A 230,686-nucleotide genomic window follows, 5' to 3' on the forward strand; every position below is an offset into this window, starting at 1 on the left:
CTCGATAGGCCTGTTCCTACTGCAGGTGCCCTTCCGTGGGCTACCTGGAGATTGCCACAATTGAAATAATAATAGGCAAAAACAGCACATCCCACAGGGCTGATCATAACTGAACGGTCCTGTATCTCAAGATCGTCCATGGCTTCAGCAATAAGTTTATGGAGTATGCCATGCCCACAACCCGGGCAATAATGAGTGGCCGTCGGAGCGGCTCCACCCTTGCGTGTGAATTCATCGTAGAGGGAATCCGGCTTCTTGATAACTTTTTCTTCCATTTTTATTCCTCCTTGCCTGCGACTTCCCTTAATTTACCCAGTACCTGATCCATTGTAATAAGATTGCCACCCATGCGGTTTACCAATTCCACAGGTTTCCTGCAGCCAGTTGCCAGTTTTATGTCATCCAGAAGTTGGCCGTTACTCATTTCCACTGAAATGAAACTGACATCCTTTCCGGCAAGTTCAGACAGTTCTTTTTCAGGGAACGGGAAAAGTGTAATTGGTCTGAAAAGTCCTGCCTTGATGCCTTCCTTGCGGGCAAGTTCAACAGCAGAACGACAGATCCGGCTGCTAATTCCATATGATACAAGGACGATCTCGGCATCATCCATCATGTATTCATCGACATCAACTTCCTTTTCCTTTATTGTTTCGTACTTTTCCTGGAGTTTATAGTTAAAGTCTTCCAGTTCACCAAAGTCAAGGAAAATGGAAGTTACAAGGTTGTGGTAGGTTTTCTTATTACCACAAACAGCCCAGGAAGTATCAATTTCCGGTTTGACTGCTTTTTCAGGGAATTTCAGTGGTTCGACCATCTGCCCGAGTACACCATCGGCCAATACTACTACAGGATTTCTGTATTTTGTAGACAGCTCAAAAGCCTTGATTGTCAAATCACACATTTCCTGGACTGAATTGGGTGCAACCACGATGTTGCGATAATTCCCATGTCCGCCACCTTTTACTACCTGATTATAATCGCCCTGTTCCGGGCCGATATTTCCCAGGCCGGGGCCGGCTCTCATGATATCAACAATTACACAGGGAAGCTGTGCACCTGCAAGATAGGATACACCTTCCTGTTTAAGGCTGATTCCCGGCCCTGAGGATGCCGTCATAACCCTGTGTCCTGCGGAGGCTGCTCCGAATACCATGTTTATTGCGGCTTCCTCTGATTCTGCCTGCACGAATTTCCGGCCGAGCTGGGGGAAGGTCCGTGATGCTTCATGAAGAATTTCGCTTGCAGGGGTTATTGGGTAACCAAAGTAGCAGTCACATCCTCCGTATAGTGCCCCTATTATCACTGCATCATTACCTTTTGTAAGTTGTGTGGCCATATCTTAACACCTCTTTTTAACAGGGATATGTATTTCTATTGCAAGAGGTTCCGGACATGTGTAATAACAATTAGCACAGCCGGTACACCCTTTACCTTTATACTGGGCATAATGGTAACCTCTTCTGTTGAGTTCATCACTCATTTCCAGCACGTTTTTTGGACAAGCAGTAATGCACCTTGTACAGCCTTTGCATTCAATAATATTGATTAAGGGATATGGTTCTTTTTTTTCTTCCTTCATAAAAACAACTCATGGTGCCTTTTTATTATCTGAAAAATAGAAAGGAAAAGGAAATATAAATTAGTTGTCTCCCTTTTCGTCGTCGTGTTGTCTGATTTCTACCCTGCGAATCTTGCCACTTATGGTCTTGGGAAGTTCAGGTACAAATTCCACGATTCTCGGATACTTGTAGGGTGCGGTAACTTTCTTTACATGATCCTGCAACTCTTTCTTGAGTTGCTCACTTGCTTCATAGTCTTTAGTAAGTACAATGGTGGCTTTTACAACCTGCCCACGTACAGGATGAGGGGATGCAGTGATTGCACATTCAAGGACTGCAGGATGCTGCATAAGTGCACTTTCAACTTCAAACGGTCCTATTTTGTAACCGGAACTCTTGATGATATCATCGGCTCGTCCTACAAACCACATATATCCATCTTCATCTTTCCATGCCATGTCACCGGTATGGTAATAACCGTCACGCCATGCGGCCTCTGTCTTTTCAGGATCTGCACGATAACCTGCAAACAAACCTGTGGGCCTGTTTTGTGATGTATCGATTACAATTTCTCCTTCTTCTCCGACATCTGCAAGTTTTCCGTCAGGACGCATCAAATGGATATTATAGATGGGTGAGGGCTTTCCCATAGAGCCGGGTTTTGGTTCCAGCCATGGATAAGTTGCAATGGCTACAACAGTTTCTGTCTGCCCGAATCCTTCCATTAGTTTGAGATCGGTATATTCCAGGAATTTTTCATACACCTCGGGATTCAGCGGCTCTCCTGCAACCACACAGTAATTGAGACTGCTAAAATCATACTGGCTCATGTCTTCCTTTATCAGGAAGCGATATACTGTAGGCGGTGCACAGAATGTTGTAACACCATAATGGCTGGCTTTTTCCAGCATATTTTTGGCATCGAATCGTTCATAATCATAAGCAAAGACAGCTGAGCCGCAAATCCATTGACCGTAGATTTTGCCCCAGGCACATTTAGCCCAGCCGGAATCTGCTACTGTAAGATGCAGACCATTGTCCATTACATTCTGCCAGTAGCCGGCTGTGAGTATATGAGCAAGGGGATATGTAAAATCATGTTGTACCATTTTTGGGAAACCAGTTGTGCCGGATGAGAAATACATCAGGGATATGTCTTTGTTCTGTGTTGCTTGCCCCCCTTTTGGACGTACAAATTTGGCGGGTGATTTTTCCAGTTCTTCTGTAAAGTTAATCCAGCCGGGACGATTGTGGTTAATTACAAATTTGTGCTTAAGCACATTTTTGAAATCCTTGTGTGCCTCATCTATGTAATCCAAAAGCCCCTCATCAGCATCACTGACGACCATTTGTATGTCTGCTCTTTCAATGCGGTACTTGAGATCCCTGGTTGTTAACATGTGGGTGCCGGGAAGAGCGATGGCACCAATTCTGTGCAATCCTAATATACATATCCAGAATTCATATCTTCCCTTTAAGGTAAGTTTTACCACATCACCCTTTTTTATTCCATATTCACTGAAAAGGTTGGCAGCTTTTTCACTGTAATATTTCAGATCAGCAAAAGTGAATATATTTTCTTCGCCGTCATCGTTACACCAGACAAGAGCCTTTTTTTCAGGCTGTTCCTTGGCGTACAGGTCAACAACATCATATACGAAATTAAAATTTTCAGGGATGTTGATCTTGAAATTAGTGTAAAAGTCATCGTATGATTCAAAATCTGTTTTTGCCAGGAAATTATTTATAAGTGAGGTCATTCTTGCACCCGTTTTGTTTATTTTGGAATTTAGAAGATTATTGCAAGGAATTTTGCAGCTTTGTCTCCGACTGCCTGCATTGAATGGTTGTAATTTGAATCGAAGTATATTGAGTCACCTTCGTTGATAATTATTTCATTATTATGGATGATAACTTTCAGGGACCCTTCAAGTACATAATCAAATTCCTGTCCGGGATGGGAATTGGGAGTGGAATCCTGGTTGGATTGGGGTTCAACGGTAACTACGAATGGTTCTGCCTTTTTGTGAATGAAATTCGGAGCCAGTCCTTCGTACTGGTACTGTTTTCTTCTTTCTACACTTACTCCTTCATCCTTACGGGTAATGGTGAAAATATGCATCCTCGGATCTTCACCGGTAAGCAGCACCGTCATATCAACTTCGAGCAATTGTGCAATCTCAAAGAGGATACTGGCAGGGATGTCAAGTTCCCCTGATTCGTATTTTTTATATTCTTCTAATGCGATATCAAGGGAGGAGGCTATTTCCTCTGCACTTATACCGGATAACCCACGCAATTCTTTGACACGTGATGGAATTTCTTTTATTTTTTCCTGCATTTTGAGCCTACCATTTAAACTGTCATATTTATTCATGATTTAAGTTTTAATCATTTTAACAACAATATTTTAAATATATTTGTGAATTATGAAAACGTGAATCATGCTAACAAGGAACAGTAAAAATATTGTATTTCATATCAAAATACAACAAACTAAAAAATAAATATGAATCATCTATCAACCAGCATCGGCCATATGAGCAGGAAAATAATAAAACTTAATAGAAATACAAAAATCGACCCTGCAACAATATCAACATCTGCAAATTTGTCCGGATTTCCATTATTGATTGAGATGGCAACTCCTGCAAAAAGTGCTGTTGTAATCATGGAACTTGCAAGAGCCAGGATTCTGTTTTTATTCTGTTTTTTCTTATCCATAATTACTCGACCCTTTTCCTTTTCATTAACAGGGAATTTGTCATCACAGAGACCGAACTCAGGGCCATGAATGCTGCCGCCATCGCCGGTGTTATTAGTGTTTGTCCAAATACCGGGAATAGCACACCTGCAGCTATTGGTATACCAAGTGTATTGTAACCAAATGCCCAGAAAAGGTTTTGTTTGATCTTTTTCATTGTCAGTTTACTTAAATTCAGGGCCTTTAAAATATCCTTCACGTCATTTTTGATAAGAACAATATCCGCAGACTCAATGGCGACATCCACTCCTGCACCCATGGCAATTCCAACATCAGCCTGTGAAAGGGCCGGTGCATCATTGATGCCATCCCCAACCATTGCTACTCTTTTGCCCTGGCTTTGCAGTTTTTCAACTTCTGCTGCCTTTTCACCGGGCAATACTTCTGCAAAGACCGTATCAATTCCTGCCTGCCTTGCAATTGAATGTGCAGTTTTGCTGTTATCACCTGTTATCATGGCAACTTCAAGTCCATATTTCTGCAGTCGGGATATTACTGATGGTGCCTCCTCTTTCAATACATCGGCAACAGCCAGGACACCGGCAATTGTACCATCAATGGCGATCAGTATTGCTGTTTTTCCTTCATCTTCAAAATTATCCGAATATTTGACTACTTCACCTGGATCAATTGCTTTTTCTTCCATGAGACGTTTGGTGCCGATAATCACAGAGTGATCATCCCATTCTCCTGCAACTCCTTTGCCGGATAATGATTCAAAACCGGATATATTTTTTAGCTGGAGTTTTCTGGATTTTGCTCCCTCCACTATCGCTTCAGCAAGCGGATGCTCGGAAAGTTTTTCAACTGAAGCTGCTGCCTGGAGCAGATAGTTTTCTTCATAATTGCCTGTTGTTGCAACATCTGTAAGGAAGGGTTTACCAATTGTCAGAGTACCGGTTTTATCAAACACAATTGTATCTACTTTGGGAGTAGTTTCCAGACTTTCCCCGTCACGGATGAGGATTCCATTTTCAGCACCCATCCCGGTACCTACAATTATGGCAACAGGTGTGGCAAGGCCCAAGGCGCAGGGACACGAGATTACAAGTACCGTGATGGCAATCAGCAGTGCGAAGAGAAACGGGCTGGCAACACCTGTGAGTTCAGCAACATTAAATGCTGCGTAGCCTGTGAAGAACCAGAAGAAAAATGCTAACAGTGCAATGGACATCACAATGACAATAAAATATCCTGCTACAATGTCAGCAAGGCGCTGAATGGGTGCCTTTGATGTCTGGGCCCTTTCTACCAGTTTTATGATCTGTGACAGGGCAGTATCAGCACCAACCTTTGTAGCTTTGAACCTGAATGATCCCGTCTTATTGATCGTTGCACCGATCACTGTATCTCCTGTGTTTTTTTCAACAGGGATGCTTTCGCCTGTGATCATTGATTCATCAACAGCAGAATTACCTTCTATGACTTCACCGTCAACCGGTATTTTTTCTCCCGGTTTTATCACTACGGTGTCACCCGGTTTTACTTCTTCGACAGGAATGTCTTTTTCTTCACCATCCTCTATTACCCGGGCAGTTTTTGCCTGCAGCCCCATAAGTTTACGTATCGCTTCTGATGTCTTACCCCTGCTTTTGGCTTCTAAATAACGTCCAAAAAGGATGAATGTAATAAGCATGGCAGCCGAATCGAAGTATGTGTGTTCATATCCCGCACCCAGGTTCAGGAAGGCTGCTGCAGTACTTGCAATATAAGCGGCTCCGGTACCCGAGGCCACCAGTAAGTTCATGTCGGCAGACCCGTGCTGTAATCCCCTAAAGGCTCCGGTGAAAAACTGTCTGCCGGGGAAAATTAAAGTGAGGGTTGCCAGGACGAATTGAACAATATTGTTGGCGAGAATATCAGGCACATAAGGGTCAATCCTCAACAGTCCCTGCATGGCACCGAGGGTAAGAGGCAATGTCAAAGCAAAGGCTATCAAAACGTTTTTTTGTTGCTCAAGTCTTTCCTGTTCTTGTTTGTCTTTCAAATTATTTTGTGTATCTTCCGGTATTGAAGCACCGTAACCCGCTTTTTCTATGGCTTTGATAAGACCTTCCTGATTGATTATGGAACGATCGAAAATGACATCCACTTTTTCCAGGGATAGGTTTACATTTGCTTCAAATACCCCGGGTTGATTTTTGAGCGCCATTTCTACATTGGATACACAGGAGGTGCAGCTCATCCCGGTAATATCCAGAGTCAGACGGTCACTGCGAATTCCGTAACCAAGGGACTCGATCCGGTCACGTATATCATTTAAATCCAACTTATTAGCATCATATGTTATAGAGGCTTTTTCCAATGCAAAGTTGACAGAGACTTCCTCCACTCCATCTACTTTTGCAAGGCCTGTTTCAATACGCTTTGCACAGGCAGTGCAGGACATACCAGAAATATTCAATATCAGGGTCCTTTCAGTACCCCGGCTTGATATTTCTTCAATGTTTACAGGACAGGTTTCTTCACATGCATTCTCTTCCTGGCCTTCAACAGAATACCCTGCCTGGCTGATAGTCTCCTTCATGGTTTCAACACTGGTGGATGAAGGATCATAATTCACCGTGGCAATACCACTGTCAAGGTCTACCTCTACAGATTTCACTCCTTCAAGGCTTTCAAGTGCATCGTGAACACTTTTTGTGCAGTGTCCGCAACTCATACCGCTTACATGTAAAAGAATCTCGGTCATGGTTATATTATGCCTCGTAACCTGCATCCCTGACAGCTTTTTTCAGGCTTTCTATATTTATGTCAGGTTCATATTCCACATGGACTTCACCTTTCTCGAGGTCTACTTCAGCTTTGGATACAGAGGTAATATTTTGTAATGCCTTCTCAACTGCCATCTTGCAATGGCCACATGCCATTCCTTTTACTTTAATGTCTATCTTTTCCATAAAATATCACCGGTTTAGGTTATTGTCCAACAATTTAATATATTTGCCTCTCAAATATAGTTAACGCCGTGAATTAGAAATCAAGATGATTTATATGGATCAAATAATTGCTAAAATCGAAGAACTGAAGACAAAAATGAATGCTGTTATTCTGGCTCATAATTACCAGCGATGTGAAATACAGCAACTGGCAGATTATACGGGTGATTCACTTGGACTGAGCCGTCAGGCAGTGGAACATGACTGTGATGTCATTGTCTTTTGCGGGGTGGATTTCATGGCGGAGAGTGCAGCCATTCTTTCCCCGGGTAAGCAGGTACTACTGCCTGCAAAGGATGCCCATTGTCCTATGGCAGCAATGGTTGATGTGCCATCACTCAGAAAAGCTAAAGCAAAAAACCCTGATGCTGCAGTTGTATGTTATGTAAATTCCTCAGCAGCTGTAAAGGCAGAAAGCGATATATGTTGTACTTCCTCAAATGCTGTCAATGTGGTAAATTCCCTTGAAGAAGATAAAGTAATTTTTGTGCCGGATAAGAACCTGGCACATTATGTCTCCCTTCATACAGAAAAACAAATAATCTTCTGGGAAGGTTATTGTCCGGTTCATCACCAGATAATGCCGGAAGAAATCATAATGGCAAAACAGGAGCATCCGGATGCTGAATTCTTGGCTCATCCGGAATGCAGACCTGAAGTTGTTGAGATGGCAGATGCCGTACTCAGTACGTCGGGAATTATTGAAAGGGCGGGCAAACCAGGTGTAAACGAATTTATTATCGGGACGGAAAATGGTATTCTTTGCAGGCTCAAGGAGCAGCATCCTGATAAAACGTTCTATTTTGCATCTCCCTTTGCCTCATGTGCAAACATGAAAATGGTTACACCATCCATTTTGCTGGATTCAATGGAAAAAATGCAATATGAAGTGACTGTAGAAGAAAGTATAAGGGAAAAGGCAAAAAAAGCCCTTGACAGGATGCTTGAAATTTAATCTGTATTTTTGTACTTAAAGGGCATCAGGCGTTTTTCAAGGGCTGTGAATCCCCCATCTATTATGAGGGCAATCAAAATTGCCGGAATTGTCCTGCAAATATTTTCTCATTGTTGGAACTGATAGGCCCTTCAAATATCAGCTCTCCAAGCCCGCCACTTCCTATATAAGCTGTCAATATTGCAACACTGTTGACCAGTATGGCAGCAAACTTGATACCTGCAAAAATGGCAGGATAGGCATTTGGAAGGCGTATATAGCGGTGTATCTGCCATTTGCTCATACCTACTCCCCTTGCATAATCCACAAGTGCCGGATCTATATTGGAAAGTCCAATGTAGGTATTTTTTATTATCGGTAATAATGCATGTAGCAGGATTGCATCAAGGGCAGAGTTACTGACAGAATTATTAGAATTTGTTATCATTGACACTCATTTCATTTTAGGAAAAGGTTATATGTTACAACTGACCAACGTATTTATTATGTCATTGAAAGCTCTCTTTTTAAACTGTACACTGAAAAAATCACCTGAAGTATCGAATACAAAAGCCCTTATTGATAAAGCAGTTGAACTGTTTCAGGATTTTGGTGTGGATAGTGAGGTAATACGCATTGTAGACCACAATATAGCTTTTGGTGTATCCTCTGATGAAGGAGGAGATGATGAGTGGCCACAGATTCTTGAAAAAATAAAAGCCTGTGATATACTCGTAATAGGGTCTCCCATATGGTTTGGAGTAAGGTCTGCAGTGGCACAGATGACACTTGAAAGATTGGATGGATCTTATGCAGATGCTGACCCCGAAACAGGGCAATATCCGCTTTATGGCAAGGTAGCCGGAGTTATTGTGACGGGCAATGAGGATGGTGCACACAATGTTTCTGCAAATACGCTTTTCAATCTGACCCATCTTGGCTGTACAATTCCGCCAAATGCTGATTGTTACTGGGTGGGTGATGCAGGTCCGGGTCCAAGTTATATTGATGCAGGAGGAGACAGGCATCTTTACACAAACAGGACTGTCAGGTATATGGTAAACAATCTTGCTTATATGGCAAAACTTCTGAGGGACAATCCTATCCCTACAAAACTAAAGGAACTGGATGAAGCTGCAAAAAAGGTAAGTGACTGATCTGAAAATAGAGAATATGTGATGCCGATTGCATCACATTGCACTTTTGCCAATTTGTGCGATAGTTTCATCAATATCTTTCTGGAGTTCATCCGGGATTCCGGAGATACCTACATCAAGGAAACCACGCACTATCATTCCTACAGCCTCTTCTTCGGAAAGACCACGTGCCATTAGATATTCTACCTGATCCCTTGCAATCCTGCCAACCGCCGCTTCGTGTGTCAGTTCAATATCATCCACGTTTGCTTCAAGGATGGGGATTGCTCTCTGTGTTCCTTTTTTGCTCAGGACAAGTCCGTGGCATTCCAGATGACCCTTTGAATGGACTTCATTTCCTACCATTTCTCCTCTTGCAATAACAGTCCCGCCGGTTGTGATCGTCCTGGAGACAAGCTCTGCTTTTGTGTTGGGTGCATCAAATATAACACGACTACCAAGATCCAATTCAGAACCGGGATGTGCCACCGCAATGGTATTGAACCTGGCAAAGGCTCCCTTGCCGGTAAGGCGGGCTGTCGGATAGCTCTGAATAGATTTTACCGCTTTGAGCGTAATATAATTGTTGATGAAGGTGGCATCTTCTTCCAGATGAATTACTGTTCTGGGACGTACACCAATTTGTTCTGCCCAATTATGGATCATGGTGAAGTTTAGTGTGCCACCCTTCTTAACATACATTTCCGAAATGCCCAGATGCATAGCTTTGTCCACATCGCTGCTTGTGGAGCAGCCGGTAATCACATCCAATCTGGCATTTTCTTCTACTATTACAATATTGTGAACTGTCTGAGAGACATCTTTTGAACCCATTAGCAGACAGGTTTGGATGGGTAATTTTGTTTTCACTCCCTTAGGAGCTCTTATAAAATAACCATTGGCGTTTTCCAGATAACTGGTCGCAGTGTATTTATCTGCATCCACAGGCACCAGATTCCAGGAATAATCTTTAAGCCAATCATGTTTTTGCATTGCAAAGTGAAGAGGCATCAATTCAATTTCTTTATCGGAAACTGAAGAATGAGATATGGCATTATCAACCATTACAAGACTGCCACCTCTGCCTTCCCCGCTGGGAATAACTCCTACATTGAGAAGAGTTCTCTGGGATTTTTCATCGAGTTCCTTCAGGTTATCAGTATATTTAGTTTCCTTTGGAGCAATCGAATACTCATCCAGATCAAATTTCTCTCCGTATGCAGCTTCCTTTTGTAGTGCTGCTTCTGCCCTTTTTTTCAGGCTTTCTTCAGTTTGCATGTAATACACTCCTCATAACCGTTTTCTTTGATCTCCTGAAGCATTTCCCTTGGATTACCTTCGCACATTATTGTTCCGTTGCAGAGGACATAAGCACGATCTGCTTCTATGTAATCCAGGATCTGACCTGTATGTGTAATGATTAAAGCTGACTTGCCATGGCCTTTACGGTCACCAGGGCAGGTTGAATCACCATGAACCAGATTATTTATTGTGCTTCCAATAATGTCAATGCTCATAAGGTCCACACCGGATTCTGGCTCATCAAACAAATAGATACATGGTCTCTGGGCAGCAAGTTGTAATAATTCGGATCTTTTGATTTCTCCACCTGAAAATCCCACATTAATATCTCTTTCCATGAATCGCATCATATCAAGGGATTCTGCCATATGTTCCATTTCCTTATCCCCTGCTATTAGTTTTAAGAGGTTTTTCAGTTTGACTCCGGTCATGTTCGGAGGGCGCTGGGTCATAATCCCGATTCCTTTTGTTGCCCTTTCATCAATAGACATATGAGTAATGTCCTCACCTTTGAATAATATCTGCCCACTTACTATCTTGTAACCACTAAATCCCATCAATGTCATCAAAAGAGCAGATTTTCCTGCACCGTTTGGCCCCAGAATAATATTTGTGTAACCCTTTTCTACTTTGAAGTTGACATCTTTTAGCAGCTCTTTTCCACCAACCTCAACAGTAAGGTCTTTTACTTCTAACATGTAATCCTCCGCTTATTATTCATAAAAACTATTTCAGCTAGATGATGCTTTAAGTATTTACATCTATCCTGATGCTTAAAAAGTTATTTGTTATGGCTGAATTAGAAGCTTAAACAGAATACACTGCCCTGTTTCCCAGGATTTTTTCCACACCAGTAGTACTGACGTTTATCAATCCCTTCTCCCTGGTTTACTAATAAGTATTTATTTTAAAAACTATTAGAAATCCTTTTTTATACTGAAAGTTATCATCTCAATAACCCTGTCATATTTATCCACAAGTTCGGACCGTTTGTTTGCTCCTATAAAAATATCTGCAAGTTCATAGCTATAACTGTCCTGCAACTCCATTTTTGCTAATTGCTGTCCCTCGTTAACCAGCACTTTAACTATTGTGTCCGGCATTTCATTCATAACCAACGCAATTTCTTCATCTGACGGAACTGCAACTACTTTACCGGAATCAAATGTCCTGAGCATGAATTTTGCTGCATACCGGAATTTCCCATTATTGCCCAGAGATTTTGGTTTTTCACCAAGGGCAAGTTGTAGCATGATTTGATGATGTGAAACACCATGGACCTTTTCAAAAAGGTCAGCATGAGACTGGGATATCCTTGTGTTTATTTCCAGTAGATATACCTGTTTATGGAATGGGTCATAAAAAAATTCGACATTGAAAGCCGAATTATCAAGTCCAATCGATCTTATGAAACGTTTGCAAACTTTCATCATTTTTTTCTGGACCCATTTTGGTAATGATGAAGGATATTCATAACGTGAGAATGAAGAAAAATGTTGGTCCCTGACAGAATCCACAACACCATACACCTTTACCTTTCCATTGTACACATAGCCTTCCAGGGTACATTGCCTTCCGTAAAGAGGTGTTTCTGCTATACAGCTCTCTTTCATTTGAGTTATATCTGCAGGAAGATTCTGGTTCTGTAAAAGTTGCATAAACGGTTTGTGAATGAAATCAATACCTTCACGTATTTCTTCTATTATTCCTTCGAATTGTCCGCGGTTTTCTATTTCGAAAGCAAGAAATGAACGGAATGACCTGAAAGGCTTTATCCAGAAAGGAAATGGCATATTTATAGAATCAAATATATCTTCAGCAAAAGGATCAAAGGCACTGAATGTGGGTATATGTTTTGAGATTACCTTCTGTTGCTCTAACCGGCTCCAGTATTTGTGTTCACATTTAAGGACACTTTCAAAACTTGGGCCCGGTAAACCCATTCTTGATGCCAGAATTGGAACCATATCCTGTGCAGGAAAATCGAAATATGTAATTACACCGGCTGGTCCACCTTCAACAGCCCTCATTCTACTTTCCGCAAGTGATAATAGTTTATCCACATCAAATTTATCCACATTCCGCATCTCATCAATATCAATAGCTGAATGAAATACACACTCTTCGGCAGCCGGCACTTTTTCAAGTTTTTCCAAATTGAAGGAATCCATTCCTACAACAAAAATATTTTTCTTCATTTATCTACCTCACATCATGTCACGTGGAATCAAATCATCCCAACTTTTGCTAAAAATTCGTGTATCACCCTCATACGCATCAAGGATTGCCCGAATTTGAAAATGAGTCGGTGTGGATGTAAGTACTGTTCTTGTCAGGGTTTTTATCTTCCAGATACCACGTGCCAGACTTCTTGTACTTTCCACTTCTCCCCTAACAGTATTGTAATTGTTATTCAGATAAGAATAAACTTCAGTTGTTTCTTTCCCAATTTCCAGATTGATATCATCCAGCCTTAAGAACGCATCATTGTTGATAATCTGTTGTTTCACTTCATTTGTTGCAAGATTATGTTGAACTGTCCATTCTCTCTTTGCAGGCTCCAGAAGTGTGGATTTAATTGGTTCTGATAAGACCGGTTCTCCAATGTATGATAATTTATCATCTTCTTTGTTTTTTGGTCTTACAGGTAATATGAGTTTACCTTTGCTCTTTATGGTCAAAGCTGCAGGCTCAGGAGCAGGCCACGCAAACGGCCAGTACGAAGTTGAAATAGACAGGCGTATTTTATTGCCTGCGGGGAAATTTTGTGCCACATAATTCATTTTTACGCAAATCCTGTACGTATTACCAACTTCAAGCACAGCAGGATTTTCATTCCCATCCCTGTGTGCAAGGTTAAGAAGTCCATACGTAACTCTTGTGGAGGTTCCTTCCCGACATACGTCATTTAGTCGCAGGGCAATCATAGCTATAGGTTGGTCTGACTCTAATTCGAGTTCTACTTCCGGAGACCCAAGTATTTCAATATCTTCCTCTAATTCAGGTGTATCAAAAACAAGGGCTCCTCCATCTTCTTCGCTCTGGTCATGAGGAAGGTCAGTTGACTCTGAGTATGAGTACCATTTACCTGCAAAAAGTCCGACACTTAAGGGACTTCTGATCCTCATATCTTCATTTTTGATTTCATCTTCTTCAAGATGGATCCTACCTTTTGATAAGAAGAATTCTTGATTTTCAATTTTGGCAGAAGGCCAATTGTTTTCTGCTATCCATCTGCCAGGACAACTTGAGATCAGGGGGGATACACTATCCTGCATCCAAAGGCGTAACATGGGTTCCTCATCTACTCCATTATCGATCTTTTTAAGCCATCTATCCCACCACCGTGTGGCTTCTCTTAAAAAGTCAATTCCGATTCCCTCTCCCCCAAAATTAGGATATTTATGACCCCATCCCCCTACAAGGGCTTTGCGTGGGACCTGCAGGTTTTCCATAAGCCTGAATACGGTGTTGGAATATCCATCTGCCCACCCACTTACTGCAAAAACGGGGCATGAAATCGCTTCATAATTTTCTGCAACTGAAGCATGTTTCCAGTATTCATCCCTTCTCTGGTGCTGAAGCCATTTCTTCAGCCACAGACCACTTCCTTCCAGTCTGTCCAGCCACATCTCTTTCCATTTATCCCCTACAATAGCAGGGTCTGGTGGAAGAGAGTTATAGGAAAACATTGTTGAGGCCCATGAAAGGTTGTCCGTTAACATGCAACCTCCCATGTAATGAACATCATCTGCATAACGGTCATCGGATGATGAAACTGTAATTATCGCTTTTAGATGGGGTGTATCCTTTGCTGCTATCTGAAGAGCATTGAAACCACCCCAGGAAATACCTATCATTCCTACATTTCCAGTACACCAGGGTTGCGAGGCAATCCATTCGATGATCTCGACACCATCATTGAGTTCCTGAGGCAGGTATTCATCTTCCAGTACTCCATCTGAATCCCCGCTGCCACGCATGTCTACTCTTATAGCCGCGTAACCATTTTGGGCAAAATATCTATGTATTTTGGAATCGCGAATCGCTTTGAAATCACGTTTCCTATAAGGAATATATTCAAGAACAGCGGGTACAGGTTTTTCCTCCGCATCTTCTGGCAACCATATTTTGGCTGCAAGTTTGCAGCCGTCAGGCATGGTTATCCATTCATTTTCAATTTCTCTGAATGTAGTATTACTGTCGTACACCTTTTCTCTCCTCTTGATGTATAGTTGGCTAGCTTCCGGGATAACTCAATAAAAAAAGCTTTGCAGGATTATTTCCCCAGGCAGAAATGCATCATAGAAATTAGTTATACCTGCGGTTGACCAGAATGAAATAAATTTGCCCCCCTCAAATAATTTAACCTCATAACTTCATTGTGCATTTCTTTTTAATAGTTATTAAAAGTATCGCAGTTTGTTCACCTATGGATTTTTAGTACCTACAGGAACACATAATACTTTCCGGAATCATATAACCAACTAATTGAAAATAGTAGTGGGGTTACAATGAGTGATAACAAATACATACGATGGTTTGAAGAGATTACGATTGATGATGTGTCCCTGGTGGGGGGGAAAAATGCATCATTGGGTGAAATGTACAGGGAACTTACGGATAAGGACATACGTATACCTAATGGTTTTGCAATCACTGCTGAGGCCTACTGGCATGTGCTGGACTCGGCAGGTGTGCTGGAAGACCTACGAAGGATTCTGGATGAATTGGACACGAAAAATCTCAGCAACCTTGCTGATGTCGGCAAAAAGGCACGGCACACAATTCTGGATGCACCTATTCCTGAAGACCTCTGGGATGAAATTAAAACTGCATACGACAAACTTTGTGAACAGTATGGTGTTGACACCGATGTCGCAGTACGCAGTTCAGCCACTGCTGAAGACCTGCCGAATGCATCTTTTGCAGGCCAGCAGGAAACTTATCTCAACATCCACGGCTATCATGCCCTGAATGATGCATGCAGCCGCTGTTTTGCCTCGTTGTTCACCGATAGGGCCATTTCCTACAGGATAAATAACAAATTCGATCATTTTGATGTGGGCCTTTCTATTGGCATAATGAAAATGGTTCGTTCCGATCTTGCATCCAGCGGAGTGATGTTCACTATCGATACAGAAACTGGTTTTGAGGATGTGGTCTTTATCACCGGCTCATATGGGTTAGGTGAGAATATCGTGCAGGGGCTGGTAAATCCGGATGAGTTCTACGTATTCAAACCGACCCTTGAAGAAGGTTATAAGCCCATTATCCGCAAAAAGGTAGGCAGCAAAGAGATTAAGATGATCTATGGCCGGGGTGATTCCAGGGTACTTACGCGTAATGTGGATGTCCCTGAAAGTGACAGGAAAGGCTTCTGCATCAATAATGAAGAGATACTGCAACTTGCCAGGTATGCTGTCACGATTGAAAATCACTATTCCGGCAAATCAAATAAAGCAAAGCCTATGGATATAGAGTGGGCAAAGGACGGTGATACAGGAGAATTGTTCATCGTTCAGGCAAGACCGGAGACCGTACAATCCCAGAAAAGGAAGGATGTGCTTGAAACCTATTACATGGATGAAAAAGGCAAGGTACTTGTCACAGGCAGAAGTGTTGGGTCCAGGATATCCTCGGGCAGGGTGCATGTTATAAAGGATGTCTCTGGTTTGTCTTCCTTCAAACCGGGAGAAATCCTGGTGGCAGATACAACCACTCCTGATTGGGAACCTGTGATGAAAAATGCGACAGCCATCATTACCAATAAAGGAGGCAGGACCTGTCATGCGGCTATTGTCAGTCGTGAGCTTGACATTCCTGCTGTTGTGGGGGCAAATAGCAGCACAGAAATCCTTGAAACCGGCAGGCAAGTCACTGTAAGCTGTGCTGAAGGAGATACAGGCAGGGTCTATGAAGGCCAACTTGGATTCCATAAGGAAACCACAGAACTGGAAGATATCAGCAAGACCCAAACAGAAATAATGATGAACCTGGGTAACCCCGAAGAAGCTTTTGCACTGTCACGGGTGCCCAATGATGGAATCGGGCTGGCCCGACTTGAATTTATCATAAACAGCTATATAGGGATCCATCCGATGGCGCTGGTTCACACTGAAAAAGTCAAGGATCAGGATGCAGTCAATCAGATTGAAAAATTGACACAGGGTTATTCGGATAAAGGGGAGTACTTTGTGGAAAGGCTTGCCGAAGGTGTCGCGACAATTACAGCTGCATTCTATCCAAAGCCTGTAGTTGTACGTATGAGCGATTTCAAATCCAATGAATATGCAACCCTGCTGGGTGGAGAAGCTTTTGAGGCAAAGGAAAATAATCCCATGCTTGGTTTCAGGGGAGCTTCGCGTTATTATGATGAAAGATACAGGGAAGGGTTTGCCCTTGAATGCAGGGCGATGAAAAAGGTTAGGGATGAAATGGGGCTTACCAACCTTATCATAATGATTCCTTTCTGCAGGCGTGTGGAGGAGGCCCGCAAGGTTATCGAAGAAATGGGAAAACACGGCCTTAAAAGGGGTGAAAATGACCTGCAGGTATATATGATGTGTGAAATTCCCAGTAATGCACTCCTGGTCGATAAATTTAGCAAATATTTCGATGGTTTTTCGATCGGGTCCAATGATCTGACACAACTCACACTTGGTGTTGATCGGGATTCTGAGATCCTGGCTTCAATCTTTGATGAGAGGGATGAAGCTGTAAAAGAGATTGTATCCATGGCAATAAAAGGTGCAAAACGAAACAATAAGCACAGCGGGATCTGTGGTCAGGCGCCAAGTGATTTCCCGGAATTTGCTGAATTCCTAGTGCAGGAAGGCATTGATTCCATTTCTCTGAATCCTGATTCGATACTCAAAATATATCTCAAGGTGATGGAAACCGAGAAAAGTATCGGGAAATGAAAACATTTCAGCAACCTTTTCTAGGGTTGCTATTATTACTCTTTATAGGCCAGATATGATTTTTTCCTGTAGTCAGAAGCGTATCGTAAAAGTCGTACCCTCGGATATGTTCAGATCTATTGTGCCATCGATCTGGGAAACAAGATTAGTTACAAGTTGCAGCCCAAGGGATTCTGTATTCTTGAAATCTATTTCTTTGGGAAAGTGGCCACTGTCATGCACAACCAGGATATAATCACTATTTTCTTTAGCGAAATGAATTTCGATTACACCATCCTGTCCTTCCTTAAAAGCATGTTGCAGGGCATTGGAAACCAGTTCATTAATTATGATTCCAAGGGGCACGGCCCTGTCCATTTCAAGATGGAACTTATCCACATTGACATTTACAATTACTTTGTTGGTATCAAGATCATAGGAATGAATAAGATATTGCATAAGCTCATTAACATAATCCAAAAAATCGAGGGTTTTGCAGTTGCTGGACTGGTATAACTTTTCGTGTATAAGGGCTATAGAACGCACCCGATTTTCACTTTGTTTGAAAGCTTCCACTACTTTATTGGGATCATAATTTGTTGATTCAAGATACAGCAGTCCGGAGACAACCTGTAGATTGTTCTTTATCCTGTGATGGATCTCTTTTATCCTCATATCTTCAAATTCACGGAGGGACCTTTCTGCACGTTCCCGTTCAGCAATTTCCTTCTGTAGTTGGTGGTTGGCAAGGGTTAGTTCAGAAGTACGCTTTTCTACGATTTCTTCCAGGTTCTTGCGGTAACTGCTGAGTTCTTTTTCCACATGAATCAGTTTGATGGCATCTCCTATTCTTTCCGCTAAGGCATCAATCAGCTTGCGCTCTTCCCTGAGGAACGGACCCTCGTTTGCATGTGGCTTTTCTTCGAGATAAAAGACCTCGAGGCAACCTGCATTCTTTTTTTCAATAATTAATGGGGCGGACTGTTTCCACTGGCTTTCCTGAAAATGCGGGCTCATAAATGTATTTTCTTTCAAAGTAATCCTTGCGCAAGCTATGTGCGGGTATTGCCAGGCAGAAGGAATGAAGTCTACTATTTCCTGTAAAATTGTGTCCAGATCGCTTCTCTTTTCAACAATTCTGGATATCTGGTAGAGGCAGTCTAATTCCTTGACTCGCTCTTCCAAATCATGTGTCCGCTTTCTCAATGCAGATTCGACACATTTTGTATTCGGTTTATCCTCCGTTTTCTTGATGCTATTGCCTCCAACACATCGTATATTGGAGATTACTTACATATCACTAATCTCAGTATCTATTGTATGTATTTATATGTTACACTTATAAGATCAGTCATATAGAAATAAATAAAATATTTAAAAAATTAACAAAAAAGTTTAGTAGCCCGGCACGGATTCGAACCGAGGTTGCAGGATCCAGAGTCCCACATGATTGACCACTACACTACCGGGCTGCTACGAAAACGTATCCTACATTGGATATTTAGTATATAAAATTATCGGGAATTATATTTCATCCGGGTCTTTATTTAATATAGCAGTAGACCACCAGTTGGCCATATCTATAAGATCTTTACTGAACTGACTCGATAGACGGTATTCCTTATTCTTGTTAGATATGAGTCCCGCACCAAGTAATTTGTTGCGCATTGCATAGAAAGATGCTCGTCCAACGTCAAGCTCTTTCATTATTGATTCCCATTCACTTGTTTTAACCGCATTGCCACTCTTTTGGCGTTCTTCGATCAAAGTCAGAAATTGCTGTCCGCGCCGTGCAGTAGCATCTTCCTGAAAAAGCCTGCTCATAAGGCTATAATAAGGATCTCTGGAGTGGGTAATCCGGGATCCCGAATCAGAACGTATTATTAGGGTTGTGGATGTACGCGGAGCATCCTTTATTGCTACCATGAATACTCATTCATGTGGATGGTTTTTCTCGCGTGGTAATGGCATTCTGTATCAAGTCTACATACTCTTCTTTTAGTGAGTATGTTGTAGGTGTTTTATATGACTCCTTATGGGATCTCAGAATACCTAACTTTGAATGTATATAACCTACCATAGAGGCCACTACACTTCTGGATGCGTCGAACTGCTTGTTGATCTTTTCGTGAAGATCATCAACCGTAAACTGTTTTACGTTGAGAAGAATAGATAGTATATGGGTACGCAGTCCGCTCACGTCAAGTTCTACGAACTTTTTGAGACGGTTTTTTATTTTAGATCTAATAGCTTTCATAGAATTACCCCTATCTATGTATTAATTCATATATATACAATCAAACTATTTATATGTTTGTAAAGTAATGTTGTTTCTGTAACCTTAATAGAGGCCTAATATAATGAATGTTTCTTTTGATAAATCAACCTTGCGCTATTCATTGCCAAATAAACTATTGTGTATAGATGATAATCGGTTAATTCCTCCTTTTGAAGAAGAAGAAAATGAAATGGGTGTATGCAGTGAATGTGAGGGTCAGTTGTTTTCCTTCACTTATCACAATTTTCAGGATTATACGGCAGTAGTATGTCGCTGTGTAGATTGCTCTCTTCTAAGGATAATTCTTTTTGATCCTGCATGGGAATGGGTTGGGGAGTACCCGGTGTCAATTATCGATGACGTCTCACAAACCAGTGCCAATTCAGTTGAAAGGAACTCTATCTCAGATATTGGAAACATTGCAGCAATAAAACTAGAGACTGTGTTTTCGCCCAGGGAAATTGAAGCTATGATTCAGAAATCAAAGGGTGAAAACTATGTTCGTCAGTATCTCTATAATGCAAGGAAAAAATATTCACTATTCAATGAATTGTTTGGTTATTCTCTGGAGATTTAAATCTCACTTTTTGTTGACTCTTTCTTTATAAAATAGTCTTATTTTATATTAATTATTAAATTTATTCGGATGTCGTTTAACTGTCAGTATAAATGTTTTTATCTAAACAGACAGGAATAATATTTGCTTAATTTTATTTTATGTAATATTTTTAAATTACTGGAAAGCACTGTTTTTTAGTAATGATTACATGTTACAATAGTAATTTTTAAGTTAAGTTTACTAATTAAAATTATTACTAATTCAATTAATAAGTTTAGTATTTTGTCTTTAGAAAAATTATTATTTTACCATTATGCCAGTCTTGTAAAGTGAGATGTTATTTAGTGAGGTTTGGCGCATTAAATGCTTTATAGGCGAGTTGGAGTATATTACACATCATATATGAATGAAACTTTGATATTTGACAAATATGCGTTTCTTCTCTTTTTTTTGCACTAAATGGGGCGGTAGTGGAGTGTAACTGCTGTATTACTATAGTATTTGTAATAATTGTGTTTACTGAAACTGTGCATTATACCAGATTTACAAAATCATTCATATATATTGTATGAATAAAGGAAATCTAGGTGCAGACAAATGATTTCCCCAGGGGATCTCCTCTCTAATTAGATTACCTGGGTAGTTATTTTTGTGGCATGTTCTTAGCCATTATGTGGTGAAAAATAAACCTATGCTTTATATGGCATTTTTTATCTATTAGGTGTATAGGTAGAGACTAATAATAGTATGTATACACATAGCCTTATAATTTAGTTATTTACTATTGTTTGTATATGTTCTTTTACTTCTTTATTCAAGATTGCAATGGAGGCAGAAAATTCTGCTATGTTTTTTATGTCTTTTTCTGCTCGCTACGTATAGGAGTATTAACTTAATTATGTGTATATAAACATACCATTATAATATTTATCTTCTTTTTATCCCTCAATTTTCATTATTGGCTCATAAAATAATGTATTCTTAAAATGAGAATTGCCATTCTTTACTGTAATATTGTGTAAACACCAGCATAAGTTATGCATACTAAAATATATGTTTTGTGAAGTATATAATATATAATATTATAACTCAATTTAATAATACATTTTATATTATATATAGTGTATTGCATGCTTTTTGAAAAATATATTGCTATAAATATTTTCAAAAATGCACTTAACAAAATATAATTCGGTGTAGTGTAAAATTTTCGTATTGCTAATTTAAAAGAATCTTAATAATAACCAATAAAATAAGAAAATTACAAACCTTGCTGAGGAAAGATTTTGTCCGTTCATGTCGGGTATTTGTGAAAAGATCTTCAGTGCTACCTTCCTCCACTACCGGGCCGTCGTCCATAAAGAAGGCCCTATCAGCTACTTCTCTTGCAAAGCCCATTGTGACAACAACCATGGTCATACCTCTTTTGCAAGATCCCGGATGACAGCCAATACTTCCCCTACCATTTCAGGATCCAATGCCGAAGTGGGTTCATCAAATAGCATCACTTTTGGATGCATTGCAAGAGCTCTTGCAATTGCCACCCTCTGTTTCTGGCCGCCTGAAAGGGAGGCTGGATAAGCATTTGCTTTGTCCTTTAATCCGACTTTCGTGAGGAGTCCCATCGCACGGATATTTGCTTTCTCTTCATCCATCCCTCTCACAATAATGGGAGAAAGTGAGACATCCGTCCTATATTATATACTGGGGCATATGCAATATACTTGCACTTGCATATTTAGACAGTATTATTTATTGAGTAACTCAGGTTAGCATATGTCTATAAAAATCTTCCTGTTTAATACGTATCATCTGGCATATTTATGCTGCTGTGATGAATGAAATCCCTTAAATAGGCAAAGAAAACAGAAGAAATAAAGTTAAAATAAAAATCAATTCAAAGTAGAAGCCACTCTTCGTTTATACCTAATATCCATTACTCCATGGCTGCAACTGATCGACTCACTATCTGGATCAACACTTGCAGGCAGAGTTACGTGTTGTGTCTCAGTGCATCCAGCGTCCGGGAAATGCACTGCAATGTCTACTTCATTGTGGCGTGAGGCAATTGACACAAGATCTTCGTCAACTTTAATGTCGACTGTAACGTAAACTTCATCGTCGGTCTTAAATGTCTCAACCAGGGGAGTTTGGTCTTTTACAAAAACATCCTCTGGTGTCTCCTCTGCTGGTGGTGATTGTTCATTGAATTGATCATTATCCATAGGGTTATGAGCAATGGAAAACCCATATACGAAGGGCTTATTGTCATTACCTTCTCTCATCTTTTCAAAAACATACTGAAGAAGGTCTTCGATGTCTTCGAAAGAATTATTTTCGTCTCTATTGTTGTCATCTTTTTTGCGATCATTCATGTTCTCTACCTCCCCGGTTTAGTAAAAAAAAGATTGTTCGAACATATGCGAACATCGTATATAAACTATTCCCTAGAAGCCATTGAATAATTATATCTGGCAGAAAACCAATGAGATTATGGGGATTATAAATGAGTTTGAAACCTATGGAAAAAGCGACATTTGCTGCCGGATGCTTCTGGGGGATTGAGGCAGCATTCAGGGAAGTTGAAGGCGTTATTAGCACACGGGTTGGTTACACAGGAGGGAGTGTACCCAATCCCTCTTATAAGGAAGTTTGTACCGGACGTACAGGCCACGCTGAAGCTGTTGAGATTACTTATGATCCACAAATTGTAAGTTATGAACAAATGCTGGATATTTTCTGGAATATTCATGATCCTACAACATCTAATCGACAGGGGCCGGATGTTGGAACACAATATCGCTCTGCTATATTTTATCATGACAAAAAACAAAAAGAAATTGCTCTGAGTTGCCTTCATAAGCTACAGCAATCAGGCAAATTCAAGGCTATAGTTACAGAAATTGAGCCCGCTTCTGAATTTTATCCTGCAGAAGATTATCATCAGCAATATTTCGAAAAAATGGGGATATGTAGTTCCGGAAAATGTGGCTGGAAATAAGTATGATCTGCGACCATTTAAACAATGGGCAAGAATTAACTACCAATCTCAAGAAGAAGGCAAACCGGTTTACTCCTTCAGATTTTATGAAAATAAGATCTCTGATGTTGCAAAGTACTGAAAACCTCCCTTCAAAATACAGACAGATATATGGTGAGGATTTATTCAGGCATCTTTATGAAACCATAGAGGAGATTAAAAGATACAACGCAACCACTCTACTCTTAACTTTTGATAGGAAGGATTGCCTGGATCTAATTCAGCGTATCGATTTAATGCAGGAAGAGGATAATGAAAAAAACAGGTTGTTCACAGATCTGGCCAAATTGACTTCAATATACCTCATATTTGTTGCAGGCAAGCCCCTCCATCCTTTAAATATGGAATTCCCTGGAGGTAGCAAAATTGCAAAAAAGGACAATGTGTATTATTGTCCCGCGAAAAACAAACAGAAAGATGTGGAGATTGCATTATGCAAGTTTTGCATATGCAGGGATATGGATGAAATGGGGGAGTGAAAATCACTCAGATATTTGCTTCATCAACAAGCCTTTTGAAAAAAGCATCAGAAGCTCCCTGTCCATCCAGTGGTCCACAAAACTTGATTAATTCCCAACCTTCGTTTCCCATTTCATTTAATTCGTCTTTTGTTTTACTCCAGTCATCAGTTCTTATTGGTTTTATATCATATTCCCAGCAAGGCATGTATTAACCACCTTTTTATTGTGTAGCTAAAAGTTGCAACTGCATCATATATAACACTTATTAAAAATTGTTTTTTATGACTGTACAAGTAAACTTTATTCCAGTCGCGCAATATCTAATAGTATTACTTTTGGAAATTAAACGTTTTTGATTATTAAGTTCTTTTAGTTTTGCATTCTATTCAATATAAATATTATTTTATTTTTAGTTTCTTTGGATTTATGAATTTATTATTTCGCTATGTAACTTGAAACATTATTGGATATTGATGCATTATTAAATATGATGAAATCGTAGTTCCACCGTATTCTACATATCGAGGAGAACTTATTATGACATCCACACGTTTTGTTATCACTGTAATTGGAATAGATAAAGTCGGGATAGTAGCACATATAACAAATGTATTGGCCCAATTCGAGGTGAACATTGTGGACATAAGCCAGACTATAATGGAAGATCTGTTCACCATGATAATGCTGACAGAGTCAAAAGAAAAGGGATTTGACCTTGATGCGTTCCAGAATGCAATAAATGCTGCTGGAGATGAACTTGGTGTTGAGATCCAGGTACAGAAAGACGATGTATTCCGTTTCATGCACCGTATATGAATTCCCAAAAGAGGTGATATAAATGTTCATTCATCCTGAAGAAATAATGGAAACCATTCAGATGATTTCCAGCATGAACCTTGACATACGAACTGTCACAATGGGAATCAATCTGCGAGATTGTGCTCATCCTGATATTGAGACTTTTAATGACAACATTCATGAAAAAATGACACGTTGCGCCAGCAAACTGGTTGATGTTGCAGACGAAGTCGAACAAATGTATGGCATACCCATAATCAATAAACGTATATCTGTTACACCAATTGCCACAATTGCAGAAACTTTCACACAGGAAGAGATAGTTTCCATTGCAAGGACTCTTGACAGGGCAGCCAATGAGATTGGAGTTGATTTCATAGGTGGTTTCACCGCTCTTGTCCATAAAGGGATGACAGATGGTGACAGACGGCTTATTAATGCAATCCCTGAGGCTCTTGCAGTTACGGAAAAGGTTTGTTCTTCTGTTAATGTGGCAACTACGAAAGCCGGCATAAACATGAATGCTGTGAATCTTATGGGAAAAGTGATTAAAGAAACTGCAGACCTTACCAGGGACAGGGAAGGTATTGGCTGTGCTAAACTCGTAGTTTTTGCAAACGCCCCGGAAGATAATCCTTTTATGGCTGGTGCTTTTCACGGAGTAGGTGAGGCTGATTGCGTCATAAACGTGGGCGTAAGTGGCCCCGGTGTTGTGAATTCTGCTATAAGGGACCTGGATAATCCTGACCTTGGAGAAATCGCTGAGTGTATAAAGAAAACGGCCTTTAAAATCACAAGAATGGGAGAGATGACCGGCAGGGAAGTATCCAGGAGACTCGAAGCTGACTTTGGGGTCGTGGACCTCTCACTTGCACCCACACCTGAAGTTGGTGATAGTGTAGCAGCTATCCTTGAGGCAATGGGACTGGAAAGTTGTGGCACCCACGGAACCACAGCAGCTCTTGCATTGTTGAATGATGCGGTAAAGAAAGGCGGTGCAATGGCATCATCTTCTGTAGGCGGACTAAGTGGGGCTTTTATACCTGTAAGTGAAGATGCAGGAATGATAGAGGCTGTGAAACGTGGTTCACTGAAACTGGATAAGCTCGAAGCAATGACATCTGTATGTTCGGTGGGATTGGATATGATTGCAGTTCCCGGTGACACTTCATCCTATACGATTTCGGCAATTATGGCCGATGAAATGGCTATAGGAATGATAAACAGGAAAACAACAGCAGTGCGCATCATTCCTGCACCGGGCAAAAAAACGGGAGATATGGTTGAGTACGGAGGATTGCTTGGAAGCTGTCCTGTCATGCCTGTCCATAAATTCAGTTCGGAAGAGTTTGTTAAAAAAGCAGGGCGCATACCGGCGCCAATACAGGCACTCACAAACTGAAAGTGTCAAAAGTGGAATTATAGAGTTCTTTACTCTTTTCCACAATATCATCTACAACTTTCTTTTTGTTTGCCATTCCGTTAATGTCAACAACAATATCTGCATATTTCCGGTACAATTGCCACCTTTCCAGATACAATTTCTTAATTCCTTTTTCCCGGAAACCCACGAGCCCTCTTTTCCAGGGATGGGATATCCTTTTTCTTATATTTGGAAAGGTATCATCAAGGAGTATGATTAAAGATTTTTCAGAAAGGATTTCCATTGCAGCTTCTGAGTAGATTGCACTACCGCCTGTAGAAATCACCATTTTATCCCTTAAATCCAAATCCAGTATGGCATCCTCTTCAACTTTGATAAAAGCTGAATCTCCCTTTTCGTCAAGATAATCCTGTAATGGTCCACCTATTCTTTGCATGATAAGGTCATCCACATCAACAAAGCTATAGCCTAAATGGGTGGCAAGAAGCTTACCAATAGTGCTTTTTCCGACACCGGCCATTCCAATTAGGGTAATGATCATAAATATCACTTGGTTTTATTAGGGGATAAATGCAATGTTTGCAAATTAATGAAGATTTACTAATTAAAAATTTTAATTCATCGGTTAGGTATATACGTTAGAGTGTCATAATTATTTTCGGGTCTATTCTAGGGAGGTTTCAATATGAGTGAACTGAGCAAAGAGACTATAGTTTCGGAAATGATGGAAACAAATGAAAAAAACCCGGTGGGTCATGCTTTAAAGATGTTGACAGACTTCAGTGTGGAAACAAAGAGAGGAACCGTAAACGGCAAAGCGGGAGATTATATCGTCAAACGTAATAACGGGACAGTTTCTGTACTCAAATCATCGATGTTCTTCCGAAAATACCGAGTCCTGCGTTGACAAAGGGCTTATTAATCTAACTTTTTTCGAACTCATTCTGGCCATTTTGGATATTCATTTTCCTGAGGATTTCTATTTGTTATAATATTTTCAGATAGCAATAACAACTGTTATTAATGCACTCCTCCATTGTGCAGTCAGTTCAACAGGCGGTAGATGGATGGAAAAAGGCAGATTACTTGTTTATTTATCTATATTTACTATAATGGGATTGTCCAATGCAGTGATACCTATTCTTCCTGAACTTGCAGGACTTGGACCTGGAAATCATTCAGTCGAATTGTCAAGTTTTCTTTTTTCTGCCTATTTTATAGGAGCTTTGCTTACGATGCTGCCCTTTGGAATACTGGCAGAAAGATATGGCTTTATGAGATTTGTGACAATCAGCCTGTTATTGACATTTTTTTCAGGAGCTATAATGCTTTTTACCAATGAAATTCACCTGCTCATTCTTGCAAGATTAATGGAAGGTGCCGCATGTGGTGCATTTTTCCCAGCAGCATTTTCTTATCTTGGTTCATTCAGCAAGAGAAAACAGTATATGGGAGAATTTAATTTTCTATTAAATGCAGGACTTGCCGGCGGTGTTGCTTTAAGTGGTCTTTTGGCTACCATGGGTTTAAAGTATGGTATAATGGCTTTTACAGTTATATCTTTCTTGACCCTTATTGCAGGGTTGGGATACCTGTACAAAAATGGCCGGGATAAAGAAAAATTGCAGTCTCCAATTATTGCTGAAATCCGGCAAAAGATCTCCACAACTTCAGGATTTCTGGTAGACAAATCTTATACGGGTATATGGATAATAGTTTTTGTACTGATAGGTACCAATGGTGTATTACTTGCTTTGTATCCTGATTACAGTACAGGCATGCTTTCTAAAGCCGAACTGGGAATGGCCATTGCAGTAAGCTATATCAGCACAATGATATCTTCCATTTGGGTATCACATACATCCATGAAATCAAAACAAATGATCAATATGGGCATTGTGGTAGCAGCTTCAGGAACCCTGGCTACCATATGGTTGCCTTTTGTAGGATTTGCATTGGTGGGATCTGGTTCAGGACTCGCGATGGTTGGATTACCCACGCTGCTGGCATCAATGAGTAAGAACAAGGGGATCACAATGGGCCTTTACAGCACATATACCTATGGAGGTCTTGCAATCATGCCTATATTTGCAGGAGCCCTCTCGGGAATTATGGGATTGGAAATAATCTTTGCTATTTTTGCAATTCTCCTTTTCCTGACTCTTTTTGTTAATTATAAAATAAGACCAAATAAAAACGGGAGATAAATTTACATGCCTGAGAATCGATTCTCCAGGCGCACTTTATTCTTTGATGGACACAGAACCAACCAAACTCAGAAAACAATGGTTTCATCTTTTCGAACCCCTGAGAAGAGAAAATATAACAACATTCTTTGTATTTGAAACATATGATATCATTGGCCAGACCCTACAGTCAAGTGGCATGGAAGGTTATCTGCCAGATGGCATTATAGATACGATGATAAAAACAAAGGATGACTCGTCCCAGAGATATATAAAGGTAAAGAAAATGAGAGCGATGTCTCACATGGACTCCTACATCCTTACTGTTTCAGGGAATGGTATTGAAAGCTACAAGGAGACGTCATTCTAAAATTAAAGTGGGGATGTACCTATTCCCATAATTGTCAATTGTGTTTCCATGGGGGGATGTTTCCACCCTTCAGGAATTACTTTCTTTTCCTTTATATTGAAAGATATCTGATCTTTTTTGATACCACAACTTTTCATATATTCAAATAGTACATTTTTGCCGTTATCTATGGAATAATCATAGGCTTGCGTGTAAGTTTGGAAACTCTTTCTTCCATTTTGGGAAAAAACAAGGAAATCCTGATCTGGTTCGGATAAAGATGCAGGCCTTATAAGGTACTCAAGTCTTTTTATTCCTTTACCATATAGAGCCCCAATTGCGTTTCCCACATCTGCATGTTGCGGGAGAATGATGTCAGCGTCCACAATTTTTCCAAGTGATTTTACATATGGGGCTACAGGGCCACCAATAAGGACTACAGGTAATTTCACCTTAAAAGTAGCAGGGTAATTACCAGTTAGGGTCTCCATTATACTCTCTTTTTCGATATTTGGAAGAGCGAAACATATCAGGTCATATGCCATATTGAGAGCAAATTTTTCTTTCAGTGTTTCACATATTTCAAATTTACTGCTAAAAGCAAATCTTGCAAAAATGTCAGCCCCGATTGATGCGGCTTCCACATCCCATTGTTCATAATCTCCCAATACATGTAATACATCTGTCGGAGTGAAACCTATAACCCTTATGAATCGTTTGCTTATAAGTAAGTCTAGCATATTTGATGAAATGTGGCTCCTGGTGAGGGATGTAAGTTCCCTGTAAGACATCGGTTCACTGCCAAGCACGTCAAGTATTCTTCTTTCGGAGTCTGTTAATTCATGTTTGCCAGAGCTGTTTTTAACGAAAAATCTGGCTGGTTGGATATTTTCATCAAAGAGATCCCTTTGTGGATTAGAAGCGTTTTTTAATTTTGATATGAATCCCGGGTACATTTGTGCTGCAAGACAGAGAGGGATTACACGTCGGGGTCCTATAAACAGTCCTCCTTTACGCGTCCAGATTCCACTATCTCCCCCCATTGCAGAGGTTTCCATATGAATTGCACGTACTCTGGTTTTCCATCCTCCTACAATTCCGCCGGATTCACTTAGTTCAGGTACTCCATTTGAAATGGATGAAATATCGGTACTTGTGCCCCCCACATCAATTGTGACACAGGTATGCCTCCCACTTAAATGAGAAGCTCCGATAAGACTTGCAGCAGGTCCTGAAAATACGGTTTCTATAGGTTTTTTGAGTGCATCCTCGATACCTGTTACAGAACCATCACATTTAAGCATCAGGAGCCTGGCACTTATCCCTCTTCTTCTGATGTCTTTGATTATAGTTTCAATAAATTGCTTTATTACAGGAATAAGCCGTGCATTGAGTGTAGCTGTTACAGCTCTTTCATAAGCTCCTATATCCTGAGAGAGTTCATGACCACAAACAACTGGCATATCAACAATTGTTTGAATCAATTCTCGTGTTTTTATTTCGTGATCCGGATTACGGATGCTGAAATGAGATGAAATTGCAAATGCAGATACTTTATCCCTCACATCCTTGACAAAGGACTCAATGGGACTAATATCAAGTTCTTGCATTTCCAGGCCTTTGTGATCATGGCCACCTTTTGCATGAAATATATGCTGGGAAGGAAAACCTTCGCTTTCGCTTCCGTGTTCCCCAATCAGTATAAGTGCTACGGGATATCCGGTATTTTCAAGGACCGTGTTTGTGGCAAGGGTTGTAGAGACAGAAACGACTGCAATATCTTCAAGATATTGAAAATCAAGTCCATCAATTGAATTTTCGATGCCTTCAAGTAAATCCGGATATGTTGTAAGTGCTTTGTTTGAACTGACTACTTTTCCTGAATTGTTTTCAATGATGGCTACATCAGTATAAGTTCCACCGGCATCTATGCCCAGACTATATTTCATATAAAGTCCCCCTTCTTTTTTATAGGTTCAATATGAACAGTAACATCCCTGACTGATGAATAACTTGCTTTTAAGGATGATTCTATTTGTTCAACAATTGGTTTGGTCTGAATGATTTTTATCTTTGGATCCATACATACATGTAGGTCAACATAAAGGTCGGAATCAGTTCCATGTGCCCTCACATTGTGACATTCACTGGCCCCGTCTATTGAGTTTACAAGATTGCAGATTTGCTTTTCATCCAGGCTAGATGTATCACTCAAAAAACTGCTGCTTTCCCAAATTACAGAAAGGGTTTCTTTTACCAAAAATGAAAAGAAAAAGATTGAAAGGACAATATCCAGGAAAAAATATCCATATTCAATACCTACCAATCCTATTAATGTAATTATGGTTAAAGCCACTTCTTTTTTCATATTGTTAGAATGATTATATTTTTTTTCTTCCTGCAAGGGGAATTGAACCTTTTTCATGGAATGAATTAACAGAAGATAAAATGTGACAGAAAGCAGGACTATAATGTATCCGGACATATCAATAAACGGGACTTTCTGATAACTATATTTGCCTATAAGTGCATGGCTTATTAAAAGTAAGGAAATTATTCCAATTCCAAGAGCTACCAAAAACTGACCCATTTTTACATATTTAGAATAACCATAAGGATGCAGGGAATTGGGTGAAAGGGAAGTAACATAGAAATTGCCGGCAATAAACACGATTGAAAATCCTCTCAATAGTGAATAATATCCACTGGTTTCGAGGTAGATTATATCATAAAAATATCCATACAATATCTTTGGTATGGAGATAAAAAAAATCAGGAAAACAAACATGAAAAAATATTTTTCCAACAATGTTTTCCTGCACATTTCCATTCCTCCAAAATAAATGACATAAATATATCCCTATATTTTGTTTTAAATACCTGGAGCCACAGGTTTCTCACAAATTTCATTTAGTACCATAGCAAGAGCTGCATATAGTGAACCAAATCCGAGTAGGAGTCCATCGATACCTGCAATAACAAGTAGACCGGTCATTCCTGTAGCATTGATAATTGCAAGCAGGATGAACAGGATGAACAGGGTAAGGAATACAAATTGTATGACTCTGCTGCCACTACACATTTTCAAGGTACCTATGAGCATCACAAAAGTGTAAACACCCCATATGAAGAGATAGGCAGCCATTGACATTGGTTCAGCTGCAGCGGCCCATCCAAGGGACTGCAGTATAATCAGTCCTGCAAGTGAGAACCAGAAAAGCCCGAATGCATTAAAAGCAGTTCCGGCAAATACATCTCCTTTCTTCCATGCCATTATCCCTGCAAATACCTGGGCAAATCCACCCAAAAATATTGCCATTGAGACTACCATTGAATCAAGTGGGAATAAACCTACATATGTCAAACTTAGCAAAACTGCTGAAAGCCCAAGACCAGTGAAACCAAGTGGTGCCGGGTTGGCCGTGTTATCGGCTACTTCGGCTTTCACCATTTCAATATTTCCTTCCATAAATATCACCTCTATCATTTGAATTAATAGATCGATACAGACTAAAAGTTACAATAACTCACAAGTAATTTAAATTGAAAAAAATAGGAGTAAAGGGAGGTTGTAAGTATTGCATTGCTTTTATATCTCCTCCTTGTAGTTTAGCTACGCTATATAGAAGATTACAAGGTGATTGGGGCTATGGACCCTTAAAGGAGTCCACAGCTAAACGTCTGTATGTGTTTTCGCTCAGAGACCGTAGTTCTCCGGCCTGAATACCTTGACTTCCTTTTTGTATTGTTCAAGGGAGTCACTGAGGAACTTGTCTGAATCATCAGTAAGTCCAGCCAGAGCTTCACTTGCATCAGCAAGTGCATTCTTTTCGAATCTGGTCATCTGTAGTTTGGGATCTGCGTTTTCAAGCAGGTTCACACACTCTACAGCAGCGTTCTTTGCACGGAGATAGATGTCATCTGAATCCTTGACAATTGCTTCACCGACCTTGTAGGCATTGTCATAGGCCAGGATGTATCCCTGTGGGTCCCTGTACTTGTCGGAGAGAACCATCATGTCCCTGAGGTTCTTGGATTGACCTGTCTGGAGGGAGACATTCATCAGTGCGCAGTCATATGCAAGGGATTCACCCCAGCACTGTACAGTTGTACCACCGAATTCACCGTGATATTCTACGGATTCATTGGACCATAGGTCACAGCACTGCATTACAAGGTTACCCATTACATCGGAGTGGGCGCATGTGGAAGACTTACCTTCCTGGGCAATTGGGACACCAGCAATGGATTTTACAATGGTGTTCTCGTAACCACAGTCCTTGCCCGGACCAACTGCACCTGCTTCATAGGCGGCAAGGGTACGTGGTGCGGATATAGCCCTGGCAATTATTGCAAGGGTGTGGGCAAGGTTTTTGTCAAGGAGTCCACCTGCAATGAACATTGCAGTGTTTGCCTGTGCACAGTCAGTATCACCAGCTGCGACGACATTGTTCTTCTTGGCAACTTTGGCAATGTCCTGCCAGATGTATTCCATATCCATGGTACCTAGGCAACCAATTGCAAAAAGCATACCTGGCACATCATTTCTCAGAATTGCACGGTCAAAGACTTCTTTACCACCCATAGTTTCGATGGATAAGAGATCTGCACCGTTTGATGCAACTTCTTCGAAAGATTCCATAAGGGTGTTGTATTTCTCTCCCCTCAACTGCAGGTAGTCACGGTCTTCACGGATGTCACCAGGAGTGTGTCTCAGAGCGCATTTGATGCCGTATTCATCATGGTAATCTTCCATAATGGCTTTCTGTGCATTTGCGACTTCTCCACCCCAGGTTGGGTTATTGGTCATCTGCTGAACGTGCTCGGTTTCCAGTACGACTGATGGGAAACCAACCTGGACCATCCTTTCCATTATGTCGCGGGTAATACGCTCATATTCCTTTACAAGTTTCTCTTTGGTCTCACCGGCTTCTGGCCTTGGTGCATAGTTTACTTCAGGTGTGGTGTAACCGGCACCAATCTCTAAGTCCAGACCTGCTTTTACAGGATTGGGGGAGTTTCCAAAAATCATATCGTCTGCGCTAGCATATGCCATCTTGGTGTATCTGTTTACTGTCATTTTGCTCACCTCTCAGTGTTGATGGAATTGTTCCTTGAGTTTGCCAAGATCTGCGCCTGCAAGAATTGCCTCTGCCATCTTTGGTGCGTCGGCAGCCTCTTCTCCATATACTCCTAGCTCATAGGTTGATACGAAGTCCTGGTTTACAGCACCGCCACCACACTGGAATGGAACTTTTATACCTGCTTCAAGAAGCCTGTCATTGACAGCCTTGAATGCATACATTGTGGTAGTCATCAAAGCGGTTCCTGTCACCATCATTGGTTTTTCTTTCTTCACAGCTTCAATTACTTCGTCTACCGGCACATCACGTCCAAGATCCACTACATCGAAACCATTTGCTCTCAGGAGGGCTGAGACAATGGACTTACCGATGTCATGCACGTCACCTTCTGCAACGTGGCATACGATCTTACCTTTGGATACAGGTGGTTCCTTGGCCTGGGATTTACAGAAATCAATACCATCAAGCATTGCATCTGCAGACATCATTACATTTGGCAGGAAAATTATTCCTTCATCATAGAGTTTTGTTACTACTCCCATTCCTACCATCAGGGCATCATCAATTAAGGCAATTGGATCTTTACCGGCTTCAATTGCTTTCTTGAGGCCCTCTACTGTGTCATCTTCTTCGCCTTCATAGATAGATTCTGCAATAGGGCGAATCAGCTCGTCTTTTGGATAAAGTTCTGCTGCCGCGTCATCCGGCGTCATTGCTTTTTCCATTTTGACGTTATACCTTTCCAGAATTTCACTGGGGTCTAAGTCCAAACTGGTCATTCTACACTTCCTTCCATATTTGTTTTAAATATATCCAGGGTCAATGCCTGATGGCGATTGGCCCAACTCCAATCTATTGTGAGGTTTAATCAAACCTCATATTCAAGTGTGATATAATCTTATATAAACATTTCTACTGTTTGGTGGTTATATATAAATGTTGTCTATTATTTTAAATTCAAATCAATTAGTTTTTATAGTAAGAAATACGTTGATTGATTGCTTTTTTTTGATTATATTTGTATGAATTCAAAAAATAGAGATTATTAGTTATAATAATACTTATATAGCATAATGAAAAGAACTGGTTGGATGAATCATATAAATAGATACTTACAATAAAATGAACATAAAAAATAATTGAAAATATACATAATTTGCAGCATAGCGTTTTCAAAAATACATTCTAAACAATTAAATTATGATAGAATAGATAGAAATAACTATATATAGGAGAACTCTAAAAAAGCAATATTAGTAGTTAAAATTAGAAAAATTAAAGGCCATAATTTGATGGGTTAAAAGTATCCACTTCAGATGAATAAATATCCAGGCAATTACAAATAAAAGATTCCATATTTTCGTCTAATGATTTCAGGTCATTCCAGGTTTTCTTTATTGTAGCTTTTTCAAACTTGGATAACTCCAGGAATCCTTCGGAACCACTTTCGATTAATTCACAAGCTTTCATACCTGCCTCTTTTGCCCTCAGGTACAAATCATCCGGATGGGCAGTTATTACTTCACCGATACGATAAGCATTATCATACGATAGTATGAATGCCTGTGGATCCCTGTATCTGTCTGAAACCATTAACACATCACGCAGGGTTTTACCAACTCCGGCTTCCAATGCCGTATTCATCATGCTGCAATCGTAAGAAAGGGTTTCACCCCAACATTGTACAGTGGTTCCTCCAAAATCTCCCCGGTATTCCACAGATTCATTGGACCAGAGATCGCAACATTGCATGGCCATGTTGCCCATCAGATCTGAGTGGGCACATGTAGAACCTTTGCCTTCCTGAGAAATAGGGTAACCGGTAATTGCCTTAATAATAATGTTCTCATAACCACAGTCCTTGCCCGGACCAATTGCACCTGCTTCATATGCAGCAAGAGACCTTGATGCAGAAACTGACCTTACAACAGATGCCACACTATGGGATAATTTGAAGTCAAGCAGCCCTCCTGCAACAAACATTGCAGTGTTTGCCTGTGCACAGGCCGTATCGCCTGCAGGTACTACTTTATTTTTCTTTGCAATATTGCAGATATCTTTCCATATATATTCAACATCTAAAGCACCAAGTATACCAACTGAAAAGATAACTCCCCGCATGTCATTCCTCAGGATAGAATGATCAAATACTTCTTTACCTCCAAGGGATTCAATCGACAACATATCCGCTCCTGAAGAAGCGACTTGTTCAAATGACTCAAGAATTCGGGAATAAGCATCTCCTCGCAGGTCAATGCTTTCCCTATCTCCCCGGACATCACCAACTGTATGCCTGAGGGCACATTTGATGCCATATTCATCATGGTACTCTTCCATGATTGCTTTTTGAGCATTTGCAACTTCTCCACCCCAGGTTGGGTTATTGGTCATCTGCTGAACGTGCTCGGTTTCAAGTACGACTGATGGGAAACCAACCTGGACCATCCTTTCCATAATGTCACGGGTAATACGCTCGTATTCATTTACAAGCGTTGCCTTATTTTCAGCCGCATCCGGCCGGGGAGCATAATTGATTTCAGCAGTAGTATATCCAGCACCAATTTCCAGATCAAGACCGGTTTTCACAGGATATTTTGAGTGGCCAAAAAGAAGGTCTTCAAAATTGTCATATTCCATGGAAGAATAACGTTTAACAGACATAATATAGGTCTCCTTAGTGTTTATGGAAAGTATCCCTTAATTTCCTTATATCCAATCCATGCAGGATGGAATCTGCAATTTTTGGTACGTCTGCAGCTTCCTCGCAATATACTCCTAGATCATAATCAGAAACAAAGTCCTGGGTTACAGCCCCACCACCACAGACTACAGGTACATTTATATCACTTGCCAGCAGTCGCGAATTCACGTCTTTGAAAGCATGCATTGTAGTGGTCATCAAGGCGGTTCCAGAAAGCATGATGGGTTTCTCTCTTTTGGCTGCGGCCACAACTTCTTCAACAGGCACATCTTTTCCAAGGTCAATAACTTCATAACCATTGGCACGTAAAAGAACAGTTACAATCTTTTTCCCAATGTCGTGAATATCACCTTCTACAACATAAGAAATAATCTTGCCCTTTGATTCATGAGTCTGTTTGGATTGTTCCTTGCAATATTCTATACCTTCAATCATTGCCTGGGCAGAGATAATAACATCCGGCAGGTACAGCAACCCGTAATCATAAAGTGTGGATACCACTTCCATTCCTGCCATTAGAGCATCGTTTATAAGTGTAAGAGGGGGTACTCCAGAATCAATTGTATTTTGCAAAGCAGCGACAACTTCATCTTCATCGCCTTCAAAAACAGCTTTGACGACCTGACGAATATGGGGGTCTGTGGGGTACAGCTGTTCTGCCACCTCTTCAGGAGTCATATCACTTTCAACCAATATGTTGTAGCGTATCAAAGTATTTTTAGGATTGATATCTATCATTTTTGCCCCACTTTGCTTGCATTCCTTTAGTTTACTATGCATCTGCATTAATAATTTATGAATTTATCGTCATTCAACAATTCGATTGACAACTATGACTACATCATTCCCGTTCCATTCCCCCCTTTGCAATGTAGTATCGACATTTATTAGATTATTATTTTTGTCCATCAAAGTGAACAAATGTTTCTGTTTGTTACCATTGAGTGCTTCGTTAAAGGCTTTTGCAGCATCAAGTACCTGAGTATGGGAATGAATTTTTATAAAATTCATACCTGTTATTTCCTGTTTGGAATATTTCAGGGTTTTTGTAACATTAAGATTGGAATAAAGAATGCAGCCTTCTGGATCTACCACAAAAATCAGCTCAGATATTGTGTCAAAGAGTACCTGTAAATCATATTGGCTTTTCTGAATACCTGCCTCTTTTTCAATCCTGTCAAGCACAGAACCTATCTGGTTTGCCACAGTTTCAAGCGAGTTACGTATGGAATATGGAATCTCATAATTTTTATGGGATGCCAAAAACAATACTGCAGATAAATTATCATTGGTTATTACAGGTATAATGGCTGTTGCCAGAAGGTTATCCTTGCCTTTTTTGGATTTAGAGAAGGGATAGATTTCAGAATAAAGTTTATACACGGGATACTGTACTGACAGGAATTTTCCCCTAAGTGAATCCTTTTCAATTGTAGAATGTTTTTCAACAAAACCATCGGAAATATTACGATGAGCTACAATATTAAGGTCTTTACTGGATTTGTCAACAATATAAAGAACACCTGCATCCACACCTTCAATATGAAGAGCCAGCTCTAGTAGCTGATCAAACATTTCTTGCATATCACCGGTGGGTGTCAGGAAATTCCCAATATCAGTATCAATATCTAAAAAACGATTTACTCTTTTTCTTTCAGTAATATCAAGGATTATACCTTGATAGTGGCTTATTTCGCTCTTTTCATATTGGATGGAACCTCGTTCTTCAACCCAGCGCACATCTCCCTTTTTTGTGATTATACGGTATTCAATATTGTAATCTGACAATCCTTCATCTGAATATTTTGCAAGCTTCTGATGGACATACTCGAGATCAGAGGGATGTATAATGTCCCCATATTGTAATTTTCCGGAAGTAAATTCCTCGGCCCTGTAACCAAAATTTTCAATGTTTTCAGATACAAACTCCACCGGCCAATCTTCCTCCGGGGCCCAAAAGAAAACTATTGCAGGACTGGTACGAATTACAGATTGAAGCACTTTAAGGACTTTAAACGTTTCAAGAAGTTTATTCTCTTTTTCTTTTTGTTGTGTAATGTCACTTATAAATGCCATTACTGCAGGTTTGCCTTCATGGTCGATTACAGATGTGCTTACTATTACAGGTATTTTCTTGCCGTTCTTTGTAACCAGTTCAATTTCATCTCTGGAATGAGACATCTCCTTTTGCTGTATATACTGCTGGTTTTTTTTAGTCACCATACGGTGATATTCTTCAGCAACGTAATTCCTAAAATCTGTATTAAGTATTGAATCACAATCGTTGTCCACGAATTCACAAAACATCGAATTTGCAAATTTAAGTTTACCATCCTGAATTACAACTATTGCGTCATTGCCGTTTTCCACAAGGGAAGAATATTTGATTTCAGAATCACGTAATGATTTCTCGGCCATTTTATGTTTAATTGTAGTCCATATATCCTGTATAAAAAGTTCTAATTGATTTATTTCCATTTCTTTGAAGGCTATATTCCTTCTAAAACCTGCAACAATTACAAGCTGCTTATTTTCAAAAAGAGGTATTTCAACGGTTTTTCCCCCATCCATAACATTGGATTTTCGATCTTTGAAATCAAGATTTTCAATTCTTCCAGATACAAATGATTCCAGATATTCTGTATCAGGAGTATACAGTATTTTTTCAGGGTTGCTATCCTTTCCCATCTTGCAAAGATAGCCACAATCACTGTCTGTAAATTCAACTGTAAGTTCAAGAGCGAAACGAGCTATTTCATCGAAAGAAAAAACTTCCAACCGATTTAATTTTAAAAGGGCTTCAAGTCGGGATTTGTTCATTTGAAGAGTGGCTTCAGCACCTTTTTGCAGGGAAATATCTTCAAAGATACCTATCCCACCCTGTAAAATCCCATCCAGAAGCAAGGAGTTACATGTAAGTTTTATAGATTTGGATGAATATTGAGTGTTAATATCGTATTCTCCCCTGTAAGAAAGAGCGTTTCCGGAAAGCACCTTTTTTATCTGGTCAGACGCTTCTTTATCAGGAATATAATCAAAAATTTCAGGTTCTTCCTTTTCAGCAATAAAAGTTTTAAATATATAATTGAAGGCTTCATTAGAGTTACTTATCCTGCCTTTCCTGTCAAAATAAACAATTCCAATAGGTGTTTTTTCAAAGATTGATCTGTATTTCTTTTCAGCCTCTTTGAGATGCTCTTCTGCTTGCCTTTTAGCTGATATATCCCGAAATATGACCATCACTGCAGGTCGATTGCCATACTCAACAAGTGATGATGAAAGTTCGAAAGGAGTGACTTTACCTGATGTTGACAGTAATTCGACCTCATATGTCATTTCCCCGTATATTTTTTTTTCAATACGTTTGGTATATTTTTTGTACAACATCCTCCGATATTGTATAGGAAAATAATTCAGGAAATTTGTACCTTTTATTTCATCCCACTTTTTACCAACAATTTTTCCGAATTTGCGGTTTGCAAACTGGATTTGCTCATCTTGAATTATGATTATTCCTTCAGAAATGCCCGATGTGAAAATGGAGAGCAGATCTTCAAATTTTTCAGATTCGTTTTCAGAAAAAGGATGTTTTTCAAGTGTAAGTATAAATGCAGGTGAATCAGGCAAAGCAGGGTTCAAGTAATGAGCTGTAAAATTGTAGACTTCACCTTCACTATCTTCAATGGAATGAATAGTTGATTCTGTTTGTGAAGGGATATTGTTGAGGGACTGAACAATTTCTTTTTTGGTAAAGGGCCATATTTCAATATCAAAAACTGATTTTCCATAAAGGTTTTCTGTAATTCCTAAAAAACTGCTAATTTTGGAATTTAAATATATTATGTTATATTTACTATCAAGTAAAAGAATACCGATGTCCAGAAAGTCTAATGCGGGCTCAAGATTAATTTGCCCTTCTTTAAAAGTAGGTTTTTCCATAATGTTCCTGCCAATACATCGACAATTAATATAATACAATGCAAATCAATCTCATGTATATAAGAGGATTGCGTAACTAATATATATATCCTTTTTCATTGGTAATATGCTCACATCTAAGACTCGCTTCCTTCACTCCAATCGATGATTCGTGTTCATAAGGTGTGAGCATATCCTTTAGCAATAATTACATTTACACATCTTCTGGGTGATTGTGATTTTCGTGGTTGTGACTGTCATGGTTGTGCTTATGGACAGCAGTTTTCACTATTTTAATACCATGATTTGTGAAAATTTCCTTGACAAAGAAATCCACAAGTTCCATTAATTCCGAACGGGAAACATTTGAAATTGCAGATAGAATCTTGACAGAAGGCTTAGAAGAATATGATTCTATTGTTTCAATTTGAGGTTTTTCTTCGGCTCCTGTGACACTGGAACGTACATTTACGGTACCGGCTTGCAAAATCACTTTCATGTGACCGACAAAATCCGGATTCATCACGATTATCTCTTTTTTTAGACCTTCCATCAGGTTTGAGACTATTGATTGGGCTTTTTCAGACTCAAGATAATCATGATTTAGACTGTATTCAGATGCATAAGTGGCCATTTTTGAATACTCTATCGAATTTTCTCCACTATCTGCAATAATTTCTTCTGCATCGGGGCTTTTATCAATACTTCCTTTCCTTCTATCGACTTCAAGGGATGTTTCATCACTTAATAGTCCACTAATGAATTCTGCAAACTCTTCATCCTTGCTTTTCGCGGAAAAACGAACCGTATGTGCCTGCGGATTCATCTGCTGAACTGAAGATTCAACTATCGGTATATACAAGTCTTCTATTAAATCCACTTTGTTGATGGCCAGGATTTCAGCATCAATGATCTGTCTTTTGGAAAACTGTTTCGTTTCTTTCATTATTTGCTTGAAACGGCTGCCATCAATTACTGTAACCAGAGGTGCAAACTCAACATCTTTCAAATTCATCAGCATGATATCTTCTTTTATTACAGCAGGAAATGCAATACCTGTAGGTTCAACAAGTAGAATATCCGGCTTCATTTTCCTATAAATTTCATCTACGGTATACCTCATATCTCTTTTGAGAGTACAACATACACAACCGTTTGTGAGCTCTATGGAATCAAAACCATAACTGGAGATGATATCAGCATCAACTCCAATTTCGCCTATTTCATTTACTATTATAGCAGCTTTCTGACCCTTTTCCCCGAGATATTTACCAATGCGGAGGATTGTAGTGGTTTTTCCACTTCCTAGAAATCCTCCCACAACGAGTACTTTCATTCGCTCAAACCTTCCATAGATTATTGTTCCGTTGATGGTTCCTGCATCATAACATCCAGATTTTCCCATTTAAACAGGTCATGGGGACAGGCATGTATGCATTTCTGACAATGAGCGCCATCACATAGATCAGTACGTATCATTACTCTGTTATCTTCCATAGAAAGGGCATCATTAGGACAGACCTGGACGCACTTATGACAGGTTTCACAGCCTTCAATGACCATTGTAAGATACGTTCCAACCTTATCAAGAACGTGAAGGCCTTCTTCTCCCAGTACAGGAATATCTTTCACTACACGTTTTTCAACAGCAGGAACCGATTTTACGACATCGATTGTAGGTAGTTTCTTTTTCTTCAGGTATTTTTTAAGGACTTTGAAAGGCATGCCTTCTCCCCAATAAGAAAGTTCGAGAATGTAGGCCTCCTTAAATGCATCATCCATAGCAAACATGACATGTGTTCCAACGATTTCCTCTGCAATTTCCTGCAATTCCCATAACCTGTCCTCAGAGAGCAAAATTTCTTTGGCAACTATCAGGGAGGTGTTCCCAATTTGGCTAATTTGACCTACATCATAAGGGATCATGCCAATATTGTGCGCCTTAATAGCATCCATATAGGTTCCTGCAGCACCTGACATATATGCAGTTTGTATATCCTCCATTCCTATTCCGGCAGCATTACAAAGAGTTATGTGACCTGCCCTTATAGCCCCAATCGCCCTGCCAGCTTCTACAAGATCATGTTCGTTAAACTTTATTCCATCCTGTAATTGGATGACACTGTTCTTCAGGTTGATCTTTGGGAGTACTACAAGACCATTTTTAATAGCTTCATCAATTAAAGAAATTACACCTGTTCCTGTAATACCATGTGCTTCTATGTCTCCCTTATCTATTACCGTGCCATCGTCTGGTTTTACGAGGTCACCCTGTACAGTATCCATTTCATCATTAAGGACATAGTTACGTAGTGCTTTATCTTCAAAGGTCACATCAGATATCGCATGAGGCCTAGCAATCGTACCATCTGTGATTTCCTGTCCTTCCAGGGCCGGTCCAGCTGCAGCTGAGCCTGTATATATTACATCTCCTACTTTCAAAGCCATCTCGGCATTTGTTCCGTAATCCGTTGCAATTGAAATATCTGCATTGTCCAGCATACCGGATTTGACAATAAGTGCAAGAGCATCAGCTCCCACTTCATGTTTGATTGCAGGAGGAATAACAACACTGCAATTATCAAGATCTTCAAGACCCGGAATAAAGATACTTTTTACAACAGATGCTTTGCGTTCCTGTTCTTTTATGTTATATTTTGCTTTTTTTCTCTGTCCCGCATATGCAAGATCATCAATTGGTATTCCCTGAAACAGGGATAACTGGATAGGATTTCCGCAAATCGCGATTTTATCAGGAGATGAATGAATCCCAAGTTCCTCAAGAATGTTCCGGAAAGCACCTATTACTAGTTCGTGGGCAAGATCCTGTCCATAATTCATGGCAAAATCCAAATGATCCATGACATTGGCTCCCGGAAGAGGGTTATTCATGGTAATCACGGTTTTATGGATCTCACCACTTTCAATATCTATTTTCTGAGCCCTGAAACCACTGGTTCCAAGATCAATAGCAACTCCCACTTTCATATAACCACCTCTTTTAATTAAAAGAGGGATGCTATCAGGCACCCCTTATACAATCAGGAAAAGTATTCATCTCTTCCTTCAACCAGTGCCTTTACATTCTCAAGAGGTGAATTTGGAGCAATACCACAGCCAGGGGCAACTACAGAAATTCCATCATCCAGGGCCTTTTTTACTTCCTCTTTTACTTTATCAGGAGTTCCGCTGAGAATTGTGAAAGGACTGGAAACGTTACCAACAAGTGTAGCACGTCCTTCAACTGTCTTTTTGGCTTCCTTTACATCCTTTACCTTTTCCTCAATACTCAAGCCTTCAAATTTACAATCTCCCATCATATCCAGGATTGGTGTTACATTTCCACATACATGCAGTATTTTTACACAATCAACAGCTTCTGCAAATTTTGAAAGGCAGGGTTTAAGGGTATCATTGAATGTGGCTGGATTCATAAGGTCAGGAGAAGCAACCGGGTCTGCCACACATATCATATCTACTCCACTATCCAGAAGGATATTGGCATATTCGATACATGCATCAGTGGCAAAATCCAGGATGGTCTTAAAATCATCAGGCTTCTTGATCGACCATTTCATGAATTTCTTGACACTGGCTAGATCTGAGGCCAGGGTAACCGGTCCCTCCATTCCTGCTATAATAGGGACATCTTCACCTACACTATCCCTCACGATGCCTGTAGCTTCAACTACTGCAGGAATCCTGCCCAGTTCAGCCAGGTTATCAGGCATCTTGAGATCGTCAACTCCTTTTTTATAGGGATGTTCGGTTATTGAGGGTTGTCTGTTTTGGGTACCCATGTTCACTTCACAACCCATGGCCTCGGCCAGGACCGTTAGGCAAAATGGATATCTTACAGCTTCCAGCCCGGCTTCAGTATGGGATGCCAATGCCAGTTTTGCCATTTTTGAAGCATCTGAATGAGCCTCTGGCCAGGATGCACCGGTCATTTCCATGAGTTCTACTGTTGCAGTCTGTGTAACAGAGGCAACCGGGGCTTTGTCTACAGACTCGCCCTTTAAAGCATTCGTTAATCTGGTTTTTTGAGTCAGTTCTGACATACTTTCAACACTCCAATCTATGAGTATGTGCCATAGTTTGAGGCACATTATGATCAATTAAATTTGCAATTTTATGCTATATAAAGGTTTTTATTGCATATATGATATATATATAAGTTTTGCAAAAGTCAATCAAAAAACAAAACATTAATTGCTTTTTAAAAAATGGCTATTGATATTGTTTTTATTATAATATTACCTGTATGTCATATAAAAATAGATAACCATGAACAAAATACTTATATACTAAAATTGAATTGAGTGTACTATAAACTAATATATAAAAATACTTGTTACCTTAAATAGATACTAAAGCATTTATAAACTAAACGTGTTTATTGATATTGATTATTTATTGAAGAAAATATTAGAATCCAATATACTAAAAAATAAGAAATACCTTTATATAATAGTAAACTGGAAAACAACTCTCAACATAAAAATAAAACATCATGGCATAAAATACTAATATGAATCTATATTTTTATTCCTGATGATATATTCTAGAAGGCAAATTTGGCAGAGTGGGAAAATACTCCCCCTCCTATTATTATTGTTATGCATAACAATAAACCCGGCCGGATGTGCAACATTTATAGAAACAGGAAATACAAATACTCCTGATGGTGTAGTGGTACTGATAGTTGATGGTCTTGGCAATGGATATATAAATCCTGAGCGGGATGTAAAAGCAATCGATGGTTCCGTTCTCCAAAAACCCGGGTTGTCAAATCTTCCATATATATATGATCAGGCTGTGATTTTTGATTCTGTTTATGTCCCTGCGCTGAAAGGTAACAGCGGACACAATGTTATCATGACAGGTAACAGGGATGCAGATGACACAATGGTAGGTTATGATAATGCCAGTATTTATGATGTTGTCAGAAAACATGGATACCTGACAGTTGGGGTACTTGAGAGAGGTGATTCCGAAGAAGTAGTTGCAGAAAATGACCTTGTTATCCATGACACAACCAATTCAATAAATGAACCTGTAATGCAGGTTTCGGTATCCGGGAATAGGGAAATAGATGTCCTGCCACTTCTTGAAAAAGAGTTTGAGACACATGCATCCCGGGCACTGTCCAGAGTGGAAAGTACACCTTCCGGCTCCATCCAGAGGTATTATGCCTACAATAAATTGGCCCTGGATGCAGCAATGGACTCTATCAATATCCTTGAAAAGGAAGGCAGGGATACAAAATACTTCATAACCGTCAATATTGCCGCGCTTGACACAGCAGGACTCTACAGGGGTTATGAAGGTTATGGCCAGTGTATTGAAAACCTTGATTCCATGATAGTGCCCCTTTATGAAACATGCCGGGAAAACAATCTGGCACTGGTTATCACATCTGATCATGGGATGGCATTTCCTGATGCTGAATCAAGAGGAGGGGCAAAATCAGAGAAGTATGCTTCTGCAAATGAGGTTCGCAACGTACCCTTGATAATTTTGTCCCCCAATATTAAACAACAACGAATCCAGGAAACGATTGGTCAGGAAGATGTAGCACCAATTCTTCTGAGTACGCTTGGCATTGCTGATAGACCTGCTTTTTGTGAGGGAAGGGAAAAAAACCTGAAAGAATATGCGGTGCTAAAGGTCGTGTCACCGGGAATTACCAGTATGAAACTTAGCAACAGTGGTAAAGAAGTTTGTTCTGGAAGCAATGATTCCATGTACTACATAACCGGTCTGGAGAAAAATAAACAATACACTCTGGAAACAGTGATTGATAGCAGTGGTGAGACATACAAGGAAACACTATCTATCGAAAATGACAGGGTAATTGAAATAAAGGAAAAAGATGAAAAACAGGACTCTACTGCGTCCCCGGAAAACAACATGCACCTTGTGGGAGGGGTTTTGATAGGAGTTATTAATCTCACAGGCCTGGCAATAATTTTCAGGATAATGCGCAATTGATGAGTTTTTACAAGAGTGGGAGACAGATATCTATATGCCATTTTATCACAAATTATTTTAAATATCAGTCCTCTATAAAAGTCAATGAAAATCGGCATTTTGGGGCCTGAAAGTTCATATTCTGAAAAAGCTGCAAATATATGGAAAGCACACCTTGGAACGAATCCGGATATTTCATATCTGAAGGACATTTCAGAAGTATTTGAAGTTCTTCAGGATAATTCTATAGACTATGGTGTTGTACCAATAGAAAATTCTATAGAGGGATCTGTCGGGGTTACCCTTGACCTGCTGCTGGAGCATGAATTTTCAATCATTGGAGAAGTTGTGATTCATATCCATCACTGTCTGCTATCAAGGGGGAAGAAAGAGGACATAAGAATAATTCTATCCCATCCCCAGGCACTGGCACAATGTCGCCATTTTATCCGGAAGAATTACACGGATGTCGAAATCAGGACTACAGGTAGCACTTCACATGCTGCTAAACTTGCAACGGAGTTTCCGGAAATGGCTGCTATTGCTTCCAGAAAGGCGTCTGAAAGTTTCGGGCTTGACATTCTTGCAGAAGACATACAGGATTGGAAACCTGATCTCACCCGGTTTGTAGTAATTGCCAGAAAGCAAGACCAGAGGATTCAGACCTGCACACGTGACTGCAAAACTTCAATTATCGTCTATCTTGACAGGGACCACCCCGGTGCCCTCTATGAGATGCTGGGTGAATTTGCTATAAGAGGCATCAATCTGACAAGGATTGAATCACGCCCTTCCAAAATGTCCCTGGGAGATTATGTGTTTTATATCGATATGAATGGAAGTATAAAAGACTCCGATGTAAAAGAAGCACTTGATAACTTGAATCAGAACGTTTATATGTTAAAGAATCTGGGTTCCTACCAGAGTTATATGGAAGAGTGAAATTCAATGACCGGGGCAGAGGATCTTGAAAAATTCATTCATCGGCAGGAAAATGCTGTTCGCAAATACCAGCGGTTGTTTAAACTGGCAGAATTTGTCATCCTGACTCTTGCTATTTATACTGTCCTGCTTCTGGTAAACATGGAAAATGCATTTGGACTGGTAAGAGCACTGGAATTATATGCCGAAAAAAGTTATAATGTTGCTTCATTGACAATTTCATTTTCAACCATTGCACTTCTTCTTATTTCAATTGGAATTTCCCTGACAATAACTTTACTGCTCTATAGAAGAGAAAAGAGCACTTCAGTTATCTTACTGGCAGAAGAGAAATATCCGGTCCTGAAAGAAAGGCTTCGGACAGCCTACGATAACCGTAAACTCAGCAATATTATAGCCAATGATTTGATTTATTCAGTGCTGGAAAGTACAAAGGAAATTCATTCATCTGCTTTTCTTGACAGGAAAAAACTCAAGGTAATACTTATCCTTTTGATTTTCACTTCCTCAACCCTTGGCATAGTTATATATTCAGATTTTCGCACAGACATAACTCCCGAAGGAATGAAAGAAGTAATTGACAACATTCCGGGAATTCCCGACAATGATGATACACCTGAAGATTATTTCCCCTCTAATGGAGAAGGAAATGAGGCAGGAAACGAGAATATTACAGGTGAACCGGTGGTAGTCGTGGTGGAAGGTGAAGAAGTGGACCTGAGTATACCGCCGGGATCAGAATCCGGCTTTACACCTACGGGGGAAGAAGATGAAACCCAGCCGGAATTTAAACCCTCTTCTTCCTATGAAATCGGACAGATGACAGCTCCGGCTTATCGTGAAGAACTGCCGCAAGGGTATGAGCCAATCATCAAATCATATTTTGAAGAATTAACCAGATAATATATAAGGAGTAATTGTATGAACGAAAGTTCTCAATCAGGTGAAGCGGATATCTACCGTAATACCAGTGATATTTTTACCAATCTTTTCAATGAGATTTCAAAGGTAATTGTGGGACAGAAAGAAACAGTGGAACAGATTATTGTTTCCATCCTGTGTAATGGGCATACACTTGTGGAAAGTAATCCAGGTCTGGGAAAAACCCTTACAATATCCACAATTGCAAAGGTCATGGACCTGACATTCAGTAGAATCCAGTGTACTCCTGACCTGATGCCTGCAGATATTACAGGTACTCATTTTATAGAGGAAAGCGGCGGGCACAAAGAATTTAAATTCGAAGCAGGACCTGTTTTTGCCAATATCGTGCTTGCAGACGAAGTAAACAGGGCATCCCCTAAAACCCAGTCAGCCCTGCTTGAAGCAATGCAGGAAAAACAGGTTACTGTAGGAAATGATACATTTATTCTGGACAAACCCTTCTTCCTGTTAGCAACGCAAAACCCTATAGAAATGGAGGGTACGTTCCCTCTGCCAGAAGCCCAGCTGGACAGGTTCTTGCTCAAGATTCTTCTTGATTATCCCTCTTTTGATGAGGAAAAGGAAATCGTGCGCCGTTATACCATGGTGGATGTGCCTGAAGTGCAAAGGGTCCTCAAGAAAAGTTCGGTGCTGGAACTGCAACGCCTGACCCGGGAAGTACCAATTGCCGAGGACATAAAGGCCTATGCTATCAAAGTCGTTATGACAACACGTAACTGGAAAGAACATCTGGAATACGGCGCCTCTCCCCGTGCCTCTATAGGATTGATACTTGCAGCCAAGGCCCGTGCACTTATTCACGGGCGCAATTATGTAAGCAAGGAAGATGTGGATACAATGGCTTATCCAATACTCAGGCATCGAATAATGCTAACATTCGAATCTGAGCGCAGGGGAATTACGCCGGACAAGGTTATTGGTGAGATCATCAAAAGAACTGAATGAGCTTTCCCACAAATAACAAAGGGCCCCTTCAATGACTGAAAAAAGACATAGCATTGATGTTAGTTTCCTGAAGGAACTTGACAGGTTTTCCTTTATGGTGCGCAAGCGAGTATCCAGTGTGTACGCCGGTAGCCGTCGCTCAATCCACAGTGGAAAAGGACTGGATACCAGAGGATACAGGGAGTATCATTGGGGAGATGAACCAAGGACCATTGACTGGAATGCCTATGCACGTACTGAAAAACTCTATGTAAGGGAATTTGAGGAAAGTAAATCCCTGACAAACCATATCCTGCTGGATGCAAGCAACAGTATGGAATATTCATCTGAAGGGCCTACCAAATTCGAATATGGAGCGATGCTTGCTATCGGATTTGCTTATCTTGTAACAAAAGATAATGACAAATTCGCAATTTCGACCTTTGCCACCGATGTAAGTTTCAGCCAGCCAAAACGTGGCAGGAAATACCTTCTCAGGGCTATCGACAGACTGGCAGAAGCAGAAACCGGGGGCAAGACATCTATTGAAGAATGTGTAAAACAATACGAAAAAGCTATACATTCACGCTCCCTTGTAATAATAATTTCTGACTTCCTGGATGACCCCAAATCCATTGAATCCGCTATATACAGGCTTTCCGCTCATGAACTCATTGTGATACAGTTAATGGATAAAACTGAAAAGGATCTGCAAATAGACGGTCTGGCAAAATTGACTGATATGGAAAGTGGTGAAGAATTGCAAACCTATGTCAGCAAGAATTTCCAGAAGAGCTATCAGGAATTGCTCAACGAGCATGTCTACAGGATACAGGAAGTCTGTGACCATACAGGAGCAGACTTTTACCAGTTCTCAACCGATAAACCGATCTTTGAGGCTTTCCTTGAAACACTAAACAGCAGGAGGCGATGGTAATACCTTTTGATAACACAACGGCCCTTGCCGCTCTTGCAAGTGTGATCCCTTTAATAATAATTTATCTTCTCAGGCCCAAACCCGTAAAGCTCAGTATACCCTCCCTGATGTTTTTAATGCAGGTGGAAAAGCAGAAAAAACGTTTTTCATCAATCAGGAAACTGCTGAAGGATCCATTGTTTCTTATCCAGCTGCTTGTACTTATACTGCTTTCCACCGCTGCAGCAGCGCCATTTTATACCTCTCAGGAAGATCTGAGTGATGAACATACTGTAATTGTCATTGACGCCTCCGCAAGTATGCAGGCAGGTAATCGGTTTGATGATGCAACACGCCTGGCCGGGGGATATCTCAGCAAGAAGAACAGTGTAATACTGGCTAAAAGCAGTCCGGAAATTGTTGTTGAGAACACAGGTTCATCGCAAGCATCCGATGCACTTGACAGTATCGAACCTACTGCCACAGTTGCTGACCTTTCAGGGGCAATGTCTGAAGGTATGAGACTGCTTTCACAGAGAGGCGGTACAATGGTTGTGATATCCGATTTTGCCAGCTGGGAAGGAGAAGATCCGGTATCTACAAAACAACTTGCCCAGTCCTATGGAATTGATACTGCCTTTGTTGATGTAAGCTCAGCAGTGGGCAATGTGGGAATCATAGATGGCTGGATAGACACTGAAGACGGTAATTACGTTTATACCTGTGTTGTCAAGAATTATAATGACTTTACAGAAAGGGTTGATATAGAAATTGCAAACCCGGCCGGTTCAGTAAAGCGCTCTCTTAATGTGGGGCCCTCGGATACGGCCCAGTTTCGTGTGAATCCCTTATCTTCCGGTATTACTTCGGTAACAATTGCAGATGAGGATACTTTGCCTGCGGACAACAATGCATATGTTGTAATTCCAACCCAATCGGATACAAAGACCCTGTTTGTTTCTGATGAGGAAAAATTACCATCAAAGATTGCTCTCTCGACCTTGGCTTCTGTGGATATTTCTACGGCCGAAGGGATTCCTTCTTCAACCGATGATTACAGGATAATGGTCATCGGGTTGAAAAACCGCTCCCTTACATCCAGTGAGGTGGAAAGACTTGACGGTTTCCTAAACAATGGTGGCCGGGTAGTGGTTGTGGCCAGCCAGATGCTTACAGGCGGCAATGCCACAGAACAATTCCAGAGTATGCTTCCGGTTATACCCGGTAATGTAGCTGAACCACAGGATATTCTGGGTATCGATCTGGAAGTTGTCCAGTCCTCAAGCCTGACCGATGACGTGAAATTCAACGAGATTGCCATGTACAGGTATCTCAATGCCACACCACGCAATGATGCGACCGTGCTGGTTGCGACTGAGCAGGGAGATCCTTTACTTGCTCACTGGTCTGTGGGAGACGGGACATTGGTATATTTCGGCTTCAATGATGATCTGGGCGACCCCAATGATGAACTCGATAATCCCTGGAACAATTTCCACAACCTGCCCGAATATCCGGTGCTCTGGGCAAAACTTACAGCCTGGCTCGGTGGCAGCGGTGATATAAGCGACTATAATCTGGAGACGGGGGATATAACCTCTCTTGCCCGGGAAATGACAGTACAGACACCCACCGGTACAATAACCACACAGAAGGTTTTGTTCGAGCAGGTAGGGACATATAAGATCGGAGGACGCACCGTGGCGGTCAACCTGTACAGTGACCGGGAATCGGATACTACCAGGCAAGGATCGGAGGTAATGGAACGTGTTTCTGACCAGAACAGGGACAGCCCTGATATCGTCCGTCAGGATAGTTATGAGGCAAAGAACTATCTGGACAATTACCTGATAATGCTGGCTATACTACTGGCAATACTTGAAATCCTGATAATACGCAACCGGGGTGAACTGTGATGCTTTCCTTTGAACAACCCATTATACTTGCATTTATATTACCCGTGCTGGCAGGAGCTCTATACCTTATGCTTAAGGGTGGTAACAAAAAATTGCTCATTTCCAGGGCAATTGTCCTGTCCCTGTTGATAGTTGCCATTGCTTCTCCCTTTACGCTGGTAAGCCAGGTAACAGAGCAGGAAAACCCGCAACTTGTGATTATTTCGGATGAAACCAATAGTATGCAGCTCTTTGAAAAAGGAGTGGCCGATGAACTCTATGAAAGCCTTACCACCAAAACCCCGACCAGTCTTGTCAGGTTGACAGGAGATAGAACCGCCCTGGGGGATGCTGTGGTGCAGTATGCCAGCAGTGAGAACCAGGTCGTGTTGGTGACTGACGGGAACAATAACTATGGTAAAAACCTTGAAGAAGGGCTGGATTTTGCACAAAATATAGGTTCCACTGTATATGCAGTTACACCGGAACTTGAATCAAACGATCTCAATATTCAGGTAAAAGGTGACAAGACCGCAGTAAAAGGGAATGAATACCGGTTTGAAATAATTGTTTCACAGGCTGAAGAAGTACCTGTGGAATATACTTTCAAGGCCTCTGCGGATGATAAATTGATACGCAGCGGCACCTACACACAGAGCAGCAGGCAACGCAGCTATCAAATCCCTTATAAATTCAATGATCTGGGTGCACATGAGATCAAAATTGAACTGAGCACACAGGCAGATGAAGCCGATGATATCAATAACGAGTTCCTTAAATCGGTTTACGTGGTACCAAAACCCAAAGTAAAGTACATAACTGATGAACCGGATTCGCCTCTCTCCAATATCCTATACAACCTTTATGACACCTCTACCAATTCCAATATATCTGATCTGGATTCACAAAAAGCTGTGGTAATCGATAATATACCCGGCAACAGGATATCCGAATCAGATGTGGCAGTTCTGAAGCAATATATATCCAATGGAGGAGGAGTTGTTGTTACCGGAGGGGAGCGCTCTTACGAATACGGGGATTACCTGAATTCTTCAATTGAAGATATATTACCGGTAACTTCCGAACCGATGCCTGGAGAGGGGGGGAGACAGATTGTCTTAGTGCTTGATATTTCTCCGAGTACTGAAAAGCACGACACTCTTTCAGAGATACTGGGTAATGCAATATATCTGGTCCAGAAGGAGGAACTAAGAGGGGCCTACATGGGGATCATAGCTTTTGGTAAGGAAGGGCATGATGTTTCTGGTGGGCTGAAGTATCTTGGTACAACGGGTAATCGGGAATCACTGGAAGAAGAAATGCGTCAATTGAGGCCAAGTATCACCAGTGAGACATTGCTACATGAAGGCCTTGAAGTTGCACAGGAATGGCTTAATACAAAAACTGGGACATTGGATCTAGTAATAATCTCTGACGGAGGTATAGAAGATTCCTATGAAGAAAGCCTAAAGATCGCCTCAGACCTGAAGGAAGATAATGTGAACTTCTATTTTGTTCATATTCGGTCTTCAGCCCCCTCCCAGCAAGATGAGTTAGGTAATGTATATGCTAAAAATCTTGTTGAAAATGTAGAAGGTTCAACCAATAATTACTTCAAATTGGATGCAGGGCAACGGGCCAATATTATCTCAGATGAATCTATTGAACCACCACCATCAAATGAAAGTGAATCTACTTCATCTTATCAACTTTCCGAATCCAATCCATCACATTTCATAACCCAGAACTCAAATGTGAAAGCAAATATAACCGGCTACAATGATGTCACTCCAAAACCCGGAGCCAACAGGCTTGTTGATGCTTCGAATAAACCTGTTATAACCACATGGAGATACGGACTTGGGAGAGTTGCTTCGATCACCACAGATAATGGCAAGGATGGAGGCTGGAGTTCACAGATGTATTCCGGTAACAACTCACAGTTGATATCAGCAACCTTAAATTGGGCTATAGCCAACCCACAGCCCGAAGAAGGTGCGGTTGTGGAAGCACCGGACACATGGTTCGGGCTACCTGCAACGATTACTCTTACAATGTATGATGAGAAAGTTCCGGAACTTACATACAGGGGCGATGAACTGGAACTGGCTTTTGTGGGGAAAAACACCTATGAAGCCCAGATATTTCCGAAAACAATCGGGATGCATTATGTGAGTGGTTATCCAATTGCTGTGAATTATGCCATTGAGTACAGGGACGTTGGTCTTAATGAAGAATTACCTTCTCTTATTGCCGGGAATGGCGGTAAGGCCTACAGCCAAAAGGAAGCCAGGGCAAATCTCCTTACCGATGCCCGGCAGAACTCCCTCCAGAGTCGCATGGAGCCTGTCAGCTGGAAGATGTATTTCATCCTGGCTGCCCTGTTGCTTTTCCTGGGAGAAGTAATGCTTCGTCGCAGTCTGGAGATTATCGAATCAAGAAAGCAAGAGTGATATAAATCATTAATAAGGCTTTGAAATTTTTAAGCCTTTACAAATATCAGAAGTGTTTATCGGATTTTAAGCCGGTTGTGTTATATTTGTCCATGAGAATGTAGGAATTGTCCGGGAATTGTGCAGCATTGTTCCGGGCTGGATCAGCCGAGTTGGGGGACTACGGCTGATACATGGAGTGGGGGTTAAATGAGAACATGGTTGGGCATCCATGTTCTCAATCTACTTTTGGTTTATCGCAACTAAATATCAACTATTTTTCAAATCTAACTTCTAAAAAATCCAAAAGGTTTAAATGTTACAGACATGTTGGTCTATATACAATATCAATATTGCCTGTAAGCTATTTTCGGATAAGTATTTCCTACGGTGAATTTAATATCTCTTTGTAATTTTCAATGGGACTATAATATTATATTGATATCTAAAAATCAAGAGAGGTTATGTTATATACCAAAGCATCTGATTAGGTTATGTGGTGATTGGGAGAAAACTTCTCTCAACATAACCTGACGGGGTGGGACCCGAGCGGGTTTATAATCGGTGGGGTACGATAATGAAGGCATAGGAAAGGATACCTATGCCTTCTCTATTAATCCTTATGCACTTAGAGGAATGAACCTATTTATAAAGTATAACTACAAAATAGAATTATGAGTTATATCTATCTGATAGGAGCCATAATTTTTGAAGTGTTTGGCACCACCTGCATGAAATTATCTGATGGCTTTTCCAATATATTGCCCTCTATAGGGATTTTCCTGTTTTATGGTATCAGCTTTGCCCTGTTTACTATTGCCCTAAAAGAAATAGATGTAAGCATAGCTTATGCAATCTGGGCCGGAATGGGGACTGCAATGATCACAGCTATTGGTATCTTCTGGTTCAAAGAGCCTGCCACGGCAGTAAAAATGGTATCCATAATACTTGTGGTAATTGGAGTGGTAGGCCTCAATCTAAATTGGGGAGGACATTAAGTCCTCCACAAATATTATTTATTGGAAACAAACCTGCGATACAGGCGTGCCTGGAAGCCATGGTATTTGGAAAAACCTTCAGCATCCTTCTGGTCTATGACCTTGCTGTCAAAGGACACAAGATCCTCGGAATACAAACCATTGGGTGAAGTCCTGGCCATAATGTAAACATTGCCTTTGTACAACTTCACAGTCACAGTGCCTGTAACACGTTTCTGTGTGGAATCTATGAAGGCATTCAGGTCTTCATACAGGGGTTCATCCACAAGGCCCAAGTAGGCAAGTTCGGACCATTCAGCATCCACCATAGCCTTGAACTTGAGTTCAGAGCGAGTAAGCACAAGTTTTTCCAGATCCCTGTGGGCAGTTAGTAAAACTGTTGCTGCAGGGTGCTCATAATTCTCCCTGGCTTTCAATCCCAGCACACGATCCTCTATCATATCGGTCCTTCCGACACCATGGGAACCGGCGATCCTGTTCATCTTTTCGATAAGAGTTACACCATCCATGGTTCTACCATCAAGGGATACAGGAACACCTTTCTCAAAACCGATTTCAATGATTTGTGCATCCGGTGCCTGGGCCGGGTCTACGGTCCAGTTGTAGATCTCTTCAGGAGGGATATAGCCCGGATCTTCCAGTTTGCCACCCTCGATACTGCGACTCCAGATATTCTCATCTATACTCCAGGGTTTGGAAGTAGTTACAGATACAGGAATGCCATGTTCCTTTGCATACTCTATCTCCCATTCACGTGTCAGGTTCATGTCACGCATCGGAGCCACAACCTCCATATCGGTAAGACGGAACACAGCCTCAAATCTCAACTGGTCATTACCTTTACCGGTACAGCCATGGGCAAGGATCGAAGCCCCTTCCTTTTCTGCGATTTCCACGACCTTTTTAGCAATAAGGGGGCGGGCAATGGATGTTCCCATTACATACCCTTCATAATCTCCGTTTGCTTTTATGAGAGGGAAAATATAATCATTTACAAATTCTTCCCTGACATCAAGGGTAAAATGCAGATCACTGATGTCCTGTGCCTTTTCGGTAGCCTCCTCGACATCTTGCCGCGGCTGGCCTACGTCCACTGCTACGGTTATTACTTCATCGCAATCGTATTTTTCCTTAAGCAGGGGGACACATATTGAAGTGTCCAGACCACCTGAATAAGCCAGTACTGCCTTTTTGACCATTATTAATACCTCAACCTAAACAATAAAAAAGGAATTGAATCCGCCGTAAACTTAATTGTTCCGGCGGATCTCTTCATGATATTCGTTAATTGATTTAATCGTGCTGTTGCCCTCAGACATTGCTTTAATGGCTTCAACTGAAGCACGCGCAGCCTGTATGGTTGTAATGTATGGAACCTTGAAATCCACTGCTGCCCTGCGTATATGGTAACCATCTTTCCTGGATTGGCGGGATGTGGGGGTATTTATGATAAAGGCAACATCGCCTCTCCTGAGCATATCAATGACATTGGGGCTGCCTTCATGCACTTTCATGACAGCCTCCATACTGATACCTTTATCGGAAAGATAGCGTGCAGTACCTTTTGTACCCATGAGTTCAAGTCCCATTTCCTGCAGTCTGTGGGCAATTTCTACAATCGCTTCCTTATCCCGCTCCCTAATGGACAGGAAAACTTTTCCATTCAGCGGAAGGAGATTATCAGCACTTAGCTGGGCCTTGAAAAATGCTCTTCCAAAGTCATAATCAATACCCATTACTTCACCCGTGCTCTTCATTTCAGGGCCAAGCACCGGATCTGCACCGGGCAATTTGTCAAACGGAAGGAGGACTTCCTTGACAGAATAATGATTCAGGTAGGGTTCCCTGTCCTGCAGGTAACCAAGGTCCTTGAGACTATGACCGATGATAACCTGCGCAGCGATCTTTGCCAGGGGAATCCCGGAAGCCTTTGATACAAAGGGGATGGTACGGCTGGATCTTGGATTTGCTTCCAGGACATAAACCTTGCCATCCTTGGTTGCCATCTGGATGTTTATAAGCCCCTTTACCTCAAGCGCCATAGCAATCTTCCTGGTATAATCCCGAACCGTTTCAAGTATGTTCTCAGAGAGATCATAAGGAGGGATCACACAGGCAGAATCACCGGAATGTACTCCCGCTTCTTCGATGTGTTCCATGATTGCACCGATCAGGACATCCTTACCGTCACTCACAGCGTCCACATCGATTTCCACTGCACCTTCAAGGAAATCATCAATCAGGATAGGATGTTCGGGTGATACCCTGACAGCTTCTATCATGTAACGCTCCAGATCTGCGGAATCATAAACAATCTCCATTGCCCTTCCCCCGAGTACATAGGAGGGACGTACAAGGACCGGATAACCAATATCAGTTGCAACCTTAAGGGCTTCTTTTTCAGAGATTGCATAACCTGCATCCGGCTGATTGATTTCCATTTTTGCAAGACGCTGGTTGAATTTTTCCCTGTCTTCTGCCACATCCATATTTTCAGGGGAAGTTCCCATGATTTTCGTCTTCAGGTCTGTGCGCCTGGCAAGTTCCTTCTGCAGGGGGATTGCAAGGTTAACCGAAGTCTGCCCTCCGAATTGTACGAGCACCCCGTCAGGATTTTCCCTTTCAATGACATTCATTACATCTTCAAGGGTAAGGGGCTCGAAGAACAATTTATCCGAAGTGTCATAGTCAGTAGAAACCGTTTCAGGATTGTTATTGATTATGTGGGCTTCTATATCTTCCTCACGTATGGCATGGACTGCATGTACAGTACAGTAATCAAATTCTATTCCCTGCCCGATACGTATGGGACCGGCACCCAGAATCAGGATCTTTTTCCTGTCTGTGGGCTTACATTCACACATTGTTTCGTAACATGAATAATAATAAGGGGTTGCAGCAGCAAATTCTGCCGCACATGTATCCACCATTTTATAAGTGGAAGTGATTGCCGCATCCCTGCGTATATCATTTACTTCTTCCCTGGTTTTAGAACAGCATCTGGCTATCCTGCTGTCAGTAAATCCCATTCTCTTGGCCTTAAGAAGAAGATCGATGTTTGCTTCTCCGTTCTGGAAAAGTTGTTCTGCAACCCGGGATTCCATATTTGCAATATTGGCCATTTTTTGCAGGAAGAAAAGGTCTATACCCGTGTATTCAGAGATTTGTTCAATGGAGTAACCTTTCTTCAGGGCTTCATAGATTACAAAGAGACGCTCGCTTGTTGGCGTTTTGAGTAATGTGACAATCTCCGGGTCATCCCTGCCTTTAACCTCAAAGTCCATATCGTTATCCAGGGAACGGATGGCCTTTAGCATGGACTCTTCAATCGTCCTTCCAATAGCCATAACTTCACCTGTACTCTTCATGGCCGTGGTAAGTGTCTTGTCTGCAGTTACGAACTTGTCAAAGGGCCATCTGGGTATCTTTGTAACCACATAGTCAATGGTTGGCTCAAAGGATGCAGGGGTTTTCTTTGTGACATCATTGAGGATTTCATCAAGTGTCATTCCTACAGCAATCTTGGCGGTTACCCGGGCAATCGGATAACCGGTTGCTTTGGAGGCAAGAGCTGAGGAACGGGACACACGGGGATTGACCTCTACAATACGATATTCCCCATCCTTTGCTGCAAACTGGATATTACATCCACCTTCAATACCCAATTCCCGGATTATCTTTATAGCTGCAGTCCTGAGTATCTGGTGTTCTTCATCATTAAGTGTCTGGGAAGGGGTTACTACTATTGATTCACCTGTATGGACACCCATGGGGTCAATGTTTTCCATATTACAGATAACAATGCAGGTATCGTTGGAATCACGCATAACTTCATACTCAAACTCTTTCCAGCCCAGGACACTTTCCTCCACAAGTACCTGATTTATGCGGCTCAGCCGGATTCCTCTATCCACTATCTGCAATAGTTCTTCCTTTGTGTGGGCGATTCCTCCACCTGCACCTCCCAGTGTATAGGCCGGGCGGACAATAAGGGGAAGACCAAGTTCCTCTATCATTTCTTCTGCTTCTTGCAAAGAGGAAATGGCCTTGCTGCGGGCAACCTTTTCCCCGATATTTTCCATGGTCTGCTTGAAAAGTTCCCTGTCTTCGGTATTTGTGATTGCATCAAGAGGTGTGCCCAGCATCTTTACGCCGTATTTTTCAAGAATGCCCATCTCGGCAAGTTCACTTGTAACATTAAGACCAGTCTGTCCACCCAATCCGGCAATAATGCCATCGGGGCGCTCTTTTTCAATGATTTCACCGATTAGCGGGGCTTCCAGGGGCTCAATGTAGACAGAATCTGCCATTTCCGGATCTGTCATAATAGTTGCCGGGTTGGAGTTTACAAGTACAACTTCAAGTCCTTCTTCCCGCAGGGAGCGGCAGGCCTGACTTCCCGAGAAATCGAATTCTGCAGCCTGGCCGATCATAATGGGACCGGAACCTATGAGCATAATCTTTTTTATGTCAGTCCTTATTGGCATCATTTATCGCCCCCTGTCATTCTGTAAATTTTATCAAAGAATCGTTTTTCAGTATCCTGTGGTCCTGGATGTGCATCCGGATGGTATTGTACACTCAGGATATCAAGGTCCCGGTGTGCCACACCTTCGATCGTATTGTCATTGGTATTGAGCTCGGTAGTGTAGAGATCGGTTGCCTCAAGAGAATCATTATCAACGGCAAATCCATGATTCTGGGAAGTAATATGTACAATCGAACTTGAAAGGTCCTTTACCGGCTGGTTGGCCCCACGATGTCCGAATTTAAGCTTGTATGTGTCCGCACCCATTGCCCTTGAAATAACCTGATGACCCAGACATATACCTGCAATGGGTAATTCCGATGCAAAGTAGTTGACAGCCTTTGTAGCTTCTATTGCATTCTGTGGATCTCCCGGACCATTGGAAAGGAAAAGAAGATCAGGTTCATAATCACTTATTGCTGAAGCAGGTGTTGATGCAGGGACTACTGTTACATCCATACCTCTTGCAAGCAGGCTATCCATAATATGGGCTTTCATACCCAGATCAATAAGTACAACGTGTTTTTTATTAACAGTATTTACCTTGCTTTTTACACTATATGCTTCATTACATGTAACTTTGGAAATTAAGTCAATATTTGATATTTTGGGTTGTTCCCTTGCAAGCTGCACGGCTGCCTCACCGTCATCACTTCCATTAATAAGGGCAGCTCTCATTGTACCATGCTCCCTGTTATTTAGGGTTAGCATCCGGGTGTCAACCCCGGCAATACCCGGTTTTCCCTCATCTTCCATGAGTTTGTAAATGGTGCGTTTTGAGCTGTGATGAAAAGGGTCAGGACATGCTTCCCTGACTACAAGGCCTTCGGCCTTTACACCATCTGATTCAAAACATTCATCGCTGACACCATAATTACCAATAAGGGGATAAGTGAACATAAGGATCTGACCCTTGTAGGAAGGATCACTTAGTGCCTCCTCATAACCGGTATATTGAGTAGTAAAAACGAGTTCTCCGCAAACTGTACCTTCGGCACCAAAACCGGTGCCTGTGACAATTGTCCCATCTTCCAAACCAATTACTGCACTCATCATCGGAACCTGCCTATACATGTAAAAAGTAGGCTATAAGTATTTCGATGGGATTAAGGAAAGATTCATCCAAAGTGCAATTAGATATAAATATAAATTACATTTTCCTGAAAATTAATCTAGCTACCAGGAATAATATTATGCCGAGTACAAGCCCTCCGGCAAACAAAGCAAGATTATTATTTATCTTACCTAACAATCCACTTGATCCTTCATCCATATTCTGGTTGTTTTCGGAGGTTAATGCAACATTCTCATTCTCCGTTACGTCCACATTAGTGTCTTCTATATTAATATCGGAAACTTCATCTTTGGCTTCAGGATTTTCCATTTCCAGCATCCAGAAATCAAAGGTTTCATTTGCTTTGGCTCCAAAGACTATTTTTTTACCGTAAGGACCCACTGCAGGAGAAACTTCAACTTTCCTGTCATCGGTCAGTAATTGCCTCTCATCATCTTCAGTATCAATCAACCAGAGATTGGTTTCCCCTCCCCGATCAGAAATAAACACTATCTTTTCACCTGATGGCAGGAAAAAAGGATCTACATCATTGGAAGTACCATGGGTAATTTGCCAGGACGTATCAAGTTCTACATCTGTCAACCATAAATTACCCTTTAAAGAGTAAATTATTTCGCCCCCATCAGGAGACCAGGAGGGCTTACCTTCATCTTCTGAAGTAAAAGTCAACTGCCTATGTGATTTGTTTGTTATATCCATTACCCAGATGTCATAATTACCCGCAATATTGGATAGATATGCAAGCATTGAACCATCCGGGCTGATTGAAGGTGAACGCCGGTCTGCACCATCTGTTAATTGTGTAATATTAGACCCGTCGACATTCATCTTAAAAAGATTGATGTAGGTAGAAGAACGCGGTTTTCGGGATTCTGATGCAAAATAAATTTCCTTCCCATCTGCAGAAAAACAGGGATCTCCGTCCCATTTCATTCCATCATAAATAAAATGGGGATTACTACCATCTGCATCCATTATCCAGATTGCCTGATCATTCATATAAGTAATCTGCTTTCCATCAGGACTCCATGCAGGATAATGATAGTCACTGCTAAAATTATCAGTAAGAGGATATATATTTGTAACCTCTATTCCGGCAAATACCGGTGTTGTGGAGCAAATGATAAGGACCAGGCAAAAAAACGCCATAAGTCCCGTTTTTAGCATTTTCATCACTCTTATTAACTATTTATTTGTTTTTCAATCTTTTGCTTCAGGATATCACTTACAACCTTTCCATCAACTTTTCCACGAAACTGGCCCATGACAATGCCCATAAGGGGTCCAACAGCTCCCAATCCCTTCTCTTTGACAAAATCGGCCCTTTCCCTGACAAGATTTTCCGCAAAAGATTCTATTTCAGAAATGTCTATACCTGAAAAACCAAGCTGATCCAGGGCCTCATCTATATTCAATGCCGGTTTTTCAGCAAGCAAGCGCAGTAATTCATCAATACCTTCCTTGGCAACTTTGCCTTCTCCTATGGCGTCAAATAAAGCAATAAAGTGATCTTGCTGTAGTTTTTCGACATCAATTCCGTCCCTGCGAAGTTCAGGCAACCTGCCTGTAAAAGTACGTGCAACCAGGGTGGCACCTATTGAATCATTAAAAGCAAATCGATCCATGATATTCTCAAAAAGGGGCAGGTACCTGGAGTAAACAATTTTTTCAGCAAGTTCATCATTTAAATTGTATTCTTCTGTGAACCGTTTGCCTTTATCGATAAGAAGTTCGGGGGTTTCAATTGATTCAAAATAAGAAGAAGATATATCAATTACAGGAACATCCGTCTCCGGATACATACGTGAAGCACCCGGCAGTGGTCTCATGTAGGCCGTATTTCCATCAGGCAGAGCCCGTCTGGTTTCCTCGGGTACAAATTCCAGAGCTTCCTGTGCCCTTATACGTACACTTTCCATCGCACCGTGTGCCTTTTTGTAAGAATCAGCAACCAGTACAACTGCATCCCCATCAACAGCTCCGACAGCTTTTCTCAGGGATTCCACTTCATCTGCAGTGATGCCGTATTTTGGGAGCTCGTCGGTATGGAAAATTCCACCCACGCCGGAGGGTTTTGCCCTGTCTGAAAACTCTGTGCCAAGCCTTCTTCCAGGCTGCACTTCTTCTCCTATGATACCATCAAACCCGATTAGTCTGATCGCAAGGACCTTTCCTTTTTTAAGTGCACGTTTGATAACCTTGGATTCGGTATCCCTGAAAACATCAGTTACATCAAATATTTCATTATGTACTTCCGCACCTCTCTGTTGCAACATTTCACGGATATGTAACAGGTTAACCTGTCTTTCAACTTCAAGTTCTACAATGGTTTCGATCATATCCAGGGCCTGTACTCCCTTGACCTCTACCCTTGCACCTTCAGCAATTGAGATATTAACATCCTGGCGGATGGTTCCCAATCCCCTTTTGACCTTCCCGGTAGAACGCAACAACATACCTATAATCTGAGCTGTTTCCCTGGCATGGGCGGGGGTTATTATATCGGGAGCGGTCCCAATTTCCACAAGAGGAATCCCCAACCTGTCAAGGGAATAAACAATACTATCTTTTTTATCCTCGATCTTCTGGGCCGCTTCTTCTTCGATACACAGTACATCAACACCCACCTCATTCAGACTTGTGGGTATCGTTCCATCATTTGCAAGAAAAGCAGTACGCTGAAAACCAGTTGTATTGGAACCATCAACAACTATTTTACGCATTACATGAAGTTGTTCCACTGGTCGCATGTTCATCAGTTTTGCAACCACAAGGGCAATGTCCAGTGCTTCACTATTCAGTTTTCTGGGTGGTTCCTCATCATATTCTACAAGACAGGTAGTATCATAGCCTTTGTAAACATATTTACGATTGACCTTTGTCTGCTCCACAGCCGCACGGTCTTTTTCACCCATTTCACTTTCTGTGGCCCTTAAATACCTGTAAAATTCCACATTGGACTCTTCAGTTTCACGCAATGTAGTCGGGCACCTGCAAAACAGTTTTTCTTTTGAATCAAGCTGCTGGTGGATCTCCAGTCCACACTTTAGGCCAATTTCCCTGTAATAATCATCATTGTTCATATGGATATCACCAAGATCTGCTAAACAAGAACATGTAAAGATATAAAATAGTTATTTTTCGATATCTGAGATTTGTTCTGTACCTTCTTTTCTTTTTTCCCATTTGCGCCTTAATTTCACATCTTTAAGGGAAGGACGCAACCTTTCCATTTTCTCTTTTACTTTTTCCTGTAATTTTTCATCAATTTCAGGGAATTCGATATCAATGTGCTCCTTTACTTTTTCTTCAGGCATTTCCAGGACTCTGGAGGTATCCGGCCTTTTACGTTTGCCGCTTACCAGCGCATCAATAGCATCTTCCCATTGTTTTGACCAGGGAGTATCAGGTATCGGGGAATGGCGCACACTATCTCTTCTCACTTCCATTACATTATCAGGACAGGCTTTTTCGCAGGCTCCACAGTAAGTACAGAGATCATCCCTGGCAGCTATTTTCTGCCCGCTTTCGGGGATATACCAGAGATGGGAAGGACATACATTGAAGCATGCATGACAACCTGTAGGATCACATTTGTTTATGTTTGCATCGATAAGCTTTAACTCACCCTCAAAAGGTTTGGTAATATCCACTGCATCATAGGGACAAACAATATCGCACCAACCGCATACCGTGCATTTCTCCGGATCGATCCGGGCACTACCCTCTATTACGGGTGCTTCCCCACGTCTTGTCCCTTTCACCTCGATAGCATCTTCCGGACAGAGGTCTGCGCACAAGACACAGTAATCACACTGGTCCTCATCCACAAGTAGCTGCTCAAAGGGCATGGGATCCAACGGCCCGGGTTCCTTTTCAAGCAGCATGAAAGCATCACAAAAACGTGCACAAATGCCACAAAGTGTGCACTTATTCTCATCAATGGTGATCTCGCCTTCTTCACCTTCCTTAAACGGGGCAAGTTCCTCCTTGGTCTGCATTTCAATTTCGAGATCAATTGCATCCTCGGGACAGGTTGCTTCACAAAGCAGACATGGAAGACATTTTTCATTTATCGTTGCCTTTCCTTCCAATACAGGGAACAGGGCATCTTCCGGGAAATCACCTTCTGCAAACATCTGAAATGCATTTACCGGACAGAAGTTGGCACACATTGAACAGAATGTGCATTTATCAAGATCCAGCATTACCGCAGGGGCATCCATCCCGGTGGCGATCTCATGTATAGGACCGGCTTCAAGGGCCTCAGTGGGACATATCCTGACACAAAGGCCACAACCAATACACCTTTTGTAATTGTAATCAAGTGTCCTTGTACCTTTATCGGTTTTTTGCCGATACATTATGTGACTGCCGTCCACATCCATTTCCTTTTCCACGGAAAGGGATTGTTCTACAGCACATTCTTCTTCCAGCTCCTCACTCATCTGTCATCCTCCTCAAGCTCAGAGCCAATTGGACCTATTTCTTTCAGGTAATCAACGAAATCTTCAATAGTATTGGCAAATTTTTCCCCTTCTGCAGCTGAGATCCATTCAACACGCAACCTTCCCGGATCAAAACCTGCTTCCGAGAGAGTTTCTCCCAGGTTTTCCATACGGGTTTGTGCATGATAGTTACCATGCACATAATGACATTCCCCGAGGCGACAACCGGCAACAAGTATGCCATCTGCACCCATTTCGAAGGCCTCCATCACAAAATCAGGATCTACACGGCCCGCACACATTACTTTTATAATTCTTACATTGGTGGGATACTGGATACGGGATGTTCCGGCAAGGTCTGCTGAAGCATAACTGCACCAGTTGCACAGGAATGCAACAATCAGGGGGAACTCATCTTTTACTTCCAGAGCTGCTTTTATCTGGGCCCTCACCTGTTCATCGGTATGGTGATGCATTGAGATAGCATCCACAGGGCAGGCTGCACTGCAGGTACCACAACCATGGCAGGAAACTTCATCAACAAATGCCTTACCATTTTCGATCTTGATTGTACCGTAATCGCAAACATCAGTACAGACACCACATCCTATACAGGTATCAGAATCCACATGAGCGCTTAAGGGATCGGTGCGAAGCTCACCAGGCTGAAGCAATCTCATAGTCCGGGATGCAGCTGCACTACCCTGTGCAATGGAAACCTGGATTTCTTTGGGCCCTGAGGCACAGCCTGCAAGGAAAACACCATTGATATGTGAATCCACAGGTTTCATCTTGGGATGGGACACAGCAAAGAACCTGTCAGGCCGGTTTGCCATTTTCAGCATACTCCCAATTGGTTTTGCGGAAGGGTCAGCCTCCATGCCGGTGGATAATATGACAAGATCGTACTGTTTTTCTTCTATTCTGGATTCCAGGGTATTCTCATACCGCAGGGAAAGGGAACCATCATACTCCTGCACAATCTCAGCCACTCGCCCTCTTATAAAGTCCACTCCCATTGCCTGGGTTTTGGTGTAATATTCTTCGTACATCTCTCCCGAGGCACGTATGTCAATATAGTGAATAGTTATTCGAATATCCGGATAACGCTCTTTGAGCAACTGAGCATTTTTCATTGCTGACATGCAACAAACCCGCGAACAATATGGATTTCCCACAGATTCATCCCGCGAACCTACACATTGTATAAATGCCACTTCCTTAGCAACCTCACCTGTAGAAGGACAGGTTACCCTGCCCCTGGTGGGTCCGGAAGCATTCAGTAGCCGCTCAAGTTCCATATTTGTCATGACATCGGGATATATGCCATACCCATACTCCTCTTTCCTGGATGCATCAAACAAGCGATATCCTGTGGCGATAATTATTGCCCCCACAGTCAGCTGGAATTGAGTGGTCTGCTGCTCAAATTCCACCGCATCTGCAGGACATGCCTGCGCACAGAGGCCACAGCCAACACAATAATCACTATCAATATATGCAACCTGTGGAACAGCTTGGGGAATAGGAATATTGATTGCCCGGGTTTTACCGAGTCCACTATCAAATCGAGATGGAATTTCCACAGGACATACCCTTGAACATTCCTCCACACAACCCTTGCATTTTTCTTCAGATACATATCGGGGCTGGGTTGTAACAGTAATCTTGAAATTGCCGACCGAACCTTCAATTGCAGTAATTTCGGAAAGGGTGTGAAGTTCGATTTCAGGATGGTTCACAACCTCGGTCATCTTCGGGGCAAGGACGCAAATAGAACAATCATTAGTAGGAAATACTTCATTCAAAAGAGCCATTTTCCCCCCGATAGTGGGCTCTTTTTCAATCATATGGACTTTATAGCCCGTGTCTGCAAGATTCAGGGCTGCTTCAATACCTGCCACACCCCCACCGATTACAAGTACCTCCTTGCGAACAGGTGTACTCTGGATCCTGAGGGGTTCCAGGAACTTCAATTTTGCCACACCCATCTTAATAAGATCAAAAGCTTTCTGGGTGGCCATCCTTGGATTATCCATATGCACCCAGGAACACTGTTCCCTGATGTTAACTATCTCAAGAAGAAATGGATTGATACCTGATTTTTCCAGCACGTTCCTGAAAGTAGTTTCATGAAGTTTAGGAGTACAGGCTGCAACAAGCACACGTTCAACGTTGTGCTCTTCAATATCCTTTGCAATTTTATCCTGTCCGGAGTCCGAACACATGAACTGGATATCTGATGCGACCACAACATTATCCAGGGATTCTACCTGTTTTAGAAGAGCTTTAATATCGACTACACCCGCAATATTTAGCCCGCAGTGACAAATGTATACTCCTATTCTCATAAAAGTGCCCCTTCGTGGCTCTCTGATTTCATCTTAGACATGATATACCTTTGGATATAAAAAACGGTCGTGTGGATTGTGTGAACACTGTGCACAAAAGAAATAATATAGAAGGAAGATATAACTAAATCATTGAAGGTGATCAATGATGGGACTGGGAAATTTTATCAAAGGACTCTTTGGCAAAGGCGAACCCGCAATGTCAACGTCAGAGCCGGTTACAGAAACTATAAATACAAATCTCTATAAAGTTAATTCCCTGGCTTTTGAACAGGAAGTTGTGAATGCCGAAACTCCTGTTATTGTCGATTGTTTTGCGAAATGGTGTGCCCCCTGCAAGAAGATGGCACCAATGTTTGAAGAAACAGCTGCAGAATATGATGGGCAGGTCAAATTTGTAATAATAGACCTGGATAAATCAAAAGATATTGCAAAACAATATAATGTAGTGGGGATTCCGACACTTTTGCTTTTTGACAAGGGGGAAGTAAAAGAAAAACTGGTAGGTAATACCACAAAGGATAAACTTAAGGCATCAATCGAAGAGGTATTCGAAATCAAATCTGAATGATTAAGGTGAAAAAGTTATGGTCAGTCAAGAAGATAAAGCAAAAACAAAAAACTGGGTTACTAAATATGCTCAAAAGAAAGGGTACAAACTAAACCCCGATCCTGAAATGCTGGATCTGGTAATTGAGGGACTGGCAAACAACAAAATAAAATATGGCAAGGGTTACTGTCCCTGCAGAATACCTTCAGGGGATGAGAAGGAAGACAGGAAAATAATCTGTCCCTGCATCTACCATGGGGATGAAATTGCAGCTGATGGTTCATGCCACTGTGATTTGTTTTTCCAAAATGCAGACAATAGGAAAAAAGACGAGCAGCAAAATGATTCAGTCGAATAAAATTTCCTTTTGTCCGTCAGGGTGGTGAAACAATGGCCAATGCGATGGAGATATACCAGCTTCTCCCGAAGACTAACTGCAAGAAATGCGGCAAATCCTCATGTATGGCCTTTGCTGCAGCCTTGCTTTCCAGGGAGAAAAACCTTGATGAATGTACTCCGATGCTGGAAGAGGAAAAATACAGTGAAAATTACACAAAACTTAAAGGCCTGGTTTCACCTGCAGAGCAAGCTTCGGAAACCGGTATGATCGTACATGAAGACAGATGCATAGGTTGTGGCAATTGTGTTGTCGCCTGTCCCGTAAATGTTGCAGAAGACCCTAAAGGTGCAGGTAGTGGAAACGCACCTACAAACGAAAGAGTGATCCTGAAAGTTGAAGACGGTGTTGTACGTCTATCCAATGTGGAAGATTGCCGCAGATTCGGAGAGAATAAAAGACTTTGCAGCGGTTGCATAGTTACCTGCCCCACAAAAGCAATTGAATTTGTCTGATTTCAGGAGGGAAGCCTTTGGAAAGAGAATACCATGTTTGTACAGGATGCGCTCTTTTGTGTGACGATATAGAGCTAAGGGAAGAAGAAAATAAAACCATTATAGACAGCGCCTGTCGCAAAGGGGTTGCCTGGATAAAAAATTGCCAGCATCCTCTAGAGTGTACTGTGGATGCAAAGGATGCCACGCCCCAGGATGCAATTGAAAAGGCAGCTGAAATTCTGAAAAATGCCAAAAAACCCCTCATATTTGGTATGGGAAATTCAAGCCTTAAAGCCCAGGAAAAAGCCATTGAACTGGCAAAAAAAACCAATGCCTGCATTGATGATACCTCGTCGTTCTGCCAGGGTCCTATTGTTGAAGCAATTCTCAATGATAAAATCAAAAGTTGCACACTGGATGAGGTAAGGGACAAGGCTGATATAATTGTATACTGGGGATGTGATCCTTCAAATTCCCATCCAAGACATCTTTCAAAATTCTCTTATTTTCCCAGAGGGAAAATGCGCCAGAGAGGCTGGGAAGAAGACAGGACGGCAATCGCAATTGATGTACGCAAATCGGATACAGCAATAATCTGTGAAGATAATTTTTACCAAATTCCTCCAAAAGCAGACGCAGAATTTGCCATGGCTCTGACTGAAGCCCTATCAGGAAAGGTGCCAAAGGTAACCTTTGGTATAAAACCAAAAGAAATTCTTGAACTTGCAAACATACTTAAAAAGGCAGAGTTCGGTGTGATATTTGCAGGATTGGGGGTAGTCTATTCCATGCACGACCTATCACCCATGGAAAACCTTCTGGAAGCCCTGAACAAAAAGACGGATTTCCATCTGATGCCCATGGTCGGGCAGTATAACATGCGTGGCTTCAACCACCTTCTGTTTGACAAAACCGGTTATATCAACAGGGTAAGTTTTGAAGGGGAGAATATAGATCATGGGCCCCAATGTTCAGTTGTGGAAGTCTTGAAAGAGAAAAAGGCAGATGCTGCCCTTATCATGGGTTCAGACCCCCTTTCAAGCCTGCCCGGAAGTATAGCTGCAAATCTCAAAGAAATTCCGACTATTGTAATCGACCCCTGCAAAACCTTCACTTCCCAAATTGCAGATGTGACAATTCCGGCGGCAGTTACTGGTGTGGAATGCAAAGGGGAAGCAATCCGGATGGATGGGGTAGAGATTGAACTAAAACAAATGAAAGAATCGGACAAAATGGCCGATGCAGATATCCTTGAAAAAATAATGGAGGCCATATGATGGGTTTTGATCAGTTCCTGTCATCTCCTGAAATGGAAATCCTCATTATCACCCATCGTGATATCTTCCAGAGTGCAGCAAATAGTGATAGCCGTTTCTCAGATGATTATGCAAACCTCACAGCAATAATAAGACTCGATAAACAGGATATGAAAAAGGCTGGACTGAAAGAAGGAAATCTTGTAGCGATTGAAAACAATGCAGGGAAAGTAGTTGTGAAAGCCCTCCAATCTACCTATGAAGAACCACATCCAGGTACCGCTTATATGGTAAATGGACCCTGGGCAAATGCACTTGTATCTGCTGAAACAAGCGGTACTGGAGTACCTGCATTCAAGTATATAGAAGCAAAAATGAAAAAATCAAAGGAAAGTTCAATTACTTCCTTTGAATAATTCAGACAAGTTCCCGGGGTTGTTTATGTTCCGGTAACACCGGCAGGGGCATTGTATTTATAAGGACAGGGGATTCCACTTCCTTTGCCCTTTCAAGCAACATTTCCTTACCTTTTTGTGTTAATGCAAAAAGCGGTACTGCCGTACCTACCTGTGCAAGGGGTTTTATTAATTCACGTATCTGGCGGGAAGCACACCCTGTAGTAATGTCCACATGCTGGAAAAGTTCCATTGCTTCCTCTTTTCCCAGACCGGTGGTATGTGCCGCAATGATCAGCAGGTCCAATTCATCTTCAGCTTCAAGTTGTCTCAGGCGTGCTGCATTTTCGGAATGGACCACAGTGACTGCGATTCTCCTGTATCCCAGTTTAGCTGCTTTAAGTACACCCCCCTCCGGGTTTATTTCGGCAGTGGATGGATCCAGTACAATTCCGCCCTTTTCTGAGATACCATTAATTACAGCATCGATGGGTTCTGTTTCAATCAGTCCTGATATACGGGCACCCATTCCCTGTACAAGTTTAGGGTTGTTCGTGATCACAGTACCCGCTCCATCGCACACGGTGACAGTAGTATCAAGCATATCCCGATTCAGACCGGTCATCATGACTTCAGAAGCACCGAATCCTACGAATACATCCTGCTCCAGTTTCCTTTTGGATGTGAAAAGACCAAAATCCTTTATCCGAAATTCCATATTTTCCCGGGCAGCTTCTGGAGTAATTTCCTTAATTCCACGCACCTTATCAAAAATGGGACACCATTTTACGGTAGGTTCCCCAACCTCGATGACTTTGCCATCCCTTACAACAATCCTGGTCTTTCCCAACAATTCCATTACATGTGGCATATATTTATACTTCCCTTTAGAGTGCTTCACGATGATCGATTACACGTTTTGCTTTTCCAGTGGTGCGGGGAATCGTACCTTTTTCCACAAGATCAACATTGGTGCGTATATTCAGCACACTTTTAAGTTCATTTTCGACATGTTTTTTAACAGCAGCCAGATCTTTCAGTTCCCCTGTAAAAGCATTGTCGGAAAGTTCAACCCTAACAGTGATTTCATCCATTTTATGTGCATTACGTTTGAGCAGTATCTGGAACTGATCGGTAATCTCATTGATACCCACAAGCACATCCTCAATCTGGGATGGGAATACATTAATTCCACGTACGATTAACATATCATCTGCCCTTCCCATTATACGGGAAATTCGAGTGCTTGTCCTTCCGCATGCACATTCGGATTCAAGTAATCGGGTAATATCACCTGTATGGTAGCGTATTACAGGGAAGGCTTCCTTGGTAAGGGATGTCAGGACAAGTTCACCTTTTTCCCCCTCGGCCACCTGTTCCCCATTCGAATCCAGTACCTCTACAAGGAAATGATCGTCCCATATATGCAACCCATCCTGCTCTTCACACTCAAAAGCAACCCCTGGACCGATAAGTTCTGATAGACCATAGGAATCATAAGCCTTCATTCCAAAGACATTCTCAATATCTTTTCGTGTGCTGGATGACCAGGGTTCTCCTCCAAAGGTGCCTATACGTAATGAAAGTTTATCCAGAATATCCATCTCTTCTGCAGTTTCAGCAAGATAGAGGGCATAAGAAGGAGTACAATTAATTACAGTTACTCCAAAGTCCTGCATCATTTCAAGTTGCCTGGCGGTATTGCCGGTGCCCGCGGGAACGGTCATTGCACCAAGCCTTTCAGCACCGTTATGGAAGCCAAGACCGCCTGTGAAAAGTCCATAATTCAGTGAATTCTGGAAAACATCGTCCGGTCCAACTCCTGCCATTTTAAGATCACGGGCCATCATGTCTGCCCATGTACGAATATCACTTTCTGTATATCCGACAACCGTGGGCTTTCCACTGGTTCCCGAGGATGCATGAATACGGACTACATCTTTTTTAGGAGTTGCGAAAAGTCCGAAAGGATAATTGGCACGGAGGTCTGGTTTTTTTGTGATGGGAAGATTTGTTATATCATCAACTGAACTGATATTTTCAGGGGAGACACCAAGCTCTTTAAATTTGTCATTGTAGAAAGGAACATTTTCATAGACGCTTGCAGCCGTTTTTTTTAGTCGTTTTAACTGTAATTGGCGCATTTCATCTTTTTTCATGGTTTCATATTCTGGCTGCCAGTATTTCATCGGAGGATCACCCTTTCGTTTTTGATTGGATTCAATATTTATAAAGATTTACCATGTGAAATTTGCAAATTCAATAGCATAAATATCATAAGATTAACTTACTGGATGTTCATTATTATTTTTATTAAATACATAAATCATAAAATATCAAGAATTTATGTACATGATTAAATTATATTATGCCATATAATATACATCAATGTGCATGAAGTTTAGCTTATATGATACAAATGGAAATTGATAGGCAGATAATTCCACATATGAAAATATCACCTACCAATATCTGGAAGGAATTCATATTCCAGGGACATTTGTTTGCTGCAGGCGCGATTGGTGTTGTTTATATGTCTTCAATACTTTGCGACATACCAATAGGCCTGGATTTCATAATAGCAATTTATATGATGTTTTATGCAATTTACTTTTATGACTACATACAGGGGGCAAATGAAGACAGGATAACAAATCCCGAAAGGTCTGAATACATAAATAATCAGAACAAAAATAACGATTTCATTTTTCCCCTATATGCAGCCATCCTTGCAATGGGTTCCATTTACATTTTATGGAGCGACATTATAAACATGGTTATTGGATTTGCCATTCTCGTTCTGGGAGTGCTTTACCATTCCTGCTTCAAAAAACTCACAAAATTTATTCCTGCATTCAAGAATATTTATGTAGCAACAGTGTGGGCATTGTTGGTTTTTGTACTTTTGAATTATTATTCCTATCCAATTACGAATACTGCAATCCTGATTTCAGTTTTTATATTCTTGAAAGTACTAAGTATACAGATTCTTTTTGATATAAGGGACATTGAGGGAGACAAAAAAAAAGGTTTATTGACGTTACCCATATTAATTGGGGAAAAATACAGTATTGTTCTGAATATACTTAATATACTGAACTTTTTTACAATAGCAATATTTGCATATGGAATATTCACCAATATCATACCAGCAATTTCCATCATGATACTGGTTATTTTCTTTTATGAATTCAGTTATATAAATCAAATAAAAAAGGAAAAAAGTGTTACAGCACATTACATGATGGCAGCCTGCGAACCCGTTTTATGGGCACTCCTTATCCAATCAGGTAACCTATGTGTGAATCTCCTGCATACTTCATCCAATCTGCTATAAAATAAGCATTTTGTATTCCGGAAATCTATAAAGACATCCTCCCTGCAATAATAACACACAAAGATATCCGGACTATGTCATGAGAGAAAACCAGCACTCTATTGACAGGCAACTCTATATCCTGTCTTTTTCCAAGATATTCAAAGATCTGGCAACAGGTATGCTATTGTTTTTCATACCTCTGTACGCTGCCAGGCTTGATGTAGGAATAATAGCAGAGATGCCTGTAGTACTGAAAGCGGGGATTGCAACTGCAGCTTTTGGAATTGCAAACTCACTGTCCCAGCCTGTTATGGGCCGCTTGAGTGACCGCCTCAACAGAAGAAAAGATTTTCTCGTTGTGGGATATGTCATTTACACCCTTCTCTGTTTATCCTATCCCTATACTTCCTCACTTGAGAGCCTGACCTTGCTGCGTGTTATACAGGGAATTGCCATTGGAGCAACAGTTCCTGCAATTGTAGCAATGGTTACCCACCTTTCCACTTCATCTGTAAGGGGCCAGGCAATCGGAATATACTCAAGCCTGAGGGGATTTGCTTTTGGAATAGGTTCCATCATCGCCGGGGGAATACTGGCGATATCAAGCTTTGACGTTGGATTCTATATATGTGGATTTCTTGTACTGGTAACTTTGATATTGGTGCAATTTTTCGTAAAAGAAACCGCACCACCACCAAAAGAACCTGAAACCGTGGATCATTCCAGCCAGAAAGAGTACTATATTCTCGCAATTGCAATTTTCATGATGATGGTAGGGATTACTATCGTCCTATCCCTCCTGCCAGCCTACCAGCAGAGGCTTCAGACTGGTGAGTTTTACCTCAGCCTGGCAGTTTCAGCCTATGTAATATCCCGTATTGTATTCCAGACACCAATGGGAATTCTGTCCGATCGCATCGAACGCAAATGGATAATTATCTCAGGTATTGCAGTAAATGCCCTGATTGTTATCGGATTGGGATATGTAATACATATTGAAGAGTTAATAATACTGCGAATCATGCAAGGAATATCAATGGCCGCGGTTGAAACACCCTTGATGGCATTGGCAGTGGACATGACAGGCGGGCATTCAACAGGCAGCCGGATAAGCATAATTACAAGTGCTCAGGCGGCAGGTATGGCAACCGGACCCCTCTTTGGGGGAATACTGGCCGGCTATGTCTCATTCGAGACACCATTCCATATATGTGCGATATTGATATTGATTTCAGGGTTATTAATACTAAAAGGGATTCATACAGAAAACCTTCAAGAATGGACACCATAATAAATATCCACTATTTTCTCCATAGCCTTATATAATCAGACAAACAAAGTTATTGACATATCTAATATACTGGAGGAGAAGGAAATGGTATTAGAAGAAATATGGGGGATCGTAACCTTACTGGCTACCATATGGGTAATATACGATGTATTTACCAATAATAGAATGCTTAGTACCATGATGAAAATCATATGGGTATTAGCTGCATTGTTATTTGGTGTACTTGGAGCTATAGCTTACTATTTCATTGGCAAAAAAAGGTGATCATCAGATTGAATCGCTTGCTGGCTAAAATACTATTTTCCATTATTAATTATTCTTAAAAAACTATATTTAGTTGAAAGCATGTGTACCGTTCAGGGCTCATCAACATGGTATGGATAAAAGTAAAAGAGGGTAAATACCTGGCTTCTGACAAGATCAGGACAATATATAAAAAAGTAGAAGGAAGCAATGCACGATTCCTGAGGATATATTGTGACCAGACAATAATATATACAAATGATTTGCACAGGGTGGTTAAAAGCAAAAAAATTCCTGAAGATGTCCTTCTGGATCCCGAGTATTACAAAAAGTGCCAGGATGCGGATAAATTGATACAGCTGTTACTGCATGAAATAGAAGATGCTAAAAAAAGTGGTGACCTGATAATGGATTTACAAACTATCCTGAAAAAATATGATTATATCTGATTTTCAGATGGCAAGCATCTTGTCATCACTTTTTTAAACAGATGTGTTACTATTGACACTCTTTGAGCGTACATTGATCATCTCCGCTACAAAGGTCACTGCTATAAATGAAAAATATACCCAGAGCAAAAATCCGATGATGGAACCTATTGCTCCGTAAACTGTGGTTATATTGCCATGAGAAAGGTAAAAGGCGAAAAAATACTTGGCTATTGTAATCAGTGATACTGTGAAAAATGAACCCTCTAAGACATATCGCATGCCTATTCTGGCCTCAGGCAAGACCCTGTAAATATATATGAATAGCACCAGGAGGATGAGGAAATTCGAAAACGAACTGGCATATTGTATGATTTTCAGGTTAAAGGGGAGTAACTCACCCAGTAAACCATATCCCATCAGGAAAAATGCTTCAACAAATGTGTTCAATACCAGCAAAAACCCGACCACAAACACTCCTATCACAGATGCAAGGCTTTTTTTCAGGAAATTATGCAACCAGTCTGATCCAGAACTGGAGGCTCCCCACATATTATCAATTATCTTTTTGAACTGCCTGAAAAGGTTCCCACCGGCCCATACAAGGAGAAGGAAACTTATAGCTGCCCCGGCGGTCAGGGATGCAATATCGGGTATCTGGTTAAGGAGAATCTCCACCATATTTATTAATGCATCTCCTGCTATCAGATCGATGTAGCCGATTATGGCAGACTCCAGATGACGTGCCTTCAAGAAATAACTTCCTACGGAAACGGAGAACAAGATTATGGCAGGCAGGCTTACGATAAGATAAAATGAAAGAGCCGCACTGCTGGTTATACCGTCATCTTCATTCCATTGTACCAGTGTTTCCCTAAAGAGTCCGGATATTGATTTCATTAACATCAAATTGGTTTCCTGTCGTATATAGTTCGTTGTCCGGTATCCAAAATATAACCTCAACAAGAACTAATTTTTATAAGAAAGTTAGTAAATATAATTTTATTATGATGTATATATTTATTTATATCTTGTCAGCTTATAACATTATGGTGCGATATGAGCTGAATCCATTCAGTAATGGCTTGCCTTCTACAGCTCAATAGATATAAAGGTGGTATGAAATTGTGAAACTTAAAATTCAGTTATTTATGGTTTTCATTGCCCTTATGGCAATGTCTGTAACCGGTGCTCTTGCTGAAGATGATTGTCAGAAAACAGTTACACTTTATGCAGGGCAAAATATAGACGTGGGAATAGTAAACCTGTCAGAAATATGTGTAGATAACCAGCCTACACTCAGAATAACCTATGAAGTGGATGAACCCTGGAGAATAGCCGAGACACATCTGGACGTAGCCACTGATCCTGATGAACTGCCACAAAAAAACGGGAATCCGATACCTGGTCAGTTCACATATAAAGATAAATGGGAAAGTTACCGGGAACAGGTAACATACGAAGTTCCTCTGGAATCCTGTGATGAGACTTTCATTGCAGCCCATGCAGTAGTTGTAAGCCCGTCAAGTGATGATAAGAAGAATGTGTGGGACGTAAGTGAAACTGCCTGGGCAGACGGTGAAGACTTTGATGGCAACAACTGGGCAACATACTTCAACTATACACCCTGCTGTATCGATTGTGGCGGCGAGCAGAATTTTGAAGAGAATACAGATGTTGGTGATGAAAAAGACAAACCGGATAATAATCCGGGGAACAATGGAAAAGGAGTCGGACAGAGCATGATCGATAGGATTTTCTCATTCTTCATGCGATGATAAATAAAAAGGGAAATATCCCTTTTTTATTCCTTTTTTTATAAATCAGACATACTTGAGTTTTTTAATGTACTTCTTTCACCATAAATCGGGGCTTCAAAAAAATTTACAGTTGATTCCCCCGTTTATTTGTGTTTTCTTCTCATAAAAAGTACAACTGCTATACCAAGGAAGCCCGCAGTCAATAACGGTTGGGCAGTCGGGATATCGAAAGCCGGCTGTGAATCATGCCCGAAATAGTAACTGCGGTCATAGTCCATTACATCTGGACCTACTTTCGGTGTTCCGGTGGCTGTTGCTTTGGTCTTTTGCAGACCCAGCAATGCAGAAGTCGTCTCTGTGAATTGAACAGATTCCCCTGGCATAAGTATGGGAATGATACCCACAATACCACATTTATTATCCTCCACCACAACATTTGTCAGGTTGACATTGCCGGTATTGCTGATGTAAAAATCCCATCTTACCTCATAATTCCACCTGATGTATGGGCCATTTCTTTCATCAGCATCCTCGCCATTGGTATGTTTTTCAATATCAATGGTTGCATTGACCGTGAGAGGAAGATAATCAATGTCACTTCCACTGATGTAAAAAGATGAATCACAGAAGCCATCATTGCTTGCATCTGTACAGGTCTCGCTATGTCCTGTACCATCAGGATGTGCCCAGTAGTTACCACCAATGGAAGGTCCACCTACAATGTTAGGACCTGATGTTTTTGCGATATTCCAGGAATTGCCAGCACTATCGGACATCTGAATGTTAATTGTATTATTGAAATAGTTGTCATAAATAATATTACTACCACTACTTACCAATTGAATACCTGATGAACTGCTGTTGCATACGATGTTGCTGGTCAAGTTGTTGTTTCTGGAAAAGCCAAGACTTATTCCATAAAGATTATTCAATACATTGTTATTAGTCAAATTGTTATTACTGGATCTATAAAGAATAATGCCATTATTGTTGTACGATACATTGTTGTCAGTAAGTGTGTTGTTCTGGACTCTATCAAGGTATATACCTTGCTCACCACCTGTTACTTCAAATCCTTTGATCGTGACATTATCCCTGGTCACATTGAAAACATAATCTGCTGAAGAAGCCGCCTGAACTTTGGTATTATCCGATTCCCCGGATTGTGAGATTATGATTACCGATTTGTTCACATCCACATTTTCTATATAGGTCCCTGGGTAAACAAAGATTGTATCGGTGTCATTTGCCGCATTTACGGCGTCCTGAATTGTTGTATAATTCCCACTACCACTATCATCCACAGTAATTTCATCCGCCATTGCCGCTGATGAAAGTAATGTCAGTGCTATCACGCTGACCATCAAAAGTTTGATCTGCATACCTTACCCCCAATTGAGACTTATATTCAACCATTTTTTATCCTTGATGTAGTATACAGTCTTATATATGTATAAACCTTCAGAACTACAGGTACTAACCAATGGTACGCAACAAATAAATTTGAACCTTTATTTTTTATATTATGAAACATAAAAAACAGTAAAAACATTACTCCAAAAGAGAAAGAAAGATAATAAATAATTAAACATAAAATATTATAGGTAATCCATGTTTAGCAGCCAAAAATTAGCAGTTTTTGTAGACGTGCAGAATATGTTCTATTCTGCCAGAAATATCCATTATGGGAGACTTGATTATGAAAAACTTTTACATGCCGCCGTAATGGAAAGAAAATTGACAAGGGCAATAGCCTATCTTGTCGAAACCCCGGATATCGACCAGTCAGGTTTTAAGAGTTTTATTGGTTCAATTGGATGGGAAGTAAAAAGCAAGGCCCTGAAGGTCAGACCTGATGGTTCCACCAAGGGAGATTGGGATATGGGTATAGCAATTGATGCGATATCCATTGCACCTAAAGTAGACACCGTTGTGCTTGTAAGTGGAGATGGCGATTTTGTCGATCTGATAAACCACCTAAAAGCTATTGGTGTACGGGTTGAAGTCCACTCTTTTAAAGAAAGTACAGCCGAAGAACTTATTAACGCAGCTACAGCCCATTATTCAATTGAAAGAAGGATGTTACTGGATAGATAAATAAAGTGCTATAATTACTCCCTGAAACTGGCTGATTTTAAAAATTATTTTTTGCGTCGACCAAAATGCAGGCACGACAAATGTCACCTGACGTGGGGCCACCACATATATTGCACTTTTTTTTACTTTTACCAGAAGGATTCTCTACTTTTGCTATCAAGATAGTAAGGAATTATAATTATTCGTAAACTGCCTGGTAATTTTTGGATATTTTGTTTCCATATAATAAAATTTTATTTCCCCTTTACATTAACTCTGTCTGAGGAATTTTGCTTTATTTTGCGGATAGTTTCAATGAAATAACCTGTTTCTCTCCTTACATCATCACTGCAAACGATTGCGGAAATAGCAACCAAACTATCCGCTCCATTTTCAACAACTGAAACACAGTTGTTTTTATTGATACCCCCTATGGCAACAATCGGGATATCAATTATCGTTTTCACCGCCTGAATCCTTTCGGGTCCAACACCCATACCTGCATCCTTTTTAGTAGTAGTGTCAAAAACCGGACTGAAACCCACATAATCAGCCCCTTTTCTTTCTGCCTCGATTGCTTCATCTGTGTCATGGACTGTAAGGCCGATTATCTTATTTTCACCCAGGATCTTTCTCGCAGAATCAATCGGCATATCTTCCTGTCCGATATGTACCCCATCAGCTCCTGCAGCCAGGGCTACATCGATACGGTCGTTTACCAGAAAGATTGCATCATCGCCACATATTTTCCTGATCAGGATTGCTTCTTCAATCATCTCTTTTGTGGTCTTGTCTTTTTCCCGATACTGAACAATCTTACACCCGGCCGCTACTGCACATTTTACATCGGACAATGTACCTTTCTTAGATAGACTGGAATCAGTCACAAGGTAGAAATCGATATCATTAAGCAAAGCTTCGCAGAATGCCATAAATGTAGACCTTCATAAATATATAATTCAATCTTCAATACTCTCAACATTAGTCATAGGTACTGCTTTTTCATCAGTGAGACCGGATACTTCATCATACAAATGCATCTTGAAACTACCGCTGCCTGCTGACTTGGCAGCCGCAAATTCCCCGGCAACCCCAAAGAAAGACAAAGCATCTATTGCTGCATCACAGAAATCATCGTTCAGGGCTGCAAATGAACCAATTATTGAAGCAGCCATGCAACCGGTGCCCACAATTGAACCCATTTCTGCATGGCCATTTTTTATGGAAAATATCCTTGAACCATCACTGACTATATCTTCCTTGCCGGTCATCACAACAGTACAATATCTGGATGTGGCCAAATTCTTTGCAAGCCAGCCGGGATCAGCACTGATAGAAGTTGCTTCAACTCCTTTTGTCCGGGCATTTTCACCTGCCAGTTTTGCAATCTCAGAATAGTTGCCTTTAACGATATCAACATGAGCACTATCAAGGATCTTTGCAGCCATTTGGTTTCTGAATTGGGTTGCACCTACTCCTACTATATCGAGTACCACAGGAATTTGTTTTTCGTTTGCAGTCTTTGTGGAAATTATCATGGATTCGATAAGTTCAGACGTCAGGGTTCCGATGTTAAGTACAAGAGCTGAGGAAATCTTAGTCATATCAGCACATTCTTCTATAGCATGAGCCATTACGGGAAGAGCACCAAAAGCTCTTGTTATATTTGCACAGTCATAAATTGTAACCCAGTTGGTAATATGATGGACCAATGGTTTTGTTTCTCTCAGTGTTTTTAATGCATCCTTCATTGCCTTCCTCCGTAAAATTCCCATTAATGGTTTTCACAATCGTGAATAGATGTTGCATAATATCTAATAAACCTTACGTCAGCCAGATGAATGCAAAAAAGATTAAGATAGCGGGCCAGAACTTGCAGGTTATTGCTTTTTTACAATTTATTCACAAACATCATTAGCAGTATAAATCTTGATAATTTCACCAGCATGTTCCTCCCCCGCCCTACTGGCAACTATTTCCTGAAAAGCCATGACATAATCCGGTCTCAAGCAACCAAGGCTTTCCTTGCCATCTTTTATCAGATCCAGCAAATATTCCAGTTCCTTTTCTGAAAGTGACTCCAGACGATGGGAAAAATCAGATATATCTTTGGAAAAATGGTTTGCAACCGGTGGCAGGATTGACTTGAAATTGACCCCTGAACTGCTACATTCCAGATCATTGCACTCAGGAGCAAGCTTTTTCAGTAAATCTATGTCTTTTTCATCTAGTTTACGTGCCATATAGTTCCTTTTTGGGAATTATTGGTTAAAAAGGTGTGTTTTAACAAAACCAGGAAAATGAATTTTGCCGGCAAGACAACATATAGCCGGCAGAATCACTGTTATATTTAATCCACACTTTTAGTACTTGCAGCAGTCTTGTCAGGATCTACAACCACATCGATAAGAGAAGGTCTGGTGGATTTGAATGCTTCTTCAAGAGCTTCATCCAGTTTTGCCGGGTCCTCTATCCTGTAACCCTCACCTCCGGTAGTTTTTGCATATTCCGCAAAATTGGGATTTGGGAAACTAACACCAAATTCAGGATAACTGGACCTTAGTTCTTCCTTTTTTATATTCTTGAGTTTGCCGTCATTAAAGACAATGACATTGATCCCGAGCTCTTCACGCACAGCAGTAGTGAAATCAGCCATAAGCATTCCAAACCCACCATCTCCTGTAACACATATTACCTGCCTGTCAGGGTTATCAAGTTTTGCCGACAGGGCTGCCGGGAGCCCGAATCCCATACTGGCAATATTGGCACACATTAAAGTCTTCTGGCCTTCACAAACGAATTTCTTGTAGAACCAGTAGGTATGGTCACCCACATCTACACAAATTATAGCATCAGTGTCTGCATGGCGTTTAATGGCCTGTACCACATAACCGGGATTTACAGGGATGGAGAGGTCCTGTGCATCGGCTTCCAGTTCCTCATAATGTTCCTGTTTCATCTGATCTATGTGTTCTAAAAACTCAGTGTTTTCTTCCTTTTCATCTACAAGAGGGAGAAGACCTTTAAGTACAAGGTCTGAATCTCCGACAATAGCAGCATCTACATCAAAGGTTTTTCCTATTTTGGTCGGGTCGAGATCTATCTGGACAATCTTGATTCCTGAAGGAACAAGGTTGGCCTGTCTGAAACCCGAACCTATGATAACTAGAAGGTCACTGTTTTGTACAGATTTTGCCGCATGTTTTGACCCTATGGAACCAAGTACACCCAGACTATAACGATCAGTTTCGTGCACCACACCCTTGGCCCTGGAAGTGGTTGCAATGGGGGCTTTGAGCTTTTGTGAGAGTTGTGTTAGCAATTCTCCACTGTGGCGACCACCCCAACCAGCAAAGAGAGTGACTTTGTCGTGATTGTTTATCAATTCTGCAGCCTTTTCCACATCTTCAGGTTTGGGAGCAGTCTGGTTTGAAACCAATCTCTTTTCCGCGGAATATACAGTTTCGCTAAGTTTACCGGCCAGGATATCAGTGGGTGTGCTGAGTACCGCAACACCGGGTTTTTTGAAGGCATATTTAGTAGCCCTTGTGACCAGACCGAGCGCCTGGTTCTCCCGGGCAATGGTTTCTGTAAATTCAGCAAAGGGGGCGAACAATTCTATCTGGTCGATCTCCTGGAAGGCCTCACTGCCAAGATAGACCTCCGCCACCTGACCGGCAAAGGCAAGCACCGGACTCCTGTCGGTGGCAGCATCCATTAAACCGGTAATAAGGTTTGTAGAGCCGGGACCCGCTATGGAGATACAGACCCCCAACCCGCCGGTGATTTTTCCATGTGCAGAAGCCATGAAAGCAGCGGTCTCTTCGTGCCTTGTGAGAATGAATTTTATTTTGTCACTCCTGCGGATGGAGTCTATCAAAGGCAGATTTGAATCCCCGGGAATCCCATAGACAAACCTGACACCGAAGGCTTCCAGTTGCTCCACTATCTTGTCGGCAACAGTCGTTTTTACTGATTCATCTTCCTTTTCCCCGCCTTCAGGAACAAAAGCGGATTTGGGAGCCCCGCATACCGGACATGTATAGTCATCAGGTAGTGAATCAAAATCCTGCCCTTCAACCTCCTCATCATAAACCCAGTTACAAACCGAACATCTGTATTTTGCCATGCATTTCCTCCAAAATTCCCCGTTGACTGTTATATAATGTTTAATTAATACTCCAAAAATATGTTGGTATAAATTGATGATAATTTTTCTTGTGCCTTGTGTGTGGAAAAGAGAAAATATATCTGGAATCATCAAAATCCAAATTTCAGGCCTCCAACATCCGCTTCATTGCTATAGCCTCTTTTTTCCCAATAACCCCTGTAGGGTTTGTCCATTACCTCAATGAGCACCACCCATTTTGCCCATTTATAGCCATACTTACCCTCTGCCACAACCTGTACGGGAAAACCTCGCTCCGGTGGCAGGGTGACGTCGTTGAGCCTGTAGGCAAGGATAATCTCGTTCTCCAGTATGTAATCAAGCTCAAGGGATGTGGAATAGCCATCCACACCATGGAATATCACGGTGGTTGCCTTTTCATCAGTTTTGGCCTCATCCAGCAAAGTTTCCAGGACCACTCCGGTCCATTTTGCATCAAAACTCCACCCATCCACAGAATTGAGCCTGACCGTCTTAGAGGTGCTGGGATACATCAGCAGGTCAGCATAGGTCAGTTCCAGGGGATTATCCACCAGCCCATCCACCCGGAGGACATATTCATCCCTGTCTATATACTGGGCGCCCTTGATCATGAAATTACCCTGCTGGGAAATGGGTGTCAGGGACACACCTTCATACACCCTTGCCTCCCCCTCCATGTATGCAGATTCATTGATTGCAGGAGGCTCAGATAGAGATACACAACCTGCTGTAATGATGGATACAAGAACAAACATGACTAATGTGGACCTAATCGTTCCCCCTCCCGTAACCCATTAGGAGATTTTGTTGATTATGTGAGATATAGATTTTGATTGAGGAAAATAGGATTAATACCTGCAACAAATCAGAATGATTTAAATATACCAAATTTTGAATAAAGCATCAGCGGGGACATCAATGCCAGTCGATGAAAATATCAAGAAGATTTTTGAGGAAATCGGTGACAAGACACTCATCTGTGTCACCAAGACTATTGAACCTGAAAGGATCAACGAAGCCATAGGAGCAGGAGCTGCCATAATCGGAGAGAACCGGGTTCAGGAATATGAAGATAAATGCGGGGAAATCCTGCCCTGTGAGACACATCTGATAGGCCACCTGCAGACAAATAAAGTCAAAAAGGCCGTGGATTTTTTTGATGTTATCCAGTCAGTCGACTCCCTTAAAGTAATAAATAATATTGACAGTAGAGCCGGCGATATTGATAAGATACAAAGAGTCTTCCTCCAGGTCAATATAGGCAACGAGCCACAGAAACATGGTTTCAGGCTGGACAGGATCGAAGAAGCGATAAACGAAATCCGCTCCCTTAAAAATATCCGTGTGGAAGGCCTGATGTGCATCCCTCCTTTTGTCCCTCCCGAACAAACCCGTCCCTATTTCAGGAAGATGAAAGCCCTTTTTGATGAGATAAAGCAGGAAAACCGGGGGAATATAGATATTCAGGAACTTTCAATGGGCATGTCCAATGACTACATGGTAGCCATAGAGGAAGGGGCTACGATGGTGCGTGTGGGTTCGGCTATATTCGGGAAGCGAGAGTATTGAAGATATTATTTGGTGGACAAAGTGACTTCTTAATTCAAATAAACCTTAAGTTGGAATGGTGAAAGTAAAAGTACTTCCATGTCCAACTTCACTTTTAACCCATATATCTCCACCATGCATTTCAACATATTCTTTTACCAAGGTCAGACCTAATCCAGTTCCTTCATATTCCTTTGAAGCCGAGGAATCAATTTGCTTGAAAGAGTCGAATATACTTCTTTGCTGTTTTTCTGATATACCCATACCTGAATCGCTTACTGCTACTTGTAAATTATCATTAACGAATTTAATTTCAATGCAGATATTCCCATTTTCAGGAGTGAATTTGGCTGCATTACTGAGCAGATTATGCAAAATTTGAGTGAATTTGGATTTATCAGCTTTTATAAGCCGCCCAGGTTGTTGTACTTCGCATTCCAGAGATATGTTTTTTTCTTCAACCAGCGGATATATTATCGGGCAGACTTCATCACAAATATCCGATATATCAAGTAATTCTGGGTAAAATTCCATTTTTCCATTTTGGATTTTTGATATGTCAAGTATATCATTAATTAATTCAAGGAGATGTTTACCACTATTCTGGATATTGGATAGATATTTGAGCTCTTTATTATCAAGATTATTTGCTTTATTTCTAGATAAAATTTGAGAAAAACCAATAATTGAATTGAGTGGTGTGCGCAATTCGTGGCTCATATTAGCAAGGAATTCAGATTTGGCTTTATTTGCATTTTCTGCAACGATTTTTCTCTGAATAAGTAAATTCTCTGCTTCTCTCCTTTTAGTTATGTTCCGAACAATTGCTAATACTGTTGTGTCTTCTTTTGGTACCATTCGAGATTCAAATATTTTTTTGTCCCCGTCCATCTCAATCTCATATTCATATACATGAATCTGTTTTTCATGAAGTGTTTTTTTAATGTTTTCCATCGTAATAGATGCAATTTGAGCAGGAAATATGTTTTTTATGTTTTAATTTAGAAAAGCATTAGGTGAAAACAGTAAATCATTATCATCAGGTGCATTATAGTCTATGAAATTCCCTTTTGCATCCATTTCAAAAATTAAATCTGGCAAAGCTTTGTTGATAGATTCATTTCTTGCTTCACTTTTTTGTAGATTCTTATATGCCTTTTTTTGTAAAGTTATGTCACGACCTACACCTAGAACACATTTAATTCCTCTGTATTTTATTGGTGTAAGTGTTAGTTCAAGAGTTTTAATTTCATCATTTACCAGATATGGTGTTTCTATGGTCCCACCAATTTCCCATAATCTAAAATGTTCTTCTAAATCCACACTTTCCTGATTTGGAGGTAAGAAATTACGAATATTCATTTTTAACAGATCTTGAGGTTGGACATTAACAAATTTGCAAAAAGCATCATTTGCTTTTATGTAATTGCCCTGTATATCGATAACCGCAATAGGGTTTAAATTGTTTTGAAACAAGGCCTCATAAAATCGAGCATTATCGCCTGCTACGTACTCATCTTCATTATTTTCAATTGATGACTATGTATTAAATTTCATAAATTTTACAACCTTGATGAAGACGTTAATTTCGCAAAGTACACATTAAAGATGCCTTATATACCTTTACATATATATTAAGCATATTATGTCTAATAATATTTTGCTCAGGCGTTGTGCAACCAGAAATGAAACCTAACCTTGAAACGAGAATACAAAATTTAGAAAATCAACTCGAATCACTACAGGAATCCCTATCAGAAACCGACAAACACCGAAGTGGGCCCGCTGGAATTCGAATCCAGGATCTCCGCCGTGTGAAGGCGACGTCATAACCGGCTAGACTACGGGCCCGTAAAAGATATTCACTTAAGTGAACCACGATAAAATATAAGGTTTTCGACAAGTTAAAAATGGAAGTAAATGATTTTAGAGGGAGACAAAAAAGAAAATGTGTGGTGACAGACACCACTTTTATTCAACGTACATCAATTTACCTTCTTCTCCGGGGTCGACCTGATACCTGGCATCAAGTTTCCATTCATAATTTCCATCATTCTCACCGATTGCCCAGATGTCGTAATCCCAGTGTATCCTGTCACCATTTTCATCGAGCTTTGTCCAGCCGGTGACACCGAAGTACGTATCGGAAAGGGTATCCATTGCCAGTTTTGTGCTTTCATCATTCTCAGGAACCGCATCGAGATCCACGAAAGTAGCCAGCCAGAGAGCATCATATGCAGCCAGTGCATAAGTTTCAGGAGCCCGTCCAAGTTCTTCCTCAATTCTGGATTCGACTACCTGATAGCGGTCGTTTTCTTCCTCATAACCATAAATTGGTGCCCTGAGATTGGTTGTTACAGCAAAGCTGGCAACTTCCTCTTCAAGCAACTTTTCATTAAGGGCCACACCATCACTACCATACCACCTGACATTTGATAGTGCAGGATATTCTCCAGCCAATGCGAAGATTTCCGTAACCTCTTCATAAGAACACAGGAGCACTGCCACTGAATCCTCATTGGAATCTGATGTTGCAGAAATCACCTTTCCATTCAAGGCTTCAATTTCTGCGGAAAAATCCTCAGTTGCAGATTCGTAGCTTATTCCTTCCATTACTGTTCCATCAAAATGCTTTGCTGTTTCCTCACGAAGGCCATTGCCCCATGTATCATTCCTGTAAATTGGAATTACAGTATCAACTTTTTCTTCCTTCATCATTGTAGCCAGTACCATTCCCTGATTGCTGTCATCCGGCACAAGCCTGAAGAGGTTATCATCAGCTACAGCCAGAGAAGGAGCTGTGGAGGCAGTACTCAAAAGAACTATACCATTGTTTTCAGCATACTCCAGAACTGCTTCTGCATTGTTACTTGACTGTGGACCAATAACAATCTTTATACCCATCTCATCAAGTGATTTGAGTTGTTCCAGCGCTTTAGCCGGATTGTCCTCAGTATCCCTGATTATCACTTCTACATTCTTATCTGAGCCAAGCCCTGAAAAATAATTATTAATGTCCTTTCTTGACATCTCGAGAGCGGTCTGGCTTGCTACACCGATAGAATCAAGGTCACCTGTTACTGGTAAAAGTGCACCTATGGTTATATCTGCCGATTCGGTGGCAGATTCTTCTGTCGATTCGGTACAACCCATTCCCAGAGTTGACAAAATTAAAATAGCTACTAAAAAACCTGTAAATTTTTTCATTAAATAATCGCCATGATAGTATATATATAAAACCTGTTTATATATTTATTTAGTTATTCAAAGTACAAATATATTAAAATGCATAAATATTATGCGCGATAATCAAATATACAATTAGGAAAAATGATAATAGTCAGGACCTTACTCCTGAATAAAAAATAATCATATAACAGGTGTCATTAGTAGTAAGGGAGAAATGGATTATGTTCGATAAAATATTACCACAACAAAAAAGCATGTCCACGAAATTAGGCGGGTTGCTTGTACTTATAGGAGAAACAATGTTCCTTTTTTCCTTGATGAACTTCCTGATGATCACCAGATTGCAATATTACAGCGAAGGCGATTCTTTCATACGCACCCTGTTTCCTCACTATTTATTCTTTGTAATAGCCCTGTTCCTCGTAGCTTTTACCGGTATGTGGTTTGCCTATGTGTATATAATTCCCAGTAAGCAGAAATTCTCCCAACAGCAGGCAGTAAAGGATGCACGCAGCCCGATGTACAACCGTCTGATAGAAGTACATGAAGACCTCAAAGGCATTGACAGTAAATTGCAGGACCTATCGGACAGGCTTGATGAACTTGAAAAAAACCAGCGTCCGGGAAAAGAAAGAAATGACAATTGAGATCGAGCCGCTTGTAGATGAACCTGCACTGCTGGTAAAGGGCCAGTCCCGCACCCTTGTACTCTCGGACATCCATATAGGTATCGAATGGGATCTCTACAACAGTGGTTTCCTGGTTCCCAGCGGTCTTGAAAGACGACTTAAAAAGATAGAAGGTTATATCGAACAGACCAAACCCGACAGGATAGTACTGCTGGGTGATATAAAACACAATGTACCACAAATTTCATGGCAGGAGCGAGATGAGATACCCATGTTTCTCGAAAAACTCGCCCTCCACGCAGAAATCGATATTTTCCCGGGAAATCATGACGGTGGAATTGAATTCCTGCTGCCAAAAAACAAACGTATTCACCTCCACCCCTCCAGAGGTGACATAATTGAGGGGGTTGGATATTTCCACGGCCATACCTGGCCCGACCCAAAACTCATCACAGCAGAGCATTTAATTGTAGCTCACAATCATCCTACCCTGCGAATTACCGACATCCTGGGGTATTCTACATCCGAGCAGGTCTGGGTGAAAACTAAATTGAATCATGAAAAACTAAAAAACCATCTTGAAAAAATCGGTGTTGAAATACCGGAAAGTGACACACATCTTGATGTTGTAGTTATTCCCGCTTTCAATGAACTCTGTGGGGGAGTAGCATTTAACGAAGCGATTCTTGAAGATCTGCTTGGACCTGCATTCTCATCGGGTTCTATTGATACAGCAAATGCGGATATCTACCTGCTTGATGGAATGTACATGGGCAAACTGAAGGATATAAAAAAACTCAGTATTACGAAAAAACGTAAAGGCAAAAGGAGGGCGAGCCGGTGAAGGATACAGTATTTGACCAGTTACATCCTAATATCAGAAAGGCCCTTGCAAAACAGCAATTCCATACCCCCACTCAACCCCAGCAACAGTCCATTCCGTCAATCCTTGAAGGCGAGAATGTCCTGCTTATTGCACCAACAGGTTCGGGAAAGACCGAGTCTGCCATTCTTCCTCTTTTTGATCATATCCTTTCCAAAAAACCAGAGGAAAGGAAAGGCATTTCTGCTCTCTACATAACACCTCTTAGGGCTCTGAACCGGGATATGCTGCACCGCATACAATGGTGGGGAAAGGAACTCGATATTAAGGTCATGGTGCGACACGGCGATACCAGTCAGTATGAGCGCCAGAAGCAATCAAAAAACCCTCCGGACTTATTGATTACCACTCCTGAAACACTGCAGGCAATGTTTACAGGTAAAAGACTGCGCAAAAACCTGGAATATGTGAGTTTTATCGTGGTGGATGAAATTCATGAACTTGCCGAATCCAAAAGAGGAGCACAGCTGGCCATCGGACTGGAAAGGCTGGTGGAACTGTCGGGAGAGTTCCAGAGAATTGGTCTTTCCGCAACAGTTGGCAATCCCGATGTTGTGGCAGCTTTCCTTGCAGGAGCAAAAAGGTGCATGCAGATAGTAAAAGTGGAGATGCTCAGCCTGCTCAAGTTCAACGTGGTCACCCCTCACATGGAGGATGAAGATCTCAAAACCGCACGCAAAATAGGATGTTCTGCGGAACTGGCCACACACCTGCGTTGCATTCAGGATATTGTAATGCAGAAAAAATCCACCCTGATTTTTGTCAACACACGCCAGAGTGCCGAAGTACTTGCATCAGGTTTCAGGATGCTGGACCTGCCCATCGGGGTACACCACGGCTCCCTGTCCTATGAAACCCGCCTGGAAGCAGAAGAGAACTTCAAGAACGGGGATTTGCGAGGCCTTATCTGTACATCTTCAATGGAATTGGGAATCGATATCGGCAGTGTGGATCATGTGATCCAGTATGGCTCCCCCAGACAGGTTGCCCGACTGTTGCAAAGGGTTGGAAGGGCCGGACATCGTATTCATGAAATTTCGGAAGGAACGATCATCGCACTGGAATTTGATGATATCGCCGAAAGTATGGCCATCGTTGGAGCCGCCCGGGAAGGCCGGGTGGAGGATATTTCTCCCCAGAGCGGAGCACTGGATGTAATAGCCAACCAGCTTTCAGGTATCGTGCTGGATTTCGGGGATATAGAGATTGCCCGGATACTTTCCATCCTCAGGCGAACCTACCCTTTCAAAGATCTAAGCCTGCAGGCACTGGAAAAAATCGTGGAGCAGGTTACATACAACCGGCTTGTGTGGCGGGATAAAGGTTCCAGTATCATCAGCCGGCGCAAACGGAGCTGGCAGTATTACTACCAGAACCTTTCCATGATCCCGGATGAGAGAAAGTTCGAGGTTTATGATATAGTCACGGGCAAGGCGGTCGGGACACTGGATGAGGCCTTTGTGGTAAACTTTGCCAATCCCGGAGCGATCTTCATAACCCGGGGAGAGGTGTGGAGAGTACTGGAACTCGATCCTGAAAAAGGGCGCATAAAGGTTGAACCGGTGAGAAGTATGGGAGAGATCCCCAGCTGGGTCGGGGAGGAAATACCCGTTCCTTTCGAGGTGGCACAGGAAGTAGGGAAACTGCGCCGGGAAACCGCAGACCTTATTGCAACAGGTGCAGAAGATGAAAAAATCATCAATACATTGATGGAAAGCTATCCTGTGGACAAATATTCAGCAGATGGTTTTTTCCGGCTAATCAAAAAACATGTGGATCAGGAATGCCCAATGCCACATGACCGACAGGTCATTATCGAGAAACAAGAGGATGGAATGGTTATCAATGCCTGTTTCGGACACAATACCAACGAGACCCTGGGCAAGGTGCTGACAGCCCTGCTTGCTGCCCGTTTTGGCAGCAGTGTGGGACAGGAAACTGATCCCTATCGCATTAAACTCGCCCTGCCGGTAAGTTTCCGTGCCGAACAGATACGCTCCATGATAGCCGATACACTTCCCGAACATGTGGAGCCTATCCTGGAGATGACACTGAAAAATACCTCCCTTTTGAAATGGAAGATGGTGCAGGTAGCCCGCAAATTCGGTGCCATCAGCAAAGAAGTGGACTACGATAAGATCAGCATGAAAAAACTTATCGACATTTATGAAAACTCGGCTATGTACGATGAGGTATTAAGAGAGATTTTCCACAATATGCTGGATGTAAGCCGCACAAAGGAAATACTGGAAAAGGTGCAGCAGGGAGAAATCAATATCGCAACAGGTTCTCCATCGCCTCTGGGAGGAGCGGGATTCGATGCGAAAAAGGATCTGATCGCACCGGAAAGAGCTGAAGGTTCGATAATAACGGCACTGAAAAACCGTATTGAAAATGACAGGACAATCCTGTTTTGTGTACACTGTACTAAATGGGTATCCCGCCGAAAAGTGAAAAATGTGCCTGAGGACATTGTATGTCCGATCTGTGAGTCCAGGATGATAGCTGCCCTGAAACCCTGGGAAGAAGAAGAGATAAAACTGGTTAAGAAAAAAGATAGAATCGATTCAAAAGAGGATCAAAAGCGCATCCAGAAAGTATTTCGCAATGCAAATATTGTGATGACCCAGGGAAGGACAGCAGTTGTGGCTCTGGCAAGTCGTGGGGTTGGTCCTGAAACCGCCACCCGTATTATCCAGAAGATGCAGGTGGATGAGGAAGGTTTCTACAGGGACATTATGGAAGCTGAACGCAACTATGCAAAAACGAAACGTTTTTGGGGTTAATGAAGACTGCATTTTGTTTCCTTCCAAAAACTAAAATACATTACAAACTGTTATTCTTATCATGAGCTCAACTATTGAAGATTTAGTCCAGTCATTAAATCCCAAACAACAAGGTTATGTGAACCTCGAATTGCCCGACCCTACCAACGGTGAATACCTGCTTACGGTTTTCAGACTCGTGCCCGGCGGGGAAATGAATATGTTACAGGCAGCTGCTGAAATCGCAGCGGAATCATCAACGGGTACGAATTTCAGGGTAAATACCGAGACTAAGTTTTCAAAGGTAATGAATGCCCTGGTCTACCAGATGGACCTGGAAAGGGAACTTGTGTGGATAGCCTACCCCTGGAGACTTTTTGACAGGGGAGGCAATGTACAGAACATCCTGACCTACATCGTGGGAAACGTCCTGGGAATGAAAGAGATATCAGCCCTCAAACTGCTGGATGTCTGGTTTCCTCCCTCAATGCTTGAACAATATGACGGGCCCGGTTTCACAGTCGATGACATGCGCAGTTATCTCGGAGTTTACGACAGGCCTATTCTCGGTACCATCGTCAAACCCAAGATGGGGTTGACTTCTGCCGAATATGCCGAAGTCTGTTATGACTTCTGGGCAGGCGGCGGGGATTTTGTCAAGAATGACGAACCACAGGCCAATCAGGACTTCTGTCCCTACGACAAGATGGTAAAGCACGTTAAAGAAGCCATGGACAAGGCCGTAAAGGAAACCGGGAAGAAAAAGGTGCATTCATTCAACGTCTCGGCACCGGACTTTGACACCATGATCCAGCGCTGCGAAATGGTCAGGAATGCAGGATTTGAGCCCGGAAGTTACGCTTTCCTCATCGACGGCATTACCGCCGGTTGGATGGCTATCCAGACCATCAGGAGGAGGTATCCCGATGTTTTCCTGCATTTCCACAGGGCTGCCCACGGTGCTTTCACACGCCCGGAAAATCCTATTGGTTTTTCCGTGCTGGTCCTGTCTAAATTCGCACGTCTGGCAGGTGCTTCCGGAATCCACACGGGTACCGCAGGAGTTGGAAAAATGAAAGGAACTCCTGAGGAAGACGTTGTTGCAGCCCACGGTATACAGTACCTGAGTTCACACGGTCATTTCTTCGACCAGAGCTGGGCCAAGATCATGGAAACGGATAAGGATGCCATAGAACTTGCGAATGAAGACATAGCCCATCATGTCATCCTGGAAAAAGACAGCTGGAGAGGTATGAAAAAATGTTGTCCCATTGTTTCCGGAGGACTGAACCCCGTCAGGCTGAAGCCCTTCATCGATGTAATGGGTAACGTTGATTTCATCACGACCATGGGATCAGGAGTACATGCCCATCCGGAAGGAACCAGATCAGGAGCAAAGGCACTGGTACAGGCATGTGATGCCTATCTGCAGGGAATTGATATCAAGGATTATGCCAAAAATCACAGGGAACTTGCCCAGGCTATTGAATTTTTCCCGAAAAAATGAGATCATAGAATTGAAAAGGCCTTCCTGTGCGTGCAATTGCTGCGGGCCGATAAATTGCGGCTTCGCAGCAAATTGCTAAAAATAAAAAGATCAACCGTACTTATTCATGTAATTTTTATAGGCCCGGATATATTCGGCATGGGGCCAGATCAAAGGAATAGTGACATACGCAAGTCCATCCTTCCACTTGGGGTGAGCACGGACATGTTCTATCATCTTCATCTTGCTGTCCCTGAGAATTTTGGCATTGGTATAATCCTCCAGCCACATCTCAAACCGTTCTATGGTTGATATATGTTCAGGTAACTGGTACTCATGAGCCATATCAACCACCCATCCCAGGTACATTTCCGCCATTTCTTTTTTATCAATATTTATGAAATGGTTTGCAAGTTCACAGGTAAAATGGCACCATGGACCATAGCCACCATTATTCCGATCCCAGTGTTCAGGGTAACGGTTGAGGCCGCCAATTTCCTTATCCCATAAATTATCGTGGATTCTTTTTACAGTAGACTTTATCTTAACATCCGAGTCCGGAAGGAGACCAAAGTAAGCAGGTGCATATTCCACAGCATCCACATCAATAACACTGGAGGCAAATGCATCATACCCTATTGGATTACTGCTCTTATCCTTCACACGGATACATTTTATAAAGGAACGCCTGCGTGGACTGTAGAGACGTGTCATGATGGCATTCCTGACCTTTCCTCCTTCTTCCTTCCACTTTGAGACGTCCTTACCCAAAGCTTCCCCCATCTTCACAGCTTCCAGTACACCCGCACAGCATGCACAGTTGGCATAAATCTCAAAACCATGCTCATAAGCAGGATATTCATGAATACTGTTCACTGTATGGATAAGATCAACTTCTTCATTTTTATTCATCAGGATAAAATCGACTGCCTTTTCGACAACAGGCCAGTATTCTTCGATGAACTTCTTATCAGCCATCTTATCAAAAAATGAGCCACCTGTGGCCTCGAAATACTTCCCAAGCGCATAAAGGATAAGACCGTTTCCGTCTATCTGCAAATCCTTGTAACTTGCATCATTGCCGTCTATATCATACCGCTGGGAAAATTCACCCAGGGGCTTTTGGGCATTCAACATAAATTCGAGCCCTTTGCGAGCCTGATCCATCAGGTCAGCATCTATTGCACCAAGGATATCCATCGAATGATCCCTGGGATAAATAAAAGGATATCTTGTGCCGGGAGGACTTGCATAAAATCCACCCTTTTCATGCTGATTTTTACTAAGAATGTTGACACTGTTTTCATAAAGCCTGTGGGCTTCCAGATAATTCAATAGGATCACTCCTCTTCAGGATATTCGATTTTAAATACGGAAAACGATTTATCAAGATAGCTGGAAACTTCATCCTTTGAGATGCCGGACCTTGCAATAGCCTGCTCATTATATTCTTTTACTTTACTTACAGGTGATTTACTACCCAGATTAAGGAGTTTGGCGCCTGCCAGCTCAGCACGTTTTTTACTATAACTATGATGCAATATACCCACGGCACTGGAAAGTGCCGGATAGTCCCAGCCTTCTTCAGATTGGTGCTTCTGATTCTTGACAAAATCAATTAGTTGCTGGTATTCTTCTGGTCTTTCCCCATATATTTCTATAAACTCGACAAGATCATTGCCAAATGGGCATACAGGCAAATAGTTTATATTGTCATCCCTTGCACCCTCAAATCCGGGACCTTCAATCTCAGCAAGCCTATTACCAATAGATTCAATCCAGTGGTAAGTCTTTTCCGGCCCTACCATATCCACCATTTCTATAATGCCCACAAGAAAAGCCTTGGGAAGCATATTTTCAAGTCGTATCACAATAATTCCCCCTTATTTTAAGATCAAACTGTATCTCTGTTCTCATTAGATCCGATTAATTTAAGAATTGCACGGTTCCATCCCTCAGGCCCTATCCCTTCAACCCTGATTATATCATCATCCTCTATGGAAGGATCATGCTTACCATCTGGTTTCTGGACAAGGTAAGCCACATCAACCGTCTGTAACATGGGCAGGTCGTTCTGACTATCTCCCAAACCCACACTTACAACAGAGGGATGAATTTTCCTGTATAATTCACTCAATATCGAAACTGCCATTCCTTTATCATTATCTCCCATCAAATGCCAGTATCTTCCACCCCTGGTGAAATTCAACCCCTGGGCAAGAATGTGCTCTTTGAGCAGTTCTGTCCTTGCATCATCTTCCATTTTAAATGCTTCATCATATTCCCTGCTTTTGGCAAGTGTTGAGGATTCAATGTCAAGACCCGTATCCTTACTTACCTCTTCAGCATCCAGGTCACCAAAACCAGTAATTGGGAGAGCGGTACGATCCCGAATAATCGAAAGTACCCTGCGGAGCTCTTCATAGCGGGTTCCAAGTTCAATTATTTCATAATCCTCATTTTCGCTTGTATACTCAAAGTCTACATTGAAATAGCCCCGGGGGATGAAGATAGCCCCACCATTTTCTGAAATAAAAGGATGACGAATATTTAGTTCCTTAACATAAATCTCTATTTCAGCGCGGGTCTTACTGGTACAGAAAATCAGGGGGATGTCCTTTTTGTCAAGCAATTTTATTGCATCAAGGGCAGCTTCATATGAATAAGTATCATGATCAATTAACGTACCATCAAGATCAGTAAAAATAATATATTTCATTTTTTAACACTCCCACATAGGTATCACATTTAGAGTACCAAAGCTCTGCAAACATATCTGATTGCTATTATTGTCTTTTGTCTCTGTCTCTGAAGATTTCATTTGTTAGAAGAAGTATATAAATAATTGGAGAAGAAACGGTTTAAGCCTATAGCAAAATGCAAAACTAAATCCACGGCAAATAACGACAATGCTTACCATTTACAGGGACAAGAAATAATAAGTGGACAGGTATTAATTCACATGATGCAAAAGCTAATTTCAATATTCAACCCCCATATGAGTATTGCAACAAAAAATAACATCATTGATAAAATCGGGAAAAGACAAACTCAAATTATAATGCCCATTTCAAATCATTTATTAATGGAAATAAAAGGAAAATCCAATACAAATGGAAATAAAAAAACAGCCACAACAATTGTAGATAGTGGTTTATGTGAAATCAAATCACATGCTCTTGCAGAGAAGATGGACACTCTCCTGACAGATGAATTTGGGAATCTGCAAGATCCAGGACTGTATCTGGAAGATTTTAAGAGAGACTTAATTGGTGGTTGTGCTTTTATATCAAGAAGCAAGCGGTGGATTACCTGTGCAACTGATTTGTTAGGAGTGAAATCTCTATGGTATTCTACAGAAGATGGCTTTGCTGTTGCATCCGAAAAGAAATATCTTGCAATGGCTGGTTATTATAATATTGAAAAAGTTGACCCGCGAAGTACCCTTAGTTATGATACAGAAGAGGGGACATTACATACATACAGTGACTATGAACTGAAACCATCTGTTGAACCTGCAACAAAACAACCTGATGAAATCATAGAACAACTATATCGGCTGCTTGGGGATTCTGTCAGCAGGTGTCTTCCTCCTTCCAGGACAGGAGTTTTGTTTTCGGGAGGTGTGGATTCCACACTTGTAAGCATGTTGTGTAAAAAATATAGCAAGCAAGATATCTGTTGCTATGTAGCAGGACTTGAAAGTGAAATACAAGCACCCGATGTACAGCATGCACGAAAAATAGCAAACGAGCTGGATTTGCCGCTGAAAGTTATTGAAGTATCTCTTGAAGAGACAGAAGAAATCCTGAAAAAACTCGTTCCCCTGATAGAAACTACAAGTGTACCCATGGTTGGGGTTGCCCTGCCAACGTATATAGCAGCCAGGGCAGCAAAAGAGGATGGGGTCAGCGTTCTTTTTACAGGTAGCGGGGCAGATGAAATGTTCGGTGGCTATAACAGACACAAAAGAGCAACTGACCTTAACAATGAATGTCTGAAGGATACACTAAATATCCATCTGGAAGATACTTACAGGGACGGATTGATTGCATCCGAACTGGAACTGGACTTACGTTCCCCTTTCCTGAACAGGCATGTTGCAGAATATGCCCTGGGAATTCCTGCTGCCCTTAAGCTTAATGAAAAAGGCAATAAGATGATACTGCGCCAGGTGGCTGAAAGGACTGGAATTGCTGCAGAATTTGCATTCAGGAGTAAAAAGGCTGCCCAGTATGGGAGCAAGTTTGACAGGGGTATCGAAAAACTGGCAAAACGAGCTGGTTATAAAAATAAAACGGATTATCTGAAGAACATGGAAAAAAACTACAAGCCCAAACTTGGAGTACTGTTCAGTTCGGGAAAAGATTGTCACTTCGCAATGTACAAAATGCAAGATGCAGGTTATCCGATCAAGTGCCTGATCACAGTAAAAAGCAAAAATCCGGACTCCTATATGTTCCATACACCTAACATCAATATGGCATCCCTGCAATCCCAAGCCATGGGAATCCCCCTTCTGGAACAGGAAACCGCAGGGGAAAAGGAAGTTGAGCTGGATGACTTGAAAAAGGCAATCGTGAAGGCAAAAAAAGAATATGGGATCGAAGGAGTGGTAACCGGTGCCCTGTATTCAACTTACCAGAAAGAGCGAATCGAAAATATCTGTTCAGAACTCGGGATGCATGTGTATTCACCTCTCTGGCATATGAACCAGGAAGAAGAAATGCACAAATTGCTAGAAGAAAAGTTTCATTTCCTATTCAGTAGCATCGCAGCTTATGGTTTAAGCAACAAGTGGCTGGGTAAGGAAATTACCAAAAACGAGATTGAGGAACTGGTAAAACTGAATGGTAAAATCGGGCTGAATATTGCCGGGGAAGGAGGAGAATTTGAAAGTTTCGTTCTTGACTGTCCCTTATACTCCAAAAGAATAGAAATAAAAAAGAGCACTATCATAGATAGTGATGAGTATACTGCACGCCTTAATATAGAGGATGCTATACTTGTACAAAAGGAAAGGGTACAAAGGGAGTGATTATATGCCTACACCATCAAATGAACCAAAACCTATTAAGAAAAAGGAAGAAGAGCCCGGGGAAACTGCTGAAGAGGCAATCGATGACTGGTGTGAACTTGTAAGCGGTGATGAAGAGGAAACAACAGAAGCTGACCGCGAGATGAAAGAATGGTGCAAGAGCACCACATCCAAAAAGGAAGAAGAGTAATAGTTGACATCCTCACAAACACACGGGTATAAATATGAAATTACCAGATCACCGTACCAAAATTGTATGCACGATTGGCCCGGCTTCCAGTCCCGAACCCGTACTCAGGCAATTGATACTTAAGGGGATGAATGTAGCCAGGATCAATTTTTCTCATGGTGATCTGGAAAAACACAGGGAAGTTATTCACAGGATTCGTAGTTTATCAACTGAATTGGGAGTTACTGTGGCCATCCTTGCCGACCTCCCGGGTCCCAGAATAAGGGTTGGTGACCTGGAAAATGAGCCATTAACTCTTGAAAAGGGAGATACTGTTTATCTCACCCCTCTGGATATAGAGGGTGAGATAAACATTATACCTGTAAATTATAAACGGCTTTATGAAAGTGTGAGCCCGGGAAGCAATGTATTTCTTAATGACGGGTTTATCCAGCTTAGATGTCTGGGAAATACCGATAAAGGGGTGGAATGCAAGGTTGAAATCGGGGGTTATCTCACATCCCACAAAGGAGTAAATTTGCCAGGCTCCCGCATCTTTCTGGATGCTGTTACGGATGATGACCTGAGATTCATGAAGTTTGCCCTGGAGGAAGGAATTAACATATTCAGTCTCTCGTTTGTAGAAAGTGCATCTGATATTGAAAAGCTGCGAAATTTTGCCCAGCAGCATGGTGAGTCTATTTATGTCGTGGCAAAAATAGAAAGGGAAGAAGCTGTAAAAAATATAAATGATATTCTTGAGCATACCGATGCCATAATGCTTGCAAGGGGGGATCTGGGAGTTGAAACCCCGATCCAGCAAGTACCGGTTTTGCAAAAAGAGATTATACATAAGGCAAATTTGCGGGGCAAACCTGTCATTACTGCAACACATATGCTTGAATCAATGACAGAAAATATTCGTCCAACACGGGCAGAGGCCACGGATGTGTCAAATGCGATACTTGACGGGACAGATGCCCTGATGCTATCCGGGGAAACGGCAGTCGGAAAATACCCGATTGAAACCGTGTTGATGATGACTGGAATCGCTTCAAGGACAGAAAAATGGAGGAATGAAACCGGCTGGGGAACTGAATTACTTACAAAAGGCATCGATGAACTTACCATGTCAGTTAGTGATGTTATTGCCCTGCAGGTTTACCAGGCCATCAAGCGTTTGAAAGTAGACCACACTATAACACCCACCATTTCCGGCCAGACTCCGCGCAGGATTTCCCGGCTTAAACCCGATTGCTGGATATTCGCTCTGAGCAGAAGAGAGGAAATATGTGAAACCCTTGCCCTTTCATACGGGGTTTATCCTATATATTCCCCGAATAAAGGTGGTAGCTGGGAACAAACTGCCTCTAAGTTGCTGAAAGAAAACCAGATCGCATCGGTTGGTGATCTCATAGTTTTCACAGAAGGCCAGTCTCCCGGTAAGCCGGGAGGGACCAATATGCTGAAAATTTTGCAGATCGAATGATTTTAAAGTATTTGTTCTGCAAGTAACGTAGAGATGTCTTTTATCACTGGTTTTGGTTCTCCTGAAACACCGTCCAGATGATACTGGCAAAAGGGACAGTAACTTACCAGTGTGTTGCCTTCCTGTAGGTTTTCAAGGGTTAGATTTGCTATTTTGCCGGATATTTCCGGGAAATTGGGTTTGACACCTGCAGGTGCACCACAACAAACCGTACCTTCAAAAAGTTCTTCTATGGAATATCCCATAGCTGAAATCAACTGTCTGGGAACATCCTTTTCTTTTCTCATGGGACATGCATCCCTCAGAGAAACCGCACCCGTGGTCTTACGTGGCTGCAGTTTGCTTTCCCTGACAAGCTCACTGAATAGGTCAAGAGAAAATACAACTTCGAATCCTGGTTTTCTGCCTAATTTTGCATACTCTTTCCCGATAACCTCGTAACATCCCGGACAGGAGACCACCAGTTTTTTTATTCCCTGTGATTCGATGTAATCCACATATTTACGTGCATGTTCTGCAGCTTCATCCAGATGGCCGTTGTCAATCAGGAAAAGACCACAGCATTTTTCCTCTTCAAGTAACATGGGCCTGATATCTGCAGCATTCAGCAATTGTATCGTTGAACGTGCAATCTCCGGCTGAGCAAAGGATACCCAACAGCCTCCCATATAAGCAATTTCTGATTTTTCAGCGATTTCCAGATCCTTGGTTACCCAGTCAAAACGATGAGCATCGTCCATGTGTCCCGGTACATTATTTACAAGAATGTTCTGACAGATTTTGGATGTTTTCTCCGGTTCCCTGCCCTGTTCTGCGAGCAGTTGCCTTTCCCTCTGTATAATATCCGTTATTGGAATGTCCACGGGACAGACATCATCGCAGGCACCACAGCGTGTGGAAAGGTAAACATTGTTTATTTCATCCTCTGTAAGCTCATCTCCTCTTTCGATACGTCGCAACAGAGATATTTTGGCCTGTGGGGTGAAAGATTGGTTACCCATTACTTTTGTAACAGGGCATATATCCCAGCATTTACCACACTCAATACATGAATCCGCAAGTTTTTCAAAATTTTTCATAATTTGCCTCTGAGTACCAACTGTATTTTACTGTGATTCAATATCGATAAATACGTACTGATTTAATAATGTTGAAATCGTACAAAACAGGTTTTCTGCAGAACCAATAAAAAGACTTATCAACATTGATTTTTAAATTAATATTACGGGAGGGGTATATATGAAGAAAGTATTTATGATTTTAATAGTGCTAGTGACTGTATTTCTGGCTATAGGATGTGCCGATTATCAGCAATCTGATAACGGAGCAGAAGAAAATGGTGAAGCTATAGAAACAACCAGTGTGATTATGGAAGATATCCAGTTCAAACCAGCTACCATACAGATATCAGTAGGAGATACTGTTACATGGACCAATGAAGATTCAGCCACGCATACAGTAACAGGTCAGAATTTTGATTCTGGTAACCTAGGCCAAGGAGAAACTTTCACTTATACATTTGATGAAGCCGGAACCTATGAGTATGAATGTACAATACATCCATCAATGACAGGTACGGTTATTGTAGGTGATGTGGCTACAGGTTCGGGTACTGATGAAGGTGAAAATACCGGTGGATATTAAATTGAGTAAAAGTTATTCCGGTTTTGAAAAAATCTTCATTTAAGCAAGGATTGTGACCTTGATATGCTTATCAAGGTCACGTACCAATAATTTGAATATGATCTCTCATGACCTATTTTTGTAATTCTTGCTCCTATCTCTTCTCCATATCTTTCTTTCAAAACAGGAAACACTGTTTCTACCAGGTTTCTGTTATGGTCAATATCTTCATCAAATACAGACGCCATCTTCTGGAAATATATCCCTTGTGTTATTTGCCCAGAAATTCCGATAGTAAGTTTTTCAATAATTATTCCTTAACAAAACCCACAAATTTCTGAGAACTATTCTCTTTGAAATGAAACGAATAATTCCCGGGAAAAATCTGTAAAGCCGAAAACGCAAAGTTGCCCGTACATCCATTTCAAACATCTTTTCATCAAACAGGGGTATAAGTCTATAATTGCAATGCAAACATCTGTTTTTGATAACAGAAAGTGCTGCATGCAAAAAGCCACAAGTGATACCCGTAGTTGCAGGATCATCCAAACCCCATTTAAGATTAAAGTGAAAATTACGAAAGTGGATTACCTTTAATGTATCATTCATCAGCCTTAAAAGAGGTATTCTAATATCATGAAGTATCGAAATGGCAGATGAAATTTTTTTTGCTGCTTTGTTATTAGGTATTTCAGCTTTACCCGCAGCATTAGAGGATTTTGTAACCTCCTTTTTTTGGTTATTTTTGATATTGATAACTCTGGATAGCCTTAGCAAACTTATTTTTATATCGCCGGTATATCCGTTTTTATCAATCTTAAAACTGAATGTCAAGTCAAACGCTGCAATAAATATTACAAGTACTACTAACAGCAGTACTAATAAAACAAAAAAAAGAATTGTAGGCCACATAGACCTGTAAACTCTTAATTATCGACAGGAAAATATCAGTTATTTTCCTCTTCTGTCGGACTTTGTTCTTGTGTTTCACCGGGTTTATTGGAATCTTTCATCTTACCTTTCATTCCTTTGACTTTCCCGATTATTTCCGGAACTGCTTCAATAAACTTATCGATATCGCCTTTGCCGGATACACGCAACAACTTTACGTCTTCTTCAGATATAACAAGAAATGCAACAGGCTCTATTTTTGCACCTGCACCGCCGCCGCCACCAAAGCCCGATTCGGTTGCACTTTTCTTACCTTCACCACCGCCGCTACCAAAGCCAAAAGATACTTTGCTGATGGGTATGATAGTCTTTCCACCTGCTTCCATCGCTTCCCCCACAACAGTTTTTGTGCTTACAAGGCGCTCAAGTTCCTCTGAGACCTCTTTCATTACATCTTCTACTCCCATATGACACTCCCTGATATTCGATAGATTTATGGATATAATAAGATAGGCACTTTTCCTTAAAAAGATAATCCAACATTTTCTGGAGACAAAAAGATTATAGTTACACGCACGCCAAACAGAAGTCTGTGGATGATATAACGCTTAAATATATAAGCACATACTTACACATCACATAATGTTTCTAAAAGAAACAGAAAATAATTCATAAAGCCAAATGGATGTGGAACAATGAAAGTTGTAGGTTTTGTAGGAAGTCCCCGTAAAGATGGGAATACAGATGTACTTGTACAGCAAGTCCTTGACGGTGCCTCCGAGAACGGTGCTGATGTCAGGAAATTCAATATCAATGAGATGGATTTTCAGGGATGTCAGGCATGTGGCTACTGTAAAGCCCATGAAAGATGTAAACTTGAAGACGACATGGAAAAGGCTCTGGATGCAATCATTGATGCTGATGGTATTGTTTTTGGATCACCCATTTATTTCGGCCAGTTTACCGGACAGGCACGTTCATTCATAGACAGGTTCTATTCTCTGATTAACCCGGATTTCTCTCCGCGTATCAATGCCGGTAAGAAACTTGTATTGGTGGGTTCCCAGGGGTTCCCCGAAAAGGACCAGTACAAACCGGTATTTGACGAGTTTGGGGGACTGATGAACCAGTTTTTCGGGATGGAAATCAAGAATACATTGCTGGGTGCCGGTTATTATGAACCGGGTGCAGTTAAAGATAACACGGAATTAATGGATGAGGCAAAAACCGTCGGAAAAGAATTGCTCGACTGATTCCCAAACATTCCTGCCTGTGTATTTTCATATTACAGGCATAAATTTATTTTTTATTTACGGAAAATACCGGTATAATGAGGCCACCTGAAATACTCCCCATGCATGCCGGAAAGTTCTGCAAGACCTGCTTTTTTCATGTGTTCTACTATTTCTACAGGGGACATACCATGATCATGTTTGGTTGGTTCCCTGATGTAAATAAGACCGTTTTTCTTAAGTTTGCCTGCAAGGGAGTTTAATATTTCCTGCCTGTCCTTTTCGTCAATGTCATGGAGGACAAAATGAATGAAAACAGAATCAAAATGATTATCAGGCAGATCTGCATTCTCGATTCTTTCACAGATGAATTCAACGTTGGAAAAACCATTCATACGTTTTTTTGCTTTCTCCAGCCAGAAAGCAGAGGTGTCAATGCAAACGAGATTGCCGCTGTCTGAAAGGGCCTTTGCTATATGCTTTGAAGCCGCGCCTCCTCCGCATCCAAAATCCAGAATATTTTCATCACCTTTCAACTGTAGACCCTGAATATATTGCTTATAGCGGAAACTTCCCAGACGGTTCCAGAGCACTTCCATTCGCAACTTTTCAAAAAAACCAGGGTTATCAAAGCTCATGTGCTATAATCAATAATCTATTTCATTAGTTTTTCGCCATATTTTTACACATTGCAATAGAATTTTCTTTGATATTAGCGACGGTAAAACACATAAGTCTTTGAATCATGTGTATACCCATGCCAGCAAGAATACACGAAATCATAGAATCCAAAAGGCTTGTCATAAGGCCGCTGGAGGAGAAAGATTTTGCTGGTTTTTACAGGTTTATTTCAAATGATAAAGCTACAAAATATTTTTTCTTCAGTCAAAAACCGGTATCCTATAAAGATAGCCGCAGGTTTTTCCGTAAAACGATGGAAAACTACGATGAACCAGACCAGGTCTATGCCTATACTGTTGCAAAAAAGAGCAGTGATGAATTTGTCGGTTCTGTTGGAATGTTACCTGACCCGGATAAGGGAGCCTAGCAGGTATACTGGTCCATTTTACCAAAACACTGGAATCGGGGATTTGCAACCGAGGCTATCCAAATATTCTTGCATCACGCTTGCCGCAAACTGGATTGTAAGCAATTCATCGCTTTTTCACATAAGGACAACATTGCTTCCAGGAGAGTTGCAAAAAAAATCGGTATGAAAAATGAAGGACCTACAAGAGTAAAAGGGGTTGACCATAGACCCCTGCGTTATACACTGGACAATGGTGAACATTGAATACGGATATTCAATCCACCCATTGCCATAAAAAGAACTGATTAACGACCGATTCGAAAAAAAAGTTAAGAATTACTTTGTTTTTCGCACAGGCCATTTAGATCGGCGATTAATTTTTTAGTGCCCACATTCTGCTTGTCTGCGATCTGGCATATTTCATCATATAACAGAGCAAGTTCCAATTCATATTCCGATTCTCCCTTGACCCTGGACCAATAATCCAAAAATATATCCCTCTCAAATTCGACAAAATTACCATCTATTTTTAAGAAAATTGCCAGTGGATTTGTTTCTACAATTTTCCCAAGTTTGCCAGTTTCATTATTCTTATAGAACTCCCCATGTCTCATTTTTCCCCTCCAACTATACATTTGATTTTCTAATTTATTACAGTTAAGTATATCGACAGGGGGTGGATGTCAGGCTTTGTAATTTCAATTTTTCGTGGATTCCAATAAACTGTATTTTAACAATTGTGAGAGATGAAAACGTTACTTCAAATTCACTCCCACTTCTCCCTCAACCCCACCGACAGCACAAACGCCACCGTCACAAGCAACGCCAGCACCAGCAGTGATTCACGTGCACCGTACTGGTCCAGCATCACCCCTGCAATCACCGGACCCAGCGCTGCACCGAGCCAGCGAACCATATTGAACGTGCTCATTGTGGTGCCCAGTATGCTTGAATCGGTACGTACAACCTCATCCACCAGGATGGTTGAGGTGAGGGTTACAACCGGACTGAAACACAACCCCACCAGGGCGAAATTCAGGGCGATTGAAAGGGGGTCCACGGGCATCCTGCAGAACAGGATTAAAGCAACCGCTGCCACGAATGTGACTGCGACCAGAGGTTTTTTCCGGCCGATTGTATCGGAACATTTCCCGCAACCTGAAGCACTTATTGAACTGACCGCTGCAAACGGTACGAACAACAAACCGGTAGTTGATGTAGATATGCCCTGGTCCTGTGCGAAAAAGGGCAGCACGTAGGTGGCACCGATGGAAACCATGTTACACAACATCGCTATAAAGGTCACAAATAGGATGGTGCGGGTTTTGAAAAAATTGAGGGACAGGGTCATGAGATTCAGGAAATGGGCGCTTTCCTGATATCTCGGAGCAGTCTCTTCCAGCAGGAAAAAGACAGCACATACAAGAAAAACGATCAATGAAAGTGTCTTGAAGACAAGTCGCCATCCGTATTCTTCTCCCAGTGTACCTCCGGCTATATATCCGGAAATCGTACCCAACCCCACAGCAATGGCTATTATACCCATTGCCCTTCCCCTCTCCTTTAATTCATAAAGATCACCAATCATCGTGAAAGAGGTCGAAAAAAAGATTGCAGCCCCTATTCCTGAAATCGCGCGGGCTCCCAGGAGGCTGAGGAAGGAATAAGCAAATGAAGTCACAAATAATCCGCTGGAAAAAATGAATATCCCACCGATTATCATGGGCTTTCTTCCCAACCTGTCTGACATCATTCCAAAGGGAATCTGGAAAAAAGCCATACATATCATGAAAATTCCCGCCACCCAACCCAGGTTTGAACGGGAAATGTTGAGTTCTGCAGCTATGGGTGGCAGCAGGGGAATAAAAGATAAAAGGGCCAGGAAAACACAGAATGTCCCCAGAAAAAGCAGGGTAAGTTGTCTGGATTGGTGCTTTCCTGATAGATCTTTCATTTTTTTCTCTCGTTATTTACCCGCATCTGTAAGATAAATACAGGGCATTTTCATGAATGAACCACTGCAGAACTTTTTGTATCAAAAGGATTGGTCCGCATTGCCAGGGAGAAGAGATATGGGTGGTTGTGTTTTAAATACTTCATGTAATCCAGCCATTCTATAACAAGTCTTCCATAAGCCCTTTCTATATCCAGTGCCAGATGATCAAAATCTGACTCCGGGAGATCTTCCAGATCCGCACGGCTAACCAGTTCCTCCATCAAGTGGAAGACTGCACGCAATAAACCCGTAAAGGATTCATGTTCAAGCAATGAAGGATTTTCAAGTAACCCTGCCATGAAACTGCGGTGTTTTTTCAGGAAATCACGCAGAAAAACAAGATCTACATTGCCTATATTCACCGAATATTCGTAATTACGCAGGAATGAAGTAATTTCCTCGAAATCCTCATCGGTCCAATCTTTCCTTACGATTAGCCGATTGCGAACATTTTCAAGACCTGGATCGGCGTCTGAAAAGAAAGCTAGTAATTTCGTTCCCACTTCGCTGAAAAAAACACCGATAACCATATTCAATTTTTCAAGCCGCTTGCTTCTTTCCATGTCACTAAGCAGTTTATGTAATATCATCGTGACAAGCAAAACCTCTATTGGAACAAATGCTATATCGCTCACGAGGAATATGAATATGTGGTGTGGGTCATGAAAAATCAGGTAATGGAAGAAGTAAAGAATGGTTGATGCAACCACCAGGGTTATTCCAAATATTTTGTAACTTTTTGAAATGTCCATGAATTGGTATCTCCTGTATAACAGATATTCTTAAGCCATCAAATATGTTTGTTCTTCCTATATAGTATTTCAAGAGATAAAAACTTATAATTATACTACAAAAAGCAACTATGAACAAATTTATAAAAATATTTCTGATATTTGCCATTTTAATTATAGCGGCCTCGGTTCTATGGGCCAACCACCAGAACCAGATGTACGAAGATACTTTCCAGAGCGAATATCAATATGATGTCAGCATAAAAACATTGCATCCACTCCATAACGTGACCCTGTATTTACCTCTTCCTTCTGATGGGAATGAATCATTTTTTTCAGAGCCCCTGAAATCAGAAAACAATCTGAACAAGCCAATCGGATGGAACTGTACCATTACAGAAACCAAACACGGTAAAATGCTGCAAATCACGGCCCTAAAAATAGACCCTGAATTCCATTCAACTCCGATTCCAATAGAAGAAGGCCAGGGTGAAGGACTGAACCGTACAATAAACGAATCCACTGAATATTCAGAAGATACACCTATTCCCTATCCAGAGGGTTTCAGCATCTACCAGAATGGGGATCATGAATTGGACACAAGAAACCCTCTGGAAAAAGAAGCTACATTCATACCAAAATACAACACAAAAGAAGTTCCAAACCAATTCCCCAATGAGGAAAATGAAAATGTCAAGACGTACCAATACGAAAGCCGTCTCTATGCAAAGTACAACACAACTGCAGAAAACACGGTAGATATTTCCATGAGTTTCATGGGAATGAACAATTGGTGGATCTATGGCTGGAGCGGCAACCAGTATCATGAACATCTTCACATAACCCTTGAAGGAAATCAGGATGGTTGGGTCCCAATCGAGGGAGAAATTATTACAGGCGAGGGTCATTACCGGTGAACAACGGAATTATTCCTTTCTATTAATTTTTCATTAATATAACAGATGAATATTAATTACTCCGTTTTTGGGGGTTATCTTTTTGGTGCCTATTAAACATAATTTTATTATCTAATCTATACTTTGTTTTGAATTTTAATTGTTTGGAAAGTAAGTAAACTATAGGAGAAGTGGAAATGGTAAGTTTTGGGGATGTTTTTGACGTGGTAGCAGGAGTGGCAACAGGCGGATTATATACGCTTGGCAAATCGATTTATGAGAGCAGTGAATCTGCAGGCGATGCCGCAGAAGCCGCAGGCATCTCCATTGCGATAATTGGATCGACAATCCAATCCGTAGGAGAACAACTAAATTCTTTCCTGCAGGAAACAGAAGAACTCATATCCATAAAAAGGCTGAGCCCACGGGCAGAAAATGATCTCTGGGAAGAAGAGAAAACCAGACTTGATGAATTAAAAATTGAAAAGCAGGAATTGTTGCAGCAACTTCAAAATCTGGGTGTGGAAGATCCTCTGGATTTTTCCTTTAATTTCTGGGATATGATTTCAGATATGGAAAATGTACTTGAAAAGTTCGAAATCCTTTCAAGAATCGCAGCTATCAACGGTCAGATCATGGAAATTCTCTATAAGGAACCGGGAGTTCTTACCAGCGGGATATACAATGCAAAAGAAGTTCTTGAGCGCCTGAATACCGTTGAACAGCCTATGATAGAAGATGTTCTCGGAGGAATTGATGACAACCTGGAGGTTAGTGAAGAAGTATTGACAGAAGCTAAAAAACTGTTTGTTACCAGAGAAAAGGTACCCATAGCCATTACAGACCTAAAACCTGCACAGAAACTGGAACTTGACAGGATAACTGCACGTAAAGCCTATTTCAACGACCTGATAGAACGCAAAGGGGAGATAGCAGCGTCCCTGCAATCTGTAATGAAAGAAATGCCTGCTGCAAAATTTGAAATAAACAAAGATATCATTCAACCTGTGGGGATGATTGATACATCGGACTACCTGAAATTTCCAAAATCAGATTTACTAAAGCAGGATTCATCCAGTTTCAAGTCAGTAAGTGATGATGATGAAGTTAAAAGAACCTTTAATCCTGATTATCTGAAAATAAATGAAGAGAAACAATTTGCAAAGATCGACACAGGCAAAGAGGATTACCAAAATACGGAAGAAGTATCTGCCTTAAAAGACAAAATACCTTCAAGTACAGAGGCAAGCATTTCAGCTATAAGAAGTTCATTAACCTCTTCGGGAAAATTTTCTCTGGAAAAAGCACAGCCTGCGGGTGCAAGAGTTTCCGCTTCCATTGCTACAAAATTTGATGGTTACCAGCGTAATTTTGATCATATTCTGGCCCAAAGATCCCATTATGAAAGGCAACTCCATAAATTTGAAAAGGAAGAATTGCTGCTTACCCATGTGTGGAAGGATACATCCGGCATTATCCCGCAAACCCTTGATGAAGCTCATGGAGTCCTTGAAAGTTTGCGTCGCGATCAACAACCGCGCATCAATACCGTACTGGACAACCTTAATGACAATCTTGAAGAGTCAAAAGAGACACTTTCAAAAGCAAACGATACAATGGATTCAGTAAAACAATCCCTTTCAATATTCGATTTCAATACCACATGGATCAAATACGGAGTAATGGCAATTGGAGGACTTGTTGTACTGAATTTACTGATGGGACTTATAGTGCTTACACGTACGGCTTTTGGAATATAAAGAAAAGAGGGTCAAAAGGACCCTTTCACAATTTTATACTTTCTTTTTAAGCATATCCCTGAACTTAACCCATCTACGTGTCATGATAACAGTTTTATCAGTGCCACGAATGACCTGTTCAGGGAACACACCGCTCAGGAAGTTCTTGAGGAATGGGCGGGTAGTTGCTCCCAAAAAGATCACATCATGGTTCTTTGCCTCTTCATCAATTACGGACACTGCATCATCACCAACAATAAACTTGCTTTCTGTTTTCACTCCAGATAAATGAATGGAAACTCCCTGGAATACCTTTGTTGCAACTTTTCTGTCCTCATCCGAAGGTCCAACATTGAGCATCGTGACAGTTCCATTTTCTTTCCTGGCAAGGCTGCGTGCCATCTCTGCTGCAAGAATAGCATGAGGACCACCTGCGGTGGGAAGGAGTATATTCTTCATATCTTCCCATTCCCTGTCAGCTTCGAAACGGGCAACTACCACGTCACAGGGAGCCTTGAGCAATAATGGGTCAATGGTACTGCCAAGCACGACGTCTTGTCTGAAGGTCCTGCCTCTCCATCCCATAACCAACATATTGGATTCTTCTTCCTCCACAGTATCCATTATTGTGTCAGGTGCAGACCTGCTAACCTTAATGATGCCTCCTGCAGGTACATCAACTGAATCGATAAGCCTGTGAATAAATTCCTGTTTTTCCGGTAGGTACTCATCAGCAGCCGAGAAAGGTGTTTGTTCAGGCAGCGTTATTACACTCAAAAAAAGGATTGTACCATCTTTTTCCTTTGCCACGGAATGGGCAAATGATGCAAGTTTGAAGGCACTTTCCTCATCTTTTACAGGGATCAATATTTTATAACCTTCTTCTCGAGCAGGCTTTCTTTCATACATTTTCTTACGGCTGACCAAAGCACGTTTTTTAAGCTCCTTCTCTGAGTAAGAGAAATAAATAAAAGAACCCAGAATAACCCAGAGGATAGTAACTGCAACCACAAATGCAGTATTTTCGATTTCAGTTACCATGTAATAACCAATAAATACCTGCACCACGATTGCAACCAGGGGTAGATACGGGGCAAAAGGCATCTTGAATGCCCTTTTCAGGTCAGGCCTCCTGAAACGGAGAATTATAAGGACCATGTTGACCAGAATAAACAGAATTAAAAACATCACATTTGCAGCTGAGGCCACCGTTTCGATGGGAAGCAGAGCCATTGATGCTATGATCAGGTAACTGAAGAGGATTGCAAAATGAGGCGTCCGTCTTTTTTCATTGATGTTCGAAAGGGAATTGGGCAAAAAACCCATTCTTCCCAGGGCAAAAGCCACTCTGGAAGAGGAATAAACGGTGGCGTTCATTGCACTGATAGTGGAAACGAAACCTCCCACCAGGATCAGCACCGAACCGAAAGATACTATCTGGTTTGCCACCCGTATCATACTGAATTCACCAAGTTCACCCAGATAAATCCAGTTGGGAATACCTACTTCAATGCCACCTATCAAAGCAAAAGCGACTATGATGTAAATGATAACAGCTGTCCACAGGGAGATAAGGACAGCTTTGGGAATGTTATGTTCCGGTCTTTTGACTTCCTCACCACTCTGCACTATGATTTCATATCCTTCAAAAGCAATGAAGGTCAAACCCATAGCTACCAGGATACCGATAAAACCATTAGGTGCAAAAGAGGGGTCACTGAAAAATGAAAATGTCCAGTCAGGCTGGGTAATGGTTTTGTAGATACCAAACCCGGCAAAAACTACCAGGATAGCAATTTTAAAAAGTGTGACAAAACCACCGAGGCGACCACTTTCCTTGGCCCCCATGAAATTTATGAGAGCCATAAGGGAAACAATAACAAGAGCTGATAATTTTATCAAGAGACCTTGATCGAACTGCTCATATCCCAGGAAATTGACAATAAGTTCTGAAAAGAATGCACCGAAAGTTACTGCATACAGGGCACATGCGATAGTATGTGCTGCCCAGTCAACCCAGCCGGAAAGAAAACCCAGATGGTTGCCCATGCCTTCCCTTACCCACAGGTAACTTCCACCGGCTTCAGGCATTGCAGAACCAAGTTCAGCGTATGCCAGACCTGTAAAGGTTGCCACTACACCATTTAAGAGAAAAGCGAGCATAACTGCCGGCCCCGCTATACCCGTGGCTATACCGGTAAGAGCAAAAATACCGGCTCCTATCATACCGGCAAGGCCTATCATAGTAATATCAAAAAGGGTAAGATCCCTGCTCAAACTGACACGTATGTTATCTTCGGGCACAAGGGAGGAGAAAAGGATAACTCCTTTAAAAGATTTTCTCTTTATATGTCTGTATTTGTGGATAAACAGGACATAATGTCATCGACTTTACCTTTTTCCATACAGGTTTCATGAAACATCCGGTTTATTTCGAAACAATTGATCCTTCAATATCCCGTACTCATCAAAACAAATACGTGATGTCAGGAAAATTGCAAGTGTCACACATGTAACAGTGGATACATAAACAGAAACCATTACTGCAATCTGGTATTTGATCGCCAGGATTGGTGATGCTCCGGCTATCAACTGGCCGCTCATCATGCCGGGAAGATGAACAATTCCTATAGTAGAAATATCTCCTACAGCCGGTTTCAGGGAAGAACGAAGGCCCTTTCTTACATAGGGCATAAGTGCCTCATTCATTCCGGCACCAAAAGAAAGGCTGGATACATAGCGGTTTTCGTTTCTTTTTAAGCTGCTGTAGAAATTTCCTACACCAATTATAGTTCCACCAAGGGAATTGCCAAGCAATATACCACCTATGGGTATGAGGTAAGGAGCTTCAAACACATTGGCCAGATCAATTACAAAGGAGTTTACATACATAAGTATCAGGAACGTACCTCCCAGGAAAGCACCAAGTGTAGGGATATAGAGGGATTTGAGATCCATTTCCTGACGCTGGACGGACTCAAATGCTGCAAATGAAACCATCAGGAAAAACCACAACAAATTCAATAAAGGATTGTTCATATCAAACACAAATGTCAGGAATAAGCCGGCAAGGAAAAGCTGTACCGTCATCCTGAAAATCGCTGTAAGGGATTCTTTCCCCATATTCAGTCGTACATATCTCATGATCAACAAAGGAATTATGAGCAGAAGAAAACCAAAGAATAAACCCGTGTAAGAAATCTCGTCAGGCATTTATTTCACATCCGTCAACAAAGACTTCATCCATAGCTACTCTATCCCATGTGTTGTCGTGAGACACGACAAGAAGTGTCCAATTTTCATTTTCAAGAAAGAAGTCCACAACTTTTTCCTTAAGTTCGAGATCCAGTGCTGATGTGACTTCATCAAGCAGGAAAATCTCCTTGCCCAGTAACACGGAAATTATTATGCATATTCTCTGTTTCTCCCCTCCAGAAAGATCTTCAAACTTCTTGTACACAATGGACCTGTCCAATCCAAAGTATTCAAGCAGGGAATTACGTTTCCTGTGATACTTCCTTCCCTGGTTATGGTCAAAAGAAAATATTTCATTGATCAAATCCTTGACAATTCCCTCCCCGATATCAGTATCCTGTGAAACATATGCGATTTCTTTCCTGATATCCCATATGTTCGAGGGCGAAATTTTTCTCCCCCTGTAAAAAACCTCTCCATCGTCGACATGTAAAATACCCAAAAGTATTTTGAGAAGAGTTGATTTACCACTTCCTGACCGCCCTTTCAGGATTAATTTATCACCTTTATTGACAGTCAGGTTAAAGTTAGAAAAAAGGCAGGAGCCATGAAAATCAACACATATGTCCTTATATCGTATCAGTTCTGAACTCATGTATGAACCTCACTCAAAAACCCTCATTTTAGTAACACTTAAATCATAAATATTATACTTATTCTTGCAATAAATTATACTATTTAATACAGCGATACATGTTGTTTTTTGTAAAATATAGCAATTATATCTATTTTACTTGTTTTGTAGATTCAATAATCTCAATTAAGAAACTGTAATGCGCATATTACATATGAATTTTACTTATTATTTTTAACACGAAAGTTGTATTTGATTATACTAAAACCCATAATAGTAACACCCAAAAGTCACATCTATAAAAGTATGCCAATAATGTTTAAAGTAAAGAGATGAAAGGATAACACTGAAGTAGTAAACGAACAAAATCTAAAGGAAATAGAGAATAAAATATCTTATACAAAGGTCAACCATGCAACAAAAACAGAGAATCATCAATGCACTGGAACGCAAACCGGTAGATAAAATTCCTACAGGATTGTTCACAACCGCTGCTCCACTGGAAATTATGGATTCATGTGGTGTTGCCAGACCCGAAGCTGACTTTGATCCTGAAAAGATGGCTGAGCTGGCAATAGCCACCCAAAGTATCCCCGGATTTGAGACTATACGCTACCCCTTTGACTTAACAGCGCTGGCAGAAAGTTTCGGCTGCAAGATTCACAGGGGATCAAAGGACATACCTCCCGCTGTACTCGAAGGTCCGGAGATTAACATTGAAGATATAGAAGTCCCTGAAGATTTGATGCAAAGAGGAAGAATGCCTGCAATTCTTGAGGCCACACATATTATAAAAAGGCAAGTCGAAAATGAAGTCCCACTTATATGTGGTTTTGCCGGTCCTGTGGACCTTGCTGTTAATCTGATGGGCATGAAGCCTTTCCTTTTAAAAATACTGAAAGAACCACATAAAATAGAAAGATTAGTGGAAGTCACTACCCGGGCATGCATAAAAGCTGCTAATGAAAGCCTGGAAGCAGGAGCAGATGTGATATGTTTCGGAGAAGCAGTTGTTTCCCCCGACATTGTTCCACCGGCTATGTTTAAGTCCGTCATAAAACCATACTATAGGCAACTTGTAGATTCTGTTAACGGGAAATGTGTAATCCATGTATGCGGGAAAGCCGATCCCATAATAAAAGATATTGCAGAATGTGGATTTTGTGGTATAAGTGTTGAAGAAAGTGTTGAAGATCTGCAATACGCTATAAAAATGGCACATGAAGGAGGTGCTGCATTGATAGGCAACGTTTCAACTTCAGTAACCATATACAATAAAACCGCTGAAGAAGTAAAAGCAGAAGCTTTGAAATGTCTGGAGGCAGGCGTGGATATCCTGGCCCCTGGTTGCGGAATCGCACCACAGTCACCCATAAAGAATATGCAGGCCCTTGCACAAGCACGAAATGAATTCTGCGCAGAAAGATAAAAAACGTATCAAGAAGTAACTTATTTCTCTAAAGGTGTAATGAATGAAAGTAATAATCATTGGCGGCTTTCTGGGCAGCGGTAAAACTACTACCCTGCTTAAGCTGGGAAAATATCTCAATGATAAAGGCGAAAAAATCGCTATTATCGTAAATGAGATAGGTGAGATCGGAGTTGACGGGACAACACTGGATATAGAAGGAGTGGAAACCAGGGAAATCACCAACGGATGTATTTGCTGCACTTTGAAAATCGATATGGAACAGGCGCTTGATTCCCTTGCCGAGGAATATGGTCCGGACACGGTAATTATTGAACCAACTGGAGTCGCATTCCCCCGCCAGATCAAAGAAGAAATAGAACTTATGAAAATCACAGATATGGAGTTTTCCCCCATAATAAATCTGATAGATGGCAGCAGGTTCGATCTGGAAATTGAACAGGTTCCAAAATTCATAAAGACCCAGATAGCGGATGCAGACATCCTGGGAATTAACAAGATAGATGTTGCGACAGATGAACAGGTCAGTAAAGTCAAAGCTTTGTTGCAACACTGTAATACAGATGCAAAAATACTGGAATTTTCGGCAAGGGAAAATGCAGGAAATTTTAAAGAATTGATAGAGACCATAGGTGGAAAAGGAAAACAAAGAGACCATTTCACAAAACAAAATTCTATTGCCGAATCAAATGTATCTTCCCATGCCATTGAATATGCAATTGAGACAAATGATCTGGAAATCAAGAAAGGGCACGAAATGGCAAATGGTATTGTTGATTCCATCCTCAGCCAGTTCATTCAATTGAATCCGGATTTCATAGGCCATATAAAGATGTCCATGGACCTACCGGAAACCTTCCTGAAAATCAGTCTCACGTCCTCTACAAACAAACCTGAAATAGAAATTTTTGAGAGGGAAAATGTTGCAAACCCAAAAATTAGAGCATTGGCAGCTGTGACAAATATCAGACAGGATGAAGTAGTCAAAATCCTGGAAAATACTATTAAGGAAATGTTTGCGGAAACGGGAATTACCCTCCAGAGAATCCAGCAACATACAGACACAAAGAATATCATTAACCTGTGTGATATTTCTATATAAACAAATCCGGGGGTCTAATAATAACTGATAACAAATCGGAGCAAAATCAGAGAGTGATGCCTATATGGGTATCTGCAGGAGCTATTGCAGGTGCTCTCTACGGCAATCTCTTACTTGGACCGTCTATAGGGAGTGTGGGACTTGGCACTATAATGGGTATAGCAATAGGTTCACTTGGTGGTATTTCCTTCGGATTATCACAAATCCGAAAACAGGAAGGAGATGATCGATATTCCTTTGAAGGTGAAGAAAACCTCATGAAAATCATGGGAGCGGTCGCTATCATCCTTTTTGTAATTACTCTTGCTATGTTGTTCTGACAAGAAGAATGCCGATGGGGGTCTACATTCCTTAAATGAGCCATGCAGCCTATTATGCTATGCGAGAAACTTATATATTATTTGCAAACATATAAGCATGTTAACAATTGTGAATTTACAGATATAAGAATGTTCAGGGGAAAAGATATGACAACAATAGAAGTTGATACCAGGGGGGAGACCTGTCCGGTCCCACTAGTTGAATGCAGGAAAGCACTAAGAAAAGCTAAACCCGGAGATGAGGTAATAGTCACCGGCACACATCCAGCTTCAAAGAAGGAGATACCAATGGCCTGTGAATCCATGGGACTTGAAATTATCGGTATCGATGAAGAATCTGATGAGTGGAAAATCAGAATTAAGCGTTAAAAGGATTGGTTTCTGTGAGCAACAAAACAGTCATAATAGTCCATAGCGGGGACATGGATAAGCTGTACAGTGCACTCATTATTGCAAATGGTTCAATGTCAATGGGAATGGAAGCTTCCCTGTATTTTACTTTTTGGGGCCTTGAGAGGTTGAAAAAAGGAGGACTTGAAAAGGGCCCCTTATCCAAAATGAATTTCCTGGGGCTTGGCAAATGGATGGTCAAAAGCAGGATGAAAAAGGCCAATGTCGCTCCTCTTGAAAGAATGATGACCGATTTCAAGGAACTGGGGGGCAAAATTATTGCCTGTGAAATGACCATGGAAATTATGGGGATCAAGCAAGAACAGCTACGTACCGAATGGATTGATGAATATGGTGCGGTGGGCACCTATGTCCATGAAGCAAAGGATGCAGAGATTACATTGTTTATCTGAGGTATTGTATGGAAGACAAAACTGCTTATTTTGATAATTCCGCAAGCACACGGCTGGACGAAAGAGTGTTTGAGGCAATGAAGCCGTATTATTTTGATACTTATGCAGTGGCAACATCAGAATTTGCCTATTCGATGGGTATCGATGCAAAGGAGGCACTTGAAGAAGCGAGGTCCACCATTGCAGATTCATTAAATGCTTCGCCAGGAGAAATTGTTTTCACATCCGGAAGCACCGAATCAAGCAATATGGCAATAAAGGGAGTAACATCTGCACTCAAAAAGAAAGGGAAACATCTTATTGTCTCAAAGATCGAGGATTTCCCCGTCCTGAACACCGCAAAAGCCCTGGAAAAACAGGGTTTTGAAGTAGATTTTATTAAAGTGGACGAGAGGGGGCGGCTTAATACAGAACAACTTGCAGAGATGATCACAGACGAAACGGTTCTAGTCTCGATACAGCATGCCAACCAGGAAATAGGTACACTGCAGGATCTGGAAAGCATTTCAAGCATATGCAGGGAGAAAGGAGTACTTCTGCATACAGATGCCACCCATAGTTTCACACGCGTTCCAATAGATGTGCAAAAAATTCCTGTGGACCTGATAACTATTGCATCACATACCATACATGGCCCCCGTGGTGTTGGAAGTCTCTATATACGCAAAGGCACACCTATCAACAAATGGATGGACGGCGGATTCCAGGAATTCAACCTCAGGGCAGGTCTTGAAAACATACCCGCAGCTGTAGGGTTTGCAAAAGCAGTAGAACTTGTGACAGAAGAGGAAAACAAGCAGATCAAAGCGTTGAGAGACCATCTTATAGAGAGAATATCCAGTGAAATTACGGATGTAATATTAAACGGAAGTAAGGAACACAGGAGTCCACATAATGCTAACATAACTTTCCATTATGTAGAAGGTGAATCGCTCACCCTACATCTGGATATGCGTGGATTTGCGGTCAGCACGGGTTCCGCGTGTTTTAGTCGCTCCCTTGAAGCAAGTCACGTTATACTGGGCATAGGTGGAGACCATGAAAGGGCCCATGGTTCATTGCGCTTTACCTTCAGTCGTTACAATACCCTTGAGGAAACCGATGCCATTGTGGATGCGATTAAGGAAATCGTTGCACAATTAAGAGAGATTAGTCCTTTGTATGAGAAAAAGTGAGGTGTTTGATGTGAAATTCCCTTATAGCGAAAAAGTTCTTGATCATTTCAAAAACCCGCGCAATGTGGGCAAAATAGAAAAACCGGATGGCAAGGGCCTGGAAGGAAGTGCGGCATGTGGTGACATGGTGGCAGTATACCTGAATGTGAATCCTGAAACCCTGGTGATAGAGGATATAAAATTTGAATCCTATGGATGTGCATCCAATATCGCTACAGCTTCCATAATTACCGAAATGGCCAAGGGAAAGACCCTGGAAGAAGCCAAAAATATCTCATGGAAACAGGCCACAGAAGAACTAGGAGGGCTGCCCACCGTAAAAGCACACTGTTCAGTACTGGCTGTGGAAGGTTTGAGGGCGGCAATTAGGGATTATGAAGAAAAGCATGGCCTTGTGAGTGAGAAAGAAACTACTACAGAAGAAGTTGTCAGAAGGCGCCTGAAACATGTCATGAATCCCATGGCAGGGCTGGATATAATCAGGACGGAACTTGTGACAAAGATAGAGGTCAAAGAGGGTTCTGTGAGAATACTTATAGACCTTCCTTCAGATCATCAGTTCGCATCAGCTATTAAAGAGGATATTCTGGAAAAAGTAGAGTCACTATGGGATATAGAGGAAGTGGAGGTCGTTTTCACAGAATAATTACAGAAGAGGAGGAATATAGTATTACAATAGATATTCTGGGAATCTGTGCAAGTCCCAGGAAAGGAGGCAATACCTACGTATTGCTGGATGAGGTAATGGAAGGTGCAAAAAGAAACGGTGCTACAGTTGAGATAGTACATCTGCGAGATTACAGTATCGATTCCTGTGTGGGATGTGAAAGATGTCGCCAAGATAAGACCTGTACCCGCTTCCATGACGGGATGAATTTACTGTACCCAAAGATCGAAGAAGCAAAGGGTATGGTGCTTGGCTCCCCTACCTACAATTACAACGTCACCTCCCTTATGAAAACCTTCATAGACCGCCTGTATCCCTACTACAATTTCACCGATGACAGGCCACGTGAATATTCCAGCCGGCTGGCAGGGCAGGGAAGACATGCCTGCGTTTTCACCATTGGAGAGCAACCCATCATTGAAGATATAGGTTTCAGCCTGGAAGCCATGAGTTATCCACTGGAAGCCCTGGGATATAAAGTGGATAAGGCGATGCCTGTGCTTAACCAATTTGACAGGGGAGTTATCAAAAAGGATGAAGCAGCGCTTAAAAAGGCTTTCGAAATGGGCGAGGAACTTGCAGGGAACTTAAAGTGAAGTATTACCTTGTTGGATTGATAACTAAAATACAGATTTGTTATTGAAGAATCACATGCACAATTCATCGGGATTGCTTGATATAGAATCTACATAATCTATGTAGGTAACACTTATTGCCACATCAGCTCCTCTATATTTCATGAAAGAAAGCAACGAAAAAGTCAAAGTACTTTTCATTTGTGTGCACAACAGTGCAAGAAGCCAGATAGCAGAAGAATACCTGAGAAGACTTGGAGAAGGCAAGTTCGAAGCTGAGAGTGCGGGTTTTGAACCCGAACAGATTAATCCACTCGTCCTTGAAGTAATGAAGGAAGATGGATTCGACCTCACAAAGAAAAAGACCCAGGATGCATGGGACCTCTTCCGGGCAGGTAAATTTTTCCATTTCGTAATCACTGTTTGCGACAGAGAGCACGAGGAGAGATGTCCCATATATCCAAAACCCTTTGCAAAATTATACTGGCCATTCCCGGAACCTGAAAATTTCACAGGCACACATGAAGAAAAGCTGGAACAAATGAGGAATTTGAGAGATTCAATAAAAAAGAGGGTTGAACAATTCGTAGAAGAAACAAGCGGATTTTCTGAAGGCTCAAAATAATTCAATTCCAGAATGCCTTTTAAGTGGGGGCGTAAAATAACCCCACATAATACTTTTTTGCTTTTAATTCAAATAAGGACAAATTATATAAGAAACTTCCATCACAGCAATAGCAATAGTCATTTTAATAACGATGCACCACTAAGTGTATCGTCTTTATTTTACAATTATTGAGGAAATAAAATGGTATCAAAAGAAGTACCTTTTACTAAAGAAAAAGTACAGGAGATCGTGGAAAAATATCCCACTCCATTCCATCTTTATGATGAGAAAGGAATACTGGAAAATGTGAAAAAACTTAAAGAAGCCTTCAGGATTCTGGAAGGTTTTCAGGAATACTACGCTGTAAAAGCCCTCCCCAATCCTTATATACTCAAAATCCTGAAAGAACAGGGATTTGGTGCCGATTGCAGTTCCCTTCCCGAACTTGTACTGGCTGAGAAGGCAGGTATTGTTGGCGAAAATATTATGTTCAGCTCCAACGATACACCAGCAGAAGAGTTCGTCAAGGCAAAAGAACTGGGCGCTATAATCAATCTTGACGATATAAGCCATATCGATTATCTTGAAAAACATGCAGGCCTGCCTGAAATGATCTGTTTCCGATATAATCCCGGTGCACTAAAAAAAGGTAACAAGTTCATAGGCAATCCAGAAGATGCAAAATACGGTTTCACACGGGAACAGCTCTTTGAAGGATACAAAAAACTTGCCGATAAAGGGGTCAAGAGATTCGGTATCCACACAATGGTAGCATCCAATGAACTGGACCCGACCTATTTCATAGAAACTGCCAGGATTCTCTTTGAAGTTATCGCCGATATTTCAAAGGAACTCGATATCAAATTTGAATTCGCGAATTTGGGAGGCGGTATAGGAATACCCTACGAGCCTGATCAGGAACCAGTCCCGTATGATGTTATAGCAAAGGGTGTTAAGGAAGAATATGACAAAATAATCTCCGCAAACGGTCTTGGCCCCCTCAAGATCTACCTTGAATGTGGGAGAGTAATCACCGGACCCTATGGATACCTCATCAGTAAAGTACGCCATCTCAAGCATACATACAAGGATTTTGTAGGAATGGATGCCACAATGGCAAACCTTATGAGGCCGGGTGTTTACGGAGCTTACCACCATATAACTGTACCTGGCAAGGAAAACCAGCCTCATGACCATACATATGATGTGACAGGCTCTCTTTGCGAAAATAATGACAAATTCGCCATAGACAGGAAATTGCCTGAAATCGAAATCGGTGATATCCTTGCAATGCATGATGCCGGAGCACACGGCCATGCAATGGGATTTAACTATAATGGAAAATTACGCTCTGCTGAAATCTTGCTCAGGAAAGATGGCGGTGCTGTGCAAATCAGAAGAGCAGAAACCATGGAAGACTATTTTGCCACACTGGATTTTGAAGGCCTTAAGAATTTTAAATAAACTGGCCTGGAAAAACAGATATAATCGGGTATAAAACCCGATTATTTTTTATACCACCGTGAAGGCAGCTCATATCCCAGATTGGGATCGTATTTTTTTGGCAGGAAGAATTTCGTTCCCCTGTTGTCCAGAGACTCTTCAAAACCCGGATCGATGGAATCAAGTTTCAGTTTAGCTGTCTTTGCCTCTGAAGATTTACCTATTCTATAAAGGGCAAACCGCTTATTGTAAAGCACAGAAGGATTGTTCGGATCAATCGAAAGGGCCCGGTCGTAGCATTTAATTGCCTCATCGACATTGCCCATCATATTATTGGCAAATCCTTTGTTGTACCATGCAGTAATGCAATTGGGTTTCAATTCGAGTAGACGGTCATAATATTTTATTGACCCTGCATAGCTACTCAACAGGTACTTGATAGTAGCTTTGTGATAGAGAGCCTCAGCGTTGTTTGGCTCGAGCTTTAGAATCTGGTCGTATACAATATCGGCTTTATTGTACTCTCCAAGCAGGTATAGATCAAACCCTTTATGTTCCATTGCAGTAACATGCTGTGGATTAACGGCAAGTAACTGTTCATAGCATTCGATTGCTTTCTGGTATTGTCCGATATTTTCAAAAGCCAGCCCCTTATTGAACAATGCATCCTGGTTTTTGGGATCAGAATCCAGAATTTCATCATAAACACCTATTGCATCACTGAAGCGGCCCATCTTTTCAAGATTGTCAGATTTGAGATACAGAGCATCCTCATTTGAAGGCTGATTACTAATGACAGTATCAATTGCATTCAGGGATACATCATACATCCTTGCTTTGTGCGCGGATTGAGCCAGCAGATACCATGCATCCATATCTTTTGGCTCCAAATTGAGATATTTCTGGTAAGCATTGGCTGCATTCCTGAAACTTCCAAGTTCGTCATATATCAATCCCCTGTTATACAGAGCATCCCCGTTATCCGGATCATTTTCTACTACTCTTCCATAAGCATACAGGGCAGTCTGGAGGTCATCTGCTTTTTGTGATACTATTGCGTATTTATACCACAATTTTGCAGAATCGGAATTAACTGAAAGAGCCTGTTTAAACGCATCTGAAGAATCGGCCCATTGATTGTATTTTTTGAAAAGATCTCCTTTACCTTCCCAAGCCGCTGCATAGTCGGGTTCTATCATTGTAGCCATTTCAAATGAAGAGAGGGATTTATTCGTATTATTTACTGCTGACATCGTCATGGCGCGTGAATACCAGAGGTATTCGGGAGCTGGCAACTCGCCATCTTCAATAGACGTAAGAGGGTTGCCGGACACATCTGCCCCACTTCCCAGAAATGTCAGATCAAAGCCGTTACTCTTAAGGAAATCAAGGAATGGGGAATTGCTTGTATAATGAAAATTATTCTTATAAGCAGATTCTTTTTGATTGGATTCTAATAGCTTACTCTGGTCAGTCCTTAGTTGGTAGCTAGCTGCTGAGTGACCAGGATTCAGTTCAAGGACTTTTTCATAGGAAGTGATAGCTTCATCATATCTTCCAAGTTCATCCAGAACGGCCCCTCTTTCATACCACACCTGTGCTGAGGATGGCTCAAGTTCACAGACTTTATCGTAAGCCTCTAAAGATTGCTCGTATTTACCCAGTATTTTCAGGTCAGCAGCCATTTCATACCAGGCAAGGGTATAGTTTTCATCCCTTTCTGTGGCCTCATCATAGCTCTTTACCGCTTTTCCATACTCGCCTATCCTGTCAAGCAATACTGCCTGTTCATACCATACAGCAGGAACGTCAGATTCAAGATCAAGGGCCTCTTCATAATTATCTATAGCTTCGGAATAATCACCATCGTTTTGCAGAATAGTGGCCTTTCGGTACCATACGACCGCATAAGGTTCTGTTTCAAGTACGTCATTGTAGCATTCAAGTGCATCCTCATATTTTTCCAGCCTGTAGAATGCTTCACCTTTATTGAACAGTATCTGGGCAGACTCTGAATCAAACTGTGGTGTTTCATAGAAAATCCCATGGGAATCGGTTTCAATCATAATTGAAGGTGCCTCTGAAACACGTCCTATACCACGTGCATGATCCGGATTTAATTTCAGGGCCTGGTCATAGCATTCAATCGATTCCTCGTACCTACCCATTTTATCCAGTAGTTGTCCCTTCAGGTTCCATAATGCCTTATTTTCAGGGTCGTATTCCAGTGCCTGATTGTAACAGGTTAGTGCATAATTATTCTGACCCAGATCTTCAAGACTGCGGGCTTTGTACCTCCATGAATCCACATTGTAGGGTTGTATTTCAAGCACCCTGTCATAATACTCAATGGCCAGACTGTGATCATCCATTTTTTCTGCAACAAGACCATACTTCAATAATAATTCAGAATCGTTTGGGTTCCTCTGGAGGGCCTTATCATAATTATCCTGTGCTTTCTGGTACTCTCCAATAGCTTCATAACATTCCCCTAACTGTGACCAGGAATCTGTTTTGGAGGGATTGATACGCAAAGCCGCCTGGAAATGTTCGATTGCATCCGCGTAATTGCCTTCATTTTTGTGATACAAACCCTTGTTATAGAGGTCTTCAGAATGATACCCATAAGCACTTAATGCTGCATCCTGATAAGTAAGCGAATCATTATAATTTCCCTCTAAATGGCTTATTTTACCTTTAAGGAATAGGATTGGCAACGCTTCCAGATCGGGATTATTGATCATTTCAGTGATATTTTGATTCTCAGTATCCTTTAGGTTTAGAAGAGCTTTTTCATAATACTGTATGGCCTCATTCTCACGAGCCAGATTTTCGAGATTCAGGCCAGCCATATAAAGGGCATAAGTAGAATTGGGATTGGAACCTAGAACCTTTTTGGAAACTTCCAGAGATTGATCATAGTTTCCTGATAAGTAAAAAGATGAAATGTTCTCATATGTGTCATTATAAGGGTCCAGAGAACCATTTGTCTGTGAAATATTTACTTCATCCGAATAAAGGGATATAACATCATCATTCAAATTATCAACAGCAACAGCTGGATGACATAGAATAATTGCCAAAAGTAATACTAAGGTTAATCTTAATAAAATGTTTTTGAGCCCCATTACCATTTGAACCTACCACCACGGTCCACTAAATCAATTAATATGCTACAATGATTTACTAAAATTTAAAGTTGTTGTCCGGATATAAAATTATCGCAGGATGAAAAAAGTAATCAGAGGGGTTTGGCAGTCCACATTCTTATTTGTCTATAATCAATGTTACCACCTATTAATCTTGCTTTTTGCTATTTGGATTCACATTCCTGCAAAAATGCACATTTACCAATCGTATTCCATATTATGCAATCTGAACAAAATATTTCTTTGTTTTCCTGAGAATAACCAAATTTTTCGATCTGGCACATTGTAACCCTTCATGTTAGCATATCAGAATTGAATCTATTCTAGCCTGGCCTTTTTGAGTCCAGTAATGGCAGCATTCACATATCTGATAATCATTGTTTTCCCTGAGATCTGTTCCGCAAACCGGGCAATTTTTTAAGAGATAGTCATATCGGTTCATTGTACCACTCCTTAATCTCCCTAAGGGAGGAACATTAATATATAGTTTTGGAATATAAACTATAAAAACAGTGTATTAATATATAGTTAGTATGCACGATTTCTGGTTACAACCTGGAATCTGAACCGCTTCATACAAATCCTCAAAAATTAATTTTACCGTTTATGCACAAATACATATATAAAAATAAATTAAACTAAAAGATGACTTTTATAAATAATCAGTGCTTTATTAAACAAAAAATCTCTGATTTTCATGACAGGCTGGCCAAAATGCTTTACCGAAGAAGATGAAGGGAAAGACTATACCCCCTATTTCATAATTATAGCATTAGTTTCCATGCTGATATTTCCATTCTTAAGCAGGGAAATCTTACTCCTGATTTTTGCCGGTGCCGGTGTATATAGCTATATTACCAATAGCAATCGGAATATAACAAATCTTATTGTCTCAATAGTTTTGCTACTTTTGATAAGTATTACTGCGAATCACTATTCCTATTCCTTACCAAAATACATAATTGTATCAGCAATCCAGATCTCTACCATTGGCTTCACAAGTGCAACCATAGTGCGCTGCGGCACCAAAAAGGACTTACAAGAAAATACCACCAATCTCCCATCAAGCCTTGCTTTATTAATAGCAGGGGCCTCTTCTGCCTTCATAGCAGGTTCATTGTATGTATACTGGACAGCCGCTGTATCATACGAACTTATATTTTTCATAGCAGTAATCGGAGCAATTACAGCAGCTCTCTTTGAATCCATACCATCCTCCGTAGACAGGCTTTTTTCAATGACCCTGGGTTCGGCAATGGCAATGTGGATTCTTGCAGCATTTGGTTACACAGTTGCTCCTTTACATTTATTGATTGCATTCATTTTTGCACTCTTTTTAGGGTATCTTGCATATCGCACCAATATAGCTGATATTTCCGCAGTGTTGAGTGCTACACTTATGGGAGTTTTGATTATTGTTTTTAGTAACTTTCTCTGGTTTGTTTTACTTCTTACCTTTTTCATACTCGGAGGAATATTCACTAAATACAAATACAACTATAAGCTGGACCTGGGTATCGCACAGGAAAAAGGAGGAGTAAGGACTTATGAAAATGTATTCAGCAACAGTACTGCCGCACTTGTGCTTGCCATTGCATGTGGCATATATCCCCAACACAGCAATCTAATAACATATGCTTTCCTGGGAACCGTAGCAACAGCTGCAGGTGACACCCTTGCAAGTGAAATCGGAACAACTGCCCGCCAGACACCCAGGATGATAACAAACTTAAAACCTACAAAAACCGGTACTGATGGGGCTGTAACTTCACTTGGAGAACTTGCATCTTTTGGTGGAGCACTGACAATAGGAATACTTGGAGCAGCCTTTGGGTTTGTGGATCAGATAATTCCTGCCATACTTATTACATGTGCAGGAGGATGGGGAGGAACAAATATCGATAGTTTACTTGGTGCTACATTCCAGAAAAATGGATACCTATCCAATAGTGGAGTCAATTTTGTAGCAACTGCCACAGGTGCCCTCATATCAGGTATACTGTATGTTCTTGTCCTGTAAGGACAAAAAAGATATACTTACCGCAATTATATCTAACATATGAAAGTAGAGGGCATTGCCCGGGAAACACTGGAATTTATATTGAAAAGTAGTGAATCAACATATCCCCGGGAATTTGTGGGTTTACTGGAAGCAGAAAAAGGCATAATAAGCAATGTGATAATCCTGCCCGGAACCGAGAGCAGTGAAATGAATGCAGTAATCAAATTGTTCATGATGCCAAATGTACAATCTGTGGGTTCTGTGCACAGCCATCCTGGGCCCAGTTATCGGCCCTCAAATGCCGACCTTGTAATGTTTGGTAAGACTGGGGACTGGCATATAATTGTTGCCGAACCTTTCGATGAGAACAGCTGGCAATGCTATAACAGGGAGGGCTACCCTGTAGACCTGCCGGTACTTGATGTAGAATTGGACCAGCCGGAACTGCCCTAACAAAAAATAAATATGGAACCAAATCGAATTTTTTAAAGGGATGATAAATATGGAACCTGAAGACTATGTAATTAAAGAAGGACCAATACCACATGAAAATGCTAAATTTGGAGCAGGTCTTGTAATATTGATTCTATACATTATTGTGCTTGGAAGATGGCTGGGAGTATTCTAATCCCATTACTTATTTTTCGCGCAGGACCGAATATGTAAACCCTCCGAGCCAATAGCCGATCATTCCAAAAAGGAAAGCTGCGGGGATCAGTATAAGGGATTCATAACCCAAATCCAATATCCATTCAAAAGCCATTATTACAAACAGGATTACAAAAAGAATATATCCTGCATATTTGGCACTTGTTTTGCCCCGGTACATTTTGATCACTTTAAATCATCTGGCAGGCAGATCCACCAAAGCCACATCTGGACATCATAGAGTCTATTTGCTCTTCAGAAGAAAAATCATCATATGCCTTATTAGCCTCTTCCACACTGGAATAAAGGCGTGCAAAGATACAATCCCAGTAACCATCATCACTTTTTACAATTGAATTATACTGATTGTTTTCAGCGGGTGCCCATATCAACACCTGCCCACCGGTTCCCTGCTGGGACTGGACTTCGACCTTCAATCTTCCAAGAGCCTTGGTTTCATGATTAATACTATCATTTTCTGCCATAGCATCCCAATATAATTCCATCATTTTTAACCTATTGGGTCACCGGAAACGATTTGTATTTAAAGAACAAAAAACAAAATTCGACAGGTACTTAAAGAAGATAAATTAAAGAGGAAATGTAAAAGAAATAATGGGGGTAATTATTCCTATGCAGGACAAAAATCAAGAGTACGAAAATCCCATAATAGTTTTCCTATGGAATGCAGAAAAGGACTGGCCGGTTGAATTTGTATCCGATAACATTCAGCAACTCGGATACAATGCCGATGATTTTATATCCGGGAACAAGACCTATGCACAGATAATCCATCCACACGATATCGATGAAGTCAGAGAAAACATACGCCGCATCTGTAAGGAAGGCATCAAGGAATACACCCATCGATACAGGATACTAACTGCTGATGATCAGGAAAGATGGGTTATGGAAAAGACCCTTGTGGAAAGAGACATCGAGGATGAACCATGCCATTTCCAGGGTTTTGTAATGGATATCACAGGCCAGATGGATTCTGAAGAGATGAGCGTGGACATGATATCTACAAAAAGTCCTGTTGTAGCATTTGTCTGGAAAGTAAAAAAGGGGTGGCCTGTAGAATACGTTTCAGATGAAATTGAAAAGTATGGCTACACAACCGAAGAATTCCTGTCAGGTAATCTTAATTACGGGGACATTATCCACAAAGACGATCTAAAAAGAGTAGAGGACGAACTGAGCAGGAGATGCCGGGAAGGATACAATGATTTTTATCAGGAATATCGGATATACACAAAAGAAGGCCAGATCCGCAAAGTTGCTGAAAGGACCCTTATAATTCGTGATGAAAATGGCAACCCCTCAAAATATCAGGGAATCATTGAAGACCTCTGATTCCAGATAAATTATATATAAAATAATATTATATTTTGATAGTAAGTATGCGTGCCTACATCAACAGAAAAGGTTTGAGAGACTACATAATATACACACTAGCCTTGCTTCCAATGGCTATGTTGTGTTACAAGCAACAGCTAACTCTTGGACCAATTTCATCATACCCTCTCTTTTTAATCTTACTCCTGATGCCAATTGCCTCAAATATAGAAATACCCATAACCAAAATCAGAACGCGCAAAAACCAGCACATGCATAGGGACGCCCTCCTTCTGGAAGAAACGTATGGTGTACCCGTGGTAAATGAACTTACTACAGGCACAAACCTGATCTATGACACAAAAATCACACTTAATGTAGGTGGATTTATAATTCCTATTTTGACAATTCTGTATTTATTTTTCAGTGAAATGGGTTTTGTTGCGTTGGAAATAATGCTCATAGTACTGGTTGTCGTTGCATTACTGGCTGATTTTGTTGATGGAGTAGGGATAGTAATACCCTCATACGTAGGGATATTTACAATTCCACTGGCATTGATATTGGCCCCTCAGAATGCAGCTACTATCATATTCATCGCCGGGACAGGCGGAATCATAGCAGGCACAGTGGCATCCTTGATGGCCTTGAAAAGAGAAGAAAAAGGAAGCGCTTATATCGATATAGGTGGAGCAGCCTGCTTTCAGGCAATATATATAACCGCCTTACTGGCCGCATTAATATCCGGGTTCATTCCTTGAATAAAGATTACCATTACCCTGATTTCCAATTTTATTTTGCAGGACTTTTGATGTTTTGACGGAACGATATTTTTCAATCCCTTTCTCACCGAACCTGAATGATTGAGGCGTGGGATCTATTTTTGTGGCCCTCATTTTTTGTATAGCCATAACAGGAGTTAAGGTGTTATCAATATCATTTAATTGCATGGAATCAAGAAATATGATACCATCACCCAGAAAATCATATTCATCAAAATCTTTGGTTTCAATACCATGCTTTTTTTCCGTTATTAAAAATGAAGTTATATCCCTATTCTTAATAGTTCTGTGTAACGAACGCCAGCCCCCGGAATTGCGGAATTTTTCAGGGTTGCTAAAAACATTAAGGGAATCAAACACTATCCTGCGGGGTTTATACGTCTCAATAATCTCTGTGATCTCTTCAAAGGTCAACATCGACATCCCAAAAACTTCCAGATAGCCATCATCGATGTATTTTGCAACATCCCAGCCAAATCTCATAAATTGTTGCACCAGCTGCGGAAGACGTTCTTCAAAGGAAAAAAGGACACATTTCTCTGCCTTGATTACACCCTCCATCAGATATTGCATGCAAAGAGTGGTCTTTCCCGTGCCAGGGGGGCCTGTAACAATCACTGAGAATCCTTCCGGAATACCCCCTTCCAGCATATCATCCAGCCCCACAATGCCGGTACTTATACGTTTTATTGAGCATTGCAAATTACCGGCATCCATTTTTGACCTGAAGCGCCCCTTGTCAAGCGAGAGTAAAGCTTTCTCGAGTACAAGGTTTTTAGCACCAAGTTCTTTTTCATACCGATCAAGAACTTTAATGGCATCCGAACTGAGTGTCGTATGAACCGGGTATTTGTTACGTACCATGCTTTAAGGATATAGTCCATAGTGCATATAAAATTTTGCGCACCATGGACACAAAAAAAGAAAGTATGTACATCAATCTTCGTCTTTAACAGAGCCGGCACCTGGAAGGAAATTACCCCTTCCTCGTCTTCCCACAATATCACCATCCCAAATAATCTCCCCGCGGGAAATGGTATATTCAGGGAATATGCCTTCCATTCCTTCATACGGTGTCCATCCTGCTTTACTGTGCAACATGTCTGAATTAATAGATTTGACATTCCCTGGATCCATGACTATTAAATCAGCGTCATAGCCTTCAGCAAAAACACCTTTTCCATGGTTGTCAAGTCCAAAAATTCTTGCCGGATTGCTACTTGTGACTTCAATGAGGCGCTTGAGGGGGAAAAGATTTCTTTTAGCTCCCACCATCATAAGGGGCATAAGGGTTTCCACTCCCGGTACACCCGAAGGAGCGCTCTTAATGTCCCCCTCCTTCTCCGACTCCCTGTGAGGAGCATGGTCCGAAGCTACAACGTCCACAGTACCATCATTTATTCCATTAATAAGTGCTTTCACACTTTGTCGGTTCCTCAGCGGAGGATTCATTTTACCGAAAGTACCAAGCCTTTCCCAATCATGGTCTGATAGGAAAAGATGATGGGGAGCTACCTCAAAGCTTAAATGACGCGAAACATCCTCTTTTTCAAGAATATATTTTTCCCTTTTTAGCTGACCAAAAGCTTCCAGTGTACTGATGTGACAAAAATGAGTATTTACGGATGTCAAACCGGACAATTCAAGTGCATTCTTAACTGCCATTGCCTCACATTGATTGGAGCGAATTCTGGAATGGGATTGAGGAGTGAAATCTTTCTTGAGTAAATTTTCATTATCGCATTTGATATTTTCATCCTCAGCATGGATACAGGCCAATGCTCCAAGCTGCTGGATTGTTTCAAGAGCCTCTTTTAGCAATTCTGAATCCAATCCCAAACCGGCAGTTGATTCTGCCATGAAAATTTCTCCAAAAGACGTAACGCCCAGTTCCCAGAGAGTTTCCAGTTTTTCAATATTCTTCCCCACACCACCATTAATTCCAAAATCAATGATGGATTTACGATTTGCCAGTTTGAATTTTTCCCTGAAAGATTTTCTGTCAAGAACCGGCGGCAATGTATTTGGGTGTTCCACAACTGTCCCGATACCACCTGCAGCAGCTGCACAGCTTCCTGAGTACCAATCTTCTTTGTGAGTCATACCGGGCTCCCGGAAATGCACATGTACATCGATGCCTGCTGGAATAGTAAGTCCCCCGTGTGCATCAATATGCCTGTCTGCATCCTCGCCCTTCAGATTTTTGGCAATTTTTTTTATTTTACCCTCATCTATAAGCACTTCGCCGGGTTGCAACTGATTTTTATAAAAAACTTTAGTGTTCTTAATTAATATATCATTCATACTCTTCCCTTCGACTAGTTATTGGTAGGTATGCATATTATTTTTCCCATTTTACATCTTCCGACCATATGTAAATAATGATTTAAATTTTATATATAGATATTTGGGACAAAGTATATATTAATGAAAAACATTACTTATTTTGGTGGAGGAAGTGATAGACAATATGAAATGCATTGAGAAAAATGAAAGGGGACTTAAAACCCAAAAAGGTAATCCGAATATTTCTCATACTATATATAGGGGAAGAATCAACGGAAACCTTGACAACGAAGAAATGGACCTTTACAGATTCCTCATAGGTGGAATCGAAGGAAAATGAGTGCTAAAACAATACCTCATGTTGTGCCAGGCAACGTACGCTGCTATTTTTGTAGCTCAGACCTTGAGAACAGACGCCTGGGAAATATGTCCATATACTTTTGCAACAATTGCAATCACATAATACCAAAAAAGATTGAATATTACTGAATGTTCAATTACTTTTTAGATTTTATAAATAAAGAGTGATTAAAAACTCTAATATCAACTATATAGACATATATATTATATGATGGTAAATATTTATAAATGGCTAATTCACTTGTTTTAAAAAGAAACTTAACTTACATTAGAGGGTTAGTATGATAAAATCACACAGGACATTAATAATTATACTTATTTTATTGTTGGCATTGTTTGCTGCAGGATGCCTTGGCGAGAGTGACAACACACAGGAAGAGAAGGCAAATGAAACAATAACAGAAGATATTAAAATCGAAAATATTAACGTAGAAGGATCCACGACGGTCTTCCCTCTTGCACAGGCAGCTGCTGAAATATATATGGAAAATCATCCTGAGAAGTCAATAAATGTTATTAGCGGAGGATCAACCACGGGTATTAAAGCCCTGATAGATGATAAGGTAGATATTGCAATGGCTTCCAGGAAAATGAAGGATTCCGAAAGAGAAGCAGCAGAAGCAAATGGAATTGATCCTGTGGAACACGTAATTGCATGGGACGGACTTACAGTAGTTGTAAACCCTGCAAACCCCGTAGACCAGCTTACCTACGACCAGATAAAGGGAATCTATGACGGTTCCATCAGCAACTGGGCAGATGTAGGCGGAGAAGATAAAGAAATAATAATACAGAACCGTGACCCAAGTTCCGGAACCTATGGCTATTTCAAGGAAGAACTATTAGGAGAAGAAGAATTCCGCCCGGATTTAGTATCCCGGGGCTCAAATGGAGCCATTGTCCAGGCAGTCACACAGGAAGATGCAGCAATTGGATACATAGGATTTGCATACCTTGATGACAGTGTGAAGGCCGTAGATATCGATGCCGGGTATGGAATGGTTGAGCCTACTTCCGAAAACATCCTTGCTGGTGACTATCCACTTGCCAGACCTCTTCACTTCTACACAGACGGACAGCCTACCGGCCTTGCAGCAGACTTCATAGAATATATACTGAGCGAGGAAGGCACAATAATTATAAATGATGTGGGGTACTTCCCCACATAAATCTCCTAAACAAAGCCTGCTGATAACCCTCTATTCTTTTTTAAGCATCTTGACATTACATACACAATATCTCTATATAGACTATATGTTAAAATATAGTATAGTATAGAATATTGCGACAAAGACTATAAGTATGGTATCCATTACTTTTTTCCGAGGCTTAAGCCTTCAAATGGAAAAGGATAATGTAACTATGGTAGAAAGGTCAAAAATACTTTCAATAGCACTTACTTTAATAATGGTACTGGCGTTATTCACCGCCGGCTGTGTCAGCAATGACGAGGAACCAGCAGAAAGCCCTGATGAAGGACCTTCAAATGGTGCTGAAGAAGCAGAAGAAATCAATGTAAAAGGTTCAACAACTGTGCTCCCCCTAGCACAGGCAGCAGCTGAAACCTACATGGAAAATCACCCCGAACAGTCCATCAGTATCAGTGGTGGCGGCTCCGGTACAGGTATCGCAGCCCTGATCGATGGAGATGTCCACATTGCAATGGCTTCCAGGCAGATCAAAGATTCCGAAATCGAAGAAGCAGAAGCAAACGGAATTAATCCTGTAGAACACGTAATTGCATGGGACGGACTCACAGTAGTTGTAAACCCGGAAAACCCCGTAGACCAGCTTACCTACGATCAGATAAAGGGAATCTATGACGGTTCTATCAGCAACTGGGCAGATGTCGGTGGCCCTGACAAAGAAATCGTAGTAATTAACCGTGACAGCAGTTCCGGTACCTATGGTTACTTCCAGGAAGAAGTTCTCGGTGAAGACAACGAGTTCCGTGAAGATGCAATCGCACAGAGCTCAAATGGTGCTGTAGTACAGGCAGTTTCACAGAACGATGCAGCAATAGGATACATCGGTTTTGCTTATCTCAATGACAATGTAAAAGGTGTAGATGTCGACAAGGGTAGTGGAATGGTAGAACCTACCGCTGAGAACATCCTTGCAGGCGACTATCCACTTGCCAGACCACTTCACTTCTACACAGACGGACAGCCTACCGGCCTTGCTGCAGACTTCACAGAATTTATACTGAGCGAGGAAGGCACAGAGATCGTCTACGATGTAGGATACTTCCCTGTTGAATCCACTTCTGAAACTGCAGAAGCAGAAGAAATCAATGTAAAAGGCTCAACAACCGTACTCCCCCTAGCACAGGCAGCAGCTGAAACCTACATGGACAATCATCCTGAGGCTTCAATCAGTATCAGTGGTGGCGGCTCCGGTACAGGTATCGCAGCCCTGATCGATGGTGATGTTGACATTGCAATGGCTTCCAGACAGATCAAGGACTCCGAAACCGAAGAAGCAGAAGCAAACGGAATTAATCCTGTAGAACACGTAATTGCATGGGACGGACTCACAGTAGTTGTAAACCCTGCAAACTCCGTAGACCAGCTGACCTACGACCAGATAAAGGGAATCTATGACGGTTCCATCAGCAACTGGGCAGATGTAGGCGGAGAAGATAAAGAAATCGTAGTTATTAACCGTGACAGCAGCTCCGGTACCTATGGTTACTTCCAGGAAGAAGTCCTCGGTGAAGACAATGAATTCCGCCCGGACGCACTTGCACAGAGTTCAAACGGTGCAGTGGTACAGGCAGTTTCACAGAACGATGCAGCAATCGGATACATCGGTTTTGCTTATCTCAATGAAAACGTAAAGGGTGTAGATGTCAACAAGGGAGACGGAATGGTTGCACCAACTTCCGAAAACATCCTTGCAGGCGACTATCCACTTGCCAGACCACTTCACTTCTACACAGACGGACAGCCTACAGGACTTGCTGCAGACTTCACAGAATTTATACTGAGCGAGGAAGGTACAGAGATCGTCTACGAAGTAGGATACTTCCCTGTTGAGTAAATGATTTGAAGCATGAACCCTTAGAGGTGAGCGATGTTTCACAGAAGACTTAAAGAGAAGGGCATTGAGAGTGGCCTGTTCTTAGCAGCGGCAACAACTGTCGTTGTCCTTCTCTTCATTTGTATTTTTCTTTTTAGAGATGGATACCTATTATTCGAAACAAGTTCTTTTACTGGTTTCATAACCGGTAGTTCATGGTACACCGCTTCAACACCACCACGTTTTGGAATACTACCCCTTTTATTCGGCTCATTTCTGGTCACAGCAGGCGCAATAGCCATAGCTGTACCTCTGGGTGTTGCTGCAGCAATATATATTTCAGAGTTGTCAAGCCCAAAAATCGCTGACTTACTGAAACCATTCATTGAAATTCTTGCAGGCATACCATCCGTTGTATACGGTTTCTTTGGTCTGGTAGTCCTGGTACCCCTTGTAAAAGAAATTTTTGATATACCCACAGGCCAAACAGCCCTTACAGGTTCTATAATGCTTGCAATGATGGCACTCCCCACAATAATTTCAATTTCCGAAGATTCCATTAATGCGGTACCACAGGCACTTAAAGAAGGTTCATTAGCCCTGGGGAGTACACAATGGCAGACAATTTATAAAGTAACGTTGCCGGCTGCCCTTTCCGGAATATCCGCCGCAGTGATATTGGGAGTAGGCAGAGCAATTGGTGAAACAATGACAGTATTGATGGTAACAGGTAATATGGCCATAATACCTGGATTCCCTGAAGGATTTATTGATCCTGTCAGGACAATGACAGCAACTATTGCACTTGAAATGGGAGAAGTGCCCAAAGGCAGCCCGCATTTCCATGCATTGTTTGCAGTTGGTTCTGTATTGTTTATTACGACTTTCATAATAAATATAGTTGCAGATAGGATAAAGAGAAAATATAAACTAAAGGAGGGGCTCTGATTGGATTCAAGAACTACTGAAAAAATAGCCTTTGGTTTCCTCAGAGCATGTATATGGGTTGTTATTGCATTTGTGGCAATCCTTATACTGTACATTGTAATACAGGGATACAGCATAATGAGCTGGGAGTTCCTGACAGAGATGCCCAAAAATCGAATGACTGAAGGTGGCATTTATCCCGCTTTGATGGGGACAGCATATCTTGTAGGCATATCTATGGCGGTAGCAATTCCCCTTGGCGTTCTTTCAGCTATCTACCTAAATGAATATGCAAAGGAAAGCCGTTCAACATGGATTATTGAAATGGCAATCAACAATCTTGCTGGGACCCCTTCCGTAGTATTCGGATTGTTTGGATTGGCATTATTTGTCAAATATTTAGCATTTAAGCCCTCAATTATCTCGGCATCCCTTACCCTTTCCCTCTTGATATTGCCAGTTGTAATCAGAGCAAGTAAAGAAGCCTTGATAACCGTTCCACAGGAACACCGGGAAGCTTCCCTTGCCCTTGGTGTAACAAAATGGAAAACCATAAGCAATATAGTATTGCCAGCATCATTACCAGGAATAGTAACCGGAATCATCCTGAGTATTGGCAGGGTTGCAGGTGAAACCGCCCCGATATTGTTCACAGGTGCAGCTTTCTTCTTGCCACGTCTGCCGGAGTCTGTATTTTCACAATTCATGGCTTTGCCATACCACCTTTTCATACTGGCGACCTCCGGTCTCAACCCAATGGAAACCAGACCCATACAGTATGGAACTGCTCTTGTATTACTGATATTGGTACTGCTCATAAACAGCATAGCAATTGTTATCAGAAAACATTACAGGAAGAAACTTAACAGATAATTTATCGAGGATAAGAGATGAGTGGAACTAATGATTTCGCAGCCATAGAGGTTGAGGACCTCAACCTCTGGTACGGGTCTAACCAGGCCCTTAAAGACATAAATATGTCAATCCCCAGCAAAAGTGTAACCGCCCTTATCGGTCCTTCCGGATGTGGGAAATCCACATTCATTCGTTGCATAAACAGGATGAATGATCTTATTAAAGTATGTCATATCGAAGGCAAGATTAAAATCGACAATAAAAACATCTACGATGAAGATGTGGATGTAGTTGAACTCAGAAAGAAGATAGGCATGGTTTTCCAGAAACCAAACCCATTCCCCATGTCAATTTTCGATAATATTGCCTATGGCCCAAAAATCCACAAAGTACCCAAAAAAGACATAAAGGGAATTGTTGATAAAACCCTGCAGGATTCAGCTCTTTATGGAGAAGTATCTGACAGGCTGGATTCATCAGCCCTAGACCTCAGTGGAGGACAGCAGCAAAGACTCTGTATTGCAAGGACCATGGCTGTAGAACCGGAAATCATACTTTTTGATGAACCATGCAGTGCTCTTGACCCCATATCTACAAATAAGATAGAGGACCTAATTCTTGAATTGAAGAAAGATTACACAATTGTAATTGTTACCCATAATATGCAACAGGCAGCCAGAATATCTGACTATACTGCATTTTTCCTTCTGGGAGAAGTAATCGAATTCGGTGAAACCAATCAGATATTTGAAAACCCGAAGGAAAAACGTACTGAAGATTACATCACGGGTAGATTCGGGTGATTAAATGGTTCGCGAAAAATACTTTGCTGAACTTGAAGAACTTAAAAATACCGTCTCAGACATGAGTTCTGTAACCCTTGAAATGTTCCAAAAATCTATAAAGGCACTTGCGAATGCTGATAAGGAACTTGCAGAGGAAATCATTGAGATGGACGAAATTGTAAATGACTTTGAGATGAAGGTTGAAAACCGTGCTACAAGTTTGTTGGCATTACAACAACCAATTGCAAGCGACCTACGCCTGATAACAGCTTCTTATCATATAGCCATCGATCTTGAAAGAATGAGTGATCTGGCAGTTGATGTAGCAAAAAGAATCAAAAAAATGAATGCAAAGAAAGTCCTTTCAATTTCTGAATGTAAGCCTATTGTATCCACATGTGAGGAAATGATAGAGCAGTCCATTAAAGCCTATGCAGAATCTGATGTTGAGATGGCAAAGAAGATTGCTTCAAAAGATGAAATCGTCGATAAGAATGTTTATGCGGGCTGGGAAGACCTTGTCCAGATGATGATAGACAACACTACCATCATAGAAAATGCAGTAGACATGATGTTTGTTCTCAGGTATCTGGAACGTATTGCAGATCATACATGCAACATATGTGAAAGTATTGTATACATTGCAACTGCTAAAAGGGTCGATCTGAACTGATCGATCCTTTATTTTTTCATTGTTCATACTATTTTCAATTCGTAAAATTAATATGCTGAAGGTCTCTTCTATGACCCCTGACTAACGAGAAATAGAGGCTTTCAACGTGACCCAAGAACTTTTTGACCTGAATATAGGATATATCAATTTCAAAAATCCAGTCGCCATCGCTCCAATGGCGGGCATTACAGACAGCTCATTTGTAAACAGTTATGGCAAAAGTGCCGCACTTGTGATAATGGGCGGATACAACCTTGATGAGAAAACCAATGCTGCAGCATGTGAACTCATAGAAAGAGGTAGAAAAGAATTCATATCACAGGAACCGATCGAGCATATCACAAAAGAGCTAAATGCCGTTGATTTCGATGGGACAGTGGGGATAAACCTGCGCAGCAGTGAACTTAAACCCTTACTTGAAGTGGCAGGAATCATCAGGGACGCTGGTGCAATAATGGAACTGGATGCACACTGCCGCCAACCTGAAATGAAAGAAGCAGGAGTTGGAGAGGCCCTGATGGAAGACCTCCCACGCCTCACAGAATGGATAAGGCAGATAAAAGAAACTGGTGTCGTGCTTTCAATCAAGATCAGGGCAAATGTTGTTGATGATACACAACTTGCAAAAGCAATTGAAAGTGCAGGTGCAGATATCATCCATGTAGATGCCATGAAAGAAGGTGCAGGTGCCGACCTTGACGCCATCCGCCGCATCAGGGATGTAACACGTATATTCCTGATAGGAAATAATTCGGTACAGAGCTTTGATGATGCAAAAGAGATGTTTTCCAGAGGTGCAGATATGGTATCTGTGGGAAGACAGGCAATGGATTCCCCACAACTTGTAGACTCCCTTGTAGATGCTGTTTCTGAATTTCAGGAAATTACCGGTTGGTATAATGCTCCAAAACATATTTGCAGGGGACAGGGCGATATGCGAGGACTGACTTTCTGTTGCCTCCCCGTCAAACCCTGTGCTGTACAAAATAAGGCCAAGCAACTGGGTTTCAGTCCCCGGGAATTTGCAAACCTGAAAATGGAATTTGTAAAAGGTACGCTCCTTGAATACGGTGACAGTACCTGCTTTGGCAGTCTTGCATGGTGTTGTAAGATCACAAAACCCTGTTTCATGAGAGACGGTGTGCTGGATCTTATAGACCTCTCCCCACAGGAGTACATGAAACTCAAAAAACAAATGGCTGACTACATACTCGACCACAGTAAAGAAAAATAAACGGTGGGATATGAACTCCTGTTACAAGATACAGCCCTCCGAAGTTGCCCGCAGTGCCCAGCTTGCAATGATATTGGAAGTGTCGGCATCACCCAAACCCGGAAATATTGACAGGACGCATGATTATATCGATACCCGGTATGAACATTTCCTTGCATCTGCTACAGGTGTTTATCCGGTATTTGAAAGGGCTGCTTCTGGAAAAGAAAATATAGGGGAATTGCTTAAAGAAGCTGTTTTTGAAAGTAACAAATGGCAAAAAGGAGGAAACACACATTTCGGTGCTTTTTTACTCCTCCTGCCCCTAGCAAAATCTGCAGGTCAGCTGATTCAGGAAAATGAAAAGTTTGATATGAAAAAAATCGTTGAGAGAGCCCACCGGCTAGTTAAACACACAGATGTCGAGGACTCGATTAACTTCTATCAGGCTTTTGGAAAAGCAAATGTCTGCGTACAGGATATAGAGGATCTTGATCTCAATGATTCGGATTCCATCACAAACTTAAGGAAAAATCAAACCAGCCTTTTCGAATTGATGGAAATATCCGAAAACTACGACATGATAGCTAAAGAGTGGACCCATGGTTTTGAACTGTGCAGCTGGTGCAGCGAACAAATCACTGACCTTATGGAAAGAGGGATTCGTACAGACATAAATTGCTCCATTGTTTACACTTTCCTCAAGTTATTGTCGAAAAATCCCGATACATTCATACAGACTAAATTCAACCGGGAAACTGCAGTTGAGGTTTCAGAAAAGGCAACCAATATAGTTACACAGATAGAAACATCGGGGTATGAAGCATCACTTCCTTCAATAATTGAGTTTGATGAAGAGTTACTCAAAAAGAAAATAAATCCCGGTTCAACTGCAGATATAATTATTGGGGGGCTTTTCCTTTCAATCATTGGAGGCATGCGGTTTTGATGGAAGTTTCAGAACTTGACAAATACGGTATATGCGATGGAATTTCCGAGATCATATTGACATCCGGCATGAAAAATCCCAATGCTGCTCCAATTGGCCTGATTCGCAAAGATAACAGAGTCTTCATAAGACTTTATAGAGGATCGACAACTTATGAAAATGTGAAACAGGATGAAGTTTTTGCTGCCAATGTGACCTGTGACCCTTTACTTTTTATAAAGTCGACTTTTTCCAATCTCGAAGATGAGGATTTCAAGTATCATCCCCTGAATTCAAAAAGCATACCACTGCTAAAAAATTCAGCAACCAGTGTTATTTTCATATGCGATGAAATAAAACATACAAAACAGGCCATGACAGCAGAAATCATCCCAATGGGTGCAGTGGCTAATGATTATCTACCAAGGGCCATTAACCGGGGCCTTACAGCAGTTATAGAAGCAGCTGTCCACGCTACTCGTTATAAATTAACAGGAAATAATGAATTTCTCGACTTGATTGACCGGTGTCTGGAAACCACCTACAAATGTGGAGGACAAAGGGAAAAAGATGCCGCTGAAATCCTCTTAAATGAAATTGATGAAATTAAGAAACATGTAGATGGGGGCAAAGATACTGAATAATTTCATGGAAATTGCCATTGAACAAGCACGACTGGGAATGAGAGACAATCTGGGTGGGCCCTTTGGAGCTGTGATTGTAAAAGATAAAACTATAATCTCCAGAGCACATAACAGAGTGCTTGATTCTAATGACCCCACGGCCCATGCTGAAATAATGGCAATCAGGATAGCCTCATCAAAGCTGGGAACATTTGACCTGTCTGAATGCGAAATATATACTACCTCTTATCCATGTCCCATGTGTATGTCCGCTCTGTACTGGGCACGCATCAAAACACTTTATTATGGGACAACAACGACCGAGGTAGAAAAGATCGGATTTGACGACGGACAGATATACAGGGCCCTGTGTGAAGGTCATAATGATACAGGAATGAATATGGAAAAGCTGGACAGCAAAATATGCCAGCAATTGCTGTCCGAATGGGAAGAAAAAGAAGACAAGTATATGTACTGAAGATCCTCACTCTTTCTCTTCAGCAGAATAATCAGGATTTATATGGTCTTTTGCCTGAGAGTTTTCAGGATCAAGTTCCAATAACTTTGCAAAGGCTTTATTGGCCCTATCCTCGTCTCCAATTTTCAGGTAAGTATTTGCAAGACCCTGCCATATTTGGGGAGATTCTGGCTCTATATCAATGGCACCTTTAAAGGCTTCTATAGCCTCTTCAAATCTCTCCAATTTGAACAAAGTATTACCTTTCCCATATAAAATGCCCGCAGCATCTTTTTTAAGTTTGGGTTTTGGATTCATGTTCAAAAATGAATATCGTGGAAATGCAAAATCCTTGATGTTTGAATGTTGGGCCGCCATTTTATAACATTCAAGGGCTTGCGTAAATTCACCATTGTGATAAAGAAGAGTGGCTTTACAATACCAGGCATCTGAGAAAGCAGAATCCAGATCCAGGCATTTGGAAAACGATTCAACCGCCTTTTGATGCTGTCCTATCGATTGCATTACAACCCCGTGTCCAAACCATTTATCAGGATCTTGCGGATCATCCTCAAGAAAACTATCAATCACTTCAAGAGCCTCTTCATGCTTTCCCATCTTGTAAAGGACAAAACAACGGCTATAAAGAACATTCTGGCATTTTTTTCTCAAAATGGCCACGTCATCTTCCATATCATCTTCAAGATCGAGCAATTTATTTTTCAATTCGCCCCATATAGCGGCCGCCTCATTGTATTTATCCAGCGCCTCTTCATACTTGCCCATTTCAAAAAGTACATATCCGTTTCCATATATTTCTTCACCGCGTCTATAAAGAGTTGTGAATTGTTTTTTCCGGGAAACTTTATCGTACCATTTTTTCAGAAAACTCATGGCAGTAGGATAAGCCTTCTCTGTATCATATATCTTTTGTAATATCGGCACATCAAATTTGAGGATGGCAAAAAAAGGACTTGAGCCGATAATCCACCAAGATACCGAAATCTTAATTCTGGGATCCCTGCCAGGAGAAGAATCCCTCAGACAACAAAAATATTATGCCAATAAAGGAAATGATTTCTGGAAACTCACAGGTGATGCTATCGGAGAGGAACTTGACAATAAGGAATATCCAGAAAAATTAAGGATCCTAAAAGAACATAAAATCGGCCTGTGGGATGTTTTCAGGGAAGCAGAAAGAAAGGGAAGTGGTGATTCTGAAATCAGGTATGAGGTTATTAATGATTTTTCCATGCTTAAAGTGATAGCACCTAACATACGTAAAATCCTTTTCAATGGAAAAACAAGAGCCGGGAAATACGAGTATTTGTTACAGGAAAAAGGATACGATACTGCAGTATTGCCTTCATCCAGTGGCGCCAACAGACAAAACAGAATTGAAAGAGAAAAAATATGGAAGCAGCAATTGCAATGCTGATTCGATACAGTGTATTATATAAGTGTTCAGATACCAATTTTAATAAATAAGATCAATCAGTGGAAGTGGTACCATCTCAACCCCCAATCATCCATCCCCGAAAAATGACAGTTCTTTTTCTGCAGGTATTGACACCTCAACAATGAAAAGTGTGCTTGAAGATATTGTCAATGCAAGCCCTGCAATTGTTTTCGTATGGAAGGAGGAGGAAAGGTGGCCTGTGGAGTTCGTCTCGAAAAATATCTCTCTTTTTGGCTATACTCCCGATGATTTTATTTCAGGCGCCTTAAGGTACAGTGACATAATCCATCCGGATGACCTTGAAATGGTAACTGAAGAGGTGGAAAAACATCTGGAAAGTGGAGATGAACAGTTTAACCTTACCTATCGTGTCCTAACCTTGAAAAAAGATGTACGCTGGGTCGAAGAACGTACCATAATCCACCATAATCCCGATAACACCTACTATGAGGGTATTATCATGGATATTACTTCCAGAAAGATGGAAGAAAAAAAGGTCATTGATGGCGCCCTGGGGATGAAAAAAGCCCTCGAAACAGTAATCAATTCAAGCCCTGTGATTGTTTTCCTGTGGAGAGCAGAAGATGACTGGCCCGTGGAATTTGTCTCGGAAAACATTACACAATTCGGATATGAAGTTGAAGAATTCACATCGGACAAAATGGTGTACGGTGATATCGTTCACCCTGATGATATAGAGAAAGTGCGCCAGGGGATGGCCCGTTGTGTTGCAGAGGGTAACAGGCAGTTCACCAAAGAATATCGGATCCTGACAAAAAATGGAGATGTACGCTGGGTGGATGAACGCACAAAAATCCAGCAAAATGATACAGGTGATGTGACATATCTGCAGGGTATAATTGTTGATATAACAGAAAGAAAGGATGTGGAAAGCGCCCTCTACCTTGAAGAAAAACGTCATGAAGCACTCTTGAAACTATATGCCATGTCCGATTCCTCAATTCAGGAAATTATGGATTATGCGCGTGAACAGGCAGTCTTACTAACTGAAAGCAAGATTGGCTTTCTGGCATTTCTGGATGAAACGGAAACAAACTATGCGGTTATTTCCTGGTCAAACGGCAAACAGAGTTCAGACGAGGCTCCGGCAGAGAGCTACAGTATCTGGGATGAAGCACTTTACCATCGCACCCCCATTATAAACAACGAATATTTAGCTGAAGAAGATACTGGTCAAAAATTAATCCAGAGAAATCTGAGTGTTCCCATTTTTGAAGGCGGTAGAATTGCTGGGGTTGTGGGTGTTGCCAATAAGGTGCAGGATTATACACCTACAGATGTGAGGCAATTAAAATTACTCATGCAGGGAATGTGGAATATAATCCAGCAAAAATTGGCTGATGAGGAATTATACCAGTATATGGAAGATTTGAAAAAATCAAGTGAAATAAAATCAGTCCTTTCTGATGTCATTAAAAACAGCCCTGCAGTCGTATTTATATGGTGGGCTGAAGAAGACTGGCCTGTTGAATTCGTCTCCGAGAATATAACACAGTTTGGCTACACTGTGAATGATTTCCTGTCGGGTAAACTGGTCTACGCTGACATAGTACACCCATACGACCTGGAAAGGGTCCAAAAAGAACTCGCAAAAAGAATCGATGCAGGACAGACTGATTTCAATCAAGAATACAGAATAATGACAAAGTTTGGAGATGTCCGCTGGATAGATGAAAGGACTTTTATCAAATATGATGAGGATGGAAAGGTAACGTATTTGCAAGGTATCATTGTAGACATCACAGAAAGAAAGCATTCTAATGATTTCATGCATCTGCAGTATGATCTTGACAGTGTCCTCAGTTCTGCCACATCAAATAGCGAGACATTCAACAGGCTACTGGAACTTGCACTGAGAATCACACCCATTGATTCAGGAGCCCTGTACCTTGTTGACGATAAAACAGGAGACCTGGACCTGGTAGCTCATCACGGACTGTCTGATCAGTTTGTGAATAGCACCTCCCACTATGAAAGGAATTCAGTACAGACACGACTGGTTATGAGTGGACAGGCGGTGTATAAACATCATTCCGAACTCAGCGCAATTACCAGCGGCAAGAACCTCCGGTATGAAGGCTTGCATGGAACTGCAATAATTCCGATTCGATACCACAACGAGATAATAGCTGCTCTCTATCTGTCCTCGCATTCTGAATATGAGATCCCCGATAAATCCAGACATGATCTCGAAACTATAGCAAAGCAAATCGGGGAAGTCCTATCAAATATGCACAAAGAAGCATCCGTCCAAAAGGAGATCAGTGATTTGCAGATATTGATTGACAATGTAAAAGAAGGGATTGCCGTTACCGATAAAAAAGGAGCGTTGCTTTATACAAACAAGATACTTGAGAAGTGGATACGATACTCTGCAGATGAACTTAAAAAAATGGACATTACAGATCTATATCCGCTGAGATACAGGCATGTCCTGGATTCTGTAAACAAGCCAATAAACCAAAACCGGCCTTATAGCGAAGATATCAGGCTACATTCCAGCACAGGAAGAGAAATTCCCTGCAGAGTAACTCTTAAGAATATAAAATGGAACGAAAAAGATTGCATACTTGGAATCTACGAACACATCAATACATCAGCAACCTCCATTCATAATACATAAAGTCCGAAGATATTTATATATTAGAAGGACTATCGTTGTTAAATTCAACAGGGATGACTGCGGAGTGAATTCATGAGTCCTAGAAAAAAAGATGAGAAAAAATATACAAAATATGTAGGTATATTCCTTGCAGTAATAATGGTCGGATCAATCGGCATGTTCTTTTTCAGTGGAGCAGGAAACAACAACAATAATGAACAAACATCTGAAAATGGTCAGGTATCTGGTTTTGAGAGTGTGCCGGGTGAACATATAGAAATAACATTAAACTCCATTCAGGATGGTCTGCAGGTAACTCCAGATAATGTTACTACAGCCAGATACATGAACATTGCCTCCCTGAAAGGTACACCACTGCAATATCTTACCGGTAATACATCCGTTTACAATAATTTCTACGGGTCAAATGTAACCAAACTGTATTCAGCAGGATATGATAATTCTTCATGGATAGAAATGCATGAGATTGACCCAAAGGTTGTGGCATTCCAGTATTATACTGCCCCTGAAACATATAAGGGATACCAGCCCCTTTCCAGAGGTCAGGGCATCTACAATGTCATAGGAACTCCCATGGTATTGGGAGAACAACAGAGTGTTGAAGACACAATAGATGTAATTGAAGGAGATGCAGAATCTGCCCAAAAGTTCAATGAGATTCTCCAATTCGCAAGTACAGATGCCCCTATACAGCAGGTTGTTGATCTGGAAAATGAGTTCGCAGACCAGTATTATGTTGAGTGGGATATTGAAGATGATAACAGTTTCAGAAGAACTGCCCTTTATGCTGATCCCACAGAAAACACAATGACCAACCTGACAACCAGGGCATCCAACACAAGCCAGAGAGGCCTAAATTACAATATTACAGAATATGGGAATATTATCAAGGTGGACATCACTGCCAATGCATCTAACTTCTATGCAATGGCCATGGAACCCATCCAGTAATTTTTCCTTTTACTTTTTTAAATCGATACCAGAAGTTTTATAATCGATAGGCATATTCAAGAAGTGCTATCGAATTGTCGCAAGTTATATATGTACCAGTGGCGATTCATACCAAATACTCCAACGAATGTAAACAGTATGGTAGAATTGACCTTTGTTTGCATCTATACAATGAATAATGACAAACCGCGGTGTAAACCGTGATTTCGAAGGAGATAGAAATTATGGCAAAATTTGATGTTCCAGATGAACTAATAGATAAAGCTCTTGAAGCAGTAGAAGTTGCCAGAGATACTGGCAAGGTAAAAAAAGGAGCTAACGAAGCTACAAAGGCTGTAGAAAGAGGTATTGCAAAACTGACAGTCATTGCGGATGATGTTGAACCTGCAGAAGTAGTAGCTCACATTGGTCCCCTTTGTGAAGAAAAGAATGCACCTTACATCTACGTAAAACAGCAGAAAGAACTTGGAGCCGCCTGTGGAATAGGCGTTGGCTGTGCTGCAGTAGTAATTACAGATGCAGGTAAGGGCGCAGAGACCATCGAGGACCTGGCCGAAAAAGTCAGTGCCCTCAAATAAACTTATCCATAAAAAAGGAGTAATTCTCCATGGCAGATGAAAACTTAGGATATGCCGCGGAGGTCATAGATGTCATCGGCAATACCGGCATGCATGGCGAAGCAAGCCAGATCCAGTGCAGGGTACTGGATGGTCGGGACAAGGGCAGGATCATCACCCGTAACTGTATGGGCCCTGTTCGTATCGGCGATGTGCTGATGCTGATGGAGACTTCCAGAGAGGCAAAGAAACTTACAACAAGGTGATGCGCAATGGAAACCAAGAAATGCTCTTTCTGCGGAACTAAACTGGAACCTGGAACTGGTATCCTTTTTGCAAAGAAGGACGGTTCTACTTACAACTTTTGCTCCTCTAAATGCAGGAACAATTACAAGATGGGTAGACTTCCAAGGCGTACTATCTGGACCGAAACGGGCAGAACCTACATGAAAAAAGCCTGATGAGGAATTAATCAATGGAACGCACATATGTTATGATCAAACCAGATGGAGTCCAGAGGGGACTTATTGGTGAGATCATAGGAAGAATCGAAAGGAGAGGCCTCAAGATAAGTGCCATGCGCATGAATGTTATCGATGAGAATGATGCAAAGGAACATTACAGCGAACACTGCGAAAAGCCATTTTTCGGTTCACTTATATCCTATGTAATTTCCGCTCCTTCAGTTTCAATGATTGTTGAAGGTAAGGATGCAATAAAATCCATGAGAACAATAAATGGTGCCACCAATCCATCCGAAGCAATGCCTGGTACTATCAGGGGCGATTTTGCTCTTGAAACCGGTAGAAATGTGGTACATGCATCCGATTCAGTAGAATCAGCTGAAAGAGAAATCAACATCCATTTCAAGGATGATGAGACAAACGAATATACCCGTATAGACGAAGAATGGCTCTATGAGTGAGTACCCTTTTGCTCACTCTCCTGTTTCTTAAGGAAGGGATGCATATTACCGATAACGAAAATCTCAGGACACCCATTGTATGCGTTATGGGACATGTGGATCACGGTAAGACCACACTGTTAGACAGAATACGCGGTAGTTCTGTGGCTGCAGGAGAAGCCGGTGCGATCACCCAGCATATCGGTGCAACGGAAGTAATGATCGATTCCATAATAGAACGTAGTGGTGCTTCCGGGATGAAGAACAATTTCATCGTACCCGGCCTTTTATTCATAGATACACCGGGACACCATGCATTCACATCCCTGCGTAGCAGAGGAGGAGCACTTGCAGATCTGGCAGTGGTAATTGTAGATATAAATGAGGGCTTCATGCCCCAGACAAAAGAAAGTCTGCAAATACTCAAACGATTCAAAACTCCCTTTGTGGTTGTGGCAAATAAGATAGACAGGATACATGGTTGGCAACCACATGAAAACGCGAGTTTTCTGGAAACTTACAACAAACAAAGTGAACGTGTAAGAGCCGATCTTGATAACAAGTTCTATGAAATTGTCGGGGAACTATATAACAGTGGTTTTAATTCTGAACGCTATGACCGTGTTTCTGACTTCCAGAGAAATATAGGAATAATACCAATAAGCGCGGTTACCGGCGAAGGTATACCTGACCTACTTATGGTATTACTCGGGCTGGCCCAGAAATTCCTCGAATCTAATCTTCATTATAACGCAAGTGGACCTGGTGAAGGAACAATACTTGAAGTAAAGGAAGAAAAGGGCTTGGGAACTACCATCGATATTATTCTCTATGATGGAACCCTCAAAAAAGGGGATACTATTATAGTCGGAAGTCTTGGGGAGCCTATTCAGACCAAAGTGAGGGCTTTGCTAAAACCCAATCCAATGGGAGAAATATCCGCCGAGGAAAAGTTCCAGAATGTGGAATCAGTTACGGCTGCTATTGGTGTAAAGATATCTGCGCCAAATCTTGATGATGCACTCTCAGGAGCCACTGTAAGAGCGGCTAACCCGGAAAACCTTGAAACAATTGTCAAAGAGGTTCAAGAGGAACTTGAAGAGGTACAGATTAGTACGGGCACCATAGGTGTGACTCTTAAAGCAGATACCATCGGATCACTGGAAGCGCTTGTTAATGAGCTCCAGAAGGAGGATATACCCATCAGAAAAGCCGAAGTAGGAGACATATCCCAGAGGGATATTATCGAGGTTTCGGCTATTGAAGATCCTTTTAATGCGGTTCTTATCGGCTTTAATGTGAAAATGTTACCTGATGCAAAAGAAAAAGCAAAGGGTGCCGATCTCAAAATATTCCAGAATGATGTTATTTACAGGCTTATTGATGATTACAAAGACTGGGTCAAAGAAAAGAAGGAGAAATCCGAAAAAACAATATCCCAGCTCATAGTCAAGCCTGCAAGATTCCTGCTTCTTCCAGAATGTACGTTCAGACAAAGCAAACCTGCTGTTGTTGGTGTAAGAATCACAGGTGGAAAGGTCAAAACTAACATCGGTGTTACAGATAACAGTGGTAGAGTTGTAGGCACAATAAAAGGACTCCAATTAGAAGGAGAAAACATCAAGGAAGCCAGTGCAGGGATGGAAGTTGCAATGGCGATTGATGGACCTACAATAGGTCGCCAGATCAAAGAAGGTGATGTACTTTATTCAAATATTCCCGAAAAGCATGCAAAGGTGCTTGAAACGGAGATACTTGACTCACTTTCGGCAGATGAAATGGAAACCCTCGATGCTTTCCTTGAAATCAAACGCAGGGATAATCCGTTCTGGGCCAAGTAATAATATTAATTGATGTTGGAGGTAAATAATGGTAGATTTCAAAATTGTCGTATCAGATCCAAAAGCCAAAGCATACCAATTCGATGTGAGTGGTGCCGAGGCAAATAAGTTCATAGGAAAAGCAATAGGCGAAACTGTAGAAGGAACGGTAGTCGGTCTCCCCGGTTACACCATCCAGATTACTGGAGGAAGTGATAGAAGCGGTTTTGTCATGCTTAAGAATGTACCCGGTCCCAAGAGGCAGAGATTACTCGTAGCCGAGGGTGTCGGATATAAGCCAAAAGACAAAGGAATGCGTCGCCGTAAATTCCTAAGAGGAAGGGAAATAGCTCCGGATATTGTCCAGATCAACACAAAGGTTGTTGGATACGGAGACAAAACCATCGAAGAAATTCTCGGTGGCGGTGAAGAGGGAGAAACTTCCGAAGAGTAAATCTCCCGCCCTTTTTTATTTCAAGTGACATTTCACTCCGGATACTCGTTATAGGTTACACATTATTATATCTTCAATTACATTATAATACAATAGTTATTTATAAAAATTAATTATATTGTATGTATAGAGAATTGGGGATAGATGTGGCATGGATATCCGGAATTCAAATATAAAACAGCTTTTCTCTTATGAGAAGAAAGCCAGCAGACTGGAATTATTTTTCAGGATCATTTATTCCATTCTTATAGGAATTGTACTCTATATATACGGGATATTTACAGGAATCTGTCTTGTCCTTCAATGGTTAGTAATCCTTATTGCAGGAAGAAGGATCGAAGGATTAAACCGTATCATAAAGGGCTACCTTGAGTACTATACTCATGTCATAGGTTATCTTTTCCTAACAACTGATATCAGGCCTTCCATAAAACCACCCTCAATAGCAATATTTGAAAAGAAGCTGTACTATGACAGGGATACAGTAGAGATAATAAAAAAAGATAACTGATAGTAAAACGAAACCCACTCAAAAGTATAGATAGATGAAATCCAATGAACATATATTAAATATATAAAAGAAGTCAATTTGTGGACATATTTTATACCAATTTAACGCAAAGCAGGAAGAATAGACATGAGGCGCTCACTTATTGACATTACATGTTTTTCCGAAAAACGTAAGGGTCTTCTTCTCCTGCTTATGGAAGGCAATAAGGATATTGATGAAATAAAAGAAATCCTTGATGAAACTTCGCCTTCAATTCTTCCCCAGATAAAAATATTAAAAGAAAACGGCCTCATCGTTCAGGAAAATGGAATGTATTCATTAACCAGAATTGGCATGCTGCTGGTGCACATGCTCCAGGAGGTCTTTAAAACATTTGATGTACTTGAAGATCATTTCGATTATTTAAATGAACATGATTTAACCCCTATTCCAAAGGAATTATTACATCATATCGGAGAATTAAATAATAGTGAATATGTCGTACCATCCCTTACAGATGCATTCGATCCTTTCGCAAAGATAAAACCACTTACAAAAATGTCTATCTGGATTAAAGCTTTTATTGCAGTCTATCATCCAGAATATCCCCCGTTTGCCTCTGAAATGGTCTCAAAGGGAGCAAACTTATCGCTGATAATGACAGAACCGATATTTGAAAAAATGAAAAATGATTATCCTGAAGCAACCCAGATACTCAAAAATTCAGACAATTCCCAGATATTGATCTACAAAGGAGAAGTTATGCCCTCCTTAATCATTGCTTCTGATAAATACTTCCTGTTATCCCTTATGTTGAAAACATGCCGTTATGACAACAGCTACCTTATGGGTACAGAAAAAGCAGCCATCAAATGGACTACCAAACTGTATGAATGGTATGAAAAAAAATCAGAGTTAGTCCCAAAAAAGGACTAACATAATTTCAGAGCAACTTCTTTCCGGCTTCAGGGCCGCCTTTGCACTCAAAGACATCGGTAATTTTCATGACAATCAAAGCCTTGGCAGGATATTTCTCTCCTTTTTCCTTTGCCATGGCATATGCAGCATCGTACTCATCACCTTCAGTCTTAATTTCAACATCGCCTTTTATCTGGAAGCAGCCCTTTGAGCCTTCACCCCATACATAAAGTGATGCTTTAGGATTTTCTTCAAGATTATTGCGGGTTTTCAAAAAATAATTATCCACAATCCAGATAGTTGCATCATCCACCAGTTTGCACATACCAATTGGAATTACATTTGGTATACCTTCTTTAGATGCGGTGGCAAGGGGAAGCGGCCTGACATTGGCAATTGATTCTTTCATATCTTCTGTGAGTTTTACCATATTTAAATCTCCTTGATAGATAATAAAAATAGTAAAGTAAAGGTATATTACATTTATGATTTTTTAATTTCTGACTTCAGGTAACCGAAATCATATCCAGGAAATAATGATGCAACCGCAGATCAGGTGTCAGTTCGGGGTGGAAAGCCAGAGCAAGTACATTGTTTTGTCTTGCTGCTACAATTCTCCCATTAATTGTTGACAATACATCAACTTCCGGGCCTGCATCCATGATTGCAGGTGCCCGGATGAAAATTGCTGTATAGGGAGAATCCAGGAATGGAAGATCCAGATCAACCTCAAAGGACTCCCGCTGCCTTCCAAAAGCATTCCGATTGACTTTTACATCCATCAGACCAAGAAGATGCTGATGAGTCTTATGCACCTGTTCGTCCCCGCGGGTTGCCACAAGGATCAAGCCGGCACAGGTGCCAAGTACAGGAATGCCTTTCATTGCAGCATTCTGAATTTCACCTGCAATCCCTTCTCTTTCAATGAGGCGGCCCAATGTTGTACTTTCCCCTCCGGGCAGTATGACGGCGTCACACCGGGGGACGATGCCTTCATGACGGATTTCCAGCACTTCACCTTCAATCCCCCTTTCGCAAAGAGCACGTTCTACGGCATCAATATGTTCGGAAACATCACCCTGTATGGCGATTATACCGATACGCATCAATTTCACCGTTGATAATTTACCAGCCACGTGTCTGCAGAGCTTCTTCAGGAGGTATAGTGTCAGCACTCATGCCCTTCATTCCGGAACCAATTCCTCTGGAAATTTCTGCCAGTTTTTCGGGGTTGTCATAATTGTTAACAGCTTCCACAACTGCTTTAGCCATCATTTCAGGATTTTCAGCCTTGAAAATTCCAGAGCCTACGAATACACCATCTGCACCCAGCCTCATCATTAGGGCAGCATCTGCGGGGGTGGCAACACCACCTGCTGCAAAGTTTACCACAGGCAAACGCTGTAAGTCTGCAGACTCCAGAACAAGTTCTATGGGTGCTTCGATGTCACGGGCAACCTTAATGAGTTCTTCTTTGTCCTTACCGGCAAGTTCACGTACTTCACCCATGATCTTTTTCATGTGGCGAACTGCCTCACGGACATCCCCGGTACCTGCTTCACCTTTGGTACGTATCATTGCCGCACCTTCATTGATACGTCTCAGGGCTTCACCAAGATTTCTTGCACCACATACAAAAGGAACAGTAAAACCGGTTTTATCAATATGATACATTTCATCTGCAGGAGTCAGGACTTCAGACTCATCGACCATATCAGCTCCCAGGGATTCAAGGATTTCGGCTTCCACAAAATGCCCGATCCTGGCCTTTGCCATTACAGGAATTGTTACAGTATCAATGATCTGCGCAACGATTTCCGGATCTGCCATCCTGGCCACTCCACCGGCCTTACGGATATCAGCCGGAACTGCCTGCAGGGCCATTACAGCCACAGCCCCTGCTTCTTCGGCGATTCTAGCCTGCTCGGGGTTGGTTACATCCATAATAACCCCGCCTTTCTGCATTCTGGCAAAACCTCTTTTAATGAGTTCAGTACCGTGCCTTAAGTTTTCGAGTTCCATCTCATAAGCCTTCTTCTTTTTTAATCGGATATAGGGTCAATAGTAAGTATATTTACATAAAAAGATTTGGTCGCAGCATCCTTCTGCGGAACTATGTGGAAATGTCTCACGTGCCCTATATTCTTTTTGGGTAATTCAATAGCTTGCATGAAACCCGTTGATTGCCAGAAATAAGGCAACATCCGGCGCTTTCTTTATTGAATAAAAAAGGAACAAGCGAGTATCCCTCATATATTAACACTGTTAACCATTCCAATAAAAACATATTTATGAAATATGTTAGCATGTGTCAATATAGCATATGTAGAGGTGCCCTCATGCTTGGAATAGAAGACCCCCAAATATGGATAGCATACATCCTGTGTATAGCAGGTGCGATAAGCTGCATGATATACGGTATAATAAAATGGAATGACGGCGAGGAAACAGAGGTATGCTCATGATAAGCACACCTGTCCTTGGTGTAATTGTCCTGGTCTACCTTATGATAATTTTTTATCTGGGAATGCTTGGATACAAAAAAACAAAGGAAATTGACGATTATATGGTCGCCGGCAGGCACATCAATCCTTATATACTTGCCCTTTCCTATGGTGCCACATTTATCAGTACCTCGGCAATCATTGGTTTTGGCGGGGCTGCCGGTGCACTGGGAATGGGATTGCTCTGGCTTGCTGTAATGAACATCATTGTCGGAATTCTCATCGCATTTGTGTTTTTCGGATCCAGAACACGCCGTATGGGATTAAGACTTAAGGCGGTTACATTTCCTGAATTACTGGGACGCAGATTCCAGTCACGTTTCATACAGGGTTTCTCGGGTGCCCTCATTGGAGTATTTATGCCCCTTTATGCAGGAATCGTCCTAATTGGAGGAGCCCGTTTTGTTGAAACCACACTCGGCATTAATTATGATGTTGCAGTCCTTTTACTTACGGTAATTGTTGCAGCATACGTTATCACCGGGGGATTGATAGCAGTTATGTATACAGATGCCCTTCAGGGAGCATTCATGTTTATAGGAATGCTGGTCCTGCTTGCACTTACATACGTCAAACTGGGAGGAATCACTGAAGCACACCAAGCACTCACAGCAATGACACCCCTGGTTCCTGATTCACTTGCAGCGGGGGGACATCTGGGATGGACGGCAATGCCCGCCTTCGGCTCGCCTATATGGTGGACACTGGTATCTACCCTGATACTTGGAGTTGGTGTTGGTGTACTTGCCCAACCTCAACTGGCTGTTAGATTCATGACTGTGGAAAATGACAGGGCATTGAACAGGGCAGTCCTTGTGGGCGGCCCATTCATTTTAATGATGACAGGAGTTGCCTTTACAGTAGGTTCTCTTTCCAATGCTTTCTTTTACAAAACAGAAGGGTTGATATCCGTAGCTGTAACGGGAGGCAATACCGACCTGATAATCCCACAATATATCAACGATGCAATGCCTGAAACTTTTGTTATCCTATTCATGTTAACCTTACTGGCAGCCGCCATGTCGACATTAAGTTCCCAATACCATACAATGGGAACATCAATAGGACATGATTTCTATCGCCAGTTTGTTAAGAGAGGAGATGTGGGCAAAACAGTCAATATTACAAGATTGGGAATTGCAACGACCATTCTGATAAGTGTGATATTGGCTTACATCCTGCCTATAAGTATAATCGCCCGTGCCACAGCAATCTTTTTTGGATTATGTGCAGCGGCCTTTTTGCCGATGTATGCAGGAGCTTTATTCTGGCCACGTATGACAAGAGAGGGAGCAATTGCAAGCCTATTAGTTGGAACCTTTGCAAGCTTGTTCTGGCTGGGTTTTGTTCATGCAAAAGAAGCAGTCCCGCTGGGAATCTGCAAATTCATATTCGGAACGGATACTCTCCTGACCGGCACCTGGACCGTTGTGGACCCAATTCTCGTTGCAACCCCCCTTGCAGCAGTAGTAGCCGTTACTGTCAGTTATATGACAAAGCCGACACCTACAGAACATCTGGAAAAATGTTACGGGAAATAAGTGTAACCTTTAAGGTTACACTTAATCCTCTTTTTTAATCCTGGCCAAACTGACCAATTTATCCTTCTCCCTTATATTCATAATTTTTACACCCTTGGTATTACGTCCCTGCACCCTAATATCTGTCACAGGGATACGTATCACAATGCCGGCAGAGCTTGTCAGGATGATCTCATCATCATCTTCCACTGTTTTTACAGTGACCACCGGACCATTGCGCATATCAGTGAAAATGGTTATTACTCCCTGCCCTCCACGACGAAGGGTGCGGTACTCATCAAATGGCGTGCGTTTGCCAAAACCATTCTCTGTAACGGTCAGCAGGGTAGCATCAGAATCTACAACATCCAAGCTTACAATAACATCCGGACCTGTCAATTTCATACCCCTCACACCACGTGCAGTCCTGCCCATCACACGCACATCTTCTTCAGAGATACGCAGGGCTTTACCATGCCTTGAAGCCAGCATTATATCCTGATTTCCGTCGGTCTGGAGAACATTTACAAGTTCATCCCCCTCTTTCAGGGAAATCGCAATAATACCGGCCTTGCGAGGATTACGGAAATCCGAAAGACTGCAACGTTTCACGGTCCCATCCCGGGTGCCCATGAACAGGTAGCGATCATTCTCAAAATCATGTACCGGAATCATAGCATTTACTGATTCACCGTCAGCAAGTTCCAGCAGGTTAACAATGGCCTTTCCTCTGGACTGGCGACTTCCACGGGGAATATCATAGACCTTTTGCCAGTAAACCTTACCACGGTTTGTGAAAAAGAGGATGTAATCATGGGTAGAAGCCACAAAGATGCTTCCCACAGTGTCATCCTCCTTTGTTTCCATACCTCTCACACCACGACCGCCCCGATGTTGCATATTATATGTCTGGAGAGGTATATTCTTGATATAACCACTCTGAGTAGAGGTTACAACCACTTCTTCTTCGGGTATCAGGTCTTCATCTGCAAGTTCTTCACGGCTACCCTGAATAAGGGTTCTGCGCTCATCACCATATTTATCTTTCAGCTCCAGTACTTCATCCTTGATAATCGCATATTTACGCTCATCATTTGCAAGGATGTGCTTAAGATCGGCAATCGTGTCGATCAGACCATTGTACTCTTCATCGATCTTTTGCCTCTCCAATCCAGTCAGGCGCTGCAGCCTCATGTCCAAAATGGCTTTGGCCTGAATTTCATCCAGATCGAAATTACTTATAAGCCCTTCTCTTGCCTCCTCTGTGGTAGAAGAGCCGCGTATCAATTTGATAACCTCATCGATATTATCCAGAGCTATTTTAAGCCCCTGGAGAATATGTGCTCTTTCCTCGGCTTTTCTTAGATCAAAAGCTGTACGTCGACTGATAACATCTATACGATGTTTGAGATATATCTGGATCAGTTCCCTGAGATTAAGAACACGTGGGACCCCGTCAACCAGAGCCAGGTTAATGATACCAAATGTGGTTTCAAGCTGGGTCTGTTTGTAGAGCTGGTTAAGCAGGACTTTAGGATTGGTTCCTTTCTTAAGCTCAATAACCACCCGCATACCTTCCCTGCCGGATTCATCCCGCAAATCCGAGATACCTTCAATTTTTTTATCCCTCACGAGGTTGGCGATGGATTCCACAAGGCGTGCCTTGTTCACCTGATAAGGAAGTTCGTATACCACTATGCGGTATTTATCATTCTTCATCTCCTCTATCTCGGTCACGGCACGCAGGTGGATAGGGGAGCGTCCGGTCTCATAGGCACTTTTGATCCCACTGGTACCCATTATGATACCACCAGTAGGAAAATCCGGTCCTTTCACGATCTTGCGAAGCTCTGCAAGTTCAGTATCAGGGTCATCAATCAATTTGACAGTAGCATCCACGACCTCCCGGAGGTTATGGGGAGCCATGTTGGTCGCCATTCCCACAGCAATACCGGTGGAGCCGTTCAAGAGCAGATTGGGCAACTTTGAAGGCAGGACTTCAGGCTCCTCCAGGGAACCATCATAGTTGGGCTTGAAATTAACAGTTTCCTTCTTGATATCCTCAAGCATTTCAGTGGTTATCTTATCCATGCGGACTTCTGTATAACGCATTGCTGCAGCAGAATCACCATCAACAGATCCAAAGTTACCCTGTCCGTCTATTAACGGATAACGCAGGGAAAAGTCCTGGACCATACGCACCAAACTGTCATACACGGCAGTATCACCGTGTGGATGGAATTTACCCAATACATCACCCACTACACGGGCAGATTTCTTGTACGCCTTATCATGGGTAATACCGGCTTCATTCATTGAGTGAAGAATACGGCGATGTACCGGTTTCAGACCGTCACGGGCATCAGGTAGGGCCCTTCCCACAATTACACTCATAGAGTAATCAATATAAGAACGCTTCATCTCATCCTGGATAAGCACCGGAACTACACGTCCACCTTCCCCATCATGCTGTTCGATTGTTTCATCGAGAGGATTTATATCATTATCGTCTGCCATTTATACCACCTCACACATCCAGGTTGATAACATCCTTTGCATGCTCCTGTATGAATTTACGCCTGGGAGCAACTTCATCTCCCATCAGAACGGAAAACATCTCATCAGCCGCTACCGCATCCTCCATTGTTACCTGCAAAATAGTGCGTGTCTGAGGATTCATGGTTGTTTTCCACAGTTGATCGGGGTTCATTTCACCAAGACCCTTGTAGCGCTGTATACTTACACCCTTTTCGCCGATTTCCTCAATTATTTTGTCCTTTTCCCTCTCGGTATAGGCAAATCGTTGATTTTTACCTTTCTTGATACTGTAGAGCGGGGGTTGTGCAATGTATACATAGCCAGCATCTATCAGTGGGGTCATGTAGCGGAAAAAGAAAGTCAGCATAAGGGTGCGTATATGTGCGCCATCCACATCGGCATCAGTCATGATGACCACCTTGTGATAGCGAGCCTTTGAGAGGTCATACTCATCCCCTATACCGGTTCCCATTGCAGTGATCAGGGATAGGATCTCATTATTCTTCAATATCCGGGACAAACGGGATTTTTCCACATTCAATATTTTACCCCTAAATGGAAGAATCGCCTGGAAACGCCTTTCACGACCCATCTTTGCCGAACCACCCGCAGAATCACCTTCCACAAGGTAAATTTCAGATACAGAAGGGTCTTTTTCAGAACAGTCCGCAAGTTTGCCGGGAAGAGTGCTGACTTCCAGAGCACTTTTGCGCCGTGTTAATTCCCGTGCCTTTTTGGCTGCTTCCCTGGCCCTGCGTGCATCCATTGCTTTTTGAAGGATAGCAGAAGCAATCTTGGGGTTTTCTTCCATGAACTCCGAGAGACCCTCAGAAACCATGGATTCCACAATACCCTTAAGTTCACTGTTTCCGAGTTTTGTCTTTGTTTGTCCCTCAAATTGAGGATCCATCAATTTAACACTGATGATTCCTGCCAGACCTTCCCTGATATCATCACCGCTGAGTTTGATGTCACCTTTGGCAAGGTTATTGCGTTTGGCATAATCATTGGCAACCCTGGTCAGGGCTGACTTGAAACCCGCCAGATGAGTACCACCTTCATGGGTGTTGATATTATTTGCAAAGGAATAGACGTATTCACCATAACTGTCGGTATACTGCATGGCGATTTCAACACGGGTATCTTCCTTTTCCCTCTCAAAATATATAGGTTGTTCATGCAGTACATTGCGGCTCTTGTTCAAATATTCAACAAAAGAGACGATACCGCCGTCATATTCAAAAACTTCCTGCAGGGGCTCATCTGATCTCTTATCGGTTATGACAATCTTAATTTCACGATTTAAGAATGCAAGTTCTCTTAACCTTGTGGCCAGGGTTTCAAAATTAAAATCTACTGTTTCAAAAATGTCGGTATCCGGTTTGAAGGTCATCGATGTACCGGTACTTTCAGTATCCCCTTTCTCGATAACATCATCAAGAGGTTTTCCTCTTACATAACGCTGATAGAAGATTTTGCCATTCCTGTGAACTTCAACATCATTCCATTCAGAAAGAGCATTTACAACAGAGACACCTACTCCATGAAGACCACCTGATACCTTGTAGGAACTCTTATCGAATTTACCCCCTGCATGCAGAATGGTCATTACAACTTCAAGTGCCGATTTTTTGTATTTGGAATGTATATCTGTAGGGATTCCCCTGCCGTCATCCCTGACCGTGACCGATCCATCCCGGTTTATAGAAACGTCAATTGAGGTACAATAGCCTGCAAGGGCCTCATCTATACTGTTATCCACTACTTCATAAACAAGATGGTGTAAACCCCGGCCATCAATGCTTCCGATATACATGCTCGGTCGCTTGCGTACGGCTTCCAGTCCTTCCAACACCTGAATATGGGTCGCATCATAGACATCTCTGTCACTCATCGCGTTCTGTCTCCATGAATCCATTTAAATAATAAATGCAAAAAATAAACAAAAAGAGAACACAAAAACTGTAGCTAGCGTCTCCTATTGAGTTTTGCTCCTCCTATGTGTTCATTTATTAAATAGTTAAGTATAATCTGTTACAGGACCCTTTAACTAATGGTTAGATATATTTACAGGAATGTTTTTTAAGAGGAAAACCGATAATGACCAGAAATCATATTCACAATATCAATAAAATCAAGGTGAGCAAATGTCATTGGCAAATTTAAGGACGCATTATACTACACAAATCAACCCCGGTAAAATCGGAGACGACAAGGTTGCTCTTGCAGGTTGGGTACATGAGGTACGTGATCTTGGAGGAATCTGTTTTGTTGTATTAAGGGACAGACAGGGAAGAGCCCAGGTTACTCTTGTAAAGAAGAAAATTGATAGGGAACTATTCAATTTCGCCAGAAAACTTATCCGAGAATCAGTTATCTCTGTCAGGGGCAGTATTAAGCCCGAAGAAAAAGCCCCTAATGGTTATGAATTGATACCTGATGAGATAGAACTGCTCAATGAAGCAGAATCTCCCCTGCCTCTGGACACCACAGGAAAAGTGGATGCTGAACTCGACACAAGACTGGATTCACGTTTCATAGATTTGAGAAGAAGCAGGACAAATGCCATATTCAGGATAAGACATGAGGTTCTGCATGCTGTCAGGAATTATCTTGCAAATGATGGATTCCTGGAAACGTCAAGTCCCAAGGTTGTGGCCACAGCAACCGAAGGAGGTACTGCCCTATTCCCGATTACTTATTTCGACAGGGAGGCCTTCCTCAACCAGAGTCCCCAGCTTTTCAAGCAGATCCTGATGTCCGGTGGAATGGACAGGGTATTTGAGATCGGACCGATCTTCCGTGCAGAGGAACACGACACCCGCCGCCACCTGAACGAAGCTACATCTATTGATATAGAGGCGAGTTTTGTTGACCACTTCGATGTAATGGAAATCCTTGAAAGCATGGTGGAATATGTTTACACCCAGGTAATAGAGAACGTACCCGATGCTCTTGAAGTACTGGGAATTGAACTCAAGGTCCCGAAAACCCCATTCCTCAAACTGACATATCAGGAAGCGATAGAAATTGTCAATTCCCATGGCGAAGAGGAATTGAAATGGGGAGACGATCTTTCCACCCTTTCCGAACATACAATCGGAGAACATGTATTTCAGGAAACAGGGGAAGAACACTATTTCATCATAGACTGGCCAACCGAAATAAAACCATTCTACGCCATGCCCTACGAGGAAAAACCTGAATTCTCCAAGTCCTTTGACATGATGCACAGGACCATGGAACTCTCCTCCGGTGCACAGCGTATACACGTTCCGGAAATGCTCAAAAACAGGATAGCAGATCAGGGACTTGATCCTGAAGGTTTTGATTTCTATCTGCGCGCTTTCAGTTACGGAATGCCCCCTCACTCCGGCTGGGGTTTGGGTTGTGAAAGATTTGTGATGACCATGCTTGGCGTGGAGAACATCCGCGATGTCGTACTGTTCCCCAGAGACCGCAGGCGTCTTTCCCCATAAGAAGGCAGGATAATGACAGATAGAAACGCAAAAAGTCATCATCCGGGCAAGGAAGCCGCCGGCAGGGCCGCAGCAGAACTTGTCAAGGATGGAAATATTGTGGGGCTGGGTACCGGCTCCACAACTGCCTATGCAATAAAAGCCCTCGGAGAAAAGGTCAAAAAGGGACTTGACATCAGGGCAGTTGTCACATCATATCAGTCGGAAATGATGGCGATACAGGCAGGCATACCTCTGACAAGCCTGGCTGAAAACCCCGTGCTTGATATTGCAATCGACGGTGCCGATGAAGTCGATGCAAATCTCAATGTGGTAAAGGGAGGCGGAGGTGCACACTTTCGGGAAAAAGTAGTATCCCTTTCCGCCAACAAATTCATTGTAGTTGTGGATGACTCAAAGATAAGCGATACAATATCAATGGCTATACCATTGGAAGTCCTGCCATGTGCCCGTGAACTTGTACAGCACCAGGTTGCTCAAATGGGTGGAGAAGCCAGTATACGTCCTGCATCCAGAAAAGATGGGCCCGTTATATCCGACAATGGTAATTTCATTATGGATGCTGCTTTCGGAGAGGTCCCAAATCCACAGGAATTTGCAGATAAACTGTCAAATGTTGTCGGAATCATAGAACACGGAATATTTACCAATACCGACAAAGTGTATATCGGTTACAAAGACGGAAAAATAGAACTGAGGGAATGATTACATTCCCATCTTTTTCATCATTTTCTTCATGTTGAATTTGCCGCCACGCATACCTTTCATGGCGTTTTGCATCTGTTTATGATATTTCAGCAGCTCACGAACAGTTTCCGGATTAGAACCGGCACCTATGGATATCCTTTTAATGCGGGAACTGCCGATAATACGCGGATTTATCATTTCTTCTTCTGTCATTGAATCCATGAGGGTTTTGTACTGTGCCATTTTTTGTCCCGTAACTTCATAAGCATCATCGGAAACTTTCATTCCCATACCACCCAGTGGCAACATTTGCATGATCTGCTTCATGGGACCCATCTTGTTCATGGCTTCAAGCTGTTTGTACATGTCCTTGAGGGTAAATTTCCCCTTCATCATGGACTCTACATCGAGTTCATCTTCTGAGAGGGATTCTTCTGCCTTTTCCATCAGGGACCTGAGATCCCCCATCCCAAGCAGGCGGGAAATGAACCTGTCTGCCTCAAATTTTTCCAGGTCTTGTGGTGTTTCACCAACACCAATGAAGGCTATCGAGGAATCGGTTGCGGCAACAGCGGACATAGCACCACCACCCTTTGCGGTACCATCAAGTTTTGAGATTACAACACCGGAAATCCCAATTGAGTCGTTGAATGCTTTTGCCTGTTCGCTTGCCTGTTGACCTATACCGGCATCAAGTACAAGCAATTTATAATCAGGACTGGAAATTGCGTGGATTCTCTCCATCTCATCTATAAGATCGTTTTCGAGAGAGTGGCGACCTGCCGTATCAATAATCTTCACATCATATTTGTCAATTTCAGCAAGACCTCTTTCGACTATACCCACAGCATCAGGATTGCCTTCTTCACCATAGAACGGCACATTCAGGGATTCACAAAGGGTTTTAAGCTGCTGGTAAGCCCCCGGCCTGAAAGTATCAGCACAGATCACAGCAGGTTTGAGCCCTTTACGCTGGAAATAGTGGGCAAGTTTGGACGTGGTTGTAGTCTTACCACTACCCTGCAATCCAATCATCATTATTTTTTGAGGTTTTAGCGGGATATCGGTGCCTTCACCCACAATTTTCATTAGTTCCTCATAAACGATGCGTATCACATGCTCCCGGGGATTCATACCCTGGGGAACATCCTCCTCAAGAGCTCGCTCTTTTATGCTCTTGGAAAGCTGCATCACCATCTTGACATTAACATCGGATTGAAGAAGCGCCCTCTGGATATCCTTTACAACATCGTTTACCGTCCGCTCATCAATGCGTCCGGCACCTACGAGTTTTTTGAGGGCATCCTGCAGGGAATTACTGAGTTTGTCCATTACCATAATAGGGATCGTCCTTTTTAAGTTCTGCTTCAATAGTACTCGATTGTTTTATATAATTATTTTGTGACAAATGGTCAGTACCCTATCAAACAGACAGCAAAATAACTGAAAACAAAGCCATAAATACGCCCATCCATTGTCTGGAAGATAGATATTCACCAAGCACTATCCAGGAAAGCAGGACTGTGCCTGCCGGGTAAAGAGCAGATGTGACCGTGGCAATATCCAGCCTTCCTACCTGACTTGCTGCTGTGAAAAAGATACTGCCTGCAGTGTCACCAATACCTGCAATAAGAATGGGAAGAGCCACTTTTTTAGCCGGTATGCATAGATTGCCTTTTGAGAGTAGAAACAATAGCAATATTGTTGCACCTTCAATTTTAGCAACTGCCAGTGTCCAGAAGATTGAAACTCCACTGAAATTGCCGATCGAGATATAAACCAATCCAAATCCCAGTCCTGCAAGAAAAGGGAGTTTGAGATCACCTGTATTGATTTTTGCCAGGCTGCTGCTTGAGACCAACCACACACCTGCAAGAGCAATACCAAATCCCAAAACTTTATGGAATTCAGGTAACCCTTCTGAAAAAAGGCTATAAATAACAGGAACAAGAACGGCAACAACCGCAGATACAGGTGCTACAAGCCTCATTTTCCCCGATGAAAGGCCCTTGTAAAGGGAAAGAATTCCTACATTCCCGAATATCCCTACCAGAAGGGCCCATAAATAATCAATTTTTAAAGGAAAGGGTTCCGAGGTTATGTGGCCTGTAGTAACAAGTAAGAAGAAACCTATGAACTGGGTTATCATAACAACTATGTAAACACTGGTCTTTCTGGTTGCAATACCGCCACTGAAGTCTCCCGTGCCCCAGGACATAGCAGCTGCAAGACCAAAAACTACGACTAGCAATTCAGCAGGAAATGGAAACATACTGCCTAGAATGTGTCTGGACCCTTAAATTTGACGATATTGAACAATACCGGCGATACTCTTGGAAGTTAAAATGAAAGTTGATATTTTCAAAAGAAGAGTGTATAGCGGGGGATGGATTCGAACCATCGGTCTACGGGTTATGAGCCCGTCGGGATCTCCTGGCTACCCCACCCCGCTACGGGTGGATACTCCAACAATCACAATACAGCAAAAACTAGCCATCTCCAATTAAAAGATGTATAGCGGGGGATGGATTCGAACCATCGGTCTACGGGTTATGAGCCCGTCGGGATCTCCTGGCTACCCCACCCCGCTACGGGTGGCTTATATTGTGTTTGTCGAGGAACCTGATAACGGTATTATGGTACATAAAGGTTGTGCATGGAAAAACAACATGAAAAAAGATATAATACAGCACGGTTAAACCAGTCCATAGTAGGAGGAAATTCAATGGCATTACCTGATAAATTCAAATGTGTTATTACAAATTGGGATTACATCTATAATCTTTGCAGGGACGTTTCTGAAGACGTAAAAAATTCAGGTTATGAACCCGATATCATTATTGCACTGGCCAGAGGCGGATGGTTTGCCGGTCGCGTGATGTGTGATTTTCTGGGACTCGATGATCTTACAAGCCTTAAGATCGAACATTATACAGGAACTGCCGTTGCAGGCGACGAACCACTGATACGCTACCCATTGGCAGAAAATGCTGCTACTGGCAAGAAGGTACTCATTGTGGATGATATAACAGACAGTGGCCAGAGTATGCTTCATGCAAAGGATTATATTCAGAAACAAGAACCAAAAGAGATCAGGACCGCCACTCTCCAGTACCTCTATAACTCTGCTATTGATCCCGATTATTGTGGTGAAAGATTGGAGGAATGGGCATGGATAGTCTATCCCTGGAATTTCATCGAGGATATGACCGACATCATTAATGGCACCATGGAGCGGGAAGAAGCCGAATACTGGGACATTCCCGCTCTGAAACATGTTCTCTATAAACACCATTCCGTGGAATCCATATCTTTTGAAATAGCCCAACCCGGCCGTCTTGTTGAAGTACTCAGGGAGATGGAAAGAAGAGGAATTTTAACTTCCGAAACCACACGGGGCAAAACATTCTGGAAAAAACTTTGAAAAAAGGTGATACATTGAAGGGCTATGCAGACATTGCAATTATCGGTGGAAGCGGCGTATATGACGTAAATCTATTTGACAACATAAGCCAGATAGAGGTGGATACACCTTTTGGCAAACCGTCGGATTCAATTACAGTGGGAGATTTTGGAGAAAAGAAAGTCTGTTTCCTGCCGCGACATGGAACAGGACACAGGGTATCTCCAACAAACCTGAATTCCAGAGCCAACATTTTTGCCCTGAAAAAACTTGGTGTCAAACAGATAATAGCCGCCTCAGCTGTTGGAAGCCTGAAAGAAAACATAAAGCCTCTGGACATTGTAATTCCTGACCAGATATATGACAGGACAAAACTTCGTCCTTCAACTTTTTTTGATCAAGATATAGTTGTCCACACTGGTTTTGCTGATCCTTTTTGTTTCGGGATGTCAAATTTGCTCCATAAAATTGCAATTGGAAACGGCTACAACAGTCATCCCGAAGGGACCTACGTATGTATCGAAGGGCCCCAGTTTTCAACCAGGGCCGAATCAAATGTTTATAGGTCACTGGGTTTTGATATAATCGGAATGACTGCCACACCTGAGGCAAAACTTGCACGGGAAGCTGAAATCTGCTATAGCACCATTGCAACTGTAACCGATTATGATGTATGGCATGAAGAAGACGTGACTATGGAAACTATCATCGGAAATGTAATAAAAAACGAAAAAGCAGTTAGAACAATTATTCGTCAGGCACTTGAATCCCTTGATATTGAGCAGGATTGTGAATGCAGGCATGCTCTTAATGGAGCAATAATGACTGATTCGGGAATAATACCTTACGAAACAAAGTACAGACTAAAAACTCTTATTGGCAAATATATCGACTAAAATAAGCTATTTACTCGTAAGGGTTAAAAGACAGATATCCAAATAGTAAACCGGTGAACTAATGCCTCACAAATGTACTAAATGTGAGACTGTATTTGAAGACGGGGCCGAAGTTATCCTCAATGGCTGCCCGAACTGTGGATGGAACAAATTTCTCTACGTAAGCAAAGAGTCCGAAAAGGAAACTGATGAAGTAGAGAAAGATAGTGAAACCACAAAAGAGGTTACTGAGGAAAAAGAAAAGACATCTCCTTCCGAAGAATTCATTCATGAAGTTGATGAATTCATAGGGATTGAGCATAAAGAAAGCACCATTATCGAAGACGATGGGGAGAAAGTTGAATCTGTACGTATTATTGGCCCGGGTTCCTATGAGTTGAACCTTGACTCACTGCTTGAACGCGAGGAAATCATCATGGCAATCAAGGAAAACGGGACCTATGCGGTAGACCTGGCCTCCACATTCCACAGCAAGCGCAAGAAAAAATGATATTATCCATTTTTCATGGTAAAATCAATGGTACTGCCTGAACAACGTTTCTGGGAAGTGGACCTTTTACGGGGCTGTGCCATTGTACTTATGATTATATACCACACATTTTATGATCTGGACCTGCTGGGGAATTTTTCTTTTGCTGTAAACCAGGGTGAATTATGGATAATCGGCAGAAGTTCAGCAGTTCTTTTTATATACACTGCAGGGATTGCCCTGAGCCTTAGTTATTCACGATACCGTTTGAAACATCCCGAAAACAGAAACCCCTGGCAAAAATATGTAAAAAGAGGAATCAGGCTATTTCTCTGGGGAGGATTGATTACAGCAGTAAGCTGGTTTGCGTTTCCCTCAATGTCAATAATATTCGGAATCCTCCATTTTCTGGGAATTTCAATAATATTTGCCTATCCGTTGATTGAAAAGAAACATGCCAACCTGATTATCGCGGGAGTTGTAATCGCAATTGGATTTTACCTGAAAACGATACGTGTGCCAAATGACTGGTTTTTGTGGCTGGGACTGCATTCCACTTCATTCCAAACACTGGATTATTTCCCCCTGCTTCCCTGGTTTGGCCTGGTACTGATAGGTATTGCTACAAGCAATCACCTCTATCCAGGCTATGAAAGAAGATTTAGCATTCCTGATATGACAGAGCTCGCTCCGGTACGACTGCTCACTGCAATGGGAAAAAGATCTCTTGCAATGTACCTGTTGCACCAGCCGGCCATAATACTGATCCTTTACCTGCTGGGCCTGATCAGGTTTCCATTTTCATTCTGATTCCCACTTATGAAATCTTCCAGGGTAGTCTGTTGAGAATCTATCTTCATCAGGCTCGAAACACCTATCCCGATAAGTCTTACCTTCTTCTTGCAGCTGAATTCCTGTAACATACGGGTGCCTACTTTGCAGATCACAGAAAGGTCATTGCTGGTTGCCCTGAGAGAAAAAGCCCGTGTGTATGTAGTAAAATCCTCGAAACGTATCTTTAGGTTGACAGTACGGAACACATAACCATGCCTGACCAGCCTGCTGTGTACCTGTTGCGCAAGCCTGTCCATAGTTTCCCTTAATAATTCCATATCCCCGACATCTTCTTCAAAGGTATCCTCCTTGCTGATGGATTTAACCTCACTTTTACCGGCCACCTTACTGTGATAATTACCCAGCGCCATCTGGCGCAATTTAAGGGCGGATTTGCCCAGACGGGATACGAGCAGTTGCACATCGGTGCGTGCCAGGTCCCCAATAGTCCGGACACCCATTTTATCCAGGATCTCACGGGTACGCCTGCCTACACCGGGAATGGCAGATACTTCCATCGGAAACAGGAATTGCTGTACAGTTTCAGGCTTCACAACCGTCAGACCGTCGGGTTTTTGGTAATCAGAAGCAATCTTGGCCACAATCTTGTTGGGTGCTACCCCGATAGAACAGGTGAGATTTTCGTCATCATACATCTCTTTCTTTATCCTGAGAGCAAGATCCTGTGCCTCAGTGTAGGTTTTCACAATACCAGTAACATCCAGGTATGCTTCATCCACACTTACCTGCTGGAAAACAGAAGTGTAGCGCTGCAGCAGAAGCATTATATTTTCCGATGCCTGCTTATAGAGGGCCATATTCACCCGCAAAAAGACCGCATCCGGGCAAAGCATGTAGGCTTTTGAAATGGGCATTGCAGAATGGATGCCGTACTTGCGCGCCTCGTAGGAACACGTACTTACCACGCCCCTTCCTTCCCCTTTTTTGGGGTCAGACCCAACCACGACTGGGAGTCCCTCAAGGGATGGTCTTCCACGTACTTCTACCGAGGAGAAAAAACTATCCATATCAATATGGAAAATTATTCGGGATGGAGGCATCTGCATATCTTCTGTTGTCCAGAATTAAAATGTTTCCACCAGATATCATGATACCGATAAATTCTCCTTTCATCACTTACTCAAAACTATTTATCTCTGGAGGACTATTAAACCTAAAAGAAACAAGGAAGGTATATAAATGGAAATAGAAAAACTTCTTGAAGAACTGGCAAACGCCCACGGAATTTCCGGCAATGAAGAAAGTATCCGCAAAATAATGGAGAGGGAAATCAAGCCCTATGTCGATACCATTGAAGTAGATAAAATGGGAAATCTCATAGGTACCAAAAAAGGCACAGGTCCTTCCATTATGCTTGCTGCACATATGGATGAGATAGGGCTTATGGTAAAATACATCGATGAGAATGGATTTCTCCGATTTGTGACTATCGGCGGCTGGTTTGACCAGACACTTCACAGCCAGCGTGTCATGGTGCACACCAACAAGGGACCGATCCCGGGTGTCATCGGTTCCAAACCCCCACATGTAATGAAAGATGAGGATAAAAAGAAACCGATAAAGGCAGAAGAAATGTTTGTAGATGTCGGGGCAAAGGACAAGGAAGATGCCGAAAACTTAGGGATTGAAGTTGGTACACCCATTTCTATAGACAGGAATTTCGTGGCATTGCAAAATGGCCTCTACACCTCTAAAGCCTTTGATAACCGGGTTGGAGTTGCCATGGTGATCGACGCCCTGAAACAAATTTCCGAGATGGATATTGATGCCACGATTTATGCTGTGGGAACGGTTCAGGAAGAGGTGGGGCTTAAAGGTGCACGCACATCTGCTTTCGGCCTGGAGCCGGATATTGCAATTGCAACAGATGTCACCATCCCCGGCGATCATCCCGGCATAGAAAAGAAAGATTCAGCCCTGGAAGTTGGCAAGGGTCCGGTAATTACTGTAGTTGATGGTGCTGGCAGGGGCCTGATGGCAGACAAACAGGTAGTCAAATGGCTAAAAGAAACAGCACAGGAGAATGACCTGCCCCACCAGCTCGATGTGGGAGACGGAGGAACCACCGACGCAACCGCAATACACCTGACAAGGGACGGTGTGCCCTCAAGTACTATCAGTGTAGCTGCAAGGTATATTCACTCACCGGTAGAAGTGATTTCCATTGATGATCTTAAAGCAAGCGCCTCCCTTGTTGCAAAAGCAGCTAAAAATGTAGGGAAGTATTTCTAATACTTCCCCACTTACTTTTTCACATTAAAAACGGCTTATACCATCAATTATTTTAATAATAGACTTCTACTTTTCACAGCATTTCATGATTATACCTTTTGTATGCATGAAAGGCTGACAGTCATGTGGCCAACGCGAACTTATATTTAATATGAACGTGTCACATGGTTGCACAATATTCATAAAAATCGTGAGGGATTGCATTATTCGAAAATGTACGCTTTCTGGACACTACCCTGAGAGACGGTGAACAAACACCCGGTGTAGCACTGACTTGTGAAGAAAAACTCTGGATCGCCCGTAAACTGGACGAGATGGGAGTACACATCATCGAAGCAGGCTCTGCCATCACCTCCGAAGGTGAGAGAAACGCTATAAGAGGCATCACTGCTGAAGGTCTTGATTCTGAAATATGCAGTTATTGCCGTATAATGAAACAGGATGTAGACTACGCTCTGGAATGCGATGTGGATTCAATCCATCTGGTCGCACCTGTATCAGACCTGCATATCAATGTGAAATTGAAAAAGGACAGGCAAGCAGTCAGGGAAATGTCAACCAGTGTAATTGAATACGCAAAAGACCATGGCCTGATTGTTGAATTCAGCGGGGAAGATGCATCCAGAGCAGATTTTGATTTCCTGAAAAGCCTCTATCAGGAAGGGATCGATGCTGGAGCCGACAGGTTATGCTATTGTGATACTGTGGGAATGCTGGTTCCCGAAAAAACGGAAAATATTTTCAGCGAACTTTCCAGGGCATGCAATGTACCGGTAAGCATTCACTGCCATGATGATTTCGGACTATCGGTAGCCAATACTATAGCTGCCCTGAAAGCCGGGGCCGGGGAAGCCCATATGACCATAAATGGGATCGGTGAAAGGGCCGGGAATACCTCGCTGGAAGAAGTTGTGATGATCCTGGAATGGCTTTATGATCACAGAACCGGTATAAAATCAGAAGAAATTTATAAAACATCCAGACTGGTCAGCCGCTTGACCGGCATACCTGTGGCCATCAACAAATCGCTCGTCGGAGGCAATGCATTCACCCATGAAGCAGGCATTCATGTACACGGACTGCTGGCAGACACTTCGACATATGAGCCCCTGAAACCCGAAGTTCTGGGCAGGGAAAGAAAAATAGTTCTGGGCAAACACGCCGGCAAAAGCTCAGTAACCCTGGCATTGAAAGAACTGGGACTTGAAGTAGACGATTCACAACTCAATGAGATTCTCAGCCGGGTCAAGGAAATAGGTGACCATGGAAAACATGTCACAGATTCCGATTTACAAACAATTGCTGATACCGTACTGAACATTTACAGGGAATCCCGGGTCAAACTCAAAGATTTCACCATCGTATCCGGTAACCAGGTTATGCCAACCGCATCGGTAAGGATAACCGTGGATGGTGAGGAAGTTGTGGAAGCCGATATCGGGGATGGTCCCGTAGATGCAGTTGTAAAAGGAATACGCAAGGCTGTATCAGGTATTGGGGATGTACAGCTGGAAGAATACCACGTCGACGCGATTACCGGCGGTACTGATGCTCTGGTGGAAGTGCGTGTTAAACTTTCAAAGGATGGAAAAATGGTTAGCTCCCGGGGTGCCCGTACAGATATAATCACAGCATCCGTTGAAGCTGTGATAAATGCAATAAACCAGCTAATGAATTGAAGTTAGAAGCAAGAGAAGAAAACGAAGGGATATAATGAGTGAAAATAACAACAAGATGACAGGTGCACGCGCAATCATCGAGTGCCTCTATGAGGAAAATGTGGAGGTTATCTTCGGCTATCCCGGTGGTGTCCTTCTTCACATATATGATGAGATATACAAGTCCGATCTCAGACACATTCTTGTCAGGCATGAACAGGCAGCAGCCCATGCCGCAGAAGGATACGCAAGAGCAACCGGCAAGGTTGGTGTATGTCTTGCAACTTCCGGACCCGGAGCCACCAACCTTGTAACCGGTATCGCAAATGCCTACATGGATTCTATACCTATGGTCGCACTCACAGGACAGGTTCCCAGTTCAATGATAGGTAATGATGCGTTCCAGGAAGCAAATATAACCGGCATCACAATGCCAATCACCAAGCATAACTATCTTGTACAGGATGCAAAAGATCTGCCCCGTATAATCAAGGAGGCTTTCCACATTGCATCCACAGGAAGACCGGGGCCCGTGTTGATAGATATACCCAAGGATATCACAACCGAGGAAATCGAATTTTCCTATCCGGATAAAGTGGACCTTAAAGGTTACAAACCAACCTACAAGGGAAATCTCCAGCAGGTAAAGCGGGCTGCATCTGCAATTGAAAAGGCCCATCAGCCTTTGATATATGCAGGTGGTGGAATACTGGGGTCCAATGCCAGTGGAGAACTACTGCAGTTTGCTGAACATGTACAGACGCCCGTTACCACTACCCTCACCGGAATAGGAGGGTTCCCGACACAGCATCCCCTGTACGTAGGAATGCCCGGCATGCACGGAACTAAATATGCCAACTACGCCATACAGGAATGTGACCTTCTCATAGCAGTCGGTGCCAGATTTGACGACCGTGTGACGGGGAAACTTGCATCCTTTGCACCCAATGCAAAAATCCTGCATATTGACATCGATCCTGCTGAGATTTCCAAGAACATACAGGTGGATATACCGATTGTCGGGGATGCAAAGAACATCCTAGCCTCCCTTTACAAATATGTAAAGCCTGTTGAGAAAGAAACCAGGAAAGAGTGGCTTGACAGAATAGAGGGCTGGAAAAAATCCTATCCACTGCACTATGTTGGGGAACAGGACGGGCTCAAACCCCAGTACATTATTGAACAGATCTATGAAGCATGCAAAGATGCTATCATAGTTACTGAAGTCGGCCAGCACCAGATGTGGGCAGCCCAGTATTACAAATTTAGCCAACCTCGCAGTTTCATCACATCCGGAGGACTTGGGACAATGGGATACGGCTATCCTGCATCAATCGGTGCCAAGGTCGGAAAGCCCGATAGGGTTGTATTCAATATTGCGGGTGATGGTTCGTTCCAGATGAATTCACAGGAAATCGCAACTGCTGTCCAGAATGACATCCCGGTGATCGTAGCCATAATGAACAACGGTTATCTGGGAATGGTCAGGCAGTGGCAGGAATTGTTCTTTGAAAAACGTTATTCACATACCTGCATCCGGGACAGTGTTGATTTCGTGAAACTGGCCGAAGCTTATGGTGCGGTTGGTATCAGGGTCGAGAAAACTTCCGAGGTAAAACCGGCCCTTGAAAAAGCGATGGATTCCGGTAAACCGGTAATTATAGACTTTATTGTAGAATGTGAAGAGAACGTATCACCAATGGTGCCTGCAGGTGCACCTATCAATGAAATACTTGACCTGGAGAGGAAAGAATGAGACACACACTTGCAGTTCTGGTAGAGAATAAGTTCGGAGTGCTGTCAAGGGTGGCAGGGCTCTTTGCAAGACGCGGTTATAATATCGATAGTCTTGCAGTAGGAGTTACCGAAGATCCTAACGTCTCCAGAATGACCCTGGTGGTCCGCGGAGATGACCATGTAGTAGAACAGGTTAGCAAACAACTGAATAAGCTGATCGATGTAATTCGTGTTACAGATCTTGGTGCTGACGAATCCGTGGAAAGGGAACTGGCTCTTATCAAGGTCAAGTCCGATAAAGATACAAGGGCAGAGATAATCCAGATAGTGGATATCTTTCGTGCACGTATTGTTGACGTAGCGTCAAAATCCATTACCATTGAAGTTACCGGTGATGAAGAAAAAATTGCCGCTATCGAGAAACTTCTCAAACCCTTCGGAATCAAGGAACTTGTCCGTACAGGAAGAATTGCCCTAACAAGGGGCTCAAAAAGTTCATAATTATAATATTTAACAGGAGATTGAAATAAATGGTAGAGTTATATTACGATGAAGATGCTGATTTTTCAGTGATGGATAACAAGAAGATTGCAGTTATAGGTTATGGCAGCCAGGGACATGCACAGGCACAGAACCTTCATGACTCCGGTCTTGATGTAGTAATCGGCCTGAGGGTTGGTAGCAGACGCTGGAAACAGGCAGAAGAAGATGGCCTGAAGGTAATGTCTGTTGAAGATGCTTCAAGGGAAGCCGACATTATCCAGATTCTCATGCCCGACGAGGTACAGGCTGATGTATACAGGGATAAAATCGAACCTGGACTTGAAGGAGGTAATGCACTTGTCTTCTCCCACGGATTCAACATCCACTACAACCAGATCGTTCCCCCTGCAGATGTTGATGTCTACATGGTTGCTCCAAAGAGTCCGGGACATCTGGTCAGGAGGACCTACATGGACAATGCCGGTGTGCCCGGTCTGATCGCGATCTACCAGGATGCTACAGGCAATGCAAAGAAACTGGCCCTTGCCCATGCCCGGGGTGTGGGATGTACCCGTGCGGGTGTCATCGAAACAACTTTCCGTGAGGAAACCGAGACCGATCTTTTCGGTGAACAGGTAGACCTCTGTGGTGGTGTCGCTTCCCTGATCAAAAATTCCTTTGAAGTTCTTGTCGAAGCAGGTTACAAACCGGAAATGGCATATTTTGAAACACTGCACGAAGTAAAACTTATCGTAGACCTCATCCACGAAGGCGGACTGGAAAAAATGTGGTACTCTGTCTCCAACACAGCAGAATACGGTGGAATGACAGTTGGACCCAGGGTCATCAACGATGAGTCCAGACTGGCAATGTATGAAGCCCTGGATCGCATCCAGAATGGTGAATTTGCAAAAGATTTCGTACTGGAAAATAAAGCCAACAATCCTGTCCTTAAAGCGATGGAACGTCAGGATAGGGAACATCCGGTTGAAGAGGTAGGCAGGAAACTGCGTGCAATGATGCCCTGGCTTAACAGTGAACTCAACGAAAAGTAATCTTTTTCTCTCTTTTTCCCTTTCCTTTTTTGGAGGAAAACATGAACACCTTAGATAATATCTACAACCGCAGAAGTGTACGCCGTTTTACGGAAAAGGATGTGGATGATGAGACCGTCACAACTCTGTTGGAATGTGCCCGCTGGGCCCCTTCGGGACTCAATAACCAGCCCTGGAAATTTGTGGTGATTCGCAGGGAAGATACTATCGCTCAACTAGCCGGTTGTACCCATTACAGTGACACTGTGAAAGGGGCAAAAGTACTTGTTGCTTTCTATTTAGATAAGGAAAGCGGATACAACCGTACCAAGGACATCCAGTCCATAGGTGCTTCGATAGAGAACATGCTTCTTGCATGTAATGAACTTGGCCTGGGTGCTGTCTGGCTGGGAGAAATACTCAATCAGGATGAGAAAGTGAACTCAATTCTCAAAGCACCGGCATATATGGAACTTATGGCGGTTATCGCCATCGGCCATCCCACAGACGAGGAAAGGTCATCCACAAGGAAATCCCTGGCAGAAATTACATACAGGGATGATTTTGAAAATGAATGGTGATTCTCAGGAATCATCATTTTCACTCAATGTTCTTGGTTTTTGCCCGATTTCCTCGATTGCTGATTTTATTTCATTTACAGGATAGGTCAACCTGTAGAAAAGATGGGATTGACAGGAACAATCCGAACAACCGAAGTTCGACACATAATTACCCTGCAGGTTGCCAGCAATGCAACATTCGATATGTTTTTCAGAGCAGGTGTAGACAGCATCCACAAATTCAAAATCCGGACGGATAAGTAAATAATCAATATGCCATCTGGGTTTTTTGTCCTTTTCCCGGGCAAACTTTTGATGGCGATGCATACGTTTGAGTCCGCCGGGACCCAGAGCAGACCCCACATATACATAAAAACCTGCTTCAAATACTATGGATTTGAGACTGCCTACACTAACCGTACAACCACCCGTTTTCAGTATAAGGCAGTAAGTCCCTTTGGGACACATAATATAACCTCAAAGCAGATTCTTGAATTTTTTATTGCATTTGCGGTTAATGCAATAATGCCTGGCGTCCTTCTTGGGTTCCTTTACCCTGACTATTTTCCACCCACATTCTTCACAGGTCTCATCCCGAAGTGTAACACGACCCTTTTGGGGATATGAACACGTAAAACCACAGCGTCTTGCACATCCCAGGAATTTCGAATCTTTGGTTTCAATCAATATCATGTCACAGCCACAGGAAGGACATTTACCTATCACAGTAGGCGGGAAGCATAGTTTTTGTTTTTCACAATTAAAACAAGGACCAATCCCTACGCTCCAGTAATATTTTCCACCGCTGACCTTGAGTACGGCAAATCCACCGTTTTTGCACCCCCGGGAGCGCATTACATCCAGGGAACCTTTTCGGGGAAGAGGATACGTATTGCGACATTCCGGATAACCGCTGCAACCTACAAAACGACCCTTATCAGTACGTATAATACTCAGTGTCCTGCCACATTTATCGCATTTGCCAATGTGATTATTCTTATCTTCAGCCAGTTTTTCATCCTTTATAGAACCTGCAATACGCAACACAATATCGCCTTTACCGGACTTGAGCCGGGTATACATTTTCTGTATAAGGACGGTACCTTCACTGATGGCCTCGGCAAAGGGTTTCTTCCCTTCCTCAACATCCTCTATCAACCCTTCAATTTTTGCCCTGATTTCAGGTTGTATCAATATAGGTACTGAAACACCCAGCGCATCCATGAGATTAAAACCGGTGTCCAGCATAGAAATGGTCTTGCCTTTAATCTCAAAATAGCCTCTTTTCTTGTTTGTTTCGATATGTGAGGGGGCTGTTGCCTTGGTTCCAATACCATGTTTATCCATGAGGGTCAGAAGTTCCGCCTCAGTTAGACGTTTGGGGGGTGTGGTCTGGGATTTGGTGTTTGTGAGTTTGTTTACAGCCACCTTATCCCCTTCTGCTGCAGGAGGGAGGAGGTTTTCTTTTGATATCTCAAACGGATAGACCTGTTTCCATCCTTCAGATTTCATAACCGAACCCTTACAATCAAAAGGCTCATCCTTCACATGCACTTCCATGTGAGTTTTTTCAAATAGGGCAGGATCCATAAGGTTAGCAAGAAAATGACGCACAATCAGGTCATATACTTTCCAGGAATTATCCAGTTTAACTGCATTTTTGATCTGTTTTTCGGAAACTGCCTTTATAGGATGGATAGGTGGGTGATCATGGCCATCCTTTTTCCCATTACGGGGAGATACTGTTGTTTTGAGTAAGTTTTCTGCAAAGGAGGCGTATTCACCTATCCGGAGTAGGTTTTTAAGCATCGATTTGAAATCATGGTCTTCAGGATAGCGGTTTGTTTCTGTCCTGGGATAACTGATAAAGCCGGCCAGGTAAAGCTGCTCTGCAAGTTCCAGAGCCTTTTCCGGACTGATATCCAGGAATTTGGATGCCCGTTTAAGAAATTCATTCGTATTTAGGGGATAAGGAGGATTTATCTGTTTTTCTTTGATATTGAGACGGAAAACTGTCGCTTCTTTGATGCCTTCCAATTTTTCATATATCTGTTTTGCAAGTTCAACATCCCGAATGTTGCCTTTACGGTGCACACCTTCAAATTCACTGGATCCTGCCTGGAAAACCGCTTCTATCTTCCAGAAATCCTCGGGTTTAAAATCACGGATGGCTTTTTCCCTTTCATATACAAAACCGCAGGTTGGAGTCTGACAGGGACCAATTGACAGGATGTTTTTTGTGTATGCCTTCTCGCGGACAGCAAGGGTCATAAAACGGGTGAAAGCCGCACCCATTCTCAGGTCAAGTATCTGGCGGGTATCCGCGGACAGGGCCAGATTGGCATCCGGCTCTACAAGATTATCGAAAGCCTTTTGCACCTCATTTGCAGACAGGGAAGAAAACCTGGCCCTTTTTACCGGCACTTTCCTCACCTGCAGAGCAATATCACGTGCCTCAAAGCCGATATTTTCTCCTTCCCGATCATAGTCACAGGCAAGTACAATGGAATCTGCTTGTTTTGCAAGTTGCCTGACAGCCCGTTCATAGTTTTTCTTGGTGATATTTTTAATAGGGTTGGTTGTCAGCAGGACAGCAGGATCAATTGCCTTCCAGTCCCGGTAAGCCGGATCAAAATCATAGGATGTAATGTGTCCGGCAAGACCTATTATTTTGTATTCCTCTCCTTTAGCCACAAAGGAATACACCGGCAGGTCAGCCATATGCTCTCTGGTACTATTTCCTCCGCTCAAAATAGTCGCAAGTTTGGCTGCAGCCTTGTTTTTTTCAGCAAATACAACAACAGTCATGTACAGGACATTTAGATGTGGCCATGGTTACATAAAGGTAGCTGGAAACATTTCTTTAAATATTTATTAAGGCAAGAAGTTATATTGTTTGTTTATATACAAACAAATACATTTAAAAGTTGAAATCAATACAACTTTTTTGTATATACATAACATGATTAAAATTATAGTTATGTAAAACACTATATGCCTAAAAATCATTATACTTACACTGGAGAGTGCTTTTAGTGGAGAAGGAAAAACTTCTAGTCCTCCAAAGGGATATTGCTATTGAACTTGGTTCATCAAATAGTTTACAAGCTGCTTTTCATTCTCTATCAAAACATATTCTTTCCCTGAAAGATATTGATGTCACAGCGATATATCTCAAATCAAAAAATGGTGGATCAGACCTCATAGCCTATGGGGGAGACATACCTGAAGACATCTTGAAAAATATCCAGCATTACCCTGCGGATTCATTACAGGCAAAGATCGTTGAAGAAGGTAAAATTCGTTATATGTCACCTGAAGAAATTGCAGGAACACTCCAGGACAAAGAATATATCAAAGAAATGGAAACAGTTGCCGTCATTCCTATAAAGAAAGATGATGGAGAGGTAATTGCTTCATTTATAATTTTGTCATTTAATCCTGAAGGAATTGCTGAAGATACAAAAATAATTCTGGAATCTATTGCCGGCCAGATAGGAAACTTGATCTTAAGGATTAAAAGCGAAAATGAACTTGAACAGACAAAAACCTGTCTTGATGATCGGGCCAAATTCCTAAAAAAATTGATGGATACTATTCCTGGTCCTATTTTTTATAAGGATGTAAATGGTGTATACAAAGGATTTAATGAAACCTTCTGTAAAGACATTCTTGGCATACCATGTGAAAAAGCAGTTAACCATACTTTATTCGAACTGCCTGAGTATATCCCCCATGAACTTGCCACCATATACCATGAACATGACATGGCACTCATAAACAACCCGGGAAAGCAAATATATGAAAGTAAGGTCCGGTGTGCAGACGGAAAAGATAAAGAATTTAGGTTTTACAAAGCAACATATAATGACAGGGATGGAAACGTTGCCGGTATTATCGGTTCGATGCTTGACATAAGTGATCTGAAGGCAAAAGAGAAAGAATTAAGGGAAGAAAAGGAAAGGACAGGTGAATGTCTGGATGCCGCAGAAGTCATTTTTGTCGTACTGGATCCTGAAGGAAGAGTTACTTTCTCCAACCAAAAGACTTCAGAATTACTTGGATTTCCCAAAAACGAAATTATTGGAAAGAACTGGATAGATAATTTCATTCCTCCTGAATACAAAGAACCTGTCAGACAGGTCTTAAGTGGTATCGAATCAGGCAAAATTGAAATTGTACAGGGTTATGAAAACCCGGTAATAACTTCCGACAATGAAGAACGAATAATCGAATGGCATAACTCAGTGCTAAGAGATTATAATGGAAAAGTAGAAAGCATAATCGCTTCAGGATTGGATGTTACCGAACGCAAATTAGCCCGGAAAGAGATTCAAAAATTTAAAAATATAGCTGATAGGGCCAATTACGGCAACCTCATTGTTGAGCTTAATGGCAATATCATATACATAAATGATTATTTTGCAAATATTCATGGATACACTCCTGAAGAATTAATTGGGAAAAATATTTCTCTTTTCCACAGTGGGAAACAACTGGAAGATGCGCACAAATTTAGAGATAAACTCATTGAAGATTCTGATTACAAGCATCGTGAGATCTGGCACACACATAAGGACGGAAGCGAATTTCCTATGTTGATGGGGGCCGTAGTTCATGAGAATGAAAAGGATAACGACCGGTATATAGCGGCTACCGGGATTGATATTAGTGAACTAAAGAACACGGAAAATGCCCTAAAGAAAAGTGAAACGAAGTTCAGGAATTACATTGATAATGCTCCTGATGGTGTTTTTGTTGCAGACGAAAACGGAGATTATATTGAAGTCAATAAAGCAGCCTGTGAAACAACAGGATATTCGAAAGAGGAACTCATCTCGATGAACCTCATAGACCTCATACCCCCAGAAGATCATGAAAAGGTCATTGAAGCATTTGGAAGCTTAGTTAAAAAAGGATTTGTTGATGCTGAATTCCATTTTGTAAAAAGGGATGGAAACAGAAGATGGTGGCGTGTAACTGCTACTAAACTTTCAGACACCCGCTATTTAGGTTTCACAAAAGACATCACAGAATCCAAACTTATGGAAGAGGAATTGATTGAGAGCAAGTTGTTCCTGAACAGCATCATTGAAAGCATAAAGGACGGGGTCAGCATACTTGACGCAGACCTGAATATTGTACGTGTAAATGATGCCATGAATAAATGGTTTGCAGAGAATATACCACTTGAAGGCAAGAAATGTTATGAAGCATATCATGACAGGGACAGCCCCTGTACAACCTGCCCGATAATCAGGTGCATGGAAACAGGCGAGACAGAAAGAAATATTGTACCGGGTTTACCGGGCTCAGAAGCACAATGGCTCGAACTTTTGGGTTATCCACTACAAGACTCAACCACCGGTGAAATTACCGGTACAGTCGGATTCGCAAAAGATATTACAGATCATAAGCGTGCTGAGGCAGAACTTGCAGAAGCCAGGCTTCATGCCAGGGAAGTAAGCAAAACCAACTCTGAATTAAAGGCCAATTTGAGTCATGAACTGAGAACTCCATTAGGTACCATAATTGGTTTTACCCAGATGCTTCGGAGCGATATATATGGAAAACTCAATCCAAAACAGCAAAAGCACATTCAAGGTATACAAAAAAGTGCAGAACATTTGATGAGTTTAATTGATGATATTCTGGAAATATCAGATGTTGAAGCAGGGAAAATGGAACTCAATATTGAGAGTGTTTCCATTCGTGGGTTACTCAATGAAATTTTGAAACTCCTTAAACCTTTTGGAGAGGACAGGAATGTTGAAATAACTACCGATATACCTGAATACATCCCGGAAATAAATGTGGACAAAGTAAAAATCAAGCAGGTAATATATAACCTCATCGTCAATGCAATACACCTTAGTCCAGAAGGAAAAAGTGTACATGTCAGTATCGAATGCAGCAGTTATGACCTGAAGTTTGAAGTAAATGATTCCGGAATTGGCATTTCCCCGAGTCATTTGAAAGAATTATTTAGACCTTTCAAAGAAATATATTCCGAATCCGGAATGAAACCGCATGACAGTATCCTGGGTCTTTCACTGGCTAAAGAATATATAGAATTACATGGCGGAGAGATAGAAGTGGAAAGTGAACCCGGAGCAGGAAATTCCTTTATATTCACTATTCCAATCCAACCCATTTAATGGAAGGAAATGTTAACGATAGAGTTTCATTCTATTTTCTTTTTCTTTTTTTCACCTGTGAAACCTATATATGCGAATACATATTATTCTGGAATAAATTAAGCACGGCAGGCGTTAAAAATGACATTGATGGATGAAGCTAAGAAGGGAAATATACCCCCGCAGATAAATAAGGTTGCAGAGGAAGAGGGTATTGATCCCGAAATCGTAAGAAAGTATGTGGCAGAGGGGGTCATTACTATCCCAAAAAATGTGCTCAGAGAAACATCCCCCAAAGCCATCGGAAAATGTATGGGTGTCAAGGTCAACGCCAATGTCGGAACTTCAAGGGATTTTGTTGATGTGGAAGATGAAGTTAAAAAGGCAGAAACTGCCGTTAAGTACGGGGCAGATAGCATAATGGACCTCTCTACAGGGGGAGATCTGGATTCCACCCGCAAACTTCTCATGAAAGCCGTAGATGTACCCTTTGGCACAGTGCCAATCTATCAGGCTGCTTCATCCCAAAAAACTGTAGTTGATATGACATCTGATGACATCATCAATGCTGTGCGCAAACATGCAGAAGATGGTGTCGATTTTGTGACAATCCATGCAGGAGTGAATCAGAACGCTCTCCAACGCCTGCGTAAAGGAGACAGGATAATGGATGTTGTCAGCAGGGGTGGCTCATTTACTATTGCCTGGATGATACACAATGAGCAGGAAAATCCCCTCTACAGTGAATTTGACTACCTGATAGAGATAGCAAGAGAATATGATATGACCCTGAGCCTGGGTGATGGGATGCGTCCAGGTTGTATCCATGATGCCTCAGATAATGCAAAATTCATGGAATTCATAACCCTGGGTGAACTTGTAAAAGAGGCACGTAACTCCAATGTCCAGACCTTTGTGGAAGGACCCGGACATGTGGCAGCTGACGAGGTACAGCTGAGTGTGAAAAGCATGAAACAACTATGTCACGATGCCCCACTCTATCTGCTTGGACCCCTTGTTACGGATATTGCACCCGGCTATGACCATATTACAGGCGCAATCGGTGGAACCATTGCCGGCATGTCTGGAGCGGATTTTCTGTGCATGACCACCCCCGCAGAACATCTTGCCCTTCCCACAGCAGACGATATCAGGGAGGGAGCGATCATCACAAAGATTGCAGCACATGCTGCAGATCTTACACGGCATGGACAGCGTGAAAAGGCAAGACAAACAGACCTCCGGATGGCACAAGCCAGACGTGACCTCGACTGGGAGAAACAATTTGAAGTTGCAATTGACAGTGAAAAACCTGCTGCCATCCGCCAGAGCCGCAAGACAGGAAGTGATGCTTGTTCCATGTGCGGTGAACTCTGCGCCCTGAAAATAGTACAGGATGCCCTAAAAGGTAATACTAAATAACAGGGCCACAATTTTTTTCTTTATGAAAATCACAGTGCTTGTGGATAATAATACCCTAATAGACAATTATTTTGAAGGTGAACCTGCTCTTTCCTTTTTTATCGAAGAAGGAGAAAAGAGGGTTCTTTTTGATACCGGTTATTCAGGTTTGTTCCTGAAAAATGCCACTCTAATGGGAATAGATCCTGCAGGACTGGATTATGTAGTATTATCCCATGGGCATCTGGATCATACGTGGGGATTGACCGAACTGGTAAAGTACTACACAAACCGGGATTTCCAGGGAAAAAAGATACATAACCCAGCTCTTTTGTGCCATTCCCTTGCTCTGACACCTACTATTTTTGAAAATACAACACATATTGGCAATATCATAAACGATGAAGTTCTCAAAAAATACTTTGACCTGAATTTGACAACAAAACCCTTCTGGGTTACCGAAAACCTTGTTTTCCTGGGTGAAATTCCCCGACAACTGGAATTTGAAACCACGGAGGCAATTGGGGAAAAGCAAAATCCAAAAGGAGATACCACACCAGACGAAATTTATGATGATTCTGCACTTGCGTGGTGCTCTGAAAAAGGAATTGTCATCATAACAGGTTGCTCCCATTCGGGAATTTGCAATATAACTGAATATGCAAAACAGGTCTGTAAAAATGATACAATTATTGATATTATAGGTGGTTTTCACCTTTTATCTGCTTCTAGACAGCAACTCCGGAACACAGCAGAATATCTATACCAGAGAAATGTAAAAGATATCCACCCCTGCCATTGCACTGATCTTGAAGCAAAGATATTCCTTTCCGGATACTGCAATGTTAGAGAGGTTGGTGTCGGTTCAACTTTTAAGTTTTAACTTTTTTCTCATATCTGAATATATTAAAAATAACTAGTCGATATATCGCAACTTATATATGCAACTTCGCCATAGTCTGACCTGTCTAAAAATAGCCACTCCTTGCTATAATGTTGAGGTGCGAAGATATGCATCAACATGAAAGAGAATACAAAACACCATATAACCCTGCTATTGAAACTATAGGCCTGCTCAAAAGCTACAGGCTTGCTGATCAGGAAATTCCGATATTGCATGGACTTGATCTCACAATAAACCGCGGAGAATTCGTGGCGATAATGGGGCCTTCAGGTTCCGGAAAAAGTACACTTATGAATATGCTTGGTTGCCTTGACAGGCCCACAATGGGAGAGGTACGTATAGACAATCGTAACATAAGTGAACTTTCTGATAGTGAAATCGCAAAATTACGAGGGCTGGAAATCGGTTTTGTCTTCCAGAATTTCAATCTTATTTCACGTATGAATGCTCTTGAAAATGTCCTGCTTCCAACCTACGAGAACAGCAAGGATAACGTGGAGCCGGAAAAAAGAGGCATTGAACTCCTTGAACTCGTCGGACTGGGAAACCGGATGGATCACAAACCTTCCGAAATGTCAGGGGGCCAATGCCAGAGGGTTGCCATAGCACGCTCACTTATCAATAGCCCCTCGATAATTCTTGCCGATGAACCCACAGGTAATCTGGACTCTAAAACCAGTCTGGAAATAATGAAGCTCTTCTCCAAACTGCATCGGCAGGGAAGTACAGTAATAATGATAACACACGATCCGGAAACCGCTGAGTATGCAAGCCGGACCATACACCTGAAAGATGGATACATAGAAAACAACTGAGGTGAAACAAATGAATTACAGGAAAGCGTTGACTTATATTTCACTCATGATACTGCTTATCGCACTGACTCCAATTAACTCAACCGCAGCAGTCTCATCGCCAAACACTCTCGATGTAAGCGTGATGCGCTATAGTCCTTCACCGGCCGAGATAGGCCAGTACGTGGACGTATGGATAAAAATAGAAAACATAGGAAGTGGAGAGGCAGAAGATGTCTCCATTGAAATGTTCCCCGAATATCCACTGGCTTTGGATTCCTCATCCAATGCTGCCAAAAATATCGGGAGACTGAAACCGGACACGGCATCTGTGCATAAGTATCGCCTGTACGTGGACGAAAAAGCAAAGTCAGGATCTGTCGAATTTGATATCAGATATCAACCTGAAGATTCTATTTGGTTGAAAAATACCTTTGAGATCAAAGTGGGATCAACAGCCTATGACAGCAAAGGTTCAATTGAACTTGAAGAAGTAAGTGCCGAGCCTGAAGTATTTTCACCAGGTGACAGTGGAACGATTACTTTTACCCTGAAAAACAGTGCAACAACCCATTCTGTAACTATTGATGGTGAAGAGTACGACACCAATGCCCATGTCCAGTCATCTTCCCTGACAGCTGATGAAGGAATTAAAGTATCAAGCATATCCGATACTTCCGGATTACTGGGACCCGGGGATAAGATGGACATAACTTATAACCTTGAAATGGATGAGCAGCTTTGTGCAGGTACTCATTACCTGAATCTTGCAATCAAGAGTAACTCCCATATATATGACTGCAACTGGGAAATTCCTGTAAAGATTGATAATGCGGATGTAAAAGTAATACCAACCATTACCCCTAGCCTGGTTAACGGGGAAGGAACAATAGAATTTGATGTGGCAAATATACGGCAGAATACCCTTTACTCGGTCAACGTAATACCAGAAGCAGAAGGTATTGAATTTTCACCCAGAGAATATTTCGTGGGTACAATGGAACCTGATGAACTGTTCTCCATCCAATTCGAAGCCAACCAGGTGACAGAAAATATCACACAACCTCTGGAAATAACCGTTGAATATCGCAACGGAATGAATGAACACCAGACCACATCACAAATGGAAACTTTCAAAACGGTACAAGAAGACGAAAACGGAATTAGCAATATTGCAGTTGCTGCCCTTGCACTTGTTGGCCTGCTGATTCCTGCAGCTGTACTGTACAGAAGAAAGAACTAAGGGGCAACACTCATGGTAAATCCCAAACAGGCATTCAAAATAGCCCTTGGGAGCATACGCAGTGCAAAACTGCGTTCCCTCCTAACTACCCTGGGAATTGTAATAGGAGTGGCAGCAGTAATAGCCAATGTGTCACTGGGCGCCAGTTTCAACCAGTTTTTTACCGATGAGATCGGAGCCGTAGGTTCAAATTTCATTATAGTGGAAAGTAAAGAACCGGGTACTCTTGGCAAGGAGGAAATGAGCCTTATTTCCAATCTGCAGGAAGTGGACGGAATTTCACCTATAAATAGCCAGACTGCGACTGTCAGCTATCAGTCTTCCCGGCGTCATATAGGTATAATGGGGGTGACAGAGGATTACACCGAAGTGGCAAACCTGCGGCTGGCGGAAGGAAATTTCCTGACAGATAAAGACAGCTATGCTGCAGTGATTGGTTCGGAAGTTGCAGAAGAAATCTTTGACAGGCCTGTAGGCAATAAGAATTCAATCGACTTGACTTTTACCAAAAACAATGGAGAAAGTATCACTCACAGGTTTGTTGTAAAAGGAATACTCCAAAGTCCTGATACACAACTGGTACAATCGGGAATTGAACCTGACAATAGAATATTCATACCGATTTCCACAATGAATTCCATGCTTGAAGAAAATCATTATAATTCATTTTTTATAAAAGCAAAAAGTATGGAAGTGGTTGAGCAAACATCAGAGGAGATTGATGAGAAGCTGGGACGCCAGTTCGGCATAGACTCAAGACAAATGGATAATGACAACGCTAAACCCTATTTCATAATGGACCAGGTGGAAATCCTGGAACAAACAAAACAACTATCTGATTCACTGGGTGCACTGCTAACCGCTGTCGCTCTGATATCCCTTGTAGTTGGATCAATCGGAATAATGAATATTATGCTTGTCACGGTGACTGAAAGAACACAGGAAATCGGTTTGATGAAATCCCTGGGATATACGAATACAAGTATACTGAATCTCTTTATCGTAGAGGCCATGATCGTAGGACTTTTCGGAGGGATTGCAGGAACTTTGATGGGAATGGCAGGTGCCTACATAGCTGAAAGTTACATGGGTTTGCCGGTAGCATTCCCCTTATCCAAAATCGCAGCAGGGTTTATAATTTCAGTCTTTGTAGGGCTTGTAGCAGGGGTATATCCCGCCAACAAGGCTGCAAAGATGAATCCGACAGATGCTTTAAGAAACGAATGAGGTGATTGATAGAATGTTTGATTGGATAGCACTACCTTTCTTTAATGTTATCTTCTTTTTGGGGATAGGATTACTCGCAACGGCATTCTGGATATGGATGCTTATAGATTGCATCACAAAGGAAACAGACAGAAGCAATGAGAGACTGATCTGGATAATAGTTATTGTGTTTACCCATTTACTGGGAGCCATACTGTACTTTATCCTCAGGAAGAATAAACGCAACCGATAATAGAAATATAAAACAGCAGGAATTGTGATGAGAAACATAAACAAATTGTTCAGTTCATTTTTTGGCGTGATTTTTCAACGCCAGACGTACCTGAACCTGCTTTATGTCATATTCACATTTCCCCTGGGTACCGCATATTTCTTATTCCTGACATCTGGCCTGCTTGTAGGCTTAAGTTTTTCCATAATTATCATCGGACTACCCGTACTTCTGCTGGTACTGGTAGCATGGTGGGAATTGGTGAATTTTGAAAGGGAACTGGCAACCAGATTGCTTGGTGTAGATATAACGCCGCTTTCCTATGAGGAAAAACCCCTTGTAAACTTCTGGGGTGACATTAAAAACAGGTTTGCAGATCCAACTGCCTGGAAGGGAATGATGTTTTTATTCATCAAATTTCCCTTCGGGATATTTACACTTATAGTACTGGCTATCTGCTTTACCCTGACCCTTGGACTTATATTCGCACCGTTTACCACTATATACTGGTCTTTAGGAAATTCAATAATCCTGATAGACAGCTTGCCCGGGGCACTTTTAACAGCCAGTCTGGGAATAATAATTGCAGTCTGTACACTTCACATAGCCAATACCCTTGCGGCCATATCCGGCAGTATTGCAAAAATCATGCTTGGAAAGAATGACAATAGCCTACATCCGGAAACATTGGATGGACAAAAATCCTATTAAGAATTAATCGGAAAACTTCTGGATACGATCATAGAATTCAAGGACAAGCTGTGTCAGTTCACTATCCATATTGAGACTGAAAGTACGTATCTGTTTTCCCAGGGGTTTCTCTTTAACGATACCTGTTTCTACAAGAGGTGCGATTACACGGGCAACACTCGAATGAGACAAACCTGTCTCTTCTGCAATACCTGAGAGATAGGTAGAGTCACCCTTATGGGATATCAGGTTTTTGAGAACTGTCATTTGTGCAGTCTTGCCGAATATCTTTTCAAGAACATCCATCCTGTTTACTTACAATATTATATTTTATAAGGTTTTCTAATTATGGTCAACTTATATCTCTAAATAACAGGTCTTCCATATATTTGGAAAAGCTTTAATAGCATAGACTATTTGATAGGAATAACGAAATTATTTAGTGGTCCTTATGCCCGAAAAAGAACTTGACGATAAGATACTCAGTCTTCTTGAAAAGAATCCGGCCCTTTCTGCAGTCGAACTGGCAGATGTACTGAACATATCTGAAAAAGCAGTACAAACAAGACTTGAAGAGATGGGAGATTCCAGGCAAACCATCCTGATAATAGATGACGAGCCCGACGCCATAATTGCTGCAAAAAGAGCGTTGCAGGCAGAAGGATATAATGTTATTGAGGCATATAACGGGAAAACCGGTCTCGAAGCAATTGAGGAAAAAATACCAGACCTTATTCTTCTGGATGTCATGATGCCGGATATGGATGGTTTTGAAGTATGCAAACACCTGAAAGAAGATGAACTGCATAACCACATCCCCATAATAATGCTTACTGCAAAAGGCGAAGTTGATGACCGGGTAGAAGGAATCGAGACAGGTGCAGACGATTATATTACAAAGCCCTTCAACCTGAGAGAACTTAAAGCCCGAATTCAAATGGTATTGCGCCGGGCACAAAGCTGATCATTCCCATGTTTTTCAGTAATCGACGATATAACATAATAATCATAACTTTCATTGCCCTTCTTTTTATAGGTTCTGTTGTTTTTTTGGGGGCACGTTCAAACTTTGAGGTCCAGGAAATCTTTGAGGAGCAATATACAGAACAACAGACCCTCAATGCAAAGCAAATATCCTCAGGCGTCACAGAGTTTCTGAATGAGAAGATCGTAGCCCTGGAAGTAATAGCAGGTGCTGAAAATGGAGTTCCTGATGACTTCTATATGATATCATTCAAATCCCTTTACGAAAGGTCGCAGGGATTTTATGCCCTTGAGTATATTGATGAAAGCGGCACCATTGTCTCAGGTTATCCTGAAGATAGAGCACCTCTGGGATATAACCTGTATGAAAACAATATGGAGCAAGCTTTCCAAAAAACAAAATCAATGGGCAGGACCTATATTACCGATCCTACATACACGTTTGAAGACGAACTTGCAATGTATGTTTGGGTTCCCGTCTATTCTGGAAATGATTTCAAAGGAACTGTCCTGGCAATAATACGTATCGAGGAAATCACAGAAAGGGTCATACAAAGTTATGATTCATCAGCCGGTTATGTCTATATTATTGATGATAGGGGGAAACTGCTGTATCACAGTGACAACCCAAAAGAAACAGGAAAAAATTATTTCGATATTCTCAATGAGCCCGACCAAGACCGTCTTTACATACTTGGGGAACAGACAGAAGGAAAAGAAGGCGGGGGTCGTTTTGAGGAACTCAACGAAAACAATGAACTGGAAGAAAAACTCGTATCATATGTACCAATAAAATGGTACAATCAGGTGTGGTCTGTAGGTGTTGTGACACCTGTACCTTTCATAACCTCAATTGTACGCTCCATATACCTGAAACAGGCAACCTTTATGATAATAACGACATTTTTCATTTTGTTCTTCACTTCATTGATATCATTGATCTTTTTATCCTGGAATCGTAAATTAGAGGAAGAAGTACATAAAAAAACCGAACAACTTGAAAATTCCAACCAGCGCCTGCAAAAACTCAACCGCGTGAAGAATGAATTCCTATCCATGGTATCCCATGAATTGAAAACTCCTCTAACAGCCATGCGCACATCAAGTGAATTCCTCAGGGAAGAAGACTGTGACAAAGAAACACAGGAAGAAATGCTTGACCTCATAATCCGCAATATAGACAGGCAATCCCGGATGGTTGATGACCTGCTGGATATTTCCCGCATTGAATCAGGCAGGATGGTTTTCAAAGAAGAAAAGATCGACCTCAAAGATATCATTGATAATGCAATCCAGATGATGGAACCAATGGCAACAAAGTATGGAATTGCCATTGAAAGAGAAGTGGATAATGATCCACGGGTCAAAGCAGATAAGGATAAACTGCTGAGGGTTTTTGTCAATTTACTCAACAACGCTATCAAATTCACAGCCAATAAAGGCGAAAACATAAAAATTAAAACTGAAGAAATCAGAGATTTCGTGGAAATAAGTGTCACAGACAGGGGTATAGGCATACCTGAAAATGAGCAGGATAAAATATTTGAAAAATTCTATCAGGTAGACAGTACCTCACGCCGCAAAGTGGGAGGTAGTGGTCTTGGGCTTGCGATTATTAAGGGAATAATAGAAGGCCAGGGCGACTCTATAAGGGTGAAAAGTGAGCCCGGGGTTGGCAGCACATTTATATTTACATTGAGGAAGTGGGAAAAATGAAAAAAATAGTAATAATATGTGTAGTTCTGTTCCTGTTAACAGCAGGATGCCTACATGATTCAGAAGAACTACGTGCAAAGGAATATGCAGACCCCATTGCAAACCAGCTTATTAAAGGGATGCAACAGGACAATTATACACTTTTTTCGGAAAAATTCACACCTACTATGAAAAAGGCCCTGCCTGAGGAAACCTTCTATGAAGTAAACGACATGTTGATGTCCACCGTAGGCAAACCTGTATCATTGGAATTCCTCAAGGCTGTTGAAGGTGAAAGGTTTGTAACTATTGTTTATACAGTTACATTTGAAGACGGTTCAGAAGGATTGTTCAGTATCGCCTTAAAAGAAGAAAACGGAGAAACAAGGGTTGCGGGTGCCTGGATTGATTCCCCTAAATTGCGTCAGGAGGAGGAAAATGTGACCCTTTAACAGGTCACTCATAACGCAGTGCATCCAGTGGATTCATCATTGAGACTTTTTTAGCAGGTATACTTTTGCATTTTAAAAATAACAGTCCCGATGTCACCTGAAAGCAATGCCTGTGGCTCTACACTGTAACTTATCGCTACTGTTGGACTTATCTCTGTATCGGCAGAAGCTGTCAGTAAAAGAGAAAAGAAGAAATAGAGTAAATATTACTTTTTTTTCACGCAATTCCTCCAATATAACTAATGAGGGAATAGAGAATAAGGAGACCGACAGGAAGACCGACAGAAATCAGGGCACCCCGCAGATTTAAGTTACGTGCATTTTTGAGACCAAAAATCCAGATATTGGCACTCCACAGCTGGAATATGATACCAACAAGTGTTGCAACCTGCATCAGGGGATCATTGGAAAGCATCTGGGCCATCTGTGCAGGGTCTGCAGCAGTTGCCTGGAGAGAAGCTGATATCTGGTTTATAACATAAAGGCCAAAGATAGAGTTCAACAGGGCGGGGATGTAACCATAACCTACAAACTCAAGGCTGCGTTTAAATGAGCCTTCCCCGCCAAACAGGGCTGACAGTCCATAGAAAACCGCTGTGTATATCGGCCATACTATCAGGACGCCCAGAAATCCTCCCAAAGCACCACCAATGGCACCTATACTGGCAAATCCTACCCCAACAGCTGCTGATGATAAAATTGCCTTTACCATTATGTAACCGGAAATTGCCCCCAGAAGGGCATTCAGGATCACAATGAAAAAAGGTATTTTGAAATGAATTCTTTCTGTCATCTTTTTTTTGAAGAAACTGTCAGGGTTTGTAAGTACGTTGATAATTTCATTCATAGTATTACCTCAAGAAATTATTAAATTGGAAGTTGCCAGACGGAGTGAAATATTGAGAGGGGTAGTAAGGTGGCATCAATACCGATTGATGGTGCAGTAACCTTCATCTGGCAACACCGAAAGAATAGACTATATAATTGATAAACCTTCCTATATTTAGCCAAGTGAGGGTTGAAAAAGTCGCTTGTTTTGATATATACAGCACTTTAAAAATCTATTAATTAAAATCACCTTCCAACAAACCAGTTATAAAGGGGAGCAGGGATCCGGACACATAACCAACATAATGTACGAGAACATTCGTGCGCACACCATCCGGAGAAATAATATTATCAGGAAAAAGAAAAGCAGAAGTAGCCGGAAGGAATATAATAATAGATACTGCAGTTGCGATCTCAATAATTCTTTCCTGTTTTTTTCTTCCCCATGGACGATGAATTAAATCCAGATTTTCCTGATTCCATCTACGCAGGATTAACTCGGCTCTGGAAACAATCTGGTGTAACACTTCCTGACCCCTTATAATATTGGCAAATACAATAAGAGAACATAAAACTACTAGCCACAAGTGCCCATAAGTAAGGGATATGACCACAAGATTGGTACAGAGTACTGCAAACAGAAGATGAATCGGGTTACCAGTACCCCATTTCCGTGCCATATAAGCAAATGTAGAATACAAAAGATAACCAAACATCACTGCCACAATACCGGATATACCATTAACAGTACCTGCCGAAGGAACACCCTTGAGTGTTAATATTGAGAAAAGGACAGGTAGGAACAAAAAAAAGAATAACATGTGAATTCTAAACTTTATACGTTCAAAATTCAGGGCTATAATAAGAGGCGTTACAAGAAGATAACTTCGCATATTGGAAAGCAGATGGGACAAGTCTACATGTGAATAATTTGATAAGAACATGGGCAATTTAGACGGATCATTTGAATCGAGGACAAAGTACGTTGCAAGCGAGGGATCCGATTGAAGAAGTAAGTATATCACAATGTTTAACCAGGGTACAAAAAGAAGAAAAACAAAAAAATCTACAGGATCATGCATTATATTATCAAGCAATGGTTTGTATGTATCCTTTTTCACTGCAGAAATTTTCTGTCCAACAGTATTCATAAATACACCTTAAACCAAACATATATAAATTTTCATACTGGCCTGAATAAAAATTAATAGTTCTAATGGTACTAAAAAGTTGTAGTGGACGATACACCAATTACTCCTTTTAACCATTTATCCATGTTTCTTAGAATTAAATGGGGAAGCCACTGTCACCATCCCAGAATCCGCTCAATGGCCTTCACATCCTTTCGAATTAAGTATTTTCGGATTTCATCTATGGATAACAAAAGCAATCCAAAAGGAATTGCAAGAGCTATGTATCCAATTGCCACTGGTGAGGTATTAAATATAAGGTTTGCAATAGGGTTCCATATTATAAAAGCAAGGATAAGCAATTCACTTCCAATACCCAGCAGGACAGTTTTGTTATCAAGCAAACTTTTTGAAAATACAGAGTCACGACGGGTCCTGGATATGAATACATTGGCAATCTGGCATATTATCACGGCTGCAAAGAAGGCAGTTATCGCCTGTCTGTACAGGGGATTATCAAAGGGGAGCTGTTGGCCCCAGGTCCATCCACCTTCAAACAGGACTGCGAAATAACAGAAAAACCCGGCAGCAGCTTCAATCGGGCCTTTTATCCCATAGGAAGTCAAAAGTATGGGTGCGGTCAAAAGTTTTTCCGACCTTTTTCGCGGGGGCTTATTCATGATATCCCCTTCACTTTTTTCCATTGCAAGGGCAAGAGCCGGTATAAGATCGGTACCCAGATCTATTGCCAGTATCAACTGTACAGGCATAGGAAGAGGGACAGCCAGCAGGACAAATACAATAAATGGTAAGATTTCGGGCACATTGCTTGTTAAGATATATGCCACGAATTTCTTGATATTATCAAAAACAAGCCTTCCTTCTTCTACTGCATTAACTATAGTTGTAAAATTGTCATCCAGTAGCACCATGTCTGCAGCCTCTCTTGCGACATCTGTACCGCTTCCCATGGCAACTCCCATATCGGCATTCTTTATAGCAGGAGCATCATTGACACCATCCCCTGTCATAGTAACAACCTCTCCGGCTGCCTGAAATGCCTGGACAATATTAAGTTTTTGAACCGGTGATGTACGGGCAAAAACAATACTTCGTTTTTTTAGCCTTTCTGCAAGTTCATCCCTTGAGAGTTCCTCGATTTCCGAACCGGTGATAATTTCCAAATTCTCGTCATCTTCATTTAAACCCACATTCTTTGCAATAGACCGTGCAGTAACAGGATGGTCGCCTGTAATCATAACCACTTTTATACCGGCACTGTGACATTTTGCAATAGCCTCTTTTATCTGTGGCCTGGGTGGATCAACAGTACCGACAAATCCCACAAAGACAAAACCTTCCTGAAACTGCCTGATATCATCCACTGCCCTGTATGCAAAAGCAATAACCCTTTCTCCTTTCTCCGCAAGTTCAATATTTTTTTTCATAAGGTCCTGTTTTCTTTCCTCATTAAGTTCAACAGTACCGTTTTTAGTCATCAGAAAACTGCACATGTCAATGATCACTTCAGGGGCACCCTTGAGATAGGCTTCAAGAGAATTTCCGGGAATGGAACAAATTACCTGCATATTCTTTGTGAGGGAATCAAAAGGAAATTCCTCAAGTCGGGGGTAATCCTTATTCAGTTTGTCAATATCCAGGAACTTATCCACATATACGAGCAATGAGCCTTCGGTAGGATCTCCCACATACCCCCGGGGAGAATCTCTGGAAAGATGAGAATTATTACAAAGTCCCATGATCCTTAAAAATACATCAGGAACCGCAGGTTTATTTTCAGGATCAATTTCCTCAGCACCGATAGTAATGGAATTCACAGACATCTTATTCTGGGTGAGGGTACCCGTTTTATCAGTACATATAACAGTTGTAGAACCAAGAGTCTCAACAGATTCCAATTGCTTTATAAGGGCATTTTTCTTTGCCATCCTTTTAGAAGAAAGAGTAAGGGTAAGCGTAACTGTTGGAAGAAGGCCTTCCGGAACATTGGCAACAATAATGCCTATGGCAAATATGAGGTTTGCAAGAAAAATCTCCTGAATATAATATCCTGCTGCAAAAAACACTATACCTAATAACATTGCAATGGAAGAGATTATGCGGATGAAATTGTTGAGTTCCTTCCTTAAAGGAGTATCAACAGATTCGGTATAGTGTGTCAGGCGGGCAAGCTGTCCTATCTGCGTATAGTTACCAGTTCCGGTTATTATCGCTATGCCGTTTCCTGTCTGTACAAGAGTCCCGGAGAATACCATATTCCTGCACTCAAGTATATTATGATGAGTGCATTCGAGGGATCTAAGCTGTGGTTCAGCTTCACCTGTCAATGGAGAATTATCGACTTTCAGGGAATTTTCTTCAATAAGTCTTCCGTCTGCAGGAATCCGGTCTCCTTCCTCAATGAATATTATGTCACCAGGAACCAGATCCCTTGCCAGAATCTCCAATGTATTTCCATCTCTCAATACCTGGCATTTGGGAGGCAGAAGCCGGTGGAAACTTGCCATTATCTTTTCTGCCTGGTATTCCTGAATAAAAGTAAAAGTTGCATTAAGAACGACAACTACCGCAAGTGCCATCCCTATATAGAGATTACCCTGTCCGGGATCAAGATATTCAGCCAAAAAGGAAAGGAGTGAACCTATCGCAAGCAAAATCGAAAAAAAGTTTCTGTATTGTTTCAAGTACATGCGAAAAGGAGTGATTTTGTTAGCTGCCTCCATTATGTTCTTTCCATAAGTATCGAGGCGACGGCTAGCTTCCATTTGTGAAAGACCACTCTCATCCGTATCCAATTTTACAAATAATTCATCCAGCCCCATTTTATGTACATTTTCAAAAGGCTGGTCAAACTCCCGGTCTAACCCCATTGAATCCCCCGCCTATGTAATTAACACTATTAGGAAATAAACTAATCGCAAATCTCTTTCAATATAAAATATTGATAGGAACAAAATTAATTTTTTAGATATTTTAGTCCGAAATCAAAAGAATATAGATATCCATTACATTGGCCCCTGTGGGGCCGGTAATAAAAAGGTCATCGATTTCTTTAAAGAAAGAATATGAATCATTTTCCAAAAGCATATTAAGAGCGTCAATCCCGGCCCTCTTACTTCTTATAACGGTGTGACCATCTGCAAATGCACCGGCTGCATCTGTTGGACCGTCAGTTCCATCTGTTCCTGCATCCAGGAGCAGTAAATTATTAAGGCCGTTTACCTGGAGGGCAAATGAAAGAGCAAGTTCCTGGCATCTGCCCCCTCTACCCTCACCAGTCACAGAAACCGTGGTTTCACCACCAGCAATTATACAGGCTGGCCGTTCCAGGACTATCTTCGATTAACCCAACAGGTACTTCAACAACACTTTCGACACCCGAATATGGCACATCAACATGTTGGGTCGATAGGTAATCGCCTCCAGAAATAGCACCATCCCCATCAACATCCACATGTGCAGAGAGGGAATAAGTGTGACCCTCCTGAAGTGTTCTATAGTTGATTTCAAAAGGAATATCCGAATCAGTAATATTATTGCGGGAAACATTTTCAAGAGTTGGTTGACCTATTATTGTTGAGGGAGCGTCCGCAAGACTTACATCTTCAATTGTAATGTAAACAGTAACGTTGGAAAATGGTTCTTCCAGTGAGTCAAAGGTAACTGCTCCATTAATTATATTTCCGGTTTCTTCTGCAACTTCCGAATCTTTATAAGCATCAAAATCTGCATAATTAATTGCCATAAGGGATGCCACTGCTATTATCAAGATAAGAATTATTCCTATAATCAAATTACTGGTTTTCATAATCATTACCTCTGCATCCAAAAAAAAAGTAAGAAGATATGTACTTAACTTTAGCTACGAAATAATTTGAAGTCTTCTGATAGCTATTTATTATAGGCAGGATTAAAATAATACTTTATCGTCGTCTAATACCATATTCAACTCTAATTCTCTTTCACCCAATCTTTGTAGAATGGGTTCATGATGTTAGAAAATACGTTGGAAAGATAAAACCTGATGGGGCTTTCCGGATTAACTACATACTAGGCAAAAATCTGTAAACAATTCCTCAATTTTAACAATGTGTTCGAGTCTGCTATAATATAACCAAATTTTTTCAGCAAACATTTATCCTAAAAAAACAGATAACTACTATAAATGGGGTGGATTCATGCTTGAACGCAAATGCATAATAATAGCCGGCGAAGAAGCCGGGCCTAAATCCAATAAGATGGGGGGCATATGGAATGTTATAGATGCTGAAGTAAAGACACTTGCAGCACTGCTTGAGGACGGTACGATAGATGAGGAAACAAAACCCAGGATATTTGTCGCAAGTCCCTATTTTGATCACAGCGGAGTTGACTGGAACAAGAGTCTTAACAGGATAACGGACCTGAGTGAATTGAATGAGTTTGAACTGGACGAAGAACTCAAAAAAGTTTTTGCAAAACTAAGTGAAGAAGGAATTGACCTGGTTGCCAGGTCACGCAATATAAAAGGCATAGAAATCATATACCTGATGTTCAAAACAAATGATTACTGCCGGAAAACAATTGAGTACAAAGGAAAGCCCGTCTGCCTCGAGAATAAGATTAAAGCAGAAGCTTATGACTTGATAGGGCTGGATTCCAGAACCTATGAAAGTATGGGTAACGGTAATGAGTATACCCACTACCTCAATATGTCGTATGCTGTCTCTGAATTTGTCCGTACTTTGGTCTCAATAAAAGAGGAAGAAGGCAAAAAATATACAGACAAGGCAATCTCTGAATTTGTAACTTCTCTTATGCCGACATTATACGTATCTCTGCATTGCCATGAATTTGGCCTTTTTTACGCAATAGCCCGGCTCGAAAAATTGGGAGTAAAGGTAAACTCAGTTGCCACCTGCCATGCCACTATTCCGGGCAGGGCAGCAGGGCATCGTTCAATCCAAAAGATTCGGGACAATGACAGCACCTGGGATGCAGGTGTACCCATAAATATGGCTAAATTGGAATCGCTGTCTGACTATGCTGATGTTGTAACAGCTGTAGGTGATTCTACCAAAAAAGAGATATCGCTTTTTTATGGTATCGATTCAATAGTGGTACGAAATGGTATCGAGCTCGATACAGAGAGAGAGGAGATCTCATGGGACAAAAAAAACCAATGCAGGGAACAAATTCAGGAATTTATGTCTGAAAAACTACACAATGTACATGATGGGATTCCCATAGATCCGGAAAAAATAATCCCGATTTTTAGTTTATCGCGTATAGAAATTGATAACAAGGGTTATCCGGATCTCCTTGATTCGCTTGTGCTTCTTGACAGGATGATACGAATAGAAATCGAATCTTCCCGCCTGGATGAAGGTTACAGGGTAGTATGTTTTATAATTACAGCTCATGGACCAAAAACCAATCCGCCCGAAAATTTCCCAATAGAATTGCCTGAAGAGATTTTAATAGGGTCTGAGCTCAGGCTTCAAAATATGATCCTTGAACGTGGTCTTGATGCAGGCAAGCTGGTCAATGGGAACCGGCACGTAGGTGCAGTATTTTATCCCCAGTGGCTGTCAAGCAATGATGGGGGGCTGAATATGGAAGTAGATGAACTCATGGCGGGCTGCATTGCGGGAATCTTTCCCTCCAGGTATGAACCCTTCCTGCTAACCGGACTGGAAGCAGGTAAGGAGGCAACCCCGAGTATTGTCAGTAAGGTTTGTGGCTTTAGTGACGCTCTGAAAACCCTCAAGCGTCTGGTTATGGGTATGGGCGGGGTCATAGTCGTCGATAATATCACTTTGCCCTACATTGAGACTATAGCAGATTATGCATTGACAATGGATTATTTTATTGAGACCTATACTGATGACCGGATTAAGTACAACCTCCTGTGCCGGGAAGCAAATCTTCTTGCACGTGATATGAACTGGAGGGATCCGGTTAAGAATTATTATGAAATGCTGACAGGCAAAAGATTGGAATAAACTCAACATCCTGACTGTACATTCACAAAAAATTATATAGGAGAACTTGTTAATTGGAATATGGGTGGTGGGTACATGTCGCAAATACGCAAACACTATTTTTAGCTCAGGTGACTTATTACCAATCACTGGAAAATATCAAACATGTTTCACTATTCAAAAACAAAGACAAAACACCAAGTTGATCTTTAAATATATCCATTCCCAATTGCTCAGACTGCCGGTTATGCCCCCGATCTGGGGAAAGAAATCCAGTATATAAATTTTTTTGAATTCGTGTCCTTACTGCAACATCTTAGTAAAAGAATGCGGAATTAATCGGCTTTTGTACCGCAATGAGGAATTTATAATGATTGCTCATTATTATTCTCGGTACATTACTAATTATGGGTTTCCCACAGGAGACAAATTCATCAGATAGAATGAAAAGACATATAGATACATTCAATTGCAAACCAATTTGAAGTATATTGATGCTGTTTTGCATATTAGGACCAGTTGTGCAGTAAAAATGCAAAACTTATATATTAAGCAGTTATGTGCATTGGTTGAAATATCTTCACCAATAAAAAAAGGAAATAACAAAAATGAAAATTGAAGAAATAAACCAGATGGGAAAAGAATTGAAAGATCTGTTAAAACTCAAAAATCCACCGGTAGCTGTTTCCCTTGTGCCAGACACTCATGAAGTACCTGAAGGTATCAATAAAATTGAAGAAAAAATGAGACACTGCCAGATGGTGGACAAAGTTCGCAAAGAGGGAAGCGAATTCTATGCCCTGGCTGATGACCAGCAATGCAAAGGTGGTGCAGCTGTTATGGGACTGCAGGAAATGGCACCCAAACTTGCCAACGGGGATGTCTATTACAACCTGAACCGTTACAAAACAATCAACTCCGCAAGACGTACTATGCAACAGGTTCCCAGACTCAAAGCAGGATCTACAAAAGCAGTACTATATGGCCCTCTGGAAAAGGTGAGTTTCATCCCGGACGTGGTACTTGTTATCGATACACCTAAAAAGGCAATGCAACTCTCACAGGCCCTTTTGCATCGCTTTGGAGGACGGGTTAATGCAAGCTTCGCAGGAATCCAGAGCCTATGTGCTGACGGGGTTGTCCAGCCTTATAAGGATGGACACATAAGCGCATCCTTGGGTTGTGGAGGAAGTCGAAAGTATGCCAATGTTGCAGAAGATGAAATGATAATCGGTATCCCTGTGGAAAGGCTGCATGATATGATAGAAGCAGCTCATGAGATGTTTGGCTGAATCTTTGCACGTTATTTTATATCTTGAATATGGGGTGACATCTACAAGCCATTAAATCACCTCATTTTTATTTTAATAAATAATAAATTTTACTTTTTTACCATCCAATTATATGCTCAGATATTCACAATCGTTAACTATAAATATACGCAAGCACACATCTATATGTGTAACAAATAGATTACACATGTATGCAACATAAAAGGTGATGGAAATGGAAAACAAAACAATTGTAGTACTCGCAGGCACCATTCTTATCGGCATAATGCTGATAGGGACCGTTTCAGCTCACTGGGCTAGTGGCGGATATGGGATGACCGACTCCCAAAACAGTGGTTATGTAGATGGAGGTGGAGCAGGTTATTACTGCAACTATGGCTATGGACAGGGATATAATGCCAACGGGGTTTATTCAGCTGAAGATGCAACATCAGTGATTAACGAAGATGAAGCAGTCTCACTTTTTGAAGAAACTACAGGTATCGATGTAAACGATGAAAACGTCTATCAGATGGGACGCTGGTGGGTAATCAACTACATTGATGAAAACACTATTAAACAGGGACGCGTAGATTCAATAACAGAAAATGTAATCGAGGATTTTACGACCTATGTACCACAGGAATCCTATGAATACCAGAACAACTACAGGTACCAGAGGGGAGCCGGTGGTTGCATGGGTTACCGTTAATCCTCCCTTTTCTTCTTTATATAGGGGTGACACAATAACATGATGTATGGTAATATGATGTATGGCACAGGTTTTTCCGTATGGGGAATGATACTAAATTTACTTCTTATCCTGCTGGTAGTTGGTGCTGTTGTCGTTCTTTTAACGCGCAGTGGTGCCATAAATAGTGAAAGCCAGAAAACAGCAGACTTAGAACGCTTGAACCGGCTGGAAAATGAAGTAAGGGATACAAAAAAAATGGTCGAAGAAATCAAGGATAAACTTGACGAAATATAAATTGGTTTAACCGTTACTATAAAGGGTACAACCCATGCAAAAAAAACTCCAGGGGATTGTCAGCCTTGGCGAAGCTCTATCACATCCTCTGCGACTGAAACTCATATGTATGCTTGCAGACAGGGAATGGTATGTATATGAGCTTGCCAAAGAACTCGATGTTTCCAGACAGGTACTGTATCTTCACCTGAAACGTCTTGAAAAAGCCGATATCGTTGAAGGTGATCTTCGACTGGAAGAAGATGATATGCGTGCCAAGAAATTCTTTAAGTTAAAAGAATTTGATATAAAGTTGGACGTTGAGGACCTTAAAAATATCTTTGAGACTGAAACAATCCCAAAAAAGAATTGATCCTTATTCCTCATCAAGCCCTTTTGTGCCGAATATATAATTGGCCACCCTTACAGCATCCCTGTCTCCTGTTACTTTTTCCTGTGAATCACTGAGTTTGACAACAGGAATACCATTGATTTTATGCAACTTGATCACAATATTCAAGGGAGGATTCTCCCGGAAAAAATCTGAGTTATTGGTCAGGCTTGTACCTATGCCGAAACTACATTTAATTTTATCCTTACAATATTCCTGTATCCTGATTGCATCTTCGGCTTCAAGGGAATTACTGAAAACTGCCATCTTCTGTGAAGGATCTATTCCAAGAGCTTTGTAATGTTGAATTGTCTTGTCAATGAAAGTATAAGGGTCACCACTATCATGTCTGATACCATCATAAAGACGTGCCAGGCGACCATCAAAGTTGTTAAAGAATGCGTCACAACCATAAGTATCTGCCAGGGCAATCCCGAGCCTGCCATCATAAACTTTGACCCAGTTTTCAAAGGCAAATTTGTTGGCGTTGCGCAAACCTACAAGAGCAGAATTACCCATAATCCATTCGTGACCAATCGTACCTATCGCCCGGGGCCCATATTTCATTGCAAGATATACATTACTTGTACCTGCAAAACTTGTGGCTCGACTTAAGGTTTCCACGACTTTCTCATGAAGTTCAAAACTGCGACGGCGGCGAGTTCCGAATTCACTGAGTACACATCCGGCATTATCAAGTTTGTCGGATACTTCCTTAATCATATCTCCATATTTGTCCAAGAGATCGGTCTTTGAGAGATATTCATCTGCCCAGTTATTTTCAATTGTCTCAAAATAAAGTTCGGAAACCGTAGCCATGAGCACGATTTCCCAGAGAATGGTACTATGCCACGGCCCTCTGATAAGTATATCAAGATTATTATCATCCGTCAGGGATATTTCAACTTCATCGGGATTAAAGCGGTAATTCTGTAGATGGTCAAGATAGGTATGCTTGAAAAAAGGACAATTCTTTCCCAACCAATGCCTTTCTTCGTCCAGAAGGCGCAATTTGGGAATTTCTTCCCGGACGATATACTCAAGTTCTTCCTTAAACCGGGAATTGAAACGTTGATCTCCACGGTTTATGAAGCGATATTCTGCCTGTGCTTCAGGAAAAAGTTCAAGTACTGCCATTTGCATGGTCAGCTTGTACATATCATTATCAAGTATTGACCGGATCACCGTATTGCCTTCAGATAACTGTAACATTTATTAGAGGAATAACAGCCCTTCTGTATTGCATTACAACTATTTAATATAAATGCCTTCGATGTATCAAATCGAGGATTCCCCGGAGAAGAGAGCATATGGAAAAGGAAGAGGAGGGACTGGAGGGTGAAGGTTTTGATGAATTACTTCGCTATACTTTTCCGGGTTATATTTTAGGTTTGATTGCCGGTATATTCCTTGATATTCAGGGATACCAGACCAATCCCTTTGGCCAGTGGATTGTGAGGACTCTTGCAGGCGAGGGAGAATCAATACTTGAAGGATTGTACTCCATCAGGCAACATCTGGAAGGTGCAGCTGGATCAATGGCCCAGGCATACGGATGGGGTAAATTTTTTGGAATAACAATCCCCTGGATAATAGATGCCGCAAGCCGAATGGCAGGAGTTGATGTATATGGCATACAGGGCTTCTATATTCCTTACTTTTATGCTCTTAGTGACCAGATCGGTGCCAATATTTCCGGACTTGTGTATCTCAACCGAATCGAAGGTTCATGGTCTGCAGGAATATCGCGATACATACATCATCCTGTGATGCTTACCAGTATTGCTGTAATCCTGCTGGTACCATTGGGACTGCTAGCAGCGCGGGTCCTCGGATTCAGCCCGACCACACAGACTTTCACCGCCTTTGAAACCATAGTAGCAAATCTCTGCTGGCTACCTCCTGTTGTCGGCTGGATGGTTCAAAGAGGTAAGTAAATCGCTCGAAGCATTCATATAACTTGTACTGTTCTGTTGCATAAAAAGACAAACTGCAACGGAAACTGAAAAACTATGGCCAAACATCCTGATAAAATTACTCCCCCGGAAATACTGTCGCCTGCAGGGAATTATGATGCACTGCTGGGCGCTATCAAGGGAGGAACTGATGCTATCTATCTGGGAGTTGGTGAATTCAATGCCCGCCAGGGTGCATCCAATTTTACACCTGAAGAGATGGAAAATGCAATAGATCTTGCCCATCTGCATGGAATTTCAGTATATCTGGCATTCAATGTGCCGGTGAAAGAAACGGAACTCCAGGATGCGATTGATGTTATAGACCGTGCCTATGCAGCGGGAATTGACGCAGTTATTATGAGGGATTTGGGGTTTATAGAGCTGGTCAAAAAGAACTATCCTGACCTGCCCATACATGGTAGCACCCAGCTCAATACCAATAACACTGAAACTGTCAAATTTCTGGAAAAACTTGGCCTCTCAAGAATAATCGTAGCAAGGGAACTTGACACTGCAGAATTGAAACACATTATTGACAGTACCGATATGGACATAGAAATCTTTGCCCATGGTGCTCTTTGTTATTCTTACTCCGGCCAGTGTCTCTTTAGCAGCTTTGCTGCCAACCGGAGTGCAAACCGGGGTGCATGTGCCCAGCCTTGCAGGTGGAAATTCGACCTGTTTATCAACGGCAAGAACATGAACCATCATATTGGCGGTGTATCCCCCATAAGTTGTGCTGAACTCTGTACCCTGCCAGGATTGGAAGAACTCATCAACACAGGTATCAAAAGTCTCAAGATAGAAGGGCGTATGAAAAGAGCTGAGTATGTGACCGCCAGCTCTGAAATATACAAAGAGACTGCAGAAATAACCTGTCAGGATGAAAAACCCGATTCCAACTGGTTGCAGGAAAGAGAAAACGACCTGGCAAAACTATTTTACAGAGGTTTTACCCGTGGTTTTGTACTGGGTGACAGGAATGTGACCCACCCCGAATACAGTTCCAGTTATGGGGCATTTCTGGGCAAGACACGCCGGGTAAAGAGAAGTAAAAACGCTGCATCCATTAAGGTGAAATTAAACCAGACACTTGAAGTCAATGATGGGATAAGCATCCATACCAAACAACGGATGCTTGGGTCAAAGGTTGAGAGGCTCACAGTTGACGGCGGGGACGTTGAGGTAGCAGAAAAGGGGAGTATTCCCTACATACATATCAGTCCTAAAACGGTAAAATCTGTAAAAACTGGCGACGATGTATACCTGAATACAGACGTATCCCTTCTGGAAGAAATGGGTGAAAGAGATGTTAAAAAGGTACCCGTGAATTTCCAGATACGTGCAAATATCGGCAGACAACTGGAAATTACTGCTTCTGCAGGAGATATAGAGGTGCTTCATGTATCCGATTATCTTATACAGGAACCAAAAAAAGCCCCTACTTCTGTGGAACAGATTACCGATATAATAAAAAGACTGGGAGATACCCCCTATGTCGCAGACAAAATTGAGTTGAAAGGTGAAGAAGATATCTTTATCCCCCTCGGAGAACTCACCCGAACCCGTCGCAGTGTAGTGGAGAAACTTCAGCAGAAGCAACTGGAAAGATTCCACAGGCACCCTAAAAACCCAAAGTTACCAGCAGCCAAACACAAAACCGGAAACAAAATTCCAGGTAAATTACTTTTATCCGTAGAAGTAGCAGATATAGAGGGAGCAAAAGCAGCTGCTGACAGCGGAGCAGACGTCATATATATCCCTGCGGACCTGTTCGACAAAGTCGAGAATAACAAGGAACTCGTTCTAAAGGTTAAAAGGGATAATATTGAAATAGTATTCACATTGCCTGCTATTATTCATGAAAAAGAACTTGAAGAATGGACGAATGTCCTTAGAAAAATAAAAATAAAAGAATATACTGTAGGCTGTGGTGAGCCTGGAATACTCAGTTTAGCACACCAAATGGAAATTAAATGTGTTGCACTGAAAAGCTTCACGATTTTTAATTCCCCTACGACAAATGTGTTACAGGCAAATGGCGCATCCCGTGTAATCCTTTCCCCGGAAATTACCCTTGAAGAAATGAAGAATGTTGTGCAGGCATCAGATAATACGATCCAATTTGAGGCTATAGCCTACGGCAGGCAACAATTACTTGTTACCGAACATGACCTGCTCAAACCGATTGTGGAAAAAGGCTTCTATGGCGAAGATAGCAATGCATTCCTGCAGCACAAAAAGAAAGACAGGTACCCCATTAAAAGGTGGAGAAACAGGACTGTGATCTATGATTCCCATGTCATCAACATGTTGAATAATCTAGATGATATGAAGAATACAGGTATCGATTATCTTCGCCTGGAATTTTCACACGAAAGCAATCGGAAAATAGCAAGTGTGGTCTCTGATTTTAGGAATATTCTGGATGGAAAAAGTAAAAAGAATATTACGGACTCAAAGGTATACTCCAAAGGACTCTATTACTCAGGCATATGAAGTGTTTCAATATAAGTTGAAATAGATAGGTATTTATACCAATATTTCAAATAATACTGAAATAGAGGTTACACAATGCCTGACCAATCATTAATTTATCATCTTGCTATCGTAGGACTGGAATCTGTCCAGGAATACCTGGCACTACATGTACTGTTATGTCTGGTGCCGGCATTTTTCCTGGCTGGAGCTATAGCATCCCTTTTTTCCAAAGAATCTGTACTAAAATTCTTTGGCAATGAAACCCCAAAATACATTTCCTACCCCATCGCTGCAGTTTCAGGCTGCCTGCTTGCAGTATGCAGCTGTACTGTACTGCCGCTTTTTGCAGGAATCTATCGCAGGGGCGCAGGAATCGGGCCTGCAACCACCTTCCTGTTCTCGGCACCAGCAATAAATATCCTGGCAATTGTCTACACAGCAAAAATCCTGGGATATGACCTGGGAGTGGCAAGAGCTGTAATTGCAATCCTTCTGTCAATTGCTATTGGACTTACAATGGCGGCCCTCTTCGAGCGCCACAGGGAAAAAAAGGAAGGAATCAAGACTTTTGGTGATGAAAGGCATGCTCACAGTGCATATCTTTTCCTCCTCCTTCTGGCAATCCTCATTATCCCGGAGATACTCACAGAATGGATTCCGCTTCTAGCCGTGGAAACTATGCTTGTTTTGCTAACGGTGTTCCTCTCATTCAACTGGTTCAGTAAGGATGAATTGAAAGACTGGATGGCAGAGACATGGTTCCTGATAAAGCAAATAACACCTCTCCTTTTGATTGGAGTTTTCTTTGCCGGTATCATGGTGGAACTGCTACCGGCACATTATGTAGCTGCAGTGGTTGGAGGTGCCTCATTCGGTGCAAGTTTCATAGCATCGATTGCCGCAGCACTGATGTATTTCTCCACCCTGACAGAAGTACCTATAATCAGCGCCCTTACAGAACTTGGAATGGGAAGAGGTCCGGCCCTGGCAATGTTGCTTGCAGGCCCCGCCCTGAGTCTTCCGAATATGATAGTTATAAGCAGGATAATGGGAGTGAAAAAAGCTTCCGTTTACATAGCTTTGGTAGTAACAGTCGCATCAATAGCCGGCCTTATATTCGGCCTTTATTTTGTATAAAGAGGTAAAAACATGAAAATGCTTGTGATTTCGGATATACATGGGAATATGAAAGCCCTGGAAACTGCAATGGAAATTCCCCATGATGAGGTTATCTGTCTGGGTGATCTGGTGGACTATGGCCCATCACCTAAAGAAGTAATCGATTTCATGATGGAAAACAATATACCCGTAATAAGGGGAAACCACGATAATGCAGTTGCAACAGGAATTGATTGTGGCTGCAGTTATGAAATCAAGCATCTTTCAATTGCCACCAGGGATTATACAAAAGACCAGCTGAATGATAGACAGCTGGATTTCCTGAAGAATCTTCCTGTAAAAATTGAAAAAAAATGCAGAGGAGGCAGGGTATTATTTACACATGGAAGTCCCAGGTCCTTTTACGAGTATATAAAGCCACAAACACCTGATGCAGAAGTACAGGAAATGCTGGAAGGAGTTGAAGCGGATCTGCTGGTGGTCGGCCATTCACATATTCCAATGACAAGGAATATTGGAAATATAACCATTGTAAATCCAGGATCAGCAGGACAGCCACGTGATGGCATACCCCGTGCCTCCTGTGCGGTGTTGGACACCGATTCAATGGATTTCGAAGTATACAGGCTGGAATACGATATGGATAGTGTAACGGACAAAATAAGAGAAAGGATGCCCCACTGTGATGAACTTATAACAATACTGGAAAATGCAGGCGTAAACAAAAAAGAAAACTAACTAACTAACTAACTAACTAACTAACTAACTAATAGGAAAATGACAGGAGAAACTCAAATGAAAATAGAAATTCTTGGAACCGGATGTGCAAAGTGCAAGAAGACCCTTGAAGTAGTCGAAAGAGCAGTAAAGGAAGCAGGAATCGAAGCCGATATCACAAAAGTTGAAGATATAAACAGTATTATGGATTACGGTGTAATGATAACACCCGGTGTTGTGGTCGATGGCGATGTAAAGATTGCAGGCAAGATTCCTTCGGTAGATGACGTGAAGGAATGGCTACAATAACCAGAGGGAAAATATGACCGATAATAACTGTTGTTGTTCCTCAGTAGTGGGTATATTCCCCTGTTCAGGAGGTTCCAACGTAGGCCAACTGGCAAATCAGGCAGCAATAGAAATGACCAAAAATGGCAAAGGGAACATGATGTGTACAGTCGGCATTGGTGGCCGTATTGCAGGCCTTATGAAATCAGCAGAAGGAGCTGATGAGGTCGTGGCTATTGATGGCTGCCCGCTTAACTGTGCTAAGAAAACCCTGGAAAATGCCGGTATCGATGTCAGCAAGCATATAATCATAACCGAGCTTGGCATTAAAAAGAACAAGGATCTGGATCTCAAACAGGAACAGGTCAATGAAGTCCTTGAAAAAATCAATTTTTAAAGTCAAAATTATTTAATGAAAGGGGTTTAATCTTCCATATTTTTTGCTCAGTCACTGTCCATCTTACGATAGCCTTCAACAAGCTCCAGATTCACACTGGAAACTTTGTTTTTAAAATCCATAAGGTCCTGATCGACAGATTGCAATTCTGTGACATCTTTTTCACTCAGTACAGTGCGACCTACAGGCACACTTTTGGATGCCGGTAGACGGACACCCTGTACTGTAGCATTATGAAGTACCACCACATCATCTTCGAGGACACTGTCAAATACTACCGCACCAAAACCTATGAAACATCTTTTACCCAACTGGCACGGTCCATGCACGATACACCCATGAGCAAGTGAGGTATCTTCAGCGATAACCACTTTCGACCCTTCAACCCCGTGAAGAACCACATTGTCCTGAATATTGCATCCTTTTCCGATAACAATAGATGCGCCCGGTTCATCTGCCCGTATTACAGCATTTGGTGCTACAAGGACATCTGCCTGAATCTTTACATTTCCCATTACAACGGCGCTGTCAGCAATCCAGGCACTATCATTTATTTGTGGTTTGTCTCCCGCTGGGTTTTTCATGATTATTTCTCCTGTTGTCCCTATAAGGGATAATTACAACTATAATAGATAGCCAAATATATGAATTATATTGTAATATACAATTCATTACAGGATAGCGAGGTCAGCAATGAATCTCAAAAATCTTCTTCAAAAATACAAAAACGGTGAAATCGGGGTTGATGATACTCATGCCTGCATCCAATCCCTGGGTTATGTTCCGGTATGTGATGTCGCCAACATCGATACCTTCAGGAAACACAGGACAGGCATAATGGAAGCAGTACTTGCAGAAGGAAAGACACCGGAAGATATTCTGGGAATTGCAAAAACCCAGATTGAGGCAACGGGTCGTGTCCTTATAACCCGCCTTAATGAAGATCAAGCTTCATGTCTGGAAAATGAATTTGGCAGTGAACGGATAGATTGGGGAATCCACCACAGGACTGCAGCTGTGCATGACGGGACACCCATTGGAAAGACCGGAGGTGTTGTGGCTATAATTTCAGCCGGTACCGCTGATATCAATGTTGCAGAAGAGGCACGGATGACGGCAGCAGAGATGGGATGTGAGACTGTGAAGATATACGATGTGGGTGTTGCCGGCCTTCACAGGTTGTTTAACGAAGTAAAGAACCTCGAATCTGACAGACCGGACGCTGTAGTGGTTGCAGCCGGCAGGGAAGGTACATTGCCAACAGTGGTATCGAGCCTTTTTGATGTACCTGTAATAGGTCTGCCCGTATCCACCGGATATGGAATAGGTGCAAAGGGTGAAGCTGCCCTATATTCGATGCTACAATCATGCTCAGTTCTGTCTGTTGTAAACATAGATGCAGGTTTTGTTGCCGGAGCATTCGCAGGCAGGATCGCCAATACTGTTGCCGCTGCAAGAAAACAGACTGATTCAATGGTTATTGAGAATCAACAAGGCCGGTCATCATGAAAACTCTACTATTCGATCCTTTCTCCGGTGCTGCCGGAGATATGATTATGGGTTCATTGATTTCACTCGGGGCCGATGGAAACAAAATAAAAGAGATTCTCGAATCAATACTTGATATCTCAATGCTTTTTGAAAAAAACGTCAAAATGGGAATTGAATCTGTTAATGTCAAATTTAATATACCTGACTTTGAGAATGCCCGCAGTTACCAGGAAATCGAGAATTTCATAAAGGGATGTGGCCTTGCTTCAGATACAGAAAACGATGCTATCCGTGTTTTCGGTATCCTTGCAAATGCTGAATCAAAGGTTCATGGAAAACCAATTGAAGAATTACATTTTCATGAAGTGGGACAAACCGATGCTCTTGCAGATATCATCGGCTCATGCATTGCAATGCATCAGCTGGGCGCCAGAGAAGTGCTTTGCCTGCCTATAAATGCAGGAACAGGGACGGTTAACACATCTCACGGGATTATGCCGATACCTGCCCCTGCAACCCTTGAAATATTAAAAACATCTGGACTGGAATTTTATGGCAAAGGAAACACGGAACTCCTAACACCCACAGGAGCTGCCCTTTTGGCCCATTTTGCAAAAACCACCCTGACTATTCCTGCCGGAAAGGTTCAGGATACGGGATACGGGGCAGGAGATATGGACACTGATTGGCCTAATGTGCTGCGTACTTTTATGATAGAAACGGGCAAAGCACTATTCAGGGATGAAGTGGAGGTTCTTGAAACAAATGTCGACGATGTAACAGGGGAAGTATTGGGAAATCTTTTTGACCGGTTACTGGAAAATGGTGCTAAAGACGTATCCATAATACCTGCAACAATGAAAAAGGGAAGAGCAGGACACATCATCAAAGTTGTAACCCACTCACATCATGGTGAGGAACTTGCGAGGATAATCATGGAAGAGACCGGAAGTCTGGGTATTCGGACTATCCCCACAAAACACCGGTATATAGCAGATCGCAAGATGGGAACAGTGGAACTTGAAATTAACGATACAGTCTATCAAATTGCAATCAAGATAGCCTACACACCAGACAGTGGCATATTACACATCTCAGCAGAATATGATGATTGTAAAGAGGTCTCAAAAATCACCGGAATTGCGGTCAGGGAAATTATAAGAAAAGCCCAAACAAAGGCCAGGGATAAATATGAATGAAAATTGGCTTTCATTACCCTTAAAATGAGTGGGCCGATGTAAATTAAATTTCGTCTTCTTCATTTGGCAGGCGACTTCCCTCATAATAATCCTGCTGCTTTGCTATTTTATTGAACTTTTTGCAGGCACGAACCCATAAACAAAGAGGTCTCTCACTGTTTTTCTTACATGTTTTAAGAGCCATAAACTACCTCCAGATTAAATTTGAACAAGACTGGATTTAAAGCTTTTCACCGAATATGGATATTCAAAGTATGCATAAAACAGGATGGAAATTAATTTGGTGATGTCAGAGTGACCATTTCAGATGCTACTTTGATAAGCCTATACCAGGTATTCAATGTGGATCTCATCGATATTAGGTCATCTGATGTAACTCTCATTATCAACTGATAGTCCTTGACATCTATTTCTATGGATGAACGATCGGTAACCAATCTATCCAGTTCTGGTTTTACAGACAGGTACAATTTGAGGGCATCCGGAGTTTCAATGATTGTTTCTGAAGATGAAGTCATACTTAATCAGCCGTTGTCTTGAACCCTTTTACCTTTAGATTGAATAAATTATTGCCATTACAATAAAAGCTCATTAAGTCATCGGTTACCTGAATCAAACACCTGGATTTATTATCACTCTCAGGTAATAAACCACCTAGCAATCCTGCTAGTCCGCCCCCACCTTTAATGGGTGGCATACTGTTCTTTAAAGAAGATTTTTTGGGTTTGTCATGGAATACAACATTCATCCATATGGATAATTGTTGTTGCCCTTCACTATCAAAAAATGTCAGACTGGCAGGGTTGCCATGATATTGCCCTACAATAAGCAGGGTTTCAGCGTCCATACCATACAGTATGTCCTGTAAACCACTTTTGCCCCTTGTGACATACTCGCAGTTAAAAAAAGATGCAAGATACTTACAAAGGGTCCGGGTTGGAGGCGAAGGAGAGCGTGATGAGGAAATTAACATCCTCTCACTCTGCTTTCAATGTCTTTATTGTGGTAGGCCTTCCTTTTACAAGAATACGATTCCCACAATAAGGACAGCGGATTCCGGTGTATTGGTAGTCAATTTCAACTGCTCTCTTACACCGGGTACATTTATAATCCATATCTATTACTCAACCTGTTCAACTGCTTTCTTAACGGTTCTGGATATCGTTTTGCCCACAGAAGTGGATGGGGTGTATGTACCACCTGCAAAGGTATGGCCACATTTCTTGCATTCCCAGATACCTGTACCAAGCCTTTTTACAGTAGGCCTGTCACATTTAACACAGGTATGTGGCATATGTGTCCGTTCTTCGATATCTCCAACAAGTTTACGATCCTTACGACCGTATCTGGTACCGTATCTTCCTGCTGAACGGGAAACCCTTCCCTTTTTTGAATACTTTTTTGCCATGATAATTGTCTCCTTGGATGGTATGATCTAAAAACCCTGTTACTCATATTTCCAATAAATACTTTTCTCGTATAATCTCGCCTTTTTCCTTCGCGATCTGACTTGCCTTAACAACTTGTGCCGGTGACAAACTACCTGAACCACTTTTTTGCATTGAACAAATGGAACCGTCCTGATTAGAGGATATGGTAATTCTTGTTTCACATACTGATTCTTCACCATAAGTGGGATCTAACACCATTTCATCACCAATCTTGACCAGTGATATACCAACAGGCATTTCACGCACAGGCATGGGATAATCTTCACCTTTTCCTTCTCTTTCAGAAGGTACTGTTGTGGTCATAAGAGCAGCGATTGCACCCAGGGATGCGGCATCAAGTATATTTCCGGAATTATTCAGAACATGGACATCAATGAAAACCATCCATACCTCTTCGCCTTCCGTAATACAGAGCTTATTTATATCAATTGCGCCAGATTCCCTTATGCCCCTATCTACAATCCTGGCCATCTCGATAGCTTTCTCTCTTGGAGGACCTGCTTCAAAGTCAGGTGAAGCAATCGGATTAAGTTCCATACTGGTTATGATAACTCCTTGTGCAGGACTATCGGGGAAAGGAGTACCAACCTGCATTTTGACACCCACCATTACCTGGGTATCCCCATACTGCACCATTGCAGAACCTTCTGCCTTATCGATGACACCTGTTTCAAGAGCAATATCCCTTAGCTCATCGAATTGGCGACCGTCTTCACGTTCACCCTTGAGCATAAGGTTGTAAATATAATCCCTTTTCAGTCTGGAAATAACCTCACTGCCGCTCATCTTCTTCACCCTCATCCTCTTCGGTTAAATCATTTTCATCCGCGTTTTCTGCTTCAGATTCTTCATTGTCGAATGAGTCATCCCTTTCTTCTTCCTCTTCTTCGTCTTCTTCTGATTCAGGGACTTCTTCTGGACTTTCCTCTTCAGCTTCTTCGCCTTCTTCGTCCTCATTCCCATATCTGGAAACAAGGGCTTCACGCTGAATTTCAAGAATTTGTTGACAGCCTTTTTTAACCATTTCCAGGCCTTCTTCGAGTTCTTCAGGAGTAAGGTGTCCATCCATCTGGAGAAGGGTTATTTCCCCATCCTGGGTCATTGCGACAGGAAGATCAGCCTGACCATAATTATCTTCTGGTTTGTTGAGATCAAGAACAAGCTGACCATCAACTTTACCGACTGCACAGGCTGAAACAAGCCCTTTCATGGGTATGCCAGCATCTGCAAGAGCAAGTGTTGCTGCATTGATAGCAGCAGTCCTGGTCCCTGCATCGGCCTGTAATACTTCTGCGAATACATCTATTACAGCACCAGGATAATATTGTGTCATCACAACAGGTTCAAAAGCTTCTCCACTGACTTTGGATATCTCAGTACTTCTTCTGCTTGGACCCGGTCTTATCCTGTCTTCCACAGAAAAAGAGGCCATATTATACTTGTAACGCACAAGTACTTCGTTGGGTTTCTGCATCCTTCTCGGGTGCAGTTCACGGGGACCATAAACTGCTGCAAGCACCTTATTATTTCCCCATTCAAGGTAACATGAGCCATCAGCTCTTGAAAGCACACCCATCTCTACTTTCATGGGTCGGATCTCATCAACACGCCTTCCATCAAGGCGGAGACCCTCATCATCAATAAAACGTTCCGGTTTATCACTCATTACAAGTTCTCCAAAATCCTGCTCAGTATATTAAATATTAAAAGGCCGCTCAATTTTCATCTTCGTCACTAAGCAGCACATCTACTTTTCGGCAAGCGTCTTCTGTGTAGTCCTTCTTACTACTGGTAAATGGTACAGGTTTTTCCTTTTCCTCAATTTCATCGGATTCTTCATAACGCAGGAAAGCACTAATATGATTGGTTAATCCTGATATGTGAGATTTGTTTTCGATTATCTCTATGGCCTGTGTCAGCCTGTTCATATCTTCATCTTTACCCTTTAACCATATCCTTCCGTTTTGTCCTATGAAGATATCACAATTGGATTCCTTTTTGAGCATTGAAACCATGGATCCATTATGCCCGATGATACGTGGAACCTTCGTAGTGGATACATCTATAATCCTGCCTTCATCCAGACGGCGAAGACCTCGATCCTTCATTGAAAGTTCCACTTTCATGGAAGTATTAACATCTTTTATACGCAAAATCGCACAATCCCCGATGCCTATTTCCTTTCGCATCATTGAACTATCCACTCTTTTGGGATATTCAGATACATGAAGAAGTCCATCATACGGGGAGCCGATATCAAATATCCAGTTTGACGAAGTAACTTCTATTACATAACCGATCACATAATCTCTGGGGGAAGGTATGTACTTACCTGAAAAAGGAACAACTGTTACACGATTTTTATCATTGGCTACCCCGTAGAACAGTGAGTATACTTTGCCTTCATGCACATACGTACCTGTTCCAGCTTGCTTTTCATTTTCGGAAAGCATCTGACCGGGATAAACGATTTTGCGTTTCATCCTGAAATCTCCTTATAAGAGCTCAGTCTCAGCATCGCCTTTTGTGAGCCGGTTAATAAGACCATAAAAATCATTCTGCAATCCTGCGGGCATCCTGACTACAGCTGTCCAGGAACCGTCATTTTCCCATTTATCTCTTACAAGGGTTCCGAAATTTGCTATTTCACCGTAAGATTTAGCTGCATATGAAGGAGGAACCTGTACCTTAATATCAACCTCTTCAAACCTGATAGGAATAATTGGACGAATTGCTTTCATCACAATTTTTACCTGTTCATCAACGCTTTTGAGAGGATCAATGTGTACTTTTGCTTCTTCCATTGCAGTTTTAATACGGGCCGGTGGATGAGGTGCACGCGTTTGCGGATTAAGAGCATTATGAGCAATAATGCTTACAACCTGCTTTGTCTTTTCTTCAAGGAAATGTTTTCTCTGTTCCTGGGTAAGCTGGAGTTCTCCATGCATTATGATGTTGCCTGCAACCTCATACACGTCATCCGTACCAAAACTGTTAATGATATCGGATTCTGCTGCATGGTCTCCTTTCTTTGCATCGGAGAATATATCTTCAACCGCAAGAATTGTTTCCAGCTTTACATCATTTCCTTGCCTGTACTCAAGAGCGCCATCCGGGTCAACCAGCACTTCAAAGTGGTTACTACCTTTCTTAAGACGGGCAATCAAAGCTTCATCAAGAGAGACCATAATTTTTCACACCTGTACTGGATTTACTGTTCTGCTTCTTCATCTTCTGCTTCTTCGGTTTCATCTTTGTGGTTTTCAAGGATCCTCTCCACATAGGATTCAACCTGCTGACTGGAATATTTGGAGAACATCTTATCTTCCACATTCACCACACCGACTTCCAGAGTGGATGCATCCAGTTTCATATCTGAAGCATTGTAAAGGGCTTCCATACCAAGCATAATCGCTTCATCCAGATTCATTCCTTCCTTGTATTTTTCTTCGAAAACTTCCATGAAGGCGTTTCTACCTGCACCAATCGCCGTTGCCTTATACTCAAGTAGTGCTCCGCTTGGATCTGTTTCAAAAAGTTTTGGTGTGGAGCCATCAACACCTGCTATTAAAAGAGCTGTTCCATAAGGGCGTACGCCTCCGTACTGAGTGTAGGTCTGCTTGTGATCACAAATCTTCTTTGAGAGCACATCAACGCTTATAGGCTCATCATAGGAGACAACATTAACCTGTGCTTCTACTCTGGCACGATCTACAAGAGCACGTGCATCAGCTACAAGTCCTGAAGTAGCTACCCCGATATGTTCATCAATCTGGAATATCTTTTCAATGGATTCAGCTTCAATCAAATGACTGGTAATTCTTTTGTCCACCAGGAGGACTACACCGTCACGGGCTTTGATTCCAGCAGCTGTGGTTCCTCTCTTTACTGCCTCACGGGCGTATTCTACCTGAAATAATCTGCCATCAGGACTAAAAACCGTGATCGCTCTATCATAACCCATTTGTGGTGCCATCTGCATTTCGTATCTATCTCCTATTAATTCTTATGCACGTGGTATCGATAACAACGTATAATATAGTTTCTATCCATTTATATGTGTTTGTCATTAGGGACGCTATATGGATCCCTTTTTTCAATGTACTTTTCGGTTGCCGATCGCACAGTACCTGCAATTCCAAGCACATTTACAATTGCAGGATACCCACCTACTATTGTAATTGTAGCAAGTACAGCCCGGGTCAGATCTTCTGAACCTCGCTTACAGCGAAGTATACCCATATTATCATCAAAATCCAGTAGCCTGATACCGGCCTGACTTGAACCAAAATCTCCAATTAATGCAGCGGAATTGGAAAATATCTCATTGAGGAAATCATCCCGTGAAACCCGGACCTCACAGATTAATTCCAGTGCAAGGTACCTTTTCGGGTCCCGAAGAGTGGGAGGTAGGACTTTCATTAACAAAGCTCCTGACTATTGTATTGAATAATGCGAACCCCTTGCGGGGTTGAGGAATTTCTTCTGTTGCGTTTAATAATCCCTTCAGGAATAGTACTCAAAGCTGCATTTGCTTCATTCTTTTCCATACCGAACAATCCGGCAAGCGCAATCATTTCCCCGGGAGCCCGTATGTCATAGCAGGACATAGCATTGCTCGTCAGTACTGTAGAAACATTGTATTTTCTTGCAAGTTGTAAATTTTTCCTGAAATGGGCCAGAGCATGTACCCGCCTTCCCCCTCTCTGTTTGATTATGGCATCAAGGTTGAATGCGATCGCCACTTCATTATCGTGGGCTGATTTTGCAAGGACATGATTAAAACCATTGTCTCTGCCGGTGGGAAGATTAGTCAGGATATCTACATTTGGATTTTCTACTGCACTGCGATTTATGGATTCGCTGCCTCCGTGGACCACAAGGACATCTACTTTCTTGCGAAACTTCCCAACGAGACCATGGAGTTTTGAAGAATTACGGACTTCTATCTGCACTCCCTGAATCAGTTCTATATCTTCATGAGAAGTATCAGATGATGGTTCTTTATCAATATGATTCGTTATGCCAATTCCTGAATATCCAAGATGGTTTGCAATTGAGAGCATCTGGTTTACAGAACTTGAACCATCAGGAAGCACATGGATATTCAAATCATAGTAATCAGATCTGCTCAAAAAAATCCTCCAGCATTTCAAGGGCTTTATTCCTGTCTTTAGGATAAGTGGCGATTTTTATTTTGACAGCAATCGCATCGGAAGATGATTCCGTAACCAGTTTTCCTGAATATGCATCCTGCTTGCTAAATCGCAGATGCAGCATCAGCTGATCATCGAGCCGCTCATCCAGTTGCCGGACAAGTTCATCTCTTTGGGATTTAGATAATTCCGAAACCAGACGATCCATAAAAGCAGAAGTTTCAGCCTTGCGCTTAAAATCCAGACTATACAAAACCATCGGGTTACCGTAATGTCCATCCACAACCAGAGAATTTATCTGCTTATCGATATCCGGTGAGTTACGGATGATATCCGGTAAAAGAAATTTCAGGGACGAGATTACTCTGTCCCTGTCTTCGGTTGCATGCGCAGTTACGCGCAATGTTATATAGTGAATCACTTGCCCTGGTTATTGTTGGACCGGACACTCGGCCTGGTTTTCTCCGTACCGGTTCCTTTACTGCGCATACCACGACTCTTTCTTCCTGCGCTTGTTTTTCCACGGAAAGTACGTCCCCGGCTGGAACTGTCACATATCCATTTAAGGTCCTTGTCTTTAACAATGGCAGGATGGAATGGATCCACAAGTATTGCTTCAAACCATTTATTCTTTCCATCTTCCCCTACCCAGTAAGAGTTGAGTACTTCCATGTTAGGATGGCGGCGTGAAGCCCTTTCCTCAGCAATTCTCTGGAGACTCTTTTCTCCTGTGATCTTGTTTTTACCCATATGCTGGGTCCTTCTTCCACGCATATAACGGGAATTACGTCTGCTTCCACGATGTACCTTTACACGTACGACTGTGATTCCCTGTTTTGCCTTATAGCCAAGGGAACGTGCACGGTCTACACGGGTAGGTCTTTTCACGCGGGTTACTGAGCCTTCACGTCTCCATTCCTGAAGTCTTTCCCATCTGAGATCCTTTACATAAGAATCATCAGGCCTTTTCCATGCGTCTCTTACATAACTGTAAAATGATTTTGACATTATTTCACCTTGTTTCATTCATTGACGGTTCAGCCATTAAGGCCACACTCCAACGGGATTCTTCCCGTAGATGAAACACGCCGCTAATACGACGGCAATATGATTTAAAGGTTTGTGTTACAACAGAAAAGAAAAACGTGGGGCTGGTGAGATTCGAACTCACGATCGACGGGTCTCTCCGAACAACTGCACTTAGCAGCTTTGACTGTTCTTATGAACACATATCAGTGCTCCAACGGTTCCTCACTGGCAAACCCCGTCGGGCAAGCCTCAGTAGACCCGTTGTTCATCATTTATCCGCTGGAGCCCGTCGCCATTCCTGGCTAGGCCACAGCCCCGCAAAACACGTTGCATGAAACGTGTAAGCATCCACCCAATACACCTCATATATAATATATTTACCGGTGCAGGGACGGACAATCAAATAAATATGTAGTGAATTTACTCATAATCTTCCAGCAGATCTGCCAGATCAATGCAAATCTTCTCCACCTGTGCCGTCATTTCCTGACGGGAGTGACCCAGCAAACGTCCCATATAAAACGCCCCGCCTGCACCAACTCCTTCTTTCACATAGCCCTTTTCGTACTGCTGGAGGCCTACAAGTTTAGATTTGCCAAATCCGAGATCTTCAGCAAACATTTCTACTCCAATCTGTTTTGCCAAATCACGGAAATTTGCAGTTTCATCATTTGCCACATAGCTCGTAGTAACAATGGAAAGATTATCAGTATCCATTCCCATATGTTTTATAATACTGAATACGGCAGCCATCTGTGTTCCACCTGCAAGAATTACACGTGTACCACTACCTATACCGGAAACAAGTCCAGCAACCGCAGGCATCATGGGATCACCCACACAACGTACAGCTTCAAGTGGATCCTGCCTGAGTTTTCCATGAGTGATACCTGAAGATTCAAGAGCTTGCTTTACAACCTGTGCTTTCAGTCCTATAGGATTCACTGAAGCACTACTGCTCACTTTTCCATCATATCCCAGAGCATTAAGAACTGCCTGAGCAGTTGTCGTCCCACCGGGAATACTCTCCCCAATAACTATGAAATCTGACTTCGCCTTAAGGTTTTTACCCGTTTCTTCTGCACGTTTGAAAACAGTGTACGGATCATCTACTGCAATTTTATTGCGTATATCCGCCCCTGCAGGCACTTCAAGGTCTATCATCGGGACTTTAGGGGTGAACTTCATACCTGCACGCACAAACACATGAGGAACTCCCGTAGTAACCAGAACGGCACGTGTAGTGAGCCCAGGCGTAGGGGTGTTAAAGGGAGGAGTCATAGGCAATACGGGAACACTTATGATATTCCCCGTTTCCAGCAATTCAGCATCTCCCGCAGGAGTATAATCTGTAAATTTGGCACTCTTTCCTGCGGCTGAAAGACCCTCTATATATGCAGTTTCGGTATTGGAAAGCACGCATACGAAAAGAGGATTTTCGGGTACATCTTTATGTCCAGATCGGAATGAATCCATGATAACCACTGCTTTATTTAATGAAATTCAATATGTTCTTGCAATATAAATGGAATTGGCTGCCTCTTCACCACACAGAGGGCATTTTTTACCCTTACAGTCAGGTTGTTCTCCCGGTATTCCGAGTATCCCCGCTCCAATGACATCTTCCATCTCTTTACCGCAATCTTCTTTTCCACACCAGTATGTCTGAACAATTCCATGAGCCAGTTTATCTTTGATCTCTTCCAGACCCTCACAAAGGAAAATATGTTCCCGTAACTGGGCCTCAGCCTGTGAATACAGGTTTTTATGTACATCTGCGAAGGTGTCCTTTATCGTTGAAGCTATATCTTCAAGTGGAATCTGTTCTTTTTCGCCGGTGTCCCTTCTTGCCATCATCGCTGCCTTATTTTTCAGGTCACGGGGTCCAATTTCCAGCCTGATAGGCACACCCTGCATCTCCCATTTGTAGTATTTGGCACCCGGGCGCTTATCGCTATCATCAGTCTTGACATTAATACCGGCATCCTTGAGCTCTTCTGCTACCTTTTCACAGGCTGCAAGAACTTCCTCGGGTTTTTTGAATATGATAGGAATGATAACAACCTGGACGGGTGCGACCTCAGGTGGAAGTACAAGTCCCTTGTCATCCCCATGGGTAGAAATCAGCGCTGCAAGACAGCGTTCGGAAACGCCATAACAGGTCTGGTGAGCATATACCTGCTCTCCTTCAGAGTCTTCATAGGTTATTTCAAAAGTCTTTGCAAAATTGTCGCCCAAATGATGGGCAGTACCCACCTGAAGCGTTCTTCCGTCAGGCATCAGTGAATCAACAGCAATCGTATAATCCGCACCCGGAAACTTGTCCCATTCAGGTCTTTTGGAAGACAGTATCGGTATCGCAAGCCTGCGGTAGAATTCAGTATAGATCCTGATTGCCTCATCTACCTGCCAGGCGGCTTCATCCCATGTAGCATGAACCGTATGCGCTTCCTTGAAAGAAGTGATCTCCCGAAGGCGTATAAGGGGACGCGTGTGTTTTGTTTCATAACGGAATGTATTGACAATCTGATACAGGCGCAAGGGGAGGTCTGCATGAGAGCGCACCCAGAGTTTATACATAGGATATATGGCTGTTTCACTTGTGGGCCGCAATGCAAGATTTACTTCAAGGGGAGATGTGCCTCCATGGGTCACCCAGTAGACCTCATCCTCAAATCCCTTAATGTGCTGTGCCTCTTTCATAAACTCGGCTTCAGGGATAAGCAGAGGGAACATTGTTTCTTCATGGTCCCTATCAAGAAGTTCCCTCATAATAGAATATGATTTTTTTCTGATAGTAAAACCGAAGGGATGCCATACATAGAGACCCTTTACAGGGTAACGTACATCCATTATCTTTGCAATTTGGAGTAATTCATTATACCATTCACTGAAATTGTTTTTTGATGGCAGTGATGCTTCTTTTTCCTGTTCGCCCATAAAGTCACCAGAAATTGTTTTTAAAAATCCTGCGAAGATAAATAGACCCATTATTTATAGTCATTTCCAAGAGGTTGGATATTTTCAGAAGAGTCAACCTTAAGATCAGCGGAATCAGCATCCAGGATTACCATCCCTGTCTTAAGTGCTGATGCCTCCTCCGAAGTAAGATTGATGCATGATGCCCTCTCAGATATAATAGTGCTGTTACCCAGTGGATCTTCCATTATGACGGTAAGATTAGCCTTGCTGGAAAGCGTATCATTTAACCTTTCCAGAATTTTATTTCCGGCAGCCTCTTTTTCCGGGTCATCTTCCGACCATTTAATTGCAGTTTCCACTACGTCCCTGACCCTACAGAGCAATCCTTCAATATTTGTCACATAGGAATCAGAAACACTCCCGGGTTCTACAACAATACCAAGTTCAGGAATTCTTATAGTTCCCGATATTGAGCGGATAACCCTGCAGTTAAGGTCTTCTTCCTTTTCTATTTTCAATTCACAACGTATCGGCTCTTTCTGAGTCAGGATCATAGTGTCTGTAAAACGAAAACCACAGCCACACCGACTCGTTACATACATAACTTCACCAAAAAAAGGTATATCGTCGCTCTGCCAGTGTATAACCATTTCATTGTGGCAAAGGGGACATGTGGTTTGGGTATCAAACCCCTCTTTCTTTTCGTTTTCAGAGTTCAATATCTCCCACCAATTACCTTGGACCTGTCTATTTTTACGCCGGTTGGTGTTACCAATACCTGATCTTCTTTAATCCCTGCGATATCACCGTGGACATCGATTATAACTTCCTTGAGATCTTTCAAAGCACGATCCAACATCAGTTTATCAGCCTTTATATTGGAAATATCAATCATAAGGATATTACCGTCATATATTTCCTTTTTAAGGGACGGTAATTCATTAAGATTGGTAAGTTCAGCAACCCTTACATAAGTTTCAGCAGGTTCCTCATCCATTACCTCTTCATATTTACCAAGATCAAGTTCAGTGTACTCCTCTGCAGAAGACGTAGCTTTAGTTCCACTTCCGAACAATTTGTCCATGAATGCCATAGTCCGCACCTTTTATTTTGAATTAAATAACGATAATGTCCTTATAACGTTCATTATATTTTAAAGATATCTTTGCCTTAAAGTTCCAGATTCCAGAATTCATCCCCCACATAATGCAGGGATTCGACTGCTTTACCTGAATCTGCAACCATCTGGGTTCCCGGAACAAGGGCTTTTCCAATAGCCAGTGGTTTATTATGAGCTTGCTCTTTTATAACGACAATGTCCCCTTCTTTGATAACAGGATCTGCCGAAACAATACCCGGACTCATTATATCAGCGCCGTTAATTACAAATTTAACGGCACCCTGGTCCACAACTACCACATATTCATTTATACCATATTCAAGCACACCCCTAACTGTAGGGTGCCAATCTTCCTCATATTTGAAGAATAATATTTTACCCTCTACAATGAGGACTTCCATATCATCTGCCCGGGCACTTTCTATTTTACTATCTTCAAGACGGCTAATCTTGCCAAACTTTTCTTCCATTCCTTCAAAAAGTTTTTTCCTATCGGATTTCCTCAATTGTACCCTTGATTTAACCTTCAACATATCACCCGGACGGACAATCTGATTGTATTAGAATAAAAGCTGTCATAAGGATTTAAACCTTTATGCCTAAACCGGTTTGTTCACTTTGCCTAAATTATTTAAACCCATTGTCGTATTTAGTGAAAAATACATCTGTCAATCTTGATTATCCATTACACATATGAATCTACAGAACAATCTGAATTTTCAGGGTCTTTAAAGGAGAATATTATGAATAAATATGATGCCATTGTAATTGGTGCAGGAGCAACAGGCCTGCTTGCCGCACTAACACTTTCAAAACACGGAAAGAAAGTACTGGTACTTGAAAAAAATCGCCATGTTGGAGGAAACTGTAACAGTTACGATGTTGATGGTTTCCAGGTCGATACAGGACCCCATGCTATAACCCATCTGGAAGCAGGCCCTCTAAAAAGATTGATGGAAAATTACTTTGACTATCTTCCTATTTTTGAGGATTACGGAAATTATTTTGTCAGAACTGAACGCAATTTTCTAAAAGTACCTTCTAATCTCAAGGAATTTGCTGTATTCGATGCACTGCCCCGCAAAGACAGGTTACTTATTGCACAGACCCTCACCAAAGAATTGACATTTTCTACCTTCGGGGTCGACCTTTCAAAAAAATCTGTATATGATGCACTGCCAAAGACACTATCCACTGATTCATATAATTTTGTTGATGCTATTTCTCATTTCCTTTCCGGCAAGTCAATGAAGGAAACCTCGGTGCACAGAATATTAACAGGGAGCAGTTTTGTCAGGGACAGTATTACACAGGCACAATTTGCCAGTATTGTATCAAAACCTGACAGACCACCGGTTGAGTCTATCCTCCAATCCATCATCCCTGCAAATTACCATAATCAACTACAACTTCGGTTTAACAGTGTATCAAGCCAATTTTCATCCCTTGGAAGACTTGCAACAAACAAGGCAAATTATTCCCAGGGATATCCAAGAAAGGGCCTCAAAGCACTGCTCAATGCAATCCTGTATTCTTTACCTGATTCAGTTGACATAAAGACTGAGAGTGAGGCTAAAAAGATACTTGTTGAAAAAGATCAGGTAACAGGAGTGGAAAGCGATGAAATCTATCTTGCAGACATAGTCATACACACCGGTTTTGTAAAACACTTACCCGAATTAGTGCAAGATTTACCCCGCAAATATATCGAGGATTTGGATGGAATTGTTAATAGTAAGAGCCTGACTGTATGGCTGGGTCTTGATGAGACAAGGAAGGAATTCAATTACAGAGGTTCTGAAATATGGTTTAAGGATAATGCCTATTGGGCAATGCCAATAAGTAACTATGACCCAACCCTTGCCCCGCCAGGGAAACAACTTGTAGGTTTTGCTTTTGCAATAGATGACTCTTCTCCTGAGAAAAAAGAGATGAAAAAAGCCCATGAGACCATATACAAAGCTGTTCCAGACATTCAGGATCATGTGGAAATGCAACATGACCAGGTAACCATTCCTGAAAAAGCTGCGGTTACCATAAATGGCCATTTTGCAGGAATAAGAACGCCCATAAGGAATCTTTATGTGGCGGGTACTGACACCGATAGTCGCAGTATGGGAATCACACGTGCAGCATATTCCATAATTGAAATGCTAAGAGTATTAAATGAAGATTCAAACCTGCATTGAACACGTGTATTATGTTCTTAAAAGTTGGATTCCAGCAACCATTTTGGCATTCAGTATAAAAGATTCACGAATTATTTAAAGCTAAATTATTTAAACCCATCGTAGTATTTAGGATAATCAGAATATCAGCTGTTCATGGAGATTACTTATTATGATCAAGGAAGTTACCGATCAATATAGTGCACAAAAAATCGAGGAAAAAGTCCACAGATTCTGGGAGGATAACCAGGCCTACATGAAAGTAAGAGAACATCGCCGTGGAGAAAAGCGATTTTTCTTTGTGGACGGTCCGCCATACACGACCGGACATATACATCTGGGCACCGCCTGGAACAAAATTATCAAAGACTCCATACTTCGTTACAAATCCATGAATGGGCATGATATTATAGACCGGGCCGGTTGGGACATGCACGGCCTCCCCATAGAAGTAAAGGTTGAGGGTGTTCTGGGTTTTGAATCAAAAAAAGATATTGAAAGTTATGGTGTCGAAAAATTTGTTGATAAATGTAAGGAATTTGCCCTGAAACAAAAGGACGCCATGACAGACCAGTTCCGCACCCTTGGTACATGGTTGGACTGGGAAGATCCTTACATGACCCTTAAGGATGAATACATAGAAGCTGCCTGGTGGACCCTCAAACAGGCTTACGAAAAAGACCTGCTTGAAGTGGGTAAACGGGTCGTGAACTGGTGTCCCCGCTGTGAGACAGCAATTGCAGATTCTGAAGTTGAGTATGAAGATCGTACCGATCCTTCCATTTTCGTCAAATTTGCAGTAAAAGATGAAAACGACACATATATTGTCATATGGACGACCACCCCCTGGACTATCCCGGCAAATATGGGTGTGGCTGTAAATCCTGATTTTGAATATGCAAAGGTAAGGGCCGTGAAAGAGGAAAAGGAAGAAATACTCATAATGGCCTCCGATCTTGTGGAAAGTGTACTTAAAAAAGGACGATACACAGATTATGAAATCCTTGAAACAATGTCAGGTGAAGATGTTGCCGGCATGGAATACAACCATCCACTTGTAGAAAACATACCAGAACAGGCCGAATTCGATCACCGTGTTTACCTTGCCGATTTTGTAATTGCTGAAAATACAGGTTGTGTCCACATTGCACCCGGACATGGAGTTGATGACTTTGATGTAGGAAAAGCAAATGATATTCCTGTTTTTTGCCCTGTTGGTCCAAACGGTCACTATACCAATGAAGCCGGCAAGTATGAAGGTATGAACATCCGGGATGCCAACAAAGTTGTGATGGAAGACCTTGATGCAAAAGGCCTCCTGCCTTTTGAAGAATCCATCTCACACCGCTATGGCCATTGCTGGAGATGTAAGACACCTATCATCTATCTTGCCACAAAACAGTGGTTTATCAAGATTGGTGACCTGAAGGAAGATATGCTTGCAGAAATTAAGAAGGTTGACTGGCATCCTGACTGGGCCGGTTCTGCAAGATTCAGGGACTGGATCGAAGGGGCCAGGGATTGGTGCATATCCAGGCAACGCTACTGGGGAATCCCCCTGCCTGTATGGAGATGTGAGGTATGTGAATCTCTCAAGGTCGTGGGAACCCGCAAGGAACTGCAGGAAATTGCCGATGTTGATCCAAACACCGAACTTCACAGGCCCTATGTGGACGATATCAAATTAACATGTGACTGCGGCGGCCGTATGTCAAGGATAGAGGATGTTTTTGATGTATGGTTTGACTCCGCGGTGGCATCCTGGGCCACACTGAACTATCCTCACCGGGAAGACCAGTTCAAAGAATGGTGGCCTGCAGATTTCATAACTGAAGGACATGACCAGACCAGAGGGTGGTTCTATTCCCAGCTCGGTGCCAGCATGGTGGCCTTTGGACAAGCTCCTTACAAGAGTGTGCTGATGCACGGTTTTACACTGGATAGCACAGGAAAGAAAATGTCCAAGAGTCTGGGTAATGTGGTACAGCCCCATGAAGTCATCGAAAAATACGGCGCCGATTCCCTGCGTTGCTATGTGCTTTCTTCAAGTGCTCCCTGGGACGACCTGAAATTTAACCAGGATGAACTTGCAACGATCCACCGGACAATAAACATTCTCTGGAATGTCTATCGTTTCCCTCTTCCCTACATGGCCCTGGATGAATTTGATCCACAGGAAATTTCTTTTGAAGCAGTTGAACCATACCTGCGCAAAGAAGACCGCTGGATATTATCCAGGATGCAATCCGTAATAGAAGAAATGGACAGGTCAATGGAGCAATACCTCCTGCACCGTGCTATCAGGACCATCAATGAATTTGTATTGGAGGATCTTTCCAGGTGGTACATCCAGCTAATTAGACCTCGTACCTGGAATGAGGCGGATGATCCGGACAAACTGGCAGTTTACAGGGTTCTTTATGATGTATTTGTAACCCTCTGCAAAGTAATCGCCCCGTTCATGCCCCACCTGGCCGAGGAAATGTATGCTAATATTGTGAAAAACGTTGATCCTGATGCATCTTTGACTGTCCACATGTGTAACTGGCCAACAGTGGATGAATCCCTCAAGGATACCGACCTTGAAGAAAAAATGACTGCAGTGCGTGCCATGGTTGAAGCCGCATCCAATGCACGCCAGAAAGTCAAAAGAAAACTACGCTGGCCGGTCAGCCGTATAGTCATTGAACCTGAAAACAGGCAGGTCTACGATGCTGTAATGGATCTGCGTTTTGTCCTTATGGATCAGACAAACGCTAAGGACATAGATCTTGTGGAAGTTAATCACAGCTGGGATGAACTTGGCGTAGAGGCCTCCCCAAATCACAGCGCTATAGGCCCGGTCTTCAAACAGGATGCAGGCAAAGTCATCCAATATATCCAGAAAGCCGATGCAAATGAATTGAAAAAAGGACTTGCAAATGGAGAAATGGATATATCCCTCGACGGTGAATCTGCAACCTTAACCCCGGAAATGGTCAAGTTTGAGGACAAAGTACCTTCAATGGTTGCTGTGGCAGATTTCAGCGGAGGGAGAATCTATGTGGATGCAAACCTGACCAGAGATATCGAATCCGAAGGTTTTGCCCGTGAAGTGATCCGCAGGATACAGGATATGCGAAAGGAACTCGACCTGGAAGTGGATGAGAACATCCTTGCACATATCCGTATAGATGACGAAAGAATCGTCGACCTGGTGCTGGACAGGGAAAACTACATCGCAAAAGAGGTCAGATCACAGGTTCAGGTAATTGGCTTTGATGTGGATGCTACAG

225 protein-coding genes, 5 tRNA genes and 2 pseudogenes (2 of these 232 running past the window's edge) are annotated in these 230,686 nt (G+C 41.8%); 120 read left to right on the forward strand and 112 right to left on the reverse strand.

Annotation, left to right across the window (positions count from 1 at the left end; translation table 11 throughout):
* The 8 genes from BHR79_RS08595 to BHR79_RS08630 form a co-directional block, all read right to left on the reverse strand.
* Nucleotides 1-275, reverse strand: partial view of a 2-oxoacid:acceptor oxidoreductase family protein gene (locus tag BHR79_RS08595; RefSeq protein ID WP_072561941.1) — the 5' end (the start) only. It extends 1,150 nt beyond the left edge of the window; 275 of the gene's 1,425 nt are visible here — the first part of the coding sequence; it begins with the start codon at nucleotides 273-275; the stop codon falls past the left edge of the window.
* A gap of 2 nt (nucleotides 276-277) precedes the next feature.
* On the reverse strand, nucleotides 278-1,336 hold the full coding sequence (locus BHR79_RS08600) for a 3-methyl-2-oxobutanoate dehydrogenase subunit VorB (RefSeq protein WP_072561942.1): 1,059 nt from the start codon (nucleotides 1,334-1,336) through the stop codon (nucleotides 278-280).
* 3 nt (nucleotides 1,337-1,339) lie between these two features.
* Nucleotides 1,340-1,579, reverse strand: a complete 240-nt coding sequence (locus BHR79_RS10755; protein WP_072561943.1) for a 4Fe-4S dicluster domain-containing protein — start codon at nucleotides 1,577-1,579, stop codon at nucleotides 1,340-1,342.
* 60 nt (nucleotides 1,580-1,639) lie between these two features.
* The gene (locus BHR79_RS08610; RefSeq protein ID WP_072561944.1) at nucleotides 1,640-3,319 is read right to left on the reverse strand and encodes an AMP-binding protein; all 1,680 of its coding nucleotides are present in this window, start codon (nucleotides 3,317-3,319) and stop codon (nucleotides 1,640-1,642) included.
* A gap of 29 nt (nucleotides 3,320-3,348) precedes the next feature.
* Nucleotides 3,349-3,900, reverse strand: a complete 552-nt coding sequence (locus tag BHR79_RS08615; protein ID WP_072561945.1) for a helix-turn-helix domain-containing protein — start codon at nucleotides 3,898-3,900, stop codon at nucleotides 3,349-3,351.
* Nucleotides 3,901-4,073: 173 nt separating this feature from the next.
* A complete protein-coding gene (locus BHR79_RS08620; RefSeq protein WP_072561946.1) occupies nucleotides 4,074-4,283 on the reverse strand; it encodes a hypothetical protein in 210 nt (69 codons plus the stop codon).
* A gap of 2 nt (nucleotides 4,284-4,285) precedes the next feature.
* A complete protein-coding gene (locus tag BHR79_RS08625; RefSeq protein WP_234970402.1) occupies nucleotides 4,286-7,042 on the reverse strand; it encodes a heavy metal translocating P-type ATPase in 2,757 nt (918 codons plus the stop codon).
* Nucleotides 7,023-7,223, reverse strand: coding sequence for a heavy-metal-associated domain-containing protein (locus tag BHR79_RS08630; protein ID WP_072561948.1), 201 nt, complete (start codon nucleotides 7,221-7,223; stop codon nucleotides 7,023-7,025). Before BHR79_RS08630 ends, BHR79_RS08625 begins: the two co-directional genes overlap by 20 nt.
* Nucleotides 7,224-7,308: 85 nt before the next feature.
* Between BHR79_RS08630 and nadA the strand changes: the two genes are divergently transcribed.
* Nucleotides 7,309-8,217: a quinolinate synthase NadA gene (gene nadA, locus BHR79_RS08635; protein ID WP_072561949.1), complete on the forward strand. Its 909-nt coding sequence runs from the start codon at nucleotides 7,309-7,311 to the stop codon at nucleotides 8,215-8,217.
* A 73-nt stretch (nucleotides 8,218-8,290) separates the two neighbouring features.
* Here the strand turns inward: nadA and BHR79_RS08640 are convergent, their stop codons facing one another.
* Nucleotides 8,291-8,644, reverse strand: a complete 354-nt coding sequence (locus BHR79_RS08640; RefSeq protein ID WP_234970403.1) for an ABC transporter permease — start codon at nucleotides 8,642-8,644, stop codon at nucleotides 8,291-8,293.
* A gap of 58 nt (nucleotides 8,645-8,702) precedes the next feature.
* Between BHR79_RS08640 and BHR79_RS08645 the strand changes: the two genes are divergently transcribed.
* Nucleotides 8,703-9,353, forward strand: coding sequence for a flavodoxin family protein (locus tag BHR79_RS08645; protein WP_072561950.1), 651 nt, complete (start codon nucleotides 8,703-8,705; stop codon nucleotides 9,351-9,353).
* A gap of 33 nt (nucleotides 9,354-9,386) precedes the next feature.
* Here BHR79_RS08645 and BHR79_RS08650 read toward each other — a convergent pair whose 3' ends face one another.
* The 4 genes from BHR79_RS08650 to BHR79_RS08665 form a co-directional block, all read right to left on the reverse strand.
* Nucleotides 9,387-10,610, reverse strand: coding sequence for a SufB/SufD family protein (locus BHR79_RS08650; protein ID WP_072561951.1), 1,224 nt, complete (start codon nucleotides 10,608-10,610; stop codon nucleotides 9,387-9,389).
* Nucleotides 10,589-11,332, reverse strand: coding sequence for an ABC transporter ATP-binding protein (locus BHR79_RS08655; protein WP_072561952.1), 744 nt, complete (start codon nucleotides 11,330-11,332; stop codon nucleotides 10,589-10,591). Before BHR79_RS08655 ends, BHR79_RS08650 begins: the two co-directional genes overlap by 22 nt.
* A 219-nt stretch (nucleotides 11,333-11,551) precedes the next feature.
* On the reverse strand, nucleotides 11,552-12,832 hold the full coding sequence (locus BHR79_RS08660; protein WP_072561953.1) for an ATP-grasp domain-containing protein: 1,281 nt from the start codon (nucleotides 12,830-12,832) through the stop codon (nucleotides 11,552-11,554).
* A gap of 9 nt (nucleotides 12,833-12,841) precedes the next feature.
* A complete protein-coding gene (locus tag BHR79_RS08665; protein WP_234970404.1) occupies nucleotides 12,842-14,845 on the reverse strand; it encodes a CocE/NonD family hydrolase in 2,004 nt (667 codons plus the stop codon).
* A 303-nt stretch (nucleotides 14,846-15,148) separates the two neighbouring features.
* Here BHR79_RS08665 and ppsA point away from each other — a divergent pair, with 303 nt between their 5' ends.
* Nucleotides 15,149-17,557, forward strand: coding sequence for a phosphoenolpyruvate synthase (gene ppsA / locus BHR79_RS08670; protein ID WP_072561954.1), 2,409 nt, complete (start codon nucleotides 15,149-15,151; stop codon nucleotides 17,555-17,557).
* A gap of 72 nt (nucleotides 17,558-17,629) precedes the next feature.
* On the opposite strand, the gene BHR79_RS08675 is transcribed toward ppsA, so the two are convergent.
* The 4 genes from BHR79_RS08675 to BHR79_RS08690 all read right to left on the reverse strand — a co-directional run bounded on the left by BHR79_RS08675 (nucleotide 17,630) and on the right by BHR79_RS08690 (nucleotide 19,793).
* Nucleotides 17,630-18,721, reverse strand: a complete 1,092-nt coding sequence (locus BHR79_RS08675; RefSeq protein WP_072561955.1) for a sensor histidine kinase — start codon at nucleotides 18,719-18,721, stop codon at nucleotides 17,630-17,632.
* A 214-nt stretch (nucleotides 18,722-18,935) separates the two neighbouring features.
* A tRNA-Gln gene (locus BHR79_RS08680) sits at nucleotides 18,936-19,008 on the reverse strand.
* A 52-nt stretch (nucleotides 19,009-19,060) separates the two neighbouring features.
* Nucleotides 19,061-19,462 carry a hypothetical protein gene (locus tag BHR79_RS08685; RefSeq protein ID WP_072561956.1) on the reverse strand — a complete coding sequence of 134 codons (402 nt, stop codon included), beginning with the start codon at nucleotides 19,460-19,462 and terminating at the stop codon, nucleotides 19,061-19,063.
* A 10-nt stretch (nucleotides 19,463-19,472) separates the two neighbouring features.
* Nucleotides 19,473-19,793: a DUF2551 domain-containing protein gene (locus tag BHR79_RS08690; RefSeq protein WP_072561957.1), complete on the reverse strand. Its 321-nt coding sequence runs from the start codon at nucleotides 19,791-19,793 to the stop codon at nucleotides 19,473-19,475.
* A gap of 103 nt (nucleotides 19,794-19,896) precedes the next feature.
* On the opposite strand from BHR79_RS08690, the gene BHR79_RS08695 reads away from it, so the two are divergent.
* Nucleotides 19,897-20,391: a hypothetical protein gene (locus BHR79_RS08695; RefSeq protein WP_072561958.1), complete on the forward strand. Its 495-nt coding sequence runs from the start codon at nucleotides 19,897-19,899 to the stop codon at nucleotides 20,389-20,391.
* Nucleotides 20,392-21,591: 1,200 nt separating this feature from the next.
* On the opposite strand, the gene BHR79_RS10830 is transcribed toward BHR79_RS08695, so the two are convergent.
* From BHR79_RS10830 to BHR79_RS08705, 3 genes and pseudogenes are all read right to left on the reverse strand, one after another.
* Nucleotides 21,592-21,792 carry an ATP-binding cassette domain-containing protein gene (locus BHR79_RS10830; RefSeq protein WP_276309456.1) on the reverse strand — a complete coding sequence of 67 codons (201 nt, stop codon included), beginning with the start codon at nucleotides 21,790-21,792 and terminating at the stop codon, nucleotides 21,592-21,594.
* A 46-nt stretch (nucleotides 21,793-21,838) separates the two neighbouring features.
* Nucleotides 21,839-21,992: pseudogene (locus tag BHR79_RS10905) on the reverse strand (ATP-binding cassette domain-containing protein); the annotation flags it as partial.
* Nucleotides 21,993-22,265: 273 nt separating this feature from the next.
* A complete protein-coding gene (locus tag BHR79_RS08705; RefSeq protein WP_072561959.1) occupies nucleotides 22,266-22,748 on the reverse strand; it encodes an Hsp20/alpha crystallin family protein in 483 nt (160 codons plus the stop codon).
* Between the two features lie 131 nt (nucleotides 22,749-22,879).
* Here BHR79_RS08705 and msrA point away from each other — a divergent pair, with 131 nt between their 5' ends.
* Nucleotides 22,880-23,374, forward strand: coding sequence for a peptide-methionine (S)-S-oxide reductase MsrA (gene msrA, locus BHR79_RS08710; protein WP_234970405.1), 495 nt, complete (start codon nucleotides 22,880-22,882; stop codon nucleotides 23,372-23,374).
* 2 nt (nucleotides 23,375-23,376) lie between these two features.
* A complete protein-coding gene (locus BHR79_RS08715; RefSeq protein ID WP_072561960.1) occupies nucleotides 23,377-23,892 on the forward strand; it encodes a DUF2115 domain-containing protein in 516 nt (171 codons plus the stop codon).
* A gap of 7 nt (nucleotides 23,893-23,899) precedes the next feature.
* On the opposite strand, the gene BHR79_RS08720 is transcribed toward BHR79_RS08715, so the two are convergent.
* Nucleotides 23,900-24,079 carry a hypothetical protein gene (locus BHR79_RS08720; RefSeq protein WP_072361001.1) on the reverse strand — a complete coding sequence of 60 codons (180 nt, stop codon included), beginning with the start codon at nucleotides 24,077-24,079 and terminating at the stop codon, nucleotides 23,900-23,902.
* Nucleotides 24,080-24,411: 332 nt separating this feature from the next.
* On the opposite strand from BHR79_RS08720, the gene BHR79_RS08725 reads away from it, so the two are divergent.
* Together BHR79_RS08725 and BHR79_RS08730 are read left to right on the forward strand one after the other, a co-directional pair.
* Nucleotides 24,412-24,690, forward strand: a complete 279-nt coding sequence (locus tag BHR79_RS08725; protein ID WP_072561961.1) for an ACT domain-containing protein — start codon at nucleotides 24,412-24,414, stop codon at nucleotides 24,688-24,690.
* Nucleotides 24,691-24,712: 22 nt separating this feature from the next.
* Entirely contained in the window at nucleotides 24,713-26,074 is a 1,362-nt protein-coding gene (locus BHR79_RS08730) for a PFL family protein (protein ID WP_072561962.1), read from the forward strand.
* Here the strand turns inward: BHR79_RS08730 and BHR79_RS08735 are convergent.
* A complete protein-coding gene (locus tag BHR79_RS08735) occupies nucleotides 26,064-26,597 on the reverse strand; it encodes a shikimate kinase (RefSeq protein ID WP_072561963.1) in 534 nt (177 codons plus the stop codon). The genes BHR79_RS08730 and BHR79_RS08735 overlap by 11 nt on opposite strands.
* A gap of 144 nt (nucleotides 26,598-26,741) precedes the next feature.
* Here BHR79_RS08735 and BHR79_RS08740 point away from each other — a divergent pair, with 144 nt between their 5' ends.
* The 3 genes from BHR79_RS08740 (at nucleotide 26,742) to BHR79_RS08750 (ending at nucleotide 28,612) form a co-directional block, all read left to right on the forward strand.
* A complete protein-coding gene (locus BHR79_RS08740; protein WP_072360989.1) occupies nucleotides 26,742-26,963 on the forward strand; it encodes a hypothetical protein in 222 nt (73 codons plus the stop codon).
* A 160-nt stretch (nucleotides 26,964-27,123) separates the two neighbouring features.
* Nucleotides 27,124-28,263 carry an MFS transporter gene (locus tag BHR79_RS08745; protein WP_072561964.1) on the forward strand — a complete coding sequence of 380 codons (1,140 nt, stop codon included), beginning with the start codon at nucleotides 27,124-27,126 and terminating at the stop codon, nucleotides 28,261-28,263.
* A gap of 16 nt (nucleotides 28,264-28,279) precedes the next feature.
* Nucleotides 28,280-28,612: an ATPase domain-containing protein gene (locus tag BHR79_RS08750; RefSeq protein WP_268765994.1), complete on the forward strand. Its 333-nt coding sequence runs from the start codon at nucleotides 28,280-28,282 to the stop codon at nucleotides 28,610-28,612.
* 2 nt (nucleotides 28,613-28,614) lie between these two features.
* Here the strand turns inward: BHR79_RS08750 and BHR79_RS08755 are convergent, their stop codons facing one another.
* From BHR79_RS08755 to mtaA (BHR79_RS08805), 11 genes are all read right to left on the reverse strand, one after another.
* Complete coding sequence (locus BHR79_RS08755) at nucleotides 28,615-30,540, reverse strand: hydantoinase/oxoprolinase family protein (protein ID WP_072561966.1); 1,926 nt, start codon at nucleotides 30,538-30,540, stop codon at nucleotides 28,615-28,617.
* On the reverse strand, nucleotides 30,537-31,415 hold the full coding sequence (locus BHR79_RS08760) for a cation diffusion facilitator family transporter (protein WP_072561967.1): 879 nt from the start codon (nucleotides 31,413-31,415) through the stop codon (nucleotides 30,537-30,539). The genes BHR79_RS08755 and BHR79_RS08760 overlap by 4 nt, the downstream gene beginning before the upstream one ends.
* 48 nt (nucleotides 31,416-31,463) lie before the next feature.
* Nucleotides 31,464-32,060, reverse strand: coding sequence for an acetate uptake transporter (locus BHR79_RS08765; RefSeq protein ID WP_072561968.1), 597 nt, complete (start codon nucleotides 32,058-32,060; stop codon nucleotides 31,464-31,466).
* Between the two features lie 228 nt (nucleotides 32,061-32,288).
* Nucleotides 32,289-33,671, reverse strand: a complete 1,383-nt coding sequence (gene mtaB, locus BHR79_RS08770; RefSeq protein WP_072561969.1) for a methanol--corrinoid protein co-methyltransferase MtaB — start codon at nucleotides 33,669-33,671, stop codon at nucleotides 32,289-32,291.
* A 12-nt stretch (nucleotides 33,672-33,683) separates the two neighbouring features.
* Nucleotides 33,684-34,454, reverse strand: coding sequence for a methanol--corrinoid protein MtaC (gene mtaC / locus BHR79_RS08775; RefSeq protein WP_072561970.1), 771 nt, complete (start codon nucleotides 34,452-34,454; stop codon nucleotides 33,684-33,686).
* Nucleotides 34,455-34,950: 496 nt separating this feature from the next.
* The gene (gene mtaB, locus BHR79_RS08780) at nucleotides 34,951-36,336 is read right to left on the reverse strand and encodes a methanol--corrinoid protein co-methyltransferase MtaB (RefSeq protein ID WP_072561971.1); all 1,386 of its coding nucleotides are present in this window, start codon (nucleotides 36,334-36,336) and stop codon (nucleotides 34,951-34,953) included.
* Between the two features lie 13 nt (nucleotides 36,337-36,349).
* Complete coding sequence (gene mtaC / locus BHR79_RS08785) at nucleotides 36,350-37,114, reverse strand: methanol--corrinoid protein MtaC (protein ID WP_072561972.1); 765 nt, start codon at nucleotides 37,112-37,114, stop codon at nucleotides 36,350-36,352.
* Nucleotides 37,115-37,183: 69 nt separating this feature from the next.
* Nucleotides 37,184-40,315: a PAS domain S-box protein gene (locus tag BHR79_RS08790; protein WP_072561973.1), complete on the reverse strand. Its 3,132-nt coding sequence runs from the start codon at nucleotides 40,313-40,315 to the stop codon at nucleotides 37,184-37,186.
* Nucleotides 40,316-40,508: 193 nt separating this feature from the next.
* Complete coding sequence (locus BHR79_RS08795; protein WP_234970406.1) at nucleotides 40,509-41,699, reverse strand: GTP-binding protein; 1,191 nt, start codon at nucleotides 41,697-41,699, stop codon at nucleotides 40,509-40,511.
* On the reverse strand, nucleotides 41,651-43,282 hold the full coding sequence (locus tag BHR79_RS08800; RefSeq protein ID WP_072561974.1) for a methylamine methyltransferase corrinoid protein reductive activase: 1,632 nt from the start codon (nucleotides 43,280-43,282) through the stop codon (nucleotides 41,651-41,653). Before BHR79_RS08800 ends, BHR79_RS08795 begins: the two co-directional genes overlap by 49 nt.
* A 53-nt stretch (nucleotides 43,283-43,335) precedes the next feature.
* On the reverse strand, nucleotides 43,336-44,355 hold the full coding sequence (mtaA, locus tag BHR79_RS08805; RefSeq protein ID WP_072561975.1) for a methylcobamide:CoM methyltransferase MtaA: 1,020 nt from the start codon (nucleotides 44,353-44,355) through the stop codon (nucleotides 43,336-43,338).
* 631 nt (nucleotides 44,356-44,986) lie between these two features.
* Here mtaA (BHR79_RS08805) and BHR79_RS08810 point away from each other — a divergent pair.
* From BHR79_RS08810 to BHR79_RS08845, 8 genes are all read left to right on the forward strand, one after another.
* Nucleotides 44,987-46,288, forward strand: coding sequence for a sulfatase-like hydrolase/transferase (locus BHR79_RS08810; protein ID WP_169818163.1), 1,302 nt, complete (start codon nucleotides 44,987-44,989; stop codon nucleotides 46,286-46,288).
* An 84-nt stretch (nucleotides 46,289-46,372) separates the two neighbouring features.
* Nucleotides 46,373-47,209 carry a prephenate dehydratase gene (gene pheA, locus BHR79_RS08815; RefSeq protein WP_072561977.1) on the forward strand — a complete coding sequence of 279 codons (837 nt, stop codon included), beginning with the start codon at nucleotides 46,373-46,375 and terminating at the stop codon, nucleotides 47,207-47,209.
* A gap of 6 nt (nucleotides 47,210-47,215) precedes the next feature.
* A complete protein-coding gene (locus BHR79_RS08820; protein ID WP_072561978.1) occupies nucleotides 47,216-48,112 on the forward strand; it encodes a DUF7502 family protein in 897 nt (298 codons plus the stop codon).
* A gap of 18 nt (nucleotides 48,113-48,130) precedes the next feature.
* Nucleotides 48,131-49,099: an AAA family ATPase gene (locus tag BHR79_RS08825; RefSeq protein WP_072561979.1), complete on the forward strand. Its 969-nt coding sequence runs from the start codon at nucleotides 48,131-48,133 to the stop codon at nucleotides 49,097-49,099.
* A 31-nt stretch (nucleotides 49,100-49,130) separates the two neighbouring features.
* Nucleotides 49,131-50,015, forward strand: coding sequence for a DUF58 domain-containing protein (locus tag BHR79_RS08830; RefSeq protein ID WP_072561980.1), 885 nt, complete (start codon nucleotides 49,131-49,133; stop codon nucleotides 50,013-50,015).
* Nucleotides 50,009-51,910 carry a vWA domain-containing protein gene (locus BHR79_RS08835; protein WP_234970407.1) on the forward strand — a complete coding sequence of 634 codons (1,902 nt, stop codon included), beginning with the start codon at nucleotides 50,009-50,011 and terminating at the stop codon, nucleotides 51,908-51,910. The genes BHR79_RS08830 and BHR79_RS08835 overlap by 7 nt, the downstream gene beginning before the upstream one ends.
* Nucleotides 51,910-54,342, forward strand: a complete 2,433-nt coding sequence (locus tag BHR79_RS08840) for a vWA domain-containing protein (RefSeq protein WP_083433078.1) — start codon at nucleotides 51,910-51,912, stop codon at nucleotides 54,340-54,342. Before BHR79_RS08835 ends, BHR79_RS08840 begins: the two co-directional genes overlap by 1 nt.
* Before the next feature lie 653 nt (nucleotides 54,343-54,995).
* Nucleotides 54,996-55,319 carry a DMT family transporter gene (locus BHR79_RS08845; RefSeq protein ID WP_072561982.1) on the forward strand — a complete coding sequence of 108 codons (324 nt, stop codon included), beginning with the start codon at nucleotides 54,996-54,998 and terminating at the stop codon, nucleotides 55,317-55,319.
* 14 nt (nucleotides 55,320-55,333) lie between these two features.
* Here BHR79_RS08845 and BHR79_RS08850 read toward each other — a convergent pair whose 3' ends face one another.
* From BHR79_RS08850 to hdrA2, 7 genes are all read right to left on the reverse strand, one after another.
* Complete coding sequence (locus BHR79_RS08850; RefSeq protein ID WP_072561983.1) at nucleotides 55,334-56,518, reverse strand: argininosuccinate synthase; 1,185 nt, start codon at nucleotides 56,516-56,518, stop codon at nucleotides 55,334-55,336.
* Nucleotides 56,519-56,569: 51 nt separating this feature from the next.
* Entirely contained in the window at nucleotides 56,570-59,806 is a 3,237-nt protein-coding gene (gene carB / locus BHR79_RS08855; protein ID WP_072562368.1) for a carbamoyl-phosphate synthase large subunit, read from the reverse strand.
* On the reverse strand, nucleotides 59,806-60,903 hold the full coding sequence (carA, locus tag BHR79_RS08860; protein ID WP_083433079.1) for a glutamine-hydrolyzing carbamoyl-phosphate synthase small subunit: 1,098 nt from the start codon (nucleotides 60,901-60,903) through the stop codon (nucleotides 59,806-59,808). Before carA ends, carB begins: the two co-directional genes overlap by 1 nt.
* Nucleotides 60,904-60,997: 94 nt before the next feature.
* Nucleotides 60,998-62,095, reverse strand: coding sequence for a TolB family protein (locus tag BHR79_RS08865; protein ID WP_083433080.1), 1,098 nt, complete (start codon nucleotides 62,093-62,095; stop codon nucleotides 60,998-61,000).
* Nucleotides 62,096-62,103: 8 nt separating this feature from the next.
* A complete protein-coding gene (gene gatE / locus BHR79_RS08870) occupies nucleotides 62,104-64,005 on the reverse strand; it encodes a Glu-tRNA(Gln) amidotransferase subunit GatE (RefSeq protein ID WP_072561986.1) in 1,902 nt (633 codons plus the stop codon).
* A gap of 51 nt (nucleotides 64,006-64,056) precedes the next feature.
* Nucleotides 64,057-65,370, reverse strand: coding sequence for a 4Fe-4S binding protein (locus tag BHR79_RS08875; protein ID WP_072561987.1), 1,314 nt, complete (start codon nucleotides 65,368-65,370; stop codon nucleotides 64,057-64,059).
* The gene (gene hdrA2, locus BHR79_RS08880; RefSeq protein WP_072561988.1) at nucleotides 65,367-67,721 is read right to left on the reverse strand and encodes a CoB-CoM heterodisulfide reductase HdrA2; all 2,355 of its coding nucleotides are present in this window, start codon (nucleotides 67,719-67,721) and stop codon (nucleotides 65,367-65,369) included. Before hdrA2 ends, BHR79_RS08875 begins: the two co-directional genes overlap by 4 nt.
* Nucleotides 67,722-67,866: 145 nt before the next feature.
* Here hdrA2 and trxA point away from each other — a divergent pair, with 145 nt between their 5' ends.
* Genes trxA through BHR79_RS08905 form a run of 5 tightly spaced genes read left to right on the forward strand, consistent with a single transcriptional unit; the run spans nucleotide 67,867 to nucleotide 70,777 of the window.
* The gene (gene trxA / locus BHR79_RS08885; protein ID WP_083433081.1) at nucleotides 67,867-68,292 is read left to right on the forward strand and encodes a thioredoxin; all 426 of its coding nucleotides are present in this window, start codon (nucleotides 67,867-67,869) and stop codon (nucleotides 68,290-68,292) included.
* A 16-nt stretch (nucleotides 68,293-68,308) separates the two neighbouring features.
* Entirely contained in the window at nucleotides 68,309-68,629 is a 321-nt protein-coding gene (locus BHR79_RS08890) for a ferredoxin-thioredoxin reductase catalytic domain-containing protein (protein ID WP_072561989.1), read from the forward strand.
* 32 nt (nucleotides 68,630-68,661) lie between these two features.
* Nucleotides 68,662-69,123: a (Fe-S)-binding protein gene (locus tag BHR79_RS08895; protein WP_072561990.1), complete on the forward strand. Its 462-nt coding sequence runs from the start codon at nucleotides 68,662-68,664 to the stop codon at nucleotides 69,121-69,123.
* Nucleotides 69,124-69,140: 17 nt separating this feature from the next.
* Nucleotides 69,141-70,382 (forward strand): formylmethanofuran dehydrogenase subunit B, encoded by a 1,242-nt coding sequence (locus tag BHR79_RS08900; RefSeq protein ID WP_072561991.1) that lies wholly within the window; start codon nucleotides 69,141-69,143, stop codon nucleotides 70,380-70,382.
* Nucleotides 70,379-70,777: a molybdopterin dinucleotide binding domain-containing protein gene (locus BHR79_RS08905; protein ID WP_322787686.1), complete on the forward strand. Its 399-nt coding sequence runs from the start codon at nucleotides 70,379-70,381 to the stop codon at nucleotides 70,775-70,777. The genes BHR79_RS08900 and BHR79_RS08905 overlap by 4 nt, the downstream gene beginning before the upstream one ends.
* Nucleotide 70,778: 1 nt before the next feature.
* Here the strand turns inward: BHR79_RS08905 and BHR79_RS08910 are convergent, their stop codons facing one another.
* Nucleotides 70,779-71,627, reverse strand: coding sequence for a methanogenesis marker 8 protein (locus tag BHR79_RS08910; RefSeq protein ID WP_072561993.1), 849 nt, complete (start codon nucleotides 71,625-71,627; stop codon nucleotides 70,779-70,781).
* Between the two features lie 16 nt (nucleotides 71,628-71,643).
* Nucleotides 71,644-72,945, reverse strand: a complete 1,302-nt coding sequence (locus BHR79_RS08915; protein ID WP_072561994.1) for a phenylacetate--CoA ligase family protein — start codon at nucleotides 72,943-72,945, stop codon at nucleotides 71,644-71,646.
* Between the two features lie 221 nt (nucleotides 72,946-73,166).
* Between BHR79_RS08915 and BHR79_RS08920 the strand changes: the two genes are divergently transcribed.
* The 4 genes from BHR79_RS08920 (at nucleotide 73,167) to BHR79_RS08935 (ending at nucleotide 76,058) form a co-directional block, all read left to right on the forward strand.
* The gene (locus BHR79_RS08920) at nucleotides 73,167-74,093 is read left to right on the forward strand and encodes a UbiA family prenyltransferase (RefSeq protein ID WP_072561995.1); all 927 of its coding nucleotides are present in this window, start codon (nucleotides 73,167-73,169) and stop codon (nucleotides 74,091-74,093) included.
* Nucleotides 74,094-74,172: 79 nt separating this feature from the next.
* Complete coding sequence (locus BHR79_RS08925; protein ID WP_072561996.1) at nucleotides 74,173-75,366, forward strand: MFS transporter; 1,194 nt, start codon at nucleotides 74,173-74,175, stop codon at nucleotides 75,364-75,366.
* Between the two features lie 84 nt (nucleotides 75,367-75,450).
* Entirely contained in the window at nucleotides 75,451-75,630 is a 180-nt protein-coding gene (locus tag BHR79_RS08930; protein ID WP_072561997.1) for a PLDc N-terminal domain-containing protein, read from the forward strand.
* A 107-nt stretch (nucleotides 75,631-75,737) separates the two neighbouring features.
* Nucleotides 75,738-76,058 (forward strand): hypothetical protein, encoded by a 321-nt coding sequence (locus tag BHR79_RS08935; protein ID WP_072561998.1) that lies wholly within the window; start codon nucleotides 75,738-75,740, stop codon nucleotides 76,056-76,058.
* A gap of 33 nt (nucleotides 76,059-76,091) precedes the next feature.
* Here the strand turns inward: BHR79_RS08935 and BHR79_RS08940 are convergent, their stop codons facing one another.
* Nucleotides 76,092-76,937 (reverse strand): YihY/virulence factor BrkB family protein, encoded by an 846-nt coding sequence (locus BHR79_RS08940; RefSeq protein WP_072561999.1) that lies wholly within the window; start codon nucleotides 76,935-76,937, stop codon nucleotides 76,092-76,094.
* A 227-nt stretch (nucleotides 76,938-77,164) separates the two neighbouring features.
* Here BHR79_RS08940 and BHR79_RS08945 point away from each other — a divergent pair, with 227 nt between their 5' ends.
* Complete coding sequence (locus BHR79_RS08945) at nucleotides 77,165-77,815, forward strand: hypothetical protein (RefSeq protein ID WP_143743549.1); 651 nt, start codon at nucleotides 77,165-77,167, stop codon at nucleotides 77,813-77,815.
* Between the two features lie 125 nt (nucleotides 77,816-77,940).
* On the opposite strand, the gene BHR79_RS08950 is transcribed toward BHR79_RS08945, so the two are convergent.
* Complete coding sequence (locus BHR79_RS08950) at nucleotides 77,941-79,179, reverse strand: NosD domain-containing protein (protein ID WP_072562001.1); 1,239 nt, start codon at nucleotides 79,177-79,179, stop codon at nucleotides 77,941-77,943.
* 229 nt (nucleotides 79,180-79,408) lie between these two features.
* On the opposite strand from BHR79_RS08950, the gene BHR79_RS08955 reads away from it, so the two are divergent.
* A complete protein-coding gene (locus BHR79_RS08955; protein ID WP_072562002.1) occupies nucleotides 79,409-79,894 on the forward strand; it encodes a LabA-like NYN domain-containing protein in 486 nt (161 codons plus the stop codon).
* Nucleotides 79,895-80,127: 233 nt separating this feature from the next.
* On the opposite strand, the gene thiE is transcribed toward BHR79_RS08955, so the two are convergent.
* The 5 genes from thiE to BHR79_RS08980 form a co-directional block, all read right to left on the reverse strand.
* A complete protein-coding gene (gene thiE, locus BHR79_RS08960) occupies nucleotides 80,128-80,805 on the reverse strand; it encodes a thiamine phosphate synthase (RefSeq protein ID WP_072562003.1) in 678 nt (225 codons plus the stop codon).
* A gap of 27 nt (nucleotides 80,806-80,832) precedes the next feature.
* Nucleotides 80,833-81,624, reverse strand: coding sequence for a hydroxyethylthiazole kinase (thiM, locus tag BHR79_RS08965; protein WP_072562004.1), 792 nt, complete (start codon nucleotides 81,622-81,624; stop codon nucleotides 80,833-80,835).
* A 147-nt stretch (nucleotides 81,625-81,771) separates the two neighbouring features.
* Nucleotides 81,772-82,116 carry a hypothetical protein gene (locus BHR79_RS08970; RefSeq protein WP_072562005.1) on the reverse strand — a complete coding sequence of 115 codons (345 nt, stop codon included), beginning with the start codon at nucleotides 82,114-82,116 and terminating at the stop codon, nucleotides 81,772-81,774.
* Between the two features lie 107 nt (nucleotides 82,117-82,223).
* Entirely contained in the window at nucleotides 82,224-84,002 is a 1,779-nt protein-coding gene (locus tag BHR79_RS08975) for a thiamine pyrophosphate-dependent enzyme (protein ID WP_072562370.1), read from the reverse strand.
* A 131-nt stretch (nucleotides 84,003-84,133) separates the two neighbouring features.
* Nucleotides 84,134-84,778, reverse strand: a complete 645-nt coding sequence (locus BHR79_RS08980) for a molybdopterin-dependent oxidoreductase (RefSeq protein ID WP_072562006.1) — start codon at nucleotides 84,776-84,778, stop codon at nucleotides 84,134-84,136.
* Between the two features lie 163 nt (nucleotides 84,779-84,941).
* On the opposite strand from BHR79_RS08980, the gene BHR79_RS08985 reads away from it, so the two are divergent.
* The gene (locus tag BHR79_RS08985) at nucleotides 84,942-85,592 is read left to right on the forward strand and encodes a YggS family pyridoxal phosphate-dependent enzyme (RefSeq protein WP_072562007.1); all 651 of its coding nucleotides are present in this window, start codon (nucleotides 84,942-84,944) and stop codon (nucleotides 85,590-85,592) included.
* A 45-nt stretch (nucleotides 85,593-85,637) separates the two neighbouring features.
* On the opposite strand, the gene BHR79_RS08990 is transcribed toward BHR79_RS08985, so the two are convergent.
* From BHR79_RS08990 to BHR79_RS09005, 4 genes are all read right to left on the reverse strand, one after another.
* The gene (locus BHR79_RS08990) at nucleotides 85,638-86,525 is read right to left on the reverse strand and encodes a sensor histidine kinase (RefSeq protein ID WP_072562008.1); all 888 of its coding nucleotides are present in this window, start codon (nucleotides 86,523-86,525) and stop codon (nucleotides 85,638-85,640) included.
* 42 nt (nucleotides 86,526-86,567) lie between these two features.
* Nucleotides 86,568-87,104 carry a PAS domain S-box protein gene (locus tag BHR79_RS08995; RefSeq protein WP_083433085.1) on the reverse strand — a complete coding sequence of 179 codons (537 nt, stop codon included), beginning with the start codon at nucleotides 87,102-87,104 and terminating at the stop codon, nucleotides 86,568-86,570.
* 244 nt (nucleotides 87,105-87,348) lie between these two features.
* A tRNA-Val gene (locus BHR79_RS09000) sits at nucleotides 87,349-87,422 on the reverse strand.
* Between the two features lie 120 nt (nucleotides 87,423-87,542).
* A complete protein-coding gene (locus tag BHR79_RS09005; protein ID WP_072562010.1) occupies nucleotides 87,543-88,778 on the reverse strand; it encodes an ABC transporter substrate-binding protein in 1,236 nt (411 codons plus the stop codon).
* 203 nt (nucleotides 88,779-88,981) lie between these two features.
* On the opposite strand from BHR79_RS09005, the gene BHR79_RS09010 reads away from it, so the two are divergent.
* The 4 genes from BHR79_RS09010 to BHR79_RS09025 all read left to right on the forward strand — a co-directional run bounded on the left by BHR79_RS09010 (nucleotide 88,982) and on the right by BHR79_RS09025 (nucleotide 94,544).
* Nucleotides 88,982-89,407, forward strand: coding sequence for a hypothetical protein (locus BHR79_RS09010; RefSeq protein ID WP_072562011.1), 426 nt, complete (start codon nucleotides 88,982-88,984; stop codon nucleotides 89,405-89,407).
* Nucleotides 89,397-90,233, forward strand: a complete 837-nt coding sequence (locus BHR79_RS09015; RefSeq protein ID WP_072562012.1) for a metallophosphoesterase — start codon at nucleotides 89,397-89,399, stop codon at nucleotides 90,231-90,233. Before BHR79_RS09010 ends, BHR79_RS09015 begins: the two co-directional genes overlap by 11 nt.
* Entirely contained in the window at nucleotides 90,230-93,058 is a 2,829-nt protein-coding gene (locus BHR79_RS09020) for a DEAD/DEAH box helicase (protein WP_072562013.1), read from the forward strand. The genes BHR79_RS09015 and BHR79_RS09020 overlap by 4 nt, the downstream gene beginning before the upstream one ends.
* Before the next feature lie 61 nt (nucleotides 93,059-93,119).
* Nucleotides 93,120-94,544, forward strand: a complete 1,425-nt coding sequence (locus tag BHR79_RS09025; protein WP_072562014.1) for a ribulose-bisphosphate carboxylase — start codon at nucleotides 93,120-93,122, stop codon at nucleotides 94,542-94,544.
* Between the two features lie 90 nt (nucleotides 94,545-94,634).
* Here BHR79_RS09025 and BHR79_RS09030 read toward each other — a convergent pair whose 3' ends face one another.
* Genes BHR79_RS09030 through mpgP form a run of 3 tightly spaced genes read right to left on the reverse strand, consistent with a single transcriptional unit; the run spans nucleotide 94,635 to nucleotide 97,242 of the window.
* Complete coding sequence (locus BHR79_RS09030; protein WP_072562015.1) at nucleotides 94,635-95,858, reverse strand: glycoside hydrolase family 15 protein; 1,224 nt, start codon at nucleotides 95,856-95,858, stop codon at nucleotides 94,635-94,637.
* A gap of 5 nt (nucleotides 95,859-95,863) precedes the next feature.
* Nucleotides 95,864-96,394: a hypothetical protein gene (locus BHR79_RS09035; RefSeq protein WP_072562016.1), complete on the reverse strand. Its 531-nt coding sequence runs from the start codon at nucleotides 96,392-96,394 to the stop codon at nucleotides 95,864-95,866.
* Between the two features lie 23 nt (nucleotides 96,395-96,417).
* The gene (gene mpgP / locus BHR79_RS09040) at nucleotides 96,418-97,242 is read right to left on the reverse strand and encodes a mannosyl-3-phosphoglycerate phosphatase (RefSeq protein WP_072562017.1); all 825 of its coding nucleotides are present in this window, start codon (nucleotides 97,240-97,242) and stop codon (nucleotides 96,418-96,420) included.
* A gap of 366 nt (nucleotides 97,243-97,608) precedes the next feature.
* Between mpgP and BHR79_RS10430 the strand changes: the two genes are divergently transcribed.
* Genes BHR79_RS10430 through pyk form a run of 3 tightly spaced genes read left to right on the forward strand, consistent with a single transcriptional unit; the run spans nucleotide 97,609 to nucleotide 101,219 of the window.
* Nucleotides 97,609-99,561, forward strand: coding sequence for a diphthine--ammonia ligase (locus BHR79_RS10430; protein WP_159429229.1), 1,953 nt, complete (start codon nucleotides 97,609-97,611; stop codon nucleotides 99,559-99,561).
* A 4-nt stretch (nucleotides 99,562-99,565) separates the two neighbouring features.
* On the forward strand, nucleotides 99,566-99,751 hold the full coding sequence (locus BHR79_RS09055; RefSeq protein WP_123130983.1) for a hypothetical protein: 186 nt from the start codon (nucleotides 99,566-99,568) through the stop codon (nucleotides 99,749-99,751).
* 34 nt (nucleotides 99,752-99,785) lie between these two features.
* Entirely contained in the window at nucleotides 99,786-101,219 is a 1,434-nt protein-coding gene (gene pyk, locus BHR79_RS09060) for a pyruvate kinase (protein WP_072562019.1), read from the forward strand.
* A gap of 2 nt (nucleotides 101,220-101,221) precedes the next feature.
* On the opposite strand, the gene BHR79_RS09065 is transcribed toward pyk, so the two are convergent.
* Complete coding sequence (locus tag BHR79_RS09065; protein WP_072562020.1) at nucleotides 101,222-102,298, reverse strand: (Fe-S)-binding protein; 1,077 nt, start codon at nucleotides 102,296-102,298, stop codon at nucleotides 101,222-101,224.
* 160 nt (nucleotides 102,299-102,458) lie between these two features.
* Between BHR79_RS09065 and BHR79_RS09070 the strand changes: the two genes are divergently transcribed.
* Nucleotides 102,459-102,863, forward strand: coding sequence for a cupredoxin domain-containing protein (locus BHR79_RS09070; protein ID WP_072562021.1), 405 nt, complete (start codon nucleotides 102,459-102,461; stop codon nucleotides 102,861-102,863).
* A 282-nt stretch (nucleotides 102,864-103,145) separates the two neighbouring features.
* Here BHR79_RS09070 and BHR79_RS09075 read toward each other — a convergent pair whose 3' ends face one another.
* Together BHR79_RS09075 and BHR79_RS09080 are read right to left on the reverse strand one after the other, a co-directional pair.
* Entirely contained in the window at nucleotides 103,146-103,754 is a 609-nt protein-coding gene (locus tag BHR79_RS09075; RefSeq protein ID WP_072562022.1) for a DUF2953 domain-containing protein, read from the reverse strand.
* Between the two features lie 35 nt (nucleotides 103,755-103,789).
* Nucleotides 103,790-104,200, reverse strand: coding sequence for a GerW family sporulation protein (locus tag BHR79_RS09080; protein WP_072562023.1), 411 nt, complete (start codon nucleotides 104,198-104,200; stop codon nucleotides 103,790-103,792).
* A gap of 228 nt (nucleotides 104,201-104,428) precedes the next feature.
* Here BHR79_RS09080 and BHR79_RS09085 point away from each other — a divergent pair, with 228 nt between their 5' ends.
* Nucleotides 104,429-104,986: a flavodoxin family protein gene (locus tag BHR79_RS09085; RefSeq protein WP_072562024.1), complete on the forward strand. Its 558-nt coding sequence runs from the start codon at nucleotides 104,429-104,431 to the stop codon at nucleotides 104,984-104,986.
* A gap of 53 nt (nucleotides 104,987-105,039) precedes the next feature.
* Here BHR79_RS09085 and BHR79_RS09090 read toward each other — a convergent pair whose 3' ends face one another.
* Nucleotides 105,040-105,603 (reverse strand): class I SAM-dependent methyltransferase, encoded by a 564-nt coding sequence (locus BHR79_RS09090; protein ID WP_072562025.1) that lies wholly within the window; start codon nucleotides 105,601-105,603, stop codon nucleotides 105,040-105,042.
* A gap of 119 nt (nucleotides 105,604-105,722) precedes the next feature.
* On the opposite strand from BHR79_RS09090, the pseudogene BHR79_RS10760 reads away from it, so the two are divergent.
* Nucleotides 105,723-106,259, forward strand: a pseudogene (locus BHR79_RS10760) (GNAT family N-acetyltransferase).
* Between the two features lie 65 nt (nucleotides 106,260-106,324).
* Here the strand turns inward: BHR79_RS10760 and BHR79_RS09105 are convergent.
* The 3 genes from BHR79_RS09105 to BHR79_RS09115 form a co-directional block, all read right to left on the reverse strand.
* The gene (locus BHR79_RS09105; protein WP_072562027.1) at nucleotides 106,325-106,609 is read right to left on the reverse strand and encodes a hypothetical protein; all 285 of its coding nucleotides are present in this window, start codon (nucleotides 106,607-106,609) and stop codon (nucleotides 106,325-106,327) included.
* Nucleotides 106,610-106,761: 152 nt separating this feature from the next.
* Nucleotides 106,762-107,949, reverse strand: coding sequence for an MFS transporter (locus BHR79_RS09110; protein WP_072562028.1), 1,188 nt, complete (start codon nucleotides 107,947-107,949; stop codon nucleotides 106,762-106,764).
* Between the two features lie 50 nt (nucleotides 107,950-107,999).
* Complete coding sequence (locus BHR79_RS09115; protein WP_072562029.1) at nucleotides 108,000-108,743, reverse strand: hypothetical protein; 744 nt, start codon at nucleotides 108,741-108,743, stop codon at nucleotides 108,000-108,002.
* Between the two features lie 110 nt (nucleotides 108,744-108,853).
* On the opposite strand from BHR79_RS09115, the gene BHR79_RS09120 reads away from it, so the two are divergent.
* Together BHR79_RS09120 and BHR79_RS09125 are read left to right on the forward strand one after the other, a co-directional pair.
* Nucleotides 108,854-109,639 carry a hypothetical protein gene (locus BHR79_RS09120; protein WP_072562030.1) on the forward strand — a complete coding sequence of 262 codons (786 nt, stop codon included), beginning with the start codon at nucleotides 108,854-108,856 and terminating at the stop codon, nucleotides 109,637-109,639.
* 176 nt (nucleotides 109,640-109,815) lie between these two features.
* Nucleotides 109,816-111,378: a hypothetical protein gene (locus BHR79_RS09125; protein WP_072562031.1), complete on the forward strand. Its 1,563-nt coding sequence runs from the start codon at nucleotides 109,816-109,818 to the stop codon at nucleotides 111,376-111,378.
* A gap of 33 nt (nucleotides 111,379-111,411) precedes the next feature.
* On the opposite strand, the gene BHR79_RS09130 is transcribed toward BHR79_RS09125, so the two are convergent.
* The 3 genes from BHR79_RS09130 to BHR79_RS09140 form a co-directional block, all read right to left on the reverse strand.
* Nucleotides 111,412-113,661: an amino acid permease gene (locus BHR79_RS09130; protein ID WP_072562032.1), complete on the reverse strand. Its 2,250-nt coding sequence runs from the start codon at nucleotides 113,659-113,661 to the stop codon at nucleotides 111,412-111,414.
* 108 nt (nucleotides 113,662-113,769) lie between these two features.
* Nucleotides 113,770-114,570, reverse strand: a complete 801-nt coding sequence (locus BHR79_RS09135; RefSeq protein ID WP_072562033.1) for an ABC transporter permease — start codon at nucleotides 114,568-114,570, stop codon at nucleotides 113,770-113,772.
* Nucleotides 114,563-115,207 (reverse strand): ABC transporter ATP-binding protein, encoded by a 645-nt coding sequence (locus BHR79_RS09140; RefSeq protein WP_072562034.1) that lies wholly within the window; start codon nucleotides 115,205-115,207, stop codon nucleotides 114,563-114,565. The genes BHR79_RS09135 and BHR79_RS09140 overlap by 8 nt, the downstream gene beginning before the upstream one ends.
* 391 nt (nucleotides 115,208-115,598) lie before the next feature.
* Here BHR79_RS09140 and mtaA (BHR79_RS09145) point away from each other — a divergent pair, with 391 nt between their 5' ends.
* The 10 genes from mtaA (BHR79_RS09145) to BHR79_RS09190 all read left to right on the forward strand — a co-directional run bounded on the left by mtaA (BHR79_RS09145) (nucleotide 115,599) and on the right by BHR79_RS09190 (nucleotide 123,328).
* Nucleotides 115,599-116,615: a methylcobamide:CoM methyltransferase MtaA gene (gene mtaA, locus BHR79_RS09145; RefSeq protein WP_072562035.1), complete on the forward strand. Its 1,017-nt coding sequence runs from the start codon at nucleotides 115,599-115,601 to the stop codon at nucleotides 116,613-116,615.
* A gap of 43 nt (nucleotides 116,616-116,658) precedes the next feature.
* The gene (locus BHR79_RS09150; protein ID WP_072562036.1) at nucleotides 116,659-117,717 is read left to right on the forward strand and encodes a CobW family GTP-binding protein; all 1,059 of its coding nucleotides are present in this window, start codon (nucleotides 116,659-116,661) and stop codon (nucleotides 117,715-117,717) included.
* Between the two features lie 56 nt (nucleotides 117,718-117,773).
* The gene (locus tag BHR79_RS09155) at nucleotides 117,774-118,037 is read left to right on the forward strand and encodes a hypothetical protein (protein ID WP_072562037.1); all 264 of its coding nucleotides are present in this window, start codon (nucleotides 117,774-117,776) and stop codon (nucleotides 118,035-118,037) included.
* A gap of 147 nt (nucleotides 118,038-118,184) precedes the next feature.
* Complete coding sequence (locus BHR79_RS09160; protein ID WP_072562372.1) at nucleotides 118,185-118,406, forward strand: sulfurtransferase TusA family protein; 222 nt, start codon at nucleotides 118,185-118,187, stop codon at nucleotides 118,404-118,406.
* A 14-nt stretch (nucleotides 118,407-118,420) separates the two neighbouring features.
* Entirely contained in the window at nucleotides 118,421-118,840 is a 420-nt protein-coding gene (locus BHR79_RS09165) for a DsrE/DsrF/DrsH-like family protein (RefSeq protein ID WP_072562038.1), read from the forward strand.
* Between the two features lie 8 nt (nucleotides 118,841-118,848).
* Nucleotides 118,849-120,015, forward strand: coding sequence for a cysteine desulfurase family protein (locus BHR79_RS09170; RefSeq protein WP_072562039.1), 1,167 nt, complete (start codon nucleotides 118,849-118,851; stop codon nucleotides 120,013-120,015).
* Nucleotides 120,002-120,661 carry an iron-sulfur cluster assembly scaffold protein gene (locus tag BHR79_RS09175; RefSeq protein ID WP_072562040.1) on the forward strand — a complete coding sequence of 220 codons (660 nt, stop codon included), beginning with the start codon at nucleotides 120,002-120,004 and terminating at the stop codon, nucleotides 120,659-120,661. Before BHR79_RS09170 ends, BHR79_RS09175 begins: the two co-directional genes overlap by 14 nt.
* Entirely contained in the window at nucleotides 120,622-121,278 is a 657-nt protein-coding gene (locus tag BHR79_RS09180; protein WP_234970408.1) for a flavodoxin family protein, read from the forward strand. Before BHR79_RS09175 ends, BHR79_RS09180 begins: the two co-directional genes overlap by 40 nt.
* A 142-nt stretch (nucleotides 121,279-121,420) precedes the next feature.
* On the forward strand, nucleotides 121,421-121,882 hold the full coding sequence (locus BHR79_RS09185; protein ID WP_072562041.1) for an arsenate reductase ArsC: 462 nt from the start codon (nucleotides 121,421-121,423) through the stop codon (nucleotides 121,880-121,882).
* A 183-nt stretch (nucleotides 121,883-122,065) separates the two neighbouring features.
* Nucleotides 122,066-123,328, forward strand: a complete 1,263-nt coding sequence (locus tag BHR79_RS09190) for a diaminopimelate decarboxylase family protein (RefSeq protein WP_072562042.1) — start codon at nucleotides 122,066-122,068, stop codon at nucleotides 123,326-123,328.
* A gap of 41 nt (nucleotides 123,329-123,369) precedes the next feature.
* Here BHR79_RS09190 and BHR79_RS09195 read toward each other — a convergent pair whose 3' ends face one another.
* Nucleotides 123,370-126,390: a tetratricopeptide repeat protein gene (locus tag BHR79_RS09195; protein WP_159429230.1), complete on the reverse strand. Its 3,021-nt coding sequence runs from the start codon at nucleotides 126,388-126,390 to the stop codon at nucleotides 123,370-123,372.
* Nucleotides 126,391-127,153: 763 nt separating this feature from the next.
* Here BHR79_RS09195 and BHR79_RS09200 point away from each other — a divergent pair.
* The 3 genes from BHR79_RS09200 to BHR79_RS10840 are packed head-to-tail and all read left to right on the forward strand — an operon-like array spanning nucleotide 127,154 to nucleotide 129,086.
* Nucleotides 127,154-128,476, forward strand: a complete 1,323-nt coding sequence (locus BHR79_RS09200) for a DUF92 domain-containing protein (RefSeq protein WP_072562044.1) — start codon at nucleotides 127,154-127,156, stop codon at nucleotides 128,474-128,476.
* 39 nt (nucleotides 128,477-128,515) lie between these two features.
* Nucleotides 128,516-128,911: a Mov34/MPN/PAD-1 family protein gene (locus tag BHR79_RS09205; protein WP_072562045.1), complete on the forward strand. Its 396-nt coding sequence runs from the start codon at nucleotides 128,516-128,518 to the stop codon at nucleotides 128,909-128,911.
* Nucleotides 128,912-128,960: 49 nt separating this feature from the next.
* The gene (locus tag BHR79_RS10840) at nucleotides 128,961-129,086 is read left to right on the forward strand and encodes a hypothetical protein (RefSeq protein WP_257790277.1); all 126 of its coding nucleotides are present in this window, start codon (nucleotides 128,961-128,963) and stop codon (nucleotides 129,084-129,086) included.
* 9 nt (nucleotides 129,087-129,095) lie between these two features.
* Here the strand turns inward: BHR79_RS10840 and BHR79_RS09210 are convergent, their stop codons facing one another.
* Together BHR79_RS09210 and BHR79_RS09215 are read right to left on the reverse strand one after the other, a co-directional pair.
* On the reverse strand, nucleotides 129,096-129,296 hold the full coding sequence (locus BHR79_RS09210; RefSeq protein ID WP_072562046.1) for a hypothetical protein: 201 nt from the start codon (nucleotides 129,294-129,296) through the stop codon (nucleotides 129,096-129,098).
* Between the two features lies 1 nt (nucleotide 129,297).
* Nucleotides 129,298-129,591 carry a hypothetical protein gene (locus BHR79_RS09215; protein ID WP_143743554.1) on the reverse strand — a complete coding sequence of 98 codons (294 nt, stop codon included), beginning with the start codon at nucleotides 129,589-129,591 and terminating at the stop codon, nucleotides 129,298-129,300.
* A 148-nt stretch (nucleotides 129,592-129,739) separates the two neighbouring features.
* Here BHR79_RS09215 and BHR79_RS09220 point away from each other — a divergent pair, with 148 nt between their 5' ends.
* Nucleotides 129,740-130,462: a PAS domain-containing protein gene (locus tag BHR79_RS09220; protein ID WP_159429231.1), complete on the forward strand. Its 723-nt coding sequence runs from the start codon at nucleotides 129,740-129,742 to the stop codon at nucleotides 130,460-130,462.
* 119 nt (nucleotides 130,463-130,581) lie between these two features.
* Nucleotides 130,582-131,205: a DUF1614 domain-containing protein gene (locus BHR79_RS09225; protein ID WP_240632169.1), complete on the forward strand. Its 624-nt coding sequence runs from the start codon at nucleotides 130,582-130,584 to the stop codon at nucleotides 131,203-131,205.
* Here BHR79_RS09225 and BHR79_RS09230 read toward each other — a convergent pair.
* Complete coding sequence (locus BHR79_RS09230; RefSeq protein ID WP_072562050.1) at nucleotides 131,182-132,090, reverse strand: RAD55 family ATPase; 909 nt, start codon at nucleotides 132,088-132,090, stop codon at nucleotides 131,182-131,184. The genes BHR79_RS09225 and BHR79_RS09230 overlap by 24 nt on opposite strands.
* Before the next feature lie 72 nt (nucleotides 132,091-132,162).
* Nucleotides 132,163-133,530, reverse strand: a complete 1,368-nt coding sequence (locus BHR79_RS09235) for a dihydroorotase (RefSeq protein WP_072562051.1) — start codon at nucleotides 133,528-133,530, stop codon at nucleotides 132,163-132,165.
* A gap of 166 nt (nucleotides 133,531-133,696) precedes the next feature.
* Between BHR79_RS09235 and BHR79_RS10575 the strand changes: the two genes are divergently transcribed.
* From BHR79_RS10575 to BHR79_RS09290, 11 genes are all read left to right on the forward strand, one after another.
* Nucleotides 133,697-133,852: a hypothetical protein gene (locus BHR79_RS10575; RefSeq protein ID WP_157198653.1), complete on the forward strand. Its 156-nt coding sequence runs from the start codon at nucleotides 133,697-133,699 to the stop codon at nucleotides 133,850-133,852.
* A gap of 301 nt (nucleotides 133,853-134,153) precedes the next feature.
* Entirely contained in the window at nucleotides 134,154-135,041 is an 888-nt protein-coding gene (locus BHR79_RS09240) for a PstS family phosphate ABC transporter substrate-binding protein (RefSeq protein ID WP_072562052.1), read from the forward strand.
* 172 nt (nucleotides 135,042-135,213) lie between these two features.
* Entirely contained in the window at nucleotides 135,214-136,914 is a 1,701-nt protein-coding gene (locus BHR79_RS10765) for a PstS family phosphate ABC transporter substrate-binding protein (RefSeq protein ID WP_234970410.1), read from the forward strand.
* Nucleotides 136,915-136,947: 33 nt separating this feature from the next.
* Entirely contained in the window at nucleotides 136,948-137,841 is an 894-nt protein-coding gene (gene pstC / locus BHR79_RS09255; protein ID WP_072562053.1) for a phosphate ABC transporter permease subunit PstC, read from the forward strand.
* Nucleotides 137,842-138,693: a phosphate ABC transporter permease PstA gene (gene pstA, locus BHR79_RS09260; protein ID WP_072562054.1), complete on the forward strand. Its 852-nt coding sequence runs from the start codon at nucleotides 137,842-137,844 to the stop codon at nucleotides 138,691-138,693.
* 17 nt (nucleotides 138,694-138,710) lie between these two features.
* Nucleotides 138,711-139,478 (forward strand): phosphate ABC transporter ATP-binding protein PstB, encoded by a 768-nt coding sequence (pstB, locus tag BHR79_RS09265; protein WP_072562055.1) that lies wholly within the window; start codon nucleotides 138,711-138,713, stop codon nucleotides 139,476-139,478.
* Nucleotides 139,479-139,482: 4 nt separating this feature from the next.
* Entirely contained in the window at nucleotides 139,483-140,133 is a 651-nt protein-coding gene (phoU, locus tag BHR79_RS09270) for a phosphate signaling complex protein PhoU (protein WP_072562056.1), read from the forward strand.
* A gap of 106 nt (nucleotides 140,134-140,239) precedes the next feature.
* Nucleotides 140,240-141,367 (forward strand): methanogenesis marker 9 domain-containing protein, encoded by a 1,128-nt coding sequence (locus BHR79_RS09275; protein ID WP_072562057.1) that lies wholly within the window; start codon nucleotides 140,240-140,242, stop codon nucleotides 141,365-141,367.
* A gap of 10 nt (nucleotides 141,368-141,377) precedes the next feature.
* The gene (locus tag BHR79_RS09280) at nucleotides 141,378-142,295 is read left to right on the forward strand and encodes a triphosphoribosyl-dephospho-CoA synthase (protein WP_072562058.1); all 918 of its coding nucleotides are present in this window, start codon (nucleotides 141,378-141,380) and stop codon (nucleotides 142,293-142,295) included.
* Nucleotides 142,295-142,918: a DUF447 domain-containing protein gene (locus BHR79_RS09285; RefSeq protein WP_072562059.1), complete on the forward strand. Its 624-nt coding sequence runs from the start codon at nucleotides 142,295-142,297 to the stop codon at nucleotides 142,916-142,918. Before BHR79_RS09280 ends, BHR79_RS09285 begins: the two co-directional genes overlap by 1 nt.
* A gap of 4 nt (nucleotides 142,919-142,922) precedes the next feature.
* Nucleotides 142,923-143,375, forward strand: coding sequence for a nucleoside deaminase (locus BHR79_RS09290; protein ID WP_083433129.1), 453 nt, complete (start codon nucleotides 142,923-142,925; stop codon nucleotides 143,373-143,375).
* A gap of 6 nt (nucleotides 143,376-143,381) precedes the next feature.
* Here the strand turns inward: BHR79_RS09290 and BHR79_RS09295 are convergent, their stop codons facing one another.
* Entirely contained in the window at nucleotides 143,382-144,248 is an 867-nt protein-coding gene (locus tag BHR79_RS09295) for a tetratricopeptide repeat protein (protein ID WP_072562060.1), read from the reverse strand.
* 64 nt (nucleotides 144,249-144,312) lie between these two features.
* On the opposite strand from BHR79_RS09295, the gene BHR79_RS09300 reads away from it, so the two are divergent.
* The 11 genes from BHR79_RS09300 (at nucleotide 144,313) to BHR79_RS09350 (ending at nucleotide 153,569) form a co-directional block, all read left to right on the forward strand.
* Nucleotides 144,313-144,792, forward strand: a complete 480-nt coding sequence (locus tag BHR79_RS09300) for a DNA-deoxyinosine glycosylase (RefSeq protein ID WP_072562061.1) — start codon at nucleotides 144,313-144,315, stop codon at nucleotides 144,790-144,792.
* Nucleotides 144,793-144,934: 142 nt separating this feature from the next.
* A complete protein-coding gene (locus tag BHR79_RS09305) occupies nucleotides 144,935-147,457 on the forward strand; it encodes a PAS domain-containing protein (protein ID WP_072562062.1) in 2,523 nt (840 codons plus the stop codon).
* 72 nt (nucleotides 147,458-147,529) lie between these two features.
* Nucleotides 147,530-148,408, forward strand: coding sequence for a hypothetical protein (locus BHR79_RS09310; protein WP_072562063.1), 879 nt, complete (start codon nucleotides 147,530-147,532; stop codon nucleotides 148,406-148,408).
* A gap of 215 nt (nucleotides 148,409-148,623) precedes the next feature.
* A complete protein-coding gene (rpl7ae, locus tag BHR79_RS09315) occupies nucleotides 148,624-148,986 on the forward strand; it encodes a 50S ribosomal protein L7Ae (protein ID WP_091828985.1) in 363 nt (120 codons plus the stop codon).
* Between the two features lie 29 nt (nucleotides 148,987-149,015).
* On the forward strand, nucleotides 149,016-149,231 hold the full coding sequence (locus tag BHR79_RS09320; RefSeq protein WP_013037328.1) for a 30S ribosomal protein S28e: 216 nt from the start codon (nucleotides 149,016-149,018) through the stop codon (nucleotides 149,229-149,231).
* A 6-nt stretch (nucleotides 149,232-149,237) separates the two neighbouring features.
* A complete protein-coding gene (locus BHR79_RS09325) occupies nucleotides 149,238-149,426 on the forward strand; it encodes a 50S ribosomal protein L24e (protein WP_072357968.1) in 189 nt (62 codons plus the stop codon).
* 14 nt (nucleotides 149,427-149,440) lie between these two features.
* Entirely contained in the window at nucleotides 149,441-149,890 is a 450-nt protein-coding gene (gene ndk, locus BHR79_RS09330) for a nucleoside-diphosphate kinase (protein WP_072562064.1), read from the forward strand.
* Between the two features lie 44 nt (nucleotides 149,891-149,934).
* Nucleotides 149,935-151,710: a translation initiation factor IF-2 gene (gene infB, locus BHR79_RS09335; protein ID WP_072562375.1), complete on the forward strand. Its 1,776-nt coding sequence runs from the start codon at nucleotides 149,935-149,937 to the stop codon at nucleotides 151,708-151,710.
* Nucleotides 151,711-151,738: 28 nt separating this feature from the next.
* The gene (locus BHR79_RS09340; RefSeq protein ID WP_072562065.1) at nucleotides 151,739-152,143 is read left to right on the forward strand and encodes a 30S ribosomal protein S6e; all 405 of its coding nucleotides are present in this window, start codon (nucleotides 151,739-151,741) and stop codon (nucleotides 152,141-152,143) included.
* Between the two features lie 151 nt (nucleotides 152,144-152,294).
* Nucleotides 152,295-152,654, forward strand: a complete 360-nt coding sequence (locus BHR79_RS09345; RefSeq protein WP_072562066.1) for a DUF4389 domain-containing protein — start codon at nucleotides 152,295-152,297, stop codon at nucleotides 152,652-152,654.
* A gap of 126 nt (nucleotides 152,655-152,780) precedes the next feature.
* Complete coding sequence (locus BHR79_RS09350) at nucleotides 152,781-153,569, forward strand: helix-turn-helix transcriptional regulator (protein ID WP_072562067.1); 789 nt, start codon at nucleotides 152,781-152,783, stop codon at nucleotides 153,567-153,569.
* A 7-nt stretch (nucleotides 153,570-153,576) separates the two neighbouring features.
* Here the strand turns inward: BHR79_RS09350 and BHR79_RS09355 are convergent, their stop codons facing one another.
* From BHR79_RS09355 to pdxS, 3 genes are all read right to left on the reverse strand, one after another.
* Nucleotides 153,577-153,981: a pyridoxamine 5'-phosphate oxidase family protein gene (locus BHR79_RS09355; protein WP_072562068.1), complete on the reverse strand. Its 405-nt coding sequence runs from the start codon at nucleotides 153,979-153,981 to the stop codon at nucleotides 153,577-153,579.
* 76 nt (nucleotides 153,982-154,057) lie between these two features.
* Nucleotides 154,058-154,657 carry a pyridoxal 5'-phosphate synthase glutaminase subunit PdxT gene (pdxT, locus tag BHR79_RS09360; protein WP_072562069.1) on the reverse strand — a complete coding sequence of 200 codons (600 nt, stop codon included), beginning with the start codon at nucleotides 154,655-154,657 and terminating at the stop codon, nucleotides 154,058-154,060.
* Between the two features lie 19 nt (nucleotides 154,658-154,676).
* On the reverse strand, nucleotides 154,677-155,573 hold the full coding sequence (gene pdxS, locus BHR79_RS09365) for a pyridoxal 5'-phosphate synthase lyase subunit PdxS (protein ID WP_013037320.1): 897 nt from the start codon (nucleotides 155,571-155,573) through the stop codon (nucleotides 154,677-154,679).
* 317 nt (nucleotides 155,574-155,890) lie between these two features.
* Here pdxS and BHR79_RS10845 point away from each other — a divergent pair, with 317 nt between their 5' ends.
* Both BHR79_RS10845 and BHR79_RS09370 read left to right on the forward strand, forming a co-directional pair.
* Nucleotides 155,891-156,016 carry a symporter small accessory protein gene (locus tag BHR79_RS10845; protein WP_268765986.1) on the forward strand — a complete coding sequence of 42 codons (126 nt, stop codon included), beginning with the start codon at nucleotides 155,891-155,893 and terminating at the stop codon, nucleotides 156,014-156,016.
* A complete protein-coding gene (locus tag BHR79_RS09370; protein WP_083433089.1) occupies nucleotides 156,013-157,596 on the forward strand; it encodes a sodium:solute symporter family protein in 1,584 nt (527 codons plus the stop codon). Before BHR79_RS10845 ends, BHR79_RS09370 begins: the two co-directional genes overlap by 4 nt.
* A gap of 21 nt (nucleotides 157,597-157,617) precedes the next feature.
* Here BHR79_RS09370 and gyrA read toward each other — a convergent pair whose 3' ends face one another.
* Both gyrA and gyrB read right to left on the reverse strand, forming a co-directional pair.
* Nucleotides 157,618-160,092 (reverse strand): DNA gyrase subunit A, encoded by a 2,475-nt coding sequence (gyrA, locus tag BHR79_RS09375; RefSeq protein WP_072562071.1) that lies wholly within the window; start codon nucleotides 160,090-160,092, stop codon nucleotides 157,618-157,620.
* A gap of 10 nt (nucleotides 160,093-160,102) precedes the next feature.
* Nucleotides 160,103-162,007: a DNA topoisomerase (ATP-hydrolyzing) subunit B gene (gene gyrB, locus BHR79_RS09380; RefSeq protein ID WP_072562072.1), complete on the reverse strand. Its 1,905-nt coding sequence runs from the start codon at nucleotides 162,005-162,007 to the stop codon at nucleotides 160,103-160,105.
* A gap of 253 nt (nucleotides 162,008-162,260) precedes the next feature.
* Between gyrB and aspS the strand changes: the two genes are divergently transcribed.
* Complete coding sequence (gene aspS, locus BHR79_RS09385; RefSeq protein WP_072562073.1) at nucleotides 162,261-163,592, forward strand: aspartate--tRNA(Asn) ligase; 1,332 nt, start codon at nucleotides 162,261-162,263, stop codon at nucleotides 163,590-163,592.
* A 12-nt stretch (nucleotides 163,593-163,604) separates the two neighbouring features.
* Nucleotides 163,605-164,297, forward strand: a complete 693-nt coding sequence (gene rpiA / locus BHR79_RS09390) for a ribose 5-phosphate isomerase A (RefSeq protein ID WP_072562074.1) — start codon at nucleotides 163,605-163,607, stop codon at nucleotides 164,295-164,297.
* On the opposite strand, the gene BHR79_RS09395 is transcribed toward rpiA, so the two are convergent.
* From BHR79_RS09395 to BHR79_RS09410, 4 genes are all read right to left on the reverse strand, one after another.
* A complete protein-coding gene (locus BHR79_RS09395; protein WP_072562075.1) occupies nucleotides 164,298-165,617 on the reverse strand; it encodes a signal recognition particle protein Srp54 in 1,320 nt (439 codons plus the stop codon). It lies immediately after the preceding gene.
* Nucleotides 165,618-165,702: 85 nt separating this feature from the next.
* The gene (locus BHR79_RS09400) at nucleotides 165,703-166,551 is read right to left on the reverse strand and encodes an EamA family transporter (protein ID WP_072562076.1); all 849 of its coding nucleotides are present in this window, start codon (nucleotides 166,549-166,551) and stop codon (nucleotides 165,703-165,705) included.
* A gap of 105 nt (nucleotides 166,552-166,656) precedes the next feature.
* Nucleotides 166,657-166,731 (reverse strand) — tRNA-Met (locus BHR79_RS09405).
* A 63-nt stretch (nucleotides 166,732-166,794) separates the two neighbouring features.
* A tRNA-Met gene (locus tag BHR79_RS09410) sits at nucleotides 166,795-166,869 on the reverse strand.
* A gap of 135 nt (nucleotides 166,870-167,004) precedes the next feature.
* Here BHR79_RS09410 and BHR79_RS09415 point away from each other — a divergent pair.
* The 4 genes from BHR79_RS09415 (at nucleotide 167,005) to BHR79_RS09430 (ending at nucleotide 169,857) form a co-directional block, all read left to right on the forward strand.
* Nucleotides 167,005-167,703 carry a phosphoribosyltransferase gene (locus tag BHR79_RS09415; RefSeq protein ID WP_072562376.1) on the forward strand — a complete coding sequence of 233 codons (699 nt, stop codon included), beginning with the start codon at nucleotides 167,005-167,007 and terminating at the stop codon, nucleotides 167,701-167,703.
* A gap of 14 nt (nucleotides 167,704-167,717) precedes the next feature.
* The gene (gene mtnP, locus BHR79_RS09420) at nucleotides 167,718-168,578 is read left to right on the forward strand and encodes an S-methyl-5'-thioadenosine phosphorylase (RefSeq protein WP_072562377.1); all 861 of its coding nucleotides are present in this window, start codon (nucleotides 167,718-167,720) and stop codon (nucleotides 168,576-168,578) included.
* A 61-nt stretch (nucleotides 168,579-168,639) separates the two neighbouring features.
* A complete protein-coding gene (locus BHR79_RS09425) occupies nucleotides 168,640-169,068 on the forward strand; it encodes a Zn-ribbon domain-containing protein (protein ID WP_072562077.1) in 429 nt (142 codons plus the stop codon).
* A gap of 27 nt (nucleotides 169,069-169,095) precedes the next feature.
* The gene (locus BHR79_RS09430; protein ID WP_234970412.1) at nucleotides 169,096-169,857 is read left to right on the forward strand and encodes a heparan-alpha-glucosaminide N-acetyltransferase; all 762 of its coding nucleotides are present in this window, start codon (nucleotides 169,096-169,098) and stop codon (nucleotides 169,855-169,857) included.
* Here BHR79_RS09430 and dinB read toward each other — a convergent pair.
* Nucleotides 169,818-170,942, reverse strand: a complete 1,125-nt coding sequence (gene dinB, locus BHR79_RS09435) for a DNA polymerase IV (RefSeq protein ID WP_322787687.1) — start codon at nucleotides 170,940-170,942, stop codon at nucleotides 169,818-169,820. The two genes, BHR79_RS09430 and dinB, sit on opposite strands and share 40 nt — an antisense overlap.
* Nucleotides 170,943-171,081: 139 nt before the next feature.
* Here dinB and BHR79_RS09440 point away from each other — a divergent pair, with 139 nt between their 5' ends.
* The 6 genes from BHR79_RS09440 (at nucleotide 171,082) to BHR79_RS09465 (ending at nucleotide 177,627) form a co-directional block, all read left to right on the forward strand.
* Nucleotides 171,082-172,134 (forward strand): M42 family metallopeptidase, encoded by a 1,053-nt coding sequence (locus BHR79_RS09440; RefSeq protein ID WP_072562080.1) that lies wholly within the window; start codon nucleotides 171,082-171,084, stop codon nucleotides 172,132-172,134.
* A gap of 197 nt (nucleotides 172,135-172,331) precedes the next feature.
* Nucleotides 172,332-173,813 (forward strand): (R)-citramalate synthase, encoded by a 1,482-nt coding sequence (locus BHR79_RS09445; protein ID WP_072562081.1) that lies wholly within the window; start codon nucleotides 172,332-172,334, stop codon nucleotides 173,811-173,813.
* A 34-nt stretch (nucleotides 173,814-173,847) separates the two neighbouring features.
* Nucleotides 173,848-175,548 carry an acetolactate synthase large subunit gene (locus tag BHR79_RS09450; RefSeq protein ID WP_200796362.1) on the forward strand — a complete coding sequence of 567 codons (1,701 nt, stop codon included), beginning with the start codon at nucleotides 173,848-173,850 and terminating at the stop codon, nucleotides 175,546-175,548.
* The gene (gene ilvN / locus BHR79_RS09455) at nucleotides 175,545-176,030 is read left to right on the forward strand and encodes an acetolactate synthase small subunit (protein ID WP_072358032.1); all 486 of its coding nucleotides are present in this window, start codon (nucleotides 175,545-175,547) and stop codon (nucleotides 176,028-176,030) included. The genes BHR79_RS09450 and ilvN overlap by 4 nt, the downstream gene beginning before the upstream one ends.
* Nucleotides 176,031-176,059: 29 nt before the next feature.
* Nucleotides 176,060-177,067, forward strand: a complete 1,008-nt coding sequence (gene ilvC / locus BHR79_RS09460) for a ketol-acid reductoisomerase (RefSeq protein ID WP_072562083.1) — start codon at nucleotides 176,060-176,062, stop codon at nucleotides 177,065-177,067.
* A 41-nt stretch (nucleotides 177,068-177,108) separates the two neighbouring features.
* Nucleotides 177,109-177,627, forward strand: coding sequence for a nitroreductase family protein (locus BHR79_RS09465; RefSeq protein WP_072562084.1), 519 nt, complete (start codon nucleotides 177,109-177,111; stop codon nucleotides 177,625-177,627).
* A 3-nt stretch (nucleotides 177,628-177,630) separates the two neighbouring features.
* On the opposite strand, the gene BHR79_RS09470 is transcribed toward BHR79_RS09465, so the two are convergent.
* Nucleotides 177,631-178,074, reverse strand: coding sequence for a GIY-YIG nuclease family protein (locus tag BHR79_RS09470; protein ID WP_072562085.1), 444 nt, complete (start codon nucleotides 178,072-178,074; stop codon nucleotides 177,631-177,633).
* Nucleotides 178,075-178,083: 9 nt separating this feature from the next.
* Nucleotides 178,084-180,414, reverse strand: a complete 2,331-nt coding sequence (locus BHR79_RS09475; protein WP_072562086.1) for a DNA topoisomerase I — start codon at nucleotides 180,412-180,414, stop codon at nucleotides 178,084-178,086.
* A 227-nt stretch (nucleotides 180,415-180,641) separates the two neighbouring features.
* On the opposite strand from BHR79_RS09475, the gene BHR79_RS09480 reads away from it, so the two are divergent.
* From BHR79_RS09480 to BHR79_RS09515, 8 genes are all read left to right on the forward strand, one after another.
* Nucleotides 180,642-183,764 carry a PAS domain S-box protein gene (locus tag BHR79_RS09480; RefSeq protein WP_072562087.1) on the forward strand — a complete coding sequence of 1,041 codons (3,123 nt, stop codon included), beginning with the start codon at nucleotides 180,642-180,644 and terminating at the stop codon, nucleotides 183,762-183,764.
* A 120-nt stretch (nucleotides 183,765-183,884) separates the two neighbouring features.
* Nucleotides 183,885-185,165, forward strand: a complete 1,281-nt coding sequence (gene thiC / locus BHR79_RS09485) for a phosphomethylpyrimidine synthase ThiC (protein WP_072562088.1) — start codon at nucleotides 183,885-183,887, stop codon at nucleotides 185,163-185,165.
* Nucleotides 185,166-185,187: 22 nt separating this feature from the next.
* Complete coding sequence (locus BHR79_RS09490; protein ID WP_072562089.1) at nucleotides 185,188-186,027, forward strand: MBL fold metallo-hydrolase; 840 nt, start codon at nucleotides 185,188-185,190, stop codon at nucleotides 186,025-186,027.
* Nucleotides 186,028-186,155: 128 nt separating this feature from the next.
* The gene (locus BHR79_RS09495) at nucleotides 186,156-186,863 is read left to right on the forward strand and encodes an ABC transporter ATP-binding protein (protein WP_072562090.1); all 708 of its coding nucleotides are present in this window, start codon (nucleotides 186,156-186,158) and stop codon (nucleotides 186,861-186,863) included.
* A gap of 10 nt (nucleotides 186,864-186,873) precedes the next feature.
* On the forward strand, nucleotides 186,874-188,085 hold the full coding sequence (locus BHR79_RS09500; RefSeq protein ID WP_072562091.1) for a COG1361 S-layer family protein: 1,212 nt from the start codon (nucleotides 186,874-186,876) through the stop codon (nucleotides 188,083-188,085).
* Nucleotides 188,086-188,097: 12 nt separating this feature from the next.
* Nucleotides 188,098-189,312, forward strand: coding sequence for an ABC transporter permease (locus BHR79_RS09505; protein ID WP_072562092.1), 1,215 nt, complete (start codon nucleotides 188,098-188,100; stop codon nucleotides 189,310-189,312).
* 13 nt (nucleotides 189,313-189,325) lie between these two features.
* Complete coding sequence (locus tag BHR79_RS10850; RefSeq protein ID WP_072562093.1) at nucleotides 189,326-189,544, forward strand: PLD nuclease N-terminal domain-containing protein; 219 nt, start codon at nucleotides 189,326-189,328, stop codon at nucleotides 189,542-189,544.
* A 27-nt stretch (nucleotides 189,545-189,571) separates the two neighbouring features.
* Nucleotides 189,572-190,234 (forward strand): sensor domain-containing protein, encoded by a 663-nt coding sequence (locus BHR79_RS09515; RefSeq protein ID WP_072562094.1) that lies wholly within the window; start codon nucleotides 189,572-189,574, stop codon nucleotides 190,232-190,234.
* Nucleotides 190,235-190,237: 3 nt separating this feature from the next.
* Here the strand turns inward: BHR79_RS09515 and BHR79_RS09520 are convergent, their stop codons facing one another.
* Nucleotides 190,238-190,519 (reverse strand): MarR family transcriptional regulator, encoded by a 282-nt coding sequence (locus BHR79_RS09520; RefSeq protein ID WP_072562095.1) that lies wholly within the window; start codon nucleotides 190,517-190,519, stop codon nucleotides 190,238-190,240.
* 145 nt (nucleotides 190,520-190,664) lie between these two features.
* Here BHR79_RS09520 and BHR79_RS09525 point away from each other — a divergent pair, with 145 nt between their 5' ends.
* The 3 genes from BHR79_RS09525 to BHR79_RS09535 are packed head-to-tail and all read left to right on the forward strand — an operon-like array spanning nucleotide 190,665 to nucleotide 193,344.
* Nucleotides 190,665-191,177, forward strand: a complete 513-nt coding sequence (locus BHR79_RS09525) for a response regulator (RefSeq protein WP_072562096.1) — start codon at nucleotides 190,665-190,667, stop codon at nucleotides 191,175-191,177.
* Between the two features lie 8 nt (nucleotides 191,178-191,185).
* A complete protein-coding gene (locus BHR79_RS09530; protein WP_072562097.1) occupies nucleotides 191,186-192,913 on the forward strand; it encodes a sensor histidine kinase in 1,728 nt (575 codons plus the stop codon).
* A complete protein-coding gene (locus BHR79_RS09535; RefSeq protein ID WP_072562098.1) occupies nucleotides 192,910-193,344 on the forward strand; it encodes a DUF3887 domain-containing protein in 435 nt (144 codons plus the stop codon). Before BHR79_RS09530 ends, BHR79_RS09535 begins: the two co-directional genes overlap by 4 nt.
* A 217-nt stretch (nucleotides 193,345-193,561) precedes the next feature.
* Here BHR79_RS09535 and BHR79_RS09540 read toward each other — a convergent pair whose 3' ends face one another.
* From BHR79_RS09540 to BHR79_RS09560, 5 genes are all read right to left on the reverse strand, one after another.
* On the reverse strand, nucleotides 193,562-194,191 hold the full coding sequence (locus BHR79_RS09540; protein ID WP_072562099.1) for a YIP1 family protein: 630 nt from the start codon (nucleotides 194,189-194,191) through the stop codon (nucleotides 193,562-193,564).
* A gap of 217 nt (nucleotides 194,192-194,408) precedes the next feature.
* On the reverse strand, nucleotides 194,409-195,323 hold the full coding sequence (locus BHR79_RS09545; RefSeq protein WP_072562100.1) for a hypothetical protein: 915 nt from the start codon (nucleotides 195,321-195,323) through the stop codon (nucleotides 194,409-194,411).
* Nucleotides 195,324-195,478: 155 nt separating this feature from the next.
* Complete coding sequence (locus BHR79_RS09550; protein WP_072562101.1) at nucleotides 195,479-198,193, reverse strand: cation-translocating P-type ATPase; 2,715 nt, start codon at nucleotides 198,191-198,193, stop codon at nucleotides 195,479-195,481.
* A gap of 103 nt (nucleotides 198,194-198,296) precedes the next feature.
* Entirely contained in the window at nucleotides 198,297-198,605 is a 309-nt protein-coding gene (locus BHR79_RS09555; RefSeq protein ID WP_072562102.1) for an MOFRL family protein, read from the reverse strand.
* 13 nt (nucleotides 198,606-198,618) lie between these two features.
* Nucleotides 198,619-199,131, reverse strand: a complete 513-nt coding sequence (locus BHR79_RS09560) for a YbaY family lipoprotein (RefSeq protein ID WP_072562103.1) — start codon at nucleotides 199,129-199,131, stop codon at nucleotides 198,619-198,621.
* Nucleotides 199,132-199,501: 370 nt separating this feature from the next.
* Between BHR79_RS09560 and BHR79_RS09565 the strand changes: the two genes are divergently transcribed.
* The 5 genes from BHR79_RS09565 (at nucleotide 199,502) to BHR79_RS09585 (ending at nucleotide 203,897) form a co-directional block, all read left to right on the forward strand.
* Entirely contained in the window at nucleotides 199,502-201,307 is a 1,806-nt protein-coding gene (locus BHR79_RS09565; protein WP_072562104.1) for a glycogen synthase, read from the forward strand.
* Nucleotides 201,308-201,894: 587 nt separating this feature from the next.
* A complete protein-coding gene (locus BHR79_RS09570) occupies nucleotides 201,895-202,578 on the forward strand; it encodes a DUF169 domain-containing protein (protein WP_072562105.1) in 684 nt (227 codons plus the stop codon).
* A 214-nt stretch (nucleotides 202,579-202,792) separates the two neighbouring features.
* A complete protein-coding gene (locus tag BHR79_RS09575; protein ID WP_123130982.1) occupies nucleotides 202,793-203,269 on the forward strand; it encodes a hypothetical protein in 477 nt (158 codons plus the stop codon).
* Nucleotides 203,270-203,308: 39 nt separating this feature from the next.
* Complete coding sequence (locus tag BHR79_RS09580) at nucleotides 203,309-203,545, forward strand: hypothetical protein (RefSeq protein ID WP_169818164.1); 237 nt, start codon at nucleotides 203,309-203,311, stop codon at nucleotides 203,543-203,545.
* A gap of 34 nt (nucleotides 203,546-203,579) precedes the next feature.
* Nucleotides 203,580-203,897 carry an ArsR/SmtB family transcription factor gene (locus tag BHR79_RS09585; protein ID WP_072562107.1) on the forward strand — a complete coding sequence of 106 codons (318 nt, stop codon included), beginning with the start codon at nucleotides 203,580-203,582 and terminating at the stop codon, nucleotides 203,895-203,897.
* Nucleotides 203,898-203,900: 3 nt separating this feature from the next.
* On the opposite strand, the gene pncB is transcribed toward BHR79_RS09585, so the two are convergent.
* Nucleotides 203,901-205,127, reverse strand: a complete 1,227-nt coding sequence (gene pncB, locus BHR79_RS09590) for a nicotinate phosphoribosyltransferase (protein WP_083433092.1) — start codon at nucleotides 205,125-205,127, stop codon at nucleotides 203,901-203,903.
* A gap of 98 nt (nucleotides 205,128-205,225) precedes the next feature.
* Here pncB and BHR79_RS09595 point away from each other — a divergent pair, with 98 nt between their 5' ends.
* The 6 genes from BHR79_RS09595 to BHR79_RS09620 all read left to right on the forward strand — a co-directional run bounded on the left by BHR79_RS09595 (nucleotide 205,226) and on the right by BHR79_RS09620 (nucleotide 210,875).
* Nucleotides 205,226-205,852, forward strand: coding sequence for a hypothetical protein (locus tag BHR79_RS09595; RefSeq protein WP_072562108.1), 627 nt, complete (start codon nucleotides 205,226-205,228; stop codon nucleotides 205,850-205,852).
* A 75-nt stretch (nucleotides 205,853-205,927) separates the two neighbouring features.
* Nucleotides 205,928-208,372 (forward strand): DUF3656 domain-containing U32 family peptidase, encoded by a 2,445-nt coding sequence (locus BHR79_RS09600; RefSeq protein ID WP_072562109.1) that lies wholly within the window; start codon nucleotides 205,928-205,930, stop codon nucleotides 208,370-208,372.
* A 75-nt stretch (nucleotides 208,373-208,447) separates the two neighbouring features.
* Complete coding sequence (locus tag BHR79_RS09605; protein ID WP_072562110.1) at nucleotides 208,448-209,491, forward strand: permease; 1,044 nt, start codon at nucleotides 208,448-208,450, stop codon at nucleotides 209,489-209,491.
* 12 nt (nucleotides 209,492-209,503) lie between these two features.
* Nucleotides 209,504-210,211 (forward strand): metallophosphoesterase family protein, encoded by a 708-nt coding sequence (locus BHR79_RS09610; RefSeq protein ID WP_072562111.1) that lies wholly within the window; start codon nucleotides 209,504-209,506, stop codon nucleotides 210,209-210,211.
* 57 nt (nucleotides 210,212-210,268) lie between these two features.
* Entirely contained in the window at nucleotides 210,269-210,499 is a 231-nt protein-coding gene (locus BHR79_RS09615) for a thioredoxin family protein (protein ID WP_072562112.1), read from the forward strand.
* 13 nt (nucleotides 210,500-210,512) lie between these two features.
* A complete protein-coding gene (locus tag BHR79_RS09620; protein WP_072562113.1) occupies nucleotides 210,513-210,875 on the forward strand; it encodes a putative zinc-binding protein in 363 nt (120 codons plus the stop codon).
* 47 nt (nucleotides 210,876-210,922) lie between these two features.
* Here the strand turns inward: BHR79_RS09620 and BHR79_RS09625 are convergent, their stop codons facing one another.
* A complete protein-coding gene (locus BHR79_RS09625) occupies nucleotides 210,923-211,459 on the reverse strand; it encodes an LbetaH domain-containing protein (protein WP_083433093.1) in 537 nt (178 codons plus the stop codon).
* A 109-nt stretch (nucleotides 211,460-211,568) separates the two neighbouring features.
* On the opposite strand from BHR79_RS09625, the gene larB reads away from it, so the two are divergent.
* Complete coding sequence (gene larB / locus BHR79_RS09630; RefSeq protein ID WP_072562115.1) at nucleotides 211,569-212,384, forward strand: nickel pincer cofactor biosynthesis protein LarB; 816 nt, start codon at nucleotides 211,569-211,571, stop codon at nucleotides 212,382-212,384.
* Nucleotides 212,381-213,565, forward strand: coding sequence for a nickel pincer cofactor biosynthesis protein LarC (gene larC / locus BHR79_RS09635; protein ID WP_072562116.1), 1,185 nt, complete (start codon nucleotides 212,381-212,383; stop codon nucleotides 213,563-213,565). Before larB ends, larC begins: the two co-directional genes overlap by 4 nt.
* A gap of 43 nt (nucleotides 213,566-213,608) precedes the next feature.
* Here the strand turns inward: larC and BHR79_RS10585 are convergent, their stop codons facing one another.
* The 20 genes from BHR79_RS10585 to BHR79_RS09725 form a co-directional block, all read right to left on the reverse strand.
* The gene (locus BHR79_RS10585) at nucleotides 213,609-213,749 is read right to left on the reverse strand and encodes a hypothetical protein (RefSeq protein WP_157198654.1); all 141 of its coding nucleotides are present in this window, start codon (nucleotides 213,747-213,749) and stop codon (nucleotides 213,609-213,611) included.
* 91 nt (nucleotides 213,750-213,840) lie between these two features.
* On the reverse strand, nucleotides 213,841-214,083 hold the full coding sequence (locus BHR79_RS09640) for a KEOPS complex subunit Pcc1 (protein ID WP_072562117.1): 243 nt from the start codon (nucleotides 214,081-214,083) through the stop codon (nucleotides 213,841-213,843).
* Nucleotides 214,084-214,085: 2 nt separating this feature from the next.
* Complete coding sequence (locus BHR79_RS09645) at nucleotides 214,086-214,538, reverse strand: rRNA maturation protein (protein ID WP_072562118.1); 453 nt, start codon at nucleotides 214,536-214,538, stop codon at nucleotides 214,086-214,088.
* Between the two features lie 4 nt (nucleotides 214,539-214,542).
* Nucleotides 214,543-214,680, reverse strand: a complete 138-nt coding sequence (locus BHR79_RS09650; protein WP_013037265.1) for a DNA-directed RNA polymerase subunit P — start codon at nucleotides 214,678-214,680, stop codon at nucleotides 214,543-214,545.
* Between the two features lie 5 nt (nucleotides 214,681-214,685).
* Complete coding sequence (locus tag BHR79_RS09655) at nucleotides 214,686-214,973, reverse strand: 50S ribosomal protein L37ae (protein WP_072562119.1); 288 nt, start codon at nucleotides 214,971-214,973, stop codon at nucleotides 214,686-214,688.
* Between the two features lie 43 nt (nucleotides 214,974-215,016).
* Complete coding sequence (gene rrp42, locus BHR79_RS09660) at nucleotides 215,017-215,811, reverse strand: exosome complex protein Rrp42 (RefSeq protein ID WP_072562120.1); 795 nt, start codon at nucleotides 215,809-215,811, stop codon at nucleotides 215,017-215,019.
* Nucleotides 215,789-216,682: an exosome complex exonuclease Rrp41 gene (rrp41, locus tag BHR79_RS09665; protein ID WP_072562121.1), complete on the reverse strand. Its 894-nt coding sequence runs from the start codon at nucleotides 216,680-216,682 to the stop codon at nucleotides 215,789-215,791. Before rrp41 ends, rrp42 begins: the two co-directional genes overlap by 23 nt.
* 49 nt (nucleotides 216,683-216,731) lie before the next feature.
* Nucleotides 216,732-217,499, reverse strand: coding sequence for an exosome complex RNA-binding protein Rrp4 (rrp4, locus tag BHR79_RS09670; protein ID WP_072562122.1), 768 nt, complete (start codon nucleotides 217,497-217,499; stop codon nucleotides 216,732-216,734).
* A 12-nt stretch (nucleotides 217,500-217,511) separates the two neighbouring features.
* A complete protein-coding gene (locus BHR79_RS09675; protein WP_072562123.1) occupies nucleotides 217,512-218,204 on the reverse strand; it encodes a ribosome assembly factor SBDS in 693 nt (230 codons plus the stop codon).
* Between the two features lie 23 nt (nucleotides 218,205-218,227).
* Nucleotides 218,228-218,998: an archaeal proteasome endopeptidase complex subunit alpha gene (gene psmA / locus BHR79_RS09680; RefSeq protein WP_072562124.1), complete on the reverse strand. Its 771-nt coding sequence runs from the start codon at nucleotides 218,996-218,998 to the stop codon at nucleotides 218,228-218,230.
* A 71-nt stretch (nucleotides 218,999-219,069) separates the two neighbouring features.
* On the reverse strand, nucleotides 219,070-219,438 hold the full coding sequence (locus BHR79_RS09685) for an Rpp14/Pop5 family protein (protein ID WP_072562125.1): 369 nt from the start codon (nucleotides 219,436-219,438) through the stop codon (nucleotides 219,070-219,072).
* A complete protein-coding gene (rnp3, locus tag BHR79_RS09690; protein WP_072562126.1) occupies nucleotides 219,438-220,151 on the reverse strand; it encodes a ribonuclease P protein component 3 in 714 nt (237 codons plus the stop codon). The genes BHR79_RS09685 and rnp3 overlap by 1 nt, the downstream gene beginning before the upstream one ends.
* The gene (locus tag BHR79_RS09695) at nucleotides 220,138-220,575 is read right to left on the reverse strand and encodes an RNA-binding protein (RefSeq protein WP_159429232.1); all 438 of its coding nucleotides are present in this window, start codon (nucleotides 220,573-220,575) and stop codon (nucleotides 220,138-220,140) included. Before BHR79_RS09695 ends, rnp3 begins: the two co-directional genes overlap by 14 nt.
* 14 nt (nucleotides 220,576-220,589) lie before the next feature.
* Complete coding sequence (locus BHR79_RS09700; RefSeq protein ID WP_072562128.1) at nucleotides 220,590-221,180, reverse strand: 50S ribosomal protein L15e; 591 nt, start codon at nucleotides 221,178-221,180, stop codon at nucleotides 220,590-220,592.
* A gap of 138 nt (nucleotides 221,181-221,318) precedes the next feature.
* Nucleotides 221,319-221,518 (reverse strand) — tRNA-Trp (locus BHR79_RS10590).
* Nucleotides 221,519-221,621: 103 nt separating this feature from the next.
* Nucleotides 221,622-222,677: a nicotinate mononucleotide-dependent phosphoribosyltransferase CobT gene (gene cobT / locus BHR79_RS09705; protein WP_072562129.1), complete on the reverse strand. Its 1,056-nt coding sequence runs from the start codon at nucleotides 222,675-222,677 to the stop codon at nucleotides 221,622-221,624.
* A gap of 27 nt (nucleotides 222,678-222,704) precedes the next feature.
* On the reverse strand, nucleotides 222,705-224,141 hold the full coding sequence (gene proS / locus BHR79_RS09710; protein WP_072562380.1) for a proline--tRNA ligase: 1,437 nt from the start codon (nucleotides 224,139-224,141) through the stop codon (nucleotides 222,705-222,707).
* A gap of 50 nt (nucleotides 224,142-224,191) precedes the next feature.
* A complete protein-coding gene (locus BHR79_RS09715; RefSeq protein ID WP_072562130.1) occupies nucleotides 224,192-224,842 on the reverse strand; it encodes a ZPR1 zinc finger domain-containing protein in 651 nt (216 codons plus the stop codon).
* Entirely contained in the window at nucleotides 224,839-225,216 is a 378-nt protein-coding gene (locus tag BHR79_RS09720) for a cell division protein SepF (RefSeq protein WP_013037251.1), read from the reverse strand. Before BHR79_RS09720 ends, BHR79_RS09715 begins: the two co-directional genes overlap by 4 nt.
* A 77-nt stretch (nucleotides 225,217-225,293) precedes the next feature.
* On the reverse strand, nucleotides 225,294-225,776 hold the full coding sequence (locus tag BHR79_RS09725; RefSeq protein WP_200796363.1) for a DUF1947 domain-containing protein: 483 nt from the start codon (nucleotides 225,774-225,776) through the stop codon (nucleotides 225,294-225,296).
* Nucleotides 225,777-225,986: 210 nt separating this feature from the next.
* On the opposite strand from BHR79_RS09725, the gene BHR79_RS09730 reads away from it, so the two are divergent.
* Complete coding sequence (locus BHR79_RS09730; RefSeq protein WP_072562131.1) at nucleotides 225,987-227,432, forward strand: phytoene desaturase family protein; 1,446 nt, start codon at nucleotides 225,987-225,989, stop codon at nucleotides 227,430-227,432.
* Nucleotides 227,433-227,583: 151 nt separating this feature from the next.
* Nucleotides 227,584-230,686, forward strand: the 5' portion of a protein-coding gene (gene ileS, locus BHR79_RS09735) for an isoleucine--tRNA ligase (protein WP_072562132.1). 77 nt of this gene lie beyond the right edge of the window; only the first 3,103 of its 3,180 coding nucleotides appear in the window; it begins with the start codon at nucleotides 227,584-227,586; its stop codon lies off the right edge, out of view.

It is taken from the genome of Methanohalophilus halophilus (genome assembly GCF_001889405.1).
Classification (GTDB): domain Archaea; phylum Halobacteriota; class Methanosarcinia; order Methanosarcinales; family Methanosarcinaceae; genus Methanohalophilus; species Methanohalophilus halophilus.

Excerpts from the sequence above, each read along its gene's own strand:
- BHR79_RS08600 (WP_072561942.1), bottom strand. The coding sequence starts at position 1,336 with ATGGCCACACAACTTACAAAAGGTAATGATGCAGTGATAATAGGGGCA.
- BHR79_RS10755 (WP_072561943.1), bottom strand. The coding sequence starts at position 1,579 with ATGAAGGAAGAAAAAAAAGAACCATATCCCTTAATCAATATTATTGAA.
- BHR79_RS08610 (WP_072561944.1), bottom strand. The coding sequence starts at position 3,319 with ATGACCTCACTTATAAATAATTTCCTGGCAAAAACAGATTTTGAATCA.
- BHR79_RS08615 (WP_072561945.1), bottom strand. The coding sequence starts at position 3,900 with ATGCAGGAAAAAATAAAAGAAATTCCATCACGTGTCAAAGAATTGCGT.
- BHR79_RS08620 (WP_072561946.1), bottom strand. The coding sequence starts at position 4,283 with ATGGATAAGAAAAAACAGAATAAAAACAGAATCCTGGCTCTTGCAAGT.
- BHR79_RS08625 (WP_234970402.1), bottom strand. The coding sequence starts at position 7,042 with ATGCAGGTTACGAGGCATAATATAACCATGACCGAGATTCTTTTACAT.
- BHR79_RS08630 (WP_072561948.1), bottom strand. The coding sequence starts at position 7,223 with ATGGAAAAGATAGACATTAAAGTAAAAGGAATGGCATGTGGCCATTGC.
- nadA (WP_072561949.1), top strand. The coding sequence starts at position 7,309 with ATGATTTATATGGATCAAATAATTGCTAAAATCGAAGAACTGAAGACA.
- BHR79_RS08640 (WP_234970403.1), bottom strand. The coding sequence starts at position 8,644 with ATGATAACAAATTCTAATAATTCTGTCAGTAACTCTGCCCTTGATGCA.
- BHR79_RS08645 (WP_072561950.1), top strand. The coding sequence starts at position 8,703 with ATGTCATTGAAAGCTCTCTTTTTAAACTGTACACTGAAAAAATCACCT.
- BHR79_RS08650 (WP_072561951.1), bottom strand. The coding sequence starts at position 10,610 with ATGCAAACTGAAGAAAGCCTGAAAAAAAGGGCAGAAGCAGCACTACAA.
- BHR79_RS08655 (WP_072561952.1), bottom strand. The coding sequence starts at position 11,332 with ATGTTAGAAGTAAAAGACCTTACTGTTGAGGTTGGTGGAAAAGAGCTG.
- BHR79_RS08660 (WP_072561953.1), bottom strand. The coding sequence starts at position 12,832 with ATGAAGAAAAATATTTTTGTTGTAGGAATGGATTCCTTCAATTTGGAA.
- ppsA (WP_072561954.1), top strand. The coding sequence starts at position 15,149 with ATGAGTGATAACAAATACATACGATGGTTTGAAGAGATTACGATTGAT.
- BHR79_RS08685 (WP_072561956.1), bottom strand. The coding sequence starts at position 19,462 with ATGGTAGCAATAAAGGATGCTCCGCGTACATCCACAACCCTAATAATA.
- BHR79_RS08690 (WP_072561957.1), bottom strand. The coding sequence starts at position 19,793 with ATGAAAGCTATTAGATCTAAAATAAAAAACCGTCTCAAAAAGTTCGTA.
- BHR79_RS08695 (WP_072561958.1), top strand. The coding sequence starts at position 19,897 with ATGAATGTTTCTTTTGATAAATCAACCTTGCGCTATTCATTGCCAAAT.
- BHR79_RS10830 (WP_276309456.1), bottom strand. The coding sequence starts at position 21,792 with ATGACCATGGTTGTTGTCACAATGGGCTTTGCAAGAGAAGTAGCTGAT.
- BHR79_RS08705 (WP_072561959.1), bottom strand. The coding sequence starts at position 22,748 with ATGAATGATCGCAAAAAAGATGACAACAATAGAGACGAAAATAATTCT.
- msrA (WP_234970405.1), top strand. The coding sequence starts at position 22,880 with ATGAGTTTGAAACCTATGGAAAAAGCGACATTTGCTGCCGGATGCTTC.
- BHR79_RS08715 (WP_072561960.1), top strand. The coding sequence starts at position 23,377 with ATGATCTGCGACCATTTAAACAATGGGCAAGAATTAACTACCAATCTC.
- BHR79_RS08720 (WP_072361001.1), bottom strand. The coding sequence starts at position 24,079 with ATGCCTTGCTGGGAATATGATATAAAACCAATAAGAACTGATGACTGG.
- BHR79_RS08725 (WP_072561961.1), top strand. The coding sequence starts at position 24,412 with ATGACATCCACACGTTTTGTTATCACTGTAATTGGAATAGATAAAGTC.
- BHR79_RS08730 (WP_072561962.1), top strand. The coding sequence starts at position 24,713 with ATGTTCATTCATCCTGAAGAAATAATGGAAACCATTCAGATGATTTCC.
- BHR79_RS08735 (WP_072561963.1), bottom strand. The coding sequence starts at position 26,597 with ATGATCATTACCCTAATTGGAATGGCCGGTGTCGGAAAAAGCACTATT.
- BHR79_RS08740 (WP_072360989.1), top strand. The coding sequence starts at position 26,742 with ATGAGTGAACTGAGCAAAGAGACTATAGTTTCGGAAATGATGGAAACA.
- BHR79_RS08745 (WP_072561964.1), top strand. The coding sequence starts at position 27,124 with ATGGAAAAAGGCAGATTACTTGTTTATTTATCTATATTTACTATAATG.
- BHR79_RS08755 (WP_072561966.1), bottom strand. The coding sequence starts at position 30,540 with ATGAAATATAGTCTGGGCATAGATGCCGGTGGAACTTATACTGATGTA.
- BHR79_RS08760 (WP_072561967.1), bottom strand. The coding sequence starts at position 31,415 with ATGTGCAGGAAAACATTGTTGGAAAAATATTTTTTCATGTTTGTTTTC.
- BHR79_RS08765 (WP_072561968.1), bottom strand. The coding sequence starts at position 32,060 with ATGGAAGGAAATATTGAAATGGTGAAAGCCGAAGTAGCCGATAACACG.
- mtaB (WP_072561969.1), bottom strand. The coding sequence starts at position 33,671 with ATGACAGTAAACAGATACACCAAGATGGCATATGCTAGCGCAGACGAT.
- mtaC (WP_072561970.1), bottom strand. The coding sequence starts at position 34,454 with ATGACCAGTTTGGACTTAGACCCCAGTGAAATTCTGGAAAGGTATAAC.
- mtaB (WP_072561971.1), bottom strand. The coding sequence starts at position 36,336 with ATGTCTGTTAAACGTTATTCTTCCATGGAATATGACAATTTTGAAGAC.
- mtaC (WP_072561972.1), bottom strand. The coding sequence starts at position 37,114 with ATGATAGATATCAATCCTAAAAATACTTTGATACGCTACAACATATTG.
- BHR79_RS08790 (WP_072561973.1), bottom strand. The coding sequence starts at position 40,315 with ATGGAAAAACCTACTTTTAAAGAAGGGCAAATTAATCTTGAGCCCGCA.
- BHR79_RS08795 (WP_234970406.1), bottom strand. The coding sequence starts at position 41,699 with ATGGGAAAATCTGGATGTTATGATGCAGGAACCATCAACGGAACAATA.
- BHR79_RS08800 (WP_072561974.1), bottom strand. The coding sequence starts at position 43,282 with ATGAAAGTGGGAGTTGCTATTGATCTTGGAACCAGTGGTTTCAGGGCT.
- mtaA (WP_072561975.1), bottom strand. The coding sequence starts at position 44,355 with ATGTCAGAACTGACTCAAAAAACCAGATTAACGAATGCTTTAAAGGGC.
- pheA (WP_072561977.1), top strand. The coding sequence starts at position 46,373 with ATGAAAATCGGCATTTTGGGGCCTGAAAGTTCATATTCTGAAAAAGCT.
- BHR79_RS08820 (WP_072561978.1), top strand. The coding sequence starts at position 47,216 with ATGACCGGGGCAGAGGATCTTGAAAAATTCATTCATCGGCAGGAAAAT.
- BHR79_RS08825 (WP_072561979.1), top strand. The coding sequence starts at position 48,131 with ATGAACGAAAGTTCTCAATCAGGTGAAGCGGATATCTACCGTAATACC.
- BHR79_RS08830 (WP_072561980.1), top strand. The coding sequence starts at position 49,131 with ATGACTGAAAAAAGACATAGCATTGATGTTAGTTTCCTGAAGGAACTT.
- BHR79_RS08835 (WP_234970407.1), top strand. The coding sequence starts at position 50,009 with ATGGTAATACCTTTTGATAACACAACGGCCCTTGCCGCTCTTGCAAGT.
- BHR79_RS08840 (WP_083433078.1), top strand. The coding sequence starts at position 51,910 with ATGCTTTCCTTTGAACAACCCATTATACTTGCATTTATATTACCCGTG.
- BHR79_RS08845 (WP_072561982.1), top strand. The coding sequence starts at position 54,996 with ATGAGTTATATCTATCTGATAGGAGCCATAATTTTTGAAGTGTTTGGC.
- BHR79_RS08850 (WP_072561983.1), bottom strand. The coding sequence starts at position 56,518 with ATGGTCAAAAAGGCAGTACTGGCTTATTCAGGTGGTCTGGACACTTCA.
- carB (WP_072562368.1), bottom strand. The coding sequence starts at position 59,806 with ATGCCAATAAGGACTGACATAAAAAAGATTATGCTCATAGGTTCCGGT.
- carA (WP_083433079.1), bottom strand. The coding sequence starts at position 60,903 with ATGATGAGTGCAGTAATTGGTTTGGAAGATGGGACAATTGTCACAGGC.
- BHR79_RS08865 (WP_083433080.1), bottom strand. The coding sequence starts at position 62,095 with ATGAAAATGCTAAAAACGGGACTTATGGCGTTTTTTTGCCTGGTCCTT.
- gatE (WP_072561986.1), bottom strand. The coding sequence starts at position 64,005 with ATGAACAATGATGATTATTACAGGGAAATTGGCCTAAAGTGTGGACTG.
- BHR79_RS08875 (WP_072561987.1), bottom strand. The coding sequence starts at position 65,370 with ATGAGTGAGGAGCTGGAAGAAGAATGTGCTGTAGAACAATCCCTTTCC.
- hdrA2 (WP_072561988.1), bottom strand. The coding sequence starts at position 67,721 with ATGAGAATAGGAGTATACATTTGTCACTGCGGGCTAAATATTGCGGGT.
- trxA (WP_083433081.1), top strand. The coding sequence starts at position 67,867 with ATGATGGGACTGGGAAATTTTATCAAAGGACTCTTTGGCAAAGGCGAA.
- BHR79_RS08890 (WP_072561989.1), top strand. The coding sequence starts at position 68,309 with ATGGTCAGTCAAGAAGATAAAGCAAAAACAAAAAACTGGGTTACTAAA.
- BHR79_RS08895 (WP_072561990.1), top strand. The coding sequence starts at position 68,662 with ATGGCCAATGCGATGGAGATATACCAGCTTCTCCCGAAGACTAACTGC.
- BHR79_RS08905 (WP_322787686.1), top strand. The coding sequence starts at position 70,379 with ATGATGGGTTTTGATCAGTTCCTGTCATCTCCTGAAATGGAAATCCTC.
- BHR79_RS08910 (WP_072561993.1), bottom strand. The coding sequence starts at position 71,627 with ATGCCACATGTAATGGAATTGTTGGGAAAGACCAGGATTGTTGTAAGG.
- BHR79_RS08915 (WP_072561994.1), bottom strand. The coding sequence starts at position 72,945 with ATGAAATACTGGCAGCCAGAATATGAAACCATGAAAAAAGATGAAATG.
- BHR79_RS08920 (WP_072561995.1), top strand. The coding sequence starts at position 73,167 with ATGATACAAATGGAAATTGATAGGCAGATAATTCCACATATGAAAATA.
- BHR79_RS08925 (WP_072561996.1), top strand. The coding sequence starts at position 74,173 with ATGAGAGAAAACCAGCACTCTATTGACAGGCAACTCTATATCCTGTCT.
- BHR79_RS08930 (WP_072561997.1), top strand. The coding sequence starts at position 75,451 with ATGGTATTAGAAGAAATATGGGGGATCGTAACCTTACTGGCTACCATA.
- BHR79_RS08935 (WP_072561998.1), top strand. The coding sequence starts at position 75,738 with ATGGTATGGATAAAAGTAAAAGAGGGTAAATACCTGGCTTCTGACAAG.
- BHR79_RS08940 (WP_072561999.1), bottom strand. The coding sequence starts at position 76,937 with ATGAAATCAATATCCGGACTCTTTAGGGAAACACTGGTACAATGGAAT.
- BHR79_RS08950 (WP_072562001.1), bottom strand. The coding sequence starts at position 79,179 with ATGCAGATCAAACTTTTGATGGTCAGCGTGATAGCACTGACATTACTT.
- BHR79_RS08955 (WP_072562002.1), top strand. The coding sequence starts at position 79,409 with ATGTTTAGCAGCCAAAAATTAGCAGTTTTTGTAGACGTGCAGAATATG.
- thiE (WP_072562003.1), bottom strand. The coding sequence starts at position 80,805 with ATGGCATTCTGCGAAGCTTTGCTTAATGATATCGATTTCTACCTTGTG.
- thiM (WP_072562004.1), bottom strand. The coding sequence starts at position 81,624 with ATGAAGGATGCATTAAAAACACTGAGAGAAACAAAACCATTGGTCCAT.
- BHR79_RS08970 (WP_072562005.1), bottom strand. The coding sequence starts at position 82,116 with ATGGCACGTAAACTAGATGAAAAAGACATAGATTTACTGAAAAAGCTT.
- BHR79_RS08975 (WP_072562370.1), bottom strand. The coding sequence starts at position 84,002 with ATGGCAAAATACAGATGTTCGGTTTGTAACTGGGTTTATGATGAGGAG.
- BHR79_RS08980 (WP_072562006.1), bottom strand. The coding sequence starts at position 84,778 with ATGTTTGTTCTTGTATCCATCATTACAGCAGGTTGTGTATCTCTATCT.
- BHR79_RS08985 (WP_072562007.1), top strand. The coding sequence starts at position 84,942 with ATGCCAGTCGATGAAAATATCAAGAAGATTTTTGAGGAAATCGGTGAC.
- BHR79_RS08990 (WP_072562008.1), bottom strand. The coding sequence starts at position 86,525 with ATGGAAAACATTAAAAAAACACTTCATGAAAAACAGATTCATGTATAT.
- BHR79_RS09005 (WP_072562010.1), bottom strand. The coding sequence starts at position 88,778 with ATGAAAAAATTTACAGGTTTTTTAGTAGCTATTTTAATTTTGTCAACT.
- BHR79_RS09010 (WP_072562011.1), top strand. The coding sequence starts at position 88,982 with ATGTTCGATAAAATATTACCACAACAAAAAAGCATGTCCACGAAATTA.
- BHR79_RS09015 (WP_072562012.1), top strand. The coding sequence starts at position 89,397 with ATGACAATTGAGATCGAGCCGCTTGTAGATGAACCTGCACTGCTGGTA.
- BHR79_RS09025 (WP_072562014.1), top strand. The coding sequence starts at position 93,120 with ATGAGCTCAACTATTGAAGATTTAGTCCAGTCATTAAATCCCAAACAA.
- mpgP (WP_072562017.1), bottom strand. The coding sequence starts at position 97,242 with ATGAAATATATTATTTTTACTGATCTTGATGGTACGTTAATTGATCAT.
- BHR79_RS10430 (WP_159429229.1), top strand. The coding sequence starts at position 97,609 with ATGGAAATAAAAGGAAAATCCAATACAAATGGAAATAAAAAAACAGCC.
- BHR79_RS09055 (WP_123130983.1), top strand. The coding sequence starts at position 99,566 with ATGCCTACACCATCAAATGAACCAAAACCTATTAAGAAAAAGGAAGAA.
- pyk (WP_072562019.1), top strand. The coding sequence starts at position 99,786 with ATGAAATTACCAGATCACCGTACCAAAATTGTATGCACGATTGGCCCG.
- BHR79_RS09065 (WP_072562020.1), bottom strand. The coding sequence starts at position 102,298 with ATGAAAAATTTTGAAAAACTTGCGGATTCATGTATTGAGTGTGGTAAA.
- BHR79_RS09070 (WP_072562021.1), top strand. The coding sequence starts at position 102,459 with ATGAAGAAAGTATTTATGATTTTAATAGTGCTAGTGACTGTATTTCTG.
- BHR79_RS09075 (WP_072562022.1), bottom strand. The coding sequence starts at position 103,754 with ATGTGGCCTACAATTCTTTTTTTTGTTTTATTAGTACTGCTGTTAGTA.
- BHR79_RS09080 (WP_072562023.1), bottom strand. The coding sequence starts at position 104,200 with ATGGGAGTAGAAGATGTAATGAAAGAGGTCTCAGAGGAACTTGAGCGC.
- BHR79_RS09085 (WP_072562024.1), top strand. The coding sequence starts at position 104,429 with ATGAAAGTTGTAGGTTTTGTAGGAAGTCCCCGTAAAGATGGGAATACA.
- BHR79_RS09090 (WP_072562025.1), bottom strand. The coding sequence starts at position 105,603 with ATGAGCTTTGATAACCCTGGTTTTTTTGAAAAGTTGCGAATGGAAGTG.
- BHR79_RS09105 (WP_072562027.1), bottom strand. The coding sequence starts at position 106,609 with ATGAGACATGGGGAGTTCTATAAGAATAATGAAACTGGCAAACTTGGG.
- BHR79_RS09110 (WP_072562028.1), bottom strand. The coding sequence starts at position 107,949 with ATGAAAGATCTATCAGGAAAGCACCAATCCAGACAACTTACCCTGCTT.
- BHR79_RS09115 (WP_072562029.1), bottom strand. The coding sequence starts at position 108,743 with ATGGACATTTCAAAAAGTTACAAAATATTTGGAATAACCCTGGTGGTT.
- BHR79_RS09120 (WP_072562030.1), top strand. The coding sequence starts at position 108,854 with ATGAACAAATTTATAAAAATATTTCTGATATTTGCCATTTTAATTATA.
- BHR79_RS09125 (WP_072562031.1), top strand. The coding sequence starts at position 109,816 with ATGGTAAGTTTTGGGGATGTTTTTGACGTGGTAGCAGGAGTGGCAACA.
- BHR79_RS09135 (WP_072562033.1), bottom strand. The coding sequence starts at position 114,570 with ATGCCTGACGAGATTTCTTACACGGGTTTATTCTTTGGTTTTCTTCTG.
- BHR79_RS09140 (WP_072562034.1), bottom strand. The coding sequence starts at position 115,207 with ATGAGTTCAGAACTGATACGATATAAGGACATATGTGTTGATTTTCAT.
- mtaA (WP_072562035.1), top strand. The coding sequence starts at position 115,599 with ATGCAACAAAAACAGAGAATCATCAATGCACTGGAACGCAAACCGGTA.
- BHR79_RS09150 (WP_072562036.1), top strand. The coding sequence starts at position 116,659 with ATGAAAGTAATAATCATTGGCGGCTTTCTGGGCAGCGGTAAAACTACT.
- BHR79_RS09155 (WP_072562037.1), top strand. The coding sequence starts at position 117,774 with ATGCCTATATGGGTATCTGCAGGAGCTATTGCAGGTGCTCTCTACGGC.
- BHR79_RS09160 (WP_072562372.1), top strand. The coding sequence starts at position 118,185 with ATGACAACAATAGAAGTTGATACCAGGGGGGAGACCTGTCCGGTCCCA.
- BHR79_RS09170 (WP_072562039.1), top strand. The coding sequence starts at position 118,849 with ATGGAAGACAAAACTGCTTATTTTGATAATTCCGCAAGCACACGGCTG.
- BHR79_RS09175 (WP_072562040.1), top strand. The coding sequence starts at position 120,002 with ATGAGAAAAAGTGAGGTGTTTGATGTGAAATTCCCTTATAGCGAAAAA.
- BHR79_RS09180 (WP_234970408.1), top strand. The coding sequence starts at position 120,622 with ATGGGATATAGAGGAAGTGGAGGTCGTTTTCACAGAATAATTACAGAA.
- BHR79_RS09185 (WP_072562041.1), top strand. The coding sequence starts at position 121,421 with ATGAAAGAAAGCAACGAAAAAGTCAAAGTACTTTTCATTTGTGTGCAC.
- BHR79_RS09190 (WP_072562042.1), top strand. The coding sequence starts at position 122,066 with ATGGTATCAAAAGAAGTACCTTTTACTAAAGAAAAAGTACAGGAGATC.
- BHR79_RS09200 (WP_072562044.1), top strand. The coding sequence starts at position 127,154 with ATGACAGGCTGGCCAAAATGCTTTACCGAAGAAGATGAAGGGAAAGAC.
- BHR79_RS09205 (WP_072562045.1), top strand. The coding sequence starts at position 128,516 with ATGAAAGTAGAGGGCATTGCCCGGGAAACACTGGAATTTATATTGAAA.
- BHR79_RS10840 (WP_257790277.1), top strand. The coding sequence starts at position 128,961 with ATGGAACCTGAAGACTATGTAATTAAAGAAGGACCAATACCACATGAA.
- BHR79_RS09215 (WP_143743554.1), bottom strand. The coding sequence starts at position 129,591 with ATGGCAGAAAATGATAGTATTAATCATGAAACCAAGGCTCTTGGAAGA.
- BHR79_RS09220 (WP_159429231.1), top strand. The coding sequence starts at position 129,740 with ATGCAGGACAAAAATCAAGAGTACGAAAATCCCATAATAGTTTTCCTA.
- BHR79_RS09225 (WP_240632169.1), top strand. The coding sequence starts at position 130,582 with ATGTTGTGTTACAAGCAACAGCTAACTCTTGGACCAATTTCATCATAC.
- BHR79_RS09230 (WP_072562050.1), bottom strand. The coding sequence starts at position 132,090 with ATGGTACGTAACAAATACCCGGTTCATACGACACTCAGTTCGGATGCC.
- BHR79_RS09235 (WP_072562051.1), bottom strand. The coding sequence starts at position 133,530 with ATGAATGATATATTAATTAAGAACACTAAAGTTTTTTATAAAAATCAG.
- BHR79_RS10575 (WP_157198653.1), top strand. The coding sequence starts at position 133,697 with ATGAAATGCATTGAGAAAAATGAAAGGGGACTTAAAACCCAAAAAGGT.
- BHR79_RS09240 (WP_072562052.1), top strand. The coding sequence starts at position 134,154 with ATGATAAAATCACACAGGACATTAATAATTATACTTATTTTATTGTTG.
- BHR79_RS10765 (WP_234970410.1), top strand. The coding sequence starts at position 135,214 with ATGGAAAAGGATAATGTAACTATGGTAGAAAGGTCAAAAATACTTTCA.
- pstC (WP_072562053.1), top strand. The coding sequence starts at position 136,948 with ATGTTTCACAGAAGACTTAAAGAGAAGGGCATTGAGAGTGGCCTGTTC.
- pstB (WP_072562055.1), top strand. The coding sequence starts at position 138,711 with ATGAGTGGAACTAATGATTTCGCAGCCATAGAGGTTGAGGACCTCAAC.
- phoU (WP_072562056.1), top strand. The coding sequence starts at position 139,483 with ATGGTTCGCGAAAAATACTTTGCTGAACTTGAAGAACTTAAAAATACC.
- BHR79_RS09280 (WP_072562058.1), top strand. The coding sequence starts at position 141,378 with ATGAACTCCTGTTACAAGATACAGCCCTCCGAAGTTGCCCGCAGTGCC.
- BHR79_RS09285 (WP_072562059.1), top strand. The coding sequence starts at position 142,295 with ATGGAAGTTTCAGAACTTGACAAATACGGTATATGCGATGGAATTTCC.
- BHR79_RS09290 (WP_083433129.1), top strand. The coding sequence starts at position 142,923 with ATGGAAATTGCCATTGAACAAGCACGACTGGGAATGAGAGACAATCTG.
- BHR79_RS09295 (WP_072562060.1), bottom strand. The coding sequence starts at position 144,248 with ATGAGTTTTCTGAAAAAATGGTACGATAAAGTTTCCCGGAAAAAACAA.
- BHR79_RS09300 (WP_072562061.1), top strand. The coding sequence starts at position 144,313 with ATGGCAAAAAAAGGACTTGAGCCGATAATCCACCAAGATACCGAAATC.
- BHR79_RS09305 (WP_072562062.1), top strand. The coding sequence starts at position 144,935 with ATGAAAAGTGTGCTTGAAGATATTGTCAATGCAAGCCCTGCAATTGTT.
- BHR79_RS09310 (WP_072562063.1), top strand. The coding sequence starts at position 147,530 with ATGAGTCCTAGAAAAAAAGATGAGAAAAAATATACAAAATATGTAGGT.
- BHR79_RS09320 (WP_013037328.1), top strand. The coding sequence starts at position 149,016 with ATGGCAGATGAAAACTTAGGATATGCCGCGGAGGTCATAGATGTCATC.
- BHR79_RS09325 (WP_072357968.1), top strand. The coding sequence starts at position 149,238 with ATGGAAACCAAGAAATGCTCTTTCTGCGGAACTAAACTGGAACCTGGA.
- ndk (WP_072562064.1), top strand. The coding sequence starts at position 149,441 with ATGGAACGCACATATGTTATGATCAAACCAGATGGAGTCCAGAGGGGA.
- BHR79_RS09340 (WP_072562065.1), top strand. The coding sequence starts at position 151,739 with ATGGTAGATTTCAAAATTGTCGTATCAGATCCAAAAGCCAAAGCATAC.
- BHR79_RS09345 (WP_072562066.1), top strand. The coding sequence starts at position 152,295 with ATGGATATCCGGAATTCAAATATAAAACAGCTTTTCTCTTATGAGAAG.
- BHR79_RS09350 (WP_072562067.1), top strand. The coding sequence starts at position 152,781 with ATGAGGCGCTCACTTATTGACATTACATGTTTTTCCGAAAAACGTAAG.
- BHR79_RS09355 (WP_072562068.1), bottom strand. The coding sequence starts at position 153,981 with ATGGTAAAACTCACAGAAGATATGAAAGAATCAATTGCCAATGTCAGG.
- pdxT (WP_072562069.1), bottom strand. The coding sequence starts at position 154,657 with ATGCGTATCGGTATAATCGCCATACAGGGTGATGTTTCCGAACATATT.
- pdxS (WP_013037320.1), bottom strand. The coding sequence starts at position 155,573 with ATGGAACTCGAAAACTTAAGGCACGGTACTGAACTCATTAAAAGAGGT.
- BHR79_RS10845 (WP_268765986.1), top strand. The coding sequence starts at position 155,891 with ATGCTTGGAATAGAAGACCCCCAAATATGGATAGCATACATCCTGTGT.
- BHR79_RS09370 (WP_083433089.1), top strand. The coding sequence starts at position 156,013 with ATGATAAGCACACCTGTCCTTGGTGTAATTGTCCTGGTCTACCTTATG.
- gyrA (WP_072562071.1), bottom strand. The coding sequence starts at position 160,092 with ATGGCAGACGATAATGATATAAATCCTCTCGATGAAACAATCGAACAG.
- gyrB (WP_072562072.1), bottom strand. The coding sequence starts at position 162,007 with ATGAGTGACAGAGATGTCTATGATGCGACCCATATTCAGGTGTTGGAA.
- aspS (WP_072562073.1), top strand. The coding sequence starts at position 162,261 with ATGTCATTGGCAAATTTAAGGACGCATTATACTACACAAATCAACCCC.
- rpiA (WP_072562074.1), top strand. The coding sequence starts at position 163,605 with ATGACAGATAGAAACGCAAAAAGTCATCATCCGGGCAAGGAAGCCGCC.
- BHR79_RS09395 (WP_072562075.1), bottom strand. The coding sequence starts at position 165,617 with ATGGTAATGGACAAACTCAGTAATTCCCTGCAGGATGCCCTCAAAAAA.
- BHR79_RS09400 (WP_072562076.1), bottom strand. The coding sequence starts at position 166,551 with ATGTTTCCATTTCCTGCTGAATTGCTAGTCGTAGTTTTTGGTCTTGCA.
- BHR79_RS09415 (WP_072562376.1), top strand. The coding sequence starts at position 167,005 with ATGGCATTACCTGATAAATTCAAATGTGTTATTACAAATTGGGATTAC.
- BHR79_RS09425 (WP_072562077.1), top strand. The coding sequence starts at position 168,640 with ATGCCTCACAAATGTACTAAATGTGAGACTGTATTTGAAGACGGGGCC.
- BHR79_RS09430 (WP_234970412.1), top strand. The coding sequence starts at position 169,096 with ATGGTACTGCCTGAACAACGTTTCTGGGAAGTGGACCTTTTACGGGGC.
- dinB (WP_322787687.1), bottom strand. The coding sequence starts at position 170,942 with ATGCCTCCATCCCGAATAATTTTCCATATTGATATGGATAGTTTTTTC.
- BHR79_RS09440 (WP_072562080.1), top strand. The coding sequence starts at position 171,082 with ATGGAAATAGAAAAACTTCTTGAAGAACTGGCAAACGCCCACGGAATT.
- BHR79_RS09450 (WP_200796362.1), top strand. The coding sequence starts at position 173,848 with ATGAGTGAAAATAACAACAAGATGACAGGTGCACGCGCAATCATCGAG.
- ilvN (WP_072358032.1), top strand. The coding sequence starts at position 175,545 with ATGAGACACACACTTGCAGTTCTGGTAGAGAATAAGTTCGGAGTGCTG.
- ilvC (WP_072562083.1), top strand. The coding sequence starts at position 176,060 with ATGGTAGAGTTATATTACGATGAAGATGCTGATTTTTCAGTGATGGAT.
- BHR79_RS09465 (WP_072562084.1), top strand. The coding sequence starts at position 177,109 with ATGAACACCTTAGATAATATCTACAACCGCAGAAGTGTACGCCGTTTT.
- BHR79_RS09470 (WP_072562085.1), bottom strand. The coding sequence starts at position 178,074 with ATGTGTCCCAAAGGGACTTACTGCCTTATACTGAAAACGGGTGGTTGT.
- BHR79_RS09475 (WP_072562086.1), bottom strand. The coding sequence starts at position 180,414 with ATGACTGTTGTTGTATTTGCTGAAAAAAACAAGGCTGCAGCCAAACTT.
- thiC (WP_072562088.1), top strand. The coding sequence starts at position 183,885 with ATGACATTGATGGATGAAGCTAAGAAGGGAAATATACCCCCGCAGATA.
- BHR79_RS09490 (WP_072562089.1), top strand. The coding sequence starts at position 185,188 with ATGAAAATCACAGTGCTTGTGGATAATAATACCCTAATAGACAATTAT.
- BHR79_RS09495 (WP_072562090.1), top strand. The coding sequence starts at position 186,156 with ATGCATCAACATGAAAGAGAATACAAAACACCATATAACCCTGCTATT.
- BHR79_RS09500 (WP_072562091.1), top strand. The coding sequence starts at position 186,874 with ATGAATTACAGGAAAGCGTTGACTTATATTTCACTCATGATACTGCTT.
- BHR79_RS09505 (WP_072562092.1), top strand. The coding sequence starts at position 188,098 with ATGGTAAATCCCAAACAGGCATTCAAAATAGCCCTTGGGAGCATACGC.
- BHR79_RS10850 (WP_072562093.1), top strand. The coding sequence starts at position 189,326 with ATGTTTGATTGGATAGCACTACCTTTCTTTAATGTTATCTTCTTTTTG.
- BHR79_RS09515 (WP_072562094.1), top strand. The coding sequence starts at position 189,572 with ATGAGAAACATAAACAAATTGTTCAGTTCATTTTTTGGCGTGATTTTT.
- BHR79_RS09520 (WP_072562095.1), bottom strand. The coding sequence starts at position 190,519 with ATGGATGTTCTTGAAAAGATATTCGGCAAGACTGCACAAATGACAGTT.
- BHR79_RS09525 (WP_072562096.1), top strand. The coding sequence starts at position 190,665 with ATGCCCGAAAAAGAACTTGACGATAAGATACTCAGTCTTCTTGAAAAG.
- BHR79_RS09530 (WP_072562097.1), top strand. The coding sequence starts at position 191,186 with ATGTTTTTCAGTAATCGACGATATAACATAATAATCATAACTTTCATT.
- BHR79_RS09535 (WP_072562098.1), top strand. The coding sequence starts at position 192,910 with ATGAAAAAAATAGTAATAATATGTGTAGTTCTGTTCCTGTTAACAGCA.
- BHR79_RS09540 (WP_072562099.1), bottom strand. The coding sequence starts at position 194,191 with ATGAATGAAATTATCAACGTACTTACAAACCCTGACAGTTTCTTCAAA.
- BHR79_RS09545 (WP_072562100.1), bottom strand. The coding sequence starts at position 195,323 with ATGAATACTGTTGGACAGAAAATTTCTGCAGTGAAAAAGGATACATAC.
- BHR79_RS09550 (WP_072562101.1), bottom strand. The coding sequence starts at position 198,193 with ATGGGGTTAGACCGGGAGTTTGACCAGCCTTTTGAAAATGTACATAAA.
- BHR79_RS09560 (WP_072562103.1), bottom strand. The coding sequence starts at position 199,131 with ATGAAAACCAGTAATTTGATTATAGGAATAATTCTTATCTTGATAATA.
- BHR79_RS09565 (WP_072562104.1), top strand. The coding sequence starts at position 199,502 with ATGCTTGAACGCAAATGCATAATAATAGCCGGCGAAGAAGCCGGGCCT.
- BHR79_RS09570 (WP_072562105.1), top strand. The coding sequence starts at position 201,895 with ATGAAAATTGAAGAAATAAACCAGATGGGAAAAGAATTGAAAGATCTG.
- BHR79_RS09575 (WP_123130982.1), top strand. The coding sequence starts at position 202,793 with ATGGAAAACAAAACAATTGTAGTACTCGCAGGCACCATTCTTATCGGC.
- BHR79_RS09580 (WP_169818164.1), top strand. The coding sequence starts at position 203,309 with ATGATGTATGGTAATATGATGTATGGCACAGGTTTTTCCGTATGGGGA.
- BHR79_RS09585 (WP_072562107.1), top strand. The coding sequence starts at position 203,580 with ATGCAAAAAAAACTCCAGGGGATTGTCAGCCTTGGCGAAGCTCTATCA.
- pncB (WP_083433092.1), bottom strand. The coding sequence starts at position 205,127 with ATGTTACAGTTATCTGAAGGCAATACGGTGATCCGGTCAATACTTGAT.
- BHR79_RS09595 (WP_072562108.1), top strand. The coding sequence starts at position 205,226 with ATGGAAAAGGAAGAGGAGGGACTGGAGGGTGAAGGTTTTGATGAATTA.
- BHR79_RS09600 (WP_072562109.1), top strand. The coding sequence starts at position 205,928 with ATGGCCAAACATCCTGATAAAATTACTCCCCCGGAAATACTGTCGCCT.
- BHR79_RS09605 (WP_072562110.1), top strand. The coding sequence starts at position 208,448 with ATGCCTGACCAATCATTAATTTATCATCTTGCTATCGTAGGACTGGAA.
- BHR79_RS09610 (WP_072562111.1), top strand. The coding sequence starts at position 209,504 with ATGAAAATGCTTGTGATTTCGGATATACATGGGAATATGAAAGCCCTG.
- BHR79_RS09615 (WP_072562112.1), top strand. The coding sequence starts at position 210,269 with ATGAAAATAGAAATTCTTGGAACCGGATGTGCAAAGTGCAAGAAGACC.
- BHR79_RS09620 (WP_072562113.1), top strand. The coding sequence starts at position 210,513 with ATGACCGATAATAACTGTTGTTGTTCCTCAGTAGTGGGTATATTCCCC.
- BHR79_RS09625 (WP_083433093.1), bottom strand. The coding sequence starts at position 211,459 with ATGAAAAACCCAGCGGGAGACAAACCACAAATAAATGATAGTGCCTGG.
- larB (WP_072562115.1), top strand. The coding sequence starts at position 211,569 with ATGAATCTCAAAAATCTTCTTCAAAAATACAAAAACGGTGAAATCGGG.
- larC (WP_072562116.1), top strand. The coding sequence starts at position 212,381 with ATGAAAACTCTACTATTCGATCCTTTCTCCGGTGCTGCCGGAGATATG.
- BHR79_RS10585 (WP_157198654.1), bottom strand. The coding sequence starts at position 213,749 with ATGGCTCTTAAAACATGTAAGAAAAACAGTGAGAGACCTCTTTGTTTA.
- BHR79_RS09640 (WP_072562117.1), bottom strand. The coding sequence starts at position 214,083 with ATGACTTCATCTTCAGAAACAATCATTGAAACTCCGGATGCCCTCAAA.
- BHR79_RS09645 (WP_072562118.1), bottom strand. The coding sequence starts at position 214,538 with ATGTTAATTTCCTCATCACGCTCTCCTTCGCCTCCAACCCGGACCCTT.
- BHR79_RS09650 (WP_013037265.1), bottom strand. The coding sequence starts at position 214,680 with ATGGATTATAAATGTACCCGGTGTAAGAGAGCAGTTGAAATTGACTAC.
- BHR79_RS09655 (WP_072562119.1), bottom strand. The coding sequence starts at position 214,973 with ATGGCAAAAAAGTATTCAAAAAAGGGAAGGGTTTCCCGTTCAGCAGGA.
- rrp41 (WP_072562121.1), bottom strand. The coding sequence starts at position 216,682 with ATGAGTGATAAACCGGAACGTTTTATTGATGATGAGGGTCTCCGCCTT.
- rrp4 (WP_072562122.1), bottom strand. The coding sequence starts at position 217,499 with ATGAAACGCAAAATCGTTTATCCCGGTCAGATGCTTTCCGAAAATGAA.
- BHR79_RS09675 (WP_072562123.1), bottom strand. The coding sequence starts at position 218,204 with ATGGTCTCTCTTGATGAAGCTTTGATTGCCCGTCTTAAGAAAGGTAGT.
- psmA (WP_072562124.1), bottom strand. The coding sequence starts at position 218,998 with ATGCAGATGGCACCACAAATGGGTTATGATAGAGCGATCACGGTTTTT.
- BHR79_RS09685 (WP_072562125.1), bottom strand. The coding sequence starts at position 219,438 with ATGAAAGTCCTACCTCCCACTCTTCGGGACCCGAAAAGGTACCTTGCA.
- BHR79_RS09700 (WP_072562128.1), bottom strand. The coding sequence starts at position 221,180 with ATGTCAAAATCATTTTACAGTTATGTAAGAGACGCATGGAAAAGGCCT.
- cobT (WP_072562129.1), bottom strand. The coding sequence starts at position 222,677 with ATGGATTCATTCCGATCTGGACATAAAGATGTACCCGAAAATCCTCTT.
- proS (WP_072562380.1), bottom strand. The coding sequence starts at position 224,141 with ATGGGCGAACAGGAAAAAGAAGCATCACTGCCATCAAAAAACAATTTC.
- BHR79_RS09720 (WP_013037251.1), bottom strand. The coding sequence starts at position 225,216 with ATGGCATTCATGGACAAATTGTTCGGAAGTGGAACTAAAGCTACGTCT.
- BHR79_RS09725 (WP_200796363.1), bottom strand. The coding sequence starts at position 225,776 with ATGTTGAAGGTTAAATCAAGGGTACAATTGAGGAAATCCGATAGGAAA.
- BHR79_RS09730 (WP_072562131.1), top strand. The coding sequence starts at position 225,987 with ATGAATAAATATGATGCCATTGTAATTGGTGCAGGAGCAACAGGCCTG.